The 230,686-nt window shown below is 34.0% G+C and carries 178 protein-coding genes, 6 tRNA genes, 1 other RNA gene, 1 pseudogene and 1 riboswitch (1 of these 187 running past the window's edge); of the genes and pseudogenes, 85 read left to right on the plus strand and 101 right to left on the minus strand.

Translation table 11 applies throughout. From position 1 onward, the window contains the following. The 4 genes in view from hypE to BM289_RS06160 are tightly spaced (at most 9 nt apart) and all read right to left on the minus strand, a layout consistent with a single transcriptional unit that may run on beyond the window. Nucleotides 1-649, minus strand: partial view of a hydrogenase expression/formation protein HypE gene (gene hypE, locus BM289_RS06145; RefSeq protein WP_091491744.1) — the 5' portion only. It extends 362 nt beyond the left edge of the window; only the first 649 of its 1,011 coding nucleotides appear in the window; the start codon lies at nucleotides 647-649; its stop codon lies beyond the left edge, outside the window. Nucleotides 650-658: 9 nt separating this feature from the next. Further along, nucleotides 659-895 carry a HypC/HybG/HupF family hydrogenase formation chaperone gene (locus BM289_RS06150; protein WP_091491746.1) on the minus strand — a complete coding sequence of 79 codons (237 nt, stop codon included), beginning with the start codon at nucleotides 893-895 and terminating at the stop codon, nucleotides 659-661. Between the two features lie 2 nt (nucleotides 896-897). Continuing rightward, nucleotides 898-1,758: a hydrogenase nickel incorporation protein HypB gene (gene hypB / locus BM289_RS06155; protein WP_091491747.1), complete on the minus strand. Its 861-nt coding sequence runs from the start codon at nucleotides 1,756-1,758 to the stop codon at nucleotides 898-900. Nucleotides 1,759-1,765: 7 nt separating this feature from the next. After that, nucleotides 1,766-2,107 carry a hydrogenase maturation nickel metallochaperone HypA/HybF gene (locus tag BM289_RS06160; RefSeq protein ID WP_091491749.1) on the minus strand — a complete coding sequence of 114 codons (342 nt, stop codon included), beginning with the start codon at nucleotides 2,105-2,107 and terminating at the stop codon, nucleotides 1,766-1,768. Nucleotides 2,108-2,296: 189 nt separating this feature from the next. Between BM289_RS06160 and BM289_RS06165 the strand changes: the two genes are divergently transcribed. The 8 genes from BM289_RS06165 (at nucleotide 2,297) to BM289_RS06200 (ending at nucleotide 11,393) form a co-directional block, all read left to right on the plus strand. Beyond that, nucleotides 2,297-3,424: a hydrogenase small subunit gene (locus BM289_RS06165; protein ID WP_091491750.1), complete on the plus strand. Its 1,128-nt coding sequence runs from the start codon at nucleotides 2,297-2,299 to the stop codon at nucleotides 3,422-3,424. A 16-nt stretch (nucleotides 3,425-3,440) separates the two neighbouring features. Further along, the gene (locus BM289_RS06170) at nucleotides 3,441-5,177 is read left to right on the plus strand and encodes a nickel-dependent hydrogenase large subunit (RefSeq protein WP_091491752.1); all 1,737 of its coding nucleotides are present in this window, start codon (nucleotides 3,441-3,443) and stop codon (nucleotides 5,175-5,177) included. A gap of 15 nt (nucleotides 5,178-5,192) precedes the next feature. Beyond that, complete coding sequence (gene cybH, locus BM289_RS06175; protein WP_091491754.1) at nucleotides 5,193-5,963, plus strand: Ni/Fe-hydrogenase, b-type cytochrome subunit; 771 nt, start codon at nucleotides 5,193-5,195, stop codon at nucleotides 5,961-5,963. Nucleotides 5,964-5,969: 6 nt separating this feature from the next. After that, complete coding sequence (locus tag BM289_RS06180) at nucleotides 5,970-6,476, plus strand: HyaD/HybD family hydrogenase maturation endopeptidase (RefSeq protein WP_091491756.1); 507 nt, start codon at nucleotides 5,970-5,972, stop codon at nucleotides 6,474-6,476. Between the two features lie 12 nt (nucleotides 6,477-6,488). Continuing rightward, on the plus strand, nucleotides 6,489-8,762 hold the full coding sequence (gene hypF / locus BM289_RS06185) for a carbamoyltransferase HypF (protein ID WP_167365394.1): 2,274 nt from the start codon (nucleotides 6,489-6,491) through the stop codon (nucleotides 8,760-8,762). A gap of 3 nt (nucleotides 8,763-8,765) precedes the next feature. Next, the gene (locus BM289_RS06190; protein ID WP_091491760.1) at nucleotides 8,766-9,392 is read left to right on the plus strand and encodes a BamJ family beta-barrel-assembly machinery protein; all 627 of its coding nucleotides are present in this window, start codon (nucleotides 8,766-8,768) and stop codon (nucleotides 9,390-9,392) included. A 199-nt stretch (nucleotides 9,393-9,591) separates the two neighbouring features. Continuing rightward, complete coding sequence (hypD, locus tag BM289_RS06195; protein ID WP_091491761.1) at nucleotides 9,592-10,668, plus strand: hydrogenase formation protein HypD; 1,077 nt, start codon at nucleotides 9,592-9,594, stop codon at nucleotides 10,666-10,668. A gap of 8 nt (nucleotides 10,669-10,676) precedes the next feature. Then, the gene (locus BM289_RS06200) at nucleotides 10,677-11,393 is read left to right on the plus strand and encodes an urease accessory protein UreH domain-containing protein (protein WP_091491763.1); all 717 of its coding nucleotides are present in this window, start codon (nucleotides 10,677-10,679) and stop codon (nucleotides 11,391-11,393) included. 56 nt (nucleotides 11,394-11,449) lie between these two features. Here the strand turns inward: BM289_RS06200 and BM289_RS06205 are convergent, their stop codons facing one another. Continuing rightward, nucleotides 11,450-11,731, minus strand: a complete 282-nt coding sequence (locus BM289_RS06205) for a hypothetical protein (RefSeq protein ID WP_143102050.1) — start codon at nucleotides 11,729-11,731, stop codon at nucleotides 11,450-11,452. A 244-nt stretch (nucleotides 11,732-11,975) separates the two neighbouring features. On the opposite strand from BM289_RS06205, the gene BM289_RS06210 reads away from it, so the two are divergent. The 3 genes from BM289_RS06210 (at nucleotide 11,976) to BM289_RS06220 (ending at nucleotide 16,912) form a co-directional block, all read left to right on the plus strand. Then, nucleotides 11,976-14,387: a TonB-dependent receptor gene (locus tag BM289_RS06210; protein ID WP_091491767.1), complete on the plus strand. Its 2,412-nt coding sequence runs from the start codon at nucleotides 11,976-11,978 to the stop codon at nucleotides 14,385-14,387. 135 nt (nucleotides 14,388-14,522) lie between these two features. Further along, nucleotides 14,523-14,954 carry a hypothetical protein gene (locus BM289_RS06215; protein WP_091491768.1) on the plus strand — a complete coding sequence of 144 codons (432 nt, stop codon included), beginning with the start codon at nucleotides 14,523-14,525 and terminating at the stop codon, nucleotides 14,952-14,954. A 179-nt stretch (nucleotides 14,955-15,133) separates the two neighbouring features. Then, nucleotides 15,134-16,912 (plus strand): AMP-dependent synthetase/ligase, encoded by a 1,779-nt coding sequence (locus tag BM289_RS06220; protein ID WP_091491770.1) that lies wholly within the window; start codon nucleotides 15,134-15,136, stop codon nucleotides 16,910-16,912. A 51-nt stretch (nucleotides 16,913-16,963) separates the two neighbouring features. On the opposite strand, the gene BM289_RS25405 is transcribed toward BM289_RS06220, so the two are convergent. From BM289_RS25405 to BM289_RS25410, 12 genes are all read right to left on the minus strand, one after another. Continuing rightward, nucleotides 16,964-18,778, minus strand: a complete 1,815-nt coding sequence (locus tag BM289_RS25405; RefSeq protein WP_091491772.1) for a hypothetical protein — start codon at nucleotides 18,776-18,778, stop codon at nucleotides 16,964-16,966. Beyond that, nucleotides 18,768-21,308: a ribosomal protein L7/L12 gene (locus BM289_RS06230; RefSeq protein ID WP_091491773.1), complete on the minus strand. Its 2,541-nt coding sequence runs from the start codon at nucleotides 21,306-21,308 to the stop codon at nucleotides 18,768-18,770. Before BM289_RS06230 ends, BM289_RS25405 begins: the two co-directional genes overlap by 11 nt. Before the next feature lie 7 nt (nucleotides 21,309-21,315). Continuing rightward, on the minus strand, nucleotides 21,316-22,014 hold the full coding sequence (locus tag BM289_RS06235) for a hypothetical protein (protein WP_091491775.1): 699 nt from the start codon (nucleotides 22,012-22,014) through the stop codon (nucleotides 21,316-21,318). Between the two features lie 2 nt (nucleotides 22,015-22,016). Beyond that, nucleotides 22,017-23,147, minus strand: coding sequence for an AAA family ATPase (locus BM289_RS06240; protein ID WP_091491776.1), 1,131 nt, complete (start codon nucleotides 23,145-23,147; stop codon nucleotides 22,017-22,019). Nucleotides 23,148-23,180: 33 nt separating this feature from the next. Beyond that, complete coding sequence (locus BM289_RS06245; protein ID WP_091491778.1) at nucleotides 23,181-23,807, minus strand: hypothetical protein; 627 nt, start codon at nucleotides 23,805-23,807, stop codon at nucleotides 23,181-23,183. A 511-nt stretch (nucleotides 23,808-24,318) separates the two neighbouring features. Continuing rightward, nucleotides 24,319-24,864: a 3'-5' exonuclease gene (locus BM289_RS06250; RefSeq protein WP_091491779.1), complete on the minus strand. Its 546-nt coding sequence runs from the start codon at nucleotides 24,862-24,864 to the stop codon at nucleotides 24,319-24,321. Between the two features lie 362 nt (nucleotides 24,865-25,226). Further along, nucleotides 25,227-25,730: a hypothetical protein gene (locus BM289_RS06255; protein WP_091491781.1), complete on the minus strand. Its 504-nt coding sequence runs from the start codon at nucleotides 25,728-25,730 to the stop codon at nucleotides 25,227-25,229. A gap of 325 nt (nucleotides 25,731-26,055) precedes the next feature. Further along, a complete protein-coding gene (locus BM289_RS06260) occupies nucleotides 26,056-27,153 on the minus strand; it encodes a slipin family protein (protein ID WP_091491783.1) in 1,098 nt (365 codons plus the stop codon). Nucleotides 27,154-27,976: 823 nt separating this feature from the next. Further along, nucleotides 27,977-28,762 (minus strand): ATP-grasp domain-containing protein, encoded by a 786-nt coding sequence (locus BM289_RS06265; protein ID WP_091491784.1) that lies wholly within the window; start codon nucleotides 28,760-28,762, stop codon nucleotides 27,977-27,979. A 195-nt stretch (nucleotides 28,763-28,957) separates the two neighbouring features. Then, nucleotides 28,958-29,527, minus strand: coding sequence for a hypothetical protein (locus BM289_RS06270; protein ID WP_091491786.1), 570 nt, complete (start codon nucleotides 29,525-29,527; stop codon nucleotides 28,958-28,960). 181 nt (nucleotides 29,528-29,708) lie between these two features. Beyond that, nucleotides 29,709-29,780: transfer RNA gene (locus BM289_RS06275), tRNA-Pro, on the minus strand. 173 nt (nucleotides 29,781-29,953) lie between these two features. Beyond that, nucleotides 29,954-30,024, minus strand: a tRNA-Met gene (locus BM289_RS25410). Between the two features lie 1,379 nt (nucleotides 30,025-31,403). Here BM289_RS25410 and BM289_RS06280 point away from each other — a divergent pair. Together BM289_RS06280 and BM289_RS06285 are read left to right on the plus strand one after the other, a co-directional pair. Then, a complete protein-coding gene (locus tag BM289_RS06280; protein ID WP_091491787.1) occupies nucleotides 31,404-32,234 on the plus strand; it encodes an ATP cone domain-containing protein in 831 nt (276 codons plus the stop codon). 1 nt (nucleotide 32,235) lies between these two features. Then, on the plus strand, nucleotides 32,236-33,591 hold the full coding sequence (locus BM289_RS06285; RefSeq protein ID WP_091491789.1) for an MBL fold metallo-hydrolase RNA specificity domain-containing protein: 1,356 nt from the start codon (nucleotides 32,236-32,238) through the stop codon (nucleotides 33,589-33,591). On the opposite strand, the gene BM289_RS06290 is transcribed toward BM289_RS06285, so the two are convergent. The 16 genes from BM289_RS06290 to BM289_RS25415 form a co-directional block, all read right to left on the minus strand. Next, nucleotides 33,588-36,086 carry a cation-translocating P-type ATPase gene (locus tag BM289_RS06290; RefSeq protein ID WP_091491790.1) on the minus strand — a complete coding sequence of 833 codons (2,499 nt, stop codon included), beginning with the start codon at nucleotides 36,084-36,086 and terminating at the stop codon, nucleotides 33,588-33,590. The genes BM289_RS06285 and BM289_RS06290 overlap by 4 nt on opposite strands. A gap of 186 nt (nucleotides 36,087-36,272) precedes the next feature. Next, nucleotides 36,273-36,419, minus strand: coding sequence for a DUF7737 domain-containing protein (locus tag BM289_RS25875; protein ID WP_449404153.1), 147 nt, complete (start codon nucleotides 36,417-36,419; stop codon nucleotides 36,273-36,275). Between the two features lie 144 nt (nucleotides 36,420-36,563). Beyond that, entirely contained in the window at nucleotides 36,564-37,190 is a 627-nt protein-coding gene (locus tag BM289_RS06295) for a hypothetical protein (RefSeq protein WP_091491792.1), read from the minus strand. Nucleotides 37,191-37,733: 543 nt separating this feature from the next. Next, nucleotides 37,734-37,807, minus strand: a tRNA-Ser gene (locus tag BM289_RS06300). Nucleotides 37,808-37,930: 123 nt separating this feature from the next. Further along, a tRNA-Ala gene (locus BM289_RS06305) sits at nucleotides 37,931-38,004 on the minus strand. A gap of 100 nt (nucleotides 38,005-38,104) precedes the next feature. Next, a tRNA-Trp gene (locus BM289_RS06310) sits at nucleotides 38,105-38,177 on the minus strand. Between the two features lie 77 nt (nucleotides 38,178-38,254). Continuing rightward, complete coding sequence (locus tag BM289_RS06315) at nucleotides 38,255-39,631, minus strand: SDR family oxidoreductase (RefSeq protein WP_091491794.1); 1,377 nt, start codon at nucleotides 39,629-39,631, stop codon at nucleotides 38,255-38,257. Between the two features lie 56 nt (nucleotides 39,632-39,687). Beyond that, nucleotides 39,688-40,404, minus strand: a complete 717-nt coding sequence (locus BM289_RS06320; protein WP_091491795.1) for a DUF434 domain-containing protein — start codon at nucleotides 40,402-40,404, stop codon at nucleotides 39,688-39,690. A gap of 140 nt (nucleotides 40,405-40,544) precedes the next feature. Continuing rightward, nucleotides 40,545-45,617: a DUF4132 domain-containing protein gene (locus tag BM289_RS06325; RefSeq protein WP_091491797.1), complete on the minus strand. Its 5,073-nt coding sequence runs from the start codon at nucleotides 45,615-45,617 to the stop codon at nucleotides 40,545-40,547. Nucleotides 45,618-45,805: 188 nt separating this feature from the next. Next, nucleotides 45,806-46,240, minus strand: coding sequence for a hypothetical protein (locus BM289_RS06330; protein ID WP_091491799.1), 435 nt, complete (start codon nucleotides 46,238-46,240; stop codon nucleotides 45,806-45,808). Nucleotides 46,241-46,659: 419 nt separating this feature from the next. Continuing rightward, nucleotides 46,660-46,941, minus strand: a complete 282-nt coding sequence (locus tag BM289_RS06335) for a hypothetical protein (RefSeq protein ID WP_091491800.1) — start codon at nucleotides 46,939-46,941, stop codon at nucleotides 46,660-46,662. 206 nt (nucleotides 46,942-47,147) lie between these two features. Then, nucleotides 47,148-50,903, minus strand: a complete 3,756-nt coding sequence (locus tag BM289_RS25560; protein ID WP_091491802.1) for a YecA family protein — start codon at nucleotides 50,901-50,903, stop codon at nucleotides 47,148-47,150. A 263-nt stretch (nucleotides 50,904-51,166) separates the two neighbouring features. Beyond that, on the minus strand, nucleotides 51,167-51,964 hold the full coding sequence (locus tag BM289_RS06345) for a TatD family hydrolase (RefSeq protein WP_091491804.1): 798 nt from the start codon (nucleotides 51,962-51,964) through the stop codon (nucleotides 51,167-51,169). A gap of 320 nt (nucleotides 51,965-52,284) precedes the next feature. Next, entirely contained in the window at nucleotides 52,285-53,706 is a 1,422-nt protein-coding gene (locus BM289_RS06350; RefSeq protein WP_091491806.1) for an RtcB family protein, read from the minus strand. A gap of 216 nt (nucleotides 53,707-53,922) precedes the next feature. Continuing rightward, complete coding sequence (locus BM289_RS06355) at nucleotides 53,923-56,163, minus strand: hypothetical protein (protein ID WP_091491807.1); 2,241 nt, start codon at nucleotides 56,161-56,163, stop codon at nucleotides 53,923-53,925. A gap of 248 nt (nucleotides 56,164-56,411) precedes the next feature. Continuing rightward, a tRNA-OTHER gene (locus BM289_RS25415) sits at nucleotides 56,412-56,528 on the minus strand. Nucleotides 56,529-56,815: 287 nt separating this feature from the next. Here BM289_RS25415 and BM289_RS06360 point away from each other — a divergent pair. The 9 genes from BM289_RS06360 to BM289_RS06400 all read left to right on the plus strand — a co-directional run bounded on the left by BM289_RS06360 (nucleotide 56,816) and on the right by BM289_RS06400 (nucleotide 67,915). Then, complete coding sequence (locus BM289_RS06360; protein WP_091491809.1) at nucleotides 56,816-57,463, plus strand: HD domain-containing protein; 648 nt, start codon at nucleotides 56,816-56,818, stop codon at nucleotides 57,461-57,463. Nucleotides 57,464-58,039: 576 nt separating this feature from the next. After that, on the plus strand, nucleotides 58,040-59,077 hold the full coding sequence (locus tag BM289_RS06365; protein ID WP_091491811.1) for a helix-turn-helix transcriptional regulator: 1,038 nt from the start codon (nucleotides 58,040-58,042) through the stop codon (nucleotides 59,075-59,077). Nucleotides 59,078-59,300: 223 nt separating this feature from the next. Continuing rightward, a complete protein-coding gene (locus BM289_RS06370; protein WP_091491812.1) occupies nucleotides 59,301-59,786 on the plus strand; it encodes a MarR family winged helix-turn-helix transcriptional regulator in 486 nt (161 codons plus the stop codon). A 36-nt stretch (nucleotides 59,787-59,822) separates the two neighbouring features. Then, nucleotides 59,823-62,213, plus strand: a complete 2,391-nt coding sequence (locus BM289_RS06375) for a 3-hydroxyacyl-CoA dehydrogenase/enoyl-CoA hydratase family protein (protein WP_091491814.1) — start codon at nucleotides 59,823-59,825, stop codon at nucleotides 62,211-62,213. An 84-nt stretch (nucleotides 62,214-62,297) separates the two neighbouring features. Further along, complete coding sequence (tnpA, locus tag BM289_RS06380; RefSeq protein WP_091491815.1) at nucleotides 62,298-62,759, plus strand: IS200/IS605 family transposase; 462 nt, start codon at nucleotides 62,298-62,300, stop codon at nucleotides 62,757-62,759. Nucleotides 62,760-62,977: 218 nt separating this feature from the next. After that, entirely contained in the window at nucleotides 62,978-64,159 is a 1,182-nt protein-coding gene (locus BM289_RS06385) for a thiolase family protein (protein ID WP_091491817.1), read from the plus strand. A 146-nt stretch (nucleotides 64,160-64,305) separates the two neighbouring features. Further along, nucleotides 64,306-64,656, plus strand: coding sequence for a four helix bundle protein (locus BM289_RS06390; RefSeq protein WP_091491818.1), 351 nt, complete (start codon nucleotides 64,306-64,308; stop codon nucleotides 64,654-64,656). Nucleotides 64,657-64,710: 54 nt separating this feature from the next. After that, nucleotides 64,711-66,516, plus strand: a complete 1,806-nt coding sequence (locus tag BM289_RS06395) for an acyl-CoA dehydrogenase family protein (RefSeq protein WP_091491820.1) — start codon at nucleotides 64,711-64,713, stop codon at nucleotides 66,514-66,516. Between the two features lie 304 nt (nucleotides 66,517-66,820). Then, nucleotides 66,821-67,915, plus strand: coding sequence for a glycoside hydrolase family 18 protein (locus tag BM289_RS06400; RefSeq protein WP_091491822.1), 1,095 nt, complete (start codon nucleotides 66,821-66,823; stop codon nucleotides 67,913-67,915). A gap of 75 nt (nucleotides 67,916-67,990) precedes the next feature. Here BM289_RS06400 and BM289_RS06405 read toward each other — a convergent pair whose 3' ends face one another. The 3 genes from BM289_RS06405 to BM289_RS06415 form a co-directional block, all read right to left on the minus strand. Beyond that, on the minus strand, nucleotides 67,991-68,473 hold the full coding sequence (locus BM289_RS06405) for a hypothetical protein (protein WP_091492314.1): 483 nt from the start codon (nucleotides 68,471-68,473) through the stop codon (nucleotides 67,991-67,993). 96 nt (nucleotides 68,474-68,569) lie between these two features. Beyond that, nucleotides 68,570-69,082, minus strand: coding sequence for a DUF4251 domain-containing protein (locus BM289_RS06410; RefSeq protein ID WP_091491823.1), 513 nt, complete (start codon nucleotides 69,080-69,082; stop codon nucleotides 68,570-68,572). A gap of 4 nt (nucleotides 69,083-69,086) precedes the next feature. Beyond that, nucleotides 69,087-69,521, minus strand: coding sequence for an META domain-containing protein (locus BM289_RS06415; protein ID WP_091491825.1), 435 nt, complete (start codon nucleotides 69,519-69,521; stop codon nucleotides 69,087-69,089). A 214-nt stretch (nucleotides 69,522-69,735) separates the two neighbouring features. On the opposite strand from BM289_RS06415, the gene BM289_RS06420 reads away from it, so the two are divergent. Together BM289_RS06420 and BM289_RS06425 are read left to right on the plus strand one after the other, a co-directional pair. Beyond that, complete coding sequence (locus BM289_RS06420) at nucleotides 69,736-70,263, plus strand: superoxide dismutase family protein (protein WP_091491826.1); 528 nt, start codon at nucleotides 69,736-69,738, stop codon at nucleotides 70,261-70,263. A gap of 109 nt (nucleotides 70,264-70,372) precedes the next feature. Continuing rightward, complete coding sequence (locus BM289_RS06425) at nucleotides 70,373-71,575, plus strand: LETM1-related biofilm-associated protein (protein WP_091491828.1); 1,203 nt, start codon at nucleotides 70,373-70,375, stop codon at nucleotides 71,573-71,575. 43 nt (nucleotides 71,576-71,618) lie between these two features. Here the strand turns inward: BM289_RS06425 and can are convergent, their stop codons facing one another. From can to BM289_RS06445, 4 genes are all read right to left on the minus strand, one after another. Beyond that, a complete protein-coding gene (gene can / locus BM289_RS06430) occupies nucleotides 71,619-72,254 on the minus strand; it encodes a carbonate dehydratase (RefSeq protein WP_091491830.1) in 636 nt (211 codons plus the stop codon). A gap of 113 nt (nucleotides 72,255-72,367) precedes the next feature. After that, nucleotides 72,368-74,014 (minus strand): SulP family inorganic anion transporter, encoded by a 1,647-nt coding sequence (locus tag BM289_RS06435; protein WP_091491831.1) that lies wholly within the window; start codon nucleotides 74,012-74,014, stop codon nucleotides 72,368-72,370. Between the two features lie 84 nt (nucleotides 74,015-74,098). Next, nucleotides 74,099-74,380, minus strand: coding sequence for a hypothetical protein (locus tag BM289_RS06440; RefSeq protein ID WP_244165334.1), 282 nt, complete (start codon nucleotides 74,378-74,380; stop codon nucleotides 74,099-74,101). 122 nt (nucleotides 74,381-74,502) lie between these two features. Beyond that, complete coding sequence (locus BM289_RS06445; protein WP_091491835.1) at nucleotides 74,503-74,982, minus strand: Dps family protein; 480 nt, start codon at nucleotides 74,980-74,982, stop codon at nucleotides 74,503-74,505. Between the two features lie 107 nt (nucleotides 74,983-75,089). Here BM289_RS06445 and BM289_RS06450 point away from each other — a divergent pair, with 107 nt between their 5' ends. Beyond that, on the plus strand, nucleotides 75,090-76,037 hold the full coding sequence (locus BM289_RS06450) for a LysR substrate-binding domain-containing protein (RefSeq protein WP_091491836.1): 948 nt from the start codon (nucleotides 75,090-75,092) through the stop codon (nucleotides 76,035-76,037). Nucleotides 76,038-76,066: 29 nt separating this feature from the next. Here BM289_RS06450 and BM289_RS06455 read toward each other — a convergent pair whose 3' ends face one another. Both BM289_RS06455 and mnmD read right to left on the minus strand, forming a co-directional pair. Then, nucleotides 76,067-76,264 (minus strand): hypothetical protein, encoded by a 198-nt coding sequence (locus BM289_RS06455; RefSeq protein ID WP_073416676.1) that lies wholly within the window; start codon nucleotides 76,262-76,264, stop codon nucleotides 76,067-76,069. A 166-nt stretch (nucleotides 76,265-76,430) separates the two neighbouring features. Further along, the gene (gene mnmD, locus BM289_RS06460; RefSeq protein ID WP_091491837.1) at nucleotides 76,431-77,093 is read right to left on the minus strand and encodes a tRNA (5-methylaminomethyl-2-thiouridine)(34)-methyltransferase MnmC2; all 663 of its coding nucleotides are present in this window, start codon (nucleotides 77,091-77,093) and stop codon (nucleotides 76,431-76,433) included. Between the two features lie 306 nt (nucleotides 77,094-77,399). On the opposite strand from mnmD, the gene BM289_RS06465 reads away from it, so the two are divergent. Beyond that, on the plus strand, nucleotides 77,400-78,470 hold the full coding sequence (locus tag BM289_RS06465; RefSeq protein WP_091492315.1) for a branched-chain amino acid aminotransferase: 1,071 nt from the start codon (nucleotides 77,400-77,402) through the stop codon (nucleotides 78,468-78,470). Between the two features lie 210 nt (nucleotides 78,471-78,680). Here the strand turns inward: BM289_RS06465 and BM289_RS06470 are convergent, their stop codons facing one another. Continuing rightward, nucleotides 78,681-79,061, minus strand: a complete 381-nt coding sequence (locus BM289_RS06470) for a pyrophosphohydrolase domain-containing protein (RefSeq protein ID WP_091491839.1) — start codon at nucleotides 79,059-79,061, stop codon at nucleotides 78,681-78,683. Nucleotides 79,062-79,514: 453 nt separating this feature from the next. On the opposite strand from BM289_RS06470, the gene BM289_RS06480 reads away from it, so the two are divergent. The 4 genes from BM289_RS06480 (at nucleotide 79,515) to BM289_RS06495 (ending at nucleotide 82,252) form a co-directional block, all read left to right on the plus strand. Further along, nucleotides 79,515-80,696, plus strand: coding sequence for an SRPBCC family protein (locus BM289_RS06480; RefSeq protein ID WP_091491842.1), 1,182 nt, complete (start codon nucleotides 79,515-79,517; stop codon nucleotides 80,694-80,696). Nucleotides 80,697-80,768: 72 nt separating this feature from the next. Continuing rightward, nucleotides 80,769-81,311, plus strand: a complete 543-nt coding sequence (locus tag BM289_RS06485; RefSeq protein WP_091491843.1) for an RNA polymerase sigma factor — start codon at nucleotides 80,769-80,771, stop codon at nucleotides 81,309-81,311. Nucleotides 81,312-81,344: 33 nt separating this feature from the next. Then, entirely contained in the window at nucleotides 81,345-81,764 is a 420-nt protein-coding gene (locus tag BM289_RS06490) for a hypothetical protein (RefSeq protein WP_091491845.1), read from the plus strand. A gap of 29 nt (nucleotides 81,765-81,793) precedes the next feature. After that, nucleotides 81,794-82,252, plus strand: coding sequence for a sensor of ECF-type sigma factor (locus tag BM289_RS06495; RefSeq protein WP_091491847.1), 459 nt, complete (start codon nucleotides 81,794-81,796; stop codon nucleotides 82,250-82,252). 73 nt (nucleotides 82,253-82,325) lie between these two features. On the opposite strand, the gene BM289_RS06500 is transcribed toward BM289_RS06495, so the two are convergent. Next, complete coding sequence (locus BM289_RS06500) at nucleotides 82,326-83,387, minus strand: WD40/YVTN/BNR-like repeat-containing protein (RefSeq protein WP_091491848.1); 1,062 nt, start codon at nucleotides 83,385-83,387, stop codon at nucleotides 82,326-82,328. 238 nt (nucleotides 83,388-83,625) lie between these two features. On the opposite strand from BM289_RS06500, the gene BM289_RS06505 reads away from it, so the two are divergent. From BM289_RS06505 to BM289_RS06515, 3 genes and pseudogenes are all read left to right on the plus strand, one after another. After that, the gene (locus tag BM289_RS06505) at nucleotides 83,626-84,960 is read left to right on the plus strand and encodes a hypothetical protein (RefSeq protein ID WP_091491850.1); all 1,335 of its coding nucleotides are present in this window, start codon (nucleotides 83,626-83,628) and stop codon (nucleotides 84,958-84,960) included. A gap of 131 nt (nucleotides 84,961-85,091) precedes the next feature. Next, nucleotides 85,092-87,056 (plus strand): annotated as a pseudogene (locus tag BM289_RS06510) (KUP/HAK/KT family potassium transporter); the annotation flags it as partial. Nucleotides 87,057-87,812: 756 nt separating this feature from the next. Then, nucleotides 87,813-89,027 carry an RsmB/NOP family class I SAM-dependent RNA methyltransferase gene (locus tag BM289_RS06515; protein ID WP_091491852.1) on the plus strand — a complete coding sequence of 405 codons (1,215 nt, stop codon included), beginning with the start codon at nucleotides 87,813-87,815 and terminating at the stop codon, nucleotides 89,025-89,027. Between the two features lie 108 nt (nucleotides 89,028-89,135). Here BM289_RS06515 and BM289_RS06520 read toward each other — a convergent pair whose 3' ends face one another. Then, nucleotides 89,136-90,179 carry an AMP-binding protein gene (locus tag BM289_RS06520; RefSeq protein WP_091491853.1) on the minus strand — a complete coding sequence of 348 codons (1,044 nt, stop codon included), beginning with the start codon at nucleotides 90,177-90,179 and terminating at the stop codon, nucleotides 89,136-89,138. Between the two features lie 3 nt (nucleotides 90,180-90,182). Then, nucleotides 90,183-91,115 carry a CPBP family intramembrane glutamic endopeptidase gene (locus tag BM289_RS06525; RefSeq protein WP_091491855.1) on the minus strand — a complete coding sequence of 311 codons (933 nt, stop codon included), beginning with the start codon at nucleotides 91,113-91,115 and terminating at the stop codon, nucleotides 90,183-90,185. A gap of 115 nt (nucleotides 91,116-91,230) precedes the next feature. On the opposite strand from BM289_RS06525, the gene arsC reads away from it, so the two are divergent. The 3 genes from arsC to fumC all read left to right on the plus strand — a co-directional run bounded on the left by arsC (nucleotide 91,231) and on the right by fumC (nucleotide 96,304). Continuing rightward, the gene (gene arsC / locus BM289_RS06530) at nucleotides 91,231-91,575 is read left to right on the plus strand and encodes an arsenate reductase (glutaredoxin) (protein ID WP_091491856.1); all 345 of its coding nucleotides are present in this window, start codon (nucleotides 91,231-91,233) and stop codon (nucleotides 91,573-91,575) included. A gap of 91 nt (nucleotides 91,576-91,666) precedes the next feature. Then, complete coding sequence (locus BM289_RS06535) at nucleotides 91,667-94,135, plus strand: TonB-dependent receptor (protein WP_091491858.1); 2,469 nt, start codon at nucleotides 91,667-91,669, stop codon at nucleotides 94,133-94,135. 783 nt (nucleotides 94,136-94,918) lie between these two features. Then, nucleotides 94,919-96,304: a class II fumarate hydratase gene (gene fumC, locus BM289_RS06545; protein WP_091491860.1), complete on the plus strand. Its 1,386-nt coding sequence runs from the start codon at nucleotides 94,919-94,921 to the stop codon at nucleotides 96,302-96,304. Between the two features lie 133 nt (nucleotides 96,305-96,437). Here fumC and BM289_RS06550 read toward each other — a convergent pair whose 3' ends face one another. Beyond that, a complete protein-coding gene (locus tag BM289_RS06550) occupies nucleotides 96,438-97,649 on the minus strand; it encodes an NAD(P)-dependent oxidoreductase (protein WP_091491861.1) in 1,212 nt (403 codons plus the stop codon). Nucleotides 97,650-97,890: 241 nt separating this feature from the next. Here BM289_RS06550 and BM289_RS06555 point away from each other — a divergent pair, with 241 nt between their 5' ends. The 17 genes from BM289_RS06555 to BM289_RS06635 all read left to right on the plus strand — a co-directional run bounded on the left by BM289_RS06555 (nucleotide 97,891) and on the right by BM289_RS06635 (nucleotide 129,523). After that, nucleotides 97,891-99,093, plus strand: a complete 1,203-nt coding sequence (locus tag BM289_RS06555; protein WP_091491863.1) for a serine hydrolase domain-containing protein — start codon at nucleotides 97,891-97,893, stop codon at nucleotides 99,091-99,093. A 67-nt stretch (nucleotides 99,094-99,160) separates the two neighbouring features. Beyond that, nucleotides 99,161-99,558: a transfer-messenger RNA gene (gene ssrA, locus BM289_RS06560) on the plus strand. A gap of 197 nt (nucleotides 99,559-99,755) precedes the next feature. Beyond that, nucleotides 99,756-100,958 carry a glycoside hydrolase family 88 protein gene (locus tag BM289_RS06565; RefSeq protein WP_091491865.1) on the plus strand — a complete coding sequence of 401 codons (1,203 nt, stop codon included), beginning with the start codon at nucleotides 99,756-99,758 and terminating at the stop codon, nucleotides 100,956-100,958. Between the two features lie 140 nt (nucleotides 100,959-101,098). Continuing rightward, nucleotides 101,099-104,710, plus strand: a complete 3,612-nt coding sequence (locus BM289_RS06570; protein ID WP_091491866.1) for a heparin lyase I family protein — start codon at nucleotides 101,099-101,101, stop codon at nucleotides 104,708-104,710. A 113-nt stretch (nucleotides 104,711-104,823) separates the two neighbouring features. Beyond that, on the plus strand, nucleotides 104,824-106,803 hold the full coding sequence (hepC, locus tag BM289_RS06575) for a heparin-sulfate lyase HepC (RefSeq protein ID WP_091491868.1): 1,980 nt from the start codon (nucleotides 104,824-104,826) through the stop codon (nucleotides 106,801-106,803). Between the two features lie 813 nt (nucleotides 106,804-107,616). After that, entirely contained in the window at nucleotides 107,617-110,769 is a 3,153-nt protein-coding gene (locus tag BM289_RS06580) for a SusC/RagA family TonB-linked outer membrane protein (RefSeq protein ID WP_091491870.1), read from the plus strand. A gap of 20 nt (nucleotides 110,770-110,789) precedes the next feature. Then, on the plus strand, nucleotides 110,790-112,673 hold the full coding sequence (locus BM289_RS06585) for a RagB/SusD family nutrient uptake outer membrane protein (protein WP_091491872.1): 1,884 nt from the start codon (nucleotides 110,790-110,792) through the stop codon (nucleotides 112,671-112,673). 247 nt (nucleotides 112,674-112,920) lie between these two features. Next, a complete protein-coding gene (locus tag BM289_RS06590; protein ID WP_091491873.1) occupies nucleotides 112,921-113,889 on the plus strand; it encodes an ROK family protein in 969 nt (322 codons plus the stop codon). Then, complete coding sequence (locus tag BM289_RS06595; RefSeq protein ID WP_091492317.1) at nucleotides 113,876-115,129, plus strand: MFS transporter; 1,254 nt, start codon at nucleotides 113,876-113,878, stop codon at nucleotides 115,127-115,129. Before BM289_RS06590 ends, BM289_RS06595 begins: the two co-directional genes overlap by 14 nt. 243 nt (nucleotides 115,130-115,372) lie before the next feature. Then, nucleotides 115,373-116,722 carry a sulfatase family protein gene (locus BM289_RS06600; RefSeq protein ID WP_244165335.1) on the plus strand — a complete coding sequence of 450 codons (1,350 nt, stop codon included), beginning with the start codon at nucleotides 115,373-115,375 and terminating at the stop codon, nucleotides 116,720-116,722. A gap of 61 nt (nucleotides 116,723-116,783) precedes the next feature. Further along, entirely contained in the window at nucleotides 116,784-119,471 is a 2,688-nt protein-coding gene (locus BM289_RS06605; RefSeq protein ID WP_091491876.1) for a DUF4962 domain-containing protein, read from the plus strand. A gap of 60 nt (nucleotides 119,472-119,531) precedes the next feature. Further along, complete coding sequence (locus tag BM289_RS06610) at nucleotides 119,532-122,207, plus strand: DUF4962 domain-containing protein (protein ID WP_091491878.1); 2,676 nt, start codon at nucleotides 119,532-119,534, stop codon at nucleotides 122,205-122,207. Nucleotides 122,208-122,300: 93 nt separating this feature from the next. Beyond that, nucleotides 122,301-126,344 (plus strand): hybrid sensor histidine kinase/response regulator transcription factor, encoded by a 4,044-nt coding sequence (locus BM289_RS06615; protein WP_091491880.1) that lies wholly within the window; start codon nucleotides 122,301-122,303, stop codon nucleotides 126,342-126,344. Nucleotides 126,345-126,541: 197 nt separating this feature from the next. Next, entirely contained in the window at nucleotides 126,542-127,666 is a 1,125-nt protein-coding gene (locus BM289_RS06620; RefSeq protein ID WP_091491881.1) for a DUF4861 family protein, read from the plus strand. A 42-nt stretch (nucleotides 127,667-127,708) separates the two neighbouring features. Next, nucleotides 127,709-128,500: a gluconate 5-dehydrogenase gene (locus tag BM289_RS06625; protein ID WP_091491883.1), complete on the plus strand. Its 792-nt coding sequence runs from the start codon at nucleotides 127,709-127,711 to the stop codon at nucleotides 128,498-128,500. Between the two features lie 246 nt (nucleotides 128,501-128,746). Beyond that, nucleotides 128,747-129,040 carry a hypothetical protein gene (locus tag BM289_RS06630; protein WP_143102053.1) on the plus strand — a complete coding sequence of 98 codons (294 nt, stop codon included), beginning with the start codon at nucleotides 128,747-128,749 and terminating at the stop codon, nucleotides 129,038-129,040. A 6-nt stretch (nucleotides 129,041-129,046) separates the two neighbouring features. Beyond that, a complete protein-coding gene (locus tag BM289_RS06635) occupies nucleotides 129,047-129,523 on the plus strand; it encodes a hypothetical protein (RefSeq protein ID WP_091491886.1) in 477 nt (158 codons plus the stop codon). 7 nt (nucleotides 129,524-129,530) lie between these two features. On the opposite strand, the gene BM289_RS06640 is transcribed toward BM289_RS06635, so the two are convergent. From BM289_RS06640 to BM289_RS06650, 3 genes are all read right to left on the minus strand, one after another. Next, complete coding sequence (locus BM289_RS06640; RefSeq protein WP_091491888.1) at nucleotides 129,531-129,995, minus strand: response regulator; 465 nt, start codon at nucleotides 129,993-129,995, stop codon at nucleotides 129,531-129,533. 2 nt (nucleotides 129,996-129,997) lie between these two features. Next, entirely contained in the window at nucleotides 129,998-132,688 is a 2,691-nt protein-coding gene (locus tag BM289_RS06645; RefSeq protein WP_091491889.1) for a PAS domain-containing sensor histidine kinase, read from the minus strand. Between the two features lie 228 nt (nucleotides 132,689-132,916). Beyond that, complete coding sequence (locus BM289_RS06650) at nucleotides 132,917-133,693, minus strand: polysaccharide deacetylase family protein (RefSeq protein WP_091491891.1); 777 nt, start codon at nucleotides 133,691-133,693, stop codon at nucleotides 132,917-132,919. A 188-nt stretch (nucleotides 133,694-133,881) separates the two neighbouring features. On the opposite strand from BM289_RS06650, the gene BM289_RS06655 reads away from it, so the two are divergent. The 4 genes from BM289_RS06655 to BM289_RS06670 all read left to right on the plus strand — a co-directional run bounded on the left by BM289_RS06655 (nucleotide 133,882) and on the right by BM289_RS06670 (nucleotide 140,624). Further along, nucleotides 133,882-134,799, plus strand: a complete 918-nt coding sequence (locus BM289_RS06655; RefSeq protein WP_091491893.1) for a bestrophin family protein — start codon at nucleotides 133,882-133,884, stop codon at nucleotides 134,797-134,799. Nucleotides 134,800-134,833: 34 nt separating this feature from the next. Further along, a complete protein-coding gene (locus BM289_RS06660) occupies nucleotides 134,834-135,532 on the plus strand; it encodes a response regulator transcription factor (protein ID WP_091491894.1) in 699 nt (232 codons plus the stop codon). Next, nucleotides 135,516-136,883 carry an ATP-binding protein gene (locus tag BM289_RS06665; RefSeq protein WP_091491896.1) on the plus strand — a complete coding sequence of 456 codons (1,368 nt, stop codon included), beginning with the start codon at nucleotides 135,516-135,518 and terminating at the stop codon, nucleotides 136,881-136,883. Before BM289_RS06660 ends, BM289_RS06665 begins: the two co-directional genes overlap by 17 nt. 525 nt (nucleotides 136,884-137,408) lie before the next feature. Further along, entirely contained in the window at nucleotides 137,409-140,624 is a 3,216-nt protein-coding gene (locus BM289_RS06670) for a TonB-dependent receptor (RefSeq protein ID WP_091491898.1), read from the plus strand. A 163-nt stretch (nucleotides 140,625-140,787) separates the two neighbouring features. Here the strand turns inward: BM289_RS06670 and BM289_RS06675 are convergent, their stop codons facing one another. From BM289_RS06675 to BM289_RS06695, 5 genes are all read right to left on the minus strand, one after another. Beyond that, nucleotides 140,788-141,285, minus strand: coding sequence for a cupin domain-containing protein (locus tag BM289_RS06675; protein WP_091491899.1), 498 nt, complete (start codon nucleotides 141,283-141,285; stop codon nucleotides 140,788-140,790). Between the two features lie 181 nt (nucleotides 141,286-141,466). Then, nucleotides 141,467-142,939, minus strand: a complete 1,473-nt coding sequence (locus tag BM289_RS06680; protein WP_091491901.1) for an aminotransferase class V-fold PLP-dependent enzyme — start codon at nucleotides 142,937-142,939, stop codon at nucleotides 141,467-141,469. Between the two features lie 97 nt (nucleotides 142,940-143,036). Then, nucleotides 143,037-144,026, minus strand: a complete 990-nt coding sequence (locus BM289_RS06685; protein ID WP_091491903.1) for a TlpA disulfide reductase family protein — start codon at nucleotides 144,024-144,026, stop codon at nucleotides 143,037-143,039. Nucleotides 144,027-144,279: 253 nt separating this feature from the next. Then, a riboswitch (SAM riboswitch) is annotated at nucleotides 144,280-144,380 on the minus strand. A 183-nt stretch (nucleotides 144,381-144,563) separates the two neighbouring features. Then, entirely contained in the window at nucleotides 144,564-144,929 is a 366-nt protein-coding gene (locus BM289_RS06690) for a hypothetical protein (protein ID WP_091491904.1), read from the minus strand. Between the two features lie 208 nt (nucleotides 144,930-145,137). Further along, entirely contained in the window at nucleotides 145,138-147,000 is a 1,863-nt protein-coding gene (locus tag BM289_RS06695; RefSeq protein ID WP_091491906.1) for a TonB-dependent receptor plug domain-containing protein, read from the minus strand. A 66-nt stretch (nucleotides 147,001-147,066) separates the two neighbouring features. On the opposite strand from BM289_RS06695, the gene BM289_RS06700 reads away from it, so the two are divergent. Both BM289_RS06700 and BM289_RS06705 read left to right on the plus strand, forming a co-directional pair. Beyond that, nucleotides 147,067-148,554: an aminotransferase-like domain-containing protein gene (locus BM289_RS06700; protein WP_091491907.1), complete on the plus strand. Its 1,488-nt coding sequence runs from the start codon at nucleotides 147,067-147,069 to the stop codon at nucleotides 148,552-148,554. 101 nt (nucleotides 148,555-148,655) lie between these two features. Beyond that, the gene (locus BM289_RS06705; protein WP_091491909.1) at nucleotides 148,656-149,138 is read left to right on the plus strand and encodes a hypothetical protein; all 483 of its coding nucleotides are present in this window, start codon (nucleotides 148,656-148,658) and stop codon (nucleotides 149,136-149,138) included. A gap of 190 nt (nucleotides 149,139-149,328) precedes the next feature. Here BM289_RS06705 and metQ read toward each other — a convergent pair whose 3' ends face one another. The 9 genes from metQ to BM289_RS06750 all read right to left on the minus strand — a co-directional run bounded on the left by metQ (nucleotide 149,329) and on the right by BM289_RS06750 (nucleotide 159,840). After that, nucleotides 149,329-150,141: a methionine ABC transporter substrate-binding lipoprotein MetQ gene (gene metQ / locus BM289_RS06710; RefSeq protein WP_091491910.1), complete on the minus strand. Its 813-nt coding sequence runs from the start codon at nucleotides 150,139-150,141 to the stop codon at nucleotides 149,329-149,331. 40 nt (nucleotides 150,142-150,181) lie between these two features. Then, entirely contained in the window at nucleotides 150,182-150,835 is a 654-nt protein-coding gene (locus BM289_RS06715) for a methionine ABC transporter permease MetI (RefSeq protein ID WP_091491912.1), read from the minus strand. After that, the gene (gene metN / locus BM289_RS06720) at nucleotides 150,828-151,859 is read right to left on the minus strand and encodes a methionine ABC transporter ATP-binding protein MetN (protein WP_091491913.1); all 1,032 of its coding nucleotides are present in this window, start codon (nucleotides 151,857-151,859) and stop codon (nucleotides 150,828-150,830) included. Before metN ends, BM289_RS06715 begins: the two co-directional genes overlap by 8 nt. 330 nt (nucleotides 151,860-152,189) lie before the next feature. Then, nucleotides 152,190-153,305, minus strand: coding sequence for an N-acetylglucosamine-6-phosphate deacetylase (nagA, locus tag BM289_RS06725; protein WP_091491915.1), 1,116 nt, complete (start codon nucleotides 153,303-153,305; stop codon nucleotides 152,190-152,192). A 138-nt stretch (nucleotides 153,306-153,443) separates the two neighbouring features. Continuing rightward, nucleotides 153,444-154,247 carry a DUF2490 domain-containing protein gene (locus BM289_RS06730; RefSeq protein WP_091491916.1) on the minus strand — a complete coding sequence of 268 codons (804 nt, stop codon included), beginning with the start codon at nucleotides 154,245-154,247 and terminating at the stop codon, nucleotides 153,444-153,446. 677 nt (nucleotides 154,248-154,924) lie between these two features. Continuing rightward, nucleotides 154,925-156,322: a TolC family protein gene (locus BM289_RS06735; protein ID WP_091491918.1), complete on the minus strand. Its 1,398-nt coding sequence runs from the start codon at nucleotides 156,320-156,322 to the stop codon at nucleotides 154,925-154,927. 1 nt (nucleotide 156,323) lies between these two features. Next, the gene (locus BM289_RS06740; protein WP_091491920.1) at nucleotides 156,324-157,676 is read right to left on the minus strand and encodes an HlyD family secretion protein; all 1,353 of its coding nucleotides are present in this window, start codon (nucleotides 157,674-157,676) and stop codon (nucleotides 156,324-156,326) included. Between the two features lie 2 nt (nucleotides 157,677-157,678). Next, nucleotides 157,679-159,334: a peptidase domain-containing ABC transporter gene (locus BM289_RS06745; RefSeq protein ID WP_091491921.1), complete on the minus strand. Its 1,656-nt coding sequence runs from the start codon at nucleotides 159,332-159,334 to the stop codon at nucleotides 157,679-157,681. A 101-nt stretch (nucleotides 159,335-159,435) separates the two neighbouring features. After that, nucleotides 159,436-159,840: a hypothetical protein gene (locus BM289_RS06750; protein ID WP_091491923.1), complete on the minus strand. Its 405-nt coding sequence runs from the start codon at nucleotides 159,838-159,840 to the stop codon at nucleotides 159,436-159,438. 362 nt (nucleotides 159,841-160,202) lie between these two features. Here BM289_RS06750 and BM289_RS06755 point away from each other — a divergent pair, with 362 nt between their 5' ends. Continuing rightward, the gene (locus BM289_RS06755) at nucleotides 160,203-160,661 is read left to right on the plus strand and encodes a DUF1810 domain-containing protein (RefSeq protein WP_091491924.1); all 459 of its coding nucleotides are present in this window, start codon (nucleotides 160,203-160,205) and stop codon (nucleotides 160,659-160,661) included. 89 nt (nucleotides 160,662-160,750) lie between these two features. Here BM289_RS06755 and BM289_RS25740 read toward each other — a convergent pair whose 3' ends face one another. From BM289_RS25740 to BM289_RS06815, 12 genes are all read right to left on the minus strand, one after another. Further along, complete coding sequence (locus BM289_RS25740) at nucleotides 160,751-160,930, minus strand: transposase family protein (protein WP_091491926.1); 180 nt, start codon at nucleotides 160,928-160,930, stop codon at nucleotides 160,751-160,753. Between the two features lie 308 nt (nucleotides 160,931-161,238). Then, nucleotides 161,239-163,245, minus strand: a complete 2,007-nt coding sequence (locus BM289_RS06765) for a S9 family peptidase (protein ID WP_167365395.1) — start codon at nucleotides 163,243-163,245, stop codon at nucleotides 161,239-161,241. 142 nt (nucleotides 163,246-163,387) lie between these two features. After that, a complete protein-coding gene (locus BM289_RS06770; protein ID WP_208610236.1) occupies nucleotides 163,388-163,600 on the minus strand; it encodes a hypothetical protein in 213 nt (70 codons plus the stop codon). Nucleotides 163,601-163,752: 152 nt separating this feature from the next. Then, nucleotides 163,753-166,572 carry a M16 family metallopeptidase gene (locus BM289_RS06775; protein ID WP_091491929.1) on the minus strand — a complete coding sequence of 940 codons (2,820 nt, stop codon included), beginning with the start codon at nucleotides 166,570-166,572 and terminating at the stop codon, nucleotides 163,753-163,755. A 12-nt stretch (nucleotides 166,573-166,584) separates the two neighbouring features. Beyond that, nucleotides 166,585-167,976: a TlpA family protein disulfide reductase gene (locus tag BM289_RS06780; protein WP_167365396.1), complete on the minus strand. Its 1,392-nt coding sequence runs from the start codon at nucleotides 167,974-167,976 to the stop codon at nucleotides 166,585-166,587. A gap of 84 nt (nucleotides 167,977-168,060) precedes the next feature. Next, nucleotides 168,061-169,554, minus strand: a complete 1,494-nt coding sequence (locus BM289_RS06785; RefSeq protein ID WP_208610237.1) for a PKD-like family lipoprotein — start codon at nucleotides 169,552-169,554, stop codon at nucleotides 168,061-168,063. 34 nt (nucleotides 169,555-169,588) lie between these two features. Continuing rightward, nucleotides 169,589-170,356, minus strand: coding sequence for a DUF4843 domain-containing protein (locus tag BM289_RS06790; protein WP_091491934.1), 768 nt, complete (start codon nucleotides 170,354-170,356; stop codon nucleotides 169,589-169,591). A gap of 16 nt (nucleotides 170,357-170,372) precedes the next feature. Further along, entirely contained in the window at nucleotides 170,373-171,818 is a 1,446-nt protein-coding gene (locus BM289_RS06795; protein ID WP_091491935.1) for a RagB/SusD family nutrient uptake outer membrane protein, read from the minus strand. 10 nt (nucleotides 171,819-171,828) lie between these two features. Beyond that, nucleotides 171,829-175,215 carry a SusC/RagA family TonB-linked outer membrane protein gene (locus BM289_RS06800; RefSeq protein ID WP_091491937.1) on the minus strand — a complete coding sequence of 1,129 codons (3,387 nt, stop codon included), beginning with the start codon at nucleotides 175,213-175,215 and terminating at the stop codon, nucleotides 171,829-171,831. Between the two features lie 112 nt (nucleotides 175,216-175,327). After that, on the minus strand, nucleotides 175,328-176,485 hold the full coding sequence (locus BM289_RS06805; RefSeq protein ID WP_091491938.1) for a FecR domain-containing protein: 1,158 nt from the start codon (nucleotides 176,483-176,485) through the stop codon (nucleotides 175,328-175,330). 188 nt (nucleotides 176,486-176,673) lie between these two features. Continuing rightward, nucleotides 176,674-177,270, minus strand: coding sequence for an RNA polymerase sigma-70 factor (locus BM289_RS06810; protein WP_143102054.1), 597 nt, complete (start codon nucleotides 177,268-177,270; stop codon nucleotides 176,674-176,676). A gap of 176 nt (nucleotides 177,271-177,446) precedes the next feature. Then, complete coding sequence (locus BM289_RS06815) at nucleotides 177,447-178,040, minus strand: murein L,D-transpeptidase catalytic domain-containing protein (protein ID WP_091491941.1); 594 nt, start codon at nucleotides 178,038-178,040, stop codon at nucleotides 177,447-177,449. A gap of 205 nt (nucleotides 178,041-178,245) precedes the next feature. On the opposite strand from BM289_RS06815, the gene pdxR reads away from it, so the two are divergent. Beyond that, the gene (gene pdxR, locus BM289_RS06820; protein ID WP_091492318.1) at nucleotides 178,246-179,658 is read left to right on the plus strand and encodes a MocR-like pyridoxine biosynthesis transcription factor PdxR; all 1,413 of its coding nucleotides are present in this window, start codon (nucleotides 178,246-178,248) and stop codon (nucleotides 179,656-179,658) included. A gap of 203 nt (nucleotides 179,659-179,861) precedes the next feature. Here pdxR and BM289_RS06825 read toward each other — a convergent pair whose 3' ends face one another. Beyond that, on the minus strand, nucleotides 179,862-180,125 hold the full coding sequence (locus tag BM289_RS06825) for a DUF2024 family protein (protein ID WP_091491943.1): 264 nt from the start codon (nucleotides 180,123-180,125) through the stop codon (nucleotides 179,862-179,864). A 162-nt stretch (nucleotides 180,126-180,287) separates the two neighbouring features. Here BM289_RS06825 and BM289_RS06830 point away from each other — a divergent pair, with 162 nt between their 5' ends. Next, on the plus strand, nucleotides 180,288-181,019 hold the full coding sequence (locus tag BM289_RS06830) for a YggS family pyridoxal phosphate-dependent enzyme (RefSeq protein ID WP_091491944.1): 732 nt from the start codon (nucleotides 180,288-180,290) through the stop codon (nucleotides 181,017-181,019). Between the two features lie 29 nt (nucleotides 181,020-181,048). Continuing rightward, complete coding sequence (locus tag BM289_RS06835) at nucleotides 181,049-181,753, plus strand: AAA family ATPase (protein WP_091491946.1); 705 nt, start codon at nucleotides 181,049-181,051, stop codon at nucleotides 181,751-181,753. Between the two features lie 411 nt (nucleotides 181,754-182,164). On the opposite strand, the gene BM289_RS06840 is transcribed toward BM289_RS06835, so the two are convergent. Then, the gene (locus BM289_RS06840) at nucleotides 182,165-183,610 is read right to left on the minus strand and encodes a glycosyltransferase family 2 protein (protein WP_091491947.1); all 1,446 of its coding nucleotides are present in this window, start codon (nucleotides 183,608-183,610) and stop codon (nucleotides 182,165-182,167) included. Between the two features lie 508 nt (nucleotides 183,611-184,118). Between BM289_RS06840 and BM289_RS06845 the strand changes: the two genes are divergently transcribed. Both BM289_RS06845 and BM289_RS06850 read left to right on the plus strand, forming a co-directional pair. Next, the gene (locus tag BM289_RS06845; RefSeq protein ID WP_091491949.1) at nucleotides 184,119-184,568 is read left to right on the plus strand and encodes a response regulator; all 450 of its coding nucleotides are present in this window, start codon (nucleotides 184,119-184,121) and stop codon (nucleotides 184,566-184,568) included. A gap of 12 nt (nucleotides 184,569-184,580) precedes the next feature. Beyond that, on the plus strand, nucleotides 184,581-188,594 hold the full coding sequence (locus tag BM289_RS06850; RefSeq protein ID WP_091491951.1) for a PAS domain S-box protein: 4,014 nt from the start codon (nucleotides 184,581-184,583) through the stop codon (nucleotides 188,592-188,594). A 90-nt stretch (nucleotides 188,595-188,684) separates the two neighbouring features. On the opposite strand, the gene BM289_RS06855 is transcribed toward BM289_RS06850, so the two are convergent. Together BM289_RS06855 and BM289_RS06860 are read right to left on the minus strand one after the other, a co-directional pair. Next, the gene (locus BM289_RS06855) at nucleotides 188,685-189,101 is read right to left on the minus strand and encodes a lipocalin family protein (RefSeq protein WP_091491952.1); all 417 of its coding nucleotides are present in this window, start codon (nucleotides 189,099-189,101) and stop codon (nucleotides 188,685-188,687) included. A 112-nt stretch (nucleotides 189,102-189,213) separates the two neighbouring features. Then, nucleotides 189,214-190,281, minus strand: a complete 1,068-nt coding sequence (locus tag BM289_RS06860) for a hypothetical protein (RefSeq protein WP_091491954.1) — start codon at nucleotides 190,279-190,281, stop codon at nucleotides 189,214-189,216. A 349-nt stretch (nucleotides 190,282-190,630) separates the two neighbouring features. On the opposite strand from BM289_RS06860, the gene BM289_RS06865 reads away from it, so the two are divergent. The 9 genes from BM289_RS06865 (at nucleotide 190,631) to BM289_RS06905 (ending at nucleotide 197,688) form a co-directional block, all read left to right on the plus strand. Beyond that, nucleotides 190,631-190,825 carry a hypothetical protein gene (locus BM289_RS06865; protein WP_091491956.1) on the plus strand — a complete coding sequence of 65 codons (195 nt, stop codon included), beginning with the start codon at nucleotides 190,631-190,633 and terminating at the stop codon, nucleotides 190,823-190,825. 123 nt (nucleotides 190,826-190,948) lie between these two features. Continuing rightward, complete coding sequence (locus BM289_RS06870) at nucleotides 190,949-192,571, plus strand: tetratricopeptide repeat-containing sensor histidine kinase (protein WP_317043563.1); 1,623 nt, start codon at nucleotides 190,949-190,951, stop codon at nucleotides 192,569-192,571. 6 nt (nucleotides 192,572-192,577) lie between these two features. Beyond that, on the plus strand, nucleotides 192,578-193,246 hold the full coding sequence (locus BM289_RS06875; protein WP_091491959.1) for a response regulator transcription factor: 669 nt from the start codon (nucleotides 192,578-192,580) through the stop codon (nucleotides 193,244-193,246). Between the two features lie 139 nt (nucleotides 193,247-193,385). After that, nucleotides 193,386-194,441, plus strand: coding sequence for a type I restriction endonuclease (locus BM289_RS06880; RefSeq protein WP_091491961.1), 1,056 nt, complete (start codon nucleotides 193,386-193,388; stop codon nucleotides 194,439-194,441). A gap of 12 nt (nucleotides 194,442-194,453) precedes the next feature. Then, nucleotides 194,454-195,056, plus strand: a complete 603-nt coding sequence (locus tag BM289_RS06885) for a PH domain-containing protein (RefSeq protein WP_091491963.1) — start codon at nucleotides 194,454-194,456, stop codon at nucleotides 195,054-195,056. A gap of 3 nt (nucleotides 195,057-195,059) precedes the next feature. Then, on the plus strand, nucleotides 195,060-195,137 hold the full coding sequence (locus tag BM289_RS25835; protein WP_244165342.1) for an NINE protein: 78 nt from the start codon (nucleotides 195,060-195,062) through the stop codon (nucleotides 195,135-195,137). Between the two features lie 358 nt (nucleotides 195,138-195,495). Beyond that, entirely contained in the window at nucleotides 195,496-195,906 is a 411-nt protein-coding gene (locus BM289_RS06895; RefSeq protein ID WP_091491965.1) for a hypothetical protein, read from the plus strand. 9 nt (nucleotides 195,907-195,915) lie between these two features. Beyond that, nucleotides 195,916-196,125, plus strand: coding sequence for a hypothetical protein (locus BM289_RS06900; protein ID WP_091491966.1), 210 nt, complete (start codon nucleotides 195,916-195,918; stop codon nucleotides 196,123-196,125). A 210-nt stretch (nucleotides 196,126-196,335) separates the two neighbouring features. Further along, nucleotides 196,336-197,688, plus strand: coding sequence for a GH1 family beta-glucosidase (locus BM289_RS06905; RefSeq protein WP_091491968.1), 1,353 nt, complete (start codon nucleotides 196,336-196,338; stop codon nucleotides 197,686-197,688). An 81-nt stretch (nucleotides 197,689-197,769) separates the two neighbouring features. On the opposite strand, the gene BM289_RS06910 is transcribed toward BM289_RS06905, so the two are convergent. Further along, nucleotides 197,770-198,135, minus strand: a complete 366-nt coding sequence (locus BM289_RS06910) for a hypothetical protein (protein ID WP_143102055.1) — start codon at nucleotides 198,133-198,135, stop codon at nucleotides 197,770-197,772. A 335-nt stretch (nucleotides 198,136-198,470) separates the two neighbouring features. Further along, complete coding sequence (locus tag BM289_RS06915; protein WP_091491971.1) at nucleotides 198,471-199,100, minus strand: hypothetical protein; 630 nt, start codon at nucleotides 199,098-199,100, stop codon at nucleotides 198,471-198,473. 534 nt (nucleotides 199,101-199,634) lie between these two features. Between BM289_RS06915 and BM289_RS06920 the strand changes: the two genes are divergently transcribed. Next, nucleotides 199,635-199,841: a hypothetical protein gene (locus BM289_RS06920; RefSeq protein WP_091491972.1), complete on the plus strand. Its 207-nt coding sequence runs from the start codon at nucleotides 199,635-199,637 to the stop codon at nucleotides 199,839-199,841. Nucleotides 199,842-199,893: 52 nt separating this feature from the next. Next, on the plus strand, nucleotides 199,894-201,627 hold the full coding sequence (locus BM289_RS06925) for a tetratricopeptide repeat-containing sensor histidine kinase (RefSeq protein ID WP_091491974.1): 1,734 nt from the start codon (nucleotides 199,894-199,896) through the stop codon (nucleotides 201,625-201,627). A gap of 73 nt (nucleotides 201,628-201,700) precedes the next feature. Here BM289_RS06925 and BM289_RS06930 read toward each other — a convergent pair whose 3' ends face one another. Next, nucleotides 201,701-202,234 carry a 5' nucleotidase, NT5C type gene (locus BM289_RS06930; protein WP_091491975.1) on the minus strand — a complete coding sequence of 178 codons (534 nt, stop codon included), beginning with the start codon at nucleotides 202,232-202,234 and terminating at the stop codon, nucleotides 201,701-201,703. Nucleotides 202,235-202,322: 88 nt separating this feature from the next. Between BM289_RS06930 and BM289_RS06935 the strand changes: the two genes are divergently transcribed. Next, nucleotides 202,323-203,072: a DeoR/GlpR family DNA-binding transcription regulator gene (locus BM289_RS06935; protein ID WP_167365397.1), complete on the plus strand. Its 750-nt coding sequence runs from the start codon at nucleotides 202,323-202,325 to the stop codon at nucleotides 203,070-203,072. Nucleotides 203,073-203,451: 379 nt separating this feature from the next. Here BM289_RS06935 and BM289_RS06940 read toward each other — a convergent pair whose 3' ends face one another. Beyond that, a complete protein-coding gene (locus tag BM289_RS06940) occupies nucleotides 203,452-203,688 on the minus strand; it encodes a helix-turn-helix domain-containing protein (RefSeq protein ID WP_091491978.1) in 237 nt (78 codons plus the stop codon). A gap of 111 nt (nucleotides 203,689-203,799) precedes the next feature. Here BM289_RS06940 and BM289_RS06945 point away from each other — a divergent pair, with 111 nt between their 5' ends. Further along, nucleotides 203,800-204,129, plus strand: a complete 330-nt coding sequence (locus BM289_RS06945) for a hypothetical protein (protein ID WP_091491980.1) — start codon at nucleotides 203,800-203,802, stop codon at nucleotides 204,127-204,129. 197 nt (nucleotides 204,130-204,326) lie between these two features. Here the strand turns inward: BM289_RS06945 and BM289_RS06950 are convergent, their stop codons facing one another. The 5 genes from BM289_RS06950 to BM289_RS06970 all read right to left on the minus strand — a co-directional run bounded on the left by BM289_RS06950 (nucleotide 204,327) and on the right by BM289_RS06970 (nucleotide 211,228). After that, the gene (locus tag BM289_RS06950) at nucleotides 204,327-205,778 is read right to left on the minus strand and encodes a TolC family protein (RefSeq protein ID WP_091491981.1); all 1,452 of its coding nucleotides are present in this window, start codon (nucleotides 205,776-205,778) and stop codon (nucleotides 204,327-204,329) included. Further along, nucleotides 205,771-208,938 (minus strand): efflux RND transporter permease subunit, encoded by a 3,168-nt coding sequence (locus tag BM289_RS06955; RefSeq protein ID WP_091491982.1) that lies wholly within the window; start codon nucleotides 208,936-208,938, stop codon nucleotides 205,771-205,773. The genes BM289_RS06950 and BM289_RS06955 overlap by 8 nt, the downstream gene beginning before the upstream one ends. Nucleotides 208,939-209,021: 83 nt before the next feature. Beyond that, on the minus strand, nucleotides 209,022-210,104 hold the full coding sequence (locus BM289_RS06960) for an efflux RND transporter periplasmic adaptor subunit (RefSeq protein WP_091491985.1): 1,083 nt from the start codon (nucleotides 210,102-210,104) through the stop codon (nucleotides 209,022-209,024). A 180-nt stretch (nucleotides 210,105-210,284) separates the two neighbouring features. Beyond that, a complete protein-coding gene (locus BM289_RS06965; protein ID WP_091492320.1) occupies nucleotides 210,285-210,668 on the minus strand; it encodes a hypothetical protein in 384 nt (127 codons plus the stop codon). Between the two features lie 155 nt (nucleotides 210,669-210,823). Beyond that, nucleotides 210,824-211,228, minus strand: coding sequence for a GNAT family N-acetyltransferase (locus BM289_RS06970; RefSeq protein WP_091491986.1), 405 nt, complete (start codon nucleotides 211,226-211,228; stop codon nucleotides 210,824-210,826). Nucleotides 211,229-211,393: 165 nt separating this feature from the next. Between BM289_RS06970 and BM289_RS06975 the strand changes: the two genes are divergently transcribed. Continuing rightward, a complete protein-coding gene (locus BM289_RS06975) occupies nucleotides 211,394-211,957 on the plus strand; it encodes an outer membrane beta-barrel protein (RefSeq protein WP_091491988.1) in 564 nt (187 codons plus the stop codon). A 138-nt stretch (nucleotides 211,958-212,095) separates the two neighbouring features. Here the strand turns inward: BM289_RS06975 and BM289_RS06980 are convergent, their stop codons facing one another. The 5 genes from BM289_RS06980 to BM289_RS07000 all read right to left on the minus strand — a co-directional run bounded on the left by BM289_RS06980 (nucleotide 212,096) and on the right by BM289_RS07000 (nucleotide 217,437). Next, complete coding sequence (locus tag BM289_RS06980; protein ID WP_091491989.1) at nucleotides 212,096-212,710, minus strand: tetratricopeptide repeat protein; 615 nt, start codon at nucleotides 212,708-212,710, stop codon at nucleotides 212,096-212,098. 154 nt (nucleotides 212,711-212,864) lie between these two features. Next, a complete protein-coding gene (locus tag BM289_RS06985) occupies nucleotides 212,865-213,257 on the minus strand; it encodes an ACT domain-containing protein (RefSeq protein ID WP_091491991.1) in 393 nt (130 codons plus the stop codon). A 6-nt stretch (nucleotides 213,258-213,263) separates the two neighbouring features. Then, nucleotides 213,264-215,141, minus strand: a complete 1,878-nt coding sequence (locus BM289_RS06990) for a M1 family metallopeptidase (RefSeq protein ID WP_091491993.1) — start codon at nucleotides 215,139-215,141, stop codon at nucleotides 213,264-213,266. A gap of 330 nt (nucleotides 215,142-215,471) precedes the next feature. Next, complete coding sequence (locus tag BM289_RS06995) at nucleotides 215,472-217,052, minus strand: NADP-dependent glyceraldehyde-3-phosphate dehydrogenase (RefSeq protein WP_091491995.1); 1,581 nt, start codon at nucleotides 217,050-217,052, stop codon at nucleotides 215,472-215,474. Nucleotides 217,053-217,125: 73 nt separating this feature from the next. Further along, nucleotides 217,126-217,437, minus strand: a complete 312-nt coding sequence (locus BM289_RS07000; protein ID WP_091491996.1) for a rhodanese-like domain-containing protein — start codon at nucleotides 217,435-217,437, stop codon at nucleotides 217,126-217,128. Nucleotides 217,438-217,813: 376 nt separating this feature from the next. On the opposite strand from BM289_RS07000, the gene BM289_RS07005 reads away from it, so the two are divergent. Then, entirely contained in the window at nucleotides 217,814-218,440 is a 627-nt protein-coding gene (locus BM289_RS07005; RefSeq protein ID WP_091491998.1) for a Crp/Fnr family transcriptional regulator, read from the plus strand. Nucleotides 218,441-218,707: 267 nt separating this feature from the next. Further along, on the plus strand, nucleotides 218,708-219,493 hold the full coding sequence (locus BM289_RS07010; protein ID WP_091491999.1) for a sulfite exporter TauE/SafE family protein: 786 nt from the start codon (nucleotides 218,708-218,710) through the stop codon (nucleotides 219,491-219,493). A 225-nt stretch (nucleotides 219,494-219,718) separates the two neighbouring features. Here the strand turns inward: BM289_RS07010 and BM289_RS07015 are convergent, their stop codons facing one another. From BM289_RS07015 to BM289_RS07045, 7 genes are all read right to left on the minus strand, one after another. Beyond that, nucleotides 219,719-220,174: a GNAT family N-acetyltransferase gene (locus BM289_RS07015; RefSeq protein WP_091492001.1), complete on the minus strand. Its 456-nt coding sequence runs from the start codon at nucleotides 220,172-220,174 to the stop codon at nucleotides 219,719-219,721. A gap of 91 nt (nucleotides 220,175-220,265) precedes the next feature. After that, nucleotides 220,266-220,667 (minus strand): helix-turn-helix transcriptional regulator, encoded by a 402-nt coding sequence (locus BM289_RS07020; protein WP_091492002.1) that lies wholly within the window; start codon nucleotides 220,665-220,667, stop codon nucleotides 220,266-220,268. A 234-nt stretch (nucleotides 220,668-220,901) separates the two neighbouring features. Then, nucleotides 220,902-221,306 (minus strand): hypothetical protein, encoded by a 405-nt coding sequence (locus BM289_RS07025; protein WP_091492004.1) that lies wholly within the window; start codon nucleotides 221,304-221,306, stop codon nucleotides 220,902-220,904. Between the two features lie 494 nt (nucleotides 221,307-221,800). Continuing rightward, entirely contained in the window at nucleotides 221,801-222,187 is a 387-nt protein-coding gene (locus BM289_RS07030) for a hypothetical protein (protein ID WP_091492006.1), read from the minus strand. A 209-nt stretch (nucleotides 222,188-222,396) separates the two neighbouring features. Continuing rightward, the gene (gene cydB / locus BM289_RS07035; RefSeq protein WP_091492008.1) at nucleotides 222,397-223,473 is read right to left on the minus strand and encodes a cytochrome d ubiquinol oxidase subunit II; all 1,077 of its coding nucleotides are present in this window, start codon (nucleotides 223,471-223,473) and stop codon (nucleotides 222,397-222,399) included. A gap of 2 nt (nucleotides 223,474-223,475) precedes the next feature. Next, a complete protein-coding gene (locus tag BM289_RS07040) occupies nucleotides 223,476-224,822 on the minus strand; it encodes a cytochrome ubiquinol oxidase subunit I (protein ID WP_091492009.1) in 1,347 nt (448 codons plus the stop codon). Nucleotides 224,823-225,213: 391 nt separating this feature from the next. Beyond that, nucleotides 225,214-225,804, minus strand: a complete 591-nt coding sequence (locus BM289_RS07045) for an HD domain-containing protein (RefSeq protein ID WP_091492321.1) — start codon at nucleotides 225,802-225,804, stop codon at nucleotides 225,214-225,216. A gap of 203 nt (nucleotides 225,805-226,007) precedes the next feature. Between BM289_RS07045 and BM289_RS07050 the strand changes: the two genes are divergently transcribed. From BM289_RS07050 to BM289_RS07065, 4 genes are all read left to right on the plus strand, one after another. After that, a complete protein-coding gene (locus BM289_RS07050) occupies nucleotides 226,008-227,426 on the plus strand; it encodes an MBL fold metallo-hydrolase (RefSeq protein WP_091492011.1) in 1,419 nt (472 codons plus the stop codon). 92 nt (nucleotides 227,427-227,518) lie between these two features. Next, on the plus strand, nucleotides 227,519-228,082 hold the full coding sequence (locus BM289_RS07055; RefSeq protein ID WP_091492323.1) for a YeeE/YedE family protein: 564 nt from the start codon (nucleotides 227,519-227,521) through the stop codon (nucleotides 228,080-228,082). A gap of 10 nt (nucleotides 228,083-228,092) precedes the next feature. Continuing rightward, a complete protein-coding gene (locus BM289_RS07060) occupies nucleotides 228,093-228,572 on the plus strand; it encodes a DUF6691 family protein (RefSeq protein WP_091492012.1) in 480 nt (159 codons plus the stop codon). Between the two features lie 277 nt (nucleotides 228,573-228,849). After that, complete coding sequence (locus tag BM289_RS07065; protein ID WP_091492014.1) at nucleotides 228,850-230,457, plus strand: glycerol-3-phosphate dehydrogenase/oxidase; 1,608 nt, start codon at nucleotides 228,850-228,852, stop codon at nucleotides 230,455-230,457. The last annotated feature ends 229 nt before the right edge of the window (nucleotides 230,458-230,686 follow it).

Below are 230,686 nucleotides of genomic sequence, written 5' to 3' on the forward strand. Positions count from 1 at the left end.
GAATTTTATTTCCGAATCGCTCAATTAAATCTAAAACTGTATGATTCAAATTGGTCGTATCACTCAAAATCTCGCTTTCAAATTCCAATCCTTCACGTTCAGACATAATGGCCATTCCGTGCGAAGCAATTGGGCCGTTTATGATTACAACATCATTTTCCTTAATGTTTTGAGTTTTAATGTTGGCTTTTTCATGAAGAACACCAATTCCCGAAGTATTAATATAAATTTTATCGCCTTTTCCTCTTTCGACTACTTTGGTATCTCCGGTAACGATTTGAACATTGGCTTTGTCCGCAGTTTGTTTTATTGATTTAATAATTTCTGTAAACTCATCCAAGCTCAAACCCTCTTCAATAATCAAAGCCAGCGAAAGATATTTTGGAACTGCACCGCACATCGAAAGGTCATTGACAGTTCCGTTTACTGCCAATTCACCAATATTTCCGCCTTTAAAAAATACTGGCGAAATAACATAACTATCTGTCGAAAAAGCCAGATTTCCTTGTAAATTTAAAAATGCACCATCGTGACGAACTTCTAAAATATCATTTTTCAGAATCTTAAAAATTACTTCATTGAGGAGTTTAGTCATGTGTTCACCGCCACTTCCGTGGTGCAGGTGAATTACTTCCTGTTTATTTTCCATTGCACAGTTTTAAATCTCTTCGCCCATTTGTTTTAAAACCTCCATAGTTCTTTTGGCTTCGGCTTCATCAATAATTCCAATTGCTGCGCCTACATGAACCAAAAGATAATCGCCTACTTTAGCTTCGGGAACTAAAGCTAAATTGACCTCTTTAATAATGCCTTCAAAAGAAACATTTCCAATTCTAAAAGTTTCATCAAGCTCTGCTGTCACTTTTTCAAGTCGGCCCGGAACTGCTAAACACATACTTATTTTTTTATAGATTGGGTTAAATAATCGTACCAGGCTGATAATCCTTCACCAGAAGTTGCCGAAACTTCAAAGAAAGTCAAATGCGGATTTACCTTTTTTGCATATTCTTTCAGTTTCTCCAAATCAAATTTCAAATACGGCAGTAAGTCAATTTTGTTGATAATACAGATTTGCGATCCCGAAAACATATCAGGATATTTTAGCGGTTTATCTTCGCCTTCTGTTACTGAAATGATAACAATTCGCTTCAATTCTCCTAAATCAAACATGGCAGGACAAACCAGATTTCCAACATTTTCAATCATCAAAACAGAATCCTGAACCGGTTTTAGTTCTTTTACTGCTCTTGATATCATTTCGCTGTCTAAATGGCAACCTTTTCCTGTATTAATCTGAACTACGGGAACATTTAATTTATGAATCCTATCGGCATCATTTGTGGTCTGCTGGTCGCCTTCGATTACAGAAAAAGCAATTTTATCCTTTAAATCAGAAATAGTTCTCTCCAATAAAGAAGTTTTTCCGGAACCCGGCGAGCTTACCAAATTGACCGAAAAAATATTCAGAGCTTCAAAAAAACCTCTGTTTCTTTCGGCAGTAAGCTGGTTTTTATACAAAATATCTTTTTCAAGCTGTACTACGCTAATTTCATGAGAATGTGAATGATTATGGAAATGATCATGATGGTGTTCGTGATCATCGTGATCATGGTCATGGTCAAAATGATGATCGTGGTGGTGGTCATGATTATGATCGTGAGTATGATAATGACCGGAATGAGAATGCAGCTGCTTCTCTCCTATTTTAGTAAACCTGATTTCATTTTCATCAGAACTGCAACCGCAAGTGGTACACATAACTAAACTATTTTATGATTATTTTCTTTATTTTTAATTCTTTGCCCGAGATTATTTCTTTAAACGGACTGTTGCAATTGGGGCAACTATCAAAAGTTTTTTCGATATGAAATTCGGTTTCACATTCGGCACAACGGGCTCGTCCGATTGGCTCTTCAACAAATAATTTTGTTTGCGCTAAAACATTTCCATTAATACATTGTGGCCATACAAAATAAAAGGAATCCATTTCAACTCCTGATAATTTTCCTATTTCTAAATAAAGTTCCAAAACTGTTTTACCTTTTATTTTGTTTACTTCTTGCTGGACAATTTTAACAATAGAAGTAGCTACAGAAAGCTCATGCATATTAACAGATTTTTAAAACATCGATTACAATCATTAAAAATACTTTACATTATTCAAGAAAAACCTGATAATTATCATCTTTAAAAAACAATTGTTTAAATAGTTTTGAAATACATTTTAACTAGCAAATAGTATTCGTTCTTTAATTAATTTTCAAATAAAGCCAAACTTTCTTAAAATATAATCAGCATGAAAAGTAAAGATAAAGTGAATGAGACCTATTACACCAGCATTGAAAGACAAGGCTATAATAGAAGAGATTTTTTAAAATTTGTGGCTTATATTGGAGCTTACATGGGCGTACAAAGTTCTGCGATTGGCCAAATTACCAAAGCGCTTGAAACCACGCCGCGTCTCCCTGTAATCTGGGAGCATTTTCAGGAATGCACCTGTTGCAGTGAGTCGTTTATACGATCAGACCACCCAATTGTAGCCGATATTATTTTAGATAAAATCTCTTTAGATTATACTTTAACACTTATGGCTGCTTCCGGACATCAGGCCGAAGCTGCAAAAAAAGCGACTATGGACAAATACAAAGGAGAATATATTCTTTGTGTTGAAGGTTCTGTACCAATAGGTGCTGATGGAAATTACTGTTGTATAGGTGGACGAAGTGCTGTCGATATTTTGAAAGAATCTGCTGCTGGAGCAAAAGCTATTATTGCTTGGGGAAGCTGTGCTACAACAGGTTGTGTACAAGCGGCAAAACCAAATCCTACGGGAGCTGTGCCTATCAACAAAATTATTACAGATAAACCAATAATAAATGTTCCGGGCTGTCCGCCAATTGGAGAAGTTATGGCTGGAATTATAGTACACGTTGTAGCATTTGGAAAATTACCAGAATTAGACAGTGCTGGTCGTCCAAAAGCTTTTTATTCTAAAAGAGTTCACGATAGCTGTTATCGAAGACCTTATTTTGATGCAGGATTATTTGCCGAAAATTTTGATGACGAAAACGCTAAAAAAGGATATTGCTTATATAAAGTAGGTTGTAAAGGGCCAAGTACTTACAATGCTTGTGGCAATATGAAATGGAATGGCGGTGTCAGTTATCCAATTCAATCTGGTCACGGTTGTTTGGGCTGTAGTGCCAAAGACTTTTGGGATGCAGGAAGTTTTTACAGCAGAGATGCTTCTGTAAATGCTGGTAGCATTGAAGGAAATGCGGATACTTTGGGTAAAATCGCTCTTGGAGGCGTAGCCGCAGGTATTGGAACTCATGCTATTCTTTCAAACATATCAAAAAGAAAAGAATTAAAAAATAGAATTACTCAGGCAACTGAAAATGAGAAACATTTAGACGATTTATAAGCTAAAAAGAGATAAAATGGCAAAGAGAATAGTTGTTGACCCTATTACCAGAATAGAAGGGCATTTAAGAGCCGAAGTAGAAATATCAGACGGTACAATCCAAGAAGCATTCCTATCATCAACAATGGTTAGAGGGCTGGAAAATATCGTGAAAGACAGAAACCCTAAAGATGTTTGGGCATTTGTACAAAGAACCTGCGGAGTTTGTACGGCAACCCATGCCACAGCATCTGTAAGGGCAGTTGAAGATGCACTTGGAATTGTTGTTCCTCCCAATGCAGAAATTGTTAGAAATCTAATGCTTGGGGCATTGTATATACATGACCACGTTGTACATTTTTATCATTTACATGCCTTCGACTGGGTTGATGTCGTAAGTGGTTTAAATGCTGATCCTGTAAAAACGTCACAATTAGCACAATCAATTTCAAATTGGCCAAAAAGTTCACCAGGCTATTTTTCTGACTTACAAAAGAGATTGAAAAGATTTGTCTCCAGTGGTCAATTAGGAATTTTTGCTAATGGCTATTGGGGACATCCTCAAATGAAATTGCCTCCCGAAGCGAATTTAATGGCTACAGCACATTATCTTGAAGCGCTGGAATGGCAAAAAGAAATTGTAAAAGTGCATGCTATTTTTGGCGGTAAAAATCCGCATCCTAATTTTTTGGTTGGAGGAATGGCATGCTCTATAAATCTCGATGACGCAAGCGGTTTAAATGCTGAGAGACTTGCTTTTGTGAGACAATTGCTAGAAGAGGGAAAACGTTTTGTAGAACAAGTTTATCTTCCTGATGTTCTTACTATCGCTGGTTTTTATAAAGATTGGGGAGCTATTGGGGGTTTTCATAATTTTATGACATTTGGTGATTTCCCTACTCAAGGGCATAATAATACGAACAACAATACTTTTAAATTTCCCGCTGGAGTTATTTTAAATAAAGACCTGACAAAAGTCCATGATTTAGATTTAAGAAATCTTAAAACCGTTGAAGAATATGTAAATAATTCCTGGTATGATTATGAGGGCGACGGAAACTTAGGTAAACAACCTTGGTCTGGAGAAACTAAAATAAATTATACAGGACCAAAACCGCCTTACACACATTTAAATGTTGACGAAAAATACAGTTTCATCAAAACACCAAGATGGAAAGGTCATGCAATGGAAGTTGGTCCACTGGCAAGAATGCTGGTTGGCTATGCCTCAGGAAGAGAAGAATTTAAAGAAATAGTCGATTCAACCTTATCAAAACTTCAAGTTCCTGTTGGGGCACTATTCTCTACTTTAGGAAGAACGGCCACCAGAGCCTTAGAATCACAATTGGTTGCCAATTGGAATTTAGAATTTTTTGATAATTTGATTGATAATATCAAAAAAGGTGATACTAAAATGGCTAACATGGAAAAATGGGAAACCTCAACCTGGCCAAAAGAAGCACAAGGAGTTGGTCTTGTAGAAGCACCAAGAGGAGCCCTAAGCCACTGGATTGTAATAAAAGATGCCAAAGTTGCCAACTATCAGCAAGTGGTTCCTTCAACATGGAATGCTTCTCCGAGAGATCCTAAAGGACAAAGGTCTCCTTATGAAAGTACCTTAATTAATACACCTGTTGCCAACCCCGAATTGCCTCTTGAAATTATTAGAACCATACATTCCTTTGATCCTTGCATCGCCTGCGCAGTGCATTTATATGATGAAAATGGCGATATCATTAAAGAAATAAATGACATAACAATCTGCACCGTTTAATTTAAATTGAACAAAATGCCAACAAAAACTAATGATTATAAAAGAGCTTACATCTGGCAATTGCCCATACGAATTTTTCATTGGGTAAATGCTTGGGCTATTACCGGATTGGTAATTACTGGATTTATTATTGGAGATCCACCAGGAATTATATCAAATAAGGAAGCTTCAGGACAATTTTGGTTTGGATACATTCGTGAAATTCATTTCATCTGTGCCTACTTATTGATTGCTGTTATGCTTTTAAGGGTTTATTTTGCTTTTAAAGGAAATAAATATGCAAACTGGCGTGTTTTTTTTCCTTTCAAAAAAGAAGGATTCAAAAGAATGTGGCATGTCATTAAATATGATATTTTTTTACAGAATGAAGAAACACAAGGTTCTCCAACGGGAGCTGTCGGTCATAACAGTGTTGCGGCGGCCTCCTATTTATTCATGTTTTTAATGGCCCTTATTATGATTGCAACTGGCTTTGCAATGTATGCTCCTAATGCCACATGGTTTTTACCAAAAATGTTTGACTGGGTTGTAACTTTAGTTGGAGGTGATTTTAATGTTAGGATTATTCATCATTTTGTTTCCTGGACTTTCATTCTTTTTGCAATAGTTCACATTTATTTAGTATTCTTTCATGATTGGTTAGAGGGCTTAGGAGAGACATCAGCAATGGTAAGCGGTTATAAATTTGTTCGAACCGAAAGAGTAAAAAAAGAACAAGAGGAAAATAAACTTTCTGAAATTGAACTGACAAATCAAAATTCTACACAGATAAAAGATATCAACTAAAAAAATATGGAAGTAGCAGTCAGCACAAGAAAAATAGACGAATTTCATTCTGATGGAAATACTATTTTAATACTCGGAATAGGGAATTATTTAATGGGAGATGAAGGTGTCGGTGTGCATTTTATAAACAGGATAGATAAAACCCAATTCCCAGAAGGCATTTCTTTTATAGATGGCGGAACTGGTGGTTTTACTTTAATTCCTTACATAGAAAATCATCAGAAAGTAATTATTGTAGATGCCACAATGGATGGCAAAGAAGAAGGAACTATTTCACTTTTGAAACCACGTTTTTCAGAAGATTTCCCCATTTCGTTAAGTGGACACAATTTTGGCCTTAAAGATATGGTCGAAATCTTGTCTATGCTCGATACCATGCCTGAAATCTATTTATACACCATTACCATTTTAAAAATGGAGCCAATGTGCATGCAACTTTCACCAAAAGTAGAAGCTTCAATAGAAAAAGTAACTGCAGAAATTATACAACAGATAGAAAGATTTAAAAACTAAAAATTGCTTTTTTTGACGCCAACATTTCAAATAACCATTTCAGGCATTGTACAAGGTGTTGGTTTCCGGCCTTTTGTGTACAATTTAGCAAATCAATTCAACATAAAAGGATATGTTTGCAATAATGAGGCTGGTGTTGTCATAATTGTTCAAAAAGAGAAAAAAATAATAGACGAATTCATTTTTGATATAAAAAAAAGACATGCTAAAAAAGCTAAAATTAATACCATCCAAATCGAGGAAATCCAAATCGAGGAAAGATTTGACCTTTTTTTTATCAAACAACCAGAAAAAGGAATTTCAATCAATGCACCTTTAACTCCCGATTTCGCCATCTGTAAAAACTGTAAAGAAGAGATTTTAGACCCGGAAAATATTCGTTACTACTACCCTTTTATTAGTTGCACTTCATGCGGACCACGCTATGCTATTGCTGAAAAATTTCCTTTTGAAAGAGAAAATACAAGTATGAACACTTTTAAAATGTGCAAAACTTGCCTGGAAGAATACAACAATCCTGAAGATATTCGCTTTCATTCTCAAACCAATTCATGTCCGGAATGTGGAATTCAAATCACCTTTACAGATAATAATGGAACCCTTACTTACGGAACAAACAAAGAAATTTTTGAATTTGTTTCGGAAAAATTAAATGAAGGAAAAATTATTGCCCTAAAAAATACTTCTGGTTATTTGCTTCTTTGTGATGCCACAAATGCCAAAACTGTTCAGGAATTACGAAATCGAAAAAAGCGTTTAACAAAACCTTTTGCCGTATTATTTCGCGATTTTAAACAAATTAAAAAACATTTATTTTGTCATAAAACCGAAAAAAAATGGCTAAAATCAACTCAGGCGCCCATTGCAATTTTGCCTCTGAAAAATCAAAAAGATTTGGCAATAAACCAGATTGCTCCAAACATGAAAACTATCGGAGCAATGTTGCCCAATTCAGGAATGTTGTATTTAATTTCTAATGAATTTCAAAAGCCTTTGGTCGCAACGAGTGGTAATTTTAATGGTTCGGCTCTTTTTTCTGATCAAGATGAAGCTGTTGCATCATTAAATTCTATAGCCGATTATTTTTTACATCATAACTTAGAAATTCAAAATTCGCAAGATGATTCGGTCATTCGCTTTTCGGGAAAACATAAGCAAAAAATTATTTTAAGAAGCGCACGAGGTTTTGCTCCAAATCTGGATTCTACTTGTCTGGAAAAAACCTCTGAAAAAATACTCTGTTTGGGTGCGTCTTTAAAAAATACGATTACCATCACTTCAAATCAGCAAATTTACAAGAGTGAATATATTGGTAATTTATTTAATTATGATGCTTACAAACGGTTTGAAAGGAAGATAAAAAACTATCAGCGCTTTTTTGATTTTGTTCCAAAAACCATTGTTTATGACCAACATCCAAATTACGAAAACAACAAAATTGTTTCTGAATTTTTAAAGGAAGATTCAGCCTTAAACACTATAAAAATTCAGCATCATGAAGCTCATTTTGCTGCAATTTTGAGCGAAAAAAAACTTTGGAAAAAATCAAAAGTATTAGGCGTTATCTGGGACGGAACGGGTTTTGGAAGCGAAAACCAAATATATGGCGGAGAGTTTTTTACATATAATAACAGCCAAATTACCAGAATAGGACATCTGGAATATTATCCTTGGATTTTAGGAGATAAAATGCCCAAAAACCCTAAAATGACAGCACTTTCTATCTGCGAAAATGATACTTATTTTCGACAATACTTTAGTCAAAATGAATTGAAAATTTATCCAAACCTCATTAAAAAGAGCGCTATAAAAACATCTTCAATGGGAAGATTAGTCGATGCGGTGGCTTTTACACTGGGCTTCCGAGAAGTCGTTTCGTTTGAAGGTGAAACCGGTATGTATCTGGAAAATCTGGCTCAAAAAGCATTTAATAAACCAAACTTAAAATTAAAGGATTATCTGAAAAACGAAAACATAACTACTATAATCCCGACAAAAGAACTTTTACTGCAAATTGTTAAAGCTGTCGAAAAGAATACTAAACCAGAAAAAGTGGCTTTAGACTTTCATTACACTTTGGTAAAGTGCATTGAAAAAGTCGCTTTATTTTCAAAATCAAAAGAAATTGCTTTTAGCGGAGGCGTTTTTCAAAACTCGGTACTGGCTGATTTAATCATAGATCACCTGAAACCAAATTACAAATTACATTTTCATGAAATACTTTCTCCAAATGACGAAAACATCTCATTTGGACAGCTCAATCATTATTTACACCTAAAAAAATAAACTATGGATATTCTTGAATTATTAGGACACATTGGTAAAACCGAAGAAAAAGATAAAATTTCTTATTCAGCTGGAGTAGTAATGGCTTTAAGTTTGAAAGATATTGGATTTGAAGAAATAAAATATGAAGATTATGTAGACGGAATGAAATCTATTTTTGAAAAAACTACAGAAAAAATTTCTCCAAAACGTTCTATTGAAATTTTTAATAATTATGTAGCGCTTCTTCAGGAAGAGTTAAAAGTTAAAAATGCAGAAATTGGAACTGCCTTTTTAGCAAAAAATGCTTCTAAAGAAAATATTATTTCATTGCCAAGCGGTTTACAATATGAAGTTTTAACGGAAGGAAATGGTAAAAAACCAAAAATTACCGATACCGTAAATGTTATCTATGAAGGTTATTTAATAAATAAAAATGTCTTTGATTCCACCAAAGACACAGGCCCTCAAAAAATGAGAGTTTTACAGACCATTAAAGGCTGGCAGGAAGCCCTGCAATTGATGCCCGAAGGTTCGCGCTGGAAAATTTATATTCCTCATCATTTAGCTTATGCCGAAATGGGAGCCCCACCAATAATTCAGCCCAATTCAACTTTGATATTCATTATTGAACTTCTAAATATTATTTAAGAGCCATATATATAAAAACTATTTCCATGAAAACTGTTTTAGCCTAAAGTAGTTTATGCGCAAAAATTAAAAAATCCGTATAATCCGTGTTTTCGCGATAGCGAATCCGTATAATCCGCGTCTAAAATTATGAGGTTGATTATAATGAAAGGTTAAGTGAATTAGTAACAAGTAAGTATAACTCGAAAAGTAATTTAAAATGAAATACCTGTCTGAATATCGAAATCCCGAGCTGGTCAAACATTATATAAATGAGATCCATAAAATAACGACAAAACCATGGAATATCATGGAAATTTGCGGTGGTCAGACACATTCATTGGTCAAAAACGGCCTTCTTGACTTATTACCAAAAAATATCCGAATGATACACGGGCCAGGCTGTCCGGTTTGTGTTACGCCTATTTCGTTAATCGATAAAGCTATCGAGTTAATGAAGCAAGAAGTAATTCTTTGTTCATTTGGCGATATGATTCGGGTTCCCGGTTCCTCAAAGAGTTTACTGCAAGCCAAAGCCGAAGGAGGCGATTTGCGTATTTTATATTCGCCTTTGGAAGCTGTAAATATTGCATCAAAAAATCCGGATAAAGAAATTGTATTTTTTGCCGTTGGTTTTGAAACTACAGCGCCCAGCAATGCACTGGCAGTACTTCATGCAGAAAAACTGGGTTTGACTAATTTTAGTTTATTGGTTTCACATGTATTAGTTCCGCCGGCAATGGAAGCCATTTTATCAGATGAGTTTTGTACCATAAATGCTTTTTTAGGCGCCGGACATGTGTGTACAATTGTTGGTCTGGAAGAATATTACCCAATTGCCGAAAAATATAAAATTCCGATTGTAGTTTCAGGATTTGAACCTGCCGATATGGTTCAGGCTATTTATCATGCTGTTTTGCAATTAGAACAAGGAAAATATGAGGTTGAAAACCAATATACCAGGTTGGTAAAAGAAGAAGGAAATGTTAGAGCAAAAGAGGTTGTAAATAGCGTTTTTACAATAGGAACTCAGGAATGGCGAGGCATTGGAGCAATTGAAAACAGCGGACTTGTATTGAGAGAAAACTACAAAATGTATGATGCCAATACTAAATTTTCAATAAAAACAACGAATAACAAAACCTACAATTTGTGTATTGCTGGTCAGATTTTAACCGGAAACAAAAAACCGAATGAATGTCCTGAATTCGGAAAAAAATGCAAACCTTCAAATCCCCTTGGAGCACCTATGGTTTCGTCTGAAGGAGCTTGTGCTGCTTATTATAACTATTTATAAAAATCATAATGCTTGGATTATTAATTACCATTTATGCCGGACTCGAACATGCTTTTGAAGCAGATCATTTACTGGCTGTAAACAATCTTGTTACAAATAGAACAAAAATTAAAGACGCCTTAAAAGACGGAATGTTTTGGGGTATTGGTCATACTGCTACTATCTTTATTGTGGGCGTCATTATGATTGGTTTTAAAATCTCAATAAGTGAAAATATATTTGGTTATCTGGAAGCGGTTGTGGGTTTAATGCTGATTATTTTAGGAGTAGTTCGCTTGTTTAAACTTTTATACAAAAAAAGGCATTCGCATACTTATTATCACAGTCATGAACATACACACAGCAATGGTGTTACGCATACACATATGCATGCGCATACTTATTATCATGCGCATCCTATTGCCTCATTTAAACACGCGCACTATGATGGATCAGCAAATTACAAAACCGCATTTGGTGTAGGTCTGGTTCATGGATTGGCAGGAAGTGGCTCATTAGTTATTTTAGTCATTTCCCAAATGAAGACTCCACTCGAAGGCTTACTTTATATTTTAATCTTTGGATTTGGATCCATAATAGGAATGTTCATCGCATCAGGGTTATTTAGTATTCCTTTTACCAAAAGTATCCTAAAATCGCAAAAATTACAATATGCTTTAATTATAATATCTTCTGTAATATGCATTGTTTATGGACTGAAGATTGTTTACACAAATTTGTTTTAGAAACATTATAAAAATACCCCGACGCTATCCCCAAATATGTCGAGGCATTTCTATTGTTAGTCTTTAAAAGCCGTTGCAATTCCCGTTACAATATTAGCAGTGCCAAAAGCAAATAATCCAGAAGCAATTGCTGCTTGTCCGGAAAAATATTGGCTTTCGCGAATCACCATACTAAAAACTGTTCCACCAGCCAATCCTGCAATTAAGCCTAAACCAATTGTAGAAATAATCCACCAAGGCTCTGGTTCCGGAATTGGAGGTTTCTTCAAAAAATTACGCCACCAGCCTGGATACTTTGTACCACACCAGCCCATCGCTAAGAAAAAAGCAGTTTCCATAGTATTTTAGTTTATATAGGGCCTACTCTTTTGCTTTTCGGCTTCCGCATTCTATCGGGGTAAAAGTAAAATTTGATCTTTTGAATTAATCTATACATTTTCCTGTTTTTGAAAGGGGAAAAACACCCTTTTTTAGAATCTTAATTTCATTTAAAGGAAACCATTAATAAGCCCTAAGTCTAATTTAATAATATCTTAAGGCGCTTTACTCGGCTGTATTTTATTCGATAAATAACTTTGTCGCATGGAAAAATGGAAACAAATTATAGTCACTGCTATTTTATTATTTAACTTTAGTCAAAACTCGTTTAGTCAAAAAACAAATGCTATAAACGGAACTGTTACAGATGGAAAAACACCAATCGAATTTGTTGATGTTGTTTTAAAATCTGTTAATGACACTACCAAAACAATTGCTTATGCGGTTACAGATACATCCGGAAAATTTATTCTGGAAAACATCCATCCAGCCGATTATGTATTGAAATTGAGATTAATTGGTTTTAAAACTGTTACTCAAAAAGTAAAATATACTGGAAACACGATTTCACTTGGAACTATTACTTTACAGGAAGATGCCAACCTTTTAAATACAGTAGTCGTAAATTCTCAGAAAAAGCAAATTCAAAAAACCAATGAAGGTTTTGTTTTTAATGCTGTTTCCAACATTACGCAATCTGGCGGAACAGCAATCGATATGCTGAAAAACATTCCAACCGTCTCTGTTGATGCCGATGATGCTATTTCACTTAGAGGAAAAACACCGCTGATTCTAATTAATGGAAAAAATTCTGCCATTACCAATATGAATCAGATTCCTGCCAGCAGTATCGAAAGTATTGAAATTATTACAAGTCCCACTGCAAAATATGATGCTAATGCAGAAAGTGGCATCATTAATATTAAACTAAAGAAAAACAATCTGAATGGCTTAAATGGAGCTGCTGTTCTTGGCGGTGGATTTGGTGCAAAAGGAAGAATGAACAGTTCCATTCTTTTGAACAATAAAACAGATAAATGGAATGTGGGACTTGCCTACGATAATCGTTTTGCTGGAAGAACCAAAAATATAAAAGGCGAAAGAACCAATTATTTTATTGATGACGAACATTTTATTAATCAAAACAGAAGCGATCAAAGAACAGAAGGCTTGCAGAATTTAAAATTCAATGCTGACTTTTCACCCAATGAAAAAAACACATTTTCGTTTGAAGCCCTTGGAAACATGGAAAGTCAGGATAATGACGAAACTCTAAAAACGGATGTTCATAATAGTTCTAATCAATTTTATTCGAGCAACAAGCGACATTCTTTAGAATTAGAACGTTCAAAAGCTGCTGAATTTGCTTTTAATTATGATCGAAAATTTTCTGATGAAAGAAAAAGTTTAAACGCAAGCATTACGACTTCCTATAACTTTCATAGAGAAAATACCAATATTGATACTGATAATTATGATGAAAACCAGAACCTTGTTGGTCCTACTTTCTGGCAGCGCACTCATAATTATGAAAAAGAAAATATTTCAAATGCTATTTTAAATTATGCTTTCCCTATTGCAACCAAATCTATGATTGAAACAGGATACAAAGGAACATTCCGTTTATTTAATTCTGATTTTCAAAGTGCAGATTTAATTAATAATGAATATGTCGTAAATCCTCTGGTTAGTACCATTTTTGATTTTAATGAACAGATAAATGCTGTTTATGGACTTTGGAATTCCTATTCGGGTTCAGAAGAAAACAAAAAATGGAAATACAATCTTGGTCTTCGCGCTGAGCAAGTTTCTAATAATGGAAAAACACAAAATGGAAATGATCATTTTTCAAATCATTATCTTAAACTTTTTCCTTCCGCTTCTGTACAATTGAATTTAAAATCGGATGAGTTTTTAAAATTGGGTTACAGCAAAAGAATCAATCGTCCGGACTTGGATGATCTAAATCCGTTTATTGATATTACTGATGCTTTGAATCCGCATGGAGGAAATCCGTATTTAAAACCTGAAATTATTCATATTGTAGAGTTGAGCTACAATAAAGAATGGGATCATTATTCTTTTTCGGGAAATGCTTTTTATAGAAATGCCAATAATACGATTAGACAATATGGTATTCTGCAAGACAATGGAGTGATTTTGTTACAGCCTCAAAATATCGGTAATACCGTTACGTATGGACTTGAAAGTATTTTTACGTTTAAACCTTTTTCTTTTTATGATGCCAATCTGAGCTTAACTGCTTTTCAGCAAAATATCAATGCCAATAACTTAGATCAGGCACAAGACTTTGTAAAAAGTGCTTTTAGCTGGTATGGAAAAATGATCAATAATTTTACTCCTTGGAAAGGCGGAAAACTTCAAATCATAGGAAACTACAATTCTTCAGTTGCAACTGCTCAGGGAAAAAGAATTCCTATATATAATGTTGATATGGGTTTTCAGCAGAAATTAGGAAAAAGCAATGCCCGCTTAGGTTTAGTTGTAACCGATATGTTTAATACTCTGGAAAGCGGTTATAAAAACAATACTTTGTTATTCAGCAACAACAGAACTTCCAAATCAGACACCCGTGCTTTGATGGTTACTTTCGCTTACACTTTCAAATCTGATTTTAAAGAAAAGTTAATGGAAAATAAGTTTTCAACAGAATAAAAAAGCCCTAAAAATTAAAAATTTCATTCTTGTATTTTTAAGTCATAGTTCTATTAAAAAATTGGACTATATTAGCCACAGAAAAAATGTACCACTAGATTTTTTCGAGCTCCAAAACACTTAAACCTACATAGAATGAAATTTTTAAAATTACTTATCTGCAGTTTATTTCTGACTGCTTTTCAATTACAAGCCCAAGTTCAGGTAGATCAAATTAAACACAATTCTAAAGAGCGTTTTATCACCACTACAATTGGTTATCCTGTTCAAGGAACTTACGCACCTTTAAATCAAAAACAACCTATTACGGTATTAAATCCAGACGGAACAGGTTTTATCCAAGCAGAAGATTTAAGCAAACAAAAAATCAACTGGGGAATAGAATGTACAGAAGAAGGCGTTCCTGTTTTTAAAGAAGGATTTAACAGCGCTTCTTATACCTTTTGGTACAGACCAAATGACAGCGAAGAATGGTTTTATTCTCAATTTTCTATTCATTTTACCAAGAAAAAAATGTTCTTAATGGGTGAAAGAGTAAAAGATTATGTCGATTACAATGTTCAATAAAAGGTAAAAAAGAGGCTTCTTATTAAAAATTTAGTCAATTTTACCCTCATTTTCTATAAAAAAGAAAACGTTTTCGTTGAATTTCAATAGTACCCGCAAAACTTCCGATTAAATTTTATAAATTTAAAAATCATACCCGATTTTTATTTAATTTGCAATAATAATTCAATATATTAAACATGGTTTCAATCACACGTCTTTTTGATTTTCCCTATTATCAACAAGAAACTTATAACCTTCCCGTTGCTCTTGCTACTAAAAAAAATGGAGACTGGGAAAAAACATCTAGCCAGGAATATATTGCAAAAGCAAATGCTATTTCGAGAGCATTATTGCGCATGGGCGTTCAGAAAGATGATAAAATTGCTTTAATTTCTTCCAATAATAGAACCGAATGGAATATTATGGATATTGGTATTTTGCAGACAGGTGCTCAAAATGTTCCCATTTATCCAACCATTGCAGAGGAAGATTATGAATATATTTTAAACCACAGTGGCAGTATTTATTGTTTTGTTTCTGATGATGAAGTTTTACAAAAAGTAAATGCCATTAAAGCCAATGTTCCGACTTTAAAAGAAGTTTATTCTTTTAACGAAATCCCAGGATGCAAACACTGGAGCGAACTTTTGACTTTGGGTGCAGACGAAAGTAACCAAAATGAAGTTGAAGCTAGAAAAGACAGTATTAAAACGGAAGATTTAGCTACAATTATTTATACTTCTGGGACAACTGGAAGACCAAAAGGAGTTATGCTTTCACACCAAAACATTGTTTCGAATGTTCTGGACAGTGCACCAAGAATTCCGTTTGATCCGGGAAAAAGTACCGCTTTAAGCTTCTTGCCTATCTGTCATATTTTTGAAAGAATGATTTTATACATCTATCAATATTATGGTGTTTCGGTATATTTTGGAGAATCTATTGATAAAATCAGTGATAATTTAAAAGAAGTAAAACCAACTGTCATTACAGCTGTGCCAAGGCTTTTGGAAAAAGTTTACGATAAAATTTATGCCAAAGGAGCTGAATTGACCGGCATCAAGAAAAAACTATTTTTCTGGGCCATTGATTTAGGTTTGAAATATGAACCATACGGAGCAAATGGTGCTTGGTATGAATTCCAGTTAAAAATTGCCCGCAAATTGATTTTCAGTAAATGGAAAGAAGGTTTGGGAGGAAATCTTGATTTAATGGTTTCTGGAAGTGCCGCTTTACAGCCTCGTTTGACAAGAGTTTTTGCTGCTGCAGAAATTCCGGTCATGGAAGGTTATGGTTTAACGGAGACTTCTCCAGTAATTGCTGTTAACGACCAGAGAAACAAAGGTTTTAAAATTGGAACCGTTGGAAAACCAATTCGCAATCTTGAAGTTAAAATTGCTCAGGACGGTGAAATTTTAATAAAAGGACCGAATGTGATGTTAGGTTATTACAAAGATCCTGAAAAAACAGCTGAAGCTTTACAAGATGGCTATTTCCATACAGGAGATATTGGAGAAGTTGACAGCGAAGGTTTCTTAAAAATTACAGATCGAAAAAAAGAAATGTTCAAGACTTCAGGAGGTAAATATATCGCTCCACAGATGATTGAAAATGCGATGAAACAATCTCGTTTTATTGAACAGATTATGGTTGTGGGTGAAGGCGAAAAAATGCCTGGAGCTTTTATTCAGCCAAACTTCGAATTCGTAAAAGAATGGGCAAAAATCCACAAAATTACTTTAGGAAGTACGGATGCTGAAATTAGTACAAATCCAGATGTCATTAAACGAATCGATGAAGAAGTGGAAAGCATCAACAAAAAATTCGGACACTGGGAACAAGTAAAACGTTTTGAGCTTACTCCTGATGTTTGGTCAATCGACGGTGGACAGCTTACACCTACGTTGAAATTAAAACGTAAAATCATTAAAGAGATTTACAAAGATCTTTATGCTAAAATCTACGGAAACAATTAATCAAAATAATATAACCAAATGGAAACGGCTGTCGATTGACAGCCGTTTTTTTTATTTCCTCAATTTGAGTTTATACTTCATAACGTCCTTAAGCATCGATTTGTTCTTTTCATTAAAAGCAAGCAATTCTGATGCGATATCCGGTTTAATTGTAATCTGATCCGCTACAATTTCGTAAGCAATATTTTTGGTGATTTCTTCTAAGTCTTCATGTTTTTTGAACTCCTGTTTCATAACCTTTAAAAACAACTCTGAATTCTCAGCCGAAACCTCTGATTCATAAATGGAAGTTATGGCTCCGGATAATTTCTCTGTTGATTCGATATTCACAAAATAGTTATTGAGGCAATTGAATGCATCTTTATTGCTTCTCCAGCCCGATATCAAAACTTCCTGTGCTCCTTCAATAATCTTAATTTTATCTTTATAAACAAAAGAGGCTTTTACAAATTGATTACTCCCTTTATATTCCTCTATGACTTTACCATAAAACTTGTCCGCTTCCGGTTTGTCTTTTAGAATGGTGTACAAATCGCCCACTTTTTCGTTTTGATTGAGTTCTCTGTATAATTCAATTGCCTGTTTGTAAACATGTCCTTTTTCGTAACACTCTGCCGCTTTGTTTTTATTATTACAATATTTAAGATGTACTGCTGCTGCTTCGCTATACAAATCGCCCTCTTCCAAAACATCAGCTGCTTTATAATAATTTTTAAGCAGTTTCATATACACATGAGCAGCCTTGGCGTAATCTTTTCGTTCTTTAAATTCTTCAGCCATTTTTTCATATCGGTTTTGTATAGTCGAAAAACGCTCCGAATCGATCAGAGCTGAACCTCCAGAACCCGATGGTTGACGTTTTGGCGCTGAATAACTTCTGGAAGAACCAGCTGAGCCACTGTCATTTACAGCCATGGCAATAATTAACACAAGTGCACCTAAAATCAAAACTAAAGCGACAAAAGGATTCATCCCACTACTACTAGTGCCTGAGGAAGAGCAACTTCTCATGTTTAACAAAAAAATCGATGCAAAAGCTAACGTCAAAACAATAGTAAAAGCTCCACATCCGGAATCGGTGGATTCATTTATCGTCTTTCCGCCTCCTCCTGAAAAAGAACCACCAGCACCAGCAGCAGAACCTGAACCAATTCCTTCAAAAGAAAGCTTTCCGCCAAATCCACCTCTTGCTGTTTTTAAGGTATCCAGAGGAATAGCCATTTTTAAAGCCAGTTCTGGATTTTTATCCAGAAGCTCCAAAAACTTATCCGTTTCTTTCTGATTTCCTTGCATTAACTTTTCCATATCAAATGGCAATTCTTCTAAAGCTTCATCATTAGAAAATGGTTTTTCTATTGATTCGAGAATCTCTTCCGTATTGGCTTCGTAACGTAACGACTCTATATGCAGCGGAATATAAACTGTTTTGGAAGGTTCGAGTATATCAATTTCTTTCAAAATTGGCGTTTCAAGCAAATCAATCCAGGAAACCTCGTCCTTCAATTCCACCAATCCAATATCAGGATGCATGAAATGATAATGTTCAGAAAATAAACTGTGCCACTCAGCCTTTGTTAGCTGAGGAGTCACAATTGTATTTTCGGGAATGAACAATTTATTTTCTATCAATTGACAATAATAGTTCTTTCCGATAGTATCAATTTTAGTCCGACTCTGATCCAAAACTAACAAACAACCAAACAACTCATTGACATTTGCTCCCGGAACCGGAAAAGCTTTGACCAAATGGAACGGTAATCCAATACTCTGAATTTCCTGAAGCCATACTTTGGCCAAACCGCTTTTTATAAAAACACCTCCTTTGGGAAATGTATTTTTAGTATTTATTCTAAGTTTAAGTTCCATTTTGTCTTACATTTTTTATAAACGGATCTAGATATTTCTCCAGAAATTCTTGCTCTTTTATACTCCTCAGGAAAGAATCTGTAATAAAATAATCGTTACCGGAATATTCTGTTTCCGAAGCCATAATTGTCCTTGCGTTTACAATAAAAGGAACATAAAACTTTGGAATATCTTCTTTACTGCTTTCAAATATCAAAATTCCGTCTTTATTCCTTACCCGACTTCCGTCCTTAGACTCAAAAGACAAGGTTTCGATGTAGCAAATTGCTCCGTTACTTTCTATCGTACTTTTCAACGCTTCGGCTTCCTGTCTTTTTACATCATTTAAAATAACACCTAGCTCTTCATCTACAACAGCTTTACTTTCAGCTAAAGTTTTAGCTGTATGTTGTTTTATTATTTTAACAAGATTGATAGCCGATGCTCCTTTGTTTTTCAGAATAAGATTTACTTTTTCATCAAATTGTATGGAAGGGTGTTTCCAGTCTTGAGCATGATAACCTCTCTTAGAAAACTCTAAGTGCATTAAGCTAAATCCGTTAATTGTGATTTCATCATTTACAATTGACAATCCTTTTAGTTTTTTTATGACACTGTATTTGAATTTACTATTCATAAAATTTTGAACAAAAGAATTTTGTTTTATGCTATAATTCACAAAAGCATCATTAATCAAATTACTGAACTCAGATTTCATTTTTATCAAACCGTCATCGACACGCCAATAGCTTGTACCATCAGTCAAATAAAACTCATTCTTATAGCCAAAAACATTAACTTTTAAATCATTAAAATCTTCATTAGAAACCAAATTACTTTTTAACTCCTGTTTATCAATATTATAAACACTAATTTTTGGAGTCGAATCGCTTACATAACACAACAGAAATCTCTCACCTTTTCCATTGGTTTTTATTGCAAAGTCTCCTTTATCGAAAGGAAGATTTGAAGCCACTTTTTTAAATCCTTTGTTGAACTCATTACTGACAAACCAGTATAAATTTCCATTCAAGTAGGTATAAAAATCTGTGCCGTAATAAAAAATATTCTGATAACTTCTCTCGATTGGAAATAAAAGCGGAATATCATCGAACTCTGTTTCAGAAGATCTGCGACGTGGTAAATCTTTCTTCTCTTTATTCCACAATTCCTCTAACGGCATTATAATATGCTGAAGCATCTTTTTGCCTTTGTTCTGATTTTTATACACTTTGATGCCTTCGATTTCCATTTCAAAAACATACTTAATCTCAGTATAATAAGTACTTATCACGTTTTTCATTGCCGTGAGTTTCAAACTATCTTCTGAAGAAAAAAGAAATACTTCCTGATTTTTACTGTTGATTTTATTTTGCTGAAAAAACGATTCAAGTCCTTCTGAACAATCCAGTTTACCACTAAGTTCGCTCAACGCTTCAATAACATCATGAACGTTTTCTAACGGAACTTCTTTATAATCCTGTCCTGCTATAAAAACTCTGCATTTAATATCCGTTTTGGGATGTCTTGCAATCGCAATCGCCGAAGCAAAAGACAGAATCTTAGGATTTCCCCAGTTTTTTAACGAACTGTCGATAATCAGAATACGTTCAAACTTATCGGCTTCCGGTGGAACTTCTCTTTGAATGTAAAGTGCTTCGTTATTGGCGATTCTGGACATAAAAACGTCATCATCATAAGCAAATTCAGAAATTACCAGTTTATCAAAATCACCTTTGTTGGTCAAATCCGAGATTCCTCCTAAAGGCTGTTCACTCGGATGATTATGATGCAACGGAATATGAAGTCCTGACCACAGTCGCTTGATAAGACTTCCGACATAAAACGTGCGGTCATCCTGTATAAGTTGTTCTATAAAAGTAGCGGTATCAGCAAGATTTTCCTCTTCTAAAATTTCTTCGTTCAGCTTGCCTTTTACCTCTTCATGCGGATTATTCTCCATCGCAGACAAAATCGACTCCACCGTTGGAAAGTTCTTTTTAAGCAAAGCCAGCGTTCTGAAATCTTTTATAAAATTGGCATTATTAAAAGGTTCTTTTACACCTGCCCTTACCAAATGATGTCTGTGCTCTTTGTACTCTTCCAGAAGCTTTTTTGCTTTTTCTGAAGAAATTCTGTTGTGACAACCATCAAAAATAGTCTGAAACATTTTCAGTCTTTTCTCACCGGTTTTATATTCATCTGGCAAGGCTGCAAGCTGTCTCATAAAACCAATACTAGCACCTAATCGAAACGAATGTTCTACAGGAAAAGATTTGGTTATTTCTATACCTTTTGCCCAATTTTGAATTTTGTCAATAGTTTCTTTACTATCGTGATTGGTTGCCGTAATAGCCAATAAAAGGGTTCCGAATGGCGGGAAATTAGTATCAGAAAGCGCTTCTAAAACTTCAAAGACAAATTTCTCATAACCAATGGTTTGTCCATTCGGAATTGTAATCGTTTCAAATACACTATCCGGAGAAAATATCTGATTTTCCCATTCCCAAAAATAGTCTGTAAACGATTGAAAATATCTTTGAAATTCCATTTTTATTTTATGAAAAAGTTAAGCGAAATGAACTAATTGATAGTGGTTTAATATTTTGTTTGGGAATAGAGGAATAACTATTATCCTTATTCCAGAGTATTAGGTTTTTATCGAAAGGATTTACTTTATCCTTCAATGTATGAGTCAAAACAGGCCATTCAAAATCATATCCTGAAGGCACTAAAAAATCATTCTTCTGCCAAAAGGTATTTCCTTTTAAAGGCAACAAAGGTTTTCCGATAATCAATGCTTTATTATGGATTACAACCCATTGCAAAGGTTCCAGTCGAAATTTTGGAGCTGATTCGATATACGCTTTCAATTCCTGATATTCTACCAGTAAAGCCTGTGCTTCTTTTTCCTCTTCTGATCGTTTTAATCGAGTCTGAAGCTTCTGATTTATACCAAAAAAGTTATGATTGAAATTCGGCAACGAAACGGGCAAACCTCTCAAAACCGGCGACCATAACAAACCCGAAGGCAGTTTTTTTGTTGGTAATTGTTTTCCTCTTTCGAACAACAAATTTTCTTTTAACTCGTATATTTTGGTATACGGAATCTGAAGAAGTTCAGCCGAGTCGATTTGTTCGGCTGAGAACTCTTTTATCCAGATGGTACTGGCCTCAAAAGCAATTTTGAGATTCTCCCAATGTCGTATTGCCCCAAGAAAATCCTTATGTTCTTTATTAATTTCTAAAAAGTACATTTTTAAATAGTTTGCAGAATTTTTTGCCACAAAGATTCTATATGTTCCTGAATATATTTTTTCTTTTCAACGTCTTTAATCCAGTCGCAACGGGTTTGAATGTATCTTAATTTATCTTTGATTACATTTTGTTCTTCAAAAGAAAGACTGTCATCCTGCCATTTTTCAATCAGATAATTTACTTCTTTCATCACACTTTCGGCATCTGGTGTTTTGTTGTACATCGCCTGCGGATGGGCTTCTGCAGAAGTATCTTTTTCGATAATTTTATTGATGATTCCTTCCAGAATTTCAATTTGCTCTTCGTTATCCCAAATGTATTTCAGTACCCAGAAATCCGACACAATCGATTCTTTTCTACCACACATTAAAGCACTTGCCGCAATAAGGTTTTGAAGTTTTACAGCGCGTCGGTCAGAAACTTTGATTCCAGTGTTTCGAAGGCTGTGAATAATATCTACATATTCATTTCGTGTAGCACTCAAATCAACCTGACGGCAAAGTTTTTGCAATTCGCGAACCTCATCTGCCGAAATAGTTGGCACTTCTTCCGTTACCGAACCTTCCAGTTTCCATCCCGCAAGTAATACCTGATGCAGTAAATCTGGTTCTACATAATCACATTTTATACGAATCAGAAAACGGTCCAACAAAGCATTTAACGACTCATCTTCGGGCATAAGGTTACTTGCGCCAACGAACATCAACGCTGGCAATTTTTTAGTTTCTTTACCACGACGAAAGATTTTTTCGTTAAGCGCCATCAACAAACTATTCAAGATAGCCGAATTGGCGTTAAAAATCTCATCCAAGAAAACCATCGAAGCTTCTGGCATCATTCCGTCAGTATTCGTAATCAATTCTCCTTCTTTCAATTTTCGAATATCAAACGGTCCAAAAATCTCGTTTGGTTCTGTAAAACGCGTCAACAGATATTCGAAATTTTTGTCGCCCTCGATTCCTTTAGAAAGCGACCTTACGATAGCACTTTTTGCCGTTCCCGGGGGGCCAAGCAAAAAGGCATTTTCCCTTGCCAGTAATCCAATTCCCAATAAATCGATGATTTCATTTTTTCCAACAAAAGTGTCTTTGATATGTTTTAAAACGGCATTTAATTTAGCTGTAGCATTCATTATTTACTTCTATTATATTAATTCTTTTATTTTTTAAAGCTGGACCCAAAATAGTTTTTGATAATCTCCAAATCCTATTTCTAATTGTTTTTTTATAAAATCAGATTGTGCCCATTTTATAGATTTTCTTTGTACAATTCGGTCAACATAAAGTTGAAGCAAACAATCATTTGCCGCAACTACATCAAAACTTATATTTTCAGCATCTAAATCAGATCCAATCGCCGAATAATGAAACTGGATTAAATGCTGTTCTAAAATCTCAATAATCAAATCTTCTGGATCAATCTTCCTTATTTCTGTTATAATCTGAGGCAAAAAACGAAGACACAAATCTGCCGAAATAATTGCCGAAGCATCTATTTCTCCCATATAAAAGGGCAAAAGTTTTTTTAAATCGCTCATTTTATGCTCTCTATGCAACAAAAGTTCTGTGGCCAAATATACAGTTCTGGCAGCCCACAAAGCAGCTCCTGAATTAAAATCAGGTGCTTTGCCAGGATATTCTAAAATTTCATTTTCATATTCTGTTTCCAGAAACAAAACGGCTTCGGTTTCCTCTGTTTCGGCAATTGTAATTAGTTTATCATACAAAATAACCTGCTCAATGGTTCTGAGATGATAAATAGTATCCAAAAAAGGCGTTTTTATTTTCTCCATATTGTTAATTATACCTATTTTGAATCGGGTATTTTTTTAAAGAAAGTAATTTCCCGTCTCATACGAAAAATTGTACAGGAACAAATATATTATTAAATCCGAACCTTTGTTCAAATATTATTTTTAGCTTTTGCAATTGTTTTTAACAAAAAAGAGAAACTACAGCTGCTAACAACTGCAGTTTCCTTCTACAGCTATCAACCATGCATTTTGATACCTGTTTTCAACAAATTATACCAATTGTATTTATTAAATAATTCTAAATATTCTGGTATAATGCCGATGTAATATGAAAATAGAACAATGCAATTGGTCTATATTGAATATACAATCGGGATTAAATTCTAATTTGACTGTCTGCCATGCAGACTATTTTTTTTTAATGCCACAGATTAAAAAGATTTTAAAGATTTTTAATCAAACTAATTCCATTTCTTTTAATCTGTGTTAATTCATATAATCTGTGGCAAAATTTTGATTAAGTATATGATGCTACACATAATCATAAATTCTAATTTTTAAGACACCAGTGCAAAATCTTAGCAATATTTTTGGCATCATCAATTCCGCGGTGATGTGTTCCTTCTAACGGAATATTCAATAATTGCAGAGCGCCATTCATTCCCGTTGGTTTAACCAAACCGAACTTTTCGGCAAAATGTTCTTTTACATTGATATGTTCTTCTCCCATCGGATAAGAAATACCAAACGATCTGCATTGCTTCGTTAGCATATTTAAATCGTACTGACCGTAACTTGCCCAAGTATACAAATCGGGATTATACTCATCAATAAGCTGATTAATAGCATCTTCAAAACTGACTCCTTTCGTATCAAGTAAATCCTGAGTAATCGTGGTCAATTCGGTACAAAATAAACTAACACTCGAGCGCTGAGGCTTTACTAAAATTCCTTTATTCTTAGAAATTGCTCCAGTCTCTGTATCTAATACAGCCAAACCAATTTCTATAATTTCATTTTGCTGACCGCTCGGAACCGCGCTCTGCCAGCATGTGGCTTCTAAATCAATGATGATGATTTTATCTGTAGTTTTCATTTTTTTTTAAAATTTTTAAATAATTGTGTTTAATTTTTTTAATGGCAAAGGACGCAATCCCGATAGCTATTGGGATACGCAAAGGAACGCTAAGATTTTTTCGCACAGTTTGTCATTTCGACCGAAGGGAGAAATCACACGCGGGATTCGACAAAGATTGGCGACATTTTATGCGGAGTTTCCAGTGTGATTTCTCCCTTCGGTCGAAATGACAAACTTTGTGGTTACTTTGAGTTTAAAGATTTTTTTCACGCTACCGATAGCTATCGGGATTACAGATTGTGCAGATTTTTTATAATCTTTTAATCCTTTTAATCAGTGGCTAAAAAACTTTGTGACTTAGCGCCTTTGTAGCAGAAAAATTAGAAAAACATGCTTTTAATATCTCGAAAGAAACTTCTTTTCTTAGATTTTTTTTCAGGCTTCTCTTTTTTCAGAGCATTTTTCTTTTCCAAAACAGCTTTAATTTTCTCAAGCTTTTTTGCTGGTTTTGCTTCTTCTTTTTTAGAAGTTTCATAAAACTTTTTGAAAGGTCTTGGCTCAAAATCGACCATAATAGCTGCCATGTTTATAGCGTCAATGTTTGACAGATCTGTTTCTCCTTTAAAGAAGGTTTCAATAGGTCTGAATTTATCTTTCTTCTCCTTGAACTTATTCTTTTTGGCGTGATCAAAATCCAGAGACAGGAAGTTACTGAAGACATTCAAGTCATCCTTCGTTGGATTATTTTCGAAAATAAGCCAACACAAATCACGAAGTTTACCACGAGAAGGCTTGTACAAATAATCAAAGTATTGACCGCCTTTTTCTGTCTCGTATTTATTTCTAATTGCTTTTTTATATTTTTCTAGTGTATTGTTTTGCATGGTATTTTTTCTTTTGCAATTCTTAGGAATCTCAGGAAAAACAAGGTTCTTCTTGAGATTCCAGTAGTATGCAAAGCCTTAAAAACACCTTTACTTTACTGGATAAATACCTCTAAATTAGATAATCTCTAGATTTCACCTTCTCTTTCCATTGCTTAATGTGCTCCGCATTTACCTCTTTGCTCGAGGCAAACGCAGATTCACTAAGCTCAACTATACCGTCCTGACCAAACTGATGGTACGACGTAAAAACTATTTCTTGATTCATCCTTAAATTTTTATTATTAAACTTAAACTATCAACATTTACTGTTAAAGGTTTCTATTTACTTTACGAAGATTTCTTTCAACTGACCAATTACGTTTCCACCGCCTGAAATGGTGATTTCACCAATCTTATCGGCGATTTTTTCAACGTATTCCATCTCTTTCAACTTCCACAACATTTCGTTTTCTTCCATCAGCTTCGCTGTGTTTAACAAACTTCTTGTTGAAGCAGTTTCTTCTCTTCTCATGATGCTGTTCGCCTGTGCTTTTTTCTCCGCAACCAAAACCTGATTCATAATCTCTTTCATATCGCCTGGAAGAATTACATCTCTAATTCCGGCATCTGAAATTTTTAATCCTAAGTTTTCGATTTTTGAAGCCACTTCTGCCAGAATTTCTTCGGCAATAGCATCTTTTTTGTTTAACAATTCATCCAAGGTCAAACCTCCGATAAAAGCTCTTAAAGCCAATTGCATTGCTACATACAACTGCTTTTCAAAGTCCTTGTTTTCTATCAAAGCTTTCATGATATCAACCACCTGGTATCTCACAAAGAAATTGATTCTCAATCCCGCTTTATCTTTAGTCAACAATTCCTGACCTGATATTTCAACTTGCTGTTGTCTCATATCGATTGTTTTTACTTCGATTGTAATCGCGTTGTTCCAGAAGTAATGCGTTCCAGATTTCAACTCTTTTACAAAAGCTCCGTTCACAAACAACAATGCTTTATCATTGCTCGCTACAATAAACTTTCTTACGAAGTATCTCATTTTCACATTTTCCAATAAGTTTACCTTAACGTCTTCTGTGATTTCGATTTTTGACAAATCAGCTTTTGTGAATTCATTTTTCACAATTCCTTTCCAGAAAGCATATCTTCCTGGCGTTAAAACTTCTTTAAAGTTTCCGTTTACAAACTGTAATACAATTTCGTTATCGGCAACCTCAACAATTTCAAGCATTGAAGCCAAAACTTCATTTTCCAATAAAATGTTCAATTCAAATGGAGTCTGAAAAACGGCATTCATATCGTAAATCAACACATTTTTGTTTCCAAAAATCCAGTGCAAACCTTCTTCTAATACTTTAATTAATTTTCTGTTCTCGAAGACCAAGCCCACTTGGTATGCTCCGATATTAATTTTCTTTATCATTTTTATTTTGTTGTAAGGTTTAAAGTTTCATGTTTTGAAATCTATAAAACCCCTATCCTCTATTTTCTTTATTCTATTTTCTATTCTCTTTATTCTATTTTATTTAAAGTCAAACGTCTTTACATTTAACTTATAACTTACTTAAGTAAAAAACCTCCTTGCCTTTATCCTCCGAAAAAAGCGGGTGAAAAGTTGTAATTTGTCTCCCTGAGTTGTTTGTGATTATCTTTTGTTTTTATGATCCCCAAATCATTTTAACAATCAAACCGAAAAGAAAACAAGTATTTCAAAAAACAATACTTCTCGCACTGGCTTTATCATGAGTGTGAAATTTCAGTCCCGTCCCGACACTTCGGGATGAAATCTTCATTTCACTGACAAAGACAAATCAGTTTTTCTAACTGGTCATCTTTTCAAGAGTGATGGTCTCTACTGTTCACAGATTTTCAGTCTGTTGACTAGCCACTTGTCTAACCGAGTTAAAATCGGTGCAGGATTCGAACCTACGTAAACATTCTATTACTCTACCAACTGAGTTACCGCATTACTGCGGATGGGAATCGAACCCATGACACATAGATCGTGAGATAGTTTTTTGGAAAACCATCAAAACCTCCAAATCAAGTTGCATAGAAAAACATAATCCGCGGTTGCGAAAAGTTGCCTACAATGGTGCTATACAGAAACACTCAACTGGACTTGTTTGATATTTTTAAACAAAGCCTAAACTTTGTTGTATTTCAGTTTTTAAAAGAACTTCTTTTATTTCTTATTCAAATATTCAAATTACACTGCGCAATTATTTTGCGCAGTGCAAAAGAAATTAGTTAATCCATTCGATAACAGTTGACAAATAAACTTGTCGCACCTCTTCAAATCGGGTTATATTAGGGATATGATTTACTTCTAATAAATATTTAGTACCATCTTTGGCTACGATGTAATCGTTTCCAATCATATCCATTTGCAAAGTGTTCCTGATATGAATCGTATCCTCTAACAAGTCCTGATCTACAGTCATAAAAGTAGCATCGTCCGGATGAATCGATTTTAACCAGTCGTCGCCTTCCAGTTTAATCTGCCAATAGGTATCGCCAATCATCATGATTCGAACTGCTTCGCCTTCGTAAAAAGGTTCGATGGTAGCAGTAAATTCACTTTCCCACTCTCCTGTAAAACGATGTTTGTTTTCGCCACAATGCCAGTTTCCCCATTTCGCAACAGTATCACCCGTTGTATTGACAGAAGCGCCAGCACTTACAAATCCGCGTGGAGCACTAAATCTAGAAAGAGATAAAGCTTTTACCAGACAAGGAATCTTAAATCGGCAATCCAGCATCGCAGAGGCTTTTGGATAACAATCTCCTCCCCAGATCGCAAGACCTGCAATAAAGTCAAAGTCATTATCATAAATTCCGTAATAGACCACTTTATCAACCGGCAACATGCCAATTCCGTTAGATTTTTCCATATAAAGAATCTCATCTTTTACTACAATTTTTGGTATCGACTGATGCCAGATAATATGTCCTGAATATTGTGCTTTTATGATGTCATATTCTTCTTGTTCAATTCCAACAAGCGCTATTCTATTGTATAAATGTTTCATAACTTTTACTTTTTAATGTTACTTTTTTTTGCCACTAAGGCTCAAAGGCACAAATATTTAATTTAATTTGATTCTTTCATTTTGTGACTTTGCGTGAAAATTGCTCGCCAGCTTTCTTAAATTACTTTGTCAATATCTCGCAAAGACATATTTTTTTTATTTACTTATATCTTTGAACCTTTGTGGCAAACTCCTTTAAACTACTTCCATTTTTAATCGTTTAATACCAAAATCTGATTTTCTTAATTTGCACATTCTATCGTCTGAAATATGGTGGAAAACAATTCCCTCAATATCATTTTCTGATAAGAACATTTTCAATTCATCAAAATCAAAACTTAGAGAATCAAATACTTCTGAACCGTGTTTAACTAAAGTATGTTTTTCTAAGTTTTCAGGGTTACCCTGCACTTTTGGCCCGCATAATTCGTAGGTTCCATCTGCTTTCAATTCTAAATGATCAAAACCTTCAAAGAAATGTTTATCCTCAGATTTTACCCGATCACATTTTACCCAGTGCGGATGGTGTCCCGTAATTAAATCGGCTTCCTGACACGGAATCGCATTTGCCGGAATCGAACGTCCTTTTTTAGCATCAAATCGTTTGAATAATTCTCCACCAATAATTGCTACCGCTGTACCGTCAAATTTTCTGGTTGCAATTGCTTCACCGTTCATTACCCAGGCATTTTCTGCGTTTAACTTGTTTATTACTCTCGCTAAATCGTTTGGATTTTTAACGAATAATGTGCTTATCTTTTTCATCTTTATTTTTTTTAGTTTGCCACTAAGGCACTAAGGCTCAAAGTTTTTTTTTGACACTTTGTGCAAATATTTCTCTCTACTACATCTTTAAAATCTCTCACAAAGTCGCAATGTTTTCTTTTTTATATCTTGCTTTTTAAATCTTTGTGACTTCGTGTCTTTGTGGCATTTTCAATATTTGTCTGGGAAGCAAGATTCGAACCTGCGACCTCCCGCGTCCAAGGCGGGTAAACAACCACCGTTATCTTCCCAGTTTTTTCAAAGATCCTGAGGTGCTAAGGCTTAAAAACTTAGTATCTTAGATTCTTAGAACCTTAACATCTTTAAAAAAAGCGGTTCATACGGGAATCGAACCCGTTTCTCCCGAGAGACAATCGGGAAGGTTAGCCAGTAACCCCAATGAACCTGTTCCTTCTAGAGAACGTGTGATTTTGGAAGGATTCGAACCTTCATCCTGCTGTTATGCACTGCTATTCTACCAATTGAAATACAAAATCATTTATTTTTTCTTTTTACCACAATCCCAAAAGCTATCGGGACTAAAACTTAAAGTTTTCTTTTCTTTAAAGCTTATTAAATCTTTGCGACTTTGTGCCTTTGTGGCTTTGTGGCAAAACTATAGGCATAAAAAAAGCACCCGATCAAAGGTGCTTTACAAAATTCAACGTGATATAACTATCCTATTGCCTATATTGATGCACCTGCATTGTGAAACGTCCAAGATCAAATCTTGCGTTTACTGGTAATCCGTATGATATTTTATTTTGTAAAGCCATTTTATATGCTGTATTATATTTTAAAAATTCTTGTTATTATTTGAAACGTTGTGTTTCAATTTTGTTCGGCAAAGATAATGTCGAAAAAATCATATTTCCAAATATTTTTTAAGATTATTTTTCTGATTATCAACAAGTTAAAGTCAAAATTAAAGCAAAGAAATTCCTGTCCGCAAACTGGTGCAGATTCATCTTTTTATCAAATGACTGTTACTCATTAGATTACTTCTCAAGATTATATTTCGCTATTTTGATTAATCATTAAACATTTGGTCAATTATTTTTTTAGTTTTTTTAGTTAATACTTCTTTTTAATCATTTTTCAATCTCCTTTTTGTACTATTCGACGAAATCAAATTGTCTAAAAACAAAAAAAGCGTCCTACAATGTGGACGCTTTTTTGATTTTATGATGAGTTTGACTCTAAATTTTACATTTTAATTTCATAAAAATACATATAGCATCCTGATACTTTAGCCGGAAATGATCCTGCTAAGTGGTCAAAATATTTTGCTATTGAAAGTCTCATATGTATTTTTCTGTTTTTAATTATGGAGCAAATGTAGTATATTTTGTCATAATTTAACTTAGTAATTAAAATTAATTTTAACATATTTTATTAAAATCCTATTAACCACACTGAAATTCAACACTATATAGTTCACCTAAATTTGAACTCATATCTTACGAATTCGCTTTCACGAAGACGTGGATTGAAACGGATTTTTTATTTTAATTGAATTGTTTTTCGCCAGAGATTCGTAAAGGCATTGTTGTTTAAATTGTTATTTGCGATAAGAACGCAATTATTCTAACACTGAGAAATCCAACAAAGAAACAACAATTGAAACTATAAAATGAGCACATATTGCTATCAGTAATTTTTTAGGAAAAACACCATAAAAAAAGAAAGCACCTCCAATTATACCTAAATGAATCTGTTTAAAACACAATAGAATGTATTTTGAAGAAAGACTATTCAATAGGCTTGTAATTTCCAGCATTCCTGAATTATGACTTTTATCATTTTATATCTCAATAATGTGATTTATTTTTGTTTAAATAATTCGGGAAATGTTTTAATTTAAATTCATAATATCATGAAAGTAATCAAACATTCAGGTCACGTTGTGCCATTTGATATTGAAAAACTAAAAAATTCACTTCAAAAATCAGGCGCTTCACCCGATCTTATTGAAAAATGCCTAAACCAAATACAAGACCAAATCTATGATGGGATTACAACCAAACAGATTTATAAATTGGCCTTTGCTATTTTAAAAAAAGCCGCGAGCGGAGATGCAGCACGTTACAATCTCCGATCTGCTTTACAAATGCTGGGTCCAGACGGTTTTTTCTTTGAAAAATTTATTTCGCTTTTATATGCAGAGGAAGGTTATAAAACCAAAACAAATTTAATCCTGCAAGGAAAATGTGTCTCACATGAAGTAGACATAGTGCTCAAAAAAGAGAATCGAATCTCGATGATTGAATGTAAATTTCACAATAGTCGAGAAAAGTCTTCAGATGTAAAAGTTCCAATGTACATTCTTTCTCGTTTTAATGATCTTCAAACCAAACAGCACACTCTTTTTTCAAACAACGAAACCATTAACTCCTGTATTATTGTTACTAATAATCGTTTTACTAAAGATGCTGAAACTTTTGCCAATTGCAGTAAAATAGAGCTTTTAAGCTGGGATTATCCCAAAAACAACAACATCAAAAATAAAATTGATGAAACGGCGCTCTATCCTATCACCTGTCTTACAACGTTATCACTGTTCGAAAAGGAGCAATTACTTATCCTAAATATAATACTTGCAAAGGATTTAATTACGAACTCAGAAAGTCTTTATAAAATTGGTCTTAAGGAAAAACGAATTAAAAACATACTAAAGGAAGCCTCTCAAATTTGTAAACTTATTTAAAATGAAAATAAAATTTATAGGTGGATCCGGAACCGTTACTGGCTCGAAAACACTAATAGAAAGCGCTGGTGTAAGAATACTAATTGATTGCGGATTGTTTCAAGGTCTTAAAGCATTGCGAGAACTCAATTGGCAACCTTTACCCATTTTACCCTCCAGTATTGATTATGTTCTGCTAACTCATGGTCATCTAGATCATTGTGGCTGGTTGCCAAGGTTAGTAGCGCAGGGTTTTAAGGGTAAAATATATTGCACCAATCCAACTAAATCTGTAGCAGAGCTTGTCCTTTTGGATAGTGCTAAAATTCAGGAGGAGGAAGCGTATTCTGCCAACAAAAAACACTATTCTAAACATGAAAAAGCAGAGCCTTTATATACCGTGGAGCAGGCGAAAGAAGTTTTTCCTTTTTTTAAAATAGTACAACAAAATACTCCCATAATTCTGGATAATGATATCGAAGCTGTTTTTTCAACTTCGGGACATATTATAGGCGCCTGTAGCATTACATTAAACATCGAGGGCAAAACTTTGGTATTCTCTGGAGATATAGGACGCGATAATGATGTTTTGATGTTTCCTCCAACAAAACCTGTACTGGGCGATTACTTTTTTTTAGAAAGTACTTATGGAAATCGTCTGCATCCTGATCTCGATGTAAAAAAAGAGCTGGAAAACTATATCAATACAACAATACAACAAAATGGAACTGTTATTATCCCAGGATTTGCTGTTGAAAGAGCACAATCCATAATGTATCTTTTATGGCAACTTAAAACCGAAAGAAGAATACCAAATGTACCCTATATTCTCGACACACCAATGGGCGCTAATGTATTGAACGTTTTCCTGGAAAATAAACAATGGCACAAGCTCTCGCTCACTGATTGTTATGAAATGTGCAAAATGTTCCGAATAATTTCTGAATTTGAAGATACTTTGCGCATTATAGAAGATCCGCAACCTAAAGTAATTATCGCTGCGAGCGGAATGGCTACGGGAGGAAGAGTACTATCTTATTTTGAACATTATATAGGGCTTACAACAACAACCGTCATAATTGTGGGATATCAGGCTGAAGGTACACGTGGCAGAAAACTTATAGAGGGAGCTCAAGAAATCAAAATATACGGAAACTATTATGATGTAAAAGCAAAGATTGTTCAAATAGAGGGACTCTCTGCCCATGGTGATCAGGAAGATTTGTTAAATTGGCTTTCTATTTTAAAAACTGCTCCAAAATGTATTTATTTAGTTCATGGTGAAAATCAAGCCGCCGACGAACTAAGATTTAAAATCCAGGAACGATATGGCTATTCATGTAGAGTTCCGTTGATGGGAACTGATATAGAAATCTAAGATTTTTGTCTTCTAAAATATTTTACTACTTCAAACCACAACACTGAAACTGAACCTATCAAAATGCATAAAATAAAATGAAAAAGCGTAATGCGTTCAAAATTAAAAAGAGATCGCATAAAAGGGATTGTCAATAACATTGCAACCACAAACACTGTAATACAAATTATAATTGGAATCAGATTATTTTTGTATTGTAATGTAGTTGATAAGGAATAATAAAAAGATCGGTTTACGAGTGTCAAGACAACATTAGCCGTAATCAAAGTGAGAAAAACCATTGTACGGGTTAAATCCTCATTCCATTGATTATGTACCGAATACTGATAAACAAACAGCAATCCCAATGTTATGGCAATTCCCTGAAAAATACTTATTGTAAGTTCTTTTACATTAAAAAATGTCGAAGTTAAGGTTCTTGGCCCTCTTTTCATTATATCTGCTTCTGCAGGTTCATTCTCATATATTATCGAGCAGGTTGGCCCCATAATAAGCTCTAGCAAAATAACATGAAGAGGACTGAATATATTAGGATAAATCCATCCTAAAACAAGTGGAAGAAAAACAATCAGGATTATTGGGATATGTATGGATATAATATACTGAACAGCCTTTTTTAAATTAGTATAAATTTTCCTGCCCATCGCTACAGCATCGACCATTTTTGAAAGATCATCTTCTGCCAAAATAAGCGATGCGGCATCTTTAGCAATTGCAGTACCTTTTTTTCCCATAGCAATACCGATATGAGCTGCCTTGAGCGAAGGTCCATCATTTACACCATCTCCAGTCATGGCGACAATTTGTCCAGAAGCTTTCAAGGCATTTACTATCCTAAGTTTGGCATCAGGAAACATTCGGCTAAAAATATTAACATCCATAACCTTGTCCTGCAATTCTGAGTCGCTCATCTGCATGAGTTCATCTCCTGTGATGGCTTTATCAAAACCTTCAAAACCAATTTCTCTCGCTATTGCATTTGTAGTAATGGCATTGTCACCGGTAATAATTTTAACGGCTATTCCCGCTTCATAAAAAGACTGCAATACCTGAGTAATATTATCCTTAGGCGGATCATAAAATGCTACCAAACCTTTAAAAACAAAAGGAATTTCCTGCTGCATTTTAGGGTAATCGGTGCCTTCCCAATTTCCAAGCGCAACTCCTAATATCCTATAACCATTGCGTGCAAGCTTATTCATCCCTTCTATTGCTTTTTCTCTTTCTTCTCCTAAAAGATTACAAACCTCAAAAATAGCTTCGGGCGCTCCCTTTGCCGCAATAATCCGATTGCCAACCTTATCTTCAAAAACGTGAGTCATCATAGGAGGCTTGCCAGATAAAGGATATTCATGAATCATTCTAAAAAAAGTCCTAAGATCTTGAGCGGATTTTTGTTTATAAATAGCATGAATTGCAATTTCCATTGGGTCAAAAGCTATTGGTTCGCTTGCCCACATTGCTGTGGTAATGAGTTCTTCCGATTCTTTTAATTCGTTAAATGTATTTATTCCAACTTCTAATCCAGAAGGCAAGTAAAGCCCTGCCAATTCCATTTTATTCTGTGTAATGGTTCCTGTTTTATCTGTGCAAATAACTGTAGCGCTTCCTAATGTTTCAACGGTTTTCATTTGTTTCACTACGATACCCATATTCATAAGCCTTCGCGCTCCTAGAGCCATAAATGTTGTAAAAGCAACAGGAATTTCTTCGGGTAAAATACTCATAGCCAATGTAAGGGATATCAAAAGGCTTTCTAAAAAAACACCTACCCTATAATAATTAAGTATCCAAATTAAAATGAATACCAATCCGCCTATAAAAACCATTTTTTTTATAAAATCTGCTATTTGAATTTCCAATGGTGTTTTTTCTTCTGCAATAGACTCTAAGCTGTGGCCAATTTTGCCTAATTGTGTTTGATTTCCAATTTTAGTTGTCTCAAAAATAGCCACTCCAGTAGCAACAGTCGTTCCTGAAAAAACCGTATTATCCTCCAGATTCTCATTTTTAAAAACCGGCAAAGACTCACCGGTAAGCACAGATTCATTTATCGAAAAATCATTTGAGCGAACAAGAATGCCATCAGCCGGAACCAAAGCGCCTTCTTCAATAATAACCAAATCTCCCACAACAATATCCTGCGTTTTAATACTTTGCTCTGCTCCTTCACGAATAACTTTGCATAAAGGTTTGGTAAACTCCTGCAGCTTTAACAAAGCATTACGGCTTCTTTTTTCCTGATAAAGTGATATGGCAATGATCAATAAGATCGAAACTGCAAGAAATATCGCATCGCTATGTTGTCTGTTAATAAAGTAAATTGCAGAAGCTACCAGCAACAAAAGAACCATTGGTTCAGCAAAAATACTTTTGATGAAAGCTAATATCCTGTTCTCTGTTTTTAGATTATAAGCATTGATGCCAAATTTTTTCCTCGACAAAATCACTTCGTCACTATTTAGACCTTTTAATTCTTTTTCATCTTTTTCCATAGAATCTTTTTTAAAATGAAATTAATGTCAGGCGAATTATTTTAAAAATCGTCTTTCAGCTTATTATAATATTAAACAAAAAGAATTTACTTATGTGTAATTTTCAAAAAACATAATTTTCCTTTCCATTTTTTTGTCAAGTTCAAATCTATCCTAATATCCCTGCCAGATATTACAATCTTAAGTTTAAGTCTTATCCATCTGACTCAAAACAGTCGGATCCTGAATTTCATTGTCTTTGGCAAATAATAAAACTTTAGACATTACCTTAGCCGATTTTGGATCGTCATCTGCGAATGGGAGGAATAAACGACCTCTATGTTGTGAGTGAATTGGTAAATGTTATTTTTAAGAGTACACAGCAATCACTCAATTCTTGAAGGTTTATTTTTTTATGGGAAGAATTTGTAGACTAGTCCTTCTCTACTATTAAACAGTTTGGATTTATTTATTGCAAATTTATACATTGTTAATGATCTAATTCTCAAACTCATTTTTTATTTTCTCTATTCTGCTTTCCTCTAAGCGATAGATTGAACATGGAGCGTTTAGCGCTTTTTCTAGATCAATATTTTTAATTCCCAAACGATTCATGATACCTAATGGATAATAAAAATCATCATAACCATATTTCATATCCAGAAAATCTGCTTCTCCTTCTTCTATTGATAGTTGTGCTCCTTTTTCCTCTATAAATGTTTCCTCTCTTTCTATATCTACTGAAAACTCACAACTTCTAAGCAATATACCTTTACTATAAAATTCAAATACCATATTCGGTATCCATATATCTATTGTAAACCTGTACACATCAGCATTGATTGACAAAAAAGTACAAAATTCTTTTGACATTACATTGATTGCTTTACCTTCTATAATAACAAAGTCATTTATAGGTGCTGATATTACGATTTTTCCAACATCATAATAAACATAGTTTGATACATCAAGTGGAACATGTTCTATAGAAACAACACCCGCATTTATCCAAAGCTTATCCTTACTAAGCAACTCAAGGTTAAAGTTGTTTATAAAATTTTCTACTTTTTCTTTTCTAACAACTATCCAGTTATTTCGACTAAAATTTTCTATTATTGAATTCATAAGGTTTATTATGGAATGATCTTTCTACTTGCTGTTTCGAGTGCATCTCACTCATGAACTTATCAAATTGCAAATAAAACATAATAACTTCATTGTCAGGTAAAAGTGCAAAAAGAAAAACACAAAAACAGCTTTTAAAAGCCATAATTGTGTTGAAATAAGTTTTTTGTATGAAATAATTTTCAACCCAAGAAACAGGGAATTAACAAAGCAATACTGTGTTATCTATTTACGAAAAGTTTATTAAGACCTAGCAGGTTTTTAAAACCTGTTAGGTCTAATATAAGGTACTTAACTACACATAAGTCTTATCAATCTGACTCAAAACAGTCGGATCCTGAATTTCATTGTCTTTGGCAAATAATAAAATCCAATAGCGCATTACAAACCCGATAGCTTGGATTTGCAATCCGTGCCCGTTCCAATTGGTAAATCTTATTTAATTCTCAAAGTTTTTTTTTCTCTCTTTGTCGATATGCTTTGCGGGCACGGATTGAAAATCCGCGCTATCGGGTTCATTATAGTGAAAATACGAATTAAAGGAAAGGTGTGCAAGGACTCGAACCTGCATCCTCCTGTTTAGCAAACAGACGCTCTTCCAGTTGAGCTAACACCTTTGTATTTTTATTTGCCACAATCCCGATAGCTATCGGGACTAAGACACGAAGTTTTCTTTTTAAGTTTTGAAACAAAAAAACCTTTGTCACTTTGAAACTATGCGTCTTTGCTGCTTAAAAAAGAAAGGTGTGCCTGGACTCGAACCGGCAACCTCTTACCTGCTGGGTAAACGCTCTTCCAATTGAGCTAACACCTTTATATTTTTATTTGCCACAAAGGCACTAAGTTTTATTTTTAAGTTTTAAAGCAAAAAAACTTTGTCACTTTGAAACTATGCGTCTTTGTAACTTTTAAAAAAAGGTGTGCCTGGACTCGAACCTGCACCTTTCCCTGTGGTCGGGAACGCTCTTCCAATTGAGCTAACACCCTAGTGGATAGTTGGGACTCGAACCCAAAACTTTTCCTGTGGGGGGAATATTTTTCCAATTAAACTACTATCCTAATCTTTACCAATTGGAAACTTTGTAGTTTTTCAATAAGACGCCAAATATACTTTTTCCTTTTATACCCTGCACTATCGGATCAAAAATTCTGCTGGCTCCGTCTACCGAATCCAGTGGCGGAATATAGCCTTCTTCAAACTGTTTTTTTCGCAGGCTTTCTTTTGCTCCCGTCGAAATCCAACCTACATCTACACTGGTCATAAAAATAGCATCTTCTGCAAATTCTTTAGCAGAAGTCAGCGTCATCATATTCAGTGCCGCTTTTGTCATATTGGTATGCGGATGAAAAATCGTTTTGTTGGTGTAACTGAAAATCCCTTCAGACGATGTCACATTAACAATAAAACGTTCCTGAAATGCTGAGTTTAAAAATAATGGCTTTAGTTCTTTTATCAGAAAATAAGGCGCGATTTGATTAATCAGATTAACCTCGACCAACTCATACATACTGATTTCTTCTAAAGTAGAATTCCAACTTGTCTTATCCCTATTATCAACAGGCTGTCCAAAACGCGAAAGCGCTATTTCGGTTTGTTCTTCAAAACCATATTCTAGAGCTTTTACTTCTGAAGTTACCTGAGTTTTATTGGCAATCAGATTTACATTTGCCGAAAATGCTCCAAGCAGGTTTTCTTCTTTCCTGATTAAAGGACTATAATATTCATCGGGATATTTTATAGTTTGTGCCGCATTGTTTATTAAAATATCCAGACTATCAAATTTGGACTTATAAAACGATACAAACTCATTGATAGCATTTAGGTTTCTTAAATCCAGGCCGTAAATAATCAAATTATTTTTCCATTGCTCAAAATCTTCTTCGAGTTTAAGCTGTTCTAACGCAAGCGCAGGAAAACGAGTAGTAAGTACAACATTAGCATTGCTTCTCAATAACTTTAACGCTGTTGCAAAACCTACTTTTACTCGTCCGCCGGTTATAATTACATTTCGTCCTTTCAGGTCTAAATGCTGAAAACGTTTTTGATAATTTTCTTCGGCGCATTCCGGGCAAAGTCTGGTGTAGAAACTATGTGCCAGTTTATAAGACTGATTGCAGGCGTAACAATTTTTAGGCAGATTTAATTCGGTAAATTGTTGTTCGTCCGGAGCTTCTTTTTCTGCAAATAACGTTTCTCCATTTAAAGCTTTTGATACTATCGTCGCATTCTTGCTAACCTGCAAATCTTCTTGTTTTTTTGAAGTATAACTGGCGCTACGAATATTCTTTTTGGCATTTTTATGAATTTTGGTAATCAAACCCGCAAACAAATCATTGTCAGGATTCTCAAACGGATTGTCTTTTAAAGCCTGTAAAACCTTTATACAGCTTTGCCATTCCTGATCATCAAAAATATAGGTATTGTTATTGTTTTCTTTCATTATTATTAAAGAATTACAGTCCTGACTTTATTAAAAAAGGACATTCTTTTTCTATTTTACTCACTACTAATTATAGTCTCCGTTATATCGAGATGAGTCAAAACATATTTCATCAAATTAAAATTTGCCACGGCATGATCTAAAATCCATGCATCAGATGTTACAGCAATCTGATTGCTTTCTGCCATAACTTTATCCGGATTATTGACCAGTTCGACTTTCCAGTCTAAACCATTTTGCAAAGCGACTTCTTCAATTATTTGTTTTAATTTTCCGCTATTAGAGACGGGTTTGTCAAACAACCAATGTGCCGTTTTTACTTTTTCGTTTCTAAAAAAATCAACTATAATGGCAATAGCCTGTGATGTTTGGTTTACTTTTCTGTAAGTTCCATAAACACTTGACAAATCTCTTATATAACCATCCAAACCTCGGAACACATAAGCTTTTGACAAGATGCTTTCCAGCAAAATTAAGACATTAAAACCATCAATAACAATTTCTTTTCCTTCCAGTTCCTGACTTTGAATTTCTTTTGATTTCCGATCTTCAATTTGAATTTGAGAAGCACTCATTCCGCGAACCGCCTGTTGCTGACGCGAATTTAAACGATAACGGTTTCCAACCAAAACTAATGTTGCTTTTTCGCCATAACCTCTGCTCAGAAAATAATGCATATCCGTAACAGCTTCTTTTAGCTTTTGTTGCATTTTTAAAGTTCCGAAAAGTGTATCATCACTGGCTTCTTTTCCCCGGTTTTTCAGATTTGTCATTTTTTTGAAGTTAAAGCTTCGATAAAGTAACGTTCTTTTTTTGTTTCTAACTACAAAAAGTATAAAAACAGGATTGTGTTTTTCAAAAATAGATTAAAAAAGGCTGTTCGGTAGTAGAACAGCCTTTTCTCTTTTTTATCTTAAGCATACGTCTTATCAATCTGACTCAAAATAGTCGGATCCTGAATTTCATTGTCTTTAGCAAACAACAAAACTTTAGACATTACCTCAGCCGATTTCGGATCGTCATCTGCAAATGGAAGGAACAAACGTCCTCTATGCTGTGAATGAATTGGCAATATCGATAAATATTTACCCGGAACCTGATGTACAACAGCACTTCCTAAATGCACGCTATATTCTGCCAGTTGTCCTTTTATGATGGCATGGTTTCCGGTAATTTCAACATTCTTAATTTTGAATAAACGCAATGTTTCTCTTAACAATACCGCTCTCATTTCGATAGAAGAATGACTCGCTTCAGGATCAACACCGCCAACATGGGCAACGCTTACCACTAAATCAATATCACGCATTACTTCAGAGAAAATCCTTGGGTTTACATCTTCAAAAGCAATGTTTTTATAATCTTTTAACGAATGAAATTCGATGGTTTCCAAAGTCGGACTTTCGACATCTGCTGGAGAGAACCAATCGGCCAAAGCGTACATTTTGACCTGATAGCCTTCTTTATGGAAAACTTTCTGCAATCCTTGTTCGTAATCTACTTTCCAGCCTCTTCCTTTTAATAATGCTAAAGTCTGATTCGGTTGCACCTGATGTCCTGCATAACGTCTTGAAACTGATTTCTCTTTTAATTCGTCTGGCGTTGGAACATATAATTCTCTGAAAATCTGTTTAAATGGCTGTTGTAATTTATTATCAAAACAATATTTCTGATAATCTGTCCAAACATTATGTTTATGCAAATCAAAACAGTGCGCGATTCTAAAAGTCTGTTTTTCGTTTAACGAAATCATTTCTCCTAAAGCCGTTACCAGATTTCCATCTACATAAAAACCAATTTGATCTTCGTTTGAAATAAACACCAATTTCTCTAAATGTTTCGAAATAATCGGATGTTCGAAAAGGTTTTGCATTTCTGCGAATAAAAACTGATCACCACGAATCATACTTTCTTCCAGACCTTTTCTTGAACGTGTCCATTGCTCTCGCATTGTTTTGCGGTAATTCGTCAGCTCCAGAATTCCTTTGTCTTTTTTGTATTTCGGCGGAATCGATTTTAATTCTTTATCACCTTTATAGGTAACCAAATCGGCTTTTCCTTCCTTATTGATCACTAAACTTATTGTTACATCGTCTAGTTTAACCTCAGTTTCTTTAGATAAAATATTCTGAATTTGTTTGGTTTCCATTGCCCAAGTCAAACGAACTGGATCTGGATAACCTGCATTTCTGGCTAAGTTTTCCAGAGCCACACGAATCGCCAAAGCTTCGCTCGCCTGTTTCATCGAACCAAACTCTTTACTTTCTTTTTTAAACTGCTGTAAATACTCGTAACGCGCCAAAATATCTTTCTCCGGACTTGCTTTGCTCAAAGGCACCAAACCGTAAACACGCAAATAATCCTGATCGCGTTTGTCTTTTACTTTGGCCGTAACTTCCCTAATTTTCAAATCGCCCGTAATCGTGTCTGCATATAATCGTGCGCGACGGTGTCCGTTTCCGTCCGTTACATATTTAGCCGATTCGTACAGCATTTCCCATTTGGCTTTGCCTAATTTTTTATAAGCCGAAACGAACCAATCTTTGTCTACCGCTCCATCTTTAAAATCCTGTAAATCGATAGACGAGAATTTCGCCATTTCGCTTTCCAGTTCAGCATTTACAGCGCTGTAAGTGGCTGTTTTAGTATGCGCATGAAACCACCAGATTCCTTCATCCAAACCTTTCCAGTCTAAATAATTACTGATGAATTTTTGCCATTGCGGAGCATAAATTGCAGTCTGAATCAATCTTTCTTCTGAAATTTTAGCCTTTTTAACCGCTTCGTTAAACACTTTCTGAGTGTCTGATTCTAACGGATAACATCTTTTCAGCAAATAACTGAATAGTTTTTGTTTCGTCAATTCGGTATAACTCCAAGAATAAATGTAGCCTTTGTATAAACTTGCTTTTCCAAGTGCCGTAAGCATTTCGACCAAACGATTGATACCGTAAATTTTCTGAAAACTCTGCACCAAAGGCGTAACCGCAGTATTCGAATCACCTCTTTTAACCTCAACATCCAAAAATGCTTCGCGGATTTTATCAATCATCGCAACCAGGAATGGAAATCTTACCAATAATTCTTCGCTTCCAAAATGTCTGTAATGTCTTGTTCCACCTGTTAAAACCGAAATTCTTTCTGGTTCCAAAATACCTTCGTACAATTCGCCCTCTGTAATTAAATTCTGTTCAAAAGCAGTAGCGTATAAATGAATTGGCGGTTTGGTGTACGAAATATTTCTTTCCAATCCGTTTAATTGTCTCCATCTGTACAAGTTCCAAAGTTTGTTTTCCTGATCTTTGGTTAAATCTCCCAAATTGATTTTATTCAGATAAATATCAAAAAAGCCTTGATTCTGCCAGCCGTTTCCGTTATCAGAATTGTAATAATATTGATCTTTTCCCGGTTTGTATTCAAACTCTAAAATAGATTCTGGAAGATCGGCATACAAAGTCGTACACGCATCAATCAGGAAATCTGTTTCTTCTTTAAAGGCATATTTTAGCTTTAAAGCATTCAAAATATTCAGAATTGCATTATCCCAATCGTAACCTCTTTTGTTTGGGTGCGGTAATAATTCTTTATAATAAAAAACATGTTTTTCTAGGAAATCACGCCACACTTTTCGGTCGCAATTGCTTACCAACGTTATTAAAAACAAATCTCTTTCATTCAGTCCCGAATTTTCAAACCAACCAGACCAAACTTCATATAAAGGATAATTTTTAGCCAAAACTTCCTTGTCTTTTTCGTCTTTCAGATTTTTTAATGTTCTAAAAGTATTTCCAAGCAATACCGTTTGTTTGCTGTTATCGTAATTTTCGATTTCGTATTCATAATTTCGGTTGTCCTCAAATAATTGATACAACTTCGAAATTTCTTTTTTAATGTGCGACATCGATTTTGAAAAACCGTATTGCTCTGCCTTAACCGATTTGGCATACAAAGAATCGGTTTCTACCTTCGGCAAAGCATAAGCTGAAATCTGATTTGGTGTAAAAAATCCGTATCCGTTTTCTGCGCTTAAAAGGTTTTTCTTTTGCGACGGTTCTAACTGCTCGATAAATTTGGTTTCTTTTTCGGTAATTTTTGGTCTTGCCGAATACGCTTTTACCCAGTCGTTTACTTTATCGGTCAGTTTATTAATTTTCTGCAATTGCAACATAATATCCAAAGCCGACATACGCTGTTCCATATCGCCTTTTTCTACAATAGTCTCTACAAAAGAAGTGATGTTTTGGTCTTCCTGTTTGAGTAAAATCGACGTTAGGTTTTTCTTTAAATTGGAATTTTTACGTTTGTACAATTCCTGAAAAATGGCCAATTCGTCCGCAGTAAGCGTAAGATTATTTAAAGTAGAAATTGCCGAAGCCACAAGAGATTCTCCTCTGTCTTTTAGGATTTTTAAAGCGAAACTTCTCTGGAACTCCGTTGGTGCTTTTTTCTCTTTTCCGACGTTGCTTTGGAAACTGTAAAACGAATAACAGTAATAATCGCCCAGAATCTGACGCGTCAGTTTTTCTCTTAAATTGATAGAAAAACTTTCGAACTGATTTAAAATAAGTTCCAATCTGTCGTTATGATCGCCAATTAAATTGATGGCACACGAATACAAAGTATCTTTTTCGAACTTCGCATTCAACCATGAAAATACTTTTCCTTCAAAAACTTTTTCTTTTACGGTTATCGTTTCGGCAAGAGTATACACTTTGTTGAAGAAATCCGGATAATCGGCATTTTCGATATAGAATTTTGATTTGGTATTGGCTTCCAAAAGCATGTTCATTCTTGGAACGGCAAAGGCCAAAACCTGAAGATTTTCGTCGTCTAAAGCCTTAAAATAAAGAGGCATTTCGATATACGGATCGTTTGTTTCTCCTGCAAATTTCAACGCCAGGCATTTCTTTTCGAGTGTTCCTTTTTCTAACAATTCGTGCAGAAACGGAGTCGTTCTTTCGACATCCAAAACGCCCTGAACCCAAAGCGCCATATAGGCTTCGTTATTATTTTTACTGCGAATGCCAGCCGGAATCGTTTCTGGATTCGAGAAATAACCGTAAGCCAAATCGATAATATTGCGAACCGTAGTTTCTTTTTCAGAATCCCAACCCAAACCTGTCCACGTATCGATTGCTCTAACAACCGATGAAAAACGGCTCAGTTTATTGTCGATAATCACTTTGATCATATATTGCAAAGCGCCGATGCTTGTTTCGTCCAAAGCTTCTAAAACCACCTGACGAAGCCCTTCCTGACGCTGAGCCGACAAAAGCAGTTTCTCTACCAGTTCCCAGTTTTCTTTGTTCTCGCTGTTTAAAAGCGCTTTGATGATATTTCTGGAAACTTTTCCCTGTGGCTCTTTATTGAAAATAATATCTTCAAACAACTGATACAGGTTTTCTTTTTTCAAATCAAGTGCTGAAGACCACAACATAAACTGATTTCCTGAGTTCGAAATCTCGGTATCAAATCGAATCTGATCTTCGATACTCAAATCGTAATAAACCGTTTTGCTGTCCTGATAATGGTATTTGTTGGGCCCGCTGAGCAGAGAACGCAAAAAATTAACCTGATTGATCAACAGGTATTTTTTATTGTTTGGTGCTCTAAAAGAACGTCTTGTGTAACCGGTCTGATACATTTTTTGAGGCAGTCTGTTCCAGGCTTCTTTTACATAAACCGCATTTTGTTCGCCAAAGAAGAAAACCAAAAGCTCGTAATAGTTTTTGTCTTCCCAAATATTCTCTTTTACAAGTGCTGTAAACTTGTCGGCCTGTTTAGAACCCAGCGAAATATAATTGCTATAATAATTATCTTCAAGCTTAAGCAGTTCCAAACCAAACTCGGCCACTTCTTTCTTCAGTTTTGATCCAGAAAATAATTTCGTAACCAGATTACTGTTTACAATTTCCTCCAGTTCTTTCTTGAATCTCTTAATCGGATTCTCGATTACTTTACTTTTTAATAAATCTTCAATTGTCATGTTTTTATATTTTAGATTGTTGATTTTAGATTTTTTTTTGAGAAAATAGAAAATAGAATAAAGAAAATAGATTTTGTGCGTAATGCTTATTACAGGTTCATCTCTATTCTCTATTCTCTATTCTCTATTCTCTATTCTCTATTCTCTATTTTCTATTTTCTATTTTCTATTTTCTATTTTCTCTACTCCTACCAGTAACTTCCCGCCAAAAAGGTCAATCTGATAAAGGTTAAGGCTTTGTTTTTGGATAAATCGATTTCTTCTGAAAGGGTTTCGAGCTGGTCTTCGCCGTAGAAAACAGCGTACATTCCGTCTTCGAAAGCTACAATGGCATTTTCCTGCGCTTTTGCCAAATCTACTTTATTGTGGTTATAAAGCGCGCCAAAACCAACTTTTCCGGTATCGGTTAAAATGGGAAGGTAATTTTCTTTTGGAAGATGAATTTTGTCTTCGTCCTCAAACTCAAAAGAAGAAGCATGAAATAATTGTACCTGATACTCTACAATCGATTCGATTAGTTTTTGGGTGGTAATGACAGGATTTTCGATATCCAAAGCGATACTTTTTTCCTGAAGTATGGGATGTTTTTTTCCTAATTGTTTAACTGAGATGCTTATATTCATCTTTAATCGGCTTTTATTTTGAGGTCGTAATGTAAGAATTTTAAATCAGTTTATTCTTAAAATAATGTCTTTTATATGTTAAAAAATATATTAAAAATAAACTCTTGAGCATAATTATTTCAAACACATAGAAACATAGTCTTTCCTTATGTATAAAGGCGTTTCACTAATTTAAATGCACATAGTTTAGCTATTTTCAAAGTTTTTTTCGTCTAGTTTGTCATTTCGACCGAAGGGAGAAATCTCCACAAGTAGCTCTACAAAGATTGGCGCTATGCGTTGCGGAGTTACTCGCGAAGATTTCTCGTTCCTCGAAATGACAAGATTGTGGAAACTTATTGTGTCTAATCTCTTTTATAAAATTACAAACCAATACTAAAAAAATACCCTGCAAATTGGTATTTGCAGGGTTTAAGTTTTTATTGGGCTAATTTACGATTGCTTCTACAAGCCTTATAAATCTGTTTCTCTGAAAATGGCGATAAGGTTTCTACCAGATTACGGCTGGTTCTTAAACAGCTCAGTATTTTGTGCCTTAAATTGATATCGTCGCCAAACTCTGTATGCATTAAGAGCTCGAAGATTTCCTGCAAATACAGGGGCTGTTCTTTGTAATCTCCCTCAAACAATTCGTCTGAAAGGAAATTAATTACGGATGGCACTACATCACGATGTGTTGGTTTTTGATTTTCTTTTGTCATTTTTCTGAAAATATTAAACGCACGAAACCCTCATCTTCGGTTGTGACAAAACATTCTATCGAATGAGATTAGGGCTATCACTAGCTCCAGCAACGTGAATGAGGGCTTCGCTTATGTTAACTTATAAAGTTTCAAAGTTCTCGATTGCCGATAAAATGTTTTGTCGAGAACAAAGATATACTTTTATTTAAAAAGAAAGAAAAAGATTACTTAATGTTTTTATCAAAGAGAATTAAAGGATTATTTCGAATATCATACATTGTCAAGAACCTATAATTTATATCTTTTATAAAACTTAATGGAATTGCTTCTTTTGTTACAAAAACATATTCTATCGTGAAATTAGAATAATCAATAGTATTAGCAAGCACTTTTAAGGAATTTTTATTTTCAATCAACCATTGCTCTCTCTTTTCCACTTTTTGAATCCAACCTTTATCGCTTTTCTTAATAAAATTATTTATTTCTCTATTCATTTCATAAGGTGTTCTTGCAAAATTGGTGTTCTTACTTTCAATGCAAACAATTTTACTCAAAACATTATCGACTAATAAAATATCAAAATCTCCTAAATCTTTTTCATTTAACAAAATATCCGTTTTTTTAGGACCGATAGTAACTTCCTTATCAATAATTAAACAATTTAATTTAGATTTAACAAGATTAAATAATTCATCATTAAATTCATCACCTTTTTCTTTATTTATTTTTGATAAAAATGATCTCATCTTAGTTTTATCTGAATTAAAACGTCCAGAAGATATTATACCATGTAAGCTTACAAAAGAATCATATAATGCTCTAGCTCCAAAATAAATTTTTTCTTCATTCTCAACTTTTCTAATTATAAATGGTTTTTGTAATAATGATTTTTTTCTATTAAACCTCCATGGATAGTTTTGATTATTTTCTGAATCAAAAAAATTAATTTGATTACTATCATTAACCTTTATTGAAAAGGTATTTATAATCTTTTCAATTTTATCAAAACCTATATTAAGTTTTTTACTCAGAGTTGAAATGAAACTTTTTTTATGACTTGACATGATTGATCTTTCATTTTCAAAGGCTAAAAATCCACTTTCAAAAATAACATTAATGTAATCATTATAATCAACTTCAAATTCTTCCTCGAATACTAATTCATACTCATTTTTTTCAACAACCTCATGACTTTTTGTATTAATTTCAGATAATTTAAAATTTTTATTTATGAATTCATTTGAATAATCCAAAATATCTTCTTTAAATTTTTCTTGATAAAATGGTTCAAAATTTAAATTCCTAAAATCTTTGCTTGTGCCTAATCTTCCTGATTTTAAAATTGAAATACTAGTATCAGTAATATTAAAAATGTGTTCATCATACATAAATCCCCAGTTAATTATATTACTCATTAAAGCAATGCATTCATCAAATTTATTACTATCAAATGGAATAGTACCATTTGGAGGATTATCAATAATGTATTCTATTAAACATCTAACACTTAATGAAATTTGATTATTTTTTTGGATTTCTTTAGATATCACTTTTTCAATATCACAATGATTTTTAAAACATTCTATTTTCGGCATTAATTCAAATTTTGCATGTTCTCTCTTGAAAATAATTAACTCATAAAAACTAAGTAATTTTAAAAGAATATCTTCAAAATCAAATTTAGAAACGGTATTTTTAATTAAACATTCAAAATTATCAATTATCTGTTTAAGTAATTTTTCTTTTTCAATTCCTTCGAAAATTATTTCTTTTTTCAGATTAGAATATCCTAATGATTCACAAACGTCATCTAATTGCATGTTAACATGGTACGAAGAAATTCCCCTAGTATATTTTATTAAATTATTAGGATTATTTCGAATATCCATATCAGAAATTTGAAATAATATTTTTTTCTTTTGATTTATAGGCATATACTTTTCAAGAAAAAAATCGATCTCTTCAAAATTTAACTCTAAAACTTGTCGCTTGTCATCATCATAAATCTGCGATAAAATATATAAAATACGCTTTATCAATAACCGTTCTCCGAGGTTATCATTACGATATGTTACCTTGTAAAAATATGCATTTAACTTTATTGTAATTTCATTATCATTTGTAAAATAAGTGATTTGCTCAAATGGATCTTTAGAGTTATCTAGCTTACCAAATTCCAATTGAATATCCTCAATATAATCAAACTCAATTTTAATTAGTAAAGGTTTTATTTTATTAAGTTTCAGTAAGGAGCTTAAATTTGATCCTATTTCATTAAACCAAAAAGCAATAGCAATACAAATTTCAATGCTAAATTGTTTATTATCATTTTCTTTAAATACAGGTTCTATCCAAATTTCTCGATCAAATGCTCTAGATAATATTTTTTCTGAAAATTTTCCTACATCAATAGTTTTATAAATAGGCAAAGTTGCAGGAAAAGTTTCTCTTTCAACTGGTAAAAAAATAAAACTCTCATTAAAAGGATAAATCCCGACATGAACATCATTCTTTTGAATTGATTCTGTCTTAAAAGTAAGAGCATTTCCTATTTCAAAAAACAAATTATCAACTCTATGATTATCATCTAAATAAAAGCTTTCATCATTACCAATGAATACTGATAGATTATCTAAAAAAGAAGGATTAATTAAATTAATTTTGGATTTTGCTTGTGCAAAATTGTAGAGTGTTAAATTATTTAGTTTACCACTTTTATGAAGTATAACTAATTCGTCCATTCTAGCTCCTAGATAATTAGATTCTTTATTTAATATTTTATATCCTATTAATTTTGGCCTACCTATTAATAATGTGATATTAAAATCAAAAATTTCGAATTTTTTTAAGTCTTCATTATTTATAAAACTATTATACGTCCTTTTTTTGTGCTCTGTAATTTTATCTAGAACATCTTCTCCTAAATAGGGAGTCAAAGGAAAACTAGAATCAAAATCTTTACCATCATCAAAATGATATGTAACATATGCTAATTTGTCTGTATCAAAAATAAAAAGTCCTTCATATATAGGTAAGGAAGTTTGTACGAAGTCAAACTTAATTCTATTGTATCCAAAATTTTCTAAAATAAAATTACATTGTTTCCAACATTCTAACGACAATTGTTTAATCAAAGCATCAAAACATTTATATTTTATTGCAGTATGATAAATATTAAAAACTATCGCAAAAACAAAATTTGTTGGAGAAACAATCAAATAATGATTATCAATCTTAATTATTGGTTTAAAAATAATTGGATTTTCATTAACATCATTTGATTTAAAATCCTCTAAAGAAGTATTAAGTATAAAGTTTTCAATTAAATCATTATCAATATTGAATTTTTTATATAAATATTCGAAATAATCTTTTGTAAATATAAAGTTATCCAGATTTTCATATATATATTTTTCATTAGGAAAATAAATATCATTTGAATCAACATTTACATGTGATAAATTCCTTTTATAATTTAACGAAGAACAAATCAAATTAGAAATTGTCAACATGAAAAATGTTTGTCCTAATGCCTCTTTATTAAAATCATCTGAAAAAGGGTTTTCATTAGCTAGAACATTAATTAATGATTGCAATATATATACCTGTCCTTCTGTTAAACCCGGGAAAACTACCATATTCCCTAAAGGTGTCATTATATTTTCTGTAAATAAATTCTCTGGGGGATCTTCTAAGTGATGATAGGAATAATTTTCAAGCAAATATTCTTTTATTTTTTTATAATCGACAGGATTGTTTTCAAAGTTTTCTGTTTTTAAAATTTCCTTTTGAATTTCTTCAAGTCTAATATTTTTACCATGATTTTGAGGCAAGGATTTAAGCAATGCAATTAGAGTTATAAGTTCCTTTTTATTATAATTGCTAAAAAAATTGCTGTTTTCAAATTTATTCATACAACACCTTTTATATTTCTTACCACTTTGACATGGGCAAGAATCATTTCTTCCGACTTTTTTCATATCTCAAATTTTATTGCATTTCAAAAAACAGTTTTTCACTTATCCTACGTTCTCTAATTTATATTTCTTGTTTAAAGTGTATTGTTTTAAACAAATCACTAGTTATCAAAAATGGATATTTTTTCATTGATAAAATTACGGTTTTCCATATCCAATGTAATTATTGTGCATTCCCATCTCTCAAATATATACAAACAAAAAGCCTCCAAACCAAGTACAAACCCCTGATTTAAAAGCCAACAAATAATCTTTATAATTAAATTCTAAATCCAAAAAAAACTTTTAGAATTCCTAGTCGTTTCCTCCGCTACTTTAGCTAAAGTAATCCCCTTAAACTGTGCAATTGTTCCCGCAACATACGGCAGAAAAGCAGGTTCGCAACGGCGTTCGTGGTATTTCTTTAAGAGACTGTTCGGGACATTTTTAGGAAGCATAAACGGCGCATCGGTTTCAATCATCATTCGGTCGAGCGGTACATACTGAATGACTTCTTTTAAATGACTGAAACGTTTGGCATCTGAAATCGCTCCCGTAAAACCCAGATAAAATCCGTTATCGAGATAGGTTTTGGCTTCCTGCAACGTTCCCGTAAAACAATGCACAACGGCTTTTGGCAGTTTCGGCAGATAGTCTTTTGTGATATTCATAAACGAACTAAAAGCGCTTCTTTCGTGCAAAAACAACGGTTTCTGAACTTCAATCGCCAATTCGAGCTGGGCTTTGTAACATTCTTCCTGTTTGTTTCGGGGCGAAAAATCACGATCAAAATCGAGTCCGCATTCGCCAACGGAAACGACGTGTTTCAGTTCTAATAATTTCCTGAGTTTTGAAATGCTCTGCGCATCAAAACTCTTCGCATCATGTGGATGTATTCCCGCCGTAGCGTACAACACGCCCGGATACTGCCTCGCAATCTTTGCAGATTCTTCGTTATTTCGTACGCTGGTGCCTGTGAGTATCATTTGCGATACATCGGCGTCGAGCGCGTCTTGTACGACATCGTCTATGTCGTTTTGGAATTGCTTATTCGTTAAATTAATTCCTATGTCTATATAATTCATATTTTTTGTTTTTTTGCCACAAAGGCACTAAGACACAAAGTTTTTTATTCTTTGGTCTATAATTATTATTTTAATCTCGCAAAGTCGCTGAGTCGCTAAGTTTTTTTTTATTTCACGCAGATTTTAGACAGATTTAAGCAGATGCACGCAGATTATTTATAAAAAATCATTTTAAATCTGCTGGAATCTGCAAAATCTGCGTGAAAAATCTTTGCGAACCTTGCGTAATTCTTAGCTAACTTTGCGGTTAAAATTACCACAAAGCTGAGACGCACTGCAGTGCGTCTCTACACTGAACACTAAAAGCTGATCACTGACCACTAATCCTCACGGCTTCCGTCATCCGCCATTCTCACTAATTTCGGTGTAAATTTCGCTACAACATCCACTAATTCCTTCTGCGCTTCCATGACCTGATTGATATCTTTATACGCCATTGGGGCTTCGTCAAGACCTGCTCCGATAAGCGTAACGCCATGATGGCTTAGGATCGATTTCATTTCGGATTGTGTGATGTTTTTTATGGCTTGGGTTCTGCTCATTTGTCTTCCTGCTCCATGCGATGCCGAATTGATGGCATTCTCCTCACCTTTTCCTCTCACCAAAAATCCCGGCGCGGTCATACTTCCCGGAATGATTCCCATAACGCCTTTTCCGGCTGGAGTTGCTCCTTTTCTATGTACGATCACTTCTTCGCCGTTCCAGGTTTCTTTCCATGCGAAATTATGGTGGTTTTCGACTTTGGCTAAAATTGTCGCACCCAAGGCGCGTTCCATTTTGTTATGGATAATCTCGTGACAAGCCGAAGCGTAATCTCCCGCCAAATTCATCGCCATCCAGTATTCCTGACCCAATTGCGAATTCATATCCAAATACGCCAAGTTTTTGGCTACTTCTGGAAGTCTGCATTCGTCTTTGGCTATTTTAGTATAATGTCCGGCAATTGTTGCGCCCATTCCGCGTGAACCAGAATGCGTTAACAAAGCGACGTATTTTCCTTTTGGGATATTTAAAACCGCATCGTCTTTGGCAAATTCCATGATTCCGAATTCCACAAAGTGATTTCCACCGCCTGAAGATCCTAATTGCGACCAGGCTTTATCTTTCAAATTCTTCACAAACGGATTCATATTGAACGTTTCGTTCTCCAAAACCGCATGATCTGATTTGTACTGACCGTGAAATCCGTGACCTGCTCCAAAAATCGAATTCGCGATTAATTCTTTTTTGAATTTGGCTTCGTTTTCAAAGTAAAAGTCTTCCGGAATATCATAAACCGATAACGCCATTCTACATCCAATATCAACGCCAACACCATACGGAATAATGGCATTTTTTGTGGCAAGAACTCCACCAATTGGTAATCCGTAACCTTGGTGCGCGTCTGGCATTAAAGCTCCGGCAACCGTAACAGGCAATTTCATGGCAACTTCCATTTGTTTTCTGGCTCCGTCTTCGATATGATCTAATCCGTAAGCCGAATACGCATTCGGATTCTGATTTAAAGCAATGAAATCTTCTGGTTTTTCATTCGATTTTTCAATCAAAGCCACAGCCAGTTTGCTGAAAATTTTATCGTCTATATAGTTTTCTGGAGTTTCTAAGACGTTTTTGTAATGAGTGATCATTTCGTCTCTTGTGAATCCGTTTCTTTTGCTGTTTATTTTTAAGGCAATCCCAATTATTTTTCCTTCTGGGAATCCTAATTCTAATATATCTGTACCGTTTATTTGTGTTTTCATTGTTTCTTTTTTAAGTGACAAAGTGCCAGAGTTTGATAGTGACAAAGGTCTTTTACTACTACGCAGTTATTTCGCGTAGGTTTTGTTTCACGCAGATTTTGCAGATTTAAGCAGATCTAAAAGATTTTTTTTTGATAAATAATCTGCTAAAATCTTTTTTAAATCTGCGTTAAATATTAAAACCTTTGTCACTTTGTTACTATGAACCTTTGCCACTTAATCTATTAATAACTGCGTCACAACCGCTGGGTTCATCGCCCATTGCGCTGTATAAACCTCATCGGCAATTTCATTTTCGGTGATTGTCAAACCTTGAGCTTCTGCTTTTAATTGTAACAAATTACCAATATTCAATTTGCTGTTTAGTTTTGACAACAACGCCTGAACTCCTTTGAAATCCACACCACCTACAACCTGACCTCCGAAAGTCATCTCTAACCAAACGATTTCTCTTTTGGCTACATCCAACACTCCAAAAACCAAACCTTTGGCAACATTCTGCGTCACTCGAACCTGATGATCTACACACGACGGATCGTATGCTACACCAGTTCTCTCCGAAATTTTCATCGGATATTTGCTGTTCATCCAACCTACAACCAGATTTGGTGTAATACTTCCGTTGCTGTACGCATTGCAAGTAAAAGTTACAAATTTTGCTTTGGCTTTCGCCAATTCGTCGATGTTGATGTTGATATATTCGGCAGTACCAATTTTATTCGGAATGCTTCGGATATCACCGCTATGCTGACAACCTGTAGTTGTCAATCGGCTGAAAGAACAAATATCAGAACGGTCTTCGTAAGCAATATGACAGCTTAAATCCATATCCAAATGTTGTGCAGGAAGATCTTTACCCCACTGCATAAACAATCGTACTTCGTTTCCTTCAACCGGGAAACGTGTTCCCATTAAAGCAACTGGTAAATCCTGAATGGTTTCGCTTCGGTCTCCTATAGAAACCGGAATATTAAACAATTGCGGATCGATATAGATTGTTTTGTTAGTATTCGTAATTTTCGCAAATCGTTTTTTCATGGCTAAAAGACACAATTCTTCGATTTGATTTTTCATTGCTTCCAACTGAAAATCTTCGTATAATCCCAACAACTGATTTGCACCAATTCGTTTGTTTGTTCCGCCTAAAGGTTTCACACTTCTCTGCATGTTTTTATCAAAATAATTTTGAGCATACATGTTCAAAGTAAACACCAATCGAGCCGGAACTTTATCGATAATTTCTTCAAAATGAGCAATAGTTTCCTCCGCTCCAAACCAAAGCATATTCGAAAATAACGAACGGGCAAATAATCCTGGACGCTGTTTCAATAAAGCAAATGTTTTATCGGCATCAAATTTCAATCTTGACGAGTTCACTTTGCTTTGCCAAACGTCATACACTTGGTTGTAGAACACATCCATTAAAAAGTTCAATTTCTCAAACCCTTTTCTTTTGCTGTATTCTGCCAAACGCAACGCACGGATAAAACGAACCCACATTCCTCTTTTTGGATGCATCGTTTCGCACATTGTCTCAACATCCATATCCATATTATTCAGCCAGTTTGCCACCATTAAACATTCTTTTCGGGAATATTTAAGTTTCAAATCTTTTTGAGACGCAATTCTCGCCTGAACACTTGTATCTAAGACATTATGAAAATGCTGTGCATTTTTTGATGTTCTTTTGATAATCGTTTTTGGCTCGATAATTTGCAACATTCCTGTGTTTTTGTACCACAAGTATCTCAAGATATCTGTTGGTGTTTTCAAAAACTGAGACGCTTGGTCTTCTTTACCATTTTCAATCAAAAGATCAATTACCAGCATTAAAGTTTCCTTCATGGCTACTTCTGTTTTTGGTAAAGGCAAATATTGCATCGCCATTTTTAAACTATCTACCTGAGTAGCGTCTAAAGCGGTTTTAGATTGCAATAACGATATATAGAAATCATTTAAATCTTTTTCTGACCATAATTCCAACATTTTCAATTTGCTTCCTTGTCCGATATTTTCCAGTTTTCCGAATTCAAACGGAGTTCCGCAGAACGGACAACCGTTGTATCTTTCTAAGGGAAAAGTATTATCTGGAATTATATGTCCGCATTGTAAAGTTGTTCCGTTTTTAGTCTGAAAAACATTTCCGAAAAACGTGATGATATGATCTACAACAGATTCGTTGGTTGGAATATTCCATTCTTTTACCAATGGAGTCCAGTTTTTATCAGTTCCCAGGACTTCTCTCAAGACTTCTAAAACCTCGATTTTATATTTTGGATTTACGTTATTCAAAGCATGAAGCAATGATTCAGAAAAGGTAAATCCAAGTTTTGAAACATTGGCTAACAAAACTGAAGTTGTTCCTGATAAATTTTTAACGTCATTCGTAATCATTTCTGACGGAATGAAAATAGCATTTTGACGTAAACTGATTTTTAATAATTCTTTTGTTTTCATTTTTTTTAATTTTTAAAATTTAGATAATTGTGTTTCTGAGTTCTACCTAAAAGAGTTTTGAAGTAAGAAACACTTGACCTGAAATTGAGTGTAATGAATTAGCTGATTCAAATTGGAAGTTTGTGGGTTTCCCCGAGAAGTAAGCTAATTTTGACCCTCGTTTTTTTATTAATGATGATTTTAAAACTTGCCGGACTCGAACCGTAGTAACCAATTTTCTGAAGTAAGTTTCAATTGACCATTAATTGTGGAGCAGGTGGGATTCGAACCCACGACCCGGACATTAAAAGTGTAAGAAGTAAATTTTGATTGACCTTTGATTGATAATTTCAAAACTACCTGCTCTACCACTGAGCTACTGCCCCAATTATGATTGAAAAATAAAAAGGTAATGGTGTAAGTGGTACATTGGAAAGTGTTTTCGAAGTAAGTCAAACTTGACCTGTTTTATTCTTTTTCTATTTCTATGAACGTTTGTTTTTATTGCTGAACAAAGATTTCAAAACTAGTGCGCAGTTATTTTGCGCAGTATAATTTTTGTTTCATTTTTAAGAAATACTATTTGTTTTATTTCTTAAGCAAAGATTTCAAAACTACTGCGCAATTATTTTGCGCAGTAAAAAAAGAATTTTAAATTTGAGTAAAAAACAAGATGAATTTGAATAAAATCTACAGTGATTTACTTCTTAATATTGGTTTTGAAGATAATGAAATTCAGCAGAACTGGCTGGATTTAGAAAAGGCATATTCCAAAAAATCAAGGCATTACCATAATCTCACGCATTTAAAAGAAATGATTGAGAGTTTTGAAACATATCGTGATAAACTTGAAAACCCAAACGAAATATTATTTTCGATTTTTTATCATGATTTTGTGTATTCGGCTTCTAAAAAAGACAACGAACTTAAAAGTGCCGAATATGCAGTATCTATTTTTACAGATGTTAAACCCGACAGTTTTCAAAAACCTGTCGGGTTTACGAAACCGAATAAACAATTAATTTTTGATGCAATTTGTGCTACTCAGCAACATCAACACAATGCAATTGGAGATATTAATTGGTTAATCGATTTTGATTTGAAAATCCTTGCTAAAGATTGGGACGATTATAAAATCTATTTTGAACAAATTAGAAAAGAATATCGCATTTATCCTGATTTTCTATACAAACCCGGACGTGCGAAAGCGTTGAAACATTTTCTGGAAAACGAGTTTATTTTTCAGACGGATGAGTTTAGGAGTTTGTATGAGGAAAAAGCGAGAGCGAATATTGAAAAAGAGATTTCTTTATTAATATAAACCTGTTGTTAAACCCGACAGGTTTTGAAAACCTGTCGGGTTTGTATTGCGAAACAAAATCAACACAAAGCATATGTGTAGAGACGAACAGCAGTGCGTCTACGCAACGAATATCCACAATACGTTAGACACACTGCTGTGCGTCTCTACAGAAAATTAGAACCGAAAAAATTATTTTAAAAATGGATAATGAAATTTCATTATTAACGTAAATGCGTGAGGGATTGAGGCGGTATCCTTTTGTGAAATGAAATGGAACAAAAGATATAGCCGAAAGCCCGACCCGGAGGGACACGCCCAAAATATACAACGAGGAATTAATCTCGCAAAGTCGCGAAGTCGCAAAGTTTTTATTTAAAGTATTAATTAAACGCACAGTTTGTCATTTCGACCGAAGGGAGAAATCACACGAGGAATTCGACAAAGATTGGAGAAGTTCTTTGTGGAGTTTCTAGTGTGATTTCTCCCTTCGGTCGAAATGACAAAAAATGAGGAAAATCATTTTAATCCTTTAATCTGTGGCATAAAAAAATAAATCTTTGCGTCTTCGCGCCTTTGTGGCAAAACAATACAATAATGTCACAAAACAAAAACGCCTTAATACGATACAAAACGATTGATAAATGTCTTCAGAATAAATACAGACTATGGACACTCGAAGATTTAATCGAATGTTGCTCTGAAGCTTTATTTGAATATGAAGGACGACAAAATCCGATCAGCAAGCGGACTATTCAGATGGATATTCAGCTGATGCGAAGTGAAAAACTCGGTTATAATGCGCCGATCGTAGTTTACGATAAAAAGTATTATAAATATGAAGACGAAGATTTTTCGATAACCGATATTCCGTTGACGGAAACGGATATGAATGTTTTGACAGAAACGGTTTCGATGTTGAAACAATTTAAAGATTTCTCTTTATTTAATGATGTTTCGGATATTTTGCAAAGATTGGAGGATAAAATCTATGCTGAAAAGTCGCATACTAAACCTGTTATATATCTGGATAAAAATGAAAAACTAAAAGGTCTGCATTATCTGGACGAAATCTATCAGGCGATTATCAAAAAAATGGTTTTGGTTATTACCTATAAATCTTTTAAATCCAGAGACGAAAGTAAATTCCATTTTCATCCTTTTATATTAAAGGAATTCAATAATCGCTGGTTCTTAATCGGGAAGAAAAAAGCCTCACAGCCAATTACCAATTTAGCTTTGGACAGAATCATTTCGATTGACTACGATTTCAATCATCCTTATTTAGAAGAAGATTTTGATGCTGACATTTATTATAAAGATGTAATTGGCGTTACAGTCAATTCAGGATTAAACGCAAGACGTATTGAATTATGGGTCGATGCTTCGAATGCGCCTTATGTACTTACTAAACCTTTGCATGCCTCTCAGCGATTAATTAAACAAAATGAAGACGGAAGTGTTATTATACATATATATGTAATACCGAATTATGAAATGGAACGTCTTCTGTTAGGTTTTGGAAGCTGTTTGGAGATTTTGAGGCCTGAAGGTCTTAGAAATCGTATGAAAAAGGTACTTGAAGAGGCACTTTCACGCTATAATCCTGAAAACAAAACTGAAATAAATGTATAATTTTTTACAGAATATAGAATTAAATGCTTTTTAAAAACTAAAAAAGGATTTTTACAGCATTAAAAATGTTAAAATATAAAAAAAGAATAGTATATTACACTTAAAATAAACAACCAAAACCCTTTAAATCAGGGATATTTTATAACTAACCAAAAAATTATTAAAAAATTATATGCATGCATAGTATTTTTTAATTATATTTGAAATCGATATAGTTCCCCCTATGAAAGACAAAACAATAGATTATATTTTGAGAGCAACCTGGCAGGCTGTTTCAAGAATGTACAACGAAGAAGCAGCAAAGTATGACGCCACAATGGCGACAGGATTTGCTCTTTTAAGTATGGATAAAGAAGAAGGAACTCCGTCAACGGCTCTCGGCCCAAGAATGGGAATGGAAGCTACAAGCTTAACAAGAACCTTAAAATCTATGGAAGAAAAAGGTTTGATCGTTCGCAAGAAAAACCCAAGCGACGGCAGAGGTGTTCTAATCTACCTTACTGAGTTTGGCAAAGAAAAAAGAGATTTATCTAAAAATACAGTTCTAAAGTTTAATGAAACTGTTAGAAAACATGTTTCAGAAGAAAAACTGAATCACTTTATTGAAGTTTCTGAAATCATCAATGAACTGATTCACGATAAAAACATATTTAATCACACGAGCGCCAGCGAACTGGCGAAGCAAACAGAAAACACAGAAAAAGAATAATATTCTTTTCCTCCTACAAACAAATAGTAACAAATTATGAAACGCACAATTAAAAAAGTTGCTGTAATTGGATCCGGAATTATGGGTTCAGGTATAGCTTGTCATTTTGCTAACATTGGTGTCGAAGTTTTACTTCTGGACATCGTACCACGTGAACTGACCGAAGCTGAAGCTAAAAAAGGATTAACACTTGAAAGTAAAGCCGTTCGCAACCGTGTGGTAAACGAACATTTGGCGAATTCATTAAAATCAAAACCATCTCCTATTTACAGTCAGAAATTCGCAAATAGAATTACGACTGGAAATACGACAGATGATATGGCAAAAATTGCTAATGTTGACTGGATTATCGAAGTTGTAGTTGAGCGTTTAGACATTAAGAAATTGGTTTTTGAACAAATCGACAAATTCCGTAAACCGGGAACTTTGGTTACTTCAAACACTTCGGGTATTCCGATTCATTTTATGAGTGAAGGAAGAAGCGAAGATTTCCAACAGCACTTCTGCGGAACTCACTTTTTTAACCCTGTGCGTTACTTAAAATTATTTGAAATTATTCCTGGTCCAAAAACTTCAAAAGAAGTATTGGATTTCTTAAACGAATACGGATCTAAATTCTTAGGAAAAACTTCGGTTGTTGCTAAAGATACTCCAGCGTTTATTGGAAACAGAATAGGTATTTACGGAATCCAGAGTTTATTCCACTTAGTTAAAGAAATGGGATTAACGATTGAAGAAGTTGATAAATTGACTGGACCAGTAATTGGCCGTCCAAAATCGGCTACTTTCCGTACAGTTGACGTTGTTGGATTGGATACTTTGGTACACGTTGCCAACGGTATTTACGAAAACTGTCCGAACGACGAACAACACGAATTGTTCAAACTTCCAGATTTCATCAACAAAATGATGGAGAATAATTGGTTAGGGAGCAAAACTGGACAAGGTTTTTACAAAAAAGTAGATAAAGATATTCTTTCTTTAGACTTAAATACATTAGAATATCGCGCTGCAAAAAAAGCAAATTTTGCAACTTTAGAACTAACTAAAACTATCGACAAACCGATCAATCGTTTTAAAGTTTTAGTAAAAGGAACAGACAAAGCGGGAGAATTCTACCGTAAGAGTTTCGCTGGAATGTTTGCTTACGTTTCAAACAGAGTTCCTGAAATCACAGACGAATTCTACAAAATTGACGACGCTATGAAAGCTGGTTTTGGATGGGAAAATGGTCCATTCGAAATCTGGGACGCCATTGGTGTTGAAAAAGGAATCGAAATCATGAAAGCAGAAGGTTTAGAGCCTGCCACATGGGTAAACGAAATGTTGGCTTCTGGAAGCAAAAGTTTTTATACTGTAAAAGAAGGCGCTACTTATTTCTACGATATTCCAACAAAATCACAAGTAAAAGTTCCTGGACAAGATTCATTTATTATTCTGAACAACATTCGCGAAAGCAAAAAAGTTTGGAGCAATAGTGGAGCAATTATTCAGGATTTAGGAGACGGAATCTTAAACTTAGAATTCCAATCTAAAATGAATACTATTGGTGGTGACGTTCTACAAGCCATCAATAAAGCAATCGACTTATCTGAAAAAGAATATCAAGGTTTAGTTATCGGTAACCAAGCAGCGAATTTCTCTGTTGGAGCCAATATCGGAATGATTTTCATGATGGCAGTTGAGCAGGAATACGACGAATTGAACATGGCAATTAAATTGTTCCAAGATACCATGATGCGTGTTCGTTACTCTTCTATTCCAGTTGTAGTTGCACCTCACGGAATGACTTTTGGTGGTGGATGCGAAATGAGCTTACATGCTGACAAAGTTGTGGCAGCTGCAGAAACGTACATGGGATTAGTTGAGTTTGGTGTTGGAGTTATCCCTGGTGGTGGTGGTTCTAAAGAAATGACTTTAAGAGCTTCAGATTTATTCCGCAAAAATGATGTGGAATTGAATGTTCTTCAAGAGTATTTCTTAACAATCGCTATGGCTAAAGTTTCGACTTCTGGTTATGAGGCTTTTGACACTGGACTTTTACAACACGGAAAAGACATTATCGTAGTAAACAAAGATCGTCAGATCGCTGAAGCTAAAAAACATGCTTTATTAATGGCAGAAGCTGGTTACACACAGCCAATCAGAAGAAATGACATTAAAGTTTTAGGAAAACAAGCTTTAGGTATGTTCTTAGTTGGAACAGATCAAATGCAGGCTGGAAAATACATTTCTGAGCACGATAAGAAAATCGCAAATAAACTGGCTTATGTAATGGCCGGAGGTGATTTATCTGAAGCTACTTTAGTATCTGAACAATATTTATTAGATATCGAACGTGAAGCTTTCTTGAGTTTATGTACAGAACGTAAGACTTTAGAGAGAATTCAATACATGTTAACAAAAGGTAAACCATTAAGAAACTAAGCCTCGGAGAGGCGACCTGTTTGTAGAAAATGAAATGATTTTTGGTTCAGCTCCGTAGGAGCGACCTGTTTTAAAACGAATTTTATGGCTAATACCTATTCACAAATTTACATTCAAATTGTTTTTGCTGTCAAAGGCAGAGAAAATTTGATAAAAAAAGAAAACCGTGAAGAACTACATAAATTCATAACAGGTATTGTTTCAAACAGAGGTCAAAAATTATTATCCATTTTTGCAATGCCAGATCACGTTCATATTTTGATTGGAATGAAACCTAATCTTTCATTATCAGACTTAGTCAGGGATATTAAAGCAGGTTCATCAAAATTCATTAATGACAGTAAATGGATTAATACAAAATTTAATTGGCAAGAAGGATTTGGAGCTTTTTCTTATTCAAAGAGCCATTTAGATAATGTGGTGAAATATATTCTAAATCAAGAAGAGCATCATAGAAAACAAACATTTAAAGAAGAATATCTTTCATTCTTAGAAAAATTTGAAATTGATTATGATGAGAAATATTTATTTGATTGGGTTGAATAACAAACAGGCTGGTAAAACAGGTCGCTCCTAAGGAGCTTCTAAAAACATACCTAATTTAATGCTACAAACAGTAGGCCTCTCTGAGGCAACTAAAGCAGAAATAATGTATGTAAATTTAAATAAGCCTCTGAGAGGCAATCTGTTTGTAGAAAATATAATTTAAATGACAAAATTAGCTCCTTAGGAGCGACCTATAAAAACATCAAAAACAAAAACAAATGAAAACAGCATATATTGTTAAAGCTTACCGTACAGCGGTAGGAAAAGCACCTAAAGGTGTATTTCGTTTCAAACGTCCTGATGAATTAGCAGCTGAAACCATTCAGTTTATGATGGATGAGTTGCCTAATTTTGATAAAAAACGTATTGACGACGTTATGGTAGGAAATGCCATGCCGGAAGCAGAACAAGGTCTTAACGTTGGACGTTTGATCTCTTTAATGGGATTAAAGGTAGAAGACGTTCCTGGTGTTACCGTTAACCGTTACTGCGCATCTGGATTAGAAACTATCGGAATGGCCACGGCTAAAATCCAATCAGGAATGGCAGATTGTATCATCGCTGGTGGTGCAGAAAGTATGAGTTATATTCCGATGGGAGGTTACAAACCAACTCCGGATTATAAAGTGGCTGCTGCAGGCCACGAAGATTACTATTGGGGAATGGGGTTAACTGCTGAAGCTGTGGCTAATCAATATAAAATTTCAAGAGAAGATCAGGACGAGTTTGCTTACAACTCTCACATGAAAGCATTGAAAGCTCAGGCAGAAGGAAAATTCGACAAACAAATCGTTCCAATTACTGTTGAGCAGACTTTCATCAATGAAAATGGTAAAAAAGAAACTAAATCATACGTTGTAAATAAAGACGAAGGACCAAGAGCTGGAACTTCTAAAGAAGCTTTAGCAGGTTTAAGACCAGTTTTTGCTGCTGACGGAAGTGTAACGGCTGGTAACTCTTCTCAAATGAGTGACGGTGCTGCTTTCGTTTTAATTATGAGCGAAGAAATGGTAAAAGAATTAAACCTTGAACCAATCGCACGTTTGGTAAACTTTGCTTCTTCTGGTGTTGAGCCAAGAATTATGGGTATTGGTCCTGTAAAAGCAATTCCGAAAGCCTTAAAACAAGCAGGATTAACATTGAACGATATCGAGTTAATTGAATTAAACGAAGCTTTTGCTTCACAAGCTTTAGCAGTAACTCGCGAATTAAACATTAACCCAGAAATCGTAAACGTAAACGGTGGAGCGATTGCTTTAGGTCACCCTCTAGGATGTACAGGAGCTAAACTTTCTGTTCAGTTATTCGATGAGATGAAACGCAGAGGTAATAAATACGGAATCGTTTCTATGTGTGTGGGTACTGGGCAAGGTTCTGCTGGTATTTACGAAGTTCTTTAAAAAAGAGAATAGAATATAGAGTATAGAAAATAGATTTTTTCTTTGAGAATTAAGAGATATACTTTTTGGAATGACAGAATGCTTAAGAGCTTAAAATGTAGTACTAATCTTGCTTTTAATTAATTTCTTATCTTGCCTCAAAAAACATGAGACATAATTATAAGAATTTAAAGATTTGGCAACTTGGAATTACAATAGCTAATGAAATTTCAGATTTATTACTAGAATTTCCAAAACATGAACGATACGATTTGAGTTCTCAAATAAGCAGATGTTCTGTTTCGATGCCTAGTAATATTGCCGAAGGATCTTCAAGAACAGATAAATCTTTCAGTCATTTTTTAGATATTTCTCTTGGCTCTTCATTTGAACTAATAACGCAATTATTAATTGCTACACATAGAAAATATATTAACGAGATACAATTTAACCAATTAGAAATTAAAATAGAAGAATTCCAAAGAATGACAATGAGTTTTCAAAACGGGCTAAAGTAAAAGTCTATTTTCTATACTCTATATTCTATTTTCTTTCATAAAAACAAAAACAAAATGGCAGATACAATCGAAAAAAACGTGACTCGTGGTGGTCAGTTTTTAGTTAAAGAAACAAAATGCGAGGATATCTTCACACCAGAAGATTTCTCTGAAGAGCAGTTAATGATGCGTGACTCTGTAAAAGAGTTCGTTGACAAAGAATTATGGGCGCATAAAGATCGTTTTGAGAAAAAAGATTATGCGTATACTGAATCATCTATGCGTAAAGCTGGTGAACTTGGACTTCTTGGAGTTGCAGTTCCGGAAGAATACGGCGGATTAGGAATGGGATTTGTTTCTACAATGTTGGTTTGTGACTACATTTCTGGAGCAACTGGTTCGTTCTCAACTGCTTTTGGTGCTCATACTGGAATTGGAACTATGCCCATTACACTTTACGGATCTGAAGCGCAAAAGAAAAAATACGTTCCGTTATTAGCTTCTGGAGAATGGTTTGGAGCTTATTGCTTAACTGAACCAGGTGCAGGATCTGATGCTAACTCAGGAAAAACTAAAGCAGTTTTATCTGAAGATGGAAAATATTACTCAATCACTGGACAAAAAATGTGGATTTCGAATGCAGGTTTCTGCAGTGTTTTCATCGTTTTTGCTCGTATTGGAGATGATAAAAATATTACAGGTTTCATCGTAGAAAACGATCCTTCAAACGGAATTTCTATGAATGAAGAAGAGCATAAATTAGGAATCCGTGCTTCTTCTACTCGTCAGGTTTTCTTTAACGAAACAAAAGTTCCGGTTGAAAACATGTTGTCTGAAAGAGGAAACGGTTTCAAGATCGCAATGAACGCTTTGAACGTTGGTCGTATTAAATTGGCTGCGGCTTGTTTAGATGCACAAAGAAGAGTTACTTCTGGAGCTGTAAAATATGCTAACGAAAGAATTCAGTTCAACACTTCTATTTCATCTTTTGGAGCTATCCGTTCTAAATTAGCTGAAATGGCAACTAACGCTTACGCTGGAGAAAGTGCTTCTTACCGTGCTGCAAAAGACATCGAAGACAGAATCGCTGCTCGTGAAGCAGAAGGAACAAGTCACCAAGAAGCAGAATTGAAAGGTGTTGAAGAATATGCTATCGAATGTTCTATCTTGAAAGTAGCGGTTTCTGAGGACGTTCAAAACTGTTCTGACGAAGGAATCCAAGTTTTTGGTGGAATGGGATTCTCTGAAGATACTCCAATGGAAAGTGCTTGGAGAGATGCTCGTATCGCTCGTATCTACGAAGGAACAAACGAAATCAACAGAATGCTTTCTGTAGGTATGCTGATCAAAAAAGCAATGAAAGGTCACGTTGACTTACTTGGACCAGCAATGAAAGTTCAGGAAGAATTAATGGGAATTCCATCTTTTGATACTCCAGATTACTCTGAATTATTCTCTGAAGAAAAAGTAATCGTAGCTAACTTGAAAAAAGTTTTCTTAATGGTTGCTGGAAGCGCTGTTCAAAAATACGGACCAGAATTAGATTCTCACCAACAGTTATTAATGGCTGCTGCTGATATCTTAATCGAAATCTATATGGCTGAAAGTACAATTTTGAGAACTGAGAAATTAGCTAAAAAAGAAGGTGAAGATAAAGTTCAAGAGCAAATTGCTATGGCAAAATTATACTTGTACAAAGCGGTTGATATTGTAAACTTAAGAGGAAAAGAAGGAATTGCTTCTTTCTCTGAAGGTGACGAACAACGTATGATGTTAATGGGACTTAAACGTTTCACTAAATATACTAACCTTCCAAATGTTGTGGCACTTAGAGAAAAAATTGCAGAAAAATTAGTCGCAGAAAACAGTTACTGCTTCTAATTTCAAAATAGTTTTTAGCTTTTTAATTTGTTTAAACCCGCGCAAGTCCGAAACTGCGCGGGTTTATTTTTTTTGTTTTGCTACAGATTTAAAGGGTTAACACTGATTTTTTTAATCAATTAGATTCTTTAAATCGGTAATATTAACTTTTTTTTCAAAAAAAAAAACGAACTCAAATCGACGCAATATTTTTGCAACGATTTGCAAAATTTTCGTTAAAATTGATTTTTTGATTCCTCTAAAGGATTAAATATTGAGTGTATTGCTGTATATTTAGCATTCCAAAAACGCTAAAAACAAAAAAATGAAACGAATTACCTTTATTACATTAGCATTATTGTGCGTAAGTATCTCCAATACCTTTGCGCAAAAAAACAAAAAAATGGATATTATTGCCTATTACACAGGCGATTCCCAACTAATTGACCAATACGAAGTTGGAAAATTAAACCAAATCATATTTAGTTTCTGTCATTTAAAAGATGGTAAACTTACTGTTGATTCTCCGAAAGATTCTATTACGATTAAACATTTAGTTTCTTTAAAAGCTACAAATCCGCAATTAAAGATTATTGTATCGCTTGGTGGCTGGGGTGGATGTGAACCTTGCTCTGCTGCTTTCTCAACTGCTGAAGGACGCTTAAAATTTGCGAAATCTGTAAAAACTTTAAGTGACTCTTATAAAGTAGACGGTTTAGACTTAGATTGGGAATATCCTGCAATTGAAGGTCTTCCTGGTCATTTGTATCAAGCGGTGGACAAACCTAACTTCACTGAATTGGTTAAAATTTTACGTTCTACATTAGGTAAAAAATACGAATTGAGTTTTGCCGCAGGTGGTTTCCAAAAATATTTAGACGAGTCTATCGATTGGAAAGCGGTTACTCCATTAGTAAACCGTATCAACATTATGAGTTATGATTTAGTAAACGGATATTCTCAGGTTACTGGACATCATACCCCATTATACAGTACAAATCCAAAAGAAGAATCTACTGACAGAGCTGTTGAGTTTTTATTAAAACAAGGTGTACCTGCTGAAAAATTAGTAATTGGTGGTGCTTTTTACACCAGACAATGGATTAATGTAGAAAACATCAATAACGGCTTATATCAGGCCGGGAAACATGTTGAAGGCGTTAACTTTAAAGATTACGCCAAAACTTATACAGAAGCAAACGGCTGGAAATATTTCTGGGACGATAAAGCAAAAGCACCTTACTGGTACAACGCTTCAACTAAAACTTTTGCAACCTCTGATGATCTTAAATCTATTACAGCAAAAGCAGAATACGTAAAAGCTAAGAAATTAGGCGGAATCATGTTCTGGGAACTTACTTTAGACAGTTTCCGTGACGGAATGGTAAATGAAATTTACAAAGTGAAAACAGCAAAATAATTCACTTAACAACATAAAAAAGGCAGTTATTAAAAGTAACTGCCTTTTTCTGTTTTATATAATAGTAAAATTTTATTAAACTTTTGATTTGTCCAATTCTCCAATAAACGGAATAGCCTCTAGTATTTCACTTCTAATAATAGTCTGCAAATAAACCTCTAACTGAATGAACTTTGCTGCATTAATTGCCCCTATCGCTTTTTTAGCTTTTGAATAGGTTTTACAGTAAAGTTTTTCATAAGCAATATGATTTTTCAAGGTTCCTTTTGCCAATTCATCTGCTTTAGCATCAGTCAGTGTTTCATAATTGGCAGCGTAATCATTTATTAATTGAAATTTGGTCTGACCTAATGCTTTTCGCTGTATTTCATAATCATCATAAACTTTAGCAAAAGCCGTAGATTGAGCATCTGAAAGATTCATATACTGTTTTACCAGCTCACTTTTCGATTTTCCGTAAACACTTTGCAAAACATCTACGTCCTCTTTAAAAGAAGATTGTGCATAAGATGAAAATGAGACAAGGGCCATAATAAGAATAAGACTTAATTTTTTCATAGTTCTAATTTTTAATTTGTTTTTAAAAATAATATTCGTCAATAATATATCGATTTTAAAAATTTCGCATACAAAACCCTATTATACACAAGCGCTCTACTTTTTTTCTTCTTTTGGCGCACTTATCAATCCATCATAGTAAATCGGCGCTCTATTATTACTATTGACATTAAGCGTAGCTGTTCCGTTAAAGAAAATGGTAAAAAACAAATCATAAACATCATTCTTGCCTCGAACCGTTGCCTTTAGAATTGTACTTTTCTTTTTATTCTCAATTTTGATGTTTTCAGGTTTTCCTTCGAATTTAATGCCTCCATCACTATTGTATCCTACATTATAACCACGACCGAAAAAAGGAAGATCGCAAGTGGTATTTTCGGTATTAAACTTTAAAAAATAGGTGTTGTAATCCAACTGAATTAATCTGCCACCTTGTGGCGTAACTTTCTGAGCCTCGAAAACAAAATTTTTAGTATCTAAAAGTGATTGCACCTCTTTTTGTTTTTCGAGTTCTCTTTCCTGCTTAAGCTCTTTTTTTGTTTTTTCCTGTGCTGAAACAGATAAACTTAAAGCCAAAAATAACATCAGAATAAATAGTTTCGTTTTCATAACACTATTTTTTAGTAAAGCGCATCATTGCAATATCTCCGGAAATAAAATTTAAAGTCTTACCATCATCTGTAATATCATAAGAAGTTATTCTTTGAAGGGTTTTCATATAGGTCGTTTCTCCTTGACCACCATCCAGACACATCATTTTAGTCACTGCCATGGGTTGTGTAAAATCAATTTTGTTTCCATGGACAACTAATTTACCTGTATAATTATTACAACTGTTGTTTCCTGAAACTTGATTCTCTTTTGTATTAAAAACTATTGTTGGTTTTTTATTGGGATATAAACCATCAAAGGTAATTCGGGGGCCGGTAATATAATTCAGTTCCCAAGTTCCATCAAGCGATGAAGCATCACTTTTTTTACTTTTAGCAGTAGTACAAGAAAATAGTATAGAACCTAGAAAAACGAGAGCAAGAATCTTTTTCATCATAACCTTAAGTATTAAATATGAACGAATTAGAGAAGTCTGATTTCTAAAAAATGGCAAAGAAACTATAACGAATTTAAGCAATATTTTTGGTTTTTGAGCTCAATCGATATTAAATTATAACGTATAGTTTGACTTTTTTTTAACTTTTAGAGTTAAAGTATTCCGTTATTTTATGTTAAATTTACTTAATCTTTAATTAAAAATGCCCGTAAATATGAAAAAATTAATCGTTTCTTTCGCTATAATTACAGCTTTAATCATTGGCTGTAAGACAAATAACAAATCGAATGACGCTAAAACTTTGACAGTTGCTTTAGAACCAAAAAGCAATAGTAAAGTTGGCGGAACCGCTGTTTTTACAGAAAAAAATGGCAAAGTTACTTTTACTGCAAAAATTTCAGGACTTGAGCCAGGAGTTCATGCAATCCACATTCATGAAAAAGCAGATTGTAGTTCTGCTGACGGAAGTTCAGCTGGCGGACACTGGAATCCCACTTTTAAAAAACATGGAAAATGGGGAGTTGGTGAATACCACAAAGGTGATATTGGAAACTTTACTGCAGATGCAAAAGGTAATGGTTCTATCACATTAACAACAGATGAATGGTGTATTGGATGCGGAGATGCTAACAAAGACGTTCTTGGAAAAGGCTTAATTGTACACGCAGGAACAGATGACTTTACAACCCAGCCAACAGGAAATGCCGGGGGAAGAGTTGCCTGCGCAGGAATCATCAAATAAGAAAAATCATAAATAACCACTATTTTTAACAAAATCTAGTGGTTATTTCATTTTAAATGAATTCTAAAACAAGAAAAAGACATAGCTTTGCATCAGCAAAATTAAGTCAATGATTAACCCATCAGCACACGGCTGGATAGATAAGTTTTTTAGCGAACAGAAGTTTTCAGAAGCCATTCCTTTTGAGACTGTAGAATCGTTTTACTATAAAGTAAGAGAAACGGGATTTATTTATGGTCATATCATTGCCATTGATTCGCAAGTTCCGATTCCGATAAAAGGCTGGTTTAAAACCGAAATTTCTAAAGTTGCCTTACTTAATACTCTTTATCACGTTTTTTGTTTAGAGAAAAGAAATTCGGAGCCAACACATTTTATTTCAGAAGTTTTAAAGTTTTACAAACAGATGAATCCAGAAGGATTTAACCTGTTTAAAATTTTATTGCCAAAAGACACTCCTTCCCTTTCTTTAGAAACTATTATCGACGAGAGAGTACAAACAAATGACAGTATCATCAGTAAAAACTTCTCTCATTTGGTTACCAATGCACTATTGTTTATTGATGTTTTGGCTTTCAGACAATATCTAGAACATGGCGAAATTCCTGAGAAATATTTAAAACGAATTGAAGAAACCGTTTTAGGCATTGTTGGTTTGGCTTTAAAAACCAAAACTATAAAATCACAGCACGATGACTTATTAATCAAACTTTTTGAAGCTTCTATCCGTTATTCAAAATTCTCAAAAGTTACCGTTGACACTTTAGAGACTTTACAATTAGATTATTTCAAAAATAAATTGGAACAATATTATCTGATTGATATGGCTGGAATGGCGCTTTGGAGCGATGGAGTTGTTGAGAATGAAGAAGCTTACTTTCTCTATTCTTTAGGAACAACAATGGGAGTTCCTGATGATTTTGTAACCAAAAGCATGGACACAACCAATACTTTTATTACAACTCACAAAAAGAAAATTCCATACTTTAATTACTCTAATCCGGTTAAACATTTCTACGATCAGATGACACATAGTGTTGTAAAACTGATTACCAGAAATAAAAACAGATTAATTCGGGAAATTATGCAGAGTAAAGAACTTGTAATTTTACTTGCTTACTCTACAACAAGAGATTTGGATGCTAAAGAAAAGAAAAAAGTAAAAAAACAGCTTCTGGACATCTGCAAAACCATTCCGTCTCTGACTATATTTTTACTTCCAGGAGGAAGTTTATTGCTACCGATATTAATCAAGTTTATTCCAACAATGCTTCCATCAGCATTTAATGAGAATCTTGATGAAAACGAATAAAAAAAATCGCCCTTTTTAAGAGGGCGATTTTTTTATGTATCTATTAAAGATCTAATTGATAAACCGAATCCAGTTCTTCGTTTGAACTAATGGTTACATTCAAATCGGTTACAAAACCTGAATTTAAACCATAAACCCAGCCGTGAACCATTAAATCTTGTCCGTTTTTCCATGCATTTTGAACAATTGATGTTTTTGCTAAGTTATAAACCTGCTCTTTAGCATTGATTTCAACAAAAGCATTAAAACGATCCTCTTCGTTTTCGATTGAATTTAAGTATTTATCATGCAAACGATATTCATCTTTGATGTGACGAAGCCAGTTGTCAATAATTCCAACAGACTGATGTCCCATTGCAGCTTTTACACCACCGCATCCGTAATGTCCGCATACGATAATATGTTTAATTTTCAAAACATTTACAGCATAATCCAGAACGCTTAACATGTTCATATCAGAGTGAACAACCATATTAGCAATGTTTCTGTGTACAAAAACTTCTCCTGGTTTTGCACCAACAATTTCGTTTGCAGGAACACGGCTGTCAGAACATCCAATCCATAATAATGGCGGTTGCTGCCCTTTTGCCAAATCAGCAAAATAATTTGGATCTTTTGCCAATGAAGTTTCAACCCACTTTTTATTATTTTCTAATAACTGCTCATAAAATTTTCTCATTTTTTTCTTTTTTGTGTGGTAATTTCTAAGTTATAATAGTCTCAAAAAATGAACTTGATGTAAAGTTACCTAAATTTTGAGACTTCTTTTGCGTTAAAAGCACGTTATTTTAATTATTCTCCTCTAACAACTTCTTTCTGAACTATTTCTCTTTTCGCTACATCATAATAATGCTCAATCGTAACATGATTATTATTTTCTGGCGTATTCTCTAGTTCATAAGCCTCTTTAAAGCCTTTTAGTTTGACCTTAATATTTTCGTCAATTGCTCTGGTTTCTTTAAATTCACGAATTAAATCCAAAACATCATGCGCAATATATTCTGTATCATGAGCATTAATTATAACCTTTGAATTTTCAGGAATTTCATTTAACGTTTGTTTGATTGCAGCCTTATTCAAGAACGAAACTTCCTGTGCTAAATCAATATGAATGATATCTCCATCTTCATATTCTTCTTTTTTAAAGATATAAGCTCTTTTAAGATTTCCTCTCAAAACGAAAATAATACTGATGATGATACCCAACGCAACACCTTTTAGCAAATCTGTCGCAACGACAAAGACCAAAGTTGCAATAAAAGGGACAAACTGGTATTTACCCTTTTTCCAGAAATGCATAAAGGTTGCTGGTTTTGCAAGTTTATATCCCACCAAGATTAAAACTGTTGCCAATGTTGCCAATGGAATTTTGTTTAAAATCATTGGAATAGACAAAACACTTATTAATAAAAGCATACCATGAATTATGGTAGACATTTTTGATTTTGCCCCTGCATTATTGTTTGCTGACGAACGCACTACCACAGATGTCATAGGAAGACCTCCTAAAAGAGAACTTACAACATTTCCAATACCTTGTGCTCTTAACTCGACATTGGTATCGGTATATCTTTTTTGAATATCCATTCGGTCTGAAGCTTCGATACAAAGAAGTGTTTCAATAGAAGCGACAATGGCAATTGTAAGGGCAACTACCCAAACCTGCGGATTTGTAACCGATGCAAAGTTTGGCATAATTATAATTGATTTAAAATCATCAAAAGATTTTGGAACTGGCAAAGAAACCAAATGTTCTTTTGCAATTGCCAAAGCGCTTCCTGTTGATACAAATATTTCGTTTAAAACTACTCCGGCAATAACAGCTACTAAAGCTCCCGGCACTAATTTTATTCTTTTTAGAAATGAGACTTTTTCCCAACAAAGCAAGATTGTCAGCGAAACCAAAGTAACTACAACAGCTCCTAACTGAATATGATTTAAAACATCAAATAAAAATGAAAAAGAATTGCTTCCATCATTCTGAATAAAAGCCTGATCTCCTTCATAATCGGCATCATAACCAAAGGCATGCGGTATTTGTTTCAGAATAATGATAATTCCGATACCTGCCAACATTCCTTCAATTACGTTGGTTGGAAAATAGTTCGATATACTTCCGGCTCTTAAAAATCCTAATGCTAATTGAATTAATCCAGCAATAAAAACAGACATTAAAAAAACATCAAAAGCTCCTAAATCGGTAATAGCGGTTAAAACGATAGCTGTTAACCCAGCCGCCGGACCTGATACACTAATATGTGACTGACTTAGATATCCGACTACAATACCTCCGACAACACCAGCGATAATTCCAGAAAATAATGGTGCTCCAGAAGCCATTGCAATACCTAAACACAACGGAAGAGCCACCAAGAAAACCACTAAACCTGAGGCAAAATCAGATTTAAGGTTGGCAAAAAGATTGATTTTTTTTGTCATAACACAATACTAAAAAAATTATTCATAAAAGATTTACCGCGTCTGCTGTTCAAATGCGGTTAAAGATCAAAATAATCGGAAGTATTATGCTAAATTGGGAGGTGGAGCAAATATGCTCGGTGAAATATTGTCAAGTTTTACAATATTTTCAGATATAATGGTTTTCTTTTCAATGCAAACCGGCAGTAAAACTTCGTGTTCTAAAATGATTGGATGCACTACATTTTTAAGTTCTTTATGAACTTCTTCTTCCGCGATACTAAAAGACACAGCTGTATTATTGCCTTTCTTTAACGCCTGAACAATAGTTGGGGTCGATAAAAAAGCAATAAAAATGAATAATAATATGCGAGCTACAAATTTCATTGAAACAAAAATAGCGTTAAACAAATAAAATCAAAGAGATTTTTATAGAAATTTAACAAAAACAAAAAAGCAGAACGCAATTTTTATGCCGTTCTGCTTCTAATTTATTAAAATACAATATTTTACAACGTCTCTTCTAACCAAGCATTCATCATCCAGATTGTTTTTTCCTGCTCAGAAATAAAGTCACTCATCATAGAATTGGTTCCTTCATCGTTAATTTCGTCAGATTTGTTTAATATCTCTCTTTCGATTTTTAATAAATCTGATAAGGAATGAACAATTAAATGAACTGCTTTCTCGTCATTCGAAATATTTTTACCAACTGTTAATTTATTGTTTTGAATATAATCTTCAAAAGTATGTAGTGGAGTTCCTCCAATTGTCAAAACTCTCTCCGCTATCATATCAATTTTCAATTGTGCATCTGTATACAATTCTTCGAATTTTACATGTAAATCAAAAAAACGTTTTCCGCGAATATTCCAGTGAATCCCTCTCAAATTTTGATAATAAACCTGAAAGTTCGACAACAACACATTCAATTCTTTTACTAATAATTCTGACTCTTTTACAGGTAATCCTAATATATTTGTTTTCATAATCTAATTTTTTACACTAATTTACTACAAATTTAAAGCAACTTCAAGAAAATTTATATAAATAAAAATTATATTTTCTTATTTTTGCATCAAAATTTATTATCAATATGACTATAACTCAATTACAATATGTGTTAGCAGTTGCTGAACATAAAAATTTCACGCTTGCTGCCGAAAAATGCTTTGTAACGCAGCCAACTTTAAGCATGCAGATACAAAAGATTGAAGAAGAGCTAAATATCTTAATTTTCGACAGAAGCAAAAAACCTATTCAGCTTACCGATATAGGTCAGAAAATAGTAAATCAGGCTAAAAATATTGTAAACGAAGCCGATCGTATTAAAGATATAGTAGAACAACAAAAGGGTTTTATTGGAGGAGAATTCCGCTTAGGAATCATTCCAACTATTATGCCTACGATTCTTCCAATGTTCTTAAATAACTTCATCAAGAAATATCCAAAAGTTAAACTTTTAATAGAAGAGTTGAATACAGAGGAAATCATTTTAAAATTAAAAAATGGGCATCTGGACGCTGCTATTGCTGCCACTCCTCTTGAAGATGAAAAAATCAAAGAAATTGTATTGTACTTTGAACCATTTGTAGCCTATATTCCTGAAGGTCATGCAAGCTTTCAAAAAGAAGAAATCGAAGTTGCCGATTTAAATTTAAATGAAATATTACTATTGCAAGACGGACATTGTTTTAGAGACGGCATTTTAAATTTATGCAAAAGCGTTTCAGACGCCGACCAATCTAATTTCCAGATTCAAAGCGGTAGTTTTGAAACCTTAATTAAATTGGCAGACGAAGGCCTTGGCACAACGTTACTTCCGTACTTGCACACCTTAGACTTAAAAGAATCCGACAAACTGAAACTTCGAAACTTTAAGGAACCAAAACCAGCCCGTGAGGTAAGTTTGATTTACCCTAAGAGCGAATTAAAAATGCAAATCATCGATGCACTCCGATCTACAATTGCTGGCGTAATCAAGGGAGCAATTGTTTTTCAGAATGTCCAAATCATCAGTCCACTTCAAAAAAAGCAAGCATAAAAAAAGGAGCCAAATTGGCTCCTTTTCTTTTATACTTTAATTAGTTGTAGACTTGGTTTTAATTCTGGCTTTTCAATTATAAAATTCAACAGCCATTCTTGTAATTGTTCCATTTCGTATGGTAACAGTGTTTTGATAGCTTTTTCTAGCTCTTTGCAGAAAAGCACCGGATCGAAACTTACTCTTTCAAGTATTGATTTCGTGTAATCGAACATCATTTTTGACATAATAAAACAAGATTTTTGGGGGTTATCTCTATTTTTAAACTCGCACCAAATTTAAACATTAATCATATATAAAATCTCTTTTTAACTATTTTTTTTCAAAACTTTAGCAACGAATACGTTTTCTTAAAATAAATAAATCAATATAGAATCGTTCTAAACAATTCATTTAAATCTTTTTAAAGGCTCGAAACATTTCTCTTTTGCCTGGAGGCCCTGCTAACTTTTCTACAGTAAACCCAACTTCAATCATGCTTCTTTTAACAACTCCGCGAGCAGCGTAAGTAACAAGAACTCCGTTTGGTTTTAAACTATTGTACATTTTTTGAAAAATCTCGGTACTCCAAAGCTCAGGTTGCACTCTGTATCCAAAGGCGTCAAAGTAAATTAAATCAAAAATTTCAAAATCGTTTATTTCGTGAAAAAATTGTTTTCTTTTAGTTAATAAGAACTGGTCGCAAATTTCCACTTTTTCGTTCCATACACTTTTATGCATTTTCTCGAAAATGTTCTCAAATTCCAATGCGTCGAGTTCTTTCGCATAATTCATTTCTAAAATCTCATCGGCATCGACAGGATAAGCTTCTACCCCAACATAATCAATATTCTGTCCTTTTCTAATCGATTCTAAAAAAGTAATAAAAGCATTTAATCCAGTTCCAAAACCAATTTCCAATACACTAACAGATTTATCAAATAATGACAAACCATTTTTTATAAATACATGTTTCGCTTCCTGAATTGCACCATGTTTAGAATGGTAACACTCGTCCCATTCTGGCAAACGAATTGTAGTTGAGCCGTCTAGCGTTTTAATTATTTCTCTTTTCACTTTTTCGAAATTTATAATAGCTTTTTATTGATTTTCAAGCCATTTTAATATTCAAAATTAATCAAAACTAATGCGTAAAGCCTTAAAAATCGATACTTTTTTCATAAATTATTTATAAAAACCAATCAAATATTTGAGTTTATTATAAGATAAACAAATCTCAATTAAAACCAGTAAATAATGAATTTTCACTAAGCATTTTACATATTTTTACGTAATTTTGCATTCAATAAATTCTATTTCACATGATATCATCACTTTAGATTTCCTACAGTGAAAAATATCTCGCAAAAAACTTACAGAACTATGAGTACAACTCAAACAAGCAAAATTGAAATCATAAAAGCTACTTCTACAAAAATCAATGAAGTAGATTTTGACAACTTAAGTTTTGGTGCTGTATTTACAGACCATTTATTCGAATGCGATTTTAAAAACGGGCAATGGCAAAATCCTGTCATTAAACCTTATGCTCCTATTTTGATGGATCCATCTTCAAAAGTCTTCCATTACGGTCAAGCTATTTTTGAAGGAATGAAAGCTTATAAAGATGACAATAATGATGTTTGGTTGTTTAGACCAGATGAAAACTACAAACGTTTTAATAGTTCTGCAGTGAGAATGGCAATGCCAGAAATTCCTGAAGCTATTTTTATGGACGGTTTGAACGAGTTATTAAAATTAGACAAAGACTGGATTCAAAGAGGAAATGGTGCAAGTATGTACATTCGCCCTTTTATGATTGCTACAGGCCCTGGAGTTATAGCAAATCCATCTGACGAATATAAATTCATGATTTTACTTTCTCCTGCAAAAGCATATTATGGCGGTGAAGTAAAAGTAATTATTGCTGAACACTACAGTAGAGCTGCAAATGGTGGAATTGGTGCTGCAAAAGCGGCCGGAAACTATGCTGCTCAATTTTACCCAACTAACTTGGCAAACAAAGACGGTTTCCAACAAGTTATCTGGACTGATGATGCGACGCACACAAAATTAGAAGAAGCGGGAACAATGAACGTTTTCTTCAGAATTAATGATACTTTATTAACAGCTCCAACAAGCGAAAGAATTTTAGATGGTGTTACCAGAAAAAGTTTAATTACAATGGCTGAAAAAGAAGGATTAAAAGTAGAAGTTCGCCCAGTAATTGTTTCAGAACTAGTAGAAGCAGCTAAAAACGGATCTTTGAAAGAAATCTTCGGAGCAGGAACTGCTGCAGTAATTAGCGTTATCAAAGGATTCTCTTATAAAGATGAATACTTCGAAATGGCTCCAATCGAAAATTCTTATGCTTCTTTCTTAAAAGAAAAACTAACAAGTCTTCAAAACAAACTTTCTGAAGATACTTACGGATGGACAGTTAAGGTACAATAGTCCAAAACCATATAAAAAGAGAAACCCGATAAATTTATTTTTATCGGGTTTTTTATTTGAACTTAAAAACATAGATTTTTGCTTAAAAAAAAAATCAAAAAACATACTTCTAACACAAGGCTATGTGCATGTATGTAAGTGAAACGCCATTTTTTCGGCTGTCTAAAACTATGTTTCTATGTGTTTAAAAGCATTTAACCTTATTTCTTTTTAGAATAATTTCGAAAAATCTGGTTTAAAATAATTCGGCCCTTTCATTACTTTACCGTCTTCACGATAAATCGGCTGGCCATCTTCACCCAATTTACTCATATTGCTGCGCTGAATTTCATCAAAAACAGCTTCGATTTTATCTTGTAAACCATGTTCAATAATGGTACCACATAAAATATACATCATATCGCCAAGAGCATCTGCAATTTCAACTAAATCATTATTTTGAACCGCCTCATAATATTCTTCATTTTCTTCCTTCATTAAATTATAACGAAGTAATTTTTTCTCAGCTCCTAAATCGGCAGTTGGAGTTGTACTGTGCCCAATTTTAAAAGCAGTGTGAAATTCTGTTACGGCGTCAAGTTGTTTTTTCATATAGTAGTTTTCTTTTTTTGGCTAATTTAAATCACTTCTTCATAAAATTAAAATAAAATTGAATTAAATCGAAAGGTAACGTAACAGCAAATCGCATTCAATTCTCTAAATTTGCCAAAAATAATTTTAAAGCTATGTTTAGTCAGGGACAAATACTATTTGGAGTGTGTTTTTTTATTGCATTTGTAATCGTTATGATATTTGCGTATCGAAAAGATCTCGCACTGCATAAAATTTTTTACAAAGGAAATTATAAAGTATTACTTGTGTTTTTGCTGTTTATAGCTATTTTGTTTTTAATCAAAATCTTTTTTAAAAGATAATTATTTTTTGAGCGCAAAAGAGTCATTTCAGAATTAAAAATTCATCTGAATAAAATAAAACCTAATAATTTTTGGTTATTAGTAAGACTCATGATAAATTTATAACTTTACGAAATCAAACAACCTACCAATGAAAATTCTTAAGTATTTATTTCTTTTTGCGTTATTAAGTCTTGTTGCCCTAACTGTTTTTGTAGCCACACAAAAAGGAATCTTTGATGTAGAGAGAAGTAAAGTAATTAACTCACCACGCGCAACGGTTTACAGTTATCTTAATGACTTCAGAAATTATGAAGATTTTGAATCTTGGTCGGTTGAAGATCCTTCCATAAAAATGACTTTCCCAAATAAAACAAGTGGAAATGGCGCTTCTTTTTATTGGGATGGAGCTGATGGCAAAGGAAATGCAATCACTCTTAAAACAAAAGAAGGCGAAAGTATTGAACAAAAAATGCAATATGATGGTACTGAAGCCGATGTTTCTTGGACTTTAAAAGACACTTTAAACGGAAAAACCAAAGTGACCTGGAAAGCCAAAGGAACAATGAGTTTTCTTTTTAAAATATACACTGCTTTACACGGAGGTTCTAATAAAGTTATCGGAACTATCTATGAAAAAAGTTTAGCCAATATTGACAAAAACCTTGATTATGAAACCAAAACTTATGCAATCAAAGTGGATGGTTTAGTAAAAAAAACAGAGATCCCTTACATTCGCCAAACTTTTACAAGCGAAATAGAAAAGGTAAGCAAAAATGCCCGAATTGTAATTCCAAAACTTATTCATTTTAGTGAAACAAACGGATTATCTGCAAGCGGAAAACCTTTCATTATTTACCATACTTACGATACTAAAACTGGCTTAGCCAAAATATCAATCTGTTTACCAATCAATAAAGAAATCTCTATCAGTTCTGGAAGCGATATTTTATCTGGAAAATTAAACGGATTTGACGCAGTAAAAACGACACTTACAGGCGATTACTCTCATAGAAATGAAGCTATTGCCAAAACAACAGCTTTTATAAACAACGGAAAAATTACGCCACAACTAAGCTGGTCACATCTTGAAGTATTGACTTTAAGCAGACTGGATGTAAAAGGCTCTTCTAAATTGGAAACGGAAATTTATTTTCCAATCATACCCAAAGTAGAACCAGTAGTTGCCCAGCCTGTTTATTCATCAGAAACGCAGACTCAGGAACAAGAACCAACACAAACACAACCGGTGGTAAAACGCAAACCTACCGCTACCCCTGCACCTGCTACCACAACACCTCCTGCGCAAGAAGAAGAACAATCTGAATTTTAATGTTTCAAGGACAATTAAACCTTTTGTTTTAAATTCAGTCTTACTTATATTAAAGTTTACAAAACAAAAAGTTTGATAGACGAGAAGGAATTTATAAAACAATTATTAAACCCTGAAACGCAGAACACAGCGTTTCAAAAACTCTTGTCCGATTATCAGAGGCCTCTGTATTCTCATATTCGAAACATTGTTTTGAATCATGACGATGCCGATGATGTTTTGCAGAATACTTTTGTAAAAGTCTTTCAATATCTTAAAAACTTTAAAGGCGAAAGTAAACTTTTCTCCTGGATGTATCGTATTGCCACAAACGAAGCTTTGACTTTTTTATCTCAAAAGGCAAAATTAAGCGGGATTTCATCAGAAGATTTGCAGAATAAAACCATCGATAATCTAAAAGCAGACCTTTATTTTGATGGGGATGAAATTCAAATCAAACTTCAAAAAGCAATTGTAACACTTCCAGAAAAACAGCAATTAGTTTTCAAAATGAAATATTTTGAGGAATTAAAATATGAAGAAATAGCAGAAATCTTAGGAACATCTGTTGGAGCCCTTAAGGCATCTTATCATCATGCAGTAAAAAAAATTGAATTATATGTTACATCAAATTAAACCTTTTGTAACTAAAACTATCTTATAGGTATTATGAAAACATTTAAATTAGAAAACGAACCCAAAATAAAATCTGGATTTAAAACTCCAGAACATTATTTTGATAATTTTCCAGAAAAAGTTTTACAGCAATTAAACGAAAAAGAGGTTAAAGTAATTCCGTTTTACAAACGTAAAAAAGTACTTTCTTTAGCCGCAGCAGCAGTTATTGGTCTAGCTCTTATGATTCCGATTGTGAACAATTACAGAGCAACATCAAACGACCTTGATGAGGCAGCTTTAGAAACTTATTTATCCTATCAGTCTAATCTGACTCAATATGACCTTATTCAGAAATTAGATGACAGCGATATTGAAAAATTAAATAATGATATTACTCTTGAAGATGAAACTATAGAAGATATTTTATCTTCAAGTCCGAATATAGAACACTTAATTTCAGAACAGAACTAAACTTAGACTTAACTCAACTTTACTTTAAAATGAAAATAAAAAATATTTTACCGCTCCTGCTCTTTCTGACCAGTTTTTCCTTTTTTGCTCAAAATGGAAAAATCGATGAAAAACGTGAAAAAATCAAAGCTTTTAAAGTTTCATTTTTAACAACAGAATTAGAATTAACTTCAACTGAAGCCGAAAAATTCTGGCCAATATATAATGCTTACGATGACAAACAATTTGACCTGAAGCATTTAAAAATGAAAACCTACATCCGGAAATTAAATGATGACAACATCAATAATCTTTCTGAAAAAGACGCTGTAACGTTATTATCTCAAATTGAAAGCACAGATAAAGAATTGTATGTACTTCGTGAAAAATACATGGCGAGTTTGAAGAAGATACTTTCGGCAAAAAAAATATTAAAGCTTAAAAAATCTGAAGACGATTTCAATCGAAAATTACTGCAGCAATATCGAGATAAAGCCGGCAAAGATTAAATTTAATAAAGAAACAACAGCGATAAGAACCCTATATAATAACACTTACTTTATTATTTAGGGTTCTTATTTTTTATTTAAAGTTCAGTCGAACTACTTTATTGTGCCCCGCTGCAATTGCAGTATTTCTATTTATAAAACGAATTGTAAAAAGTTTTGCGTCGGTAGATAACTGCATCCAGTTTTCGCCACCATTTTGAGAATATTGTATTCCTTCAGAGCCAACACAAATAATTTCTTTTCCATTTCCCCCGGGAACATATTGTACACAAGACGCATAGCCAAATCCCATATTCTGGCCAATCAATTCCCAAGTTTTACCACCATCTTTAGTAAAGGCCTTATTATCAGTTTTATTGTTTGGAAAGTCATAATCTCCTCCTGCAATAAAACCTTGTTTAGAATCATAAAAATCGGCTGTAAAAATACCGGTCATTTCTTTTCCTTGCACAATTGGCGTTTCTACTACTTTCCAAGTTTTTGCTTTATCAGGAGAATAAAAAACACGCGCTTTTTTTCCGCCAGAAACCAACCATGTATCATTTCCTTTTATAACAATATTAGTATTACTTGCTGCAAAAGCTCCTTCGCCAACAGCATTTGTAGGCAATTTGTCTGATAATAGCTTCGTCCAAGTTTCACCTCCGTCACGAGTTACAATAACCGAAAAAGTGTCTTCTGTTGGATCACCAATTGCAATTCCTTCTTTGTCATTCCAAAACTGCATGCTATCGTAAAACACTTTCGGATTCACTTCTTTATATACTAATTTAACTTTATTGTCTTTTTTGGAAACAGCATAAAGCAAAGCGGGATTAGCTACGCTAAGCAGAAAAATATCTTTGGAAGTCTGTGCGATACTTCTAAATTCCAATTTTAAAGTATCACGGTAAATATGCTCTTCAAATTTTTCATTTTTAGTTAAATCATAATAACCGAAACGAGAATTATCAGCTCCATACCAAATTTTATTTTTATCTACCAAGATGGCTCTAATGCTAATTCTATCTTTAAATAAAGTATCTACAGTCATTGATGTAAAACCGCTGTTATAAGCAACTTTAGTTTTAGAATTAAATGTTCCAAAAGACATCAATAAAATAAAAATACTGCAAAATAAAACTAGTTTTTTCATAAGGAATTTAAATTTGGTTAACGCTAAAATACGATTATTTATAACATCTCAAATAGGTTTAGCTCATTTTCAAGAAATAATACGTCCATACTTTTATGCAAACGATTACATTTAGAAAGCAACAAACAAAACACATCTAGTTGATAAACAAACAATTACACCCACATCATTTAACAAATAAATTTATGGCACAGTAATTGGATATCTTGAAGTACAAACAATTTAATATGATTTAGTCATGAAAACGAAATTACTTTTAATAGCGATCACAGCGATAGTTTTTGGTTCTTGTGCGGCACAGAGTCAAACTACAGTTTACGCAAAAAATTCAGATATAAGCGATAATTTAGATTTAAGAGCCGTTGCTTCCATGTTTGGAGAATCTGCAAACCTTCAAGATTTTGAAAGAAGATTAAATGATCCTAAATATCAAATTTCAAACCTTGATCTTAATGGCGATGATGAAGTAGATTACCTTCGTGTAATCGAAAGTGTAGAAGACAGAACTCACGTAGTAATCATTCAAGCTGTTTTAGACCGTGATGTGTATCAAGACGTTGCAACTATTGACGTGGAAAGAGACAATTACAACAAAATAAGCGTACAGATTGTAGGTAACTCTTATTTATATGGAGCAAATTACATTTACGAGCCTGTTTACAGTGTTGCTCCTGTAATTTATACTTCTTTCTGGGTTACTAATTACAGACCTTACTATTCAACATGGTATTGGGGTTATTACCCAACTTATTATACAGCGTGGAGACCTTACCCAGTTTACAGATACAGAAACAATGTAAATGTTTGCATCAATGTTCATAACAGCTACAACTATGTAAATGTGAGAAGAAGTTATAGAGCTCCTGTAATTTACGAAACAAGACGTACGTATGGATACGAAAGAATGAGACCAAACTACAGCTTTGCCGAAAGACATTCTAATGTAAGCAATAGATATGATTTAGACCAAAGACGTATATCAAGTAGAGAAGCCAACAGAAACAGTTATAATACTAATAGAGGAAATACAGCAAGACCTATATCTTCTGACAACAGAATTTCAAATAGAAATTATGCTGAAAACAGAAACACAACAGGCAGAACTTCTGTAGACAGAAACAATGGAACATACAACTCTACTAACAGAACTGCAAATAGAAACACAGAAGGAACTGTAAATAGAGACTATTCTAACAGAGGAAACAATAGTGCAAGAGTTGAAAATACTCCAAGAGCAGAATCTAGAAACAACAATTTTGGAATGACTTCAAGAGGAAATTCTGAAAATAGAGGAAACTCTAATCGTGATATGTCTACTCAGAGATCAGAAAATTCTAGAAACTATTCTCAGAACAGAAGTAGCAACATACCATCTGCCCCAGTTCAAAGAGCTGAAGCACCAAGAAGTAATTCTGAAAACAGATCTAATTCCAACAGAGAATATTCGGCTAGACCAGCGCAAAGTCAACAGCGCTCAGAATCTCCAAGAGTAAGTCAAGAATCTCGTGGAGGAGGACAATCTCAAAGAGAAAGTGGCTCAAACTCTAGAGGCGGTGGAGGAAGAAGAGGTTAAGAATCTTTCAATTTACATATAGATTTAAAAGCACAATTTTAGGATTGTGCTTTTTTTTATCTTTTTAATTATAATAGCGGCTAATTTGTTTTAAAACAGTAAATTTGCAACCGTCTTTTATAAAAATATACATGAGCGCATCGCATAAAAACTTACATAGTAAGTTGTCTATTGGGGGTTTATTGATTACTTTAGGGATTATTTATGGAGATATTGGAACCTCTCCATTGTACGTAATGAAGGCTATTCTAGGCGATCACACCATAAATGCCGATATTGTTTTAGGAGGTATTTCTTGTGTTTTTTGGACGCTCACATTACAAACTACAATTAAATATGTACTTATTACTTTAAGTGCAGACAACCACGGCGAAGGAGGAATTTTCGCACTTTATGCATTAGTCAAGAAAACAAAAATTCAATGGCTCATTGTACCCGCCATTATTGGAGGAAGCGCCCTGCTAGCTGACGGAATTATAACACCGCCCATTTCGATTTCATCTGCTGTAGAAGGAATTAGAGCATTCTATCCGACAATGCAGACACAAACAATCGTATACATTGTAATTTCTATCCTATTTGTTTTATTTACAATTCAGCAATTTGGGACAAAACTAGTTGGTAAATTCTTTGCACCAATGATGTTGATTTGGTTTGCTATGCTTGGAACCTTAGGAACAATTCAAGTGTTGAATTACCCAGAGGTAATTAAAGCGATAAATCCATATTACGCATACCATTTATTATCTATACATCCTGATGGTTTCTTTGTTCTTGGTTTTGTATTTTTATGTACAACTGGGGCTGAAGCTTTATACTCAGACATGGGACACTGTGGTAGAAAAAACATCCGTATCAGCTGGATGTTTGTAAAAGCTACTCTGGTTTTAAACTATTTTGGACAGGCTGCTTATTTAATTCACCACGAAGGGAGCACTTTGCAGCAATTAGGAGGAGAAAACGGAAATCCATTTTACTTGATTATGCCACATTGGTTTTTACCATTCGGAATTGTAGTGGCAACTTTAGCAGCCGTGATTGCATCTCAGGCATTAATCAGCGGTTCGTTTACTTTGATCAATGAAGCAATGCGTCTTAATTTCTGGCCTAAAGTAAAAATCAAATATCCTACAGAAGTGAAAGGTCAATTGTACATTCCATCAATTAACTGGTTGTTATTTTTTGGTTGTGTTGGAATTGTTTTACACTTCGAAAAATCAGGAAACATGGAACATGCTTATGGTCTTGCGATTATTCTCTGCATGATTATGACGACTATTTTATTGAATTATTACTTAATCATGAAACGAGTGAAATTGTATTTCATGGTTCCGTTAATTACAATTTATTTATTGATTGAATTCAGTTTCCTTTTTGCTAATATCACCAAATTTGCCGAAGGTGGTTATGTTACACTGATTATTGCAAGTATGCTGATTTCTGTGATGACCATTTGGTATTTAGCGAAGAAAATCAATAAAAACTATACAAAAGTTGTTAAAGTTGACGATTACAAACAAGTCTTAGTAGAATTGAGCCAAGATTTATCTATTCCAAAATATGCAACGCATTTAGTTTATATGACTAATGCTAATCGTGTTGATGAATTGGAGGAAAAAATCATTTATTCTATTCTTCAAAAGCGTCCAAAAAGAGCAGATATTTATTGGTTTGTTCACGTTAACATTTTGACTGAACCTTATAAAACACAATATAAAGTAACTGAAATCGCTAAAGATGACATTTACAGAATTGACTTTAATCTAGGTTTTAGAGAACCAACCAAAATCAATTTGATGTTTAGAGAAGTTATCAAAGACATGGTAAAACGTGGCGAAGTAGATATTACCAGCCGTTACGAATCTTTAAACAAAAACAATATTATTGGAGACTTCAAATTTGTATTGTCTGAAAAATTCTTATCCAATGATAATGATCTAAGATGGCATGAGAATATTATCATGAACTCTTACTTCTTCATTAAAAAACTGAGTTTGTCTGAAGAAAGAGCTTTTGGTCTAGACAGTAGCTCAGTTAAAATAGAGAAATTCCCAATGGTGCTTCATGCCCCAGAAAATATTGGACTGACTAGAATAATTGTAAAAAAGGAGAATGAACCAAACGACGATTATCAGAAAAGCGCAGAAAGCAATATTGATAACAAAAAAGATATCAAAAACATTGATAGCGAAGAAAAATTTCCAAATAGTAAATCTAATGTTGAAGGTTTTTATACTAAAGAGTATTTTGATGAAAGATATTCAGAAGAAATCATTGACAAAGAAATGCTAGATGGAGCTTTGAAAATGATTGAAAGCTATTTTATTGATAATAAAATAGAGAGAAAAATCGAGCAACCTATCAATCATCCTTTAAATCTTGATCAAGCTGAATATTCTAAAGGATCTCCATTACCTTTTATATTATATTGTCAAGCTCTTGGTTTTGATGAAACGAATGTAACCTTAATGTTTTCATTTGCCATTAGTGATTATCTAATAAAAAATTACAACTTTAAATTATATAAAGATCACACCCCTGAATTCCCTTTACGAGGAATGACTCTAAAATACGATCATAATGGTTATGTTTTATCTCTTTATCCATATGAATATTCTCAAAAAGTAGTACAAGAGAATTCTAGGTTTGAAGATTTAATTACGAGAATAGAAACGAATATTGCTAATGCTCCAAATATTGATGATTTTATAAAATAAAAATCATATAAAATATGCAAAAAACACTCTTGGCTTAGAGTGTTTTTTCTTTTAATGAGAATCAGAAATAAGATTCAGTATTAAAAATTTAACTTTCAATCAATTAATAGTACCTTTGCACTTCAAATAAATAAAATGAGATTACACAGAAATTTAGTTTATACGACAATCGATTCTTTGAACGCTATTTTCAACGAAGGAGAATATGCAGACAAAGTGGTAGCCAGAGCCTTAAAAAAAGACAAACGTTGGGGAAGTTCTGACCGTAAATTTGTTGCTGAAACCATATACGAAATTGTTCGCTGGAAACGTTTATATGCCGAAATTGCTGAAGTAAAAGAACCTTACGACAGAGATAATTTATGGAGAATGTTTGCTGTTTGGGCAGTTCTTCGCGGTTATCCAATTCCGGATTGGAGACAATTGGAAGGAACTCCTGAAAGAAAAATCAAAGGCCGTTTTGACGAATTGTCTAAAAACAGAGCACTTAAAGAATCTATTCCAGATTGGATGGATGAATTAGGAGTAAAAGAATTAGGTGAAAAAGTGTGGGCAAAAGAAATTGCCGCACAGAATCAGCCAGCAAAAGTGATTCTTAGAACTAATACTTTAAAAGGAACTAAAGAAAGCCTTCGAAATACTTTAATGGATTTAAATATTGAAACAGAATATTTAAAAGACCAGCCAGAAGCTCTTGTTTTAAAAGAAAGAGCAAATGTGTTTTTAACCGATGCTTTCAAACAAGGTTTATTTGAAGTTCAAGATGCAAACTCACAACTTGTCGCAGGATTTCTGGACGTAAAACCAGGAATGCGTGTGGTAGATACTTGTGCTGGTGCTGGTGGAAAAACATTGCACATGGCTTCTTTAATGGAAAACAAAGGACAGCTGATTGCAATGGATTTGTACGAAAGTAAATTAAAGCAATTAAAACTAAGAGCTAAAAGAAACGGCGCTTTCAATATTGAATACCGTATTATCGACAGCACTAAAGTGATTAAAAAACTACACGAAAAAGCTGATCGTGTTTTAATCGATGCACCTTGTAGCGGATTAGGAGTTTTAAAAAGAAATCCAGATTCTAAATGGAAATTACAGCCTGAATTTATTGACAACATTCGTAAAGTTCAGAGTGAAGTTTTAGAAAGTTATTCTAAAATTGTAAAACCGGGAGGCAAATTAGTTTACGCTACTTGTTCTGTATTGCCATCAGAAAATCAAGAGCAGGTGGAGAAATTCTTAAAAACAGAAATCGGAAAACAATTTACTTTCATTGAAGATCGTAAAATGCTGGCTTCAGAATCTGGTTTTGACGGATTCTACATGGCTTTACTGGAACGTAAAAAATAAATTCCAATACTCAAATTCCAAATTCCAATTTGCTTTGGAATAACTCAATACTAAAAATCCAAATTCCAATTTTAAACTTGGAATTTGGATTTTTTAATTTTTGGAATTTTACTCTTGCAGAGTTGGTTTACGAAGTAACTTTCCGTTTTCGTTTTCCTTGAATTTCGCAACAAAAACTATTTCTTTTGGCTTTTCATATTTTCCTAAAACATCAAAAAAATCTGGAGCAAATTCTTGTTTTTCTCCTTCAATAACCAGCACTAATTTTTCTCCTAAAGTAGTATCCGGAAGCCCTGTCACAAAAAATCTATTATTGATTTTTCCAACCAATTTAGCTTCAATCTGTTCCGGAATCAGCTTTACTCCTCCACTATTAATTACATTATCAATCCTCCCTAAAAAGATAAACTGCTGCTCATTTAATAATTCTACCAAATCATTAGTCACAATTGGTTCGTCTGAAATTGTTGAAACATGAATGACTAAACATTGACGATCATCCTGCGAGATTTTAACATTCGGCAAAATAGAAAAAACAGAATCACCTAAACGTTTAGCTGCTATATGTGTTATTGTTTCGGTCATTCCGTAAGTTTCGTAGATTTCCGTTTTTAATGGTAAAAGTTTTTCTTCTAGAGAAGAATCCAATTTTGCACCACCAATAATCAATTTACGAACATTTGAAAGTTCCTCAATTGAATTTTGAACCTGAAGCGGTACCATGGCAACAAAATCATAAACCGTAGAGTTTAACGCTAAAGGATGTAGACTCGGAGAAACTATATCTAATTCTAATCCTAAAATTAAGCTTCGAACCAGCATCATTTTTCCGGCAATAAATTGCGTTGGAAGGCATAACAAAGCTTTATCTCCTGGTTTTAAATCGAAAAAATCTCCTGTTGCTAAAGCAGACTGTATCATAGCCTGTTTTTCTAAACGAACCAATTTCGGAAGTCCCGTAGTTCCCGAAGTTGTCATTTCTATATAATCTTTTTTATCAAACCAATCCAAAAAGAACTCGCCTATTGACTGCTCATAAGCATCTCCTTCCTTGATATAACTGTATGCAACACGGCATAAATCTTTTGCATTTAAATGGTAGCCGTTTAGCTTAAAATAATTATGAACTTTATGTTGCGTTAAATTTTGCATATTTTACTGTTTTACTTCGACATCTTGAATATCTCCTGTTAATCTTTCTTTCCAATTCGTCCAGCCGTATTTTTTACTAAAGATAAAAAGTAAAATAGGATAAATCACTACAACTGGCAGAATAACATCTATACCCGCTGAAGGTTCTGAAAGATCTTTAAATATAGAATGCGTTTGAAAAACGGACCAATCGGAAGTTACTAATAAAGCTCCAATCAGGTTATTAGAAGCATGAAAACCAAGTGCCAGCTCCATTCCTTCATCCATTAAGGTAATCACTCCTAAGAACAAACCTGTTCCTATATAGTAAATCATAATGATGTTTCCCATTTTAACTACCTCTGGATTTGCCCAGTGCATCGACCCAAAAATAACCGAAGTCATCAAAAGTGGAAACCATCTGTTGCGAGCTAAATTCGCAAATCCCTGCATCAAATAACCTCTAAAAACATATTCTTCAGTACTTGTCTGAATTGGAATTAAAATTGTCCCTAAAACAACTAAAATCAAAAAGGGAAGTAACTTAAAATTCAATACAAAATGTTCAGGAGATCTTAGATAAACAAACAAAAAACTCAACACTGAAAATATTGACCATATAAAAAAAGAGAAACTAATTCTTTTCCAATCTACTTTTGATCTAGAAGTAGTGACTGATAATAAAGTTTGATGATGAATATATTTTACGACAAAATAAATTCCTGCAAGGGCAAAAATAAAAGAAATCATAACCAAAAAAAGTGTGGTATTAGACTCAAACATTTTCATTACCCCTTGATCTGTAGTTGGAAAAGCTTTTTTTTCAACAACTGTTTTATAAAATACAGCTACTGTAAGTGGAATTTGTCCAACAAAGGAAGCTGCAATAATAAAAACAGAACCTAAAAGATATTTCCAAAACTTATTTTCAGGTTTAATTCCTTGCTCTAAAAACATAAATCTTAAATTTAAAAAAATGAGAATTCAAATTCGATAAGTTAATCTTACATTTGATATTGCTAAAATACCTCTTTTTTATTTTACGAATATTTGAACGATTAAATATAACAAAATGATACAAATCTATCACAATCCGCGATGCGGAAAATCAAGAACCTGCCTTGCTTTTATAGAACAAACCAATCAAGAATTTGAAATTATTCCTTACTTAACCCAAACACCTTCTTTTGACGAATTAAAAGCACTATTGAAACAGCTTAATCTTGAACCTCTTCAATTGGTCAGAACCAAAGAAAAAATCTGGATCGAAAATTTTAAAGGCAAAACTTTAAGCGATGATCAAATCATAAATGCGATGGTCGAAAACCCAATTTTAATCGAACGCCCAATTGTAGTAAAAGATGGAAAAGCCATTATTGGCAGAGATCCAGATCTAGTTGCTACTTTTTTAGATTGATTCTAAAATAGACTCTTAACATTTTTTTGTGAGTTCCTTCTTTAAACCAAAAACTACATTTGCCGTCTAAAGAAAAAAGAAACCAGAAAAGATGAAGAAAATCAAATTTGCTGTATTACTTGTATTCTTGTTTACAAGTTTTTACAACTACTCACAACAAGGACCAGGAGGCAGACCTAAAGTAAAAGTCACTGGAAAAGTCTTGGAGAAAGTGAGTAAACAACCATTGGAATATGCCACAATTTCGATTACTGCACCAAATGACACAAAAGTTATTGCGGGCGGTATCACTAATCCTAAAGGAGAATTTGAGGTCGCGGTTGCACCAGGGACTTATGATATTAAAGTGGAATTTATTTCATTTAAATCAACTGAAATCAAACAAAAAAGCATCAAAGAAGATACCAATCTTGGTATCGTTAATTTATCGGAAGATGCTGCACAGTTAAACGAAGTTGTAGTTCGCGCTGAAAAATCGACTGTAGAAATCAAATTAGATAAAAAAGTCTATAATGTTGGTCAAGACATGATTGTAAAAGGCGGAAGCGTAAGTGATGTCTTAGACAACGTACCTTCAGTTTCTGTTGATACAGAAGGAAATGTAAGTTTGAGAGGAAGTGACAACATCCGTATTTTAATCGACGGAAGACCTTCGCAGGCCATCAATGTAGCAGAAGCCCTAAGACAACTTCCTGCAGATGCCATTGATAAAGTAGAAGTTATTACAAACCCATCTGCTCGTTATGACGCTGAAGGTGGATCTGGAATCATCAATATTATCCTTAAAAAAGGTAAAAACCAAGGTTTTAATGGTACTTTCATAGCCTCGGCAGGTATACCTGAAACATACGGTTTAAGTGCCAATGTGAATTATAAAACTGAAAAATTAAACTATTTCACAACAGCCGGTTATAACCATAGAACTAATGAAGGCGGCGGTTTGACCAATACTTCATACTTTAATAATAATGGTTCTCCAAAAGGTTATTTAGATGAAGACCGTGATACAAAAAGAGTAAGAGATGGTTTTAACGGAAGAGCTGGAGTTGAGTGGACACTAACTCCATCAACATTTTGGACAAATGCCATCAATTACCAAAAAAACACAGGTGAGGACACTGATTTAATTAATTATAATAATTTTGACGCAGCTCACAATTTTACAGGAAGCACTTATCGTTTAAACAATGCTGATACTGGAAGCGAAAATGTTGAATTCACTTCTAATTTAATCAAAAACTTTAACGACAAAGGCCATAAACTTACTGCCGACTTTTCTATTTCAAGAAATACAGATGACAGTAATAGCACCATTACTGCTTCTCCTAACTTTAATACAACTTTAAACGATCAGGTACAAAAACAAGTTTTACTGCAGGCTGATTATGTTCTTCCATTAGGAAAAGGCGGTCAGTTTGAAGCTGGTTACAAAGGAAGTTTTGGAGATTTAAACAATGAATATTTTGTAACAGAGAATGGTGGTGCAAAAGATCCTAATTTATCTAATACACTAGAATACAAAGAAAATATTAATGCCCTTTATACTCAGTATGGCTTTAAAGTAAATAAATTCTCTTACCTATTTGGTTTACGTTGGGAAGACACTAACATTCAGGTAAATCTATTAGAAACAAACGATTTTAATACTAAAAAATACAACAATCTGTTTCCAAGTGCTTTTATCAGCTACGAAATTTCAGATCAAAGTAATTTTACTGCAAGCTACAGTAAACGTCTAACAAGACCTAGAGGACGTTTTATGAACCCAGCGGTAAATTACTCTTCTAACGTAAATATTTTTCAAGGAAATCCAGATTTAGATCCTTCTTTAACTGATAAATATGATATTGGCTATATCAAAAGATGGGAAAAAGTAACTTTTAATACTTCTGCATATTTTGAAGACACCAAAGATGTTTTTAGCTTTGTTAGAACTCCAAACGGCCAGTTCGTAAATGGAATTCCTGTTATTTTGAGCAGACCTATCAACCTAGGAAAAGAGCAGAAATTCGGTTTTGAATTTACTATAAACTATACCCCGTTTAAATGGTGGAAAGTAAATACCAATTTCAACCTTTATAATGTACAAACAACTGGAGAGAACACTTACATTGATTTTAATAACAATGAAGTGGTACAAAATCTTGATAATAAAGCCAATACTTGGTTTGCAAGAATCAACTCTAAACTTACCTTACCATACAAAATCGATTGGCAATTAAACGGTACTTACAACGCGGAGCAAAAAACGGCTCAGGGTAAAAGCTTAGATCAATTTGCAATGAACACTGCTTTCAGTAAAGATATTTTAAAAGACAAAGCGACTATTGCATTCAATATTAGCGACATTTTCAACTCCAGAATCATGAGATCGTACACGTACCTTAAAAATGATACAACAGGAGAAAGCCAGCAATCATACGGTGAAATGCAGTTCCGCAAACGTCAATTTAATCTATCATTCACATACCGTTTCAACAAACCTAAAGGAGAAAGAGACAAGAACGCACAACCAAGAAATGATGGTGGCGGAGATGGCGGTGGAGATTTCCCTGGATAACAATAGTTAAACTCCAATATTAAAAATTCCAAATTCCAACTTTACAATTGGAGTTTGGAATTTCTTTTTGGAATTTGTATTAATTCGAATTTCATGTTTATTGACATAAAAAAAAGAACCTTTTGGGTTCTTTTTTTATGACATCAATCTAAAATTAAATAGATTGTTCTTCTTGTCTTCTTTTAGCTCTCTTTTCTTTGAACATTTCCCAGCTAGCTCCCGTAACCCAATAAGATACGAAACCAACCAAGAAAAACATTAACCAAAACCCTATAGTTAGTATGGTTAAGAAAAGTAAAAAGCCTAAGTACTGTGAAAATTCAAACATGTTTTCCGGAATTTTTGAATGTTACGACAAATGTAGCGTATATATTTTTTCTCAGCAATAAAATCTAAATCAATTTTCGTTAAATAACATTTATATGTATATTTATACTCATTTTAAATAAGGATTTTTTTTTGAATTTTATTGAACTGTCTAAATTTAGAATAATCATGAGTATTTTCAGGAGCTGTTTCCCGCTATCCGCTACACACGAGCGATAGCGAACTGACGAAGTAATCTTTTATGTTTTTAAAGAAAAAACATAAAAGGATTTTCACTACTATCGGGGCTAGTTTTCGTTTTCAAAAGAAATTTAATGCTAAAAAAAATCCGTTTCAATCCGCGTTTTTACGAAGTAAATCTGCTTTATCAGCGTTCCATTAACTTCAACAAATCACATCTAAACACTTGACAACGAATATCATATTTACATTTACAAACAACATATTTACAACAAAATGAAATACAGAATAGAAAAAGACACCATGGGCGAAGTTCAAGTCCCAGCCGATAAATATTGGGGTGCACAGACAGAACGTTCTAGAAACAATTTTAAAATCGGGCCATCGGCTTCAATGCCGAAAGAAATTATAGAAGGTTTTGCTTATCTGAAAAAAGCGGCTGCTTATGCCAATTATGATTTAGGCGTTTTACCAATAGAAAAAAGAGATGCTATTGGAGCTGTCTGCGACGAAATTCTGGAAGGAAAACTAGACGATCAATTTCCATTAGTAATCTGGCAGACCGGTTCCGGTACGCAAAGCAACATGAATGTGAATGAAGTAATTGCTAACCGTGCACAAGTACTTAAAGGTTTTGAAATTGGCGAAGGCGAACAATTCATCAAAGCCAATGATGATGTGAACAAATCACAATCATCCAATGATACTTTCCCAACTGGAATGCATATTGCCGCTTATAAAATGGTAGTCGAAACCACAATTCCTGGTATAGAAAAACTACACGCAACATTAGCAAAAAAAGCAGCTGAATACAAAGATGTTGTAAAAATTGGGCGTACGCATTTAATGGATGCAACTCCCCTAACGCTCGGACAAGAAATTTCTGGTTATGCAGCACAATTAGCTTTTGGATTAAAAGCTTTGAAAAACACTTTAGTACATTTAGCTGAAATTGCTTTAGGAGGAACAGCTGTTGGAACAGGATTAAACACTCCAAAAGGATATGATGTAAAAGTCGCAGAATATATCGCAAAATTTACCAACCATCCTTTTGTAACTGCCGAAAATAAGTTTGAAGCACTTGCAGCACACGATGCCATTGTAGAAACACACGGAGCTTTAAAACAATTGGCTGTTTCTTTAAATAAAATTGCAAACGATGTTAGAATGCTCGCTTCAGGACCTCGTTCTGGAATTGGAGAAATTCATATTCCCGAAAACGAGCCGGGTTCTTCTATCATGCCAGGAAAAGTAAATCCGACACAATGTGAAGCTTTAACGATGGTTTGCGCACAAGTAATTGGAAACGATATGGCAATTGCTGTTGGCGGGATGCAGGGACATTATGAACTGAATGTTTTTAAACCTGTAATGGCGGCTAACTTTTTACAATCGGCACAATTATTAGGTGATGCTTGTGTTTCTTTTGACGAGCACTGTGCCCAAGGAATCGAACCAAATCATAAACGAATCAAAGAATTAGTTGATAACTCATTGATGCTGGTTACAGCTTTAAATACTAAAATCGGGTATTACAAAGCGGCAGAAATTGCACAAACTGCACATAAAAACGGAACTACTCTAAAAGAAGAAGCTGTTCGTTTAGGTTATGTAACTCCTGAAGATTTTGATGCTTGGGTGAAACCGGAGGATATGGTTTGATTTGATTTGAAGTTATCCGTCATAAGTTAAGAGTTAAAAGTTTTGCTCTTGAAAATAAAAAGAGTGGTCAAACATAAAATATTTGACCACTCTTACTATTAATGATTAATTATCAACCCATAACTCATAACCCCTAACTTACTTTCCCCCCATCTACATAATCCTGCAAATAGCTGAATCGTTCTGTTAGTTTTCCGTTTTCTGTTATTTTGGCGCGTTTTAGGATTCCATCTTTATCCCCATTGAAGAAAGCTGGAATTACATATTCCATAAATTGTTCGCCGAAACCTTCACTTGCATCTTTTGGAATTTCGCAAGGCAAATTATCTACTGCCATAACAGCAACTGCTGCAGGATGAAAGAAATCTACTTCCCTATCTTCCAACGGAAAATACCCATACAAAGGCTCCGCAATTGTTGATGAACGAACAGTTGACGCAATCGGGCCATTTACATCACAAGAAATATCTGCCACCACTTTTAATTTACAATCGCTCGCATTTAGCATTTCTTTAGTTAAAATCATTGGCGCATTGCTGGCATAAAAATGTCCCGCAAAATAAATATCTGAAACTTTAGTGAATCGTTCAAAATCAGATTCGTATTCTTCTGGATTTTGTACAAAATCATTAAAATCTAAAACCTGCCCATCTTTTCTTTTGTTGTATTCTAAAACATCAAGTTGTACATAAACTGCCTGCGCATAGGTTTTAGTTAAATAATTATCTATTGTAATTTCTTTTACTTTAATGGCATCCAAAATTTCTTTTACACCGCTTCCAACCTTTCCAGTTCCTGTAACCACAAATTTCAAAGCCGGCATCGTAATGCGTTTTAAATGCTTTATCAAATCTTCTTTTCCTGAAAGTGTTTCTGCTTTTGGCAGTTTAAACAATTCAAATTTAATTCCGAACGCACGAATTCCGTTATAAACACCAACCATTCCCGCGTATCGACCAAAACCAATTAAACGACGGTCATGTTCATCTACAATAGTTTCGTGATCGTACAAATCAATTTTTTTCTCTAAAATAGCCTGTAGCAGTTTTCTATTATGAGGCTGTTTTTTAATAGTATGGGAGAAAAAGAAATAAGCTTTGTTTGGAATCAGATTCTCTACAGGAACTTCTTTCACACCAAATAAAACATCGCAATCAGAAACATCATCAGTAACCAAAATTCCCATGTTTTTATAATCATCATCAGAAAAAATTCTAATATCAGAACTTTCTACTTTTACAGCTGCTTCATGATAAAGCTGCTTTAATTTTGTTAATTCATTTGGAGAAAATACAACTCTTCTATCCGGCGGATTTTTTCTTTCTTTTATGATTCCAAATTTCATTTAAAACTGATTTTAGATATTTAATAATATAACTTTTTATAGTATTTTTGTTTCAAATATAACAAATTTAGTTAAAATTTTGTTTCTAAAATTCTATTTAAAATGTTTTAAAACCGTTAAAAGCTGAAAAACAAACAACTGTATTTTATGATTCTTAAAAAAAAGTTAAAAAACACAAATTAAAGCCTCAGAATTGAGAAAACAACAAAATTGAATTCGATATATTTGTTTTTAAAGAACGATGCAAATGATTTTCCTTAAAAAAACAAAGATACCACAAATACTTTTCTCTGTACTAGTTTTGAGTTCATGTGGTCAAAACAAAAAAACAGATACAGTTACTACCAATACAGTCGAAGATACCTTACCTAAAATGAAGCCGTTAGGTGCAGAACCAAAAGTTTCTCAAGCCTATAAGAACTCGGTGGTTGGAAGAATAAATCACTTTTACAATAAAAACTGGCCTAATAATAATATGAATGGAAGCTTCTTAGTTGCCAAAAATGGTCAGATACTTTTTGAACGCTACAATGGTTTTGCTAATAAAAATGAAGGGACTAAAATAACACCCGAAACACCTGTACAAATAGCTTCAGTAAGCAAAGTATTGACCGCAACAGCCGTTTTAAAATTGGTTAATGCAGGAAAAATTGATTTAGATCAAAAGGTTAATACTATTTTGAAAACATTCCCATATGAAGAATGCACCATCAGAATGCTTCTCGATCACCGTACTGGAATGCGTAATTATGCTTATTTTACAGATAGAGACAAATCTATTTGGGATCGTCACAATCAGTTGACGAATAAAGATATTCTGGATATTCTGGCAACAAAAGATATTGGTTTAGAATCCAGAACCGGAACACGTTTCAGCTATTGCAATACCAACTATGCGATGCTGGCGCTTATTATCGAAAAAATCACTGGTTTAAGTTATAAAGAAGCCATGTCCGAAATGATTTTCAAACCTTTGGGAATGAAAAACACTTATGTTTTTGACGATGACAAAGACAGAAAAAAAATCGTTCCTTCTTATAAAGGGAACGGTGTCGAAATTGGTTTTGATTATTTGGATAATGTATATGGAGACAAAAACGTTTTTTCTACAGCACGAGATCTTTTAAAATTTGACCGTGCAAGACAATCTCCAGACTTTTTAAAACCTGAATTACTGAAACAAGTTTACACTGGTTACAGCAACGAAAGAAAAGGAACTAAAAATTACGGTCTAGGAATCCGAATGATCAATTGGGAAACGGGACAGAATTTCTATTTCCATAACGGCTGGTGGCATGGCAATACTTCATCTTATATCACTTTAATGAACGAAGGCGTTACGATAATTGCACTTTCGAACAAGATGACCAGAAACACTTATGCGGTTCGTAAACTGGCTCCAATCTTTGGAGATTACCCTTTTAACTTTAAAGAAGAAGAATAACAAAATTTTTCTGAAAATTTTAGCAGAAAGTAATTTCAAATACTCTAAATTTGCAGACTTATTTTTTGGGGTCGACTGGTTTTGACAGCAAGTCGAATTGAACAGTAAGCACGTCGAGCATTGAGACCTTGCTCGTAAATATAAGATCTCAAACTTTTACACGGCGAAAATAATTACGCTTTAGCTGCTTAATCCGAATCATAGTAAGATTGCGCCACGTCTCTACAAGGTAGGGAAGCTGGATTCTCCTGGAAAGCCTTGGTTTGTGGCGTTCCGTTCAGGGGAACCGTAAAAATAAACCTAGATATCCATGAGCTTCGGGTGGATTTCGAAATTTAAGAAGATAAGTGTTGGGTGGTTGTTTCTGGCCTAGCTCAACATCGAAAATTCAATCAGGAAATAAGCGTGTAGAAAGCTCTTTAGTTGCTTGTTTGGACCCGGGTTCGATTCCCGGCGACTCCACAAAAAAGCCTGTAAACTTTGTGTTTACAGGCTTTTTGTTTTTTTATTACCATTATTGTTATGATATTATTTCTTATGTTTTTTTCAATTTTGGACAAATTCAAAACATTTATATTAAAAACTGAAATACAATTTTCGTAGTCCCTTTTAATTTCGCTTTAGATATTCAATATAAAAGAATATAATAAACCGATTAAACTATGAAAAAAACCTTCAGCTTATTTCTAGCTCTTTCTGCAATTACTTTAAGTTCTTATGCAAAACCCAATCAAGGAGATTCAACTTACGATTGGTTTAAGAAAACAACAGAAGTAATTCATTTTCAATTAAGCAAAGCAGCCCAAACCTATAAACCCGGAAAAAATCCTCGTTCTGTATACCCAAACGGAACGGTAAGACTAGCAGGTCTAACAGACTGGACAACTGGTTTCTTCCCCGGAAGTCTTTGGTATGGATATGAACTCACAGGCGACAAAAAGTTAGCAGAAGACGCTAAAAAATTCACATTGGCTCTTGATTCTATCCGTAATATAAAAAACACACATGATGTTGGTTTCATGTTGTATTGCTCTTATGGAAATGCCTACAGAATTACAGGAGATAAAACTTACCTGCCTGCACTGAGTGATGGAGTTGCAAACCTGTACGCCAGATTTAATCCTAAAATTGGAGTGATTCGCTCCTGGGATTTTCCATGGTGGCATTATCCTGTAATTATTGACAATATGATGAATCTCGAATATCTCTATTGGGGAACAAAACAATTCAACAAACCAGAATATACTAATGCTGCAGACACTCATGCCTTGACAACCATGAAAAATCACTTCAGAAAAGACTTTAGTTCTTACCATGTTGTTGACTATGATCCTGCAACTGGAAAAGTTTTACGTAAAGCTACACATCAGGGATTAACAGACGAATCAGCATGGGCGCGTGGTCAGGCTTGGGGGCTATACGGATATACGGTATGTTATGAAAACAGCAAAAACCCAAAGTTTTTAAAACAAGCTGAAAATATTGCGAAGTTCATTATGAACAATCCCAAAACACCTAAAGATAAAATACCTGTATGGGATTACGATGTACACAATGCCTTAGAGACTGATGAACTTGCTCCAAGAGATGCTTCGGCTGCTGCAGTAATAGCATCTGCTTTATTGGAATTGAGCACACAAGTAAAAGACGGTCAAAAATATGTTGCTTATGCCGAAGAAATATTAAAATCTTTATCATCAGATGCCTATTTGGCTAAGCCAGATGAAAATAGTTACTTTTTACTTAAACATAGCGTAGGTGCTTTTTTATACAATTCTGAAATTGATACTCCGCTTGATTATGCTGATTATTATTATCTAGAAGCCTTAAAAAGATATGCAGAAATCAAAAAAATTCAACTTTAAAAAATGAATCCTCTAAAATTAATTTAATGAACCTTAAAACACATTACCTATAGAAAAAAAAAGAAGCCTTTGTATAGCTGGCAATTATAATCAACTATAGAATTGCTTACCTACTAACGCAACCAAAAACCTCTATAATTATGAAAAAAAGTTTACTTGCTTTACTCTGTGTATTTGCTCTGTTAGAAGCCAAAGCACAAAATTCCAGCTGGGTATATGACTTTGGCACCGTCGCTGCAGCTCCATACACATCCACTAATTATAGTTCCACTTATTTGCCTGCACCGTTGACTGGTGCTGGCAATTCAGGTGTTAGGGCTTCGTCGACCGCCGAAGGCCCCGTTGAATTGATTTCTTCCAACTTTGCTGGTGGCAGTGGAGCCGAACTTAAAATGACCAGTGGCACTACTACGCCAGGCGCGAAATTTGGTCTTGCTCCTTTTACAGCTACTCCTGTTGCCAATTTTCAATGCAAGATTAACATCAGCTCAGGAACCAACGGCAGGTTTTTATTATATTTTGGTAACGGAAGTAATTTTACCAGCAGTAGCGGATTAAGTTTACCGCAAACCTTTGCCGCCTTACGATTATCTCCTACTTCCACTGCTGTTAGCCTCGATTGGCTTTCTTCAGCCACTAGTCCCAACTACACAACAGTCGGACTTTCTCAAACTACGCTTAATAAAAATCAGGCATATACTCTGAAATTTTTCATGAACAACAGTAACAGCACAACATCATATGTAACTGGAAGCGGCACAAACACAACGACACACAACCTTTTGGCGGGAACTTTTGATATTTGGATTGACAATGTAAAAGTGCTTACCAATGCTGATCCCGGAGCAGGTTTACTTCCACAGGGAACAACTATTAATGGAATGAATTTGCTGAATGTGGGAGCAGGTTCATCAGCTCCGGTAATTTATATTGATGATATCACTTATTCTAATTTTTTAACTGCCAGCCCTCCACCTCCACCACCGACTATCACTGGTACAATTCTAAATGTTAATTATGAAAACGGAACTACAAATTCTGGCTTTACGGGTATTGATGTTACACATGCTACCGCACCCGATGCAGCATTTATTGTACCCGGATATAATAGCACCTACGGCATAGGGCATACTGTAAAAATGGGAAACCCTGCCTACGAATCTGACGGTGGACAACGCAGTGAATCTTCTACAGTTGACGCATATCAATTTTTTCCCGGAGAAGAGCGACGCTATGAAGTAAGTATTAAAATGAAGGATTGGCCTGCCTGGACTTCTACAGACCCGCTTTACGGCGTAGTCCTATTTCAGCTAAAAATGAGCGATGGTGTGGGAGAACCATTAAGAGTGATTGCACAGCGAAACGGTATTGAAAGCAAAAGAGATGTGAGAAATGCAAATGGCGATGCAATAACAACTTCTGCACCATTAGTAGATAATTTCCGCAATTATGTAAATGATTGGATCCACCTACGTATTGATGTAAAGTGGACCACCAATGCTACCGGGTACATTAAGATATATACAAAACTGCCGGGAGAGCAGGATTACAGCCTTAAAGACCAGTCGGAAAACATTGTAACTTTTGTCAGCCAATCGGCAGGAAATATAGGCTATTTAAAATGGGGGGTTTATACGCGAGCCGGAAACCCGGGAGAGTCATTAGAAGGCAATACTACACTTACTTTTACAGCCCATCATGACAATATAAAAGTGTTTGAGCTTAACAATACCAGTACCCCTATCGCTCTTTGGAATAACATGATTACAGATAATAATCCTGCCTATCTGCCGGCACCTTATTCTCCTGCTAACGATGTGCTGGCGTCTAATGTATTATCTAACAGCACTTCGCCAAGCTCAGATTTTTCCCGTAACTCGCTGACGCCCGCCGGAGGTGCTACCCTTAACGGCAGATATTTATTGGGTGGCTGGGCAACAGGTTCGGCCGTTGCGCCCAGCCCGTTTGATGCTGCACAATATTATGAATTTAAAATTGCACCAAAGCCATGCCACCAACTGAACTTTAAAAATATAACCTTTAATTGGAGAACCGCAGGCGTTACAAATCCCAACACATACGTATTACGCTCCAGCCTCGACAATTTTACCAACAACATTTCGGCACCGGTTACTGTAAGCGACGATGCTACCAATACGAGTAATTTTGGAAACAGCTCTATTTATGATTTGGCTAATATTTCAACAAACTCCGAAATAACTTTTAGGATGTATTGGTATGGAGCTACCACTTCTGGAGGTCTTGTGGGTATCGACAATTTTACTTTTAATGGAAATGTTTTGGCAGTAGAATCAAACTTGCAAATAGAAACAAAAAATAATATAATAAAAAACACCGATAATGCCGTTTCTACTTACACAGTGCAAAGCAATGAGTTTGATGCAACAGCTACAGGCAACTGCGACAATATTACGTACAGCTACGTGTTAAGTGGCGCGACAATAGCTAGCGGAACAGGCTCTCTAGCCAATAAAGTTTTTAATAAAGGCGTGACCACAGTTATCTGGACTGCCACTGACGGATGCAGCAGCAATACAACTTCTTTTAATATTACAGTCAATGATATAGAGAAACCATCCTTTACTTTGCCAGATGCAATAACAGTTAGTAATGATGAAAACCAATGCGGTGCAGCAGTATTACTACCTCAACCGATAGTTACTGATAACTGTGCTGTGGCAACTATTACCAACAATGCGCCGGAATTGTTTCCGCTGGGCACAACAACTGTTATCTGGACTGCCGTTGATGTAAACGGCAATACCGCTACGACTTCTCAAACGGTAACTGTTATTGATTCCGCAACTCCGACATTAAACGCAATTGCTTCTGTTTCTCTTTGTTATGATACTAGCAATAATTACACAATTCCTTTGGCAACAGCCACAGATAATTGTACTATAAATACGGTTACTTACGAGATTACAGGCGCAACCACAAGAAACGGAAACGGATTGGATGCAAGCGGGAATTTTAATGTGGGACAATCTAGCATCAAATGGACCGTCACTGACAACGCAGGAAATAGTAATACCGCTACAACTACAGTAACCATCAACAACATATTCTCTTCTAACATTTCTGATGTCTATGCCGTAAATCCCGGCGGAAATGCAAATACCATTTATTTAGGCTATGGTCCTTCGTCACTAGCGCTAACCGCTACGCCTTCAAACGGAATAGCTCCTTTTACTTATTTATGGAGCAATGGAGCAACAGCAAATACTATTTCAGTAAGTCCTTCAACAATAGGAATTCATGATTATAATGTAGTAATTACAGATGCTCTAGGCTGTTCTACTTCAACTTCAAAACAAATAAAAGTGGTTGATGTTTTATGTGCGTCTAAAAAAGTTACAGTATGCCATAACAATAAAAGTCTTTGTATTTCTACCAATGCCGTTTCAGCACATTTGGCTCACGGTTGTTATCTGGGCGATTGCCAAAATACATTTGCTAAAAACAATATGATTTCAAAACAAATTGATGATTTTGAAGCTATTGTGTCGCCAAATCCTACTAGAACAGAATTCCAAATAACCATTACAGGAGGAGATGAAACCCAAGCCATTTTGATTAATCTCTTTGATCTTTCAGGAAGAAAAATAAACACAGTAAAATCAAATTACACATCATCTATGATACTCGGCAGTAATTTGAGTCCGGGAGCTTATCTAGCCGAAATACATAATGGAACAAATACACAAACAATCAAGTTAATAAAACAGTAATATGATTTTTACTGACTTAATGAACACATAAAGATTTAAGAAGCTATTTTTGATCATCAGAAATAGCTTCTTGTTATATAAAAAACAAGTACTATTCTTTTAATTAACATCTAATGATCAATCTAAAAACAACAACAGTATTTCTTTTTACGCTATTGACAGTTTGCCTGACCCAAGCGCAAGAAATAAAAATAAAAAAAGAAAGTTTTGATGCTATCAATCTTAATTATCCTGGTTTAGAAAAAGCAAACAAGCTATATATTTCTGGTAAATATGAGGATGCAGCAAAAGCTTTATTGGACTATTATCGCAATAGAAAAAACATTAAACATCCTGATTTTAATATAGGTGACGAAGCCCGTTTTAGAGGTAAAGATATTGGAAAAGCCAATCAGGAAAAGGCAGACAATGCCTTGGAGCATAAATTTCAGCCACACAAAGGTTATGGCTTTTTCGATTATGGCAAAGACATTAATTGGGAATATTGGCCTATAAAAGACAATGAAGTGCGTTGGCAATTGCACCGCGTAGCCTGGTGGCAATCACTGGGATTAGCTTATCGCAGTACAGGCGACGAAAAATACGCAAAAGAATGGATTTTCGAGTTTAACGATTGGGCCTTCAAAAATCCTTTAGGTAAGTCTAAAGAAAACGATCGTTATGCGTGGCGTCCGCTAGAAGTTTCTGACCGAATCCAAAGCCTGCCAGGCACCTTTAATTTATTTGTGAATTCCCCAAATTTTACGCCATCGTTTTTGCTTGGCTTCTTAAACCTGTACAACAAACAGGTCGATTACATAACACAACATTATACCAAAGATGGCAACCATTTGCTGTTCGAAGCACAACGTGTATTGGGTTCCGGAGCTATTTTTCCAGAGTTTAAACTTGCCGAAATCTGGCGCAAAAGCGGGATCGAAATACTTACTAGAGAAATAAAAAAACAAGTTTATCCTGATGGTGTTCAGTTTGAACTTTCGCCAGTCTACCACGTAGCAACTATCGAGATTTTTTTAAAAGCCTACAATTCGGCAAAACTGGCTGGGGTCGAAAAAGAATTTCCAGCTAGCTTCATTAAAACTACCGAAAATATGACGGTGGCAATAGCAAAAATATCGTTTCCTGATTATAATAATCCTATGTTCGGTGATTCATGGATACAAGAAAAATCATACCGATTAAAGCAGTTTCAAAGCTGGTCTAAAATATTTCCCGATAATCACGTACTAAAATATTTTGCTGCAGATGGCAAAGAAGGTACAATAGATTTCTTATCAACAGCTTTACCAGATGCAGGGTTTTACACTTTTCGTAACGGATGGGATGATAAATCGACTGTAATGATTTTAAAAGCCAGCCCTCCGGGTGAATTTCATGCACAACCCGATAATGGTACCTTTGAACTATTTGTGAAAGGACGCAATTTTACACCAGATACAGGTTGCTATATCTATAGTGGTGATGCTGAAGTGACTAAAATGAGAGATTGGTACCGTCAGACAAAAGTTCATTCCACATTAACGTTGGACAATCAGAATATGTTGATTACTAAAGCAGAACAAAACAAATGGAAAACCAATAAAAATCTGGATTTGATTACCTATACTAATCCAAGTTATAAGAATTTGAGTCATCAGCGTTCGATTTTTTTTATTGATGAGAAATATTTTGTGATTATTGACAAAGCTATCGGTTCAGCCACTGGAAATCTGGGTGTTCATTTTCAATTAAAAGAAGACAGTAATCCCGTTTTCGATAAAACCAATAACAAAGTCTACACCACTTATGCAGACGGCAATAATCTCTTAATTCAATCTTTAAATTCGGATAAGTTATCACTGAAAGAAGAAGAAGGAAAAGTATCGTATGCCTATGCAAAAGAAATCGCAAGACCTACTTTTGTTTTTGAAAAGCCAAAAAGCAACAGTACAACAGAACAATTTATAACTGTATTATATCCGTTTGACGGAAATAAAATGCCAGAAATTAGTATTCAACCCAATGCAGATAACGATTATGAAAAAGGGAATATTAGTCTGAACATTATCATTGATGGCAAAAAAAGCGAACTAAAAACCAGCCTGAAAGATTAAGTGATTTTTCTCTACACTTTCTAAAGACGTCTAAAACTATTCTTTTAGGCGTCTTTTTTTATCCTCCAATTCTTTTAAAACAAATTCAAAATTAGTTTTCTGTACTTCATCCTAAGTAATTTAAATTCATAAGGCAATTTCAAATTTAATTTTATCAGTTTTATCTGAAAAGGAAATAAGAAACAGCCCTTTTTGGACTCTAATTTTATTAAAAATTACATCGTTTTCGTTAACAATTTACTGTATTTAATTTAACATTCATCAAACACAAATTATTGGAGAATAACTCAGTAAAAACAATACTTTATTTATAAAAAAGCAAATCAAAAAACACGTCAAAACCTTGGTTTCAAAGGGTTTTTAAATAATTCACAAAGCAATATTAATCAAAATCAATAGTTATTTGGACATTTTCGAAACTCATCTGTATAGTCGATTTATATATTTGTTTTTATTATAAACAAAAAAAACATGACCAAGCCAAAAAAAATGAACCGACCATTACAAAATCTATTTTTATTTCCTCAGCGTAAAATTCCCCAGCGACTTTCTGAAGTTAATAAATTGTTATAATTTTCTCAACGAACAACAATAGACGGATTGTTTTAAAAAAGAAAAAAAATATAACATAGAACCAAACTTATCACAAGAGTAATTTCGGGATTTCGTAACCGTAATAAAATTATTAGATCAATATCTGCTTGAAATTTACAGAAAAAGTAGCCGCTAATTAATTTTGTAAAACCCGAATATCGACTTAAATAATATTAATAGGAATTAAGATTAAAGCTTATTCCAGTTTAAAGAAAAATTATGAAAAGGACTATATTTTTATTTTTGTTACTTGCAACTTGCCGAGTTGTATACGGACAAGATGTAGTTACAGTAAAAGGTACTGTAACGGACTCACAAGGGATGCCAATACCAAGTGCTACTATCTCTGAAAAAGGGACACAAAACAGCACAATTTCCACAATGGATGGTATTTATCAAATTAAAGTTAAATCGAACGCAATATTAATATTCTCTTATCTAGGTACAAAAACAACTGAAGAGAAGGTTCGCAACAGATCCTCTATTAATATCAAATTACAGGAGGAAACTAACGATCTTAACGAAGTAGTTGTTATCGGGTATGGTACGAAATCTAAAAAAGATCTTACAGGTGCAATATCTTCCGTTAAAGGAGATGAGCTTGCAAAGGTACCAGTGCAAAACGTGGCAGAGGCTTTACAAGGACGTATTGCTGGTATGCAAGTAAGTATGCCGGATGGAACGCCAGGGTCTCAGCCTTCTATTACCATAAGAGGCGGCATGTCTATAACTCAAAGTAATGAACCTCTTTATGTTATTGACGGAGTACCTCAAACTGGTGGATTAGGATTTTTGGACACGATGGATATTGAGACAATGGATGTTCTAAAAGATGCCTCATCGACTTCTATTTATGGTGCACAAGGTGCAAACGGGGTAATCTTAGTAACTACTAAGAAAGCAAAAGCAGGTAAATTAACGCTTAGTTACGATTCTTATGGGGGAATAAAAATGGTAACTTCTGAAATTCCTGTAATGAATCCGTACGATTATGTTAAGTTGATGTATGAAACCAATCTTGGAACTGTACGATTTGATGCGTTTACTAATAATTACGGTAATTATAACGAATTTGAAAGTCTTTATGCAAACCGAGCTGGTAAAAACTGGCAAAAAGAAGTATTTGGAAAACCAGTAGTAAATCAGTACCACAAAGTGAGCATTAGTGGTGGTGAGAATGATACAAAATATAATATGTTTTATTCCAAAAGTGATGATCAAGGTATTATGCAAGGGAGTGCGTCAACAAAAGACATTCTTAAGCTGGCCTTAAATCATACTATGGGTAAAAAGTTAACGCTTAATGCTATCATTAATTATTCTGATCAGAAAATAACAGGATTAGGTACTAATGAAGGAGGAAATGCCCGATTAAGCATGTTACAAACGTTACTTCAATACCGACCTGTAATTGGAAAATCAGGATCAGATGATGCACTGGAGGATTTAATTATTGACCCATTAGACAATCCTGCTTCTCCTGTGTTTCAAAATCCACAGATTACAATTGATAATCAAAAAAGAGAATCTACTATACAGGCCTTAAATTCAAGCCTTCAACTTCAATACAATTTTACCCCTAAAATTATTTACAGAGGTTTGGTAAGCTACACTACTTCAGGCACAACAAAGAAATATTTCAATGGTGCTGAGGGGATTCAGGCTATTAGATCTGGAGGACCAAACGGCGGAATTACCGACCTTAGCAGCTATCGATTTAACTACAACAATACGCTATCATACAATACTACATTCAAAAAAGCACACAAATTTGATGTTACGCTTGGACAAGAATACATTTACAATTATGCTGAATCACATTCCGTTAGTGCTTCTGCCTTCCCTGTTGTGAATATGGGGTGGGATAAATTAGAGTTAGGCACGATTCCAGGAATTCCAACATCGTATGCTGAAGATGATAAAATGTTGTCCTTTTTTGCCAGATCTAATTATTCTTTTAAAGACAAGTACTTACTTTCAGCAAGTATTAGAGCCGATGGTTCCTCTAAGTTCGGTTCACAGAACCGATGGGGTTACTTTCCTTCAATATCAGGAGCCTGGAGAGTCATCAACGAGGATTTCATGAAAGACTCCACTACTTTTTCTGATTTAAAACTTCGTTTAAGTTATGGTGAAGCTGGAAATAACAGAATAGCAAATTACGCTGCATTAGGAATATATACTACAGGTTCTTATCCACTTAACAATCAAAGTGTAATTGCTGCTTTTCAAAATAACATTCCTAATCCGTCACTTAAATGGGAAGCTACTAAATCTGCAAATATTGGTTTAGATTTAGGTTTTTTCAAACAAAGAATAGCGCTTACTACTGAACTATATGAAAACCGTTCTAAAGATTTACTCTTTAACACGCGCCTAGCTGCCAGCTCAGGTTTTCAAAAACAATTCCAAAATATTGGATCAACATCAAGCAAAGGAATTGAATTTACACTAAATACAGTAAATGTTAGAAATCCTAACTTCATTTGGAACACAAGTTTTAACATAGCTTTCAACAAGACTAAAGTTCTTCGTTTGAGTGAAGGCGAAAACACAATGTTAACCAATAGCTATTCTACTATTAACGACTACATATTACAAGTAGGAAAACCTGTTGGTATTATGTATGGCTACGTTAATGATGGTTTATATCAGGTCAGCGATTTTGATTACAATGCAACAACTAATACTTATACTCTAAAATCAACTGTACCTGCAGATAACGTTGTAGTTCAGCCAGGATACATGAAATTCAAAGATATTAGCGGACCAAATGGAGTACCTGATGGCAAAATTACAGATTTAGACAGAGTTCCTATAGGAAATGCTAATCCTAAATTCTCTGGTGGTTTCAATAACACATTTACATACAAAGGATTGGATTTAAGCATATTTCTAAACTTTACTGTGGGCAACGATATTTATAATGCAAACACCTTAAACAATTCCAGACTAAACCAGGATGTTTTAAATACATTAGAAATATTTGCAGACAGATGGACTACTATTAATGCAGCAGGACAACGAGTTACAAACCCTGATGAATTAGCTGCTTTAAACGTTGGAAAAAAGAATCCATCTTATCTGGGTGGCAGTGGAGGTCGTTTGTACAGTGATATCATAGAGGATGGATCATTTTTACGTATCAATAATATAAGCTTGGGATATACATTGCCTAAAAAGTGGCTAAATGATACTAAAATTTCAAGAATGAGATTTTACTTTACTGCCTATAATTTATATGTATTTACCAAATATTCAGGCTATGATCCTGAAGTTAGTGTAATTAATAATTCTTTAACGCGAGGAGTTGATTTTAGTGCTTATCCAAGAGCTAAATCCTTTGTTACAGGTGTAAATATTTCACTATAATTAATTTAAAGTCAGAACAAATGAAAACGAAAATATTCTCTATAAAAGCAATAGTTGCACTTGGTTTAACTTGTCTTCTCCTTCCTCTTAGTTCTTGCGAAGATCAACTTGAGGTAACCCCCTATTCTTATTTCACATCTGCCAACTTTTTTTCTAATGTAGATGAGGCCAACATGGCAACCTTGGGTGTGTACGAAATAATGTCATCTCTGGAAACGTATGGATGGTATGTTCCGCAAGTATTTGATCTTGATACTGATATCGGCCAGGTATCTGGGCTATCTAATGATGATTGGAGAACAATACCACATTATTTAGCACTTTCTCAAACTCCGTTTTTTTACACCTTATGGAGTAAATACTACGCAGGAATTGACAGAGCAAACGTTGTGATTGAAAAAATACCTCAAATGGATTTGTATACCAATGGTACACAAACTGAAAAAGACCAATTGAAGGCATACCTTGGTGAGGCTAAATTTTTACGTGGCTTTTATGCCTCAGAATTAGTGCGTCTATGGGGAGATGTTCCTTTTAAAACTAAAAGCTCACAAGCAGGAGACAATCTCAGAGGAGGACTTGTCAATCGTCAGGAAATATATTCGCAGATCGTAAAAGATATGAAAGAAGCATCTGAGTTATTACCCGCAACTCTGTCTTTGAACGAACGTGTAAACAAATGGACTGCTAAATCGATGCTTGCCCGCATAGCTTTGTTTGCGGGCGGGTATTCATTACAGCCAAATAAGCAAATGGAACGTCCATCTAACTATAAAGATTATTACATCTTAGCACAACAACAAATCAATGATGTTATGGCTGCAAATGTTTATAAGCTAAACAATAATTATGCTCAGGTATTTAAAAATCAATGTAAGCATATATTGGAACCTACCGAAAATATTTTTGAAGTTGCCTTTTTTAATCCTTCTGGTTTTAGAGAAAATGGATCTTGGGTCGGACATTGGAACGCTCCTACAACAGCCAATGGGGTTTATGCCTCAACAGGAACCAGATATTTAACCGTAAGGCCTTTCTATGAAAGTTTTCAAAATAATGATCAAAGAAAAGATTTTGCTGTAGCACGATATACTATCAATGCTGCGGGGGCACGAGTATACGGTTATGTTACAAGCGTTAGACAAGACGAACAATGGGCAGTAGGTAAATGGAGTCGCGAATACCAAACAGGAAAAACAGAAGAAAGACAGTATACACATATTAACTATGTTGTTATGCGTTATTCAGACCTATTGTTACTCAGAGCTGAAGTAGAAAACGAACTTAATGGAGGTCCTAATGCTATTGCATTGGAGGCTATTAACCAAGTAAGAAGAAGAGCTTATGGATTAGATAATACTGGTAGCGGGATAGCACTAACCATTACAAATGCAGGTACTGGTTACACTACTAATCCAACTTTAACAATTACTGGCGGTGGTGGTGATTATGCAAATGCCGTAATAACAGCACGCAATACAGATAATAGCCTAAAGACCATCGTTATTAACAATGTTGGTCAGGGTTATACCTCAGTCCCAACAGTTTCTATTACAGGGGGTGGTGGAGCCAATGCAGTGATAACAGCATCTCTAATTCCTAAACCTGCAACCAGTCAAATTTATGTTCCTACCGGTTTAAGTCAAAATGCCTTTTTAGATCTTATTATCGATGAGCGTGCAAAAGAGCTTTGTTTTGAAGGAATGCGCCGTTCAGATTTGATTAGATGGAATAAACTTGGTACTAAAATCGCAGAAACATCCACTAAAGTACTAGCTATCCGTAGCAATTATTTTTATCCGTCTGCAACTAATTTTATTCCAAACCAACATGAGCTATATCCTTTCCCACAAAATGAAACGGATGTAAACAAAAATATTACACGCCAGAATCCTGGATATTAATTTTCACACTGTTGAGCAATAATTAATGCAGAACTTTTCGGTTCTGCATTTTTTTTTCATCTATGAATAAAAACCTACATATTCTTAAAGTTTGAATGAATTTTAATCAAAATTGATAGATTTTAGGTTAAAATCTAATTTATAATGGGCTTTAAAATCTTTATTTAGCCATAACAAATCCAACTGAGATGCTCAATTAAAAGAAAAAAATAAAATAGCATAAAAAACTTAAGTAAACCCTTGTATTATGATTACCACATTAAATAACACACAAATACCACAATCATACGCGATCGGAATCGATGTTGGAGGCACCGCTCTAAAGTGCGGAGTTGTTAACGAATTTGGAGAAGTACTTTTTTCTTATTTAGTCTCACTTAAAGGCGCAAAAACAGAGCAGGAAATTATACTCTTAATTGCCAATCTTATTCAACAATGTACAGAACGATTAAACGAATCTATTCTTGGCATCGGAATTGGTTTTCCTGGAGTAATTGAAGAAAATGTAATTATTGGTGGTGCAGATAATCTTCCTGGATTTGTTCAGTTTCCGTTGGGTAAAGTTATAAGCGAATTAACAGACCTTCCCATAATTATAGATAATGATGCTAATTTAATGGGGCTCGGCGAATTGAGCTATGGAGCAGCAAAATATTCCAGCGATGCTGTATTTCTGACTGTTGGTACAGGGATAGGTGGTGCAATCTTGATTGATCATCGCTTGTATAGCGGTTTTAAAAATCACGGTGCAGAATTGGGTCATATTGTTATCGAACATGGTGGTTTAAAGTGCTCATGTGGAGGTCGGGGTTGCTTAGAAGCTTATGCTTCAATAACTGCTCTTTTAGAATTTTATAAAAAGGAAAGCGGAAATTCTTCCAATGAAATAGATGGTAAATACCTTATAGAAAAATACCATGCCGGCGAACCTAATGCTGTAAAAGCGCTGGAACGTCATTTTGATTATTTAGCCTCAGGCATCATTAGTTTTATAAACATTTTTAGTCCGCAAAAAGTTGTTATAGGCGGCGGAATTAGTGAATCCGGCCCATTTTACATTAATGAGTTAATTAAAAGAATAGATGAATTGGTAATTCCGATAACCGCAAAACATACTGAAATTGTAGCGGCCAATCTAGGCAATAAAGCCGGTATTTTGGGATGTGCCGCACGTGTCTTTCAAAATTTCAAATCAATTGAATATGAAACGAAATAATTTTTTAGTCTGTGTTATTTTGGTAATCTGGTTTGTCATATCGTTTGTCACCAATATTTTAGGGCCTTTAATGCCATTGATTATTGAAACTTATAAGCTTAGCCTGACAATGGCCGCTTTTTTACCCTTTTCATTTTTCTTAGCCTACGGAATCATGTCAATCCCGGCTGGAATAATGATTGAAAAAATAGGCGAAAAAAAATCAATGTTGATAGCCTTTTCCTTAAACTTGATTGGTGCATTATCATTTGCATTTCACCCCACTTATACCATAGCTCTTAGCTCTTTATTTGTCATTGGTATCGGAATGGCCATGTTGCAGGTTATCATTAATCCGTTGATGCGTACAGCTGGTGGAGAGGAAAATTTTGCTTTTTATTCTGTTATGGCCCAAATGATTTTTGGTTTGGCCTCATTCGTAAGTCCGTTTGTTTTTAGCTATATGATTAAATCTTTAAATGGAGGAATCGCAAATATAATAACCGATAATTTGCGAGATTTAGTAGGAAATAATGCTTATTGGACTTCTTTGTATTGGCTTTTCAGTCTAATTTTTGTTATAATGGTTATTTTACTAACAATCATTAAAATACCCGTTGTCAAACTTAATGATGATGAAAAGTCGGGAACTTTTAAGACCTATCTCAATCTTTTAAAACAAAAAGAAGTGTGGCTTTTTTTCTTAGGAATTGTAGCTTATGTAGGTACAGAACAATCTCTGGCCAATTGGATGTCGGAATTTTTACGCGCTTACCACAATGTAGACCCAAGCACAGTTGGAGCTAACACGATTGCGCTTTTTTGGGGATTAATGACAGTGGGATGCCTTCTTGGATTACTTATCTTAAAAATATGGGATTCAAAAAAGGTATTAAAATCAGCTTGTATTCTCTCTGTTTTAATACTATTCGTCGCTTTATTTGGAAATACACAAATGGCATTATGGGCATTTCCTGCAGCTGGTTTTACTATTTCGGTAATGTTCTCTATTATCTTTTCTTTGGCACTTAATTCAGTTACCAAAAATCATGGCTCTTTTTCAGGTATTTTATGTTCTGGTATTTTTGGAGGAGCATTGGTTCCTTTAATTGTAGGCAACCTTGGAGATTTTATAGGCTTAAAATATGCTTTACTATTCCTTTTCCTAACGCTCGGTTATATCTTATTTCTTTCTTTTACTGCCCAGCCAATTGTGGCAAATAAAACGATAAAATTAAAAGATTTATTTAAAACATTATAAAATATAGCCAATCTTAAAATACCCTTATCCATTAAGCAAAACAGACTTATTCCCAGTTATCATCTACTATAAGCATTGATTTTGGTTAATTTTAATATCATTTTAAACAAATTTAAAACACAAAGAATCCATAGATAACTAAATTCGTCTTTTGTTAAAAAGAGTTATCACAGCAAAAAAAATCTGCTACATCAAATTAGATATATTATGCTACTTAAAAAAAACATATTAACAATCTGTTTATTGACGTTACTGAATGTTCCATTTACAAGCAGTGCACAGACAACTGCAAAACCGAATATTCTAATCATAATGACAGATCAGCAAACTGCTGATGCTATGAGCATTGCCGGCAATAAAGATTTACATACACCGGCAATGGATCGCTTAGCGAAAAACGGAGTTCGATTTACAAGAGCCTACTGTGCACAGCCATTATGCTCACCGTCACGCACATCTTTAATGAGTGGAAAAATGCCCTATGAAACCGGTTTTATAGGGAATTCGCCAGAAAAAGATGGTCAATGGCCGGAAGATCTCTTAATGATGGGTAAAATTTTTCAAAACGGAGGTTATAAAACAGGCTATGTTGGAAAATGGCATTTACCTGTACCTACTACCAAGAAAAGTCAACACGGTTTTGAATTTATCGAAAACACCAATTTTCTAGATTATAATGATGCCGCGACACCTTCGTTTTGTGCACGCTTTATCAAAGAGAATAAGGACATTCCTTTTTTACTGGTAGCTTCTTTTTTGAATCCGCATGATATTTGCGAATGGGCTCGTGACGAGGATTTAAAAATGGATGTTTTAAAAGATGCGCCACCACCTGATCAATGTCCTGCCCTTCCTGCTAACTGGGAGATTCCTCTTAATGAACCTAAAATTGTTCGAGATCAGCAAAAAACAGTAGGACTGCGCACCTACCCTTCTGTAAATTACACCCCTGAAAAATGGCGTCAATACCGTTGGGCCTATAACCGTCTGATTGAAAAAGTAGATGTATATATCGAAATGGTAATGGCATCGCTTAAAAAATATGGCGTAGAAAAAAATACCCTCATTATTTTTACAGCAGATCATGGCGATGGTTATGCAGGTCATAGCTGGAACCAAAAACAAATTCTATACGAAGAAGCTGCAAAAATTCCTTTTATCATCTCAAAATTAGACGGATCTATTCCTGCCCGAACTGATGATATGTTAGTTTGTAATGGTATCGACCTTATTCCTACTATATGTGGATTTACTGGCGTAAAAAAGCCTGAAGCTTTAAAAGGAATTGACCTGAGTAAAAAAATAACTAATCCATCGCAAATACTACGTGACACCTTGGTTATTGAAACTGATTTTGCCGATAATGAAGACCTTTTAGGTATCAGCGGGCGTTCTGTAATTACCAAAGATTTCAAATATATAGTTTACAACAAAGGTGTTATTAAAGAACAGCTTTTTGATTTGAGTAAGGATCCTGGTGAAATAACCAATCTTGCGGTAGACAAAACATATAAAAAGAAGCTCATTAGTATGCGCAATTATTTAAAAAAATGGTGTAAAACGAACGGCGATAATTTTACAGCTGAGCTATGATCACAAGATATTCTCTTTAATCTTCTTGTTTATCAGGAAAATCAAAATAACAAACAAAGTAATGAAAAAAATAACTTCGCTGTACTTTCTACTACTTTTTATAAACGTTTTTGCGCAGCAACAATCATCCGTTATAAAACTAACAGCAGATAAGCTGCACGGTCGTTTAAGAGAATGGCCTTATCCCGCCAATGGCATAACAGTCCCTACTAACAGTCCATCATTATTATGGCCTGGTACGAATGGAAAAGAAAAAATTGTTTTGGCAGGAGATATTGGTGACGATTTTGAACTTGACCCTAAAATCCATCAGGTTATTTACAAAGTAATACTGGCAAGCGATAAAGATTTTAAACAAAACGTTATAGCAGGGAAAGAACAGCCTTGGGCTATGTATCCTTTACATCAGGCCTTAAAACCAGGAAATTGGTATTGGAAGTATGCTTATGCTACTAAAGGAAAGCAAAATTGGGTTTGGTCACCAGTATACAATTTTGTGATTGACTCCAAACACAATAATGACAAAGTTACACCAACAGCAGAGCAAGTTCTAAAACGCCTAAGTGGTCCACATCCCCGACTTTGGAATATGCATCAGATTGGGAAAGAATTTTATCAAAATAATCGTAATAATCCTGAAGCAGCCAAATTCATTGCTTACGCAGAAAAGTTGATGCTGGAACCATTGCCCGAAGAAAAACCACGAAGATTTATTGATACGACAGGACAAACGACACTTCAAAAAAAGATTGCTGTAGAATCAATGTATCATGGTTTTGGTGATATGGTAGGCAATCCCGTTCGTAATTTATGTATTGCCTATCAGCTAACAAAAGATAAGCGCTTTATAATTGATGCTAAAAAAAGAGCACTGAATATTGCAAAAATGAATCCCGATGGATTAGCTACCCGTGATGATTTTACAGGTGGTGCCATACTGGAAGCAGTAGGATGGTTTTATGATACTGGTTACGATTTTCTAAGTGAGGATGAAAAAAAATTGTTTCTGAAAGTAATCAAATTACGTGGCGAACGAATTTATCGACACCTTCCTAACCGTTTCGAAATCAATATAAACGATAACCACATATGGCAAATTACCCTTCGAAATTTGGCTATTGGAGCGGTTTCGGCATCAAATGAAGTTCCCGAAGCTAATGAATGGTTAGAATATATCTATGAAGTATGGTCAGCACGTTTTCCTATTTTAAGCAACACTGATGGAGGCTGGCACGAAGGAAGTGGCTACTTTAAAGTAAATTTCAGATCATTCCTTTACCTGTCTCAGATGTTAAGTGATTTAAGCGGTTTTGATTACTTCAACAACATTCCGTGGATGCAAAATCTGCCTTATTTCTTACTATACACACATCCTTCCAATGCATCTTGCATGGCCATGGGAGATATGTGGGAAAAAGAACCCGGTATCGCCAAAATAGATGCCTTTTTTGCAGATGGACTAACGTATAAAATCGATAATCCATACCTCAACACTTATGTTGCCAACATTAAAAAAGATTATCCAAATTATTTTAATGGCACTGATGATTTATTATTCTATCGTCTTTTAAACTACAAATCAAAACGCAATTTACCTGAATCATCTTTGGCAGAATTACCAAAAGCACGTTTATTTAAAGATGTAGGGATTGTCGCAATGCATGAGGATCTCGCAAATCCAGATAAAAGCCTTAGCAGTTATTTTTTCAGCATTCCTATGGGCTCATCCGGACATGGTCATGCTTCGCAAAATGCATTTACCATTAATTACAAAGGTAAAACAATTTTTGGTGGCACTGGTTATTACAGCAATTTTAGCGATCGTCATAACCTTCTTGACTATCGTACCGCGCGAGCGTATTCAACCATTTTAGCGGATAGTCTTGGGCAAAAAATTGGAGAAAACGGTTATGGTTGGGTACCTCGTTTTATTACGGGTAAACATGTACAATATGCGCTCGGAGACGCTACAAATGCATATGGTCCCATTACCAATGAATTTTGGCTTGAACGTTTTAAAAGTATAAATGTAATCCCTAATGAGGCTAATGGTTACGGCCAACCAAACATCACCTTATATCGCAGACATTTATTACAGTTAGAAGGCGGTTATGTTGTACTTTACGACGAACTCGAAGCCAAAAAACCTATAAAATGGACTACACAGTTTCAGGTGCCTTATTATACTATGACACCCGAAAATTCAGCGGCCAGCACCCAACAAAATTTTGAGGTAAAAACCGATGTAGGAAAAGTGATGACAAGCGTTTTTACCAACTTACCAACAACTATGATAGTACACAATAAATTTGCAGAAACAGCAGTAAACTGGAATAAAGTATTGGGACCCGATGGTAAAGTTTTTGAATATAAAGAGCAATGGCATGCAGGAATTACCTCTACACCACAACAAAAATTTCGTTTTTTAACCATTATTCAAATTAAAGATGGCAAAACCGAAATATTAAAAACTATTAAACTGGCTGACGGAATTACCAGCGTTAAAGTAGGTAATTGGAATATTCAGGCACAGTTAGACGGCACTAAACAACCAGCCCTGCAGGCTAATAACAATGTATTAAAAACCATCTTTAACTACGGAGCATTACCTGTAACTGTTGATAATAAAAAATACAAACATAAAATTGATGGAAGTTCTATGCTGATAGAAACAGTAAAAGGAAAAACCAACCAGCAAGAAGTTGTAGATGAACTGCCAGACGTAGCAAAATATGATTCAAAGGACTAAATACAATAACATGCCGAAATATAAACTGACTAACAACCCAAAATATGTTACTAAAATAAAATGAAAAATATATATCTCCTTGCCTTTATCACATTAACAATCACCTCATTTGCGCAACAATCAGCTACTATAAAATTAACGGCCGAAAAATTGCATGGACGTGTACGTGAATGGCCATATCCGGTAAATGGAATTACAGTCCCAACCAATGCTCCGGCGTTGCTTTGGCCTGCTACTAACGGAACAAACATGGTAAAATCAATGGAAACTGGCAGCGAAGTTCCTGAAGATCCCAACATTGGTAATGTGCGCTACCAAGTAATGCTGGCAACCGATAAAGATTTTAAAAACAACCTAATTACCAGTGGTCTGCAAAGCTGGGCAGTTTATCCCTTGCATCAACCGCTAAGAGCCGGGCGTTGGTACTGGAAATATGGTTTTGCCTTAAAAGGTACAAATCAATGGACCTGGTCACCGATTTACGATTTTATTGTGGATGCTAAACATGCAAATGAAAAAGTTTCGCCACCCGTTGCCGATGTAATTAAACGCAACGAAGGTCCACATCCAAACTTGTGGAATATGAATAAAATTGGAGAAGAATTTTACAGAAACAATCTGCAAAATCCTGAAGCTCAAAAATTGGTTAAATATGCCGAAAAATTAATGCTTGATCCTTTGCCTGTAGAAAAACCAAGACGTATTATTGATACTGTTGGGAAAAATCCGCTGGAAAAAAAGAAAATTATAGAATGGATGTATCATGGTTTTGGAGATATGGTAGGAACTCCTATTCGTAATTTGGTTATCGCATACCAACTCACAAAAGACAAAAGATTTATTTTAGATGCAAAACGCAGAGCGATAAATATTTTGAATATGGATCCTAACGGATTGACCACACGAGATGATTTTAATAGTGGTGCTGTATTAGAAAATTTGAGTTGGTTTTACGATGCCGGTTATGATTTTTTATCTCCAGAAGAAAGAGAGAAGTTCAAAGAAAATATAACTTTTAGAGCAAAACGTATTTACAACCATCTCCCAAATCGTTTCGAACTCCATGTGAGCGACAATCACGTTTGGCAAATTACCTTGCGTAATCTGGCTATCGGTACAGTTGCAGTAATAAACGAAGTTCCTGAAGCCAAAGAATGGCTTACGTATATGTACGAAGTCTGGTCGGCACGTTTTCCAGTGTTGGGTACTACAGATGGTGGCTGGCATGAAGGAAATGCCTATTTTGTAGTAAACTTTAGATCTAACATTTACCTGTCTCAACTTTTTGGAGACTTTAGCGGAATCGATTATTTCAAACTTCCATGGATGCAAAATACGCCTATGTACATGTTATACTCACATCCTCCTACTTCGGCGTCAACTGCAATAGGCGATATGTGGGAAAACATTCCCAAAATAAACAAGGGGGAAGCGGGCTACTTAGAAGCGCTGAGCTACCGAATAGACAATCCGTATCTAAATTGGTATGTAGATGAAATTAAAAAAACTTTTCCACAATACTTTACTGGTACAGACGATTTCCTGCTGTTTCGTTTATTAAACAATAATCCAAACAGAAAATTAATCAGTACGTCTCCTGAAAAATTACCTAAAACCAGGAAATTTGCAGATATAGGTTTAGTAGCAATGCATGAAGATCTGAGTAATGCCGATAAAACGTTAAGCAGTTATCTCACTAGCAATCCATTTGGTTCATCAGGTCATGGCCATGCTTCTCAGAATGCTTTTACTATTAATTATAAAGGAACCGTATTGTTTGGAGGTACCGGATATTACAGCAATTTTAGTGATAGACATAACTTGTTAGACTACCGTACGTCAAGAGCATATAACACTATTTTAGCTGATAGTTTAGGTCAAAAAATTGGTGAAGAAGGTTATGGTTGGATAGCTCGGGCCATTTCAGGAAAACATATCCAATATGCTTTGGGAGATGCAAGCAATGCTTACGGCGATATTAAAAGCGAGTTTTGGTTGGATCGATTTAAGCAAATAGACCTCGAGCCAAACAAAGCCAATGGTTTTGGAGAAAGCGGTGTAACATTGTATCGCCGACACATGTTGCAACTAACGGGTGGTTATATTATACTATATGATGAACTGGAAGCCAAAAAACCCGTAAAATGGACCACTCAATTCCATACACCATACGCCACTATTGAAGCACAAAAGACAGAAAATCCAAATCAGCAAAACTTTATTGTAAAAACTAATTTAGGTAATGTTAGTACAAACGTTTTTGCCAGTGCCCCATTAAATATTGTGGTTCATGATAAATTTGCTGAAACAGCTGTAAACTGGAACAATGTAAATGATGCAGACGGCAAAATCAAGGATTTCAAACTGCAATGGCATGCGGGAATCACTTCTGAACCAAAACAAAAATTCAGATATCTAACTATTATTCAGGTTAAAGATGGCAAAACCGAAATCATTAAAACAATTTCAAACAATAACGGTTTATTTCAGTTGCAAATTGGCGATTGGGAAATAAAAACACAACTGGACGCAGAAAAACCTGCAGGCTTGCAAGTTTTAAATAAAACATTAAAATCACTATTTAGTTATGGCAATTTATCTATTAATTTTCAAGGTAAAAATTATGTGCCTAAAATTAAAGACAGCTCCCTATTATTAGAAATGAAGGATTCAAAATTAGATAAACAGGAAGCTATTGATGAATTACCGGATGTTGCCAATTACGATAAAAACTAAAATAAAAAAGGTGTTTTCTTTTTCTCTAAATTAGAGTCAATTTATTTTAAAAAGAGAAAATCAAGCTCAGCCAAATAATAATTTCTAACATTCATGAAAAAAACGATTGCTTTTTTCGCTTTTTTAAGCCTGCTTCTCTTTGCAGTGACAGGACATGCTCAGGTACAAGATCGGTATTTTCGTAATATTTCGGTCGATAAAGGCTTGTCTCAAAGCTCTGTTTTTGCTATTAAGCAAGATACATTAGGTTTCATCTGGGTTGGAACCCAAGATGGTTTAAATCGTTATGACAGCAAAGGTTTTAAAGTTTATCGACCAATCAAGAATGTCAAAAACAGTTTGCAATCCTATTACATTCGAAGCTTATTTACAGATCATAAAGGACAATTATGGGTTGGCAGCAATAAGGGGATAAGTGTTTATAATTACAATACAGACAGCTTTACAAATTACCCGCTTCCTCGTAGTATCGGCGAATGGTATATTGCTTCAATAACGGAAGACAACACCCATAAAATCTGGGCAACCTCTATTACCGGAGAAGTTTTTGTTCTTTCGCCAGAAAGTCAAAATTTTACAACAATCAAGTTCAATGCTTCTTCTCATGAAATTAAAGAAATCTCCTATATTGGCGTTTGGCAAAAACAAATCATTCTAGGCACCAACGTTGGACTATTTAAATTACATCCGAATACACATCAACTCATAAAAATTAATTTGGGTACAAAAAAACTTTATGTAAATGATGTTTTTATCGATGGAAAAAATCTATGGGCTGTCACAGAAGGTAATGGCGTAATAAATTATAATGCTGAAAATGGAAAAATTGTTTCTCTACTCCATAATTCGGCAGCAAATAGCATTGCGGACAACAATGTAAGATGTGCAGGAAAAGATACAGAAGGAAATATTTGGTTTGGAACTTTTAGGGGACTCTCTATTTTTAATCCGAAAACAAATTCTTTTACCAATTATTACCACCAAATAACACAACCGTACACCATCAGTCAAAACTCTGTCCGTTGTTTTTTTAGAGACAAGCAAAACGGAATTTGGCTAGGTACCTATTATGGAGGTTTAAACTATTATCATAAAAATGACATTAAGTTCAATCTTCTGAGTCAAAACTCAGGAAAACCATCCTTAAATGACGAAGTTATTGGCGTTATAAAGCAAGATTCAAAAGGCAATTTCTGGATTGGAAGTAATGACAAAGGTGTAAACTATTGGAACAAAAATACCAATACGATTAGCTATTATTTCAACAGTGAAAACAATCTAAACAGTTTAAGTTCCAATAACATCAAGGCTATTGCTTTTGATGATAATGGCAACGTATTGATTGGTACACACAATGGAGGTTTAAATTTACTCAACCCAAACAGTGGTCTTGTACAGCATTTTCGTCATGACGAGAATAATCCCAACTCGATTGCTAGCGATTTGGTGTACAGTTTGCTAAAAGATTCTAAAGGCAGAATATGGGTTGGCACAAGACCAGGATTAGATCAATATCATCCAGAAACAAAAACTTTTACCCATATTCATTTAGATAATGCAGGGAAAAGACCTACTTCTGATGATATTACTTACCTTTTTGAAGACAGTAAAAAAAGAATCTGGATTGGTACTACAAACGGTGTAACATTATTTTATCCTGATAATTTTTTGTTTGGAAACATCGGCCATGGAAAGCTAAGCGATGACATCGTAACTTGTATTACCGAAGATCAAAAGCACAGAATTTGGGTTGGTACAAGAAGTGGACTAAGGTTATATGATGAAACACAGGAATCATTCATTAGCTTTAAAGCAAAAATAGATTTTCTTAAAGAAACAATTTATGGAATAATTCCAGATGAAGATGGAAACCTCTGGATTTCTACTAATAGTGGATTAATCAAATTCAATCCCGACAAAAGAACTGTTCAAACTTTTGATCAAAGCGACGGACTGCAAAACAAGCAATTTAATGATTATGCTTTTTGCAAGGCTAAAGACGGAATGCTGCTTTTTGGCGGAATTAAAGGAATCACATATTTCTATCCTTCAATGGTAAAGCAGCTACCAGTTCCTTTAAAGTTAAGTTTTACAGGCCTGGAAGTTTTAAATAAAAATGTTGCTGTTGGAGATGACACAGACATTCTGGAAGAACATATAGATCGGTCAAATGAATTAGAAATTGCCCCTGAATACAAGCAATTCAGTATCTTATTCAATACTTTTAATTACATATCTTCAAATCGTACTTACTACTATTACAAATTAGATGGAATAGATAAAGACTGGCAACGAACTGATGAATTGAAAGTTAGTTATAGCAACTTACCCGCAGGAAAATACAATTTCCAGATCAAAGCCATTGGACCAAACGGTGAAACAAGCACTATTCGAAACTTAAAAATTAGCATTCTTGCACCCTGGTACAAAACAATCTGGTTCTTCCTACTGTTATTAATAATTATTGGTACAGCTGCATACATTGGTTATAAAATCATTAAAGAAAGAATTAAAGCCGTTCAACAATTAAAACTCGAGCGAATCGATAAAGAAAGAGTGAGTTACATCAATCAGGTAAAAATGGACTTTTTTACTAATGTTTCGCATGAATTAAGAACTCCTCTAACATTGATTTTAGCTCCTTTAGAAGAGTTATTAAAAATGCCTTTTATCGACAAAACATTCAAAAAGAAACACGAACTAATGTTTATTAATGCCAAAAGACTTTACAATTTAGTTGATCAATTATTTGAATTTAGAAAAACCGAAATGGGAACGCGTCAGCTAAAAGTTGGAAAAGGAGACATTGTAAGATTTACACAGGAAATTTTCGAATCATTTAAACCACTTTCAGAGAAAAACAACGTGAATTATACCTATCACGCTGAAGAGTCACAGTTGTTATTTTATTTTGATAAAGATGCAATGGAAAAAATTCTGTTTAATCTCTTGTCAAATGCTTTTAAATACACCAAAGCAGGTCAGACCATACATGTTGAACTAATTAAGAAAAAAGATACTGTACAAATAAAAGTCGCTGACACGGGTGTCGGAATTAGCAAGGAAGATTTATCAAAAGTTTTCGACCGTTTTTATCAGGTAAACAATCGTGAGATAAATTTGGGCTCCGGTGTTGGATTGGCTTTTACCAAACGTCTAGTAGAATTGCATCATGGAAATATTTCTGTAGAAAGTGTAATGGAAAAAGGCAGCGTATTTACAATTGCCATTCCGATTTCTGATCAGGTATATAAAGATGACCAGCACGTTGAAGAATCAGCTTACGATTTGTCTATTATTTCAGATAACGAACTTGAAACAGCTGATTCTTTATTAAAAGAAGAAAATGAGATAATCGAAAAGGACCAACCTACTAAATTGCTTATTGTCGATGATAACAAAGAGATTTTAGATTATCTAAAGGATTATTTTGATAAGATTTATGACGTTACAATAGCTTATGATGGTCAAATGGCATTAGATCTTTTAGAAATTCAACCCTATGATCTTATTATCAGTGATGTGATGATGCCTGAATTGGATGGATTGCATTTTTGCAAAAGAGTAAAGCAAAATATCAACACATCACATATTCCGTTTATGCTTTTGACAGCAAGAACTGAAACGAGTCAACAAATAAAAGGATTAGAAATGGGTGCCGATGATTATGTGACAAAACCTTTTTCGACGCCTTTGCTTGCTGCAAAAATTACAAACTTGCTGCGCTCTCGTAAAAGATTAAAAGAGTATTATTCTATTGGAAAAGAAATGGTTCCAGAAAATATTGCTTTCAATACTTTAGACGAAGAGTTTTTAAAAGAAGCTATTCGTATTGTCGAAGATCACTTGGCTGATTCTGAATTTTCGGTGGATCATTTTAGCAGGGAAATCGGAATGAGCCGATCTAATCTTTACTTAAAACTGAAAGCCATTACAGGCGAATCTGCAATGGATTTTATAAAACGAATTCGTTTTAAAAAGGCAGTCGAATTAATGCAAAGCAAGCGATATACCATTGCTCAAATTACTTATATGTGCGGTTTTAATTCGCCTTCTTATTTCTCCATGGCATTCAAACAGCATTACGGATGTATGCCCAGCGAATATTTATCCCGATTAGAAAACACAACGGAATAACTAACTACAACAAAACAACTTACAATGCAAATAACAGCAGTTCATCTTAGCTCTTAAAACCTAAGAAAGGTTTAAAATCAATCTTAACAATTCCTTTTTTTTAATTCAAAAATCCCGTCCAAAAAGACTTTTGGTATTCGGGCAGTCTCAACTATGTCTTAACTGAACCTATTCGTTAAACTTTCAAAATAAATCTTATGAAAATTTTATCTCTTTTAATAGCTTTTGTTTTGCCGCTCACTATAGCAGCACAAAACAAAACTACCATTACCATTGCAAACAATTCTACACTAGACAGAAAGGAAGCTGTTACTGCTATAAAATGGGAAAAAATACTTCTCTCCTATCCGCAGCTTGATACTTCAAATTTTGTCGTAATCAACAGTGTAACCCAAAAACAGATTCCGTATCAATTAGAACACCGAGGTCAAACTACTATTCAAAATTTATTGGTTCAAATAGATTTGAAAGCTAAAAGTTCGCTTAAACTTTTGATTCAAAAAGGAAAATCAGAAAAATTTACAGCTAAAACCTATGCCCGATTCGTACCAGAACGATTAGATGATTTTGCTTGGGAAAATGATAAAATCGCTTTTCGTGCTTACGGAAAAGCATTAGAAAAAACAGAAGGCGATGCTTATGGTTTTGATGTATGGGTTAAAAGCACTTCTAAATTGGTTTTGAATGATCGTTACAAACGCAACGATTATCATATTGACCACGGCGACGGACTAGATTATTATCATGTAGGTTATACTTTGGGAGCTGGAAATATGGCACCATTTGTAAAAGATACCATTCGTTATTCTGGCAATTATCAGCAATGGAAAATATTGGATAATGGACCGCTTCGTACCACTTTTCAATTAATTTACGATAGCTGGAATGCTGGCGGAATAAAAATTCAAGCGGTTAAAACCATTACTATCGATGCTGGATCACAACTAAACCGAATAGAAAATCTATACACTTTTAACGATACCAAACCACTGGCTGTTGTAGTGGGTATCATCAAAAGAGAAAAACCAGGAGTTATTTCGTTAAACGAACAGCAAGGCATTATGGGATATTGGGAACCCACTTTTGAAAAAGATGGTACAACAGCGGTGGGTTCAATATTAACTTCTCCAATTGAAACCATGTGGGTTAATAAAGAACAATTATTGGCTAAAACTTTTGTAAAAAATAATGAGCCCATAATTTATTACGCTGGCGCAGCTTGGGATAAAGCAGAAAAAATTACCAATGCTCAACAATGGTTTAAGTATCTGGATCATTTTCAGGAAGAACTTAAAAATCCGCTTGTTGTAAGTGTAAAATAATAAACGATAAACTAAGAACACTATTAACTAAAAAACAAAAAAATGTCAATTAACTTATTTGATTTAACAGGAAAAACAGCTTTAATTACAGGAGGAGTTCACGGATTAGGAATGGCTATGGCTAAAGGACTTGGACATGCGGGAGCAAAAATTGTAGTAAACGATCATTCTTCTCAAGAAGCTGTAAACAATGCAATTGCAGAATACAAAGCTGAAGGAATTGAAGCCTACGGATACTTATTTGATGTGACCAATGAAAGTGCCGTGATTGAGGCAATTACTAAAATAGAAGCCGAAGTTGGTCCAATAGATATTCTAATCAACAATGCCGGAATTATCAAAAGAACCCCTATTATAGAAATGGAAGTTGCCGATTTTGAAGCGGTAATAAAAGTAGATTTAACGGGGCCTTTTATCGTTTCTAAAAATGTAGTAAAAGGAATGATCAATCGAGGTGGTGGGAAAATCATCAATATGTGCTCTATGATGAGCGAATTAGGAAGAGATTCTGTAAGTGCTTACGCATCTGCAAAAGGAGGTTTAAAAATGCTGACTAAAAACATGGCCACTGAATGGGCTAAATACAACATTCAAACCAACGGAATTGGTCCAGGTTATTTTGCAACTAGTCAAACAGCGCCAATTCGAGTAAATGGTCATCCGTTCAACGAATTTATTATGGGAAGAACTCCTGCTGGGCGTTGGGGAAATCCAGAAGATTTACAAGGAGCGGCTATCTTCTTGAGCTCAAAGGCCAGTGATTTTGTAAACGGACATGTTGTTTATGTTGATGGCGGTATTTTGGCTACAATTGGAAAGCCTTCTAACGAATAATAGCGAATGCAACTTGATACATTAAAGTATTTAATTTGATTTTTATACTTTAATGTATCAGCTTTTTAAACACTCCTTTTTACAGGATCATTTCGTTTTTAAATTTTTAATTTTCAACAAGATGAAAATTCAACAACGCTTCTGGAAAATTATATAAAATAATAAATTGTTTGAAGCAGTATTTTTAGGATAATCTAATTACAGAAATTAGAAATCATTAATTATTCATTATTTAAATTGATTACTATGAGATCCGAAAATTATATGTCCGAAGAATTTACAAACGAAATGAATTCATACGAAGAACAATTACTACTAAATTATGATGATTATTTGGAAGGCGATTATACAAATAGATTGACGGCTTCAAATCATTACAATCTAGAACTTGGGGAATTGGAAGATAATCTTGAATATGATTTTGATTCTGAATATGATGAAAATGATTGGGAAGAAGAAGAAGAAGAATCAGATGAAAGTATTGCAGGCGAATACGATAAAAATGAAGAAAAGCCTGGTGCTTTTGAAATGATAAGTTAATAAAACATGAAAAATTTATCACTGATTTTAATCTGCATTTTACTTTTTTCCTGCCAAAAAAAGGAAAATAATATTATTCCCAAAGAGGAAAAAAACATTATTTCTATTGATTCTTCCACAACTATTGTTAAAGAGGAAAACAAACAAATAGGCGATACTATTTTTATGAACTTTAAAGATAATAAAGACCTCTTTTTAGCGGAAAGCAGTTTGGATTCTATAAATTCGAAAATATATGTCAAATTTAAGAATGAAGATGCAGCCGAATTAAAAGCAGAAATTTTACCTGCCAAAGGCAAAGGAAATATCCGTTTCAATCAAATCATTTTACCTGATAACACTTCAGATGGTCCGTTTGGAATGGATTTAAAAATACCGTTAAAACAAAAAGGAAGTTATGTATTGGTAATTGGACATTCTTTAATGGCTGAAAATCCCTATTATGGTAAATTTAAAATACAGCTTGAAGTAAAAAAAGAATAATCTTTTTTTACTGATTTCCCTCGCAGATAAAAATATGATCCGGGTCACTTTCTTTTAAGTTAATTAAAGTCTCTCTTAAATTCGTTCCTAGATTAGAGGTGATTACCCGCAGCAATTGTTTTAAACCATTAAAACTATTTGGCTTGACCAAATAACAAATAGACCCCAATTGGGAAGCCCTTTCGATATCATTTTTATGAGAAGAAGTCGAAATCATAATTACAGGTATGTCTTTATAAACAGGTTCATTTTTAACCAATTTAAGACAATCCCAGCCATTCATTACTGGCATATTAAGATCTAGAAAAATAAGCTGTGGTTTTTCGGTAATTTCATTAAGTATCTTCCACGCTTCATTTCCATTTTCTGCACAGTGGCAGGTAATATTTTCATTTATTTCTTCTAGTGCCTCACAAAACATTTCGGTGTCATCCGTGTCGTCGTCAGCCAGTAAAATTATTTTTTTGCTCATACTTAAATTCCATTATCTTGTTGCTTTAAAGGAAGCTTTATTGTAAACACCGCTCCTGCATAAGGTCTTCCAACCGCTGCAATACTTCCTCCGTGCCGCTCCACTATTTTTTTACAAAGTGACAATCCCAAACCTGTTCCTTCGTAAACATCTTTAGAGTTAAGCCTTGTAAAAGTTTCAAAAATTTGTGCAGACTGCTCATTTTCAAAACCAATTCCATTATCCTCAACCGTCATTAGGGCAATCACTTTTTGATTCTCCATTATTATCTTTGAGGATATTGTAATCTTAGGCGGCACGCCATTTTTAGCAAATTTAATAGAATTATTAATCAAATTATAAAAAAGCTGATACAACAATACCAAAGCTCCTTCCAGCTTTGGCAAGTCATTATAATGAATTTCTCCTTTTGTATTCTGTAAAGAGACTTCTAAATCACTCTCAATATTTTTCAAAACATCATTAAGATCCACCAATGTAGCCTTTTGTAAATTGGCATTAATCTTAGAATACATTAAAACCCCATCAATCATATTAAACATACGATCTGCTGCAACATGAATTCTTCCAATAAATCTCGCTGCCGACTCATCTAGTTTACCTTCCAGATGTTCTTCCAATCTGCTGGTAAACGTTTTTATCTTTCGCACCGGTTCTTTTAAGTCGTGTGATGCCACATGGGCAAACTGTTGCAAATCTTCATTAGATCGCTGTAATTCTTTCGTTCTATCTGCTACGAGGCTTTCCAATTTTTCGGTAATTGTTTTTTGTTCGTGTATGTCTGTACAAGTACCAAACCATCGTACAATAACTCCCGTTTTATCACGTATTGGAACTGCTTTACTTAAAAACCAGCGATACAGCCCTGTATTTTTATTTTCTAATCGAAATTCCAACTGATAACTGGTACCGCTTTGTACACTTATATACCACGTTTCGAGTACTGGCAATACATCATCACGGTGGAGCATTGGTACCCAGCTTTCATCTCCAAATTTTTCTTCTTCCAATCCAGTATATTCATACCAGCGTTTATTGTAATAATCCACACAACCATCTGGTTTTGCTGTCCAAATTACTTGCGGTACTAAATCTGCCAGCTGGCGGAATTTTTCCTCACTGTCTTTGATGATTTGCTGTACCTCTTTTTGAGAAGAAATATCGCCCGCAGCACCAAACCATTCAATTATATTGTTTTGATCATCTAAAATAGGAATCGCTCTCGAAAACGTCCAACCTAAAGTACCATCTGGTTTTAAGGCTCTATGCTCCATCTCAAATATTTTTTTATTTGTAATGGCATCAGCAATAAGGCTTAAAGCTTTTTCTTGGTCTTCGATATAGATAAACTTATCAATCCAGTTCAACACAACATCGCCTTCGTCTGAAAGCAAATCAATTCCTTCTAGATTACGCATTACGGTCCAATCGGCATTCATTCGATACACAAAATCAGATGAAGCATTAACCAAAACACGGAAACGGTTTTCACTCTCTTCCATTTTTTTGCGCGCCACAACCTGTTCTGTAACATCAACGGCTACTTGAATCATTCCAGTTATCTTTCCATCTTCAATCAACGGACGATAAGCCAGATTATAATAATAGTCGCGCATTACTCCTGTTCTGTTATGCTGTACCAGAACTTCGCTTTGATCAAAAGGAGTTCCTTCGTTATACACATTTTGAACCTGAGTCCAAACGTATTGCCCTTTTAATTCGGGCAAAACATCAATCAACGGCATTCCGATAATTTCCTCTCCACGCCCAATCATGGCGAGCATGTGTTTATTGATCTGCTTGATAACCAAATCATCACCCATCAAAACTAAAGTCGGTGAAGGAGTTTGATCAATCATGGATCTTAAAATCGCTTCACTTTCTTCAATTTTTTTACTTGCCAAAAGCTGTTGTTCCTCGGCTTGTTTTATTTCTGTAATATCACGAGTTGTTCCAGCAATTGCTTCCACTTCACCCTCTTCATTAAAAACAGGAGCAAAAATATAGTCATAAACTCTCTTTCCTAGTTCAGCATGCGGAAAAGACACCGTTCCCCTGATTATTTTTTTAGAAGCGACTACTTCATCTATTTCTCTTTCATGCATTGCTGCATGCCATTCTTCGTATCCGTTATCTCGCAATCCTTTTCCAATAGCATCTTCAGCAGATTTTCCCCACATGGTGAGTAAAGCCTTGTTTGCATAAGTAAATTTATAAGAAAGGTCAAAAACATATACCAAATCTGGAGTTGTATTGGTAATGGAATGATAAAATCGAGTTTGTTTTTCAGCAGTTTCCAAAGCACTCTTCAGCGCTATTTCTGTCTTTTTTCTTTTGGTTAAATTTTCTGTAGTAACAATCAATAACTCTCCTTGTTTTACCAGTGAAAATCTGTACCAATATTTTAAGCCGTTGATGGTGTATCTGCATTCAAAATCTGATGCAATACCGGTTGATGCTGTATGAATAAATTTTTCCAGAATGCCATTTTCTTTTATCCCTGGAAAAACTTCGCTATAAAATCTGCTTTTATAGTTTAAATCGTTAATCTGCTTTAATGCTGCAGCATTTAAAAACAATATCGAAAAGTCTGTAATCTCTTGATGATCATATACAGATTGAAGTACGGCAATGCCATTGGCTGTTGAGTCAAAAATAGTCTGAAATAAATTTTGATTCTCTGTTAACTCCATTGTTCCGCTTACTGTATAAAAAAGTACCGTTAGTTTTTAAATTGCCCAGTCAAACACGGCTAAATTTGATTTTGAATTGCCTTTTCAGCTAGTGAAAAAGAGATGCTCACTGCCTTTTGTAAAAGCTAATATAATTAATTTTATTACATGTAATAAATTATTTGCAAACGTATTGAACGCCACTTTTGGATCCTATTTCTAAGTAAGAATTAATAAAGGTTAAATCTGTCATTTTTTAGGAAGCAAATCATCTAAATCTGACAAAGTATAAAATTTAAGATCATTAAGCTTCATATAACGGCAGACAAATTCTAAAGTTTCGATTTTTGTCTGATAATTTTCAGTTACTTCTTTAACTGGTTTATGACTGCATAGAATTAAAATTTTATTGTGTTTTTTAGCGTAATCCAGTAATTCTAAAAGATACGGAATACTAAAATGAATATGACTGTTATCAATATCAAAAGCAAAGACAATTTTTGAATTATTAAAATAACTGTCTTGCTTTTCTGGAAGTTCGCCTCCAAAAGCTCTTCCTCGAATAATTTTAAAATCTGGAGACAGCGCTTTATCCAGTTCATCAGATCTTTCGCCGTACGGATAAGCAAAAGAAGTTACATTGAAACCTTTCTTTTTCATCGAAACAATCATAGGATTTATTTCTTGTTGCATGTAGGCATCTATTCCGTTTTGCTGCACAAATTTTACAGCGTTGTAATGATGATAACCGTGGCCTGCAATTTCGTGCCCGTATTTTTGCATTTCGAGAAGCTTTTTAATTTCAGGAGCTCCAATAGAGTCTATTCGGCAGACATTAAAAGTAGCTCTCCAATTATACTTTTTCAAAGCATTATCAGCTTCTGCCCATTCATCGACATAAGCATCGTCAAAAGATAAAATTACACCTGCTTTGTACGGTTTTGGTACTGGTTTTTCTTTTTTGTTATCACAGGAAAAAATAGTTAAAAACATTAAAAAGAACATTGTTCTAATAAATACCTTCATAAAGTGCTTTGATTAAAATGAAACTTCAACTGTGCTTTTGTAGAATAGAATATCTCAAATATAAAAATTTTTGCGCTCTTTTACTTACCCTTTTTGAATTAACCAAACAAAATATTACTGCTGTTTTTATAGTCCAAAATACTATACTTTTAATTATTTTTATAGTATCATAATTTCGTACTCATCCAATGATAATCAAGAAAAAAACTAATTGGTTCAAAATGCTTTTTGAGTGGAACGGTTCCGTTTTACCACAATTACTTCCAAGACTTCTCTTATTACTGTTGTTTTCTCTTGTGGTCGTCTATTTTAAAGCTTTTTTATTAGAACATAATCTGCATATCAATCCGGCCGCTTTTACTTTATTTGGAATAACGCTTGCTATATTTCTTGGTTTCAGAAACAATGTAAGTTATGACCGTTTTTGGGAAGGAAGAAAACTCTGGGGCGCACTCCTCAATGATACCCGTTCCCTTACCAGACAAAGCATTTCGCTTATTAATGATAAAGAATATGAAACGAAACGCGATGAGTTCATCAATCTTCTGATCGCCTTTGTTTACAGTTTGAAGCATCAATTGAGACATACCAATGCTGAACAAGATTTAAAACGGTTACTTGAAAATGAATTTGCCGAAAGTTTAAAAGAAGTTCGTTACAAACCTATCATCATTTTAAGAGAACTCGGAAATTGGATTAAAAAAGCAAAAGCAGACGGTAAAATTGACAGCGTTACTCAATTGGCTTTTGAAGAAAATCTGAACAAACTTTCGGATATTGTAGGCGGATGCGAACGAATTGCCAGCACTCCTATTCCTTATACTTATAGTGTATTATTGCACCGCACCGTTTATATTTATTGTTTTATGCTTCCATTTGGATTTGTTGAAACATTAGGCTGGATTACTCCATTTATAATTGTATTTATTGCCTATACTTTTGTTGCCCTCGAAGCTATTGCCGATGAACTGGAAGATCCGTTTGGAATACAGCCTAATGATCTGGCGCTAGATGCTATGTCTGAAATGATCGAAAATACACTGCTGGAATTAAACGGTAAAAAAATTAATCCCTTGAAAACAAATAGTGATTATTATATTACCTAAAATTGCATTGTTTATTTAGCAACACTATTCATCCATGAATAAAGTACTATTAGTTGAAGATGACCCAAGAGTGGCTTCTTTCATTTTAAGAGGTTTGGAAGAACATCTTTATCAGGTAAAAACCGTTTCTAAAGGATACGACGCGATTAATGCTGTCACAGAAAATGATTTTGACATTATCATTCTCGACATTATGCTTCCAGATATTACGGGTTTTGAAGTCTGTGAAGTTTTAAGAAGCAGGAAAATAATAGTACCTATACTTATTTTGAGTGCTCTCGATACGCCTCAAGAAAAAATTAAAGGATTACAGGCTGGAGCCGATGATTATTTGGCTAAACCTTTTTTATTTGAAGAACTCTTGGCCCGAATCAACGCACAGTTGCGCCGAGCCGAATTTAGTGCGGGAATTTTAGATTTTCAATCGTATGCGGGAATTGAAATCAATATGAAAGAGCAGAGTGCTTCTAGAGAAGGAAAAGAATTAAATCTTTCCTCCAGAGAACTTAAACTTTTGATTTTCTTTATGAAAAACCGTGAAAAAGCGTTATCAAGAATAGCAATAGCCGAAGCGGTTTGGAATCTAGACTTAGACATGAATACCAATACTGTAGATGTTTATATAAATTACTTAAGAAATAAAGTGGACAAGAATTTTGCTGAACCGCTTATTCATACTGTAAAAGGAACTGGGTATATGCTAAAAAAGAAGTCCCATGAATCTCAAGAATAAACTAGCTGTAAATTCTACAATACTCTTTGCTTTTATTGTCGGACTTCTTCTGATCGCATCTTTTTTGCTTTTTAAAAACCACCGAAAAGATCTTTATTACGAAAGACTGGAAGACAGCGCCTTAATAACAGCCTTTTTCTATTTTGAAAAAGATGAGATTACCAAAATGGATAGTGTTAGTTATGAAGAAATAGAAACTCAGTATAATAAAATAACAAACCAGTCCATCAGAATCTACAATGCAAAAAGTAAAAAATTGTATTTGCATGATGATGTCCCCATTAAATTAGGTGATCATGAATTGAAGGCTATTTCTAAAGACCAAATATTACATTTCACTATAGATAATCGTCAATTTACTGGACTTTATTACAAAGACAACCAAGGTGATTTCATTATTGTTGTCTCTGGAATTGATGATGTCGGAAATCAGCAGCTCGAAAGGCTGGCTATTGTATTTATACTCTTTTATATCGTTGGAATTGTACTCAATTATCTTTTGGGAAGATTCTTGTCCAGACAGACTTTCAGGCCTTTTGAAGATGTTATCTCAAAAGTAAACACCATTACAACAGAAAATCTGCATTCGAGGCTCGAATTGCCTACAGCCAGCGGAAAAGATGAAATAAAGGAATTGATTACCACCTTTAATTATCTTTTAGAAAGACTGGAAAATGGTGTCAGCATACAGAAAAATTTTCTTAAAAATGCCTCCCACGAACTCAAAACGCCACTTACTATCATCATAGGTGATATTGAAGTTGCTTTACAGCATAGCAGAACCAATGAACAATATGAAGAAATACTAAAATCTCTTCGAAAAGACACGCTTCATTTAAAATATACTTTAGACGGATTATTGATTCTGTCTGGACTGGAACTTTCAGAACCGCATCAAATGGAAAATATTCGTATTGATGAAATTTTATGGAGTATACTGGAAAAGAAAGCCATAGAATATCCGACAGTCAAAATAGCGCTTAATCTGGATGCGATTATAAATAATGAAGATTTATTAACTGTGCATGCCAACAGACACATGATTTTTATTGCACTTTATAATATTATAGATAATGCCATTAAGTTTTCATTTCCCTTACCAGTAAACATAATTGCATTAGAAGACAATGGAAAACTTCTTATAAAAATTATAGATCAGGGTTCTGGAATCGATCAGAAAGATATCGAATCTATTTTCGATTTGTTTTTTAGAAGCGATCGCACAAGACATATTCAAGGTCAAGGATTAGGGCTTTTTATTACCATGCAGATTTTGAAGCGTCATAATATAACTTTAGCTGTAGATTCTGAACTGGAAAAAGGCACTGTTTTTTCTCTTCTGTTTCCCTAAATTTCTACATAAAAATTTATGACTATTCGTTACTTGCACTAATTTTAAAAATAGCACACGGATGATACTGATTCGCTAAAGCGAAGACACCGATTAAGACGGATTTTTTATTAATCTCCATAAAATTTAAGCATAAAATCCGTTTTAATCCGCGTTTTTACGAAGTAAATCCGTTTTATCTGCGTCATTAATTTGCTTTAGTAAATTATGAGTCTTTTTAGCGGATTGTCATATAAAAATTAATGCTTTTTTATTCTTCTAAAATTCAATTTTCTACGTTTGATAACATTGGCATAATACTCTAATCTATCTCTAATCTACTTTAAATCTAAGTCTAATCCCTTATTTTATGGGCTTTAGCACAAACCTATTGATTTTAAAGGGATAGCCGTTTTTTTATCCAATAACATCTTGTTTATCTTAAGTTAACAAAGAATTGTTTTTTGATTTTTCGTTAACATTAGCCTTAAATCGAATCGAATTAAAGAGTTTTTATTTGTCGTGAAATAAAAACTAATAAACAACATGACAAAACTAAGACTCTTTTTTACGGCTTTAATGCTCCTGACTATAGGGAACATTTTTGCCCAAATTACAACCTCATCTTTATCCGCCAGAGTTAATGATGGTACAAGCCCTCTTACAGGTGCTGAAGTAACCTTGACACATTTGCCTACTAATGCCGTTTACAAAGCTACAACAGACAAACTAGGTCGCTTTAGTTTCGAAAACTTAAATGCGGGCGGACCTTATGAATTAGAAATTAAAAGTTCTGGAACCAAAGATTATTCTAATGCTCAAATTCATTTAGCTTTAGGAGACAATGATTTACCAACTATTGTAGTTGGAAAAGCTGACAATAATGTTTTGGAAGAAGTAGTTATAACAGGTTCTAAACCTTCTTCTAAAAACAATGGTACAAATATTAGCGAAAAACAAGTAAATGGTCTTCCATTAATCAACAGAGGAATTCAGGATGTTACGAAATTAGTGCCTCAAAGTTCTAATAACTCTTTTGCTGGAACTAACTTCAGATACAATAACGTAACAATTGACGGTTCTATTAATAATGATGCTATTGGTTTCAGTCCATCTTTAGGAGGTCAATCTGGAACTTCAGGAATGCCGGGAAGCAGTACGCGTTCTAACTCTATCAGTTTAGATGCGATTCAAGATATTCAAGTTTACATTGCTCCTTATGATATTAAATTAGGAAACTTTTTAGGAGGAAGTGTAAATGCTGTAACAAGAAGCGGTACAAACACTGTAACAGGATCTATTTACAGTTACGGAAGAAGTGCAGCAATTACCGGCCCTAACAATGCTGGTGACGGATCAAAAATGCCAAATGCTTTTGGAGATTACCAAGTTGGTTTTAGAGTAGGACTTCCAATTGTAAAAGACAAATTATTCTTCTTTACCAATATGGAATATGCTGAAAGAACAGATCCGATTTTTTATAATGCAGGACAAACAGATTCAAATGGTAAATTAACTTCTCTTGTTGATAATGCAACTGCTGAACAAATTTCAAACTTTGTTAAAACAAATTACGGTTTTGATCCAGGAACTTATGGTGCTTACAATAACTTTTCTAAAAGCCAGAAATTCTTCAATAAATTAGATTGGAAAATTAACGAAAAACACTCTATTTCATTACGAAACAATACGGTTATTTCTCAAGCAACAAACTTAGAGCGCGACGCGGCAAACTTTAGATTCTCAGGAATGGACTTTACTCAAAAAAATCAAGCAATCAGCACGGTTTTAGAATTAAAAAGTCATTTCAACAGCCAATGGTCTAACTCATTCATAGCAAGTTATTCTGCAATTAAAGATTATCGTGATCCGAAATCAAGCAATATTATGTTCCCACAGACAGAAATTGGTTATAAAGGAGGAACTATTTTCTTAGGAAACGATCGTGAAGCAACTGTTTTCAATATGAAACAGAATACAACTGAAATCACTGATAACTTAACATACAAAACAGGAAATCATACTTTATTGTTTGGTACTCACAACGAATTCTACGATATCAACTACGGATTTGTAAATGCACTTAACGGAAGAATCTCTTATAAATCTCTTGCCGATTTCTACAACAAACTACCAACTCGTGTACGTGGAACTTATCCTTTTGATGGTTCTTCAAGAGATGAAATTTTCAATAATCCTTATGCACAATTTAACGTAAACCTTTACAGTGCTTATGTTCAGGATGAAATTAGAATTGGAAGCAAATTAAAAGTAACTCCAGGTGTGAGAGTAGATTATACCGATATGCCAACTAAACCAAAATTAAGCCAGCAGGTTCAAAACTCTCCAGCTGATCCAAATTATGGTACAACGTATACTTATACGCCTTTAAGCCAAATCAAAAACAATTTCTTTGGTTCAGCTTTAGTTTCTCCAAGAATCGGATTTACTTATAATGTTGACGAAGACAAAACACTAGTTTTAAGAGGTGGTTCTGGAGTATTTACAGGCAGAGTTCCTTTTGCATGGTTAGGATATGCTTATTACAATGATGGTGTAGGTTACGGAAGTTATGACAAAAACAACTTAACTGCCGCTCAAGTTGCAGCAACTGGAGATCCTTTATCTCCAAATGGATTAAACGGATACCACGACGCAACTCCAAAAGTTCAGGCCGATTTAATTGATAACAAATTCAAAATGCCAGCTGTTTTAAGAAACTCACTTGCAATAGATAAAATCATCAACGGATATAAATTTACTACTGAAGGAATGTACACTAAAGTAATTCGTGATCTTGAATTCCAACAGGTAAACAAAACGGATAACCCTACTTATTTCTCTTACGACACCAATCATCAGATGCCGATTTATGCAGCAAATATCAATGCAGCTTTTTCAAATGCTTATTTGTTGTCTAATACGAATAAAGGATATCGTTACAGCATAACAGAAATGATTTCTAAAACATACGATTTTGGTCTTAACTTTATGGTAGCTTACACTTACGGAGATTCTAAAGACGTAACTAATGGAATTCGTAACTCTATGGAAAGTAACTTCCAAATGAACCAATCATTAACTCCAAATGATCCTCAATTGGCAACTTCAAACTTCAACATCAAACACAGAATTGTTTCTAATGTTGGATATGCAGTAAAATTAGCTGACAACAATACTTTCTCTGCTAACGTATATTTTAATGCACAATCAGGGAATCCATTTTCTTGGGGATTTGTAAACTCCACAATTGCCGGAACAGGACAAGCAGCAGGTTTAGCTTATATCTTTAAGGATGCTGCAGAAGCAGCAAAATATATTGGGGTAAGTACTGCAGGAGTTCCTTCAGCAACAGCTGCACAGCAAGTGGCAGATTACGAAGCATTCATTAATGGGAATGACTATTTAAAAAGCAGAAGAGGAACATTCACACAAAGAAATGGTGATACTACTCCATGGAACATTCAAGCTGACTTAAAATTAATGGACGAAATTAAAGTAAACAAAGTAGGTACTTTCCAAATTTCATTCAGCATGGCAAATATCGGAAACCTTATCAACAAAGATTGGGGAAGAAGCTATTTTGTTCCAAACACTTATAATTCAACAGCAAGTATTGGTTTAACTAAATCAGGAAACTTAGGCGGTGTTGCAACAGGCGATCCAACTTATACTTTCCAAAAACCAACTTCTACACCTTATACGATAGATCAGTTAGCTTCAAGATTCCAAGGACAGCTTGGCTTAAGATACTCGTTCTAAAGATAGTTTGTGTTTATTTTTTGATTATCTCCCAGTTATCCTTTAAATAGCTGGGAGATTTTTCTTTAATCTCTTCTCTATATTCTCTTCTCTATATTCTCTTCTCTATATTCTCTTCTCTATATTCTCTTCTCTATATTCTCTTCTCTATATTCTCTTCTCTTTATTCTTTTCTCTTTATTCTTTTCTCTTTCGTCTTCTCTGCATCTAATAAAACAGCTAATTGAATACAAGGAGAATCAGACCGATTACTCCACGCATGATTTGTGCCACGTTGAATTACAATATCACCCGCCTGCAATAAAGTTTCCTCCTCCTCTACAATGAGATAAATTTCTCCAGCCAGAATCACAATATAATCTAAAGTATCGGTTTGATGCATTAGCGGATGAGGCTGTCCTTCGGGTGCTACAATTCCTAAATCTTTGTCTGGCGGAATTTGTACATAACGAAAGTAACTTCCGTTTTTGGGCGTATTCGGAAAAGCAGTATTTTCAATTTCTTTTTCATCAAATTTTGCCGGTGTACTATCCGTTGACCAAATATCCGAAATAATCAATCCCGGAAAATGCTCCGAAACATTGGTTACGATTTGGTCTTGTTCTATTATTGATTTTCCATTTCGTAAACCCGTTACGACTCTTCTTGGAATTGTTTTCATATTTTAATTTTGCAATTTTAAGAAACCTGGCAGATTTTGAAAACCTAGCAGGTTAACTATGTGTTAGAAACTAGTTTCTCTTGATTACCTTTTTAATAACAAAAAAACTATGTTTCTATGTGTTTCAAATTTTAGTAAAAACCCAACAGGTTTTGAAAACCTGTTGGGTTAAAAAAACTAACTAATCTAACTTAAACCAATCTTTTACTTCATTTGTTATGGAATCTTTTATTTTAGGATTTTCAAATTCATTCGATGCAGGATTATATTCATAATCTTTTTGCCATTTTTTATAATTCGAAGCTACTTTCTCAATCGCATCACAGATATAGAAAAGCTCTTCATTGGTCATAATTGGATGTAAGGACAAACGAACCCAGCCTGGTTTATTCGTCTGATTTCGCTGTAATAATTCACTAGTAATTTCTGCCGATTTTTTCTCATTAATATTGAAAAGGTAATGCGCATAAGTACTCGCACACGACCAGCCACCGCGAACCTGAATTCCGAAACGGTCGTTCAAAAGTCTTACAATCAAATTGTAATGAATATCTTCAATCACAAAGGAAACACAGCCAATTCTTTCTGTTGTTAAATCTCCCAGAATAGATAAACCTTGAATTTTTTGAAGTCTCGAAAAACAAAGATCAAGCAATTCTTTTTCTCTTTTTTTGATATTTTCAACTCCCATTTGCTCTTTTAATTCTAAAGCCAACGCTACTCTAATTACCTGCAAAAATCCTGGAGTACCTCCGTCTTCGCGAACTTCAATCACATCACTGTAACAATATTTTCCCAACGGATTAGTCCATTTTACATTTCCTCCACCTGGATTATCTGGAAAATCAGATTGGTATAATTTTTCATTAAAAACCAAAACTCCAGTAGTTCCTGGCCCACCCAAAAATTTATGAGGCGAAAAGAAAATTGCGTCCAATTGCTCTTCGGGATCTTTTGGATGCATATCAATTTTGACATAAGGTGCAGAAGCAGCAAAATCAACAAAACAAAGTCCGCCGTTTTGATGCATGATTTTCGCTAATTCATGATAAGGTGTAATAATTCCCGTAACATTAGAACAAGCTGTAAACGAACCTATTTTCAAGCTTCGGTCTGCATATTTTTTAATTTCCTCACAGAGCACTTTTGGATCGACCAAATTATTTTCATCAGGTGGTAAAATCACCACTTCGGCATTTGTCTCGTACCACGGAACCTGATTCGAATGATGTTCCATGTGAGTTATAAAAACCACAGGCCTGTCTTCTTTATAATCTGTTCGCAAACCCATAATGCGCTGTAATTTTGATAAAGCAGCTGTCATTCCGGTTCCCGTAGTCACCAAAACATCAGATGCATTGGCATTTACCGCTTTTTTAATAATTTCTCTGGCATGTTGATAAGCATAAGTCGAAGCCTTTCCTGTTTGGCTTGAAAATGAATGTGTATTGGCAATCATTGGTCCCATTTTGTTTAGCATAATATCCTCGATCGGAACATATAATCTTCCGCTGGCAACCCAGTCGGCATAAACTATATTTTGTTCTCCGTAAACCGATTCAAAAGTATGATCGATTCCTACTGTATTTTCTCTAAATTTAGAGAAGTAACACTCTAACTCAATTGGTTCTTTCGTTGTCTCAATAGCATTCATTTCCTTATCATTTTTAATTAACTATATTCTATTACTGTTTTCATTATTTTTTTCCACTTTATTTCTCATCCGTCACAAGATTATGTGGAGCTGTTTCTTAAATCTTTTTATCTAAAAGCGATTTTAACGTCGCCTGTAATTCTTCTCCCTGAAGATTTTTAGCTACAATTACTCCTTTCGAATCGACTAAATAATTGCCCGGAATCGCTCTGATTCCGTATAATTTAGCCACTGCACTATTCCAGAAAAGTAAATCTGAAACATGTGTCCATGTCAAATTATCATCCTGAATTCCTTTGATCCAGTTTTCTTTCTTTTTGTCTAAAGAAATCCCGACAATGTTGAATCCTTTATCATGAAATTCTTTGTACGTTTTTACGATATTTGGATTTTCTCTTCGGCAAGGTCCGCACCATGAAGCCCAAAAATCGACTAAAGTGTAGCCTTTTAAATTTTCATAAAAGCGAATTGGTTTTCCATTTGGATCATTGGCTGTAAAATCAGGCGCTTTTTTTCCAACTGCCAAACCGTCCAAAACGAGAGCTAAATCTTTTAGTTCTTTCACATAAGTGGTTGTCTGAAGACTTTTATCCAGCAAAGCAATATTTTCTCTAATTTGTTCCGGAGACAATCTATAAGACCAGTTTCTGTACAACACATAAGCCGAAACTATCGATTTTGGATTCTCTATAATGAATTTACTGATTTCCACATCTTTCGATTTTTTGTAAGTTTCAAACAAGTCCTGAGAAACCGAACCTTCTACAACAGAATTATTGTAATATTTCTTTGGGTTTAATTTTACCGTAATTGGTCCTTTTTCAAGAAAAACATACAACGGACTACTTTCTGTATTTACACTTAAACCGTACAATTCCGGCGTTTTTATTTTAGTCTTAAAACTAAAACTGCCATCTTTTACTTTTACCGAATCAATTGTGGTAAACATTTTATTGTGAAATTTTTGCAGATAAACATACTGCGCTACAGTATCTACAACAGTTCCCTTTAATTGTAAATTACTTTCCTGCGCCTGAGTTTGTGCAACTCCAAAAAATAGGGCAAAACCTAAGATTATTTTTTTCATTATATTTTGATTTTAGTTTATGATTGGACAAAAGAATTCCTGAGACCTATTTCAAAATGGTCTTTAGAAAATGTTGTTTTTCAAAAATTACTGGGAGAATTTTACTTGTCGCGCATTCGAAAAAAGGCAAGACTGTTTTCTTCGAACATTACATTCAAAAGTTCGTAACCGGCGTATAAAGTTGAATCTGTTTTCATTTTAAAAAATAAAAAGTTTTACAAAGATGATCTTATTCAGATTTTGAGGAAATCTTTTCTTATCTGTCCCGCAAAGCGGGAAGGATTTAGCACCTTATTCGGCAACAGGTTGCTAAGACGTCAATGGGCCTATTCCCTCGGTCTTTCTGGATAAATATCATTCAGAACTTTTCTGCGATACAAATATATATTAATTCTATCAAATAAGTAGCATTTAATATTGTTTTTTTTCAGAATTTATTTTTGAAGTCTTTTCAGCATCAATAAAAGCATTGAAAAACAATATTTTAAAATAAAAAAACTCATTCCTTTTTGAAATGAGTTTGTAGTTTATCTGAGATTATTTTTTGTTCTTTCTTCTTTTAGCACTTTCAGTCTGTAATTTTATACTGTCTTTTTGAATTCCACTTGAAGGCGTGTAGGTAGAACCATCTGTGGCACTTTCTCCTGGACCTGTTCCTGTGCCCGCTGTACTTTCAACTCCTTCTTTTTCCATATTCGTAATTTGAATACTCTTTGCTGCTGGTGATATACCGCCCGAACTAGTACCCGTAACTTCTGTTGTATCTTTTGTTTGTTGCACCGTATCAACAGGGACAGAATTTGTATCTATTGTATCACTATAACCATCATTATTTTTACAAGAAGAAAATAATCCGATAATAATTACCAAAAATAAGGCTTTCCATTTCAATAACGCTTTCATAATAAATGTTTTAAATATTTACAAATGCTAAGTAACTACTTATAAAACGGCTTATTTTACAGTATTTCTGATAAATTTTATATAACAGCAATTGATTTATTTTTCACTCTGATAATTATTCCGTAGAAATGTTTCATCGGTAAAATAACGGAAATAGGGGCTGTCTTAAAAACTAAAAGACAGCCCCTATTCTAACCAATAAAGTAATTTAAAATGTAACTAATTTCACTCCTAAAGTAAACCATCTCGAAGGCAGAGGCACCGCTCCTACTTCATAATAAGTCGCATTGAATATATTTTGTGCATCTAAAAAGATGGTGAATTTATTGATTGACTGACTTACTCTAAAATCATTTACCCAATAAGACGGTCCTGTGATTCTCTCGTTAAAACGGGTTGCAAACAAAACAGAGAAATTCTTAAACTGATAATCTATTGTATTGGTAATTTGATGTTTTAAAGATGAAATAAGATACTTGGAGTATATTTCTGTACGGGAACTTTTAAATTCAGAATCCAAATAAGTGTACGCTAAAAGAATGTTTAATCTAGAATCTTTAGAAAAATCAAATCTATAAGTGCCGCGTAAATTGATTCCGTTTGTGTTTAGATCTCCGGTGTTCTGACTTTGCCACGGCTGGGTCGTTAGATTACGCATCCAATCGATGTAATTATCAATTTTTCTGTAGAAATAATTGGCATTCAAACTCAATGCTTTTTTATTGTATTTGAAACCAATTTCGCTCTGGAAAGCATTTTCTGAATCTAAATCGGCGTTTCCAATATTTCCTGTTTGTTTCAAATACAAATCTGTAAATGATGGAATTCTTTGGCTTGTTCCCACATTCCCAATAATTTTAAAGGCATCTGTAATTGCATAACTAGCATCAATTCCAGGATAAACCTGCCATTTGTAATCCGAATTATAATTTAAATAAGTTCCAATGTTTACATCAAATTTTTCCGTAAAACTCGTTCTGTATTCAGCATAAACACCAACGTTTTCGCGATCGTGATCTCCGATATTGGAAGAATGAATGTTTTCGTTTCTAAATTCTGCTCCAAAACCAATTTCTCCTTTAGACAATTTCACTGTAGAGTTTAATTCTCCCGCAATCGAATTGGTATAATGCTGGCTTCTTCCAACAGCTAAATTTGAGTTTCCTAAATAACGATAATCATCATAGTTATAACGATAGGTTACTCTTGGCATAATTTTCCAGTTTTCTGTAATAGCATGTTTCGACTGAATGTTGGCAAAAGTAGTCTGTACAATTTCAGTCGAATTGATATCACCCGGCGCTGCGTAGAATCCGTTAGCTCCAAAACCATTTTTGATGTATCCGGCAGAACCTAAAATTTCATTAGAATCATTGATTTGTACATTTCCCTGATAGAAAATTTTATTGTTTTCAAATGCTGTATTGTATCGGTAACCATTGCTTTTATCGTGAGAAGCAAAAATTAAATGCTGCTGTTTTTCTTTACCTAAAACAGCTCCAGCCTGAACTCCTGTCCCATAAAATGTATCTCCTGTATCTCTTGTATCTTTTTCAAAGTTAGAACCCGCATAAGTACTTACTAAAAATCCAGAATCTGTTGTTTTTTTAGTGATAATATTAATCGCTCCCGTCAAACTGTTAATTCCATAAATTCTTGCAGCCGGTCCGCGAACCACCTCAATTCTTTCAATAACTTCAACCGGAAGAGGCAAATTCAGCATATTGTGAGCCGTTTGAGAATCTATTACTTTAGCTCCGTTTAATAAAACAACAGTCTGTTCAAAACTTCCTCCGTCAACACTGATATCTGCCTGAGTTCCAAATGGCCCTCTTTGTCTGATATCAACTCCATTGGCATATTGTAATACTTCCTGAAGTGTTCTTCCCGGAAGTTTCTTTATAGTTTCACTGCTGATCACATAAACATTTCTGTTTTGCTTAGAAATAGGGGTATTAAAACGGTTTTCATTGATGATAACCTCGTTCATTTCATTGATGGAATCCTTTTTGGTCTGCGCATAAATGTTGGAACAAATTACTGCAAGGGCAGCAAAGTAGATTTTTTTCATTTGGTCAATTTTTTTTGGCAAAAGTAGTATCTTGCCGTACTAATCAAGTATGCCAGTTTTATAATTATGAGTAGTCCGGTTGAAATTCCTTTTAAAAGCTTTATAGAGCTTAAGCCTGAAGAAAATACTGCCTTGTATCTTCAGATTGTTTTTGAATTTATAAAAGCGATTCAAACTGGTTTTCTGCCTGAAGGAACAAAACTTCCCGGAACTCGTATTCTCTGTAAAGTATTGGATGTAAACCGAAATACTTTGATTAAAGCTTTTCAGGATCTGGAATCACAAGGCTGGATTGAAACGCTTCCAAACAAGGGAACTTTTATTTTATCTCAGCAAAAACAAAAAAATAAAGCTGAGTTTACAACTTTAAAAAAACAAAATTCATCACAATTTGATTCAGGGTTTACTTTCCAGCGTTCTACGATTCTCGAAAATCCAATAGAAATCAGTAATCTACCGTATCAGTTTAATGATGGAATGCCAGACTTACGTTTGGTTCAAACCGATGTTTTGGCGCGATTATATGTTTCAAAACTAAAAAGACATAAAACGACTAAAACCTACGAACAAATACAGCTTCGTTCACATTCTAATTTTAAGACGCAGTTTTCGAATTATCTGAATCTGACCAGAGGAATTCGCATTTCGACTTCTAATCTTTTGACGACAAGCAGTCACGAAATTGGGTTATATCTTGTTACAAAAGTGCTCATCAATCCGGGAGACAAAGTGGTTGTGGCTTCTCCAGGTTATTACATGTCCAATATGACATTAACCAATACTGGAGCACAGATTATTTCGATTCCCGTAAACGAAGATGGAATTGATACCAAACGTTTGAAAGAAATCTGTGAAACATCCCAAATCAAATTGTTATATCTTACTTCCAATTATCATTATCCAACCACAATTTTGCTCAGTGCTAAAAAGAGAATTGAAGTTTTGGAATTAGCCAACCAATACGGATTTGTTATTCTGGAAGACGATTATGATTTTGATTTTCATTACGATAATAATCCTGTTCTGCCTTTAGCTGCTTTCGATTCTAACCAACGCGTCGTTTATATTGGTTCTTTTGGAAAATCACTTCCATCCGGATTCAGCTACGGATTTGTAGCCGCTCCGGCTGAGTTTATTAAAGAATTGGAAAAACATCAAAACATTCTAGAACCTAGTATTGATGTTATGAAAGAACAGGTTTTAACAGAATGGATTTCTGAAGGTGAAGCGCATCGGCTTTCGAAAAAAAACAAAAAAATCTACAAAGAGCGAAGAGATTGTTTCGTTTCCTTGCTGAACGAAAATTTAAAAGGTAAAATAAAATTTAAAGTTCCACCGAGAGGATTAGCGATTTGGGTAGAATGGCTGGATGATTTTAATTTGATCAAATTTCAAAAAGAATGTGCTGCAAATAAGCTGTTTTTGCCCAAGACCATTTTATATCAGACAAAAGATTTAAGAGCTACTCGTTTAGGATTTGGACATTTAGAAAAAGAAGAAATGCAGAAAGTAGTTTCTATTTTAAAAACCTCATTAGAAACCACAATTCATTAACAAACTGAAAATTATATAATTACCAACTAAAATCTTATAACAAAAAATAATATTTCGAAATTAACTTTGAAAGAGAGATTATAATCCAAATAAGGTTTTTTATGGATATTTATGTGATTATAGAACTACTTTTAATTTCAATTGGCGCAACATCTGCCATGACTTGGTTTAGTTATGCCATGTCTGGAAGTTTTAGAGAACTGTACAAAGAACCAGTTCTTTTAAGTTTTGCATTAGAAAGAACGCACATTAGTCATTCGGAACGTTATCAAGAAACATGGGGATGGCTGATGCATTATGTTATTGGGTTCCTATTTGTAATGGGATACCACATTATATGGGCAGAGAATATTTTGCCTCTTACGTTGTTAAGTACTCTTATACTAGGAGTTACAAGCGGAGCAATTGGTATATTCAGCTGGATATTTATATTTAAAATAACCAGATATCGAGCCCCAATTGATTTTAATGGTTGTTATATTCAGTTGTTCTTTGCCCATATTTTTTTCGCATTGATAGTCGCTTCATTTACTTTTATCTCGGAAATACTTTCAATTGTGGCAAAAAATTATGTCATCTTATAAAATATCTTAATACTATTTTATGTCTTATTAGGACAAAAAACAGGGCTGTTTCAAAAAGAAACAGCCCTGTTTTTTTAAGATATAATTCACCTATGTGTTAGAAACTAGTTTCTTTCTTTGTTCTTTCGCAAAACAAAAAACCTATGTTTCTATGTGTTTAAAAATTTTAACCCAAAGATAATCTTAATTGTTACCAGCCCTTTACAGCGCCACCTTTAAATTCCTGTTCAGCAGCTTTTTCTACTTCTGGAGATTGAAAAGCCTGTAAAAACTGTTTTACCTTTTCATCATTTTTATTGTCCTCACGACTTACCACCAAATTCACATACGGAGATTCCTTATCTTCCACAAATAAAGCATCGCGAGAAGGAACCAATCCCGCTGCAGAAGCAAAAGTATTATTGATAATCGCAATTGAGACATTTTCATCATCCAAAGCTCTAGGTAATTGAGGTGCTTCTAATTCTAATATTTTTAAATTTTTAGGATTACTAACAATGTCGGTTACTTTTGGAAGCAATCCAACGCCATCTTTTAACTTCAATAAACCATTTTTCTGTAAAAGCAATAAAGAACGTCCACCGTTTGTTGGATCATTTGGAATGATGATAGTGCTTTCGTTTTTCAGTTCAGAAAGATTTTTGATTTTTTTAGAATAGGCAGCAATCGGATATACAAATGTTTTTCCGATAATAGCCAGTTTGTAACCACGCTGTTTAGATTGTTCATCCATATATGGTTTATGCTGAAAAGCATTGGCATCAATATCTCCCTGACTTAAAGCTTCATTGGGAATTACATAATCGTTGAAAGAAACCAATTCTACTTCTAAACCAAATTTTTCTTTGGCTACTTTTTTCGCTACTTCCGCTACTTTCAATTCTGGGCCAGAAGCCACACCTACTTTTATAAAATGAGGATCGTTGTTTTTACTTTTTCCGCAGTTTGACAACACAAGCGCCAAAGCCAAAACTCCAGCTGTTTTCAAAATATTTAATTTCATAATTCCTATTTTTTTTTTAAAATTCTAAATTTTTAATTGATTAACGATGGTCAAATCGTTTCGATAATCGGTCTCCCACAAACTGAATCAGGAATACTAAAAGCACTAATAAAGCCAAAACTGAGTTCATGGTCACGGCATCATAACCAATATATCCGTACTGATAACCCACTTGTCCAAGTCCGCCTGCTCCAACAGCTCCACCCATTGCAGAATAACCTACAAGAGTAATCAAGGTAATCGATGCTGCGTTGATCAACGAAGGAAGTGCTTCTGGTAGTAATACTTTATACACAATTTGAAAAGGTGTCGCGCCCAAAGCTCTTGCCGCTTCAATTAATCCCGAAGGAAGACTTAACAAACTGTTTTCGACCAAACGGGCAATAAATGGCGCGGCGCCAATGCTCAGTGGCACCAAAGCGGCACTTACTCCAATTGAAGTTCCCACAATGGCACGTGTAAACGGAATCATCCAAACAATTAAAATAATGAATGGAATTGAACGAAAAACATTTACCAAAACCGATAAAGTCCTATTTAAAACAGGCTGCTCTAAAATTTGATTTTTACGAGTCAGAAACAATAAAATTCCTGTTGGAAGTCCAATTAAAAAACCAAAAAAGCCCGAAACAAAAGTCATAACAATGGTTTCCCATGTTCCTTTTAACAATAAATCTATAAGAGAATCAGACATAACCTAAAATTTCTGTTTTAATGTGTTTTGAATTAAAATATTGAATTGCCGCATCGTAGTTTTCGCGTTTTCCTGATAATTCAATCAGCATTACGCCAAAATTAACTTCCCCTGCCTGATCCATTTGTGCGCTTACGATTTTGAAATCGGTATCGAAAAGTCTTGAAACTTCTGAGATAACGGGTTCGTTAACCGATTTCCCTGTCATTTCCAGTTTCAATAACGGATTTAGATTTCCATTATCTTCTTTCTGTAATTTTTCCTGATAAACAGATGGAATTTCAATATGAAGCGAAGAAGAAATAAATTCTTTTGTCAATTCATGTTTTGGATCTGCGAAGATTTCGCCCACACTTCCCTGCTCTATTAGTTTTCCGTGACTGATTACTGCCACTTCATCGCAGATAGATTTTACCACTTCCATTTGATGCGTAATCAACAAAACGGTAATATTAAGACGTTTGTTAATGTCTTTCAATAAATTCAAAATAGATCTTGTTGTAGCTGGGTCCAATGCACTTGTAGCTTCGTCGCATAAAAGTACTTTTGGATTATTGGCTAAAGTTCTGGCAATTGCCACTCTTTGCTTTTGTCCGCCCGAAAGGCTTGCTGGATAATCATTTGCTTTTTCTGCCAGACCAACCAATTGAAGCAATTCTAAAACTCGAGTTTTGATTTCAGATTTTGCAGTTCCCGTCAATTCCAGCGGAAAAGCAACATTATCAAAAACTGTTCTAGAAGAAAGCAGGTTAAAATGCTGAAAAATCATTCCGATTTGTCTTCTTTCCTTAGCCAATTCAGAATTGGATAATTGCATTAAAGCTTTCCCATCTACAATAATTTCTCCTGAAGTAGGTCTTTCTAATAAATTCACACATCGAATTAAAGTACTTTTTCCAGCACCCGAAGTTCCGATTACACCAAAAATTTTACCCTCAGGAACGCGGAGCGAGACATCAGACAAAGCAGCAACAATTCTGTCTTTCTGATGAAAAGTTTTGGTTACGTTTTTTAATTCAATCATTTTTCTAATTAAGATTTAAAAACAAAAAAGCCTTTCAACTATCTATGAAAGGCTTTTTCAAATAAATTATATCATTTTATATATAAGCCAGATCAATAAATTTCATAGCAACGTTACAGCACATCATATTGCTGCTATGATAATTCTTCATATTCTGGTTGTTATTTTTCATTGGTGCTGCAAATTTAAATAGTAATTTTCAATTTTAAAGCAAAAATCATCAAAACTTTTATTTTCCTATCAAATTGATAGACTACTAAAACAATTCCTTATAAAAAATAAAAAACTCCAGATTCCTCAGAAGTTTTCTATTTCAATATCAATTATTTATTAAAATCTTAATGTTTCTATTTCGCTTAAATCAGCATTGAATTTGACAAAAGTGGCAGGAAATCCAGCTTGAATCTTTCCTATTTTATCCTGCATTCCAATTGCAGCAGCAACTCTTGTTGTTGCCATTTTTATGGCTTCATCTGCCGAAACATGGAGATGATTGTAGGCATTTTGCACCGCTTCTGTCATTGAAATGGTAGCTCCGGCTAAATTACCATCTTCATTTCTATAAAAACCATTTTCTAAATGAGCATCAAAATTATCCCATTTAAAATTTTCAACCTTTCGGCCTAAAAAAGTCGCATCGCTGATTAGAAAAAATTTATCTTTCTTCAATTTATAAGCCACTCTAGCTGCCGCATAATCACAATGAGCACCATCTAGAATAACCGGCGCATAAACGCTTTCATTTTCAAAAACAGCTCCAACTAGACCCGGCTCGCGATGTCCGAACTGCGTCATGGCGTTAAACAAATGTGTTACGAGATTAATTCCTTTTGCAAAATAAGGCTGTGCTTCTTTATGACCAATGGTAGAATGTCCGATCGAAATGGTAATACCGCTCTTGACTAGCTTATTTAATTGCTCTTGAGTAAAACATTCTGGAGCGATTGTAATTACTTTGATGACATCTTTTCCTTTTTCAATAATTTCGTCAAGTTCTTCATCAGTTGGTTTTCGAACCTGATCAATACTATGCGCACCGCGTCGTAACGGATTCAAGAAAGGGCCTTCCAAATGCATTCCAATTACACCGTTGTTATGTTTTTTCATATAAGCACGAACGGCTTCAATTCCTGCTAAAATGGTTTCTTTTGAAGAAGATATCAAACAAGGTAAAATCTGTGTTGTACCATATTTCAAGCTTGCATCGTAAATATCCTGAATGGTTTCTTCGTTTGGTGTCTGGCTGAAATAAAGCCTTTCTCCGCCATTAATCTGAATGTCTATAAATCCCGCAGAAAGATGATTGCCTCTCAAATCAATTTGTTCTACATCATTCGGAATTTCTTTTTGCACCGAAATAACTTTTCCGTTTTCTATAATTACAACTCCATTTTCAATTATTTCGTCGCCTGTATGTACAACAGCATTTACAATTGCTTGTTTCATTTTTCAATCTTTCTTTATAGGATGATTTATATTTCCAAATTTAAGATGGAAGATTGAATTAATTTACGTTCAAAGCAAAATAATTACTTTTTACATAACCTTACCTCTTTGGTGTTTGAAAAAAAATCGAAAGAAAAATTAATCTGCTCCTCCATCAACACTATCAAAGGTTTCGCGTTCTTTAGGTTTAACGCTGTATTTAAGAGAAAACATTGGGCCGTAATACACATCAAACTGATTTCCGTTTGCGCGTAACTGCATCTGACCAATTATACCCACGAGAAAATGAAGGTTTGGTGTAATCCCGGCACTATAATAAACAGACAATCTAAAAATATCGAAATGTTCATCGGCGTAATCTTTAGAAGCAAATTTGAGCATCAATTCTGTGTAGTAACCAATATTGGGTGCCAGAAAAATAGGTTTCTCTTTGTTTTGTCTCAAAAAATGATTGACTCCAAAACGGGCTCTTAATCTAGGTATAGTTTGATGATTTCCATTGCGGTCATCAAAAAATTTGGTTTCAAAACGCAGCTGTTCAAAAATAGATCCTTTGGGCATGTTCTGAGAAAGTGTTCCCATTATGATTAATCTATTTTCTAATGTTTTATAATTTCCTGCTTCTTCAACTGCATATTTCTGATTGTGCGCATATCCAAGCCATAATTTTAAATTTTTAAAACCCGAATACATGAGCCAAGGTCTTATTACTTTTCGCTGTGTATATTCAAACGGATTATCGTTTGTATAAGCACCTTGCGTAACTAACTGTACATCGACCTGACCGCTGAGATGCCATTTTTCTATTAATGGAAAAGCAACATCTACTTCTTCAATAGAAGCCGGAATAAATCCCATGGAATAAGGAGCATCCTGTGCTTTTAAAAACGGAGACATCAATAGGAATCCAAACAAAATCAAACTTCTTTTAAATAAATCCATGGCATTCCTTATTTAAATTGCTGATTATAAACAGAAAACTCATCAAATTTAAAGAAAGAAGCCTACCACAATTCAAAAAAGCGGTTTCATATTATAAAATGAAACCATCTTTAAATACTATTTTATAAAAAAGGTTGTTACAAAAGAACATCTCAAGTTGAGAAGCTTCGGAGAAGCGCAATATTTATAGAAAATACATCTATTGTTGATGCAAAAAGCTCCTGCGGAGCGACATCTGTTTTTTTTATAAAATTATTAATATATGTCGCTCCGCTGGAGCTTTATATTGTAAATTTTTACTCCTTTCTATAAATATTGCGCTTCTCCGAAGCTAATTTTCTAAATCCATACCAATAAAAGAGAACTCCAGTCGAACAAAATATGAATCGAACCTACGGCTCTCTATTTTTCGGACGTTTTATCTAAACCCGATTAAAATCCAGCTCAACAAAATGGTCCGAGCCTAATGCCTCTTTTGAACTGATTAAAATCGGGCTGAATTAGTTGATCTGCATTAGAAAACTTTGGTTCAATTCAATTCTTCACCACTTTTTCTATACTAATCTCTAAAAACCAAAAAGGCCATCCACTGTTTTCTTGGACGGCCTCTTTAAAAAAAAATAAACTCTGAAAATTAATCGTATGCAGACAGGTACGGGTCGCATCACTTTTTAAAATTAATCTGGATTTGCCAATATTTTATACAATTCGGCATTCGAAATGTAAAACTGATTCTCTAAGCTAATCTGAGACAACTTAGCGCTTACCAGATTATTCTCTCTTGAATTGATTAAGAAAATAGAACTTTCACCAAATGAAAACAGCTTTTCTTCTGAATTTAACATAGTCATATAATCTTTTACCAAATTATCAATAACGATTTTTTGTCTTCGTAAAGAAGCAATTTCGGTCTGTTGTGCTTTGATTTTATTTTTAAGTTCTAAACGCTGCTGCCCAATATCAAACTGCAAATCCTGAATCTTTAATTTTGCCATTTTTAAATTTCCTCTTTCTTTTCTTAGGAAAATTGGAAAACTAAAATCGATATTAAACTTATAATCGTCTGCGTTGAATGTGTTCCAATAATTTGGATCTGAAATATAATTGTAACCGACATTTATTTTTGGCAGCAGTGAATTGGCTTTCAGTTGTCTGTTTACTTCCAAAATATCCATTTTAGTTTCAAGAGACTGAATTTTTGGATGTGAATCCAAAGACTCCATTTCGACCATCATTGCATCCGTTCTTAGCGTTTCTTCGATTGTCTGAATTAAATTCTGTTCTGGTTTTACCAAATCACCTAATTCAACTGGAACATTTTCAATCCATAGAAAATTAGCCAATTTCAGTTTTGCTTTCGCTAATTTCAAATTTCCGTTCTCCACATTCAATTCCCTGTTTCTAACGGTAATTTTAGCTTCAACGCTGTCAATTGCAGCGCCATCGCCTGCGTCAATAAGTTTTTTAACCCCTTGAAAACGAGTGCTGGCAAAACCTAAATAATTTCTATACAATTCAGCTTCATTGTAACTTCTTCTCCACTCAAAATAAGCTTCGCTTGCTTGATACAAAACTTCAATAGCTCTTAGTTTTCGTTGTGCGTCACTTAGTTTTAAGTTCAATTTTCCTTCTCTCACATCAGCCATACGCTGATTGATAAACATTCCCTGACCTAAGGCAACAGTAATTCCAAGCGAAGCCAAACCAGCTTCTGGTGTTCGATTCTGCGGATTGTAATATTGTCCGTCTGTATCATCAAAACCTGCTTTGATCTCTACTCCATACCAAGTCGGAATTTTGAAACTGCTGTTCAATAACGAATAATATTCCGTTCCTTTAAATTCTTTCTTATTGTAATCTACTTCAATTTTCGGATCAAATCCGCCTCGCGCTGCCATCAATTTGGCTTGTGCGTTGGTAACTTCAAGATTGGCTTGTTTTACCAGTGGATGGTATTTTTTTACGTATCCCAAAAATTCACTGTAACTAAGCTCTTCTTCATTAAAGTTCTGACTTTGAAGCGTAGAAAAACTGAGTAGAAATAAGAAAGAAAACGATTTTACAAGATTTCTCATTTTACTTTTTCTCCTTTCCTTTTTCTTCTTTTTCTCCAGAATTATAATAATTTGGCGGGAAGCCATTTAAGTTTCGCCAAATTTCATACCACACAGAAACCGTTTCCAACAACGCAATACTTTGCGCTCCAGCACCAATACTTAATTCTTTCGGCCAATGACGATCTTCTCCATCTGGCGAAACTAAAATTCGGTATTTTCCATTCGAACTGATAAAGTTTTCAATTGCAACCACTTTACCGCCATAAGTTCCGTAAGACAATCCAGGCCAGCCAGAAAATACAATTCGCGGCCATCCATCAAACCAAACACGGACCTTTGCACCTCGGTGAACTAATGGTAAATCGATTGGGTCTACATAGGTTTCTACCGCAATATCATAACTTGCAGGCATAATGCTTACAATCGAAGTTCCTTCTTTAATCGTTTCTCCAATACCTGCGAGTAAAGCACGGTTTACATAACCGCTCTGAGGTGCTGTAATGTAGTACAAACCATTTCTAAGTCTATAATTGGTATATTGATTTTCCAATTTATTCACCTGAGCTTCTGTATCATACTGTGTGCTTAAAGCCGTGAACTTATCACTTCTTGATTTCGAAATCTTTTCAGCATATTCAGCCGTTATTCTATTAATTTCAACTTTCGCATTAATTAATTCGTTTCTGCTGCTTAAAAGCTTGTTTTCTTGTGTAATAATATACGCTTCAGATTCTTGCAGTTTTAATCTTTTCTGCTCCACATCTGTCATTGGCTTCAAGCCTTCTTTATTTAAAGCTGTCGAACGGTCAAATTGTGTTTTTGCAATTCGAAGCTGCGTTCTTACCGCAACCAAATCCATACTGTCGCTTTTTATTTTCAATTGCGCTTGACGGATTTTATTCTGAGCCTGTTGTAATTTCAGCTGCCTTTCCGTATTCAAAGACTGCGCCTGAACATCTAGAGAACCAACTTTATCGCTGTATGATTCTGCCGCCATTTTTTTAGCATCAACCTGCTGTTTGGTATTGTTAACCAAATTAGGATCCAGATAATCTTCTTTGATCTCTGAAATAAAAAGTATCGTATCTCCTTTTTTTACGTAATCACCTTCTTTTACATACCATTTTTCAATTCGTCCCGCAATAGCATTATGCACAGTCTGCGGTCTCTGATCTGGTTTTAAAGTCGTAACAGAACCATTTCCCGAAATATTTTGTGTCCAAGGCAGAAAAAGACAGCCTAAGCAAAATATTAGAAAACCAACTATGACTCTGTTTAAAATTTTATAATGAGGTCTTCGGGCAACACTTGTAATCGATTTGTATTGACCCGGAGTTATAAGTACGTTATTATCTTTAGATATATTGAGCATGATTAAAGCTTTATGTCGTTAATAATTTTTCCGTCATCAATCGTGATCATACGACTGCATTTGCTCTTCCAGACATCACTTTTAGAAGTTACAATTACCGTCCAGTCATTTTCTTCGGAAAGTAAAAAATCAACAATTTTATTCGAAGTCAATTCGTCCATTTTATCCACTGGATCTTCTAAGAATAAGATATTTGGTTTCCCCACAATACTTCTGGCCAAAAGAATTTTTTGCACATCAGAAGCAGAAAGTTCACGTCCTCCTGGATGAATTTGGTTTTCCAATCCATTCTCGAAAGTTTTGATGTCAGGCGTAAGCCCCACATTATCTAAAGCCCATTTTAAATCATCGCTGTTCAATTTTTCATTTCCAAAAACAATATTCTCTCGAATTGTTCCTGCAAATAAGGTATCGCCTTGAAGGAAAGTTCCAGCCTGAGCTCTATAGGTATCTTCGCTTAAACGATTCATGTAATTATCTGTCACATACATCGCCCCGCTTTCCGGCTCCAGAACTCCAGAAAGAAGTCTAAGTAAAGTACTTTTTCCAGCTCCGTTAGTTCCCGTAAGAATAATTTTTTCTCCCTGAGAAATTTTCAAGTTGATATTCTTAAGCGATTTTTTGCTGTGATCTGGATAATTGTAATTGATACTTTCGGTTTCAATGTTGATTCCTTTTTCTGTTTTTCCAGAAGTTTCTGGAATACAAGAAATTTCCATATCTGTTACCTGACCGATTTTTTCAACAGAAGTCAATACATCGTAGAACGATTCTAATCCGAAAATGATTTTTTCTACTGAGTTAATCAACAATACAATTACGATTTCAGCTGCTACGAACTGCCCTATGTTCATTTGGTGGTGAATTACCAGAAAACCACCGATCGACAATAAGGCAGCAGTAACAATTACTTTAAAAATAGTGAGCTGAATGTATTGTTTTTTCATTACCTGAAAGTGCTTTTCACGGTAATTTACATAGTTGCTTGCATATTTGTCATTTCTGTCCAAAGCATATTCAAAAGCTCCTTTTTTACGGAAACTTTCTCTGTTACGAGCAATTTCCTGAAGCCATGCCGCCACTTTATATTTAAACTTTGATTCGTTTAAACTGGTTTCTAAACCGTCTTTGTACGAAAATTTAAAAATTACCCATAAAATGACAATAAACAGCAGTCCAATTACCATAAAGAAAGAATGATAAAGCACTAATAAAATGATTCCCAGACCAACCTGAAGAAAGGCCGTACAGAAATCAAGCAGTAATTTTGCCGTTCCTTTTTGCACCATCAAAGTATCGAAGAAACGATTGGCTTTTTCCGGAGCATATTCTGAATACATTTCTTTAAATTTAATCAAAGGCATTCTGTACGCAAACTCAAAAGAAGAACGCACAAAAATTCGTTGCTGCAGATTCTCTACAATACGCAACTGCAAGATGGTCAAAACGCCACCAAAACCAACTCCGATTGTAACCAGAATAACAAGAACAATCCAAGAAACACTAAGCTGTCCGCTTTGAATGAAGTTAATAATAGCCTGAATTCCTAAAGGCAGTGAAAGGTTTACTAAACCCGCAAATGCAGCATAGAAGATAATTTGATATACATCACGCTTATCGAGCTGCAATAAGTGGTAAAATCGTTTAAATGGTGTCATGAATTTAAGTATAAATACAAGATTATTACATAGAATAAATATACGGCAAAAACCGCATTCGAGATTAAGATTTTTTCTTCTTATCCCTAAAAAACAAGTATTTATGAATTTGCCCGAGGAGGCGGTATATCTATTTTACCATGAAAACCAAATGAGAAGTTTGTATTATCAATATATTTTTTTCCTTTCTGTTCGATTAGAAAATATAAGTTTGGCATTAATGATTCAGAAGAAATCAAATATTCCATTACTGGAATTCCTTTTCCTAATTTGGCTGTTTTGGTATCCTTTGTTTTGTAGTCGTCCAGTTCTTCTGGAATACCGTCACATTTAAAGATTTTTTTCAGAAAATTACAAGTAATCCCTTTAACAGTATAGGTTTCTGCATTAGCGTTGATGATTCGGCTAACACCATTCGAGATGTTTAAACTGCTGATTAAAAAATAGCCGACTAGCAACACCTGAAGGCATTTACATAAAAAGCTATTTTTAATTTTATTCAACATACTCTAAAAGGCGAAAAATTTAAATTAAATCAATGGAATTGAATTCCAAACTCCAATGAATTAAGGCAATTATCTTGATTTTTCTGAGCGCGCAAGTTATAGCCATTTTTTTTCTAGAACATTAAAATAACATTAGAATTTAGAATCGTTCAAAACTTTACAAAGAAATTAACAAGACATTCTCACACTTTTAACCATCCTCGAAATTATATAACATCGAGCAATAATTCTATAACTCATAAAGTGGATTGGAGTCTACTTTTGGATATCGAAAATTCGACGAAGTATAATCCCGAAATTTAAGATAAGTGTTACCCGAAATAGAAACCCGATTTACAAACCATTTAATAGATGATCTCAATATGATTTATGCAAAAAATGATTTGACCCGATTTTTAGATGCCCAAAACAAATTGTACTTAACTGCCTATTCTGAACTTAAGAAAGGTAAAAAAGAAACCAATTGGATGTGGTTCATTTTTCCGCAGATTCAAGGTTTAGGAAAAAGTACTCTTTCTGATTATTATGCTGTCGCTAATTTAGAAGAAGCAACAGCCTATCTTAATCATCCCGTTTTGGCAAAACATTTAATTGAAATTTCAAAACTATTACTGACTTTCAAAAAGAAATCTGCTGAAGGTATTCTAGGTGAGCTCGACGCTCGAAAACTGCATTCGTCTATGAGCTTATTTGTTCAGGTAGAAAATGCTGATCCTGTATTTCAAGAGGTCTTGGATACTTTTTTCTATGGTCATTTAGATCAAATGACTTTAAATTTTACTCAAAAAACTGTTGTCCTGCCAGAGACAGTACTTTCTTAATACTCTTAGAACAAAAAAAGGGAATAGCTCGTAAACTATTCCCTTTTTGATTAACAACATAATTATAAATAAAGAACAAACCCTGAGCTTTAGCTTTTCTCAAAATTAGAAACGCCTTTTTTTAGGCAATTCAAATATTCTTCAATATTGTTCCAAGTATCTGCCCCGCAAATCACAGCAATTATTGCCATAACAAGGGTGTCGTTTAACTCGTGAAGTTTGCTTAAATCTCGACTATTGTTTTCTATTTGGCTAAAAACACTAATAATTTACCTCACATAAAAATAGATTAATACACTTACTATCAAACATTAACACACAACCATTAAATACAATTAGCGAGATTTTTACTATTAACTATGATGCGTTCACCCTGTCTGTTAAATTAGGTGATTAGACAATGTGAATTTCACTCCGACTTTACCCAACTTTAGAATATATTAATTTACCACTTTATATTTATGCTTAAAAGAAAGGAAATGAATAAGAAAGAGCCGGCATTCGCCAAACCCTTTCCTTTTTTTAATTATTAACTATAAAGAACGAACCTAAAAAATTCTATAAGAAGCTAAATTAATTATGGTTTTCCAATTAAGAATTCATATCTGAACTGCTTTGTTAAATCATTATAATGGCGCAATTTAGGCCCAATCATATTATGTGTATTACCGGGGTAAAGCATCATGTCAAACTTTTTGTTCATTTCCTGCAATTTAGCTGCAAACTCCAGGGTATTCATTACATGTACATTATCATCGGCCATACCGTGTATCAGTACTAGACGCCCCTTTAAATTCTCTATATTCGTTAAAACGGAGCTGTTTTTATAGCCTTCAGGATTTTCGGCCGGTGTATCCATAAATCGTTCAGTATAATGCGAATCGTAATATTTCCAGTCGATAACACTACCTCCGGCTATACCATATTTAAAAACATCAGGTGCATTAACCAAAGCATAACAGGTCATATAACCACCATAGCTAAAGCCAGAAATTAACACCTTATCCGGATCAGCCTGTTTGTTTTCGATCAGCCATTTTACAGACTGGCTCCAATCTTTAATTTCCCAATGGCCTAATTGTCTGTGCATATAGTTTTGGCCAACTTTACCGAATTCATAGGCCCCACGATGATCCAGATAAGCATAAATAAACTGCTCTCTATCCGCTCTGAAAATACTTTCATTGAAAGCATCATTTGTCGCAGTTGTTGCCGGTCCGCCGTAAATAACAACTATTAGCGGATATTTTTTACCAGGCTCCATTTTAGCCGGATAAGAGATCCTGCCAGGCAAATCAAACTTCCCATCTTCACTTTTTACAGTAATTAATTCATCTTTCCAGTTAGCTTTCGATAAGTCAAAATCCGAACCTTTTCTATCGCCAAGTACTTTAATTAGTTTGCCTTGATTATTCAATAAAGCCAGCTGATCGGGGGTTGATATATTTGAATATTTACTTATAAAATAACTTCCATCAGGAGAAAAATTAACCTGATGGGTATACGAACCAAAGGTTAAACGTTTCAGATTTTTTCCATTAAAATCTACGCGGTATAGATCATCATGATTTTTATGTTCGCGGTTAGCGATAAAATAAACCACTTTGTTTTTTATATCTGCATATTTAATACCTTTCACTACAAACTGCCCGTTTGTAACCGCAGACATTTTTTTTTCTGCTACGTTATAATAGTACACCTGACGATATCCAGATTTATCACTGATAAACAAAAAGTCGTTGTTGTTTCCAGGAAAAGATAAACGCTCTTCCTCATCCAGGTTAATCCAGGTGGCTTGTTTTTCTTCATAAAGCTGTTCTGTTTTTCCTGTTGAAGGTTTTACTGAATAAAGCTTATACTGATCCTGACCCCGATTTAGCCATTGTACCAAAAGGGCTTTGCCATCTGTTTGCCAGTAAGGTCTCCCAAAATACTGATCTGTTTTTTCATCCAGATCTGTCCAAACGGTTTTACCATTTTCGATAGAAACCATCCCGATTTTAACCTCAGGATTGGAGTCACCCGGCTGGGGATAACGTTGGGTTTTTACAACACCATGATCGGCACCGGCATCGGTTATGGTAAAAAGTGGAACCTTGGTTTCATCTGTTCTGAAAAAAGCAATGCTTTTGCTATCCGGGCTCCACCAGAAAGCTCTGTAATTAGTGTCCCGGCCTAAAATTTCTTCCATATATACCCATGAGGCATAACCATTCAGAATATCGTTGCTTCCGTCATGAGTTAAACGGGTTTCCTTTTTACTTTTAACATCCAGCACATATAAATCATTATTTCGTGTAAAGGCAATAAAATTACTATCCGGCGAAAATTCCGGGTTTACTTCCTCAAGATCGGGGCTGTTGGTAATACGTTCCTGCTGCTTCCCGTTATTTAGATAAATATCCTTATTCTTTACCTGCAAATCTTTAGGTCTTGTTGGGTACAAATCGTCTCCGGTATATGGCTTTTCGCTGCCTGTTTTTGCATCTACTTCAAAAGCAAGGCTTTTTCCACTTTGTTTATCGAACTTGCTAATTATAAAATGATTCTTGTCTGTCCATTTAGTAACAGTGGGTAGGGGCAATAAACCATTGTCAGATTTGCCAGTTTGTGCCCAGGTATTTAATATGCTGAATGCAAATGCACATAAGATCCGTAGTTTAATCGTTTTTAACATCTTTTAGTGTTATCAAAATTATTTTTTGTAAAATTTAACAAACCTTTTTCTAGCCAAATGTGGTATTATTTGGCCCTCCTTCGGCAACAAACTGACTATATAAATGCCAGCCGTTTTCTATAATGGCTTTTGCCTGCAATTCGTATTCAGTATCAGAAATTTTCTGCACACTGGTTTTCCGCTTAACTGGATTGTATATCTGAGCCTGCCCTATTGATAAAAAGAACAACAGGAGACATATTAAAAACACGTTTTTATTCATGATGATGTTTTTTTTGAAAGAAAGAGGGCTGAATAGCAAAAAACAACCCTCTAAAAATTCTCTATTGCGATTACATTTGCTTAATAACTCAAAATAATTAATCTATAGAGACATAAACATTAAACTCTTTTTATAAAACTTAACAGGAAGGCTTACTTCAAAGGTTTGTAAACTATTTTGTAGGTTTTAGCTTTTGATAAGAAAGAATTTGCAAAATCCTGAATATCTTTTACCGTAATTTTATTTACAATATCAGTAAAGTTTTTAGGATGATCCATATTATAACCGTTTGTAAAATAATTGTAAATCAAATTCATGCTGTAAGCATTAAAATCTTTACTGTCTGTTCTTGATTTTATATAACTCTTTTTGGTTTTCTCTATATCTTCCTTATCAATTTTGCCTTGCTTGATTTCCTCAATTTCCTGATATACAATTGGCAGTAAAGCTTCTACCCTGTTGGCATCACAATCAAAAGCAATATTAAGCTGTACTGTTGGTTTTGGCAGTTTTTCCAAGCTTACATTTACCTGAGCGCCATAAGTTCCGCCTTCTTTTTCACGTAAGCTTTCTGTGTATCTCAGTGTAAGGATGTCACCAAAAAAAGAAGCTATAATTCTGTTTTTCTGAGAATAAGTATATTCGTTTTGAAACTTAACTCGAACAGAGCTTTTTGGTGTTTCCATTTTAAGGAAAACATCTTTATTAATTTTGTCAGAAACCCAGTCAACCGTATTATCTTTAAAATTTTCTTTTCGTTTGATGCCGTCAATACTTGCAATGTATTTTTCTAAAAGCGGTTTTAAAACGTCTGGCATTATATCTCCAACAATAAAAAACTCAAAGTTTGACACATCAGCAAAACGATCTTTGTAGATGGATTTCATTTTATCAAATGATAAATCATCAATATATTGTTGGTTCATCAGTCTTATTTTTGGATTATTTTTGCCATAAACAGTTGCTGTTAAGCTGTCTGCCATTTTAGAACGAATATCTTTATCCTTGTTTTTAAGCATATTTTCCATTCTTTGTTTTAAAAGTGCAAATGCCTCAGCATCAAATCTCGGCTTTTCAAAACGGAGATATATCAACTGCATCATGGTCTCGATGTCTTTTGTATTGGCTGAACCAGAAACTGTCTCTGTAAAATTTTCAATTGAAGCAGAAGCCGATGCTGTTTTTCCTGCCAAAACTTTATCCAAATCTGTATTCGACAAATCATTTATCCCCGACATTCCCGCAAGACTTGTAGCATAAGTTACATTAGGCAAATCTTTTGGCTCGTACAAAGATGCACCGCCAAAACTTTCGGCTTTTAGTTTGACATCTTTTTTGTTTTTGTCAGCAAATTTGTAGTGCACTTTTACCCCATTACTCAATACATACGTAATGGCATCAATTGCTGTTTCTTTTTTCTCTGATACAATTTTACCAGATTTGATCTTGATATCGCCCAAAAGAGATTTTCCAGCAAATGAATCTACATAAGGCTCTAAAGAAGGGTCATTCTCAGCTTTTTTAATAATATCAAATGCCTGTTCCTGAGTCAGATTATTTTCGTTTTCAACTCCCGTTACTGTTACAACACGATTTTGCGGTGTGTATAATTTACTTAGTTGCTCTTGAAGTGTTTTTGAATCCAGTTTTTGTAATATTTCTTTAACCATCTCAAACTCCGCTTTTGGATCACTGATTACTTCGTGTTTCAGATAATTGTCTTTTACCATGCCAATTACCGCTTTATGCGAAATCTCATCGATTTTTTCGAGGTATTTTTCATAGTTTGATAGATTCTTAGTTACTTCTCTTTCTATTTCGCCTTTTGAAAATCCAAATTTGTACGCACGTACAAATTCATTCATAGCAGCTGTAAAGGCTTCCTGCTGTTTATTTGGTTTGGGAGAAATCCCTATAAATAAAATATCATTTAAACGGGTAAAACTTTGAAAGCCTATTTGAGCACCTCTAAAAGCGCATTCCTGCTTTTGCCCCATTTCAGCCAATCGATTGTTGATCAATGAAAAAGCAATGTCGCGTTGAGTCGATTTTTCCAAATCAGCAAAAGTTCCGGTTGGTTTTTCGGCTGTATGACGAATCATATAATTGATACTGGAAGATGAAACTTCTCTGTCTAAAGCCAATCTAAAAGCAGACGCATTGTTATCTGGAATAGCAATTTCAAAACGTTTCTTCGGGTTTTTAGGCATCGGAATATCTGCAAAAAGCTTTTTGATTTTTGCTTCAATTTCTGCAACATTTATGTCTCCAACAACGGCGATTGCCTGTAAGTCTGGACGGTACCAATCTTTATAAAAATCTTTTAACGCCTGATATTTAAAATTCTTCACAATATCCATATCCCCAATTGGCATACGGTCTGCATATAATGAATTGTTATAAACAATAGGTGCCGTTTGATTCAATATACGCATTCTGGCATCTTGTCTCGTTCTCCATTCTTCGGTAATTACGCCACGTTCTGCATCAACTTCTTCATTGGTTAGGGATAAAAAGCCAGACCAATCGTGTAAAACCAGCAGACAGCTATCTACAACAGCATCATCTTTAGACGGAATATTATCCAAATTATACACCGTTTCGTCAAAACTGGTGTAGGCGTTGATATTTTTTCCAAAAACGGCTCCTTGTTTCTGCATGGTATTCAGAATCCCTTTTCCTTCAAAGTTTTTGGTTCCGTTAAACGCCATATGTTCCAGAAAATGAGCCAGCCCTTTTTGCTGGTCATTTTCTAAAATCGATCCTACATTCTGAATAATATAATAACTTGCTGTATTTTTATTGACTGTTGTGGGATAAATATAATAAGTCATCCCATTTGGCAGAACTCCTTTTTTTATGGTTTGATTGACTGTAATTGGGTCATTTGCTTTGAAACTCTGTGCCTGACTTAAAAAAGCACTTCCAATTAGGAATAGAAAAACGATTAGCGATTTTTGTTTATAAAACATATGTTTTTGTAATTATACTTTTAGTAATTTATCTAATTCCTCTCTTAAACCAGATTCAGAAGGGCGCATTGCATTTGTATTTATAATTTTGCCTTCGGTATCAAATAACAAAAATCTAGGAATTGCATTTACTCCATAATTTTTAGCTATATCTGACTCAAAATCTTTGTCTGCCATTAACTGAATTCCTTTTAGGTCTTCCTTTTTCACAAAATCTTTCCATTTCTGAATGTCTTTTGCTTTATCTAATGACAGACTTATAAAAACAATATTCTTGTCATGGTAATCTTCTTCTAATTTTTTCATATGTGGAATTTCAACTTTACACGGTCCGCACCAAGTTGCCCATAAATCTACATAGACAAATTTTCCTTTAAAATCTGAGAATGAAACTGGTTTATCATTAATATCATTATATTTAAATTCAAAACCTTTTTGACCTACATTTTTATGCAGTTCTTTTTCATATTCTACTAAAAAAGCTTTACTGGCATCTGAGATTAAATAAGGCCTTATTTTTGGAGCTATTTTTTCATATTCTTCAATTCTCAAACGAGAATTTTGAATACCTTCTCGAAGAAAAGCGTCTTTTAAAGCTGGGTCAGAAATGTGAGTAATAGCTTCAGCGAGGTAATCTAAACGTCCAACAGGATTTTCTTCAGTCATTTTTATATAAGAAAAATAATGACTCATCAAGGAAAGCCCATTTGCCAATTTTAAAAGATCAGGATCTTTAAATTTTATATTGCTCTGCCATTGTTTCATTACTGCTGGACGATTGTCTTTTTCCGGATGTTCTGTGCGGGGCATCATAAAAAAAAGATAGGATAAATCTTCAACATCGGTATCTACTGCTAATTTGAGTAACTTATTAAAAACTTTGTCTTTTGTATTTATACTCTTTTTAAATGTTTCGGCTTTTGCCAAACCTCCATCTATAAAAGGATAAAAATCTTTATAAGTTGTATTGTATTTAGGAACATCGCAAAAATGCCCAAAATCGTTATAAATTTCGTTGGCTTTTTGAACTAGGGCATTCTGTCCTATATTTTTACCTGTTAAAACATAACTGTTTTCAGATATAGACAAATTGATGTCTTGTTTAGGCTCCAGATAAAGCCTAATAAGCTGTTGTCTTTTCTTAAACTGCCCATAATCAATATAATAAAAACCTGGATCTACAATAGGAAGCATAAAACCAAATTCTTTCGAAGCATTAATTTTTGAGGTTGCAACCACAATAGTTTTACCATCTTCAGCTTTAAGAAGGTTTATTTCATTTGTATTGTTTTCTGGAATTAAAAATTTCCCACTAATTAGTACATATTCCGAAATAGACCCAGCAAATCCGAAATGGGAAATTAGAAGCATGATAAAAACCAGATATAATGTTTGTTTTTTCATTGTATTTTTTTGTTTGTTCTTAAATAATATATTTTGTTTTAAAGACGAATGCATGAGTTCATGCATTCGTCGTATTTTAATTATTTATCTTGCTCTAAATGCAACATCAACAATTTTGCATAAACCTGTATAGTTGTTGGTTAAAACTAAAGCGCCATTTACTGGCGGAACAGTGTATAATTGTAACGTACCCGTAGTACCATAACTTCCTACCACAAGTTTATTGGCAAATGTTTTGGCATTAGCATGAAAACCTATATAAGTAATTTCTTCTGAACCTTTATCTAGCATTAATTTTGCTGACTGCGTACCATGATCGTATTCGTATAATTTACCGCCTACAGTGTAGAACAAATATCCAGAATCAGGGCTTACAGCAAAATGAGTTGCTTTATCAAAATCAGGTGCATTTAGGATTTCTTTATAATAAGTCTGTACAAAACCAGTATTAAATCGAAGCAAATTATACTTACCTGTTGTTATATCTTTTAATACTGCAAAATTCTCCATACCGTTAAAGGATGAAGTAGTCATATAAACCAAATCGCTTTTTGTGTTACTCCAGTCCAATACTGTACCTGTACCAATAGCTTCAGGCATTTTAGAACAAATTCCATCCATAGTACTGTAACGAAGAAAACGTCGTCCATCTCTATCATAAAACACTGGTGACCCCAGTACTCCTTGATTTTCAGCAATAAAAGGAGCAGCATAAAAAGATTTTGTTTCTGTATCTACTTTATTCTGTGGCAAACTATATCCAATTTGCTGTATTCTCATATAATAATAAATATTTCCTTTACTGTAAATGAAATTTTCGCCTGACAATGCAGATTTCATAAAATCCACACCAAAATTTCTGGGAATACTTCCATCTACCATTTCATAAGCAATATTTTGTGTTGGAGTCCATCCAAAAGAATCCTGATCTATACGTGATGTACCAGATTCTGAAGCTGTAATATAAATTCCATACATGAGCGGAGTTATCATTGGATTTTTAAAACAATAGACATTTACTGCTTTACCGCTTAATTTCAAACCTGAGCCTGCTTTATCTAGAACATCTGTAATAATTTTGTGTTCTGCAACATTTGGCAATATGGAAATCATATCCAATCTTGCTTTACTTTCTACATCTCCTAAAACTAACCATCCTTCGTAAATAGAAGATACTACAGTTAATGTAAAAGGTTCCTGTTGCCAGGTCACTCCCGTAATATTATCCTTAACAAAATAATACACTTTATATTTTGCTGGTGCTAATTTTAAGTCAATATCAAGATTTTTTGTTTTGGCAATTACGAACTTTGCTTCTGGTGCGTTTATTATTAAAGTATTAACAGCTACCCACTCATATGTATAACGATTGGGATCATTTCCATCATCCAAAGTTGGATTTAAATTTGGTGTTATTTTAAAATGTTCTCCGTTATAAATAGTATATTCTTTTTCTATGCCTGTTGCCTTAATTTCATTTATATTTTTATAATTATAATTACCTAAATCATCTGCACAGCTCACACTCAAAAGAAACAGTGTAAGTAATGCTATTTGTAACTTTATATTTTTTAACATAGCCATTTTCAGTTTTAAATTCATAATTTGCTTTTTAAGGAAATGTCATTTCTGTACCATTATCTTCATAAATCGTATTACCTGAAGCTTTTTGATCAGCCAAATAGCGTTTCATAAAACTACCATAATAACGCACCTCAGCTGTGCTTAAACCTAATGCCCCTATTTTTTGATCAAACATCGATGGCTCAAGTTGCAATAAATCACACATCAAAAACAGTTTTTTTGCTGTAAATACCCCCAAAAAACCAACTGGCCAGCCTTGTGGCTGTGATAATAAATCTCCAAACGTCAATTTAAAACGAGTTAAATTCATTGTTTTTTGTGTGAGTGTATTAATAACTTTTGTTTGCATCTTAGTCGTAAAAAATTCATTCTCTTCTAAATTTAATACCAGCGTTACATTTTTAAGTTTTAAATCAGGTGTTCTGTACATTGTAACTGCAATAGTATCTACTTCTTTTCTTGCTCTTATGATTATATTTTTTGGCAAAGAAAAATGAGTTCCTTCATTAGCTGTACTTGACTGATCTATTGTACATTTAACTGTTCTATCAACATCGCTCAATTTACCTTGAACTCTTAAAGGAATGAGATAAACTTTTTTTTGAATCGCAGTATTATCAAAAGCGAAACTTACTCCCGTACTATCTATTAATGGACCATTTTTTACAAGAGGGAAAATCGCTGCCGAAAAATAAATATTATCTGTATTATCATATGTTTTTATCTCTTCCTGGTTGCATGAGGTAAATCCTAAAAAGGACAAAAGAACCACACTTATAATCAATATTTTTTTCATGTTTTACTATATTAAATTATTGAAAATTAATTTCAGAGTCTGGTAAAGGCACCACATATTGATTTGTTCCCATAGTGATATTTCCTACCGTTGCAGCTCCATTAGCAATTGCTGCTGTATTTGTTCTCTTGTAATAAAAAAACAATTGTCCTTCGCCTATAAACTCTTTTTTATATTCTTTGGCTACTTCTGTTGCTACTGATGCTGTAGCAGCTAAATTGTTTAACCCTCTATTGAAACGCAATGTATTCAGAAAAGTAATTCCATCTGCTGGAACTGTTGCGGTTTCAGCTGCAATCAAATACATTTCTGAAAGTTTGAACATTGGAATTTGTAAACGGAAAAGTTTAGTTTTATCATCTACATCTGCGTACTTAAAAAAAGTTTTTTGAGTCTTACCGCCTGTAACTGGTACTTTCCAACTTGGTAAACTTCTATAATCATTGTCATTCGATTCAAAAACAGCGTTAATGCGGTTTAGTAGTGGCGCATATATGTGAATAATATCCAGATTAGAATCAAATAGGTCCATTTGTTTCGTATATAAAGTATAATCACTTATTGAAAAGAAATTTTCTGATGAAAAAGTACGATCAGGATTGGTTGCATTTGTAGCTTCCGAAAAAGAAGTCCATGGAAAAAAAGCAGTTGATTTTGTAAAATCAATCACTTCCCTCGCCGTTATTGATGCACTTGATTTATCTCCAGCATATAAAAGCACACGGGCTTTTAAGCATTTTACAGCTAGATAATTCATTCTCTGTCCTCTGTTTGCAGAATAATACGGATTGGCATCAAAAGCTGTTGACGCATTGTATTTTCCTGAAGTAAGAACAGGATCATTTTTTAAAAGAACAAGGGAAGCGTCCAAATCTGCCAGTATTTTTGTAATTACTTCATTTGCTGGCAAAAGTGGACTGTTTCCTGTTGTAAAATTATCGTAATATGGTATTGAAGGATTTGAAGGAGACACTTTATAAATTGGTCCATACAATCGCAACATATCAAAATGTAGCATAGCACGAATTCCAATAGCTTCGCCTTTTAACTCATTTGTTTTTTCAGTTGAAATAACTCCTGAAAATTTATCGATGTTTTCTAAGAATTTATTACAAGATAAAACAGTATTAAATGCTTTTTCCCAAATAGCTGTAAAAGTAATTTTAGGTACACTTTCAGTATATGCATAAGTTGCAATTTTGGAACTAACATGGGAAGAGTTTATGTTATACTGCTGCCCTAAAATTTCGACAGCATCCATTGTTAATTGTTTTCCGTACAAATTATTATCTGCTAGCTGAAGGTAAAGACCATTATGTGCATTTTGAATCCCAGATTCACTGCTGTAGGCCTGATTTTCTAGAATCTTATCCTTTGGTACTACATCCAAAAAGTCACTGCAACTAATTGCCATAATCGACGCTAAGAAAACGAATGTTATTTTATACAAATATTGTTTCATGATTTCGATATTAAATAGATAAGTTTAAACTAAGTGAATACGTTCTTGCAAAAGGATAATCGATTCCACGTTCTGCTTTTATGGTAGAAACACGGAAAAACTCATTTGCCAGAACATTAATCCCTAGGCCTGTTAATCCATTTCTTTTTAGCCATTCCCTGTCTGTTAATCGGTATCCTAAACGAACAGATTCTCCTGACAGATAATTATCTTTTTGAATAAAACGGGAAGATATTGGAGTTGAACTGGTCAAACTGATCGCCTTAAATTCTGCCATTTGACCCGGAGTAGTCCAGCGGTCTGTAAGAGCTCTTGCATCCTGATTGTCGAAAATATTACTAGATGAGATATTTTCTACTTTATTGAATAAAGCACTGTTAAATCTATCAGCACCCAAACTGTAGCGTACAAAGAGACCAAAACTAAATCCTTTATAAGTTAGATTTGTAGAAACAACTCCTGTTGCTTTTTCTCTGGAATTCCCCATCACTACTTCATCTTTCTTATCAAAAATATAAGTAGTCTGTCCATTTTTCTTTAAGAAAACTTCTTGCCCCGTTGCTGGATCAATTCCTAATGATGGTACTGCCCAAAGATCATTTGTACTGGCACCATCATAATATCGGGTTAAACTTCCCGCTTTTTGAGCGGCATCGTTTAAGGAAGATAAAGCATTATTAAAACCACCTAGTTTATTACTATTTGAGGTCGCCATCAAACCTACACCCCAAATAAAATTATCTTTTACATTATAAATAAAGTTATAGTTCATTTTAAGTTCTAAACCTTCAGTAGTCAAGTATCCTAAATTTATAGGATAACCATCAATTCCTGTTGAAGAAGCTAAATCGATCGCTACAATTTGTGGTGTAGTTTTGCGTCTGTAAGCTCCGATAGTTGCCGTTAATTTATTTCTGAACATCGCCAGATCTAAACCAACAGATAAGTCCTTGGTTTTTTGTGCTTCTAAATTAGGATTGGCGATCTGAGAAATTGCTATACCAGAACCAAAAACATTAGTATTGGGGTTATAAGCATAAACATCATAAGAAGCATACCCAACTAAATTCTGATTTCCGGTCTGACCAATATTGGCGCGTACTTTTAATACGTTTACAATATCTTCGTTCATTTTAAACTCGTTGTTCAAATTCCATCCTAAACCAATGCCCCAATAGGGTGAGTATTTTTTGTTTGAACCAAAATTGGTAGCCCCAGAAATGGTCTGAGTAAAATCGAACAAAAAGCGTCGGTCGTAAGCGTAGTTAATTTGATTGGTCAAATCAACACTTCTAATTAAATCGGTGTAAATTTTTGGTTTTGCATAAGGTTCATATCCAAAAGCAAATGCCGGATTTCCATCTACTCCAATTGGGAAACCTCTTAAAGCAGATGTATAAGAATTGTTTCTGGTTTCGAGAGCAGAAGCCCTGATTGTATAATTAAAAGAATGAACATTATTAAAAACATTTGAATAGGTACCACCAATATTGGCATTCCACTTGTCTATTCGGGCTTCTTGTCTAGTATAGGTTCCTTTTTCTGTAGCATTTTTTTTTATAAATTGGGTATCATCTGGAGAAACAAAGACAGTATTATTGATATCCATTTTAGAAATTGACAATGCGCCAGTCGTTTTAATGTGCGTGTTTACATCATAGTTTAAAGCAAAATTATTAGTAAAATTAAAGTTGTTTCCTTTGTTATAACTTGGCAAAAAAACATTATACAATGGATTTGGCGCCTGATTTACCGGAATATACACTTTATCAGGAAGTGGAGCAGTCGTTCCATCCAAATAACGAGTGATCACGCCATTTTCATTGTATTTTGGATAATAGGGACTTGTTTTTGCCCAAGTTGCAAAAGAACCATAAGGGGATTCCTGATTTGTACCGCCAGAAACAAAGAAAGTATTACTAAGACTTAATTTATTTTTTTTGTACACTAAACCCGCATTATAGCCCCAGGTATTATGTTCTGAGCCTTTCATGGTTCCAGTCAAGGATTTGTAATTTCCTGCTATATTGAATCTAAATTCTTCAGTTCCTCCTCCCAAATTTAAACTATGCCCAGAAGTAATCCCCATCTGTATGGGTTCATTTAGCCAATACGTATTTACACCTCTCCGAACATCAGCAAGCCTTTTATTATAAACTTGATCCCACTCAAACTGCGTTGCTGGCGACGCTCCTGAATAAGCATTAAAAGCCCCGGATAGTCTTTCAAACTCTAACTTTTGTTCTGCATTCATTAAATGATACACACTTAAATCGGCTACTTCAAAAGCAGAATTGTATACATAGGAAACCTGTAGTTTTCCCTGTAAAGGCTTTATCGTTTCAATAACCACAACTCCGTTGGCGGAACGTGCACCATATAAGGCAGTAGAAGCCGCATCTTTTAATAGCGTAATATTGGCAATTCTGTTAATATCTAAATCAACTACCTGTTGTAATGTGGTTGGAAATCCATCCAAAATAAATAATGGCTGGTTAGGATCGTCTTTAAACTGGCTTTCGACTTGATTTGCCGAGATACTGGTCTGCCCTCTTACCTCTATTGTAGGCAAAACATTTGGGTTTGAACCAACCAAATTATTGTTGACAACAATAAAAGAGGGATCTAAAGATTTTAAAGCCTGCACCGCATTTTGTGTCGATACCTGTCTCAATTCCTCTCCTCTAAAAGAGGTTACTGCTCCTGTTATGAGTTCTTTTTTACGAACTGTAACTCCTGTGTTTATAGTAACTCCTGTTAACTCTTTTGTTTCTTCCTGAAGTGTTACATTTATTACTTTTCGATTGTTTACTGCCACCATTTCTACTTTATGGCCTACATAACTAAAAAATAGTGTTCCATCACTAGGTGCAGTTATGGAGTATTTTCCATCAAAGTCTGTCTGCCTAGTCGTATTGGTACCATTAACTTTTATATTGACCCCAGGCAAAGGTTCTTTTCTTTGATTGGTTACTACCCCCTTAACTTCGATCCAAGTCGATTGCTCTACTTTTTTTTCGGGACTTGGCTTAACTTCATTAATAACAATTGTATTGTTTGGAGTAAAACTAAAAGTGAAGCCTTTTGCAGGAAAACTTGTTTTTAGCAGATCCCCTACCTTGATGGTTCCTTTTTTTAAATGGACTTTAGGGAGTTCCTTGAACAAATCTTCCTGATAAATAAAGGTGCAATTAGTTTGTTGTTTAATAATATCAAACACCTCATCTACCGTAACCATTTTATCAGTTTCGATTGTAATTTTTGTGTTTTGAGAAAAAACGCTGGCAGGCGAAAAACCAAAAATGGTGGAACAGAACAAGAAGATAAAAGTTCTCATAATGGTAATAATTAGTCTTCTTCTAAAAAAGAAAAGAACGTCGGTTAATTTAAAATTCATAGATTTACATGTTAGTTGGTTGGTTAATTTTTAGAATTAATTAATTGACTCGCATTGCAAAAGGGATAAAGTGCAGTACGGTGAGAGGTCTAAACTTTATTCCCTTTTCTTTTTACTTAATGGTTATGGTTTTGTCTTTTATTTCATAGGCATTAATAAAATTACTGTTCTTGATTGTGGCTACTATTTCTTCGAGTTTCTGGTTTTTATTCAAAACTCCGTTAAACTTTACATTTCCTAGTTCTGGATTCGCAAAAACAAAATCGGCATCATACCATCTCGACAATACTTTTGCAATGTCTTTTAATGGCATTCCTTTAAAAACAAAAAGTCCTTTTTTCCATGAAATCTCATTGTAGACATCAACTGTAGAAATTGAAATTTCATTGCTGTTGGCACTGATTCTTGACTGCTCATTTGGTTTCAGGATTTCTTTTGCTTTGTTATTGTTTATGGCTACTTTTCCTTTTACAAGCGTGGTATAAATTGTATTTTCATCTTGATACGCTTTGATATTGAATTCTGTACCCAAAACTTCAACATTTTGCATTTGCGTTTTCACTTTGAATTTTGCTCCTTTATGTTTCGTACTTGACGATACTTCAAAATAGGCTTCTCCATATAACAATTCTACTTGTCTGGTTTCACCTTCGGCAAATGATACCGGATATTTCAATTGGGATGCTGAGTTTAACCAAACTTTTGTACTGTCTGCCAATTGCACAAAAAACTGCCCGCCTCTGGGTATTGTCAATATATTGTTGGCTATTTTCTCAGATTTACTTTTTGCATCATAAACCAATTTTTCTCCATTGCTCGAAACATTTCCTTTAGTATAGGCTTTTCCTTTTTCAAGCGCTACGACAGATCCGTCTTCTAAAGTCAATGTAGCTTTGTCACTTCCTACTGCAATGTTTTGGACTGCAACTGTAGGCAAAGCTTCTGGCTGTTCTTTTACTACAGTTTCAGTAGTTTTAAATAATGCGGTAATAGAAATCAACAACACTATAGCTGCCGCTGTTGCAATTTTAAAAATGGATCTGGAATAAAATGGCTTGAACGGTATAACTTTAACTTCTTCAACTTTTAAGCTATTTTGAATTCGTAGCAACATTCGGTTCTCAATTTCATCTTTTGAACCTAGTGATTCATCCCATTCTGCATTTGTTTGGAAACTTTGGTAATAATTAAGTAATTTTTTTTGCTCTTTTATATTGGTTTCTCCAGAAAGATACTTCTCCAGCAACGCCAAAAATTCGTCTTTTTTCATTTTGTATTTTAAATTAATTGGGGCTCATTTTAAGTAAGTGTCAAAAACAAATGTTATCCCCTAGTCGGAATAGCATTTTTTTTATTTTTTTGAAGAATATGAAATAAGACAATAGAACTAATACTGTTATTCCAAGAATAACAGTCTCACTTTTCTATTAATTTAAAGGCGTGTAAAGAGAATAAATCTTACTTAAAAAGATTTTTTGAAAGCCATAAAACCATTGCCATACTTGTACTGGTTCCCATTGATAAACGAATGGCATGAAGCGCTTTCGTAATATGGTTTTCGACTGTTTTTGTAGAAATATCCAAACGTTCAGCTATTTCTTTATGACTGAGCTGTTCTTCCCGGCTCAGCTTATAGACCAATTGGCATTTTTCAGGAAGATTATTTACAACCATATTTATATGCTGTATCAATTCTTCATGCATCAATTGCGTCTCGGGAGTGGTATTTTGAAAACGTGTATTTAATTCCTCAAAAAGTTCTACACGAATTTTGTCTTTGTTTTTTTTGATCTGATTAAAAACCTGATATCGAGCGCAAGCATACAAATAACTTTTTAGGGAAGTATGAATTTCTAGTTTTTCTCGATTGTGCCAAATATTCATAAAAACATCCTGAATAACGTCTTCACATAATTCTTTATCTTTTAAGACATTGTAAGAAGCCATAAATAAGGGTTGCCAAAACTTATTATACAATTCTGTCAAAGCAGATTCGTCGTTCCTTTTCAGACGATTTAGTATAAGAATATCTGGATTTAGATTCTGTTTTGACAAGTTGCCTTAATTTTAAGTAAGAATAAAGTCACGAAATTAGCAAATATTTCGAATCTGTTAAGAATTATAAGAAAACTATATTAAAAATAGCTTCAAATTTCAAAAACGTGTACGAACAAACTTTTAAAAATCTTAATTGTTTGATAAGTTTAAATCCTATAAAAATAAGATCTTCTTCAGTAATAAACATTTAAGATAATTGTCGACTTAGAGTTGTCTATTATTTTTTCAAGCCTTTTAAAAAAAACTTCATTCACCATCGGACAGCCGTGACTGAGCGCGATGTAATAATCTTGTTCATTTTCCGGAACTGCCGAATACGAATGCAGTACAATCATTCTCTTAACTGCATTATTGTTGGTCTGATCTAATCCTTTTAAAATATAAGATTTACCAAAACCTCCTCTATAGGATTTCCCAACCGCATAGCGCCCCAATGAAGTACAGTTCGAATTGGGTTCATTGCTAAATTTTAGTTCTCCTCTAATATCGGTTTCCGAGCCGGAACCGTTTGCTACTAAACCTTCATCAATTATCTTATTATTTTCTAAATCATAAACAAAGAATCTGTTTTTACCTGATTTGATTCTCATATCCATAAAAAAGGCAATTTTTGAGTTATAAGAACCGGATGCAATCATAGACTTTACTGCTTCAATCTGCTGACTAAAACGTTCTGTTTCGGAATCGGTAAAAATTTTATTCTCATCATGTCCATGATTCCCAAAAACACATGTGGTTACAAAGAATATCAATTTTAGAATTTTCATAAAGCGGTTTAAGAATTTAAAATGTTTAAAATCATCTACTTAACGATGCAAAATTAAATCTGCTTTCTTTATGAAATATTTCCTAAAAGTCTAAAAAACAACAAAATAAGATTTATTTTAAAGAAATAGAATCTTGGATTTTCATTTAAAAAACTTAAATTTGGACTACCAAAAAAAAGTCCAACAATCCAAACAACCAGTCCAGATGCTTCGTCCTTGGCCATTAGAAATTCAGCTTGACAAAAAATCCGATAAAGCGATTTACCTTCAAATTGCCGATGCAGTAATTGAGGCTATAAAAACAGGAAAATTAATTGGCGGAAATGCATTACCAGGAAGCAGACAACTGGCTGAATTATTGAAAGTCAACCGAAATACTGTTGTTGAAGCTTTGGATGTTTTAATTGCCGAGGGCTGGCTGATTTCTGTTGACAGAAAAGGAACTTTTGTTACACATCCGCTTCCACAGTTTTCTCCCGTTTCAGAAGATAAACAGGAATCGAAAACCATTATTGAAGAAACTAAAAGTTATCTGAGTTTTGATGACGGTCTTCCCGACAGCCGATTGGCACCAATGAATGATTTGGCAAGAGCCTACAGAGAATTGTTCAGCCGAAGATCACGCTGGCAGATTATGGGTTACAGCAGTGAATTAGGAAATCCTGAATTCAGAAAATCGATTGCCCAAATGCTGAATTTCAAACGTGGTATGCGTATTTCTCACGATCAAATCTGCATTACCCGCGGCAGCCAGATGGCGATGTATCTTGCTTCACATTGTATTTTGGAAGCGGGAGATTTTGTTTTAATTGAAAATCCGGGTTACAAACCTGCCTGGGAAACTTTTGAAAATGCGGGAGCAAAGCTACTTCCCGTAGATTTAGAACCCGACGGATTAGATATAAATCAGGTTGAAGAGTATCTGCTAAAGCATCCAAACATAAAAGCGATTTATGTAACACCGCATCATCAGTTTCCTACTACCGTAACTTTGTCTCTAAAAAAAAGATTAAAACTTATTGAATTATCCAATCAATATGGTTTTACGATTATTGAAGATGACTATGATAACGAGTTTCATTTTGGACAACGCCCAATTTTACCGCTTTCCAGTTATTCAGCTTTAAAAAATTACATTTATATCGGCACTTTCAGTAAAATTGTGGCTCCTGCACTACGTATCGGTTACTTGGCAACTTCATCTGAAAACATTCAGAAAATAGCAAAACATCGAAAAATCATTGATGTTCAGGGCGATAATATTATGGAAGAAGCAGTTTTATACCTCATCAACGAAGGCAAAATAAAACGTCATCTTAAAAAAGCTACTCTTGTTTATAAAAGTAAAAGGGATTATTTTGAAAGTCTTTTAATTCAACATCTTCAAGGCAAAATTACTTTCACAAAACCGGAAGGTGGATTAGCATTTTGGATTGTTCCCAATTCTGAAATCAACGTTTTACAAGTTCATGAAAAACTAAAATTACAAGGAATTCAGATTATGAATCCAGAAAGATTCAGCTTCAGCGAAACCATAAAAGGATTTCGTTTGGGATATGCTTCTCTTTCAGAAAAACAAATGGAAGAAGGGATTAAGGCGCTTGCTAAGCTTTTGTAAAAAAGTTTTTTAAACACATAGAAACATAGTTTTGATGCTGTTGAAAGGCATTTCACTTGCAATAAAACACAGAGACTATGTGTTAAATGCTGTATCGTTTTTTTTAAACCTTATTCAGATAAAGCCCTTCGACTTCGCTCAGGGTGACATGATGTTTGTCTGGCTGAGCGGAGTCGAAGCCTTTCTATGTGTTTGAATCAAATTTAATTACAGTTTTCCATTTCAATAATAGAAAACCCATTTTCCCGGATTTGGTTTTCAACTTCGATTGGTGCTTTATCAATGTGGCAGAAACGGCATTCTTTAGACGATAAAGTCTGTCCTTCCTGCGCTACACTTTTTAGGTATATTTTACCATATTTATACACTTGTTCGGCATCATTGACATTTTCATCTACCAAAATATCAAAGTGCATTATTTTTCCATCTTTGCGGGTTACATAAGTATCCCAAACTGCTATTTTCATTTTTTTTTAGTTTCTAAGTTACTAAGTCACTGAGTGGCTGAGTTTTATTGTTTTATGGTACAAATTTACGTTGGATCTGAAAGTTGAAAATCATCCAGTTTTTTCATTTTTTGAAAGATACTGGTCCAGTAAAATTTTAAGAGTTAGAATTAATTTTACAGGATGAAAAATGAGATAATTTTTAATTTACTAAAGGTGCATCAGCGTATCGAAAATGCCTGTAAAACTTCTGGACGAAATCCTGCCGATGTTCAGCTTTTACTAGCTACTAAAACCGTTCCAGCAGACCGAATCAGAATTGCTATTGAAGCGGGTGAAACTTTAATGGGCGAAAACAAAATGCAGGAATTACGGGATAAAGATTCCGAATTGAAACATCTTCCTATCGAACGTCACTTTATTGGACATCTTCAAACGAATAAAGTAAAAGATGTTCTGAAATATGTAAGTTGTATTCAATCTCTCGACCGCTTGAATCTGGCAGAAGAATTAAACAAACAGCTTCTAAATCAAAATAGAAAACTGGATGTTTTTGTACAGGTGAATACTTCTTATGAAGAAAGTAAATTCGGTCTAGAACCTTCAACTGTTTTGGATTTCATCAAAAAAATAAAATCATACGAGACTTTAAACATTAAAGGTTTAATGACGATTGGTTTATTGGATGTTGAGAAAGAAAAAATGATTCCGTCCTTAAGACTTTTAAGAACGATTCGGGATGAAATTTATAAAGAAGGAATTGAAGGTTTACAAGATTTAAAACTTTCTATGGGAATGTCTCAGGATTTGGAACTTGCGATTGCAGAAGGTTCCAACATGGTTAGAATTGGTACTTCGATTTTTGGAAACCGCTTTCTCGGAAAAGAAATCTGGAACGAAAACATTACAGAATAAAACTTAATTTTGCTGAAAATATACCGCAGATGAATCTGAATGATCTTACCGTAAACGATACCGAAAAAATTGCTTTAGACGATTTGTTCTTTAGTGATGAAAACAAAACTGCTTTATTACAGATTATCAAAGAACACCAATATATCGAAGAGCTTAAAAAGTATAATCTTAAAGTGGATAATAAAATTCTGTTGCACGGAAGTTCTGGCTGTGGCAAAACGACAACCGCAAAAGCAATTGCTCATACATTAAATAAAAAAATCATTATTGTTAACCTCAGCACCGTAATCGATTCCAGAATTGGCGAAACTTCTAAAAACTTAAAAGCAATTTTTGATAAGGCCATTCGCGAAAGAGCCGTTTTATTTTTAGATGAGTTTGATCAAATCGGAAAAAGTCGTGACAGCGATGATAAAGATGTTGGAGAAATGCGTCGTTTGGTCAACACAATAATTCAGCTTTTTGATTATTTCCCTGCTGATAGTTTATTGATTTGTGCTACCAATCATTACGAAATTATTGACAGCGCTTTGCTCCGAAGATTTCAACTTCGTTTGAAATATGAAATGCCTGCAGACGATCAACTGAATGTTTATTATGATAAAATTTTGAGCTTATTCCCATCTGAATATCAAAACATCGAAAGGCATTATGCAATTTCTTACGCCGAAGCTTTGGATTATATACATACCACAATGAAAAAGCAGATTATTGCATCATTAGAATCCAGATAAAAATTTGATAGAGTTTTTTATTTGCCACGACCCGAGCGATAGCGAACAGGCGAAGCAATTACACAAATTTCCACGAATTAATTTATGAAAATTGGTGCAATTTGTGGTTAAAAAATAATTACACCGTTTTTTGTTTAAATATAACTATTAGGCTTTAACCAAATTTATGCTTTTGGCTAAAGCCCTATTCTGTGAATTTATTTGTTAATCTCCAGCTAAAGCTGGAGGCAATTAGCTTTTTAATTTGTGAAAATTTGTGTAATTGCTTCGCCTGTTCGCTATCGCTCGGGTTGTGGCTAAAAAATAATTCACACCTAAGAAACACATTTAAAATAAAAAACCCGCTGTAAAAATTTTACAACGGGTAATTTTCTTGGGTGGAGTTTTATATAGAAATATAGTGTACAAATTTTATAAACCTCTTGTCAACCAGCCTTTTTTGTTTGCTGTTGCAATGGCGTAAGGTGCAATCCAGAATAAACTGAAAGTGTAGAAAACACTGTATGAATACGCCCAGAAAGACTCAGCCAAATTGTATCTTTTTGCATAGAACAACATTGAAAAGCTTGAGAAAATTAAAATGGCCAAGAATGTTGAACTTATGAATAATATTGGATGAACTGCAATAAAATAAAACATAAACAAGATAAAAGGATAGGTCATTGCGATTTTAAAGAACTGATTTGCAAAAAGCATTCTTGCTCCAAATTTTGATCCTTTTCTAAAATCTTTGAAAACATATTTTGCCATCATCAGGTTTTCACGAACGTTACTTCTCGCCCATCTTATGAACATTTTATATAATCCTTTGTATTCTTCAGGAACGTTAGTCAATACCACTGCGTTTCTTTGGAATTTAACTTCAAAACCTTGTTTCAAAATCATATTTGTCAAAGCACGATCTTCTCCAATATCTGATGGCTCGCCCATAAAAGTCTGGTTGATCCATTCTGGAAGACAGTTGAAAACTGCATCCCTTTTATACGCTGCCAAAGCTCCTGGTGTACATAATACAGATCCTAATTCGCTTTCTGCAGAACGCTGGAATTCAAAACTCATTACGAAACTTACATTCAGCATTTTTGGTAAAATAGCCGATTTGTTGTTTAAAACCTGAACGTTTCCTGCAACAGCTCCGCATTTTTTGTTTACCACAAACGGACTAACTAAGTTTCTTAAAGTATCTTTTTTCACAATAGAATCACTGTCAACCGTGACAAAGATTTCTCCTGTTCCCAGTTTAAAACCTCTGTACAAGGCCTGACGTTTCCCTTGATTTTTTGGTTGTTGGAAAATCGTTACACGATCTCCTAATTTTGCTTTTGCTTCCTGCATCCAGTACCAGGTATCATCTTTACTACCATCGTCAATCGCTAAAAGCTGTAATTTTTCTGCTGGATAATCGCTGTCTGCAAGACTTAATAAAGTATCCCAAACCAATTTTCCTTCGTTGTATGCTGGAACTATAATCGTACAAGTTGGCAATAAATCATCTGAAACTGATTCGATTGCTTTGTATCTTAAGTACAAATAAGAACTGTAAAGGAAAACTCCCGTTTGATAAAAGAATAAAATAGTCGTGATGATTAAAAATGGTAATCCCCAAGTCGAAGCGATTCTTTCAAAATGAAATTGCTCGAAATCGTCTTGTAAAAGATATACTGCATATACTCCTGCCAGCATTAGCACAAATGTCCCAATAAGAACGGCTAATCCAAACGGACTTGTTGGTCTTTCTACGTGTATTTTTGTTGATTTTTCTTTAGTTCCGAAAATAGAACCGTTTACTGATTTTCCACTGATAGCTGTACTACCATTAGAATAAAATTGTTCTGAGATAAATGTTTCGCTTTCCATGCTTATACTCCTTATTTGATTGCTTAATTATGGCTTTTAGTAAAATCTTTTCTTTCTGCTTTATTGTTGCTCGTATGGAGAGAACAATAAAAAAACAAACTCATCAAAGATTTTGACATAAACACAATTTGCAACTGGCGTGCCAATACGGTTTAAAGCTGGTATAGAGCATTTTATAAAAAAGAGGTGCAAAAATAGTGTATAATTATTTTACACTTTGTGGATACAGTAAACAACAAATGGTGCTTCTTTAGATAAAAAAAAGGCATTATTAAAAGGGATTCAAAGAGATTGGGTTCTCATTTTACTGACTTATTTCATCAGCATACTGCAAGAATATAGTAAACGTATTTTTTAAAATAAAATTGCATCCATTTATGAAAACCTATTTTAAACGTTTAAATATTTTGATTTGAGAAAAACATTCTTCCTAAAAAAACGGGAAATCTGACCGAAAAAAGTTAAATTTATCGAAATAAATATAACCCTAAATTGAGAATATAAGAAAATGAATACAGAGCGCTATAATCTTTTACTCGCTGATGACGATGATGATGACTGCCTTTTCTTTAAAGAAGCTCTCGACGAAACCTCAATTAACGCTGCTCTTTCTATAGTGCACGATGGAGTACAATTGATGGATTATTTAAAAACCAACAGTTCGAATAATTTTCCAGATGTACTTTTTCTTGATTTAAACATGCCTAGAAAAAATGGCATAGAATGTCTAGCAGAAATCAAAGCAGATGAAAAACTAAAAAATCTGCCCGTCATTATTTTTTCGACTTCATTAGACAGCGAAATTGTAAACAACTTATATAAAAATGGCGCTTCCTATTATATTCGAAAACCAGGTGATTTTTCTAAATTGAAAAAGGTAATCGAAATTGCCCTGACTACAGCATCTGAGAATAATTTCAGACAGCCCGAAAGAGCTCATTTTATCCTGCAACCTTAAATCTTCTTTGGAATGAACCACAACAAAAAAGAACATTATTTTCTTTCCGATGGTGGAGAAATGGGAAGTTTAATACGTTCTGCAGATTGGAGCAAAACTCCTTTAGGCAATCCAGAGAAATGGCCACAAAGTCTAAAAACAATGACCGCAATGATGCTTGGCAATCCTTTTGGGATGTACATTGCGTGGGGCAAAAATTATACGCAGTTGTACAATGATGCTTTCCGTCCAATTTTGGGTGTTTCAAAACATCCCGACGCTTTAGGAGGAAGTGCTCAAAATACCTTTACTGAAATCTGGGATACTATTGGCCCAATGTTCGCCGATGTTATGAAAGGCAAGGCAGTAAGTTTTCCTGATTTTAAAGTTTCAATGAATCGAAATGGTTATCCAGAAGACTGCTTTTTTGATTTTTCGTACAGCCCAATCAAAATAGAAGACGGTTCTGTCGGTGGTATTTTAGTTACTGTAATAGAAACCACCGAAAAGAAAATTGTTGCAGATGCCTTACAGGAAAGTAACGCGCGATTCGTTAACAATATTATGCAGGCTCCTGTTGCGATGTGTATTTTTAGAGGAGAAAATCATGTAATTGAAATTGCCAACGAACAAATGATTCAGCTTTGGGGTACAACAGCAGAAAATATTATCAATAAACCAATTTTTGAAACTCTGCCAGAATTAGAGAAACAAGGCTTGGGCGAAATTCTCCACAACGTTTTTACAACAGGCAAAAAAAATACAACCGATGAACTTTTTATCCAGCTTAACAGAAACGGACAAACCGAAAATACTTATGTCAATTTTGTTTACGAAGCCCTTAGAGAAGCTGACGGAACAATTTCGGGAGTTGCCACAATTGCAACCGAAGTAACGGCACAAGTTTTGGCACGTTCTAAAGTGGAAGAAAGCGAACAAAAAATACGTCAACTGGTAGAAAATGCACCTTTTCCTATCGCGGTTTATGTTGGTAAAGAAATGCGTATCGAATTGGCCAATGATTCTATTATAAAAGTTTGGGGGAAAGGTCCTGACGTGATTGGAAAAACATATACAGAACTTCTTCCTGAACTAAAGGATGAGCCTATCTTCAAGCAAGTACAAACCGTATACGAAACTGGCGAATCTTTTCATTCTAAAAACAGTGAAATTAATCTGATAGTAGACAATGTCTTAAAAACTTCTTATTTTGATTACAGCTTTACTCCTCTTTACGACATTTCTGGAAAAGTATATGCCGTAATGAATACCGGAGTGGAAATAACCGATATATTTTTGGCCAAACAAAAAATTGAAGAAAGCGATAAACGTTTCCGTAATACCGTAAAACAAGCGCCTGTTGGAATTACAATTCTTCGCGGACCAGAATATGTGGTTGAAATGGCAAACGAAGCTTATTTAAAACTTGTTGACAGGCAAGAAGATACTTTTGTTGGCAGACCTTTATACGATTCACTCCCAGAAGTAAAAGATACTGTAAGCGCCTTGCTTGATGGTGTATTAAATACCGGAATTCCATTTCATGGAAATGAGGTTCCGGTTCCAATAAAACGATACGGGAAAATTGAAACCTGTTATTTTGATTTTCTTTATCATCCTTTAAAGGAAGAAAATGGAACTATTTCAGGTATTTTAGTAACCGCTACAGAAGTAAGCGAAAAAGTCGAAGCCCGTAAAAAAATCGAGCTAAACGAAGACCGTCTTAAAATTGTGGTCGAAGCCAGCGAATTGGGTACTTGGGAACTCAATGTAAAAACCCGAAATCCAATTTATTCTAAAAGATATCTCGAAATTATAGGCGGTTATACCGAAGATGTTTCGTTAACGCATGAAGAATTGCTGGCACATCTTCATCCTGATGATGTACATATCAGAAATAGAAGTTTTAAAGAAGCATTAACTTCTGGATTTCTACATTATGAAGCACGTGTAATCTGGAAAGACAAATCAATACATTGGGTCGAAGGAAAAGGTAAAGTTTTTTATGATGAAAATAATGAACCTTCAAAATTGATTGGAACTGTTAGAGATATTACAGAAGAAAAAAAATACCAGCAGAAAATTGAAGAAAGCGAGAAGAAACTACGCAATCTTATCATGAAGTCGCCTGTGCCAAAAGCAATTTTGCGTGGCAATGACTTTGTAATCGAAATGGCCAATTTTGTGCTGTTAGATAATATCTGGAAAAAAGAAGAAGCTGATGTTCAAGGGAAAAAACTATTAGAATTATTTCCAGAATTAGAAAAACAGAAATATGCCACATTACTGAAACAGGTTTATGAAACTGGAAAAGTGTATGCCGAATCAGAATCACTTCTTTATATCGAAAATGAAGACAGTCAATTTTATGTAGATTTTGAATTTGCCCCGCTCCGCGAAAGTGATGATTCTATTTCGGGAGTCAGAATGACACTTATTGATGTTACTGAAAAAGTCGAAACCCGAAAAAAAATCGAAGAAAGCGAAATGCGATTCCGTTCTCTTACGGAAAGTATTCCGCAGTTAATTTGGGAAACCAATGCTGAAGGAAATGCTTTATTTACTTCTGGAAAATGGCTGGAATATACCGGAATTCAACCTGGTACTGAAGGTTCCTGGGAAGCCATGATCCATCCAGACGATTTTCAAGAAAATATCAGAATCTGGCAAAATGCGCTTAAAACGGGCGAAATGTATCGCTGTGATGTAAGAATGCGCAGAAAAGACGGAAACTACCGTTGGCACACTGTAATTGGAGAACCTGTTTACAATATTGAAAATAAAATTATAAAATGGGTAGGTGCCTTTACGGATATTCATACCGAAAAAGCGTTTACGCACGAACTGGAACAGCAAGTTACAGCTCGAACAAGGGAATTAATTCAGATTAACGAATCGCTCCGAAAAAGTGAAGAACGTTATCATTTAATGGTTGAAGAGATTCAGGAATATGCTATTATATACCTCAACCGAGATGGTATAATTGAAAACTGGAATGTTGGAGCCGAAAAAATAAAAGGGTATAAAGCAGAGGAAATTATTGGAAAATATTTTGCTGTTTTTTACACCGAAAAAGATCAAAAAAACAATCTTCCGCAAACGCTTTTACAACGTGCAAGAGATAATGGAAAAGCAATTCATGAAGGCTGGCGAACTCGTAAAAACGGGAATTTATTTTGGGCCAGCGTGGTAATCACCGCCGTTCATAATAAACAGGGCGAAGTAATTGGTTTCTCAAAAGTCACCCACGATTTAACCGATAAAAAAAGAGCAGACGATACTTTGAAACTAAATGCAATGGAGCTCGAACAGAAAAACAACGAGCTGGAAGAAATGAACAAAGAACTTCAATCCTTTGCCTATATTTCAAGTCATGACTTACAGGAACCGCTTCGTAAAATCCAGACTTTTGCTTCGCAGATTATAGAAAAAGAAGCTGCTAATTTATCTGAAAATGGTTTAGACAAATTTAGAAGAATGCAGAACGCCGCACAACGAATGCAGACTTTGATAAACGATTTGCTTTCCTACTCGAGAACCAATGTGCAGGAACGTAATTTTGTAAAAATTGATCTTTCTCAAATTATTGAAGAAGTAAAAGACGATTTAAAAGAAGAATTGGAACAAAAAAATGCTGTAATTGAAGTAGAAAAAACATCCGAAGTCAACGTTATTCTGTTTCAATTCAAACAGCTTTTATATAATTTAATCAGCAATTCATTAAAATTCTCTGATCCTGATGTTCCAGTTAAAATTAAAATCACAAGCAAGATTGTTACAGGAAAAGAGTTAAACAATGAAAAACTAATATCTTACAAAGATTACTGCCACATTCGGGTTTCAGACAACGGAATCGGTTTTGAATCGCAATACAATAAAAAGATTTTTGAAGTTTTCCAGCGTTTACATGGAAGAGACCGCTACAACGGAACCGGTATTGGCCTTGCAATCGTAAAGAAAATTGTAGAAAACCATAACGGAATGATTACGGCTTCAGGCGTTATGAATGAAGGTGCTTCATTTGATATTTATATACCCGTTAATTAAAAATATCAAATTCCAAATTCCAAATTCCAATAAAAAAAACGGAAATAACTTTAAGAGCTATTTCCGTTTTTATTTTTTAAAGAAAATCAATTATCTAGAGTAAACTGTAATTACTCCAGTTGTTTTGTCTTTAATTTTAAGTTCTTTGTTGGTAAGATTCATGATATCACTGGTTGTACTTAAGTTACCAATTGTAATTGTTAAATCATTATGAGATCTTACATAAGTCCCTGTAGTTTCTGTCAAAGCACACTCTGATCCATCATAATCACCTATAACTGCTGCATTGCTTACTCTCAAATCCAAATAATCCATTGGACATCCACTTTGATTTGCTGGAGCATCAATTAAAACTTCTTGGCCATTCACGATTGTTCCTGTTTGTCTCAAGTTGTATTTTCCTTGAATTGGAACAATTGTCTCCCCTTCGTTATCGTCACTGCTACATGATGCGGCAAATAATCCTAAACTTAAGGCTGATACTAATAATAATCTTGTAGTTTTCATGTTGATTTGTTTTTTATTGATATAATTTAATAATGCTAAATTAAATGTATATCCTTACAAAAAATTTCATGATTTAAAGAAATTATTACATAAATCGCATTTTAACGAAATTTTATTTTCTTACATATTTATTAATAATATAAGGAGTAATTGGTCTTAATGCTCTTCCAGTTTCGGGATGCATCCCATGTGTATTAAAATACTGGATACTATCTCCCACTTTCGCATACCATATGATGGCTTTTTCATTTTTAAAAAATATTGTGGTATCGCTAACTTTAATTCTTCTAAGATTTATAATTCTTTCGTCATACGGTTCAGGCGAATTAAATGTCCCTATTCCTTGAATTTTCAAGTCACAACTGACTTCTTCATAATGATCTCCAGACCATTGTATACATTCCTTCTTCGACAAGTTAAAATAAGTGATCAAACCTAATCCAACTAAAACAATAGCTGCGATTCCTAAATATCTCCACCTATCAGATTTTGGCTTTTCATCTATAGGAGTTGATGATGGTCGTTGTTCTTCATCTTGAGTTGGTTCCGAATCTTGATTTTGAATTTCTTCAGGCTCTTCAATATCGAAAGTATCTTGTGGTTCAATCGATTTTTCATTTTTTACCTCATCAATCAGATCATTTGAAGAGCGTGTTTCATCTAGAAGACTTGCATTTGTTAATTCATTAAATAATTCTACATCATTTTTATAATTTCCACTTTTTGCTTCTTCAATTAAATTCTCAGAAGAAACTTTTGGATTAGAAAAAGGAGTATTTCTTAATTCATCCATCAATTTTAACTCATCTGGATCAAATTGCTTTCTAAACTTGGCAAAAGGTCTAGGCTGGTAATCTACCAAAATGGCGGCAAGATCTACAACATCTATTTTTTCAGGATCAGTTTCTCCTTTAAAAAAAGTTTCGATGGGTCTAAATTGGTTAGTTTGTTGTCTAAACTTATTCTTTGTATTAATATCAAAAGGAAGACCTAGTAAAGAATTTACAGCAACTAAATCATCTGAATGCATTTTATTTGTTTCAAATATTTCCCAACAAAACTTATTCAGTTTAGCCCTTGTAGGATGATTCAAATAAATGAAATTATCACCGTCTTTTATCTCTTCATATTTGTTTTTAACGGCTTTCTTATAATAATTCTCTAAAGTATTGTTATTCATAAGCATCAAGTTTTTTTTGGATTTTCAAGGAATTCTAAGGAATTCAAGGGATGTCCAAAAACTAAATCGGAAATCCCGGAATTCCGTATCAATACAGCCTCAGAACCGCTGTTACTTTGCCTAAACAAAATTAGTTAACGTTTTGATCTGCAGGTCAAAAACAAATGTACAAAACTAGTTAAGTAACCAAGTGCGGAAAACCGTAAAACGGAGTTTATCCCGGGAAGTATAAATAAAATTTTATAGTTCTACGCACTTCACTTCCCAAACAAGTCGGCAATGCCATAACAAGTTCAGAACCTTTCTGAACGGCAAAGCCCTTTTACTAAATCTTAAATCATTAAAAAAAATGAAAACACTATTTACATTGGGAGCGTGCGCGCTATTGAGTTTGACAATTTTTTCTTGTACTGCTGAAGAATTTGAAACTGAAGCTAAAAAATCGGAAATACAAAAAGTGATTCCGTCAGATGTTCAAGCAATCGAAACTGGACCTGGAGATGATCCTGTTAATCTTCCACCACCTCCACCTCCAAAAAAATAACAAATAAAATTTGTTATTTTCAATAAATGATTAAATTCGGGGAAAGTAATATATATGTTACAATCCCCGTTTTTTTATTTTTTCATTTTCCTTCTTTTTATTTCCTGTGAGGAGAAAACAGACGTGTTACTAAATAGTGATACTAATGTAAAAGAAGCCGTAAAACTACAGCAAAAAGCCACAGAAGAATTTAAAAAGAGCAATTACAATAGTTCTTTTTACTACTTCAACAAATCAAAAATTGCATTTGAACATTTAAAAGACAGTGCAAATGTTACCTATAATTTGATCCAAATGGCGAACATACAACAAATAAACGGTGATTATTATGGTAGTAAAGAGACATTAACAGAAGCGCTTCCATATGTAAAAAATGATTATAATTTTAAGTGTGCAATTAATAACTTCTTCGGAATTGCAGACAAAGAACTTGCAATTTATGATGACGCGATATTTTATTATAATCAGGCAATAAAAGATTCCAAAGATCAACTTACTAAACAATCTCCTCTTAACAATATTGCTGTTGTTTACATCAAACAAAAAAAATATGATGAGGCTATTACAATTCTCGAACGAATTTTAAAAACTAAAGAATTCGATAGATTTGAAAAAAGTAAAGCAAGAGTAATCGACAATCTCGGATTTGCCTACTTTAAAAAAGGTTCAAATGAAAAAGGACTTCAGCTCATGCAGGAAAGTCTAAAATTGAGAAATCAGATTAGCGATTCGTATGGAAGCATAGAAAGTTATACTCACTTAGCAGAATATTATTCAAAAACCGATATTACTAAATCGAATGAATATGCAAAAAAAGCTTATGCAATAGCAACCCAATTTAATAGCGTCGACGAAAGATTGAAAGCACTGTCTCTTTTAATTTCAAATAATGCTGGACTGCAATATGCACAAAACTATTTAAGTATAAATGATAGCATAATTAAAATTAGAAACAACTTTAAAAACAAATTTGCTAAAATAAAGTACGATTCTAAAAAAGAAAAAGACGAAAATCAGAAACTTCGTTTAAAAAATGCTGAAAACCAGCTGTCGATTCAACGCGCGCAATATCAGCAGTATTTATTCATCACCATTTCTCTTTTTTTAGCTGTCCTAATTTTTTATTTAATAAAATATTACAGAAATAAAAACCGTACTGAAAAAATAAAAACAGCTTACGATACCGAAACAAGAATTGCAAAAGATATTCATGACGAACTGGCAAATGATGTTTTCAATACAATCACATTTACTCAGACTCAATTGCTAACAGCCGAAAACAACAAAGAAACCTTATTACAAAAACTAAATCATATTTATACTCGCGTTCGGGGTATATCAAGAGAAAACAATGATATAGATACTGGGATAAATTATTCCGACAACTTAAAAGAAATGCTTTCTACTTATAATAGCGATAATACAAATGTTCTAATTAATGGTATCGAAAAAATAAGCTGGGAACTAATTGAGGAATTAAAAAAGATAACCATTCACAGGGTTTTGCAAGAACTAATGGTCAACATGAAAAAGCATAGTGAAGCTTCAGTCGTTGTTCTAAAGTTTGAAACAGACAACAAGATCTTTATAAGTTATAGTGACAACGGAAAAGGCTGTGAAAAATCAACAATTATAAAAAATGGTTTACAAAATATGGAAAACCGTATTCTAGCCATAAAAGGAACTATTACTTTTGAAACTGAACCTAATAAAGGTTTTAAAGTCAAAATAACAATGCCAAAATAAAAGCCTATGTTTAAAAAAGTAATAATTGCCGAAGATCTTGATGCAATGAATTTAGGAATTCAACAAGTTTTAAAAGATTTAAACATTGCAGATTTTCAACATTCCAAATTTTGCGATGACGCGTTTCTAAAAATCCGAAGAGCTATTCAAGATAACGAGCCTTACGATTTGTTAATTAGTGATCTTTCTTTTAAAATAGATCATCGTGAAGTAAAAATTGTAAATGGTGACGAATTAATTCAAAAAGTTCGTGAACTGCAACCTGATATGAAGATCATCGCTTATTCTGTTGAAGATAAAAGCTATCGTATTAAATCACTTTTCGACAATGCCGAAATTGATGCTTTTGTATTGAAAGGCTTAAACAGTATTGAAGAATTGAAAAAGGCGATTCATTTAATTTCAAGTTCCGATCAAAAATTTATTTCTCCAGAAGTCGCTTCTGCACTTCAGGAAAAAGGTAATTATGAAATAGACGATGTTGATATTAAAATCCTGAAATATTTAGCTGCAGGAACTTCACAAGACGAAATCATAGATATTTTTAAAAATACAGATATTAAACCCAATAGCAAAAGTGCTATGGAAAAAAGATTAGCAAAACTGAAAGACTTTTTCAAAGCTAATAATACTGTTCATTTGGTCTCTATTGTAAAAGATATGGGAATAATCTAAATTCCACTACTCCATTTTTTAAAGCTCCCTCGGGAGCTTTTTTTATTTCTTCTATTTGATTTTTATGGATTATGGATTTCCGTAAAATACTGGTTTTGATTGGGGTTACTTTTGGGTTATAAATTTAAACTACCGACCTATGGAAATGAATATTCAACTCAAATCGTTAGCAGATAAAATAAATCAGTTAAAAAGTAAAATTGAAACAGAAGAATCTACTAAACATGCCTTTGTACTGCCTTTTATTAATATTTTAGGTTACGATGCATTTAATCCTCTTGAAGTAGTTCCAGAATTCACAGCAGATCTTGGATTAAAAAAAGGAGAAAAAGTCGACTATGCAATCTTTCAAAATGGAGAACCAATTATCATTGTTGAATGTAAAAGCTGGAAAGAAAAATTAACCGTTCATAATTCACAATTATTCCGCTATTTTCATGTTACAAAGACTCGCTTTGCTCTTTTAACAAATGGAATTAATTATCAATTCTTTACTGATTTAGACGATCAAAACAAAATGGATGAAAAACCATTTCTTGAATTTGATATATGCAATTTAAAAGAGAATACTATACATGAGATTGCAAAATTTCATAAAACCAATTTCGATGTCAACAATATTGTAAGCAATGCCAGTTCTTTAAAATATATTAAAGAAATAAAAAAACTTATAAATACAGAACTAGAGAGTCCTTCAAATGATTTTACAAAACTATTTGCGAACAAAATATATACAGGAAGACTAACTGAAAAAGTAGTCGATGAGTTTAAAGATTTAGTTCAAAAATCAGTTACTCAATTCATTAATGATAAAATTAATGATAGATTAAACGCTGCTTTAACCAAAGAGACGATCAAACAACAAGACGAAGAAATCCTAATAACTGAAGACGATACTAAAATTATTACAACTGAAGAAGAACTTGATGGTTATCGCATAGTAGTTGCTATTTTACGTCGAAAACTGCCTACAAACAGAATTGTATATCGTGATACACAATCTTATTTCGGAATTCTGTTAGATGATAATAATCGTAAACCCTTATGCAGACTTCATCTCAATGGAGGCAAAAAATACTTAAGTCTTTTCAATGATAATAAAATAGAAACCAAAGTTTTAATCTCATCTATCGATGACATTTATCAATTTGAAAAACAATTACTGGAAACCTTAGCACTTTATGAAATTGACTAAAACAAAATAATTATGATAAATGAACTAAAACAGTTCTTAAATGAAGAACAAGACCCTAAAGCAGTAGAAAAACTAATGCCAAAAATTGTTGGATTACTCACATCTGGAGAACAGATTGAATACATTGCTGTACAAAAAAAACCTGCAATTAATTTATCTCCAGACTGTATCGCATTAACTAACAAAAGAATAATTTTCTGTAGACCTAAAAATTTAGGTTTATCGATGGATTTTCAAGATTATGCATGGAAAGATATTGCAGATTGTCATATGAAAGAAGGCATCATTGGCGCTACGTTTTCAATGAAAACAATACGTGGCACTATGAATATGCTTGATTATTTGCCAAAAGCCCAAGCTAGAAAACTTTATCAATTTGCACAGCAAAAAGAAGAGGAAATGATTATTTACAGACGAGAACATGACCTAGAAACCAAAAGAGCAATTGCAGGAGGTGGAATTACGGTAAACGCTGGCTTGCCAACTTCTCAAAATCAGGAACCAAAAGAAGATCCTTTAGAGACACTTCAAAAATTAAAAAAACTGCTCGAGAGTGAAATTATCTCACAAACTGAATTTGATAATAAAAAAACAGAAATTTTATCTAAAATGTAAATTATGAAAAGTAAAGCAACCGCAACAATTTTGGCTCTCTTTTTTGGAGGAATTGGAATCCATAAATTTTACTTAGGGTAATCCGTACAAGGCATCTTTTATTTATTATTCTGCTGGACATTGATTCCAAGCCTATTAGCCTTGATTCAATTCATTGGATTATTATTAATGTCTGATCATTCTTTTAATGTCAAGTACAATAATGGTTTTTAGAAAACAAGAAAGCTTTTAATTAGATTATACTTTTTAAAGCTCCTAGCAGGAGCTTTATTTTTTTTGATATTCCTGATTTAAAACATTATCTAAATATAGACGCCCTACGGGATGATAATTGATAAACAACAAAAAAATCCCGTATATGTACTCATTTTAGAGAATCTAATTCTAATTAGATTTATCAAAGTAAAATGCTATCTCCAACCAAACACCCAAAACGCCTATGCAAAAAAACTACCTCATCTTACTTTTTGTATCTATACTTTTTTCCTGCAAACATCCAGATGCTCCTCCACCATCAACAGAAATAAATTCATTTTATAAACCTGTAATTACTGCAGATGATCGTAAAACAATAACTCCGGAAGAAGCCAAAACCTATCATGTAAATACAACTTATAAGTACAAATACAGAACGGGAAATCCTGGACACTATAAATACAATTATGATGTAAAAGGAATAAATACAACTGGAGACTCGGTTTTTGGGAATATAATTGTTCAAGGAAAATATGGAGCCGGAATTTTAATTGATAGTATTGCCGAAACAGAAATAAATACCGAATGGATTGCTCACGGAAAACTAAAAGCTCTTGATAAACATGGAAATGAATACCATTTAATTGTTAAATAAAATTATATAATGAAATATACTTTACTCTTACTAATTGTTTTTTCAAGCTCTTTCAAACCACCTGAAACTAATGTTTATATCTGTGGTTCGACTGGTGCAAAAAAATATCATTATAATGAAAATTGTCGCGGACTTCGTTCTTGTCGTAGCGAAACGGTAAAAACATCGCTCAAACAAGCTAAAGGTTTGGGTTTATCACTTTGCGGATGGGAAGATTAATTCTTCTCATTTTTTACATTTAATTATTTGATAATAATCACTTTACAATAAATTCACATTGGTTTTATTAATTTGATATAAAACTAATCGTTATGAAATTCTTTAATCTAAATTTTCTGGTATCATTCAAAGAATGGCTTTTTTTAAGAGCTATGCAATCTTCTTTCCTACACTAATAGAAACGTTTAAAAACAAGGAAAGTCTTATTGAATGAATAAAATTGAAAACTCATTTTTGAACAAAAACCAATTTGGGGAAGATTTCTTGTGGGGTGTTTCAACCGCCGCTTTCCAAATTGAGGGAGCGCATGATTCTGACGGAAAAGGTTCTTCTATCTGGGATGTTTTTACTTCTCAAAAAGGAAAAATAAAAAACGGTGATCATGCCTTAACTGCTTGCGATTTCTACAACTCTTATCAAGATGATATCGATTTGATTCGGGAATTAAATATTCCAAATTTCAGATTCTCTATCAGCTGGCCTAGAATTATGCCAACTGGAATCCATCCTATAAATCAGGCCGGAATCGATTACTACAATAAAATCATAGATTCTCTTCTTGCTTCGGAAATCGAACCTTGGATAACGCTTTATCATTGGGACTTACCGCATGAACTAGAATTAAAAGGAGGCTGGACGAACCGGGAATCGGTTTCTTGGTTTTCAGAATATGTAGAAGTTTGTGTACAGTATTTTGGCGACCGTGTCAAAAACTGGATGGTAATCAACGAACCTTCTGTATTTACTGGTGCGGGTTATTTTTTAGGCATTCATGCACCTGGGAAAAAAGGAATTACCAATTACTTAAAAGCCATGCACCACGTAACTTTAGCAACAGCTGCAGGTGCAAAAATTATCCGAAACAGAATTCCTAGTGCGAATATCGGAACCACGTTTTCTTGCACGCATATCGAACCTGCAACAGAAAGCGCAAAAGATGTTGAAGCCGCAAAACGAGTAGACACTTTATTGAACAGAACTTTTATAGAACCTATTTTAGGATTGGGCTATCCGCAGAAAGATCTTCCTGTTCTTAAAAAACTCAACAACTATATTTTAGGAGACGATTTAGACAATCTTGCATTCGATTTTGATTTTATTGGTCTTCAATGTTACACGCGTGAGGTGGTAAAATCGGCAATGTTGATTCCGTATATTGGTGCCGAATTGGTAAGCGCCGAAAAACGGAATGTAATTGCTACAGAAATGGGCTGGGAAGTCTATCCGCCAGCATTATATCATGTGCTTAAAAAATTCAATGAATATAAAGGAATCCGAAAAATTATAATCACTGAAAACGGCGCTGCTTTTCCAGATACGGTAACCAACGGAAAAGTATTCGACATCAAACGAACTCATTATATTCAAGATCATCTAGAACAGATTTTAAAAGCCAGAAATGAAGGCTTAAATGTGGAGGGTTACTTTGTCTGGAGTCTAACCGATAACTTCGAGTGGGCAGAAGGTTATAATGCCCGTTTCGGATTAATTCATGTGGATTTTGAAACGCAAAAACGAACTATTAAAAATTCAGGATTGTGGTTTAAAGACTTTTTATCTTAAGACTAATTCCTAACATTATAAAAGGCTTTCACATTTTACTTGTGAAAGCCTTTTTTTTGAATCAAACAGCATCAAATGGATTTAACGCAGTCTGTATTTATAATTTTGCTTTAAAATCCCAATATGAACTTTGCCATTATTTTTTAAATGAGCAGTTACAAGAACATATTTTTCTTCTGGATACTTAATATCATAGCTAAATGCAGTGTCTTTTACTTTTATTTGAAGCGTGTGTTTTCCATCATCTGATACAGACAATGCTGTTGTTTCATAAGTAGGCATTGCTTCTGTTGCTTTTAAATTGATATCCTTTACTTTTTTGTTGTCCAAAAGTATTTCGAGTTTTAAGTTGTCTAATTTCATGTCGGTTGGCTGTTCAAAAGACACCACATATTTTTTACATCCGAAAATGCAAAAAACAATCAATAGAGATAAAAGCTTTCTCATAAAAAATGGTTTTTTATTTTTATAAATATAAATAATTTTATTTCATGAATGCAATCTAAATACCTGCTAAATTTTCTTCAAAGTCCGATTCGAAACACCATCAAATTCCAAGAAAAAAAATCAGTATTTTCAGTAAAAAAAATCGATTAATTTATTGATTTTATTAGGTTTAACGGTATTTTTTTCTTATCTTTATAGTGTAAATAACAGTAAATATATGCCGAAAACTACACTTTTTAAAAGCCAAAATTACACCTCAAAAAATGATTCTTTTTACGACTTCAAGTATTTCATTTTTTCAAATGCTTCTTCATTTCATTCCGAAATTATTCAACCTAATCTTTTTTCTGCACAAAGTATAAACAAGCAGAAGAAACTAGAGCAACTGCTCCAATCGCAATCGTAATTATTTTACGAGGATATATTTTCTGAACCATTCTTTTAGAAAATAAGTCTTTAAAATTAAATGAAAGATTTTCTTTTTTGGAAAATTCTTTTGACTCTTCATGTTCAGTATTCACCAAAACTCTTTTTTCTATGTCATTATTTTCTATTTCAAAATTTAAATTTTCATTGACACTTTCAATTTGTTTTGCTAAATCAATTCTGCACTTTTCATTAAATTTTTTAAAAGGCCGAGGTTGAAAATCGACTATAACTGCCGCAAGATTTATAGCATCAATATTCGAAGGATCTGTTTCACCTTTAAAGAAAGTTTCAATTGGTCTAAATTTATCTTTTTGCTCCTTAAACTTATTCTTTTTAGAGTGATCAAAATCTAAACAAAACAGATTTTTAAAAACATTTAAATCGTCTTGAGTTGGCTTGTTTTCATAAATAAGCCAGCATAAATCGCGGAGTTTTCCGCGGGAAGGGCTGTGCAAATAATCAAAGTATTCTCCTTCTCTTTCGAGTTCGTATTTAATTTTAATTGCCTTTTTATATTCTTCTAATGTGTTATTCATCTTCGCTTTTTTAGGAACCACTTTAAACTGTCTATTTTTCTTTTAACAAAACACTTTTATATGCCATCAAACACTTTCAAGTTTTATTCCAATTTCTGTTTTATTTCTACATTTTTTTTAAACTCTTCAGCCAACTTTTTGAAGGCTTTTTGCATCTATACTATTATAAAGATTCGTCTAAAATTAAATAGTATTTAATAAAAAACAGGCATTGCATTTTTACATTATTGGGAATTTGCGGGAATCTCTGGGAAACGCGGGAATTCTGGGAATTCCTTATCTACAGTGGTCTAAAAGTGCCTTTCCTTTGCATCAGAAATTAGTTCAAGTTTTGTCTGCAGACTAAAACAAATATATAAAACTAGTTCTAATTCACATTGTGGAAAACCGTAAGACCAGGTTTATTCGGGAAGTATAAATTACGTCTTACAGTTCTACACAGTTACTTCCCCAAAAACAATTTGGTGTCGCCAAAACAAACTCTGGATCATTCCGGACAGCCACACCTATGTCTAATTTCTAAATCAAATCAAAATGAAAAAATTAATACTATTTATCGCTTTTGCGTTATTGTTCACTATATTTTCTTGTACTCCAGATGAGTACGAGACTCAAACAACAAAGAAGGTTGAAAAACCTATTGATAGGATAAAGGCTGTTCCTGATGATGGTCCTGGTGATAAAGGTACAGGTACAGGTACAGGTACAGGAACACCTCCTCCTCCACCTCCAGTTATTTAAATATATATTTTTATATCTAATTAATTACTATTTTCGGGGAAAGTAAATTTATATGTTACGGTCCCCGTTTTTTTATTTTATTATAGTACTTTTTCTTTTCTCATGCGAAGAAAAAAAGACTATTAATCCTAAAACAGAATCTATACAAAAAGAGGCTTTTGCACTGCGAGATGAAGCTATTAAAAGCATTGAAGAACAAAACTTTAACACCGCTTTATATCAGTTCAATAAGTCAAAGGCTCTTTTTGAAACTCTAAAAGACAGTGCCAACATTTCATATATACTTCTTCAAATCGCAGTTATTCAGCAAACTAATGGAGACTACTATGGCAGTAAAGAAACAATGACTGAAGCATTGCAATACACTAAAAACAAACTTTATTCCGCTGACATAAATAACAGACTAGGAATTGCTGACAAAGAGCTTTCACTCTATGAAAGTGCTATTTCTTATTATAAAGAAGCATTAAGTGAATTTGAAGACCCTCTAATAAAGCATGCTCCTTTACAAAATATCGCAGCTGTATACATTCAACAAAAAAAATACGATAAAGCAATCCCCATCTTAGATTCTCTTTTAGGTTCTCTCTCAAAGAGAGGTTTAAAGGAAAGAGCTTTACCTAGTGACAAATCTATACTTCTTGATAATTTAGGTTATGCCTATTTTAAAAATGGACTAGACGAAAAAGGATTTAATTTAATGAACGAAGGATTCCAGATAAGAATTGAAACTAAAGATACTTATGGAAGCATAGAAAGTTACCTTCACCTAGCAGATTACTATTCGAAAAAAAATCTTCAAAAATCAGATGAAAACGCTCTTGCCGCTTACAATATTTCCACAAAACTAAATAGTGTAGATGAAAGATTAGAAGCTCTGCAAATTTTAATCTCAAATAATCACAGCGCAAATACTTCCAAATATACCCAAAAGTATTTTACACTAAATGACAGTATTATCAAGATTAGAAACAACTTCAAAAATAAGTTTGCTAAAATCAAATACGATTCCAAAAAAGAAAAAGACGAAAACGAAAAACTCCGTTTAGAAAAAGCTGAAAACGAATTATCGTTACAAAAAGCCAGCTATATGCGTATTGTATTTGTTATTGTTTTTGTTTTTTTAGTGGTTTTAATTGCGATTCTAATTCGTTATTATAAAAACAAAAACAAGGCTATCGAATTAAAAACGTCATACGATACCGAAACCCGAATTGCAAAAAAAATCCACGATGAATTAGCCAATGACGTATTTAATGTAATCGCTTTTGCCGAATCCCAGCCTTTAAGCGCCGAAAATTCGAAAGAGAATCTACTGCAAAAACTAGATGACATTTACGGCCGTGTGAGAGGAATTTCTAGAGAAAACAACAGTATCGATACTGGGGCAAATTTTACACGAAGCATCAAAGAAATGCTTTCTGTGTACAACACCCGCGAAAGAAACATTATCGTAACCAATTTGGAAGAAATGAACTGGGAATCGATTGACGATATGAAGAAGATTACCATCAGCCGAATTTTACAGGAACTAATGGTAAATATGAAAAAACACAGCAAAGCAAACCTTGTGGTCATAAAATTTGAAAGCGATCTAAAATCAATCCTAATTAGTTATATGGACAATGGTGTGGGCTGTGAAAAAAGCACTATTGTAAAAAATGGTCTTCAAAATATGGTAAACCGTCTTCTGGCAGTAAACGGAACTATCGATATTGACACGGAACCTGAAAAAGGATTTAGAGTCAAAATAATCATTCCGGAACAAACACAGATTAAAGTTTAAAATAAAAAGCCTTTCAGAATACTCCGAAAGGCTTTTCTCTTCAAAAAACAATAAAATTATAACCTTTTTAAGCTTATAATGTTTCGTTTAAAACGGCAACTGCCTCTTTCCAGTTATTCACTCGTAAATGATGGGTTTGGTTGATATTATGAAATGCTGTAAACATAATGGGTTTTCCAATACAATAATCCAGATTTTTACAATGATCATCAATCAGATAATCGGTTTTAATGATTCTTTTACTGCCACATAAAACAATATTTTCCCATTTAATAAAAGGAAAATGTTCGCCCAGCCAAGCTACTTTTTCAGCCAACGAAAGCGGAAATTCCGTCGCTGCCGAAACAATAAAAATCTCAAAATTCTTTTGTAATTCGCGTACACTTTCAACCGCATCGGGCATTACAGGTAATGTTCTGAAGAAATTATCTTTATTTAATATTTCAATCAACAAATCCCTTCCGTTAAAAGCTTCCTCTTCGCTTAATCCTTGAATACTTTCTTTTGTAAGAGTAGTTCCGTATGCTGCATTATAATGGTCAATTATCTGTAATTCTACATCGGCCAGTACGCCATCCATATCTATTGCAATTGTTTTCTTATTCATTGTAAAATTATTTTGCGGTAAAATTATGCAAAAATTGCAAAATATTGCAGTTTTTAACTTATTTTTGCAATATAAAACCGCAAACAAAATGAAAAAGGAAGAGCGTCAAAAGACAATTTTAGAATATTTATCTAAAGAACATCGTGTTTCATCGGCAGAATTAAGTGAATATTTGAGCGTTTCCGAAGATACTATCCGACGTGATTTAAAAGAACTTTCAGATCAAGGACTTCTAAAAGCCGTTCGCGGTGGTGCGGTCGCTCCTTCTCCTATTCCCCTACATTACAGAAAAAGAGAAAAACACGATATCGAAAACAAAAAGATTATAGCCCAAAAAGCAATTTCGTATTTAAAAGACGGACAAGTTGTTTTTATTGACGGAGGAACAACTTCTCTGGCTTTAGTGGCAAGTTTTCCCTACGATTTAAAATTAACTGTTATTACCAATAGTTTTCCAGTCGCTTCTTTAGTCGAAGATTTACCGAATATCGATTTAATTTTTGCAGGCGGTAAAATGTGTAAAACCTCTTTCACCACTTCTAGTATCGAAACTATGGATTTCTTCAGAAATTTCAGAGCTGATGTCTGTATTCTGGGAATCTGCAGTATTCATCACGAAAGAGGCATTACAGGAATTTTATACGATGATTCGATGCTGAAAAAGAATATGGTTCAGAATTCTAACTTTGTTATTGCATTAAGTTCCATCGAAAAAGTAGAAACAGCCGAATCTTATTTTGTATGCCCTATAAAAGATATTAATGTTTTGGTGACGAATGTTGCGCCTGAAGAAGAGATTTTAAAAGCGTATCAAAATACAGGATTGACGATATTATAATTTAAGTGATAATAAGGAGCTATTCCAGCCATCCGCTATATCTTTTCCTGCCTAAAGAAGGCAGAAAAAGGATACCGCTTCTGTCTGGGCTAGGGCACTCGGTTTCACAAGGACGTCCATGTTTTTTATTTTCAAAACACAAAAAAGCCTTTCAGAATTTTACTCCTGAAAGGCTTTCTTTCTCTACAAATTAATTGGCAAAATTATTTCCATCCGCCAACTAAGTCTCTATAAACATGGACAGCAGGTTTATTTGGAATACTGATTTGATTTTTTTTTCGATGCTGCGCAATCCCGAAAGCTCTCGGGACTGACTTTGCGCGATTTCAGTTAGTAAAATTTGAAATTAAAACTTAAGTTTTTAATTAGTATTAATTTTTTACAAATCCTTAATTAACTCACTAGGATGAATTTTTAAAGCTTGCGCGATTTTAAACATAGTACTTATTTTCATTTCCTGCGAGCCTTTTATATATTTCCTTAAATTTTCTACATCCATTTCAGCATCATGAGCAACTTCTCTTGTCTTTAATTCATTGCTGTTAATCACTTCTTTTATCTTTACTCCAAGTTCTTTTACTACTTGAGGAATTTCACTTTTTCTTTCTCTTTTCATAGAAATGAAATTACAAGTAATGGATTGTTTTAATACGATTGTTAAAAATCGATTGTTTTCAACCGATATTTTATATATTTGTTTTTAATTGTAAATTAAATCTTATATAAAATGGAAGTGCAAAATGAAGAAAAAGGGGAAGCATTACTAGAGTTAATGACAAAATCAAACTATTTTACCAAACTAAAACCAGAGCATAAAAAAGACGATTCGTTTACTGTACCGCTAAAAGTATCTTCGTATAACGAATTAAACATGATGGTTTCAGATTTACTCAAAGCAAGTATTATTCTGCTTAATCCAGAAACGAAAAGTTTTTCCAGTTTTACAAAAGACCAAAATATCAACGTAATGACTTTTCTCGAAATCGCCCTGCAGCTATTACCAGAAGAAGAAATGGAATTGCTGGATGATTTACATAAGGTTTATTTGGAATGCTGATTTGATTTTTTTCGATGCTGCACAATCCCGAAAGCTTTAGGGATTGCGCAGCCTTTCAGTTGAGTACTTCGTGAAACGGGGCTAGGGCACTCGGTTTCATAAGAACCTTTTTAAAAATCATTATTTCAAAACACAAAAAAGCCTTTCAGAATTTTACTCCTGAAAGGCTTTCTTTCTCTACAAATTAATTGGCAAAATTATTTCCATCCGCCACCCAAGTCTCTGTAAACATGAACCGCAGCATTAAGTTGTTCTTTTTTAGTATCGATTAGTTCTAATTTTGCTTCCAAAGCATCTCTCTGCGTCATTAAAACCTCAAAATAATCGACTCTAGCCGATTTAAACAAATCGTTTGAAACATCAATAGAAGTATTTAAAGCGTCAACTTGTTTAGATTTCAAATCGTAACCTTTTTGAAGATTCTCAATCTTAGACAATTGATTGGACACTTCTAAATAGGCATTTAAAACTGTACGATCATAATTGTACAAGGCTTGAAGTTGTCTTGCATTTGCACTTGCAAACTCCGCTTTGATTGCATTTCTATTAATCAAAGGAGCTACAAGATCTCCTGCCAATGAATATAAAAGCGATTCTGGCATGGTGAACAAATAGGAAGGTTTAAATGCATTTACTCCAATCGCAGCAGTAATATCCAAAGAAGGATAAAACTCAGCACGAGCTACTTTTACGTCTAATTTTGAAGCTACTAATTCCAATTCAGCTTGTTTAACATCTGGACGGTTCTGCAACAATTGAGACGGAATTCCCGAAGTTACAACCGCTGGCAACAAGCTTAAGAAATTAGTATTGCTGGTTCTTTTAATTTCCTGAGGATATCTACCTAATAAAAAGTTGATCTTGTTTTCAGTTTCTTTGATCTGCTGTAAAATATCAAACTCCATACTTTGCGAAGTTAAAACCTCTGCTTCAAATTTCTTAACTCCCAATTCAGTTGCTCTTGCCGCTTGCTTTTGAACTTTTACAATTTCCAAAGCATTAGTCTGCAATTTGATAGTTTGTTTTACAATATCCAATTGGTTGTCCAAAGCCATTAATTCATAATAAGAATCAGCTACTTCAGCGATGAGGTTGGTAATCACAAAGTTTTTACCTTCTACCGTTGCTAAATATCTGTTTAAAGCCGCTTTTTTAGAATTACGCAGTTTTTTCCAGATATCGACTTCCCAATTCGCATAAGCTGCAATGGTAAAATCTCCAAGCGGATCAGGCATTTCTTTGCCTGGCTTAATTTCTGTAGTAGCATCACCCGCACCTTGGCTGGTATATCTACCTACTTTTTCAACTCCAGCTCCAGCACGTAATCCTGCTGTTGGCAGTAAAAGTCCTTTTTTTACACGAATATCATTTTTTGCTATTTCGATTTCCTGCAAAGTAATATTGAGTTCCTGATTATTTTTAAGCGCAATATCAATTAAATCTACTAGATTTTGATCTTTAAAATAATCTTTCCAAGCTAAAGCAGCTGTATTGTTATTTGCATCCTGTGTTTGGACTGTTTGGCCAAACGAATCAGGCACTGGTGCACTTGTCGTTACTGCTGCCTCAGGTGCAGGGGTTTTACACCCTGCAACTGCTAGACATACAGCTAATGCAATACTATATTGATATGATTTAACTTTATACATGATTGTTATCAATTTCTTCTGTTAATGGATTTTCTTCTTCATGTTTTACCAATTTATATTTCTCGGCAACCTTGGCAAAAATGAAATACAATCCTGGAATCACAAAGACTCCGCAAATAGTTCCGATAAGCATACCTCCGGCCGCAGCAGTACCAATAGTTCTGTTTCCAATTTTACCTGGACCTGTTGCAAAAGCAAGCGGTAATAAACCAGCAATAAATGCAAACGAAGTCATCAAAATTGGACGAAACCTTGCTTTTGCTCCTTCCATTGCAGACTGCAATACAGATAATCCTGTAGCGTGTCTCTGAATTGCAAACTCCACAATCAGTACGGCGTTTTTACCCAATAAACCAATCAACATTACCATGGCTACCTGAGCATAAATATTGTTCTCTAATCCTGTTAATTTCAATAAAAGGAAAGCTCCAAAAATACCCGCAGGCAACGAAAGTATTACTGATAATGGCAGAATAAAACTTTCGTATTGTGCCGCTAATACCAAGTAAACGAATCCTAAACAGATCAAGAATACCCAAATAGCCTGATTCCCTTGTGCCACCTCATCGGCAGAAATACCTGCCCAGTCAATGTCATATCCTCTTGGTAATTTTTTAGCCGCAACTTCCTGAATTACTTTAATTGCAGTTCCAGAACTATAACCCGGAGCAGGAGAACCACTAATTTGTGTTGAGGTATACATATTATGACGAGTGATTTCTGAAAGTCCATATACTTTTTCTAATTTCATGAAAGCAGAATACGGTACCATTTCATCACGATCGTTTTTCACATACAATTTCAAGATATCATCTGGCTGTGCACGATATTCTGGCGAAGCCTGAACAATAACTTTGTAGTTGATACCAAACTTAATGAAACTGATTTCGTAGTTACTTCCCACAAGAGTAGATAAAGTATTCATCGCATTTTCGATAGAAACTCCTTTCTGTTGCGCCAAATCATTATCAACCTTCATCATGTATTGAGGGAAACTAGAGCTATAGAAACTAAATACGTTTGATAATTCTGGCTGTTTATTCAATTCAGCAACAAAGTCGTTGTTTACCTGTTCCATTCTCTTATAATCTACAGAACCCGTTTTATCTAATAAACGAAGCTCAAATCCTCCTGCAGCTCCATATCCTGGTACAGCAGGCGGTTGGAAGAATTCGATATTAGCACCTGTAATATCTTTACATTTTTCCTCCATTTCGTGCATAATCTCCAAAACAGATTCTTTACGGTCGCTCCAGTCTTTAAGGTTCACCAAACACGTTCCAGAGTTAGCTCCTGTACCTTCAGAAAGAATCTCATAGCCCGCTAATGAAGAAACCGATTTTACTCCGTCAATATCCTCAGCGATTTTTTGAACTCTTTCTGCAATATTATTTGTTCTTTCTAATGATGAACCTGGAGGTGTCTGAATTACGGCATAAAACATTCCCTGATCCTCATTTGGAATAAATCCTGAAGGAACAGAACTGCTTATGATCCATGTTCCAATACAGAAAACTACAAGCACTACAATAGTAACCACTCTCCTATCAACAATTTTACCTAATAGATTTTGGTATTTACCTTGTGCTAAATTGAATTTTTCGTTGAAAGCATCAATAAATCTATTTGCAGGAGTTTTCTTTTTAGGCGTTCCGTGATTGTTTTTTAACATCATTGCACAAAGTGCTGGTGTCAATGTCAAAGCCACAATACCAGAAAGGATAATCGCAGTTGCCATGGTTACAGAAAACTGTCTGTAGAATACTCCAACCGGTCCAGACATAAACGCTACCGGAATAAATACTGCCGCCATAAGAAAGGTAATGGCAATAATTGCCCCCGCGATTTCATGCATTGCTTTCTTAGTTGCTTTAAATGGCGACAGATGTTCTTCTTCCATCTTGGCATGAACGGCCTCAATAACTACAATCGCATCATCGACCACGACCCCAATTGCTAATACTAAAGCGAATAATGTGATTAAGTTCAATGAAATATCAAAGAATGTCATAAACACAAAAGTTCCAACCAATGATACTGGTACCGCAATTGCAGGAATAACCGTAGAACGCCAGTCTCCCAAGAAAAGGAAAACTACTAAACCTACCAGAATAAAAGCTTCAACCAAAGTGTGGATTACTTTTTCGATAGAAGCATCAAGGAATTTAGAAACGTCATATGAAATTTCATAATCCATACCTTTTGGAAATCTTGTTTTGATTTTTTCCAGTTTGGCCTTAACCTCTTCAATAACCTGATTCGCATTACTTCCAAAAGATTGTTTCAATACAATCGCAGCAGATGGTCTCCCATTTAAATTAGAATAGATATCATACATCGAGCTTCCAAACTCAACATTTGCTACATCTTTCAATCTTAAAAGCTCTCCATTTGGATTTGCTTTTACTACAATATTCTCATACTGCTCTTTTGTTGTAAAACGACCAGAATATTTCAATACATATTCGAATGCCTGTGAACGTTTACCAGAACTTTCTCCTGTTTTACCTGGAGAAGCCTCCAAACTCTGACTAGACAATGCTTCCATTATCTCATCAGCAGAAATTTTATAAGCTAACATACGATCTGGTTTTAACCAAATACGCATGGCATATTCACGTGTTCCTAAAATATCTCCAGAACCAATACCATTTACCCTTTTCAATTCAGAAAGTACGTTGATATCAGCATAGTTATACAAGAACTTCATGTCTGTATTTTTGTCTGTACTGTAAAGGTTCACGTACATCAACATACTTGGTACTTCTCGCGTAATTTTAATACCCTCGCGAATTACTAAAGGAGGTAATTTATTGGTAACCGAAGCCACACGATTCTGAACGTTAATAGCAGCTTGGTTAGGATCTGTTCCTAGGTTGAAAACTACTTTAATTGTAGCTTCACCATCATTTCCAGCATCAGAAGCCATATATTTCATCCCTGGAACCCCGTTTAGAGCCCTTTCCAGCGGAATAACAACCGCCTTAATCATCAGCTCACCATTAGATCCTGGATAATCTGCGGTAACATTCACCATTGGAGGTGAAATGGTAGGGAATTGTGTAATTGGTAAATTCAATACAGACAAAACCCCTAAAAAGACAATTATCAGCGATATTACTATCGACAATACAGGTCTTTGAATAAATTTATTAAACATTTTATATCTTTTAAATGATTAAACTAAAAGGAAATCAATAAGTTGAAGAAGCAGTTTTAACTGAAAACTGCGACTGAATACTTTTATTCCGCTTTTAAGCGCAGGTTATTAATTACCTTTTTAGGAGATTCAAATTCGTATTTAATTTTATCATTTTCTTTTACTTTCTGAACGCCTTCAAGTAAGATTTTGTCGTTTTCGTTCAGTCCGCTTTTGATCACGTATAGATCAGGAATTTCTCCTGTAATCGTGATTTCTCTTGAACTTACTTTGTCATCTTTACCTACAATGAAAACGTATTTCTTGTCCTGAATTTCGTAAGTAGCTTTTTGTGGGATTACAATAGCATTTTTCAACGGAACATTCATTTGAACTTGTCCTGTTTCACCGTTTCTAAGCAATTTACTTGAATTTGGGAATCTTGCTCTAAAAGCGATATTTCCAGTTTCGTTATTGAATTCACTTTCTATAACTTCAACATTTCCTTTTTCTTTGAAAATGTCTCCATTAGCCAAAACCAAATTCACTTTGTTATCTGCACGATCTTTAATGTTTGTTTCATAGCTGATATATTCAGGCTCAGAAACATTGAAATAAGCAAACATCTGACTGTTGTCTGAAAGACTTGTCAATAATTCACCTTCATCAATTAAACTTCCTAATTTCAATGGAATTCTGTCAATTGTTCCATCAAATGGCGCTCTGATTTCTGTGAATGATAAATGTAGTTTTGCCAATGCCACTTCAGCTTTTGCAGACTGTAATTTTGCTTGAGCTGAACTCAATTCGTTTTTAGAAACTATATTTTTATCAGCCAAAAGTTTTGAATTTTGCAATTCGATTTCTACTGATTTTTGTTCCGCCTGAGCTTTAAGTAATTCAGACTGATACATGTTTGGCATAATTCTAAACAACAGCTGTCCTTTTTTTACAAACTGTCCTTCATCGACATAGATGTTTTGTAAAAACCCTTTTTCCTGGGCACGGATTTCGATGTTTCGTACAGATCTAATCTGCGAAACGTATTCCTTCGTAAACGAAGTGTCAATTTTTACTGGATTAGTTACAGTGAACTTTTCCTCTTCTTCTTTTTCTTCTTTTTTTTGTGTACAACTGGTTAAGCACACTAAGGCCATAAAGCCTGTGATCAAGATGATTCTTTTCATGATGTTTAAATGGAAATTAAGCGATTGAATGCTTGGAATACAAAGATTCCTTAAAGATGGAATGTAACATCAGTAAGCTTTAGTCTGATCTTAATTGTAATATAAGCGGCAATAAGAAAAAAATATACAGCGGCAAGATATGCAGGATCGCAACTTAGGCAACCAATGTATATTTTAAAATCAAATTCTTAATACTCGTTGAGTAATGTATAAAGGATTTGAATGCCCAAAGGAAGGCGTAGAAAATTTAAAACGATTGGAATCATTTGCAGCAGATTGATCTGATAATGTCAGATACAATTCATCTATTAAGCTGTAAGATGCTGCGAAAAATTTATTCGTAAGTCCATCAACATCATCTTTTCCTAGAAGGTCTTCTTCGATATCAATATCAGTAGCGTCTTCGATAGTCGAAGATCCACGTTCATGATTCGTGAATTTTACTCGATGTTTCTTTTCAAAATTATGGTGTTGCGATAAGCCAAAAGTATTTGCATTAAGATATTGACCTCCGCCGAACAGAAGCATATTCATGAATACTAAAAAGACTATTAACTTTCTCATTTGGGTGCGAAAGTAATAAAAGATTGGAATAAAAAAAATAAAATAAGAAATCCTTAACATGTAATTGCAAACGAAAACGTTTTCAGTTTAAAAGAAATTCAAATTTAGAACTTTTAAAGAATCAAAAACCACATAAACAACTATATTACAACAACTTAAAACAAAACTTCCATGATTGTAAATTCTTGTCCAGCTTTGTTAAAAACTTCTCCAGTATCATACATGCCAAATTTTTCGTAGAATTGTTTTTTTTCTTTTCTGGCATTACACCATATTTTTTTAATTCCTTTTTTTTGTGCAGTCTTAAAAATATATTTCAAGAGTAAAGAGGCAATCCCTTTTCCCTGATAAGAATTTAAAGTTGCTAATTTTCTAAACTGCATCACATCTCCTTCTATAAAACAAGAAACAATTGAAACTAATTGATTGTCATCAAAAACGCCATAATGCAGTCCAAAATTATCTTCATCAAGCTGTACAAATTCAAACGGCTGATCGGGCCACATCACTTCATGTCTGATTTTCCATGTATCGGAAGCATCAATATTTTTAATTTCCATTTTAATTTATTTCAAGTCAATCAAAAATAACACTTTTGTCACGAAACAAGAAACTTCAATTGTTTTTGAAAACTACTTTATTTATAAAAAAATAAATCAGACAAATCATTCAATTTAAGTCAATTATGATTATTTTTATGAAGCCAAAATCAAATAAAATCCGTTATGAAAAAATTCTTTTTAGCAGTATTTTTATGTATTTGCGCAAATGGATTCGCGCAATTGATACAAGTTGGACCTCAAATTTCTACGAATATCACTTCTATAAATACCAGTAATTTTAGTTCTGATCATACTAATACGGGAATTGGTTTTGCTGCATTTGCCAGAATAAATCTTTTGCTTTTTTATGGTCAAGCCGAATTTGGTTATGCAAAATCCAATTTCAGTGTTTATCAAAATGGTGTGGGTGAAACCGAATTTAAACTAGGAGGAACTGATGCTTCGCTGATTTTTGGATATAAACTTATTCCACTAGGAAAACTAGGAAACGTACGAATTTTTGCGGGATACAATTGGAAAAATTATTCCAGCATTAGTACCAGCAATAATTTAAATTCTATTGCAATAGACAAAAACAACCACAGTATAATAGGCGGCGCTGGAGTTGATCTTTGGAAATTAACTTTTGATATAAGATATCTTGCAGGATTAAATGATATAGATTCTTCTAATGGCGAAATTAAAACTGGAGTTACAAACTTTTCTCTCGGATTTAAATTCTTGTAGAGCATCTACTATATAAAAAAAGAGGCTGTCTCAAAAGTAAAATCAAGCTGTTGAGAATCGCGTAAATGGAAAATTTCTCCGATAGGTACCCAAATAAAAAAGAGGTTGTCTCGACTTTTGAGACAGCCTCCTTTTTTATTAAAACTTAGTGTAATAACTTTCTTCGTTATCGTTTTTTATTTTTTCGATTCCATCTTCTGTTTTAACTGCTACATTGATTACATGAAGCACATCTGCTTTTTCATTAAGACTGCAGTTCCAAATAGTACCATCAGAAAGGATAATCTCAGAAAACAATGATACCGTATTATTGGCATCATTATAAATTAAATCTTCTGTTTTTAAAAGCTTCTTAGCTTTCGTTTTTTTATCTACTTCGTAAAACAAAATCTGATTTTCTTTAATTTCAATCAGTTCTTCAACTACTGATTGGTTTTCAGTCTCTGCAGTTGTACTTGCCCAAACCGGCTGGCTTCCAGACCTTTTCCAGGTACCAACTGCTTGATCCAAGATTTCTTTTCGCAGTACTTCACGCAAAGTATCTACTTTTTTTATTGCTTCCTGAGCAATTTCGTTTTCAGGTTTAATTTTAGCCGCTAAAGAGAATAAATCTATAGCTTTAACAAAATCAGCTTTTTTGTAGTAGGAAATAGCTAATTCATACTTGCTTTTTTGAAATGCAGTCTTTTGGTCATTTTGTCCAAAAAATTGAAGGCTAATCAAAAAAACAATTAGGGGGAATGTTTTTTTCATTATAATGGGGGATTGATTTGTTGCTCTGCAAACCTAATTTTTTTGAATAAAGTTTCCTACTTTTTTCATGTATTTTTAAACTATTTAAAATGAATCAAAATAAAAAGAGAACCTAAAACATTAGATTCTCTTTTTATTTTATTGAACTTTGTTATTAATTCGAAAATGAATTCAAGACTTCAATCGCTTTTTTTGCATCTTTTTCATTTACAAAAATATGATCGTGATAATAAGCTGCCACGACATTACAACTGATTCCATTATCCGAAAGTGCTTTCGAAAACGCGGCTGTTAAACCCACAGCTTCTAACGACGAATGTACTGTAAGCGTTATCCAAGCCATTAGAACGGAATACTCTAATTGCAATAAATCAGCAGTTTCTTTTTTTAGTATTAAAGTAATTGCTTCTTTTTCCCTGAAAAACATTTCTACAATATCTAGATTAATGTTTCCCAAATTTTCTACCTGACAAAAAACATAATTTCCTGCATTCAATTCAGGTTTCATGCTTTTTAGTAATTGTTTTAAATCTTTTTCTCCAGACATTTTTAATTATTTCACCATTAGGCTATTATTTTTAGGAGTTGCATCCATAAAAATACCACCGTCAAGTTCTACTTGTTTAATTTTCTTTGTGTTTTTCAACACAATTTTAGCCATTTTTTGATTCTTTTCCCAAATTGCAGGCGTTTGATGTAAAGTTACTTTTGAATTATCTGCATAAGTAATTATAACATCAAAAGGAATCGCAAAACCACCAATATTCTCTACTGTAATAACTTTATTATCAGCAGAAACACTTTTAACTGCAATATCTAAATAATGGTTTGTAAAGAACCAATTATTGAAAAACCAATTTAGGTTCTTTCCTGTTGAGGTATTGAAAGAATTAAAATAATCCCATGGAATTGGATGTTTTCCGTTCCAAGTATCCATGTAATCGTGCAATGCTTTTTTGAACAATTCATCGCCTAACATGTCTTTTAAAGCCAGATAAGACAAAGAAGCTTTTCCGTATGAATTATTTCCATAACCCGCTCCAGAAACCTGCGTAGACATTGAGATAATCGGCTGATCTTCTTCTGTAGAGCGATCGTTGATATATCCTTTTACTCTAAAATTTTTATAAAATGCATCTGCAGCTTCTTTTCCATGCTCATCAATTCCGATTAAATATTCAAAAGTAGTTGCCCATCCTTCATCCATAAAAGCATAACGCGTTTCATTAATTCCCATATAAAAAGGAAAATAAGTATGTGCAACTTCATGATCTTGTACCAATTGTGCAAATTTTGCATCTCCCATCTGCGAATCATTACACATCATTGGATATTCCATATCTGCAAAACCTTGAAAAGCCGTCATTTTAGAAAAAGGGTACGGAACTCCAGGCCAATTATTAGAAAACCAATCTAAAGCGAATTGATTATTCTTTACCGAATTTACAAAATCAGTTCCATTAACATCATAAGCTGCTTGTACACTTGCGCGACGATTTGTTTTCTTATCGACAACCACACTGCTTGCATCCCACAAATAATGATCACTTAAACCAAATGTAACATCAGTAATATTTTTCGCTTCAAACTTCCAAACATTCCAATCGTATTGTTTCGTCACAATACCGCTTTTCATTTCTTGTTCGTTTGCGATATGCAAGATTTCATCTGTTGTATAAGACTTTTTCAAACGAGCTGCAAATTCCGGCTGTAAAACCTCGTCTGGATTTACTAAATCCCCCGTCGCATAAACAATATAATTTTTAGGTGCTTTTACAGAGAAAACATAATCATTAAAATCATTATAAAACTCCTGACGATCTGTATGCGGCAACATATCCCAGCCATTATAATCATCATAAACCGAAACTCGCGGATAACTATAGGCAACAAAAAAAGTAGTTTCGTCTATTTGACCTTCTCTGCCACTTTCTTTAGACAACGGATAACTCCATTGGATATTTATGATGGTTTTTGAGTTCGGTAAAATTGCTTTTTTCAATTTTACAGTTCCAACTGTCCCCCATTTTCTGGCATTTTCTTTATAAACCTCGTTCTCTATTTTTAGTAATGAGATAGTTAATCCATCACTTAAAAAATCATCACTTACACTGCTTCCTCTAGGCGAGGATGGTTTATGAAGATTGTTCACAAATCGGATGGCCAAACTTCTTAAAGTGTCTTTACTGTTGTTTTCGTAGATAATGGTTTCTGTTCCACTTACAATTTTCGTTGCAGGATCAACAGCAATTTCCATATTATATTTTCCGTGGTTCTGCCAGTAGTTAGTTCCAGGTTTTCCGTCTTTAGAACGTGTTCCGTTTAGGTAAGCCTGTTTTATATTTCTTGGCATATAAAGTTCCTGAGCAAAGGTATTTTGGGTAAAAAAAACAAATGCTACTACTGCAAAATGCAATATTCTCTTTTCCATAAGTTATTCTTAGGTCTTTTAAATTAATTTTTGATAACAAATTAGTGGATTTCTTTCGACTATTGTTACAAAGCATTGCAAATTTAATTATTAATTGTGAATTGTTATGAGGTTGGTGGTTTGTAGTTTATTGTTTATTGTTTGTTGTTTATTGTTTGTTGTTTGTTGTTCGTTGTGGTTAGAGCTAACACTTCTAACTTCTAACTTCTAACTTTTAACAAGAAAACTTAGAATCTTAGCATCTTAGTATCTCAGCATCTTAAAAAATAAAAAACCGTCTGCCACTAAAGCGACAAACGGTATCTACAAATTAATATATAACCTTGATGACTACAAAATATAATCGGTATTAATAAAATTCGATTCTTTGCTGTTCAGCAATTCCTGCAGAATCTCATTATTATAATCGATATCTTTTGAAGCTACAAACGTACGGATTGAGAAAGAACGCAAAGCATCTGGAATGCTCAAAGTTCCCACAGCCGAATCTTTACGTCCTGTAAAAGGGAACGCGTCTGGTCCTCTTTGGCAAGAACTATTTAAGTTTACTCTGCAAACTAAGTTTACCAAAGCATCAATAAGTGGTGCAAGTGTCTTAATATCTTTACCAAACAAACTTACCTGCTGACCGTAATTTGATTCAGCCATATCTTTCAATGGTTCTTTAATGTCTTTGAACGAAAGAACTGGAACTACCGGTCCAAATTGTTCTTCGTGATACACTCGCATTTCCTTGTTTACCGGATATAAAACGGCTGGAAAAATATAATTATCAGTATGTTTTCCTCCTTTTTCATTAATGATTTTTGCTCCTTTACCAGTTGCATCATCAATTAATCCTTGAATATAACTTGGTTTTTCTGATTCCGGAAGCGGAGTTAAAGAAACTCCTTTATCCCATGGATTTCCAAAAACTAAGCTATCTACTTTTTCAGCAAAACGTTTGTTGAATTCTTCTCTAATAGATTCATGAACATATAATACTTTCAAAGCCGTACAACGCTGTCCATTAAAAGACAAACTTCCGGTAATACATTCCTGAATAGCTAAATCTAAGTCGGCATCTGGTAAAATGATTGCTGGATTTTTAGCTTCAAGCCCTAAAATCAAACGCAATCTATTTTTATTTGGATGCTGGTCTTGTAAAGCAATAGCCGATTTACTGTTTCCAATTAATGCCAAAACATCAATTTTTCCAGATTTCATGATTGGAGAAGCCACTTCACGTCCTCTACCGTAAACAATGTTGATTACACCTTTTGGAAAACTGCTTCTGAAAGCTTCCAATAATGGTGAAATACATAAAACACCATGTTTAGCAGGCTTGAAGATTACAGTATTTCCCATAATCAAAGCTGGAATCAACAATGAAAAAGTTTCGTTTAAAGGATAATTATATGGTCCAAGACATAATACAACTCCAAGAGGTCCACGACGAATCATAGCGTTTACGCCCTGTACTTTTTCAAAATGCGAGCTGCGTCCGTTTAATTCTTTATAGCTGGCAATAGTATCGTAAATATATTCTACTGTTCTGTCGAATTCTTTCTGCGAATCTCCTAATGATTTCCCAATTTCCCACATCAAGTATTTTACTACTTCTTCGCGGGTTTCTTTCATTTGTTTCACAAAATTCTCCATGCTTTTAATACGATCGGCAACTTTCATAGTCGGCCATAAACCTTGCCCCATATCATAAGCATTCGTTGCAGCTTCAACTACTTCTGCTGCTTCTTTTTCTCCCATAAAAGGAATCGATCCTAATAAAGTCGGCGAATATTTTTCTGTTGAAGAAATAGTAGAAAACACAGGTGTGGTTTGCCCTGTCCATTGTTTCAATTCTCCATTTACAAGATAAGTATCTTGATTTATCAGCGTATTAATCTGATATTCTTCTGGTATAAAACTCATAATTTGGTTATTTAATGGTCTGGTAATTCTATAATCAAAAGAAAAAAGAGGCTTTTTTATGCCTCTTCTTCTTTTATGGTTGTACTGTTTCGCCTTCCCAATCCAGGATTCCGCCAAGCAGATTGTAGGCATTTTGTATACCCAATTCGTTCATAATCTGGCATGCTTTTGCACTTCTAGCCCCAGAACGACAGTATACATAATAATTTTTATTTTTATCTAATTCTTCAATTTCGTAAATGAACCCCTGCCCTTTATTGATATCAATGTTTAAAGCATTCTCAATGTAGCCGTCATTAAATTCGTCTTCAGTTCTTACGTCAAGTATAACTGCATTTTCGTCAGCTTCTAACTGAGCAACCCAATCTTCTTGTGATAAATTCATAATAAAATGTGTTTTTGTAAAATTACGACGTTTCTATTTATAAAAAACGTACCAAATGCGATTTCGATTATTATTCTCAGAAAACGTTTTAGAGAAAGTATTATAATCAGTGATTTACAAATTTAGTTACTATTTTTAAAAATTCAGTCTACAAAATCGGTAGAAAATAGGATTTTTTCATTTTCATAAAATACATCTAAATTCTAGTTTCTTGACAATTAATACCAAATCAAACTATTATCTTTGTAACAAATTATAATTTTCAATCTCTTTTTGATAAAATTTAAGTCGTAAAAAATCACATCTGTCAGTTCGAGCGGAGTCGAGAACTCTATACATCTCGACTCCGCTCGATGTGACAAAACTATTTATAACAATGCAAAATTCATTAAAAACCATCTTTCCTAATTTCTCCAACGAACTTATTGCTACTATTGAAGAAAATGGAAGTCTTCAGGATTTTGAGGCCGGAACTATTTTGATGCGTACAGGGCAATACATCAAGAATACGGCATTAATTACCAAAGGTAAAATCAAAATTTATCGTCAGGGTGAAGATGGCGGCGAATTTTTATTGTATTATTTACAACCAGGCCAAGCTTGCGCAATTTCAATGATCTGCACGGCAAAAAGCGAAAAAAGCCAAATTATGGCCAAAGTGGTTGAAGATGTTTCGGTAATGATGATTCCACTGCAATCTATGGATAAATGGATGATGGAGCATCGAAGCTGGTACGAATTTGTCATTGAAACCTACAGAAGCCGTTTTGAAGAAGTTTTGGAAGTAGTCGATAATATTGCTTTCCGTTCTATGGACGAACGTTTAGAGTTTTATTTAAAAAGACACTCAGATGCCTGTGGCTGTTCTGAAGTTAATCTTTCACATCAAGAAATCGCAACCGAATTGAATACTTCTCGAGAAGTTGTTTCCAGATTACTCAAAAAAATGGAACAACGCGGTCTGGTAAAACTCAACCGAAACCAGATTGAATTATTAAAGTAAAAGTTTTTTTTTCCACAGATTAAAAGGATTATTATGATTTCTTTTTATTAAGAATAGAAAATCCATCTAATCCTTTTAATCTGTGGCTAAAATATTTCCTGGTGTCAGGCTGAGCGAAGTCGAAGCCCAGAAAGGATTTCGACTTCGCTCAATGTGACACAATAATTTGTGAAAATTTGTAAAATTCGTGGCTAAAAAAATCCTTCTGTGATAAATGTTACTGTGGGATTCTAATTTCCGAGGCAACTTTGCATTAAAATAAATGCAATGGAATATTTTGGCTTTTTTGCTTCAATCATAATCGGAATCACACTTGGCTTAATAGGCGGAGGCGGATCGATTTTGACTATTCCAATTTTAGTTTATTTATTTAAGGTCAATCCAGACCAGGCTACTTCTTACTCTTTGTTTATTGTGGGATTAACGGCTTTATTTGGCAGTTACAGCCATTATAAAATGGGGAATCTAAAACTGAAGTCGGCTTTGTATTTTGCAGTTCCTTCGGTGGTTTCTATTCTGATTATACGTGAAGTAATTTTTCCGCAGATTGCCAAAACCTTATTTTGTGTAGCATCCTATACAGTTTCAAAAGATTTTCTGATTATGGTAATCTTTTCTGTCTTAATGATTACTGCAGCAATTTCGATGATCAAAAAAAATCAGCCCGAAATAAAATCGGCAGAAACCAACTATCTACAATTAAGTATTATTGGATTTCTAGTTGGAATTGTAACTGGTTTTCTTGGTGCTGGAGGCGGATTCTTAATTATTCCAGCTTTGCTTTTTTTTGCCAATTTACCTATGAAACAAGCTGTTGGAACCTCGTTATTGATTATTACGATTAATTCCTCAATAGGTTTTGCCGGCGATTTGTACATTGGCACACCTATCAATTATACTTTTCTTTTAAGTGTATCAGCAATGGCTTTAATCGGAATGTTTATTGGCAGTCAGCTTTCTAAAAAAATAGATGGCTCAAAATTAAAACCGCTTTTTGGGTGGTTTGTACTTGTAATGGGATTTTACATCATTACAAAAGAAGTCTTGTTCTAAAGTTATACGAAGATCCAGCAGATCAGCGTAGTTTTTTTTATATTTTGAATTTAGTTTTACTTGTAGAGTAATCTTTGTCAAAGCCTAAGCTTTGACAAAGATGAAACTAAAAAAATCCGTTTATCCACGAAGATAAACGGATTTTTTTTGACATGAGTTTTATATTAATACAAATGTTGTTTTAAACAAATAAAATAATCAATATTAACCGATACCGTTTCTGTGTTATTTTTCTGTTCTCCACCAGTGATAATAATTGTGAAGTCCATCGTATTCAAATCCACAACGAGGATACAATTGATTTCCTATAACATTTGTTTTTTCTGTTTCCAACATTAACCCACATGCTCCGGTTTCTTCACACCATAGTTTACTGCGATCAATTAATGCAACAGACAACCCTTTACTACGATATTCCGGATGAACAAAAAGATCACTTAACAACCATTGCTTTTGCAATTTTGTGTAATGAAAAAGTTTGTAGAGCTGCACAAATCCAACCGCTTTTTGATCTGCAATTGCTAAAAAAATATCCGATTCATTATTTAATAACCGATCTTTAAGAAATGCTTTCCCTTTTTCTACATTCGATTCCTGACGATAAAAAACACGATAAAGGTTAAAAAGTTCTGCTACTTCATTGAGATCTTCAATACTTGCTTTTTTGATTTTGTAATCCATTGCTTTAAATGTTTAGTTAAAAAGCGAATGTATTACAAAGAAGAAACTCCCCTACAGTCCAGTTTGCAAAAAACAAGCTCGTCCAGCAATTTTATATCTCCCCAAATTTTATTTTATAACGTTGAAGTTCATTCTCTGTTCTATTTAAGAGCTTTTCTAATAATTGAATTTTATCTTCGTAAAGCTCCTTTAATACTGATGAATTATCAGCATTTATTAAAATACTCCCGTTGTTGTTTCCTGTTATTTTACTATTGTTGTTATTATTAAAATTGCTGAAGTACTTATCGTATTCAAAACTAATAATATCTTCTACTGTAACATCTAAAATCTTTCCTATGTCAACCAGTTTTTCATAACTCAAAGAAGTTTTTCCCTTTTCAATTTTGCTGTAACCTGCCTGGGTCACACCTAATCTTTCTGCCATGTATTCTTGAGTATAATTCTTTAACTCTCTAATGTTTCTGATTTTGTTTTTAATTGTTGCGGCCATAATTTTTCTGATTTGGGGTCATGTATAGTTAAAACAGCCAGCCGTTAAAAATAGTAACGACATAACTATACTTATTTTTGGGTATTCTAAAGCTACTACATTCTAAGTAATTTATATAGTAGAAATTGGTTAATTTTTTCTTTTGGTAATAAAGTAACCGTACATAAAAGCTGCCATTATGAAAACAAAATCATAAAGTGCAATCTTAAATACAAACATTTTTGAATTATCTTATTACGCAGTTCTTCCTATGCTTCTTTCAAACTGAAGACCTAAATATCGATCTATCTGTTTACCAATTAAAACACGATCTTCGGAAGCAATTTTTGTTCTTATTTCCTTCCTGTAAATATCTTTTACAAAAATAAAATACTCGAACTCATTCTTATTTTTAAATCTTGCCGCTATAATAAGCGTATAACATAAAAGTGCTGGGATAATATAATATAGATCCATTAAGTTGGAAAAAATCATACAATAATAAGCAGCTGCAGTTACAACAATGAAAGCACCATTTTCCAGCAAATACTTTTTCTTTTTTTTGAGTAATCTAAGCTCTCTTATTTCGTCAAATTCGTACTGCCATTTTTTTGAGTTGTAATCAAATTTAATCTTGTCGGGTAAAATTTTTAAGGGCATAATTCTAGGTAGGTAAAAAATAAATTTAAGTTTTTTTGGAAATCACTTTTCTAAGAATTCTAGGGGAAAAAATTCTTAGATACGCAATATTAAGCAATAACTTCTTTTTTTTCTTACGCCGTAACTTATAGAATATAACTATTAGTTGTAATTAAATCTTTAATTGATGATTATGCTTATAAAATGGGCTTAATTAGGACATTATATTTTGAAATTCTGTCAAAAATCAAAATAAAATTCTGTTTATTTCCAGAAAACAAACAGATTCCTCATTTATTGTTATTTTAGTATTCTTTTAGCCGTTTTTGTAAATATTTTGTTTTATTAAATATCGATCAAAATGATTTACATTTTTTGGGCGTTTCCTTCGGCCGGGCTATCCGCTAAATTCCCGATTAACAAAAACTACGGCTAAAAAGCCTTGTTTTTCTAAATCGGGAGATACCGCTCCTATCCCTAACGCATATTTGGGTAAAACCACGTTTCAATCTATTTTATTTTCTCCAAGAATCCATTATCTCTTTATTATCCAAAATAAATTTTTCTTTATTTCTATAAACCGTAATAATTGTTTCTCCTTTTTTCTTTATCAGTGAATCTCCAATATTAATTTGTGCCCAAAACTGACCAAAAAGAGCAACTTTAGTTTTATCTTTAAAATATATCACTGAAGCGTTATGATTGAATTTATCAAAACCTTTATCAATTACTAATCCATCAAAACTTTCCTCTTTAATGTTTTTGAGTGAATTATCAATTCTTTTCTTATCAGTATCAATGAGAAAGGTTTTAATAAAAAGAAAAACTGCAAAAATACCAACTCCAATATTCAAAGCTTTTTTTACTTGTATATTTGAAAACTCAAAATCTTCTTTTCCCATATATAGTACTAGTTTCAATTCCCTCTTAACTTTACTAGAAAGTAAACAAATCTATACAAATAAAAGCCCTTAACCAAACCTTATAATTTTGGCTAAAGCCAAATCATTGAACTAAAAAAAACCTCCAGTTAAAACTGGAGGCAATTCATTTTATTTTTAATTCAAATAATAATTGGTGAAAATTTGTGCAATTTGTGGCAAACAAAAACTTAATGTTCTCCATATCCAATATCATCCATTTTTCCGCTGAAAACGCGATATTGAATTATGAAATAAATAATTACCAAAAATAGTGCTATAAAAAACCAACTCAATCCAGCATTTAATCCATATTCATGTGCAGCAGTATTATAAATTGTCAACGACGGATTTACTTTATTGGTTGAAGGCAGTACATTTGGAAAAATCGAAACAGCTGTCGAAGCAAATCCTCCAACTAAAAAGAACGTCGAGAATAAAAACCCATGACCATCTTTTTTAAAGGAACGCACTTTAAACAGACCTAAAATCCCAACAAAAGTCAATAACGGAAAAAACCAAAGAATCGGGTTTTCAACGAAATTATGAAACGGTTTTGGTTCAATAAAATGCCAAATCTGAAGCGAGATACAAACTAAGACCAGCAAAACAATATTCAACGCAAAAACAACTTTTTTCAATTTCGGATTTAAAGCAGAATTCGTTTTATAAATAATCCAGTTTGCACCGTGAATCGTCAAAGCCACAACACTTACAACACCGAGAAAAAGCGTAAACCAGTCAATAATTCCCAGTTCATTTGCCTGCGGACTAAAAGTTGGATTCCATAAAGGCAGAAAGAAATAATGCGCTTCCTGCGTTGAAACTCCGTTTTGCACCATTCCAAGATTTACACCGCGAACGATATTTCCCAATGCAATTCCAAAGAACAAAGCCAAAAGCAAACTCGCAAGTCCGAACGCTTTATCCCAAATACTTTCCCACATATGATTATGTACCTGACCGCGCATCTCCAATCCGATGGCTCGAAAAATCAAAAGCCATAAAATCATAATCAACGGAAGGTAAAATCCGCTGAAAGAAGAGGCATATAATGTCGGAAAAGCAAAAAACAAAACACCTCCCGCTGCAATTAACCAAACTTCATTGGCATCCCAAAACGGACCAATTGCATTCGTAATTGCTTTTTTATCCTTTTCTGTATCAGCAAAAAATAAATGAATAATTCCTGCACCAAAATCATAACCGTCTAAAACCAGATAAACGGCCAAAATTCCCATTAAAACTACGTACCAAAAAAATTCCATACTTATATTTTTTCTGTTGAAAGTTCCACATGATGTGGTCCTTTATTGATAATTTTTCCAACTAAAAGTAAAAACAGCATTCCGAGTAAAAGATATAATCCTATAAAGCCAAGTAAGGTAAACAATGTATTTCCCGAAGAAACTGTTGGCGAAGCGCCTGCTGCTGTTCGTAATAAATTATAAACTAACCAAGGCTGTCTTCCTAATTCGGCCGTGTACCAGCCTGTTGTATTGGCAATATACGGAAACGGCATCATGAACATTAACGACCACAAAATCCATTTGGTCTCGAATAATTTCCCTCTTATTAATTGAAAAAGAGAAATCACCATCAGTCCAATAAAAACCGTTCCCAGACCCACCATTATATGATAAGCATAATATAGTCCGGAAATATTGGTTGGATGCAAATCTTCTTCAAACTGATCTAAACCTTGTATTTCCTGATCCCAGTTTCCGTAAGTCAGGAAACTTAGAATGTTTGGAACTGCAATTTTATTATCCAGTTTTTTATCTTTCACATCGGGCTGACCAATTAAGACAATTTCAGAACCTTTCTTTTCGGTATGAAAAATTCCTTCCATTGCTGCAAAAGTTACAGGCTGGTATTTTACAACATTTTTTGCCGCTAAATCTCCTGTTGGAACTGCTACAACAATACTCGAAATCAATCCGAAGATTACTCCGGTTTTCAAGAATAATTTCCCAAAAGAAACATTCTTTTTACTTAAAATATAGAAGGCACCAATTCCGGCGACAACAAAAGAACTTGTTACCAAAGAAGCGGCCTGATTATGTAAATAAGAAGGCCAAAGCCACGGATTTAAAAATAAAGCCTGAAAGTTATTCAGCACAAATTTTCCGTTTTCCAAAATTTCATATCCAACCGGATTTTGCATCCACGAATGCGTTGCTATAATTAAGAATCCGCTGGCCCAGGAACCAATCATGATTAATAATCCGGTTACAAAATGCCATTTATGTCCAAGCAGTTTTTCTCCAAATAAAAACAAACCTAAAAATGACGATTCGAGAAAGAAAGAAAACATTCCTTCCATTGCCAGTGTCTGACCAATGATTCCGCCTGTTAATTCGGAGAATTTTGCCCAGTTGGTTCCAAACTGAAATTCCATCGGAATTCCGGTTACAACGCCCATTGCAAAATTAAGAGCGAAGATTTTCATCCAGAAATGGGTGGCGTGATTGTATTGTTCGTCTTTAGTTTTAAGAAATTTCCATTTGAAGTAAACAATGATCAACGAAAGACCCATTGTAAGCTGCGGAAAAAGGTAGTGAAAAGTAATGGTGAATGCGAATTGCATTCGATCATAAAAGAGCATTTCTTCCATAAGTGGTAATTTGTTTATGAAGTTCCACAAATTTAACCATTACAACCCGAATTAACGCCCTTTAAAAAAAGTTTATCGCTTGATATTTGTTAAACTTTTCAACAATTTAAAGAGTAGAAATGAAACTTGTCATTTTTTGAGTTACATACAGTTTGTCATTTCGACCGAAGGGAGAAATCACACTAGAAACTCGACAAAGATTGGAGATATACGTTGTGGAATTCCGCGTGTGATTTCTCCCTTCGGTCGAAATAACAATATTGTGTGTAGATTTACGTGCTTAAACTTAACCCGTGGTTTCAACCACGGGAAATGTATGGTGATATAGATTGTGTTCCTGCGGTTGAAACCGCAGGCTATGTTTAATTTTTAATAATGTGGTTAATATTGATTATTTTTCTAAAATCCCTTTTTCAACGCTTTCATTAATCAAACCTTCGGCATAATTCCACAACGATGCTGAACCATTTTTAATGACGCTCTTTTTCTCATAAACTTTATCATAGGTTACTCCAAACTCTTTCCATGTTCCGCCGTTGTTAGAAGTATTCTGCAATAAAGGCTCTAATCTATCCATAGATCTGGCAAATTTGGCTTCGTTGGTTTCTCCAGCTTCAAATTCTTCCCAGATCGCAATTAATTCTTCGGCTTGATTTTTCGGCAGTAAACCAAAAATCCTATTGGCAGCTAATCTTTCTTCATCTGTATTATCGTGACTTTTTGTAGTATCATAAATAAAAACATCACCTGCGTCAATTTCTACGATATCGTGTATCAAAACCATTTTTACGACTTTCAAAACATCAATTGGCGCATTGGAATGTTCAGCCAGAACAATCGCCATCAAAGCTAAATGCCAGCTATGTTCTGCATCATTTTCGCATCGGTCACTGTTGAACAATTTTGTTTTTCGCTGAATGTATTTTACTTTATCAATCTCTTTTATAAAAGCAATTTGATCTAATAAGTCTTTTGTGTTCATTTTATTTTTGTTTTGAAATGACATTCGTCATATGCAAAATTAAAGCTTAAAGCGTAATTGCTCAACTTTAAATCACTTTATATAACTCCTATGGCAAAATCCACATCATTTTTTTTCAGAAATCAAATTTCTGTAACATTAGTCACCTATTTTAATGGAAAACAAAGTTATCTTTGTACCCCACATATTTTAGATTTCATATCATGAAAATAGAACAAATTTACACCGGATGTTTAGCACAAGGTGCTTATTATATTACCTCAGATGGTGAAGCTGCTATAATTGATCCTCTTAGAGAAACGCAACCTTATTTAGATCGTTTGGAGAGAGACAATGTAAAATTGAAATACATTTTTGAAACCCATTTTCACGCCGATTTCGTCTCTGGACATGTTGATTTAAGCAAAGAAACAGGCGCTCCAATTGTTTACGGACCAAACGCTGCCTGCGAATTTGACTGCATTTCTGCAAAAGACGGGCAAGAATTTAAAATCGGAAAAGTAACTATCAAAGTTTTACATACTCCGGGTCACACTATGGAGAGTACAACATTTTTACTTGTTGACGAAAACGGAAAAGATCACGCCATTTTCTCAGGCGATACTTTATTTATCGGAGATGTCGGGCGTCCGGATTTAGCGCAGAAAGCAGCTGGAATGACGCAAGATCAATTGGCAGGGATTTTATTTCATTCTTTAAGAGATAAAATCATGACACTTGCTGACGATGTTATCGTTTATCCTGCACACGGTGCCGGAAGTGCCTGCGGAAAAAATATGAGTAAAGAAACTGTTTCGACTATCGGAAACCAAAAAGCAACTAACTATGCTTTACGAGCCAATATGACAGAAGCTGAGTTTATTCAGGAAGTAACAGATGGTTTATTACCTCCTCCAGCCTACTTCAGCATGAACGTAGCCATGAACAAAGGCGGATACGAAAGTTTTGAAACTGTTTTACATAACGGAATGAAAGCTATTAACGTAAAAGAATTTGAAGCAGTTGCAGAAGAAACCGGCGCTTTAATTTTAGATACAAGAAGTGCAGCCGATTTCCACAAAGGTTTTATTCCACAATCTATTAATATTGGAATCAATGGTGATTTTGCACCGTGGGTTGGAACTTTAATTGCCGATGTAAAACAGCCAATTATTTTGGTTACAACCGTTGGAATGGAAGAAGAAACTGTTACTCGTTTGAGCCGTGTTGGTTTTGATACCATCATTGGACATTTAGAAGGCGGTTTCAAAGCATGGCAAAAAGCAGGTTTTGAAATTGATACCATTAACCGAATCACGGCAGAACAATTTGCAAACGAAGTGAATCTTGAAACGGACAAAATTGTTGACATTCGCAAAGAAACTGAATATGCTGCAGAACATATTGAAGATGCCTACAGTAAACCTTTAGCTTATATTAATGACTGGGTAAAAGATATTAACCCGAATGAGCATTTTTATCTGCACTGTGCAGGCGGATACAGAAGTATGATTGCTGCTTCGATTTTACAAGCACGCGGTTTCAGAAATTTCTCTGAAGTGGAAGGCGGTTTTGGAGCAATTTCAAAAACTAATCTTCCAAAATCAGATTTTGTTTGCCAAAGTAAAACATTAAACGCATAATTTTAAGGTACAGAGATCCAAAGGTGCAAAGCGACAAAGTTTTTCCCTTTGAACCTCTGCCCCTTTGAACCTTTGAACCTAAAAAAATGAGTATATTAGAAATCATTAAAGAACCTTGGCCTTGGTATGTTGCGGGTCCGTTGATTGGATTAACCGTTCCTATTTTATTAATTATTGGAAATAAATCTTTTGGGATTAGTTCGTCACTTCGTCATATTTGTGCGGCTTGTATTCCGGCAAATATCTCCTTCTTTAAATACGACTGGAAAAAAGAAAGCTGGAATTTATTCTTTGTTTTAGGAATTTTCTTTGGTGGCGTTATTGCAGCTTATTTACTTTCTAATCCAAATCCAGTTGAAATTGCTCCAGAACTTTCAGCACAATTAGCAGGTTACGGAATCACCGAACATACTGGCTTAGTTCCTGCTCAACTCTTTTCTTGGGAAAGTTTATTGACACTTCGCGGATTCATTATGATGGTTGTGGGCGGATTTCTAGTTGGTTTCGGAACACGTTACGCAGGTGGATGTACGAGCGGACATGCGATTATGGGACTTTCAAATTTACAATGGCCATCTTTAGTCGCTACAATCTGTTTTATGATTGGCGGTTTTATAATGTCACTTTTGATTTTACCTTATATTCTTTCACTTTAAAATTTCAAAAATGAGCAATCTAGAAAATAAAAATACAGACAGCGAAGGAATCAACGCAAGCCATAAAAAAGAAACTGCATTTGCAAATCTTAAATATTTAATCGTCGGCATCTTTTTCGGAATTGTATTCGTAAAAGCCGAAATCATCAGCTGGTTCCGTATTCAGGAAATGTTTCACTTCCAGTCGTTTCATATGTATGGCGTAATTGGATGCGCTGTTGTAGTTGGCTTAATATCGGTGCAATTGATTAAAAAATTCAACATCAAAACTCTTAATGGCGAGAAAATCGAAATCCAGCCAAAGACTTTCAGTAAAGGACAAATTTATGGTGGTCTGATGTTTGGTTTCGGATGGGCAATTACGGGAGCTTGTCCAGGGCCACTTTTCGCTCAAATTGGAACTGGAGCAACGGTTATTGTGGTTACTTTAGTAAGTGCGATTGCAGGAACTTGGGTTTATGGATTGATTAAGGATAAACTTCCTCATTAAAATTTGTTTCAAGCTTGAAGTTGATTTAACCGCAAAGCTCGCAAAGATATACGCAAGGTTCGCAAAGTTTATTTATAAAGCTTTGCGAACTTTGCGCTTTATAAAAGTCTTGTTTATAAAAAACCTTGCGAACTTTGCGGTTAAATTTCTCAACGTTAATCAACTTGAAACATTAAACCTGAAACAAATAAAACCAAAAACTTTTCTTCATCCATTTTTAATTTCCTTTTGTTAAGTTTGTTTAAAACAAATAAGTCCCATAAAAGCAGCGTAAAACATGAACCGTTCAGAACAGTTATCCAGATTACAGAATACCGAAAATTGGGACGTAATAATTATTGGTGGTGGAGCAAGCGGACTTGGAACTGCCATTGATGCAGCAAGCCGAGGTTATAAAACCATTTTATTAGAAGCCGTAGATTTTGCCAAAGGGACTTCCAGCAGAAGTACTAAATTAGTTCACGGTGGCGTGCGTTATCTCGAACAAGGAAATGTGCATTTGGTAAGAGAAGCATTAAAAGAAAGAGGATTAATGGCACAAAATGCTGGACATTTAGTCAAAAATCAATCTTTTGTAATTCCGAATTACAATTGGTGGAGCGGTTACTTTTATACCATCGGATTAAAAATCTACGATTTATTATCAGGTTGTTTGAGTTTGGGTAGTTCAAAGTACATTTCAAAAAAGAAAACTATTGAAATGCTCCCAAATGTAGAAGAAAACGGATTGGTAAATGGTGTTATTTATCATGACGGCCAGTTTGATGATTCTCGTCTGGCGGTTAATCTTGCCCAGACAGCTGTTGAAAATGGAGCTTGTGTTTTAAACTATACAAAAGTTGTCAATTTATTAAAAGACAACAACAATCAGGTAATTGGTGTTGAGGTAACCGATCAGGAAACTGGAATTACTTATAGTCTAAAAGCTTCTACTGTAATAAATGCAACAGGAGTTTTTACCAATGCTATAATGAAGTTAAACGACACCGTTTACAAAAAATATATTGTTCCAAGTCAGGGAATTCATTTGGTATTTGATAAATCTTTTTTACCTAGTGAACATGCCTTAATGATTCCGAAAACCAAAGACGGAAGAGTTTTATTTGCTGTTCCATGGCATAATCGCATTGTAGTTGGAACTACTGATACTTTAATCAAAAAGCAAAGCTTGGAGCCTATTGCATTAGAAAGCGAAATCCAATTTGTTTTGGAAACCGCCCAGCGCTTCTTAGCAAAAAAACCAACAAGAGCTGATGTGCTTTCCGTTTTTGCTGGATTACGTCCGTTGGCAGCACCAAAAGAAGAGGGGAAAAGTACAAAAGAAGTTTCGAGAAGTCATAAGATTATTGTTTCTGAAACTGGCTTAATAACCATTACCGGTGGAAAATGGACAACCTACAGAAAAATGGCAGAAGAAATAATCGATAAAGCTATTTTAAAAGGAAAGCTTCCTAAAAAATCTTGCGTGACAGAACATTTAGCTATTCACGGAAACAAAACGACTAATAATCTTGATCGTGAAAATCACTTATATATATACGGTAGCGATATTTCAGAAATACTGCAACTACAAGAAAACGAACCTGAATTAAAAGAAAAACTACATCCAAATCACGAATTCACGATTGCCGAAGTCGTTTGGGCTGTACGTTACGAAATGGCGAGAACAGTCGATGATGTTTTGGCAAGACGTGTTCGATTGTTGTTTTTAGATGCTAGAGCAGCAATTCAATCTGCTGAAAAGACAGCACGAATTATGGCTAAAGAATTGAATCGAGATGAAAATTGGATCAGTAAAGAAATTGAAGATTTCAATGAAATTTCCAAAGGTTTTCTCCTTTCAGAGTTCAGAAGCAACTCAAAAATAGATTTTCAAACGCTTTAAACGTTCAAAATAAACTAAAAAAGCATAAGTCGTTTCTGCCATTAACAGCATTTCTATTTTGCAGTATCAAATTCAGTAAAATTTATTCGCAAGGGTTCAAGACTAAGATTATTTATAATTTAAAAAACTAAAAATCAACACTTTATTTCAAAAAATAGAATTAATTTCATTCTGATTTTCAATCCAATAAGCTCTTTGAATTCTTACATGTTTTAATAATTAACAAATT

This window comes from Flavobacterium phragmitis (assembly GCF_900112575.1).
GTDB lineage: Bacteria > Bacteroidota > Bacteroidia > Flavobacteriales > Flavobacteriaceae > Flavobacterium > Flavobacterium phragmitis.

Excerpts from the sequence above, each read along its gene's own strand:
- BM289_RS06150 (WP_091491746.1), bottom strand. The coding sequence starts at position 895 with ATGTGTTTAGCAGTTCCGGGCCGACTTGAAAAAGTGACAGCAGAGCTT.
- hypB (WP_091491747.1), bottom strand. The coding sequence starts at position 1,758 with ATGTGTACCACTTGCGGTTGCAGTTCTGATGAAAATGAAATCAGGTTT.
- BM289_RS06160 (WP_091491749.1), bottom strand. The coding sequence starts at position 2,107 with ATGCATGAGCTTTCTGTAGCTACTTCTATTGTTAAAATTGTCCAGCAA.
- BM289_RS06165 (WP_091491750.1), top strand. The coding sequence starts at position 2,297 with ATGAAAAGTAAAGATAAAGTGAATGAGACCTATTACACCAGCATTGAA.
- BM289_RS06170 (WP_091491752.1), top strand. The coding sequence starts at position 3,441 with ATGGCAAAGAGAATAGTTGTTGACCCTATTACCAGAATAGAAGGGCAT.
- cybH (WP_091491754.1), top strand. The coding sequence starts at position 5,193 with ATGCCAACAAAAACTAATGATTATAAAAGAGCTTACATCTGGCAATTG.
- BM289_RS06180 (WP_091491756.1), top strand. The coding sequence starts at position 5,970 with ATGGAAGTAGCAGTCAGCACAAGAAAAATAGACGAATTTCATTCTGAT.
- BM289_RS06190 (WP_091491760.1), top strand. The coding sequence starts at position 8,766 with ATGGATATTCTTGAATTATTAGGACACATTGGTAAAACCGAAGAAAAA.
- hypD (WP_091491761.1), top strand. The coding sequence starts at position 9,592 with ATGAAATACCTGTCTGAATATCGAAATCCCGAGCTGGTCAAACATTAT.
- BM289_RS06200 (WP_091491763.1), top strand. The coding sequence starts at position 10,677 with ATGCTTGGATTATTAATTACCATTTATGCCGGACTCGAACATGCTTTT.
- BM289_RS06205 (WP_143102050.1), bottom strand. The coding sequence starts at position 11,731 with ATGGAAACTGCTTTTTTCTTAGCGATGGGCTGGTGTGGTACAAAGTAT.
- BM289_RS06210 (WP_091491767.1), top strand. The coding sequence starts at position 11,976 with ATGGAAAAATGGAAACAAATTATAGTCACTGCTATTTTATTATTTAAC.
- BM289_RS06215 (WP_091491768.1), top strand. The coding sequence starts at position 14,523 with ATGAAATTTTTAAAATTACTTATCTGCAGTTTATTTCTGACTGCTTTT.
- BM289_RS06220 (WP_091491770.1), top strand. The coding sequence starts at position 15,134 with ATGGTTTCAATCACACGTCTTTTTGATTTTCCCTATTATCAACAAGAA.
- BM289_RS25405 (WP_091491772.1), bottom strand. The coding sequence starts at position 18,778 with ATGGAACTTAAACTTAGAATAAATACTAAAAATACATTTCCCAAAGGA.
- BM289_RS06230 (WP_091491773.1), bottom strand. The coding sequence starts at position 21,308 with ATGGAATTTCAAAGATATTTTCAATCGTTTACAGACTATTTTTGGGAA.
- BM289_RS06235 (WP_091491775.1), bottom strand. The coding sequence starts at position 22,014 with ATGTACTTTTTAGAAATTAATAAAGAACATAAGGATTTTCTTGGGGCA.
- BM289_RS06240 (WP_091491776.1), bottom strand. The coding sequence starts at position 23,147 with ATGAATGCTACAGCTAAATTAAATGCCGTTTTAAAACATATCAAAGAC.
- BM289_RS06245 (WP_091491778.1), bottom strand. The coding sequence starts at position 23,807 with ATGGAGAAAATAAAAACGCCTTTTTTGGATACTATTTATCATCTCAGA.
- BM289_RS06250 (WP_091491779.1), bottom strand. The coding sequence starts at position 24,864 with ATGAAAACTACAGATAAAATCATCATCATTGATTTAGAAGCCACATGC.
- BM289_RS06255 (WP_091491781.1), bottom strand. The coding sequence starts at position 25,730 with ATGCAAAACAATACACTAGAAAAATATAAAAAAGCAATTAGAAATAAA.
- BM289_RS06260 (WP_091491783.1), bottom strand. The coding sequence starts at position 27,153 with ATGATAAAGAAAATTAATATCGGAGCATACCAAGTGGGCTTGGTCTTC.
- BM289_RS06265 (WP_091491784.1), bottom strand. The coding sequence starts at position 28,762 with ATGAAACATTTATACAATAGAATAGCGCTTGTTGGAATTGAACAAGAA.
- BM289_RS06270 (WP_091491786.1), bottom strand. The coding sequence starts at position 29,527 with ATGAAAAAGATAAGCACATTATTCGTTAAAAATCCAAACGATTTAGCG.
- BM289_RS06280 (WP_091491787.1), top strand. The coding sequence starts at position 31,404 with ATGAAAGTAATCAAACATTCAGGTCACGTTGTGCCATTTGATATTGAA.
- BM289_RS06285 (WP_091491789.1), top strand. The coding sequence starts at position 32,236 with ATGAAAATAAAATTTATAGGTGGATCCGGAACCGTTACTGGCTCGAAA.
- BM289_RS06290 (WP_091491790.1), bottom strand. The coding sequence starts at position 36,086 with ATGGAAAAAGATGAAAAAGAATTAAAAGGTCTAAATAGTGACGAAGTG.
- BM289_RS06295 (WP_091491792.1), bottom strand. The coding sequence starts at position 37,190 with ATGAATTCAATAATAGAAAATTTTAGTCGAAATAACTGGATAGTTGTT.
- BM289_RS06315 (WP_091491794.1), bottom strand. The coding sequence starts at position 39,631 with ATGAAAGAAAACAATAACAATACCTATATTTTTGATGATCAGGAATGG.
- BM289_RS06320 (WP_091491795.1), bottom strand. The coding sequence starts at position 40,404 with ATGACAAATCTGAAAAACCGGGGAAAAGAAGCCAGTGATGATACACTT.
- BM289_RS06325 (WP_091491797.1), bottom strand. The coding sequence starts at position 45,617 with ATGACAATTGAAGATTTATTAAAAAGTAAAGTAATCGAGAATCCGATT.
- BM289_RS06330 (WP_091491799.1), bottom strand. The coding sequence starts at position 46,240 with ATGAATATAAGCATCTCAGTTAAACAATTAGGAAAAAAACATCCCATA.
- BM289_RS06335 (WP_091491800.1), bottom strand. The coding sequence starts at position 46,941 with ATGACAAAAGAAAATCAAAAACCAACACATCGTGATGTAGTGCCATCC.
- BM289_RS25560 (WP_091491802.1), bottom strand. The coding sequence starts at position 50,903 with ATGAAAAAAGTCGGAAGAAATGATTCTTGCCCATGTCAAAGTGGTAAG.
- BM289_RS06345 (WP_091491804.1), bottom strand. The coding sequence starts at position 51,964 with ATGAATTATATAGACATAGGAATTAATTTAACGAATAAGCAATTCCAA.
- BM289_RS06350 (WP_091491806.1), bottom strand. The coding sequence starts at position 53,706 with ATGAAAACACAAATAAACGGTACAGATATATTAGAATTAGGATTCCCA.
- BM289_RS06355 (WP_091491807.1), bottom strand. The coding sequence starts at position 56,163 with ATGAAAACAAAAGAATTATTAAAAATCAGTTTACGTCAAAATGCTATT.
- BM289_RS06360 (WP_091491809.1), top strand. The coding sequence starts at position 56,816 with ATGAATTTGAATAAAATCTACAGTGATTTACTTCTTAATATTGGTTTT.
- BM289_RS06365 (WP_091491811.1), top strand. The coding sequence starts at position 58,040 with ATGTCACAAAACAAAAACGCCTTAATACGATACAAAACGATTGATAAA.
- BM289_RS06370 (WP_091491812.1), top strand. The coding sequence starts at position 59,301 with ATGAAAGACAAAACAATAGATTATATTTTGAGAGCAACCTGGCAGGCT.
- BM289_RS06375 (WP_091491814.1), top strand. The coding sequence starts at position 59,823 with ATGAAACGCACAATTAAAAAAGTTGCTGTAATTGGATCCGGAATTATG.
- tnpA (WP_091491815.1), top strand. The coding sequence starts at position 62,298 with ATGGCTAATACCTATTCACAAATTTACATTCAAATTGTTTTTGCTGTC.
- BM289_RS06385 (WP_091491817.1), top strand. The coding sequence starts at position 62,978 with ATGAAAACAGCATATATTGTTAAAGCTTACCGTACAGCGGTAGGAAAA.
- BM289_RS06390 (WP_091491818.1), top strand. The coding sequence starts at position 64,306 with ATGAGACATAATTATAAGAATTTAAAGATTTGGCAACTTGGAATTACA.
- BM289_RS06395 (WP_091491820.1), top strand. The coding sequence starts at position 64,711 with ATGGCAGATACAATCGAAAAAAACGTGACTCGTGGTGGTCAGTTTTTA.
- BM289_RS06400 (WP_091491822.1), top strand. The coding sequence starts at position 66,821 with ATGAAACGAATTACCTTTATTACATTAGCATTATTGTGCGTAAGTATC.
- BM289_RS06405 (WP_091492314.1), bottom strand. The coding sequence starts at position 68,473 with ATGAAAAAATTAAGTCTTATTCTTATTATGGCCCTTGTCTCATTTTCA.
- BM289_RS06410 (WP_091491823.1), bottom strand. The coding sequence starts at position 69,082 with ATGAAAACGAAACTATTTATTCTGATGTTATTTTTGGCTTTAAGTTTA.
- BM289_RS06415 (WP_091491825.1), bottom strand. The coding sequence starts at position 69,521 with ATGATGAAAAAGATTCTTGCTCTCGTTTTTCTAGGTTCTATACTATTT.
- BM289_RS06420 (WP_091491826.1), top strand. The coding sequence starts at position 69,736 with ATGAAAAAATTAATCGTTTCTTTCGCTATAATTACAGCTTTAATCATT.
- BM289_RS06425 (WP_091491828.1), top strand. The coding sequence starts at position 70,373 with ATGATTAACCCATCAGCACACGGCTGGATAGATAAGTTTTTTAGCGAA.
- can (WP_091491830.1), bottom strand. The coding sequence starts at position 72,254 with ATGAGAAAATTTTATGAGCAGTTATTAGAAAATAATAAAAAGTGGGTT.
- BM289_RS06435 (WP_091491831.1), bottom strand. The coding sequence starts at position 74,014 with ATGACAAAAAAAATCAATCTTTTTGCCAACCTTAAATCTGATTTTGCC.
- BM289_RS06440 (WP_244165334.1), bottom strand. The coding sequence starts at position 74,380 with ATGAAATTTGTAGCTCGCATATTATTATTCATTTTTATTGCTTTTTTA.
- BM289_RS06445 (WP_091491835.1), bottom strand. The coding sequence starts at position 74,982 with ATGAAAACAAATATATTAGGATTACCTGTAAAAGAGTCAGAATTATTA.
- BM289_RS06450 (WP_091491836.1), top strand. The coding sequence starts at position 75,090 with ATGACTATAACTCAATTACAATATGTGTTAGCAGTTGCTGAACATAAA.
- BM289_RS06455 (WP_073416676.1), bottom strand. The coding sequence starts at position 76,264 with ATGTCAAAAATGATGTTCGATTACACGAAATCAATACTTGAAAGAGTA.
- BM289_RS06465 (WP_091492315.1), top strand. The coding sequence starts at position 77,400 with ATGAGTACAACTCAAACAAGCAAAATTGAAATCATAAAAGCTACTTCT.
- BM289_RS06470 (WP_091491839.1), bottom strand. The coding sequence starts at position 79,061 with ATGAAAAAACAACTTGACGCCGTAACAGAATTTCACACTGCTTTTAAA.
- BM289_RS06480 (WP_091491842.1), top strand. The coding sequence starts at position 79,515 with ATGAAAATTCTTAAGTATTTATTTCTTTTTGCGTTATTAAGTCTTGTT.
- BM289_RS06490 (WP_091491845.1), top strand. The coding sequence starts at position 81,345 with ATGAAAACATTTAAATTAGAAAACGAACCCAAAATAAAATCTGGATTT.
- BM289_RS06495 (WP_091491847.1), top strand. The coding sequence starts at position 81,794 with ATGAAAATAAAAAATATTTTACCGCTCCTGCTCTTTCTGACCAGTTTT.
- BM289_RS06500 (WP_091491848.1), bottom strand. The coding sequence starts at position 83,387 with ATGAAAAAACTAGTTTTATTTTGCAGTATTTTTATTTTATTGATGTCT.
- BM289_RS06505 (WP_091491850.1), top strand. The coding sequence starts at position 83,626 with ATGAAAACGAAATTACTTTTAATAGCGATCACAGCGATAGTTTTTGGT.
- BM289_RS06515 (WP_091491852.1), top strand. The coding sequence starts at position 87,813 with ATGAGATTACACAGAAATTTAGTTTATACGACAATCGATTCTTTGAAC.
- BM289_RS06520 (WP_091491853.1), bottom strand. The coding sequence starts at position 90,179 with ATGCAAAATTTAACGCAACATAAAGTTCATAATTATTTTAAGCTAAAC.
- BM289_RS06525 (WP_091491855.1), bottom strand. The coding sequence starts at position 91,115 with ATGTTTTTAGAGCAAGGAATTAAACCTGAAAATAAGTTTTGGAAATAT.
- arsC (WP_091491856.1), top strand. The coding sequence starts at position 91,231 with ATGATACAAATCTATCACAATCCGCGATGCGGAAAATCAAGAACCTGC.
- BM289_RS06535 (WP_091491858.1), top strand. The coding sequence starts at position 91,667 with ATGAAGAAAATCAAATTTGCTGTATTACTTGTATTCTTGTTTACAAGT.
- fumC (WP_091491860.1), top strand. The coding sequence starts at position 94,919 with ATGAAATACAGAATAGAAAAAGACACCATGGGCGAAGTTCAAGTCCCA.
- BM289_RS06550 (WP_091491861.1), bottom strand. The coding sequence starts at position 97,649 with ATGAAATTTGGAATCATAAAAGAAAGAAAAAATCCGCCGGATAGAAGA.
- BM289_RS06555 (WP_091491863.1), top strand. The coding sequence starts at position 97,891 with ATGCAAATGATTTTCCTTAAAAAAACAAAGATACCACAAATACTTTTC.
- BM289_RS06565 (WP_091491865.1), top strand. The coding sequence starts at position 99,756 with ATGAAAAAAACCTTCAGCTTATTTCTAGCTCTTTCTGCAATTACTTTA.
- BM289_RS06570 (WP_091491866.1), top strand. The coding sequence starts at position 101,099 with ATGAAAAAAAGTTTACTTGCTTTACTCTGTGTATTTGCTCTGTTAGAA.
- hepC (WP_091491868.1), top strand. The coding sequence starts at position 104,824 with ATGATCAATCTAAAAACAACAACAGTATTTCTTTTTACGCTATTGACA.
- BM289_RS06580 (WP_091491870.1), top strand. The coding sequence starts at position 107,617 with ATGAAAAGGACTATATTTTTATTTTTGTTACTTGCAACTTGCCGAGTT.
- BM289_RS06585 (WP_091491872.1), top strand. The coding sequence starts at position 110,790 with ATGAAAACGAAAATATTCTCTATAAAAGCAATAGTTGCACTTGGTTTA.
- BM289_RS06590 (WP_091491873.1), top strand. The coding sequence starts at position 112,921 with ATGATTACCACATTAAATAACACACAAATACCACAATCATACGCGATC.
- BM289_RS06595 (WP_091492317.1), top strand. The coding sequence starts at position 113,876 with ATGAAACGAAATAATTTTTTAGTCTGTGTTATTTTGGTAATCTGGTTT.
- BM289_RS06605 (WP_091491876.1), top strand. The coding sequence starts at position 116,784 with ATGAAAAAAATAACTTCGCTGTACTTTCTACTACTTTTTATAAACGTT.
- BM289_RS06610 (WP_091491878.1), top strand. The coding sequence starts at position 119,532 with ATGAAAAATATATATCTCCTTGCCTTTATCACATTAACAATCACCTCA.
- BM289_RS06615 (WP_091491880.1), top strand. The coding sequence starts at position 122,301 with ATGAAAAAAACGATTGCTTTTTTCGCTTTTTTAAGCCTGCTTCTCTTT.
- BM289_RS06620 (WP_091491881.1), top strand. The coding sequence starts at position 126,542 with ATGAAAATTTTATCTCTTTTAATAGCTTTTGTTTTGCCGCTCACTATA.
- BM289_RS06625 (WP_091491883.1), top strand. The coding sequence starts at position 127,709 with ATGTCAATTAACTTATTTGATTTAACAGGAAAAACAGCTTTAATTACA.
- BM289_RS06630 (WP_143102053.1), top strand. The coding sequence starts at position 128,747 with ATGAGATCCGAAAATTATATGTCCGAAGAATTTACAAACGAAATGAAT.
- BM289_RS06635 (WP_091491886.1), top strand. The coding sequence starts at position 129,047 with ATGAAAAATTTATCACTGATTTTAATCTGCATTTTACTTTTTTCCTGC.
- BM289_RS06640 (WP_091491888.1), bottom strand. The coding sequence starts at position 129,995 with ATGAGCAAAAAAATAATTTTACTGGCTGACGACGACACGGATGACACC.
- BM289_RS06645 (WP_091491889.1), bottom strand. The coding sequence starts at position 132,688 with ATGGAGTTAACAGAGAATCAAAATTTATTTCAGACTATTTTTGACTCA.
- BM289_RS06650 (WP_091491891.1), bottom strand. The coding sequence starts at position 133,693 with ATGAAGGTATTTATTAGAACAATGTTCTTTTTAATGTTTTTAACTATT.
- BM289_RS06655 (WP_091491893.1), top strand. The coding sequence starts at position 133,882 with ATGATAATCAAGAAAAAAACTAATTGGTTCAAAATGCTTTTTGAGTGG.
- BM289_RS06660 (WP_091491894.1), top strand. The coding sequence starts at position 134,834 with ATGAATAAAGTACTATTAGTTGAAGATGACCCAAGAGTGGCTTCTTTC.
- BM289_RS06665 (WP_091491896.1), top strand. The coding sequence starts at position 135,516 with ATGAATCTCAAGAATAAACTAGCTGTAAATTCTACAATACTCTTTGCT.
- BM289_RS06670 (WP_091491898.1), top strand. The coding sequence starts at position 137,409 with ATGACAAAACTAAGACTCTTTTTTACGGCTTTAATGCTCCTGACTATA.
- BM289_RS06675 (WP_091491899.1), bottom strand. The coding sequence starts at position 141,285 with ATGAAAACAATTCCAAGAAGAGTCGTAACGGGTTTACGAAATGGAAAA.
- BM289_RS06680 (WP_091491901.1), bottom strand. The coding sequence starts at position 142,939 with ATGAATGCTATTGAGACAACGAAAGAACCAATTGAGTTAGAGTGTTAC.
- BM289_RS06685 (WP_091491903.1), bottom strand. The coding sequence starts at position 144,026 with ATGAAAAAAATAATCTTAGGTTTTGCCCTATTTTTTGGAGTTGCACAA.
- BM289_RS06690 (WP_091491904.1), bottom strand. The coding sequence starts at position 144,929 with ATGAAAGCGTTATTGAAATGGAAAGCCTTATTTTTGGTAATTATTATC.
- BM289_RS06695 (WP_091491906.1), bottom strand. The coding sequence starts at position 147,000 with ATGAAAAAAATCTACTTTGCTGCCCTTGCAGTAATTTGTTCCAACATT.
- BM289_RS06700 (WP_091491907.1), top strand. The coding sequence starts at position 147,067 with ATGAGTAGTCCGGTTGAAATTCCTTTTAAAAGCTTTATAGAGCTTAAG.
- BM289_RS06705 (WP_091491909.1), top strand. The coding sequence starts at position 148,656 with ATGGATATTTATGTGATTATAGAACTACTTTTAATTTCAATTGGCGCA.
- metQ (WP_091491910.1), bottom strand. The coding sequence starts at position 150,141 with ATGAAATTAAATATTTTGAAAACAGCTGGAGTTTTGGCTTTGGCGCTT.
- BM289_RS06715 (WP_091491912.1), bottom strand. The coding sequence starts at position 150,835 with ATGTCTGATTCTCTTATAGATTTATTGTTAAAAGGAACATGGGAAACC.
- metN (WP_091491913.1), bottom strand. The coding sequence starts at position 151,859 with ATGATTGAATTAAAAAACGTAACCAAAACTTTTCATCAGAAAGACAGA.
- nagA (WP_091491915.1), bottom strand. The coding sequence starts at position 153,305 with ATGAAACAAGCAATTGTAAATGCTGTTGTACATACAGGCGACGAAATA.
- BM289_RS06730 (WP_091491916.1), bottom strand. The coding sequence starts at position 154,247 with ATGGATTTATTTAAAAGAAGTTTGATTTTGTTTGGATTCCTATTGATG.
- BM289_RS06735 (WP_091491918.1), bottom strand. The coding sequence starts at position 156,322 with ATGAGAAATCTTGTAAAATCGTTTTCTTTCTTATTTCTACTCAGTTTT.
- BM289_RS06740 (WP_091491920.1), bottom strand. The coding sequence starts at position 157,676 with ATGCTCAATATATCTAAAGATAATAACGTACTTATAACTCCGGGTCAA.
- BM289_RS06745 (WP_091491921.1), bottom strand. The coding sequence starts at position 159,334 with ATGACACCATTTAAACGATTTTACCACTTATTGCAGCTCGATAAGCGT.
- BM289_RS06750 (WP_091491923.1), bottom strand. The coding sequence starts at position 159,840 with ATGTTGAATAAAATTAAAAATAGCTTTTTATGTAAATGCCTTCAGGTG.
- BM289_RS06755 (WP_091491924.1), top strand. The coding sequence starts at position 160,203 with ATGATTTATGCAAAAAATGATTTGACCCGATTTTTAGATGCCCAAAAC.
- BM289_RS06770 (WP_208610236.1), bottom strand. The coding sequence starts at position 163,600 with ATGAATAAAAACGTGTTTTTAATATGTCTCCTGTTGTTCTTTTTATCA.
- BM289_RS06775 (WP_091491929.1), bottom strand. The coding sequence starts at position 166,572 with ATGTTTTATAAACAAAAATCGCTAATCGTTTTTCTATTCCTAATTGGA.
- BM289_RS06780 (WP_167365396.1), bottom strand. The coding sequence starts at position 167,976 with ATGAAAAAACAAACATTATATCTGGTTTTTATCATGCTTCTAATTTCC.
- BM289_RS06785 (WP_208610237.1), bottom strand. The coding sequence starts at position 169,554 with ATGTTAAAAAATATAAAGTTACAAATAGCATTACTTACACTGTTTCTT.
- BM289_RS06790 (WP_091491934.1), bottom strand. The coding sequence starts at position 170,356 with ATGAAAAAAATATTGATTATAAGTGTGGTTCTTTTGTCCTTTTTAGGA.
- BM289_RS06795 (WP_091491935.1), bottom strand. The coding sequence starts at position 171,818 with ATGAAACAATATTTGTATAAAATAACATTCGTTTTCTTAGCGTCGATT.
- BM289_RS06800 (WP_091491937.1), bottom strand. The coding sequence starts at position 175,215 with ATGAATTTTAAATTAACCGACGTTCTTTTCTTTTTTAGAAGAAGACTA.
- BM289_RS06805 (WP_091491938.1), bottom strand. The coding sequence starts at position 176,485 with ATGAAAAAAGACGAATTTTTGGCGTTGCTGGAGAAGTATCTTTCTGGA.
- BM289_RS06815 (WP_091491941.1), bottom strand. The coding sequence starts at position 178,040 with ATGAAAATTCTAAAATTGATATTCTTTGTAACCACATGTGTTTTTGGG.
- pdxR (WP_091492318.1), top strand. The coding sequence starts at position 178,246 with ATGCTTCGTCCTTGGCCATTAGAAATTCAGCTTGACAAAAAATCCGAT.
- BM289_RS06825 (WP_091491943.1), bottom strand. The coding sequence starts at position 180,125 with ATGAAAATAGCAGTTTGGGATACTTATGTAACCCGCAAAGATGGAAAA.
- BM289_RS06830 (WP_091491944.1), top strand. The coding sequence starts at position 180,288 with ATGAAAAATGAGATAATTTTTAATTTACTAAAGGTGCATCAGCGTATC.
- BM289_RS06835 (WP_091491946.1), top strand. The coding sequence starts at position 181,049 with ATGAATCTGAATGATCTTACCGTAAACGATACCGAAAAAATTGCTTTA.
- BM289_RS06840 (WP_091491947.1), bottom strand. The coding sequence starts at position 183,610 with ATGGAAAGCGAAACATTTATCTCAGAACAATTTTATTCTAATGGTAGT.
- BM289_RS06845 (WP_091491949.1), top strand. The coding sequence starts at position 184,119 with ATGAATACAGAGCGCTATAATCTTTTACTCGCTGATGACGATGATGAT.
- BM289_RS06850 (WP_091491951.1), top strand. The coding sequence starts at position 184,581 with ATGAACCACAACAAAAAAGAACATTATTTTCTTTCCGATGGTGGAGAA.
- BM289_RS06855 (WP_091491952.1), bottom strand. The coding sequence starts at position 189,101 with ATGAAAACTACAAGATTATTATTAGTATCAGCCTTAAGTTTAGGATTA.
- BM289_RS06860 (WP_091491954.1), bottom strand. The coding sequence starts at position 190,281 with ATGAATAACAATACTTTAGAGAATTATTATAAGAAAGCCGTTAAAAAC.
- BM289_RS06865 (WP_091491956.1), top strand. The coding sequence starts at position 190,631 with ATGAAAACACTATTTACATTGGGAGCGTGCGCGCTATTGAGTTTGACA.
- BM289_RS06875 (WP_091491959.1), top strand. The coding sequence starts at position 192,578 with ATGTTTAAAAAAGTAATAATTGCCGAAGATCTTGATGCAATGAATTTA.
- BM289_RS06880 (WP_091491961.1), top strand. The coding sequence starts at position 193,386 with ATGGAAATGAATATTCAACTCAAATCGTTAGCAGATAAAATAAATCAG.
- BM289_RS06885 (WP_091491963.1), top strand. The coding sequence starts at position 194,454 with ATGATAAATGAACTAAAACAGTTCTTAAATGAAGAACAAGACCCTAAA.
- BM289_RS25835 (WP_244165342.1), top strand. The coding sequence starts at position 195,060 with ATGAAAAGTAAAGCAACCGCAACAATTTTGGCTCTCTTTTTTGGAGGA.
- BM289_RS06895 (WP_091491965.1), top strand. The coding sequence starts at position 195,496 with ATGCAAAAAAACTACCTCATCTTACTTTTTGTATCTATACTTTTTTCC.
- BM289_RS06900 (WP_091491966.1), top strand. The coding sequence starts at position 195,916 with ATGAAATATACTTTACTCTTACTAATTGTTTTTTCAAGCTCTTTCAAA.
- BM289_RS06905 (WP_091491968.1), top strand. The coding sequence starts at position 196,336 with ATGAATAAAATTGAAAACTCATTTTTGAACAAAAACCAATTTGGGGAA.
- BM289_RS06910 (WP_143102055.1), bottom strand. The coding sequence starts at position 198,135 with ATGAGAAAGCTTTTATCTCTATTGATTGTTTTTTGCATTTTCGGATGT.
- BM289_RS06915 (WP_091491971.1), bottom strand. The coding sequence starts at position 199,100 with ATGAATAACACATTAGAAGAATATAAAAAGGCAATTAAAATTAAATAC.
- BM289_RS06920 (WP_091491972.1), top strand. The coding sequence starts at position 199,635 with ATGAAAAAATTAATACTATTTATCGCTTTTGCGTTATTGTTCACTATA.
- BM289_RS06925 (WP_091491974.1), top strand. The coding sequence starts at position 199,894 with ATGTTACGGTCCCCGTTTTTTTATTTTATTATAGTACTTTTTCTTTTC.
- BM289_RS06930 (WP_091491975.1), bottom strand. The coding sequence starts at position 202,234 with ATGAATAAGAAAACAATTGCAATAGATATGGATGGCGTACTGGCCGAT.
- BM289_RS06935 (WP_167365397.1), top strand. The coding sequence starts at position 202,323 with ATGAAAAAGGAAGAGCGTCAAAAGACAATTTTAGAATATTTATCTAAA.
- BM289_RS06940 (WP_091491978.1), bottom strand. The coding sequence starts at position 203,688 with ATGAAAAGAGAAAGAAAAAGTGAAATTCCTCAAGTAGTAAAAGAACTT.
- BM289_RS06945 (WP_091491980.1), top strand. The coding sequence starts at position 203,800 with ATGGAAGTGCAAAATGAAGAAAAAGGGGAAGCATTACTAGAGTTAATG.
- BM289_RS06950 (WP_091491981.1), bottom strand. The coding sequence starts at position 205,778 with ATGTATAAAGTTAAATCATATCAATATAGTATTGCATTAGCTGTATGT.
- BM289_RS06955 (WP_091491982.1), bottom strand. The coding sequence starts at position 208,938 with ATGTTTAATAAATTTATTCAAAGACCTGTATTGTCGATAGTAATATCG.
- BM289_RS06960 (WP_091491985.1), bottom strand. The coding sequence starts at position 210,104 with ATGAAAAGAATCATCTTGATCACAGGCTTTATGGCCTTAGTGTGCTTA.
- BM289_RS06965 (WP_091492320.1), bottom strand. The coding sequence starts at position 210,668 with ATGAGAAAGTTAATAGTCTTTTTAGTATTCATGAATATGCTTCTGTTC.
- BM289_RS06970 (WP_091491986.1), bottom strand. The coding sequence starts at position 211,228 with ATGGAAATTAAAAATATTGATGCTTCCGATACATGGAAAATCAGACAT.
- BM289_RS06975 (WP_091491988.1), top strand. The coding sequence starts at position 211,394 with ATGAAAAAATTCTTTTTAGCAGTATTTTTATGTATTTGCGCAAATGGA.
- BM289_RS06980 (WP_091491989.1), bottom strand. The coding sequence starts at position 212,710 with ATGAAAAAAACATTCCCCCTAATTGTTTTTTTGATTAGCCTTCAATTT.
- BM289_RS06985 (WP_091491991.1), bottom strand. The coding sequence starts at position 213,257 with ATGTCTGGAGAAAAAGATTTAAAACAATTACTAAAAAGCATGAAACCT.
- BM289_RS06990 (WP_091491993.1), bottom strand. The coding sequence starts at position 215,141 with ATGGAAAAGAGAATATTGCATTTTGCAGTAGTAGCATTTGTTTTTTTT.
- BM289_RS06995 (WP_091491995.1), bottom strand. The coding sequence starts at position 217,052 with ATGAGTTTTATACCAGAAGAATATCAGATTAATACGCTGATAAATCAA.
- BM289_RS07000 (WP_091491996.1), bottom strand. The coding sequence starts at position 217,437 with ATGAATTTATCACAAGAAGATTGGGTTGCTCAGTTAGAAGCTGACGAA.
- BM289_RS07005 (WP_091491998.1), top strand. The coding sequence starts at position 217,814 with ATGCAAAATTCATTAAAAACCATCTTTCCTAATTTCTCCAACGAACTT.
- BM289_RS07010 (WP_091491999.1), top strand. The coding sequence starts at position 218,708 with ATGGAATATTTTGGCTTTTTTGCTTCAATCATAATCGGAATCACACTT.
- BM289_RS07015 (WP_091492001.1), bottom strand. The coding sequence starts at position 220,174 with ATGGATTACAAAATCAAAAAAGCAAGTATTGAAGATCTCAATGAAGTA.
- BM289_RS07020 (WP_091492002.1), bottom strand. The coding sequence starts at position 220,667 with ATGGCCGCAACAATTAAAAACAAAATCAGAAACATTAGAGAGTTAAAG.
- BM289_RS07025 (WP_091492004.1), bottom strand. The coding sequence starts at position 221,306 with ATGCCCTTAAAAATTTTACCCGACAAGATTAAATTTGATTACAACTCA.
- BM289_RS07030 (WP_091492006.1), bottom strand. The coding sequence starts at position 222,187 with ATGGGAAAAGAAGATTTTGAGTTTTCAAATATACAAGTAAAAAAAGCT.
- cydB (WP_091492008.1), bottom strand. The coding sequence starts at position 223,473 with ATGGAATTTTTTTGGTACGTAGTTTTAATGGGAATTTTGGCCGTTTAT.
- BM289_RS07040 (WP_091492009.1), bottom strand. The coding sequence starts at position 224,822 with ATGGAAGAAATGCTCTTTTATGATCGAATGCAATTCGCATTCACCATT.
- BM289_RS07045 (WP_091492321.1), bottom strand. The coding sequence starts at position 225,804 with ATGAACACAAAAGACTTATTAGATCAAATTGCTTTTATAAAAGAGATT.
- BM289_RS07050 (WP_091492011.1), top strand. The coding sequence starts at position 226,008 with ATGAAAATAGAACAAATTTACACCGGATGTTTAGCACAAGGTGCTTAT.
- BM289_RS07060 (WP_091492012.1), top strand. The coding sequence starts at position 228,093 with ATGAGCAATCTAGAAAATAAAAATACAGACAGCGAAGGAATCAACGCA.
- BM289_RS07065 (WP_091492014.1), top strand. The coding sequence starts at position 228,850 with ATGAACCGTTCAGAACAGTTATCCAGATTACAGAATACCGAAAATTGG.